Annotated in this window: 197 protein-coding genes, 1 tRNA gene, 2 pseudogenes, 1 CRISPR repeat array and 2 riboswitches (2 of these 203 cut by a window edge); of the genes and pseudogenes, 102 read left to right on the forward strand and 98 right to left on the reverse strand. The window is 71.8% G+C overall.

The genetic code is table 11. From position 1 onward, the window contains the following. Positions 1-227, forward strand: partial view of a mycothiol system anti-sigma-R factor gene (gene rsrA, locus OP18_RS09795; protein ID WP_033358436.1) — the 3' portion only. The gene continues 58 nt to the left of window position 1, outside the view; only the last 227 of its 285 coding nucleotides appear in the window; the start codon falls outside the window, past its left edge; the stop codon is at positions 225-227. Between the two features lie 530 nt (positions 228-757). Here the strand turns inward: rsrA and OP18_RS09800 are convergent. Both OP18_RS09800 and OP18_RS09805 read right to left on the reverse strand, forming a co-directional pair. Further along, the gene (locus OP18_RS09800) at positions 758-2,611 is read right to left on the reverse strand and encodes a vWA domain-containing protein (RefSeq protein WP_052386458.1); all 1,854 of its coding nucleotides are present in this window, start codon (positions 2,609-2,611) and stop codon (positions 758-760) included. 4 nt (positions 2,612-2,615) lie between these two features. Further along, complete coding sequence (locus OP18_RS09805; protein ID WP_156089431.1) at positions 2,616-3,659, reverse strand: AAA family ATPase; 1,044 nt, start codon at positions 3,657-3,659, stop codon at positions 2,616-2,618. Positions 3,660-3,699: 40 nt separating this feature from the next. Here OP18_RS09805 and OP18_RS09810 point away from each other — a divergent pair, with 40 nt between their 5' ends. Further along, positions 3,700-3,984: a biotin/lipoyl-binding carrier protein gene (locus OP18_RS09810; protein WP_156089393.1), complete on the forward strand. Its 285-nt coding sequence runs from the start codon at positions 3,700-3,702 to the stop codon at positions 3,982-3,984. After that, the gene (locus OP18_RS09815; RefSeq protein ID WP_033358439.1) at positions 3,981-4,493 is read left to right on the forward strand and encodes a GNAT family N-acetyltransferase; all 513 of its coding nucleotides are present in this window, start codon (positions 3,981-3,983) and stop codon (positions 4,491-4,493) included. The genes OP18_RS09810 and OP18_RS09815 overlap by 4 nt, the downstream gene beginning before the upstream one ends. Positions 4,494-4,512: 19 nt before the next feature. On the opposite strand, the gene OP18_RS09820 is transcribed toward OP18_RS09815, so the two are convergent. Further along, positions 4,513-5,145 (reverse strand): TetR/AcrR family transcriptional regulator, encoded by a 633-nt coding sequence (locus OP18_RS09820; RefSeq protein ID WP_162189763.1) that lies wholly within the window; start codon positions 5,143-5,145, stop codon positions 4,513-4,515. Positions 5,146-5,248: 103 nt separating this feature from the next. Here OP18_RS09820 and OP18_RS09825 point away from each other — a divergent pair, with 103 nt between their 5' ends. After that, positions 5,249-6,790 carry an MDR family MFS transporter gene (locus tag OP18_RS09825; RefSeq protein ID WP_033358440.1) on the forward strand — a complete coding sequence of 514 codons (1,542 nt, stop codon included), beginning with the start codon at positions 5,249-5,251 and terminating at the stop codon, positions 6,788-6,790. 129 nt (positions 6,791-6,919) lie between these two features. After that, a complete protein-coding gene (locus OP18_RS09830) occupies positions 6,920-7,948 on the forward strand; it encodes an SIS domain-containing protein (RefSeq protein WP_033358652.1) in 1,029 nt (342 codons plus the stop codon). Here the strand turns inward: OP18_RS09830 and OP18_RS09835 are convergent. Further along, entirely contained in the window at positions 7,923-8,378 is a 456-nt protein-coding gene (locus OP18_RS09835; RefSeq protein ID WP_033358441.1) for a hypothetical protein, read from the reverse strand. The genes OP18_RS09830 and OP18_RS09835 overlap by 26 nt on opposite strands. Positions 8,379-8,400: 22 nt before the next feature. Between OP18_RS09835 and OP18_RS09840 the strand changes: the two genes are divergently transcribed. From OP18_RS09840 to OP18_RS09860, 5 genes are all read left to right on the forward strand, one after another. Next, positions 8,401-9,915: a sensor histidine kinase gene (locus tag OP18_RS09840; RefSeq protein ID WP_033358442.1), complete on the forward strand. Its 1,515-nt coding sequence runs from the start codon at positions 8,401-8,403 to the stop codon at positions 9,913-9,915. Positions 9,916-10,304: 389 nt separating this feature from the next. After that, positions 10,305-12,041: a nitrite/sulfite reductase gene (locus OP18_RS09845; RefSeq protein WP_033358443.1), complete on the forward strand. Its 1,737-nt coding sequence runs from the start codon at positions 10,305-10,307 to the stop codon at positions 12,039-12,041. A gap of 154 nt (positions 12,042-12,195) precedes the next feature. Beyond that, entirely contained in the window at positions 12,196-12,906 is a 711-nt protein-coding gene (locus tag OP18_RS09850; protein WP_052386460.1) for a phosphoadenylyl-sulfate reductase, read from the forward strand. 43 nt (positions 12,907-12,949) lie between these two features. Beyond that, a complete protein-coding gene (locus OP18_RS09855; RefSeq protein ID WP_389251089.1) occupies positions 12,950-13,720 on the forward strand; it encodes a sirohydrochlorin chelatase in 771 nt (256 codons plus the stop codon). Positions 13,721-13,755: 35 nt separating this feature from the next. Next, complete coding sequence (locus OP18_RS09860) at positions 13,756-14,214, forward strand: TFIIB-type zinc ribbon-containing protein (RefSeq protein WP_033358445.1); 459 nt, start codon at positions 13,756-13,758, stop codon at positions 14,212-14,214. Between the two features lie 123 nt (positions 14,215-14,337). On the opposite strand, the gene OP18_RS09865 is transcribed toward OP18_RS09860, so the two are convergent. Together OP18_RS09865 and OP18_RS09870 are read right to left on the reverse strand one after the other, a co-directional pair. Then, positions 14,338-14,595 carry a WhiB family transcriptional regulator gene (locus tag OP18_RS09865; protein WP_033358446.1) on the reverse strand — a complete coding sequence of 86 codons (258 nt, stop codon included), beginning with the start codon at positions 14,593-14,595 and terminating at the stop codon, positions 14,338-14,340. Positions 14,596-14,975: 380 nt separating this feature from the next. Further along, positions 14,976-15,911 (reverse strand): diacylglycerol/lipid kinase family protein, encoded by a 936-nt coding sequence (locus OP18_RS09870; RefSeq protein ID WP_033358447.1) that lies wholly within the window; start codon positions 15,909-15,911, stop codon positions 14,976-14,978. 97 nt (positions 15,912-16,008) lie between these two features. Here OP18_RS09870 and OP18_RS09875 point away from each other — a divergent pair, with 97 nt between their 5' ends. Both OP18_RS09875 and OP18_RS09880 read left to right on the forward strand, forming a co-directional pair. Then, positions 16,009-16,404 (forward strand): hypothetical protein, encoded by a 396-nt coding sequence (locus OP18_RS09875; protein ID WP_033358448.1) that lies wholly within the window; start codon positions 16,009-16,011, stop codon positions 16,402-16,404. A gap of 133 nt (positions 16,405-16,537) precedes the next feature. Continuing rightward, on the forward strand, positions 16,538-17,278 hold the full coding sequence (locus tag OP18_RS09880) for a FadR/GntR family transcriptional regulator (RefSeq protein WP_081970609.1): 741 nt from the start codon (positions 16,538-16,540) through the stop codon (positions 17,276-17,278). Between the two features lie 2 nt (positions 17,279-17,280). Here the strand turns inward: OP18_RS09880 and OP18_RS09885 are convergent, their stop codons facing one another. From OP18_RS09885 to sodN, 3 genes are all read right to left on the reverse strand, one after another. Next, positions 17,281-17,709 carry an ATP-binding protein gene (locus tag OP18_RS09885; RefSeq protein WP_033358449.1) on the reverse strand — a complete coding sequence of 143 codons (429 nt, stop codon included), beginning with the start codon at positions 17,707-17,709 and terminating at the stop codon, positions 17,281-17,283. Positions 17,710-17,881: 172 nt separating this feature from the next. Then, positions 17,882-18,367: a GNAT family N-acetyltransferase gene (locus OP18_RS09890; RefSeq protein ID WP_033358450.1), complete on the reverse strand. Its 486-nt coding sequence runs from the start codon at positions 18,365-18,367 to the stop codon at positions 17,882-17,884. Between the two features lie 72 nt (positions 18,368-18,439). After that, positions 18,440-18,844 carry a superoxide dismutase, Ni gene (gene sodN / locus OP18_RS09895; protein WP_033358451.1) on the reverse strand — a complete coding sequence of 135 codons (405 nt, stop codon included), beginning with the start codon at positions 18,842-18,844 and terminating at the stop codon, positions 18,440-18,442. 70 nt (positions 18,845-18,914) lie between these two features. Between sodN and OP18_RS54935 the strand changes: the two genes are divergently transcribed. The 3 genes from OP18_RS54935 to OP18_RS09905 all read left to right on the forward strand — a co-directional run bounded on the left by OP18_RS54935 (position 18,915) and on the right by OP18_RS09905 (position 21,472). Beyond that, positions 18,915-19,229: a S24/S26 family peptidase gene (locus OP18_RS54935; protein WP_081970630.1), complete on the forward strand. Its 315-nt coding sequence runs from the start codon at positions 18,915-18,917 to the stop codon at positions 19,227-19,229. 174 nt (positions 19,230-19,403) lie between these two features. Then, a complete protein-coding gene (locus OP18_RS09900; protein ID WP_156089432.1) occupies positions 19,404-20,522 on the forward strand; it encodes an NAD(P)-dependent malic enzyme in 1,119 nt (372 codons plus the stop codon). Then, the gene (locus tag OP18_RS09905) at positions 20,519-21,472 is read left to right on the forward strand and encodes a zinc-binding dehydrogenase (RefSeq protein WP_211273495.1); all 954 of its coding nucleotides are present in this window, start codon (positions 20,519-20,521) and stop codon (positions 21,470-21,472) included. Before OP18_RS09900 ends, OP18_RS09905 begins: the two co-directional genes overlap by 4 nt. Positions 21,473-22,358: 886 nt before the next feature. Here the strand turns inward: OP18_RS09905 and OP18_RS09910 are convergent. Next, complete coding sequence (locus tag OP18_RS09910) at positions 22,359-23,282, reverse strand: alpha/beta hydrolase family protein (RefSeq protein ID WP_052386461.1); 924 nt, start codon at positions 23,280-23,282, stop codon at positions 22,359-22,361. A gap of 73 nt (positions 23,283-23,355) precedes the next feature. On the opposite strand from OP18_RS09910, the gene OP18_RS09915 reads away from it, so the two are divergent. After that, positions 23,356-23,970, forward strand: coding sequence for a Pr6Pr family membrane protein (locus tag OP18_RS09915; protein WP_052386462.1), 615 nt, complete (start codon positions 23,356-23,358; stop codon positions 23,968-23,970). 114 nt (positions 23,971-24,084) lie between these two features. Here the strand turns inward: OP18_RS09915 and OP18_RS09920 are convergent, their stop codons facing one another. From OP18_RS09920 to OP18_RS09940, 6 genes are all read right to left on the reverse strand, one after another. After that, entirely contained in the window at positions 24,085-25,653 is a 1,569-nt protein-coding gene (locus OP18_RS09920; protein ID WP_033358454.1) for an FAD-binding oxidoreductase, read from the reverse strand. Positions 25,654-25,801: 148 nt separating this feature from the next. After that, entirely contained in the window at positions 25,802-26,809 is a 1,008-nt protein-coding gene (locus OP18_RS09925) for an alpha/beta hydrolase family protein (protein WP_052386463.1), read from the reverse strand. A gap of 201 nt (positions 26,810-27,010) precedes the next feature. Further along, positions 27,011-27,184 (reverse strand): DUF6104 family protein, encoded by a 174-nt coding sequence (locus OP18_RS59090; RefSeq protein ID WP_169788945.1) that lies wholly within the window; start codon positions 27,182-27,184, stop codon positions 27,011-27,013. 67 nt (positions 27,185-27,251) lie between these two features. Then, positions 27,252-30,950 carry a multifunctional oxoglutarate decarboxylase/oxoglutarate dehydrogenase thiamine pyrophosphate-binding subunit/dihydrolipoyllysine-residue succinyltransferase subunit gene (locus OP18_RS09930; RefSeq protein ID WP_389251094.1) on the reverse strand — a complete coding sequence of 1,233 codons (3,699 nt, stop codon included), beginning with the start codon at positions 30,948-30,950 and terminating at the stop codon, positions 27,252-27,254. Between the two features lie 304 nt (positions 30,951-31,254). Next, positions 31,255-32,181, reverse strand: coding sequence for an ABC transporter permease subunit (locus OP18_RS09935; protein WP_033358456.1), 927 nt, complete (start codon positions 32,179-32,181; stop codon positions 31,255-31,257). 85 nt (positions 32,182-32,266) lie between these two features. Further along, a complete protein-coding gene (locus tag OP18_RS09940) occupies positions 32,267-33,178 on the reverse strand; it encodes an ABC transporter ATP-binding protein (RefSeq protein WP_033358457.1) in 912 nt (303 codons plus the stop codon). Positions 33,179-33,310: 132 nt separating this feature from the next. On the opposite strand from OP18_RS09940, the gene OP18_RS61790 reads away from it, so the two are divergent. Beyond that, on the forward strand, positions 33,311-37,546 hold the full coding sequence (locus tag OP18_RS61790) for an Ig-like domain-containing protein (protein ID WP_156089394.1): 4,236 nt from the start codon (positions 33,311-33,313) through the stop codon (positions 37,544-37,546). On the opposite strand, the gene OP18_RS09950 is transcribed toward OP18_RS61790, so the two are convergent. Beyond that, on the reverse strand, positions 37,461-37,880 hold the full coding sequence (locus OP18_RS09950; RefSeq protein WP_033358458.1) for a hypothetical protein: 420 nt from the start codon (positions 37,878-37,880) through the stop codon (positions 37,461-37,463). The two genes, OP18_RS61790 and OP18_RS09950, sit on opposite strands and share 86 nt — an antisense overlap. A 92-nt stretch (positions 37,881-37,972) precedes the next feature. On the opposite strand from OP18_RS09950, the gene OP18_RS09955 reads away from it, so the two are divergent. From OP18_RS09955 to OP18_RS60435, 7 genes are all read left to right on the forward strand, one after another. Next, entirely contained in the window at positions 37,973-38,734 is a 762-nt protein-coding gene (locus OP18_RS09955; RefSeq protein ID WP_033358459.1) for a GNAT family N-acetyltransferase, read from the forward strand. A 5-nt stretch (positions 38,735-38,739) separates the two neighbouring features. Further along, positions 38,740-39,534, forward strand: coding sequence for a lysophospholipid acyltransferase family protein (locus OP18_RS09960; protein ID WP_245635318.1), 795 nt, complete (start codon positions 38,740-38,742; stop codon positions 39,532-39,534). A gap of 67 nt (positions 39,535-39,601) precedes the next feature. Then, positions 39,602-40,417: a DUF4097 family beta strand repeat-containing protein gene (locus tag OP18_RS09965; RefSeq protein ID WP_033358461.1), complete on the forward strand. Its 816-nt coding sequence runs from the start codon at positions 39,602-39,604 to the stop codon at positions 40,415-40,417. Then, on the forward strand, positions 40,414-41,040 hold the full coding sequence (locus tag OP18_RS09970) for a PadR family transcriptional regulator (protein WP_033358462.1): 627 nt from the start codon (positions 40,414-40,416) through the stop codon (positions 41,038-41,040). Before OP18_RS09965 ends, OP18_RS09970 begins: the two co-directional genes overlap by 4 nt. An 84-nt stretch (positions 41,041-41,124) precedes the next feature. Beyond that, positions 41,125-41,865, forward strand: a complete 741-nt coding sequence (locus tag OP18_RS09975) for a response regulator transcription factor (RefSeq protein WP_052386465.1) — start codon at positions 41,125-41,127, stop codon at positions 41,863-41,865. 8 nt (positions 41,866-41,873) lie between these two features. After that, entirely contained in the window at positions 41,874-43,343 is a 1,470-nt protein-coding gene (locus tag OP18_RS09980; protein ID WP_063745465.1) for a sensor histidine kinase, read from the forward strand. Further along, positions 43,340-45,103, forward strand: coding sequence for a S1C family serine protease (locus OP18_RS60435; RefSeq protein ID WP_052386466.1), 1,764 nt, complete (start codon positions 43,340-43,342; stop codon positions 45,101-45,103). Before OP18_RS09980 ends, OP18_RS60435 begins: the two co-directional genes overlap by 4 nt. 92 nt (positions 45,104-45,195) lie before the next feature. Here OP18_RS60435 and glpK read toward each other — a convergent pair whose 3' ends face one another. After that, positions 45,196-46,677 (reverse strand): glycerol kinase GlpK, encoded by a 1,482-nt coding sequence (glpK, locus tag OP18_RS09990; RefSeq protein ID WP_033358463.1) that lies wholly within the window; start codon positions 46,675-46,677, stop codon positions 45,196-45,198. Between the two features lie 98 nt (positions 46,678-46,775). Between glpK and OP18_RS09995 the strand changes: the two genes are divergently transcribed. The 5 genes from OP18_RS09995 (at position 46,776) to OP18_RS10015 (ending at position 52,952) form a co-directional block, all read left to right on the forward strand. Next, positions 46,776-50,120 carry a hypothetical protein gene (locus OP18_RS09995; protein WP_052386467.1) on the forward strand — a complete coding sequence of 1,115 codons (3,345 nt, stop codon included), beginning with the start codon at positions 46,776-46,778 and terminating at the stop codon, positions 50,118-50,120. An 11-nt stretch (positions 50,121-50,131) separates the two neighbouring features. Then, a complete protein-coding gene (locus OP18_RS10000; protein WP_033358663.1) occupies positions 50,132-50,347 on the forward strand; it encodes a hypothetical protein in 216 nt (71 codons plus the stop codon). 27 nt (positions 50,348-50,374) lie between these two features. Further along, positions 50,375-51,715 carry an Os1348 family NHLP clan protein gene (locus tag OP18_RS10005; RefSeq protein WP_033358464.1) on the forward strand — a complete coding sequence of 447 codons (1,341 nt, stop codon included), beginning with the start codon at positions 50,375-50,377 and terminating at the stop codon, positions 51,713-51,715. Between the two features lie 55 nt (positions 51,716-51,770). Continuing rightward, positions 51,771-52,442 (forward strand): hypothetical protein, encoded by a 672-nt coding sequence (locus tag OP18_RS10010; RefSeq protein WP_052386468.1) that lies wholly within the window; start codon positions 51,771-51,773, stop codon positions 52,440-52,442. A gap of 126 nt (positions 52,443-52,568) precedes the next feature. Then, the gene (locus OP18_RS10015; RefSeq protein ID WP_033358466.1) at positions 52,569-52,952 is read left to right on the forward strand and encodes a hypothetical protein; all 384 of its coding nucleotides are present in this window, start codon (positions 52,569-52,571) and stop codon (positions 52,950-52,952) included. Here OP18_RS10015 and OP18_RS10020 read toward each other — a convergent pair. From OP18_RS10020 to OP18_RS10030, 3 genes are all read right to left on the reverse strand, one after another. Continuing rightward, positions 52,949-55,060, reverse strand: a complete 2,112-nt coding sequence (locus OP18_RS10020) for a putative bifunctional diguanylate cyclase/phosphodiesterase (RefSeq protein ID WP_081970631.1) — start codon at positions 55,058-55,060, stop codon at positions 52,949-52,951. The genes OP18_RS10015 and OP18_RS10020 overlap by 4 nt on opposite strands. A gap of 14 nt (positions 55,061-55,074) precedes the next feature. After that, positions 55,075-55,869: an SAM-dependent methyltransferase gene (locus OP18_RS10025; RefSeq protein WP_033358467.1), complete on the reverse strand. Its 795-nt coding sequence runs from the start codon at positions 55,867-55,869 to the stop codon at positions 55,075-55,077. Between the two features lie 113 nt (positions 55,870-55,982). Beyond that, positions 55,983-57,833 (reverse strand): bifunctional metallophosphatase/5'-nucleotidase, encoded by a 1,851-nt coding sequence (locus OP18_RS10030; protein ID WP_052386469.1) that lies wholly within the window; start codon positions 57,831-57,833, stop codon positions 55,983-55,985. Between the two features lie 233 nt (positions 57,834-58,066). On the opposite strand from OP18_RS10030, the gene OP18_RS10035 reads away from it, so the two are divergent. From OP18_RS10035 to OP18_RS10045, 3 genes are all read left to right on the forward strand, one after another. Next, positions 58,067-59,029, forward strand: coding sequence for a glycoside hydrolase family 16 protein (locus OP18_RS10035; RefSeq protein ID WP_033358468.1), 963 nt, complete (start codon positions 58,067-58,069; stop codon positions 59,027-59,029). A gap of 80 nt (positions 59,030-59,109) precedes the next feature. Then, complete coding sequence (locus tag OP18_RS10040; RefSeq protein WP_033358469.1) at positions 59,110-60,081, forward strand: NAD-dependent epimerase/dehydratase family protein; 972 nt, start codon at positions 59,110-59,112, stop codon at positions 60,079-60,081. A 416-nt stretch (positions 60,082-60,497) separates the two neighbouring features. After that, on the forward strand, positions 60,498-61,421 hold the full coding sequence (locus OP18_RS10045; RefSeq protein WP_156089435.1) for a sigma-70 family RNA polymerase sigma factor: 924 nt from the start codon (positions 60,498-60,500) through the stop codon (positions 61,419-61,421). Positions 61,422-61,508: 87 nt separating this feature from the next. Here the strand turns inward: OP18_RS10045 and OP18_RS10050 are convergent, their stop codons facing one another. From OP18_RS10050 to OP18_RS10060, 3 genes are read right to left on the reverse strand one after another with little or no spacing between them, the layout of a single operon-like run. Further along, positions 61,509-61,940, reverse strand: coding sequence for an Rv0361 family membrane protein (locus OP18_RS10050; RefSeq protein WP_156089395.1), 432 nt, complete (start codon positions 61,938-61,940; stop codon positions 61,509-61,511). 10 nt (positions 61,941-61,950) lie between these two features. Beyond that, on the reverse strand, positions 61,951-62,697 hold the full coding sequence (locus OP18_RS10055) for a methyltransferase domain-containing protein (RefSeq protein ID WP_033358472.1): 747 nt from the start codon (positions 62,695-62,697) through the stop codon (positions 61,951-61,953). Between the two features lie 49 nt (positions 62,698-62,746). Then, positions 62,747-63,733 (reverse strand): C40 family peptidase, encoded by a 987-nt coding sequence (locus OP18_RS10060; protein WP_033358473.1) that lies wholly within the window; start codon positions 63,731-63,733, stop codon positions 62,747-62,749. Between the two features lie 7 nt (positions 63,734-63,740). Then, positions 63,741-63,886, reverse strand: a riboswitch (cyclic di-AMP (ydaO/yuaA leader). Between the two features lie 332 nt (positions 63,887-64,218). On the opposite strand from OP18_RS10060, the gene OP18_RS10065 reads away from it, so the two are divergent. The 7 genes from OP18_RS10065 to OP18_RS54415 all read left to right on the forward strand — a co-directional run bounded on the left by OP18_RS10065 (position 64,219) and on the right by OP18_RS54415 (position 74,742). Next, the gene (locus OP18_RS10065; protein WP_169788950.1) at positions 64,219-64,950 is read left to right on the forward strand and encodes an ABC transporter ATP-binding protein; all 732 of its coding nucleotides are present in this window, start codon (positions 64,219-64,221) and stop codon (positions 64,948-64,950) included. Positions 64,951-64,974: 24 nt separating this feature from the next. Beyond that, positions 64,975-65,736 (forward strand): ABC transporter ATP-binding protein, encoded by a 762-nt coding sequence (locus tag OP18_RS10070; protein WP_033358475.1) that lies wholly within the window; start codon positions 64,975-64,977, stop codon positions 65,734-65,736. Then, positions 65,733-67,532, forward strand: coding sequence for an AMP-dependent synthetase/ligase (locus OP18_RS10075; RefSeq protein ID WP_033358476.1), 1,800 nt, complete (start codon positions 65,733-65,735; stop codon positions 67,530-67,532). Before OP18_RS10070 ends, OP18_RS10075 begins: the two co-directional genes overlap by 4 nt. Beyond that, positions 67,529-68,416 (forward strand): branched-chain amino acid ABC transporter permease, encoded by an 888-nt coding sequence (locus OP18_RS10080; RefSeq protein WP_033358477.1) that lies wholly within the window; start codon positions 67,529-67,531, stop codon positions 68,414-68,416. The genes OP18_RS10075 and OP18_RS10080 overlap by 4 nt, the downstream gene beginning before the upstream one ends. Next, positions 68,413-69,513, forward strand: a complete 1,101-nt coding sequence (locus OP18_RS10085) for a branched-chain amino acid ABC transporter permease (RefSeq protein ID WP_033358478.1) — start codon at positions 68,413-68,415, stop codon at positions 69,511-69,513. Before OP18_RS10080 ends, OP18_RS10085 begins: the two co-directional genes overlap by 4 nt. A gap of 22 nt (positions 69,514-69,535) precedes the next feature. Further along, positions 69,536-70,837, forward strand: coding sequence for an ABC transporter substrate-binding protein (locus OP18_RS10090; RefSeq protein WP_033358479.1), 1,302 nt, complete (start codon positions 69,536-69,538; stop codon positions 70,835-70,837). A 218-nt stretch (positions 70,838-71,055) separates the two neighbouring features. Continuing rightward, positions 71,056-74,742 (forward strand): PQQ-dependent sugar dehydrogenase, encoded by a 3,687-nt coding sequence (locus OP18_RS54415; protein WP_162189764.1) that lies wholly within the window; start codon positions 71,056-71,058, stop codon positions 74,740-74,742. Here the strand turns inward: OP18_RS54415 and OP18_RS10100 are convergent, their stop codons facing one another. Continuing rightward, a complete protein-coding gene (locus OP18_RS10100; RefSeq protein WP_162189765.1) occupies positions 74,743-75,579 on the reverse strand; it encodes a DUF5753 domain-containing protein in 837 nt (278 codons plus the stop codon). Between the two features lie 165 nt (positions 75,580-75,744). Further along, entirely contained in the window at positions 75,745-76,404 is a 660-nt protein-coding gene (locus OP18_RS10105; protein ID WP_033358480.1) for a hypothetical protein, read from the reverse strand. Positions 76,405-76,636: 232 nt separating this feature from the next. Here OP18_RS10105 and OP18_RS52215 point away from each other — a divergent pair, with 232 nt between their 5' ends. Then, positions 76,637-79,297, forward strand: a complete 2,661-nt coding sequence (locus tag OP18_RS52215) for a putative bifunctional diguanylate cyclase/phosphodiesterase (RefSeq protein ID WP_156089396.1) — start codon at positions 76,637-76,639, stop codon at positions 79,295-79,297. Between the two features lie 1,057 nt (positions 79,298-80,354). Here OP18_RS52215 and OP18_RS10115 read toward each other — a convergent pair. Continuing rightward, positions 80,355-81,002 (reverse strand): hypothetical protein, encoded by a 648-nt coding sequence (locus OP18_RS10115; RefSeq protein ID WP_033358481.1) that lies wholly within the window; start codon positions 81,000-81,002, stop codon positions 80,355-80,357. Between the two features lie 150 nt (positions 81,003-81,152). Here OP18_RS10115 and OP18_RS10120 point away from each other — a divergent pair, with 150 nt between their 5' ends. After that, positions 81,153-82,226, forward strand: coding sequence for an LLM class flavin-dependent oxidoreductase (locus tag OP18_RS10120; protein ID WP_033358482.1), 1,074 nt, complete (start codon positions 81,153-81,155; stop codon positions 82,224-82,226). A gap of 615 nt (positions 82,227-82,841) precedes the next feature. Here OP18_RS10120 and OP18_RS10125 read toward each other — a convergent pair. Further along, positions 82,842-83,561: a M50 family metallopeptidase gene (locus tag OP18_RS10125; RefSeq protein ID WP_211273483.1), complete on the reverse strand. Its 720-nt coding sequence runs from the start codon at positions 83,559-83,561 to the stop codon at positions 82,842-82,844. 39 nt (positions 83,562-83,600) lie between these two features. Here OP18_RS10125 and OP18_RS10130 point away from each other — a divergent pair, with 39 nt between their 5' ends. The 3 genes from OP18_RS10130 to OP18_RS10140 all read left to right on the forward strand — a co-directional run bounded on the left by OP18_RS10130 (position 83,601) and on the right by OP18_RS10140 (position 86,206). Then, on the forward strand, positions 83,601-84,125 hold the full coding sequence (locus OP18_RS10130) for a GNAT family N-acetyltransferase (protein ID WP_245635319.1): 525 nt from the start codon (positions 83,601-83,603) through the stop codon (positions 84,123-84,125). Between the two features lie 90 nt (positions 84,126-84,215). Then, entirely contained in the window at positions 84,216-85,802 is a 1,587-nt protein-coding gene (locus OP18_RS52220; RefSeq protein WP_052386473.1) for a serine/threonine-protein kinase, read from the forward strand. A gap of 44 nt (positions 85,803-85,846) precedes the next feature. After that, the gene (locus OP18_RS10140; protein WP_033358484.1) at positions 85,847-86,206 is read left to right on the forward strand and encodes a DUF1801 domain-containing protein; all 360 of its coding nucleotides are present in this window, start codon (positions 85,847-85,849) and stop codon (positions 86,204-86,206) included. Positions 86,207-86,311: 105 nt separating this feature from the next. Here the strand turns inward: OP18_RS10140 and OP18_RS10145 are convergent, their stop codons facing one another. Genes OP18_RS10145 through OP18_RS10155 form a run of 3 tightly spaced genes read right to left on the reverse strand, consistent with a single transcriptional unit; the run spans position 86,312 to position 89,077 of the window. After that, positions 86,312-87,058 (reverse strand): FAD:protein FMN transferase, encoded by a 747-nt coding sequence (locus OP18_RS10145; protein WP_389250998.1) that lies wholly within the window; start codon positions 87,056-87,058, stop codon positions 86,312-86,314. A gap of 9 nt (positions 87,059-87,067) precedes the next feature. Beyond that, positions 87,068-87,649, reverse strand: a complete 582-nt coding sequence (locus OP18_RS10150; RefSeq protein ID WP_052386474.1) for an FMN-binding protein — start codon at positions 87,647-87,649, stop codon at positions 87,068-87,070. Between the two features lie 45 nt (positions 87,650-87,694). After that, the gene (locus OP18_RS10155) at positions 87,695-89,077 is read right to left on the reverse strand and encodes a ferredoxin reductase family protein (protein WP_033358486.1); all 1,383 of its coding nucleotides are present in this window, start codon (positions 89,075-89,077) and stop codon (positions 87,695-87,697) included. Between the two features lie 142 nt (positions 89,078-89,219). Between OP18_RS10155 and OP18_RS10160 the strand changes: the two genes are divergently transcribed. Beyond that, entirely contained in the window at positions 89,220-89,744 is a 525-nt protein-coding gene (locus OP18_RS10160) for a hypothetical protein (protein ID WP_033358487.1), read from the forward strand. Positions 89,745-90,142: 398 nt separating this feature from the next. Here the strand turns inward: OP18_RS10160 and OP18_RS10165 are convergent, their stop codons facing one another. The 5 genes from OP18_RS10165 to OP18_RS10185 form a co-directional block, all read right to left on the reverse strand. Then, positions 90,143-90,619: a GNAT family N-acetyltransferase gene (locus OP18_RS10165; RefSeq protein WP_211273484.1), complete on the reverse strand. Its 477-nt coding sequence runs from the start codon at positions 90,617-90,619 to the stop codon at positions 90,143-90,145. A gap of 138 nt (positions 90,620-90,757) precedes the next feature. Next, the gene (locus OP18_RS10170; protein WP_063745467.1) at positions 90,758-91,441 is read right to left on the reverse strand and encodes a DsbA family oxidoreductase; all 684 of its coding nucleotides are present in this window, start codon (positions 91,439-91,441) and stop codon (positions 90,758-90,760) included. Positions 91,442-91,509: 68 nt separating this feature from the next. Continuing rightward, a complete protein-coding gene (locus OP18_RS10175; RefSeq protein ID WP_033358488.1) occupies positions 91,510-92,727 on the reverse strand; it encodes a hypothetical protein in 1,218 nt (405 codons plus the stop codon). Between the two features lie 11 nt (positions 92,728-92,738). Further along, positions 92,739-94,265 carry an alkaline phosphatase D family protein gene (locus OP18_RS10180; protein WP_033358489.1) on the reverse strand — a complete coding sequence of 509 codons (1,527 nt, stop codon included), beginning with the start codon at positions 94,263-94,265 and terminating at the stop codon, positions 92,739-92,741. A 136-nt stretch (positions 94,266-94,401) separates the two neighbouring features. Then, positions 94,402-94,836 carry a hypothetical protein gene (locus tag OP18_RS10185; protein WP_063745468.1) on the reverse strand — a complete coding sequence of 145 codons (435 nt, stop codon included), beginning with the start codon at positions 94,834-94,836 and terminating at the stop codon, positions 94,402-94,404. Between the two features lie 171 nt (positions 94,837-95,007). Here OP18_RS10185 and OP18_RS10190 point away from each other — a divergent pair, with 171 nt between their 5' ends. Further along, on the forward strand, positions 95,008-95,451 hold the full coding sequence (locus OP18_RS10190) for a hypothetical protein (RefSeq protein ID WP_033358491.1): 444 nt from the start codon (positions 95,008-95,010) through the stop codon (positions 95,449-95,451). Between the two features lie 198 nt (positions 95,452-95,649). On the opposite strand, the gene OP18_RS10195 is transcribed toward OP18_RS10190, so the two are convergent. The 3 genes from OP18_RS10195 to OP18_RS10205 form a co-directional block, all read right to left on the reverse strand. After that, positions 95,650-95,722 (reverse strand) — tRNA-Arg (locus OP18_RS10195). Positions 95,723-96,241: 519 nt separating this feature from the next. Then, complete coding sequence (locus OP18_RS10200) at positions 96,242-97,123, reverse strand: single-stranded DNA-binding protein (RefSeq protein WP_033358492.1); 882 nt, start codon at positions 97,121-97,123, stop codon at positions 96,242-96,244. A gap of 154 nt (positions 97,124-97,277) precedes the next feature. Continuing rightward, positions 97,278-97,817 carry a DUF1444 domain-containing protein gene (locus OP18_RS10205; RefSeq protein ID WP_156089397.1) on the reverse strand — a complete coding sequence of 180 codons (540 nt, stop codon included), beginning with the start codon at positions 97,815-97,817 and terminating at the stop codon, positions 97,278-97,280. A 120-nt stretch (positions 97,818-97,937) separates the two neighbouring features. On the opposite strand from OP18_RS10205, the gene OP18_RS10210 reads away from it, so the two are divergent. From OP18_RS10210 to OP18_RS10230, 5 genes are all read left to right on the forward strand, one after another. Continuing rightward, a complete protein-coding gene (locus OP18_RS10210; RefSeq protein WP_052386475.1) occupies positions 97,938-98,954 on the forward strand; it encodes a cobalamin biosynthesis protein in 1,017 nt (338 codons plus the stop codon). A 172-nt stretch (positions 98,955-99,126) separates the two neighbouring features. Then, positions 99,127-100,623: a cobyric acid synthase gene (locus OP18_RS10215; protein WP_052386517.1), complete on the forward strand. Its 1,497-nt coding sequence runs from the start codon at positions 99,127-99,129 to the stop codon at positions 100,621-100,623. Next, complete coding sequence (locus OP18_RS10220) at positions 100,620-101,234, forward strand: uridine kinase family protein (protein WP_033358495.1); 615 nt, start codon at positions 100,620-100,622, stop codon at positions 101,232-101,234. Before OP18_RS10215 ends, OP18_RS10220 begins: the two co-directional genes overlap by 4 nt. Before the next feature lie 75 nt (positions 101,235-101,309). Further along, complete coding sequence (locus OP18_RS10225) at positions 101,310-102,386, forward strand: M48 family metallopeptidase (protein ID WP_033358496.1); 1,077 nt, start codon at positions 101,310-101,312, stop codon at positions 102,384-102,386. A gap of 301 nt (positions 102,387-102,687) precedes the next feature. After that, the gene (locus tag OP18_RS10230; RefSeq protein ID WP_033358497.1) at positions 102,688-104,049 is read left to right on the forward strand and encodes a dipeptidase; all 1,362 of its coding nucleotides are present in this window, start codon (positions 102,688-102,690) and stop codon (positions 104,047-104,049) included. 54 nt (positions 104,050-104,103) lie between these two features. Here the strand turns inward: OP18_RS10230 and OP18_RS10235 are convergent, their stop codons facing one another. From OP18_RS10235 to OP18_RS10245, 3 genes are read right to left on the reverse strand one after another with little or no spacing between them, the layout of a single operon-like run. Further along, the gene (locus OP18_RS10235; protein WP_033358498.1) at positions 104,104-104,556 is read right to left on the reverse strand and encodes a response regulator; all 453 of its coding nucleotides are present in this window, start codon (positions 104,554-104,556) and stop codon (positions 104,104-104,106) included. Next, positions 104,553-106,133, reverse strand: coding sequence for a sensor histidine kinase (locus tag OP18_RS10240; RefSeq protein ID WP_033358499.1), 1,581 nt, complete (start codon positions 106,131-106,133; stop codon positions 104,553-104,555). The genes OP18_RS10235 and OP18_RS10240 overlap by 4 nt, the downstream gene beginning before the upstream one ends. Further along, on the reverse strand, positions 106,130-107,344 hold the full coding sequence (locus tag OP18_RS10245) for a PP2C family protein-serine/threonine phosphatase (RefSeq protein ID WP_052386477.1): 1,215 nt from the start codon (positions 107,342-107,344) through the stop codon (positions 106,130-106,132). Before OP18_RS10245 ends, OP18_RS10240 begins: the two co-directional genes overlap by 4 nt. A gap of 162 nt (positions 107,345-107,506) precedes the next feature. Here OP18_RS10245 and OP18_RS10250 point away from each other — a divergent pair, with 162 nt between their 5' ends. The 3 genes from OP18_RS10250 to OP18_RS52225 all read left to right on the forward strand — a co-directional run bounded on the left by OP18_RS10250 (position 107,507) and on the right by OP18_RS52225 (position 110,700). After that, the gene (locus OP18_RS10250; RefSeq protein WP_033358500.1) at positions 107,507-109,075 is read left to right on the forward strand and encodes a Na+/H+ antiporter; all 1,569 of its coding nucleotides are present in this window, start codon (positions 107,507-107,509) and stop codon (positions 109,073-109,075) included. After that, positions 109,072-109,329: a UBP-type zinc finger domain-containing protein gene (locus tag OP18_RS10255; protein WP_052386478.1), complete on the forward strand. Its 258-nt coding sequence runs from the start codon at positions 109,072-109,074 to the stop codon at positions 109,327-109,329. Before OP18_RS10250 ends, OP18_RS10255 begins: the two co-directional genes overlap by 4 nt. Positions 109,330-109,500: 171 nt before the next feature. After that, positions 109,501-110,700, forward strand: a complete 1,200-nt coding sequence (locus tag OP18_RS52225) for a DedA family protein (protein ID WP_052386479.1) — start codon at positions 109,501-109,503, stop codon at positions 110,698-110,700. 883 nt (positions 110,701-111,583) lie between these two features. Here the strand turns inward: OP18_RS52225 and OP18_RS10265 are convergent. From OP18_RS10265 to OP18_RS10275, 3 genes are all read right to left on the reverse strand, one after another. Beyond that, a complete protein-coding gene (locus OP18_RS10265) occupies positions 111,584-112,690 on the reverse strand; it encodes a hypothetical protein (RefSeq protein ID WP_033358501.1) in 1,107 nt (368 codons plus the stop codon). A gap of 557 nt (positions 112,691-113,247) precedes the next feature. Further along, a complete protein-coding gene (locus tag OP18_RS10270) occupies positions 113,248-113,529 on the reverse strand; it encodes a YiaA/YiaB family inner membrane protein (RefSeq protein ID WP_033358502.1) in 282 nt (93 codons plus the stop codon). A 47-nt stretch (positions 113,530-113,576) separates the two neighbouring features. Continuing rightward, positions 113,577-114,500, reverse strand: a complete 924-nt coding sequence (locus tag OP18_RS10275) for an AAA family ATPase (protein ID WP_052386480.1) — start codon at positions 114,498-114,500, stop codon at positions 113,577-113,579. 190 nt (positions 114,501-114,690) lie between these two features. Here OP18_RS10275 and OP18_RS10280 point away from each other — a divergent pair, with 190 nt between their 5' ends. The 10 genes from OP18_RS10280 to OP18_RS10325 all read left to right on the forward strand — a co-directional run bounded on the left by OP18_RS10280 (position 114,691) and on the right by OP18_RS10325 (position 122,995). After that, entirely contained in the window at positions 114,691-114,993 is a 303-nt protein-coding gene (locus OP18_RS10280; protein ID WP_033358503.1) for an urease subunit gamma, read from the forward strand. After that, positions 114,990-115,295 (forward strand): urease subunit beta, encoded by a 306-nt coding sequence (locus tag OP18_RS10285; RefSeq protein WP_033358504.1) that lies wholly within the window; start codon positions 114,990-114,992, stop codon positions 115,293-115,295. The genes OP18_RS10280 and OP18_RS10285 overlap by 4 nt, the downstream gene beginning before the upstream one ends. After that, positions 115,292-117,001: an urease subunit alpha gene (locus tag OP18_RS10290; protein ID WP_033358505.1), complete on the forward strand. Its 1,710-nt coding sequence runs from the start codon at positions 115,292-115,294 to the stop codon at positions 116,999-117,001. The genes OP18_RS10285 and OP18_RS10290 overlap by 4 nt, the downstream gene beginning before the upstream one ends. Before the next feature lie 4 nt (positions 117,002-117,005). Beyond that, a complete protein-coding gene (locus OP18_RS10295; RefSeq protein ID WP_033358506.1) occupies positions 117,006-117,665 on the forward strand; it encodes an urease accessory protein UreF in 660 nt (219 codons plus the stop codon). Further along, complete coding sequence (ureG, locus tag OP18_RS10300) at positions 117,655-118,350, forward strand: urease accessory protein UreG (RefSeq protein ID WP_033358507.1); 696 nt, start codon at positions 117,655-117,657, stop codon at positions 118,348-118,350. The genes OP18_RS10295 and ureG overlap by 11 nt, the downstream gene beginning before the upstream one ends. Beyond that, positions 118,347-119,024, forward strand: coding sequence for an urease accessory protein UreD (locus tag OP18_RS10305; RefSeq protein ID WP_033358508.1), 678 nt, complete (start codon positions 118,347-118,349; stop codon positions 119,022-119,024). The genes ureG and OP18_RS10305 overlap by 4 nt, the downstream gene beginning before the upstream one ends. 54 nt (positions 119,025-119,078) lie before the next feature. Continuing rightward, a riboswitch (guanidine-I (ykkC/yxkD leader) is annotated at positions 119,079-119,192 on the forward strand. A 50-nt stretch (positions 119,193-119,242) separates the two neighbouring features. Further along, entirely contained in the window at positions 119,243-120,385 is a 1,143-nt protein-coding gene (locus OP18_RS10310) for an agmatinase family protein (protein WP_033358679.1), read from the forward strand. Further along, positions 120,382-121,371 (forward strand): ABC transporter substrate-binding protein, encoded by a 990-nt coding sequence (locus OP18_RS10315; RefSeq protein WP_033358509.1) that lies wholly within the window; start codon positions 120,382-120,384, stop codon positions 121,369-121,371. Before OP18_RS10310 ends, OP18_RS10315 begins: the two co-directional genes overlap by 4 nt. Before the next feature lie 2 nt (positions 121,372-121,373). Then, complete coding sequence (locus OP18_RS10320) at positions 121,374-122,231, forward strand: ABC transporter permease (RefSeq protein ID WP_211273485.1); 858 nt, start codon at positions 121,374-121,376, stop codon at positions 122,229-122,231. Further along, a complete protein-coding gene (locus tag OP18_RS10325; protein ID WP_052386482.1) occupies positions 122,231-122,995 on the forward strand; it encodes an ABC transporter ATP-binding protein in 765 nt (254 codons plus the stop codon). The genes OP18_RS10320 and OP18_RS10325 overlap by 1 nt, the downstream gene beginning before the upstream one ends. Before the next feature lie 91 nt (positions 122,996-123,086). On the opposite strand, the gene yidD is transcribed toward OP18_RS10325, so the two are convergent. From yidD to OP18_RS60450, 3 genes and pseudogenes are all read right to left on the reverse strand, one after another. Beyond that, positions 123,087-123,533 carry a membrane protein insertion efficiency factor YidD gene (gene yidD / locus OP18_RS60440; protein ID WP_245635320.1) on the reverse strand — a complete coding sequence of 149 codons (447 nt, stop codon included), beginning with the start codon at positions 123,531-123,533 and terminating at the stop codon, positions 123,087-123,089. A gap of 269 nt (positions 123,534-123,802) precedes the next feature. Further along, positions 123,803-124,084: a hypothetical protein gene (locus OP18_RS60445; protein WP_033358511.1), complete on the reverse strand. Its 282-nt coding sequence runs from the start codon at positions 124,082-124,084 to the stop codon at positions 123,803-123,805. Continuing rightward, a pseudogene (locus tag OP18_RS60450) lies at positions 124,075-124,848 on the reverse strand (helix-turn-helix domain-containing protein); the annotation flags it as partial. The pseudogene OP18_RS60450 and the gene OP18_RS60445, both read right to left, overlap by 10 nt. 88 nt (positions 124,849-124,936) lie before the next feature. Here OP18_RS60450 and OP18_RS10345 point away from each other — a divergent pair. After that, positions 124,937-125,305: a nuclear transport factor 2 family protein gene (locus tag OP18_RS10345; protein WP_033358513.1), complete on the forward strand. Its 369-nt coding sequence runs from the start codon at positions 124,937-124,939 to the stop codon at positions 125,303-125,305. 1,764 nt (positions 125,306-127,069) lie between these two features. Here the strand turns inward: OP18_RS10345 and OP18_RS10350 are convergent. Further along, positions 127,070-127,738, reverse strand: coding sequence for a permease prefix domain 1-containing protein (locus tag OP18_RS10350; protein ID WP_156089399.1), 669 nt, complete (start codon positions 127,736-127,738; stop codon positions 127,070-127,072). Positions 127,739-127,884: 146 nt separating this feature from the next. Between OP18_RS10350 and OP18_RS10355 the strand changes: the two genes are divergently transcribed. After that, on the forward strand, positions 127,885-129,348 hold the full coding sequence (locus OP18_RS10355) for a multicopper oxidase family protein (RefSeq protein ID WP_245635321.1): 1,464 nt from the start codon (positions 127,885-127,887) through the stop codon (positions 129,346-129,348). A gap of 202 nt (positions 129,349-129,550) precedes the next feature. On the opposite strand, the gene OP18_RS10360 is transcribed toward OP18_RS10355, so the two are convergent. Further along, complete coding sequence (locus OP18_RS10360) at positions 129,551-130,939, reverse strand: FAD-dependent monooxygenase (RefSeq protein WP_033358515.1); 1,389 nt, start codon at positions 130,937-130,939, stop codon at positions 129,551-129,553. 137 nt (positions 130,940-131,076) lie between these two features. Between OP18_RS10360 and OP18_RS10365 the strand changes: the two genes are divergently transcribed. The 4 genes from OP18_RS10365 (at position 131,077) to OP18_RS10380 (ending at position 136,789) form a co-directional block, all read left to right on the forward strand. Then, on the forward strand, positions 131,077-132,435 hold the full coding sequence (locus tag OP18_RS10365; RefSeq protein ID WP_052386484.1) for an MFS transporter: 1,359 nt from the start codon (positions 131,077-131,079) through the stop codon (positions 132,433-132,435). An 86-nt stretch (positions 132,436-132,521) separates the two neighbouring features. Continuing rightward, complete coding sequence (gene pepN, locus OP18_RS51140) at positions 132,522-135,125, forward strand: aminopeptidase N (RefSeq protein WP_052386485.1); 2,604 nt, start codon at positions 132,522-132,524, stop codon at positions 135,123-135,125. Positions 135,126-135,153: 28 nt separating this feature from the next. Next, positions 135,154-135,504, forward strand: a complete 351-nt coding sequence (locus OP18_RS10375) for a YciI family protein (RefSeq protein ID WP_033358516.1) — start codon at positions 135,154-135,156, stop codon at positions 135,502-135,504. A 55-nt stretch (positions 135,505-135,559) separates the two neighbouring features. Beyond that, on the forward strand, positions 135,560-136,789 hold the full coding sequence (locus tag OP18_RS10380; protein WP_033358685.1) for an RNA polymerase sigma factor: 1,230 nt from the start codon (positions 135,560-135,562) through the stop codon (positions 136,787-136,789). Positions 136,790-137,476: 687 nt separating this feature from the next. Here OP18_RS10380 and OP18_RS10385 read toward each other — a convergent pair. The 6 genes from OP18_RS10385 to OP18_RS10410 are packed head-to-tail and all read right to left on the reverse strand — an operon-like array spanning position 137,477 to position 143,572. Then, on the reverse strand, positions 137,477-138,700 hold the full coding sequence (locus tag OP18_RS10385) for a glycosyl hydrolase (protein ID WP_033358517.1): 1,224 nt from the start codon (positions 138,698-138,700) through the stop codon (positions 137,477-137,479). 40 nt (positions 138,701-138,740) lie between these two features. Continuing rightward, a complete protein-coding gene (locus OP18_RS10390) occupies positions 138,741-139,556 on the reverse strand; it encodes a carbohydrate ABC transporter permease (RefSeq protein ID WP_033358518.1) in 816 nt (271 codons plus the stop codon). Next, a complete protein-coding gene (locus tag OP18_RS10395; RefSeq protein ID WP_033358519.1) occupies positions 139,553-140,461 on the reverse strand; it encodes a carbohydrate ABC transporter permease in 909 nt (302 codons plus the stop codon). Before OP18_RS10395 ends, OP18_RS10390 begins: the two co-directional genes overlap by 4 nt. Then, on the reverse strand, positions 140,461-141,879 hold the full coding sequence (gene ngcE / locus OP18_RS10400) for an N-acetylglucosamine/diacetylchitobiose ABC transporter substrate-binding protein (RefSeq protein WP_033358520.1): 1,419 nt from the start codon (positions 141,877-141,879) through the stop codon (positions 140,461-140,463). The genes OP18_RS10395 and ngcE overlap by 1 nt, the downstream gene beginning before the upstream one ends. 16 nt (positions 141,880-141,895) lie before the next feature. Then, on the reverse strand, positions 141,896-142,648 hold the full coding sequence (locus OP18_RS10405) for a sugar isomerase domain-containing protein (RefSeq protein WP_033358521.1): 753 nt from the start codon (positions 142,646-142,648) through the stop codon (positions 141,896-141,898). Between the two features lie 6 nt (positions 142,649-142,654). Continuing rightward, positions 142,655-143,572, reverse strand: coding sequence for a MurR/RpiR family transcriptional regulator (locus tag OP18_RS10410; RefSeq protein ID WP_389251029.1), 918 nt, complete (start codon positions 143,570-143,572; stop codon positions 142,655-142,657). Positions 143,573-143,657: 85 nt separating this feature from the next. On the opposite strand from OP18_RS10410, the gene OP18_RS10415 reads away from it, so the two are divergent. Then, on the forward strand, positions 143,658-144,554 hold the full coding sequence (locus OP18_RS10415) for an N-acetylglucosamine kinase (protein WP_033358523.1): 897 nt from the start codon (positions 143,658-143,660) through the stop codon (positions 144,552-144,554). Here OP18_RS10415 and OP18_RS10420 read toward each other — a convergent pair. The 3 genes from OP18_RS10420 to OP18_RS10430 are packed head-to-tail and all read right to left on the reverse strand — an operon-like array spanning position 144,518 to position 148,661. Next, a complete protein-coding gene (locus tag OP18_RS10420) occupies positions 144,518-145,603 on the reverse strand; it encodes a winged helix DNA-binding domain-containing protein (RefSeq protein WP_211273486.1) in 1,086 nt (361 codons plus the stop codon). The genes OP18_RS10415 and OP18_RS10420 overlap by 37 nt on opposite strands. A gap of 26 nt (positions 145,604-145,629) precedes the next feature. Then, complete coding sequence (locus OP18_RS10425; RefSeq protein ID WP_156089400.1) at positions 145,630-147,630, reverse strand: helicase-associated domain-containing protein; 2,001 nt, start codon at positions 147,628-147,630, stop codon at positions 145,630-145,632. A gap of 53 nt (positions 147,631-147,683) precedes the next feature. After that, on the reverse strand, positions 147,684-148,661 hold the full coding sequence (locus OP18_RS10430; RefSeq protein ID WP_052386486.1) for a CE1 family esterase: 978 nt from the start codon (positions 148,659-148,661) through the stop codon (positions 147,684-147,686). Positions 148,662-148,989: 328 nt separating this feature from the next. Here OP18_RS10430 and OP18_RS58600 point away from each other — a divergent pair, with 328 nt between their 5' ends. Continuing rightward, positions 148,990-149,508 (forward strand): LPXTG cell wall anchor domain-containing protein, encoded by a 519-nt coding sequence (locus OP18_RS58600; RefSeq protein WP_033358526.1) that lies wholly within the window; start codon positions 148,990-148,992, stop codon positions 149,506-149,508. 174 nt (positions 149,509-149,682) lie between these two features. Here the strand turns inward: OP18_RS58600 and OP18_RS10440 are convergent, their stop codons facing one another. The 5 genes from OP18_RS10440 to OP18_RS10460 all read right to left on the reverse strand — a co-directional run bounded on the left by OP18_RS10440 (position 149,683) and on the right by OP18_RS10460 (position 154,472). After that, on the reverse strand, positions 149,683-150,057 hold the full coding sequence (locus OP18_RS10440; RefSeq protein WP_033358527.1) for a nuclear transport factor 2 family protein: 375 nt from the start codon (positions 150,055-150,057) through the stop codon (positions 149,683-149,685). Positions 150,058-150,121: 64 nt separating this feature from the next. Continuing rightward, positions 150,122-150,763 (reverse strand): nuclear transport factor 2 family protein, encoded by a 642-nt coding sequence (locus OP18_RS10445; RefSeq protein ID WP_033358528.1) that lies wholly within the window; start codon positions 150,761-150,763, stop codon positions 150,122-150,124. A 451-nt stretch (positions 150,764-151,214) separates the two neighbouring features. Continuing rightward, positions 151,215-153,380 carry a heavy metal translocating P-type ATPase gene (locus tag OP18_RS10450; protein WP_033358529.1) on the reverse strand — a complete coding sequence of 722 codons (2,166 nt, stop codon included), beginning with the start codon at positions 153,378-153,380 and terminating at the stop codon, positions 151,215-151,217. Next, positions 153,367-154,260 carry a hypothetical protein gene (locus tag OP18_RS10455; RefSeq protein WP_033358530.1) on the reverse strand — a complete coding sequence of 298 codons (894 nt, stop codon included), beginning with the start codon at positions 154,258-154,260 and terminating at the stop codon, positions 153,367-153,369. The genes OP18_RS10450 and OP18_RS10455 overlap by 14 nt, the downstream gene beginning before the upstream one ends. Further along, on the reverse strand, positions 154,257-154,472 hold the full coding sequence (locus OP18_RS10460) for a heavy-metal-associated domain-containing protein (protein WP_033358531.1): 216 nt from the start codon (positions 154,470-154,472) through the stop codon (positions 154,257-154,259). The genes OP18_RS10455 and OP18_RS10460 overlap by 4 nt, the downstream gene beginning before the upstream one ends. An 86-nt stretch (positions 154,473-154,558) precedes the next feature. Between OP18_RS10460 and OP18_RS10465 the strand changes: the two genes are divergently transcribed. Continuing rightward, positions 154,559-154,852, forward strand: coding sequence for a metal-sensitive transcriptional regulator (locus OP18_RS10465; RefSeq protein ID WP_033358532.1), 294 nt, complete (start codon positions 154,559-154,561; stop codon positions 154,850-154,852). Between the two features lie 31 nt (positions 154,853-154,883). Here OP18_RS10465 and OP18_RS10470 read toward each other — a convergent pair whose 3' ends face one another. Further along, entirely contained in the window at positions 154,884-155,111 is a 228-nt protein-coding gene (locus OP18_RS10470) for a hypothetical protein (RefSeq protein ID WP_033358533.1), read from the reverse strand. Positions 155,112-155,597: 486 nt separating this feature from the next. Here OP18_RS10470 and OP18_RS10475 point away from each other — a divergent pair, with 486 nt between their 5' ends. From OP18_RS10475 to OP18_RS10485, 3 genes are all read left to right on the forward strand, one after another. Next, the gene (locus tag OP18_RS10475; RefSeq protein WP_052386487.1) at positions 155,598-156,671 is read left to right on the forward strand and encodes a hypothetical protein; all 1,074 of its coding nucleotides are present in this window, start codon (positions 155,598-155,600) and stop codon (positions 156,669-156,671) included. 564 nt (positions 156,672-157,235) lie between these two features. Then, a complete protein-coding gene (locus OP18_RS10480; RefSeq protein ID WP_033358535.1) occupies positions 157,236-159,158 on the forward strand; it encodes a discoidin domain-containing protein in 1,923 nt (640 codons plus the stop codon). Between the two features lie 72 nt (positions 159,159-159,230). Further along, positions 159,231-161,135, forward strand: coding sequence for an RICIN domain-containing protein (locus tag OP18_RS10485; RefSeq protein WP_052386488.1), 1,905 nt, complete (start codon positions 159,231-159,233; stop codon positions 161,133-161,135). A gap of 410 nt (positions 161,136-161,545) precedes the next feature. On the opposite strand, the gene OP18_RS10490 is transcribed toward OP18_RS10485, so the two are convergent. Continuing rightward, complete coding sequence (locus OP18_RS10490) at positions 161,546-162,007, reverse strand: SRPBCC family protein (RefSeq protein ID WP_211273487.1); 462 nt, start codon at positions 162,005-162,007, stop codon at positions 161,546-161,548. A 118-nt stretch (positions 162,008-162,125) separates the two neighbouring features. Here OP18_RS10490 and sigJ point away from each other — a divergent pair. Further along, positions 162,126-162,983 (forward strand): annotated as a pseudogene (gene sigJ, locus OP18_RS10495) (RNA polymerase sigma factor SigJ); the annotation flags it as partial. 127 nt (positions 162,984-163,110) lie between these two features. Here the strand turns inward: sigJ and OP18_RS10500 are convergent. From OP18_RS10500 to OP18_RS10510, 3 genes are all read right to left on the reverse strand, one after another. Then, positions 163,111-164,247 (reverse strand): NAD(P)/FAD-dependent oxidoreductase, encoded by a 1,137-nt coding sequence (locus OP18_RS10500; protein WP_033358536.1) that lies wholly within the window; start codon positions 164,245-164,247, stop codon positions 163,111-163,113. Positions 164,248-164,343: 96 nt separating this feature from the next. Then, complete coding sequence (locus OP18_RS10505; protein WP_033358537.1) at positions 164,344-166,662, reverse strand: ABC transporter permease; 2,319 nt, start codon at positions 166,660-166,662, stop codon at positions 164,344-164,346. Between the two features lie 377 nt (positions 166,663-167,039). Further along, complete coding sequence (locus OP18_RS10510) at positions 167,040-167,741, reverse strand: ABC transporter ATP-binding protein (protein WP_033358538.1); 702 nt, start codon at positions 167,739-167,741, stop codon at positions 167,040-167,042. A gap of 99 nt (positions 167,742-167,840) precedes the next feature. Here OP18_RS10510 and OP18_RS10515 point away from each other — a divergent pair, with 99 nt between their 5' ends. From OP18_RS10515 to OP18_RS10530, 4 genes are all read left to right on the forward strand, one after another. After that, entirely contained in the window at positions 167,841-168,710 is an 870-nt protein-coding gene (locus OP18_RS10515; protein ID WP_081970635.1) for a sensor histidine kinase, read from the forward strand. Then, the gene (locus OP18_RS10520; protein ID WP_033358539.1) at positions 168,707-169,399 is read left to right on the forward strand and encodes a response regulator transcription factor; all 693 of its coding nucleotides are present in this window, start codon (positions 168,707-168,709) and stop codon (positions 169,397-169,399) included. The genes OP18_RS10515 and OP18_RS10520 overlap by 4 nt, the downstream gene beginning before the upstream one ends. Before the next feature lie 70 nt (positions 169,400-169,469). After that, positions 169,470-170,288: a MerR family transcriptional regulator gene (locus OP18_RS10525; RefSeq protein WP_033358540.1), complete on the forward strand. Its 819-nt coding sequence runs from the start codon at positions 169,470-169,472 to the stop codon at positions 170,286-170,288. A 167-nt stretch (positions 170,289-170,455) separates the two neighbouring features. Continuing rightward, positions 170,456-172,726, forward strand: a complete 2,271-nt coding sequence (locus tag OP18_RS10530) for a TerD family protein (protein WP_033358541.1) — start codon at positions 170,456-170,458, stop codon at positions 172,724-172,726. On the opposite strand, the gene OP18_RS10535 is transcribed toward OP18_RS10530, so the two are convergent. Continuing rightward, positions 172,719-173,597, reverse strand: coding sequence for a dienelactone hydrolase family protein (locus OP18_RS10535; RefSeq protein WP_033358542.1), 879 nt, complete (start codon positions 173,595-173,597; stop codon positions 172,719-172,721). The genes OP18_RS10530 and OP18_RS10535 overlap by 8 nt on opposite strands. A 138-nt stretch (positions 173,598-173,735) precedes the next feature. On the opposite strand from OP18_RS10535, the gene OP18_RS52230 reads away from it, so the two are divergent. Then, entirely contained in the window at positions 173,736-174,851 is a 1,116-nt protein-coding gene (locus tag OP18_RS52230; RefSeq protein WP_052386490.1) for a hypothetical protein, read from the forward strand. 149 nt (positions 174,852-175,000) lie between these two features. After that, positions 175,001-178,090: an ExeM/NucH family extracellular endonuclease gene (locus OP18_RS10545; protein WP_033358543.1), complete on the forward strand. Its 3,090-nt coding sequence runs from the start codon at positions 175,001-175,003 to the stop codon at positions 178,088-178,090. A 51-nt stretch (positions 178,091-178,141) separates the two neighbouring features. On the opposite strand, the gene OP18_RS10550 is transcribed toward OP18_RS10545, so the two are convergent. From OP18_RS10550 to OP18_RS10560, 4 genes are all read right to left on the reverse strand, one after another. Then, the gene (locus tag OP18_RS10550) at positions 178,142-178,966 is read right to left on the reverse strand and encodes a hypothetical protein (RefSeq protein ID WP_156089402.1); all 825 of its coding nucleotides are present in this window, start codon (positions 178,964-178,966) and stop codon (positions 178,142-178,144) included. Positions 178,967-179,050: 84 nt separating this feature from the next. Beyond that, complete coding sequence (locus tag OP18_RS10555; RefSeq protein ID WP_081970618.1) at positions 179,051-180,358, reverse strand: low temperature requirement protein A; 1,308 nt, start codon at positions 180,356-180,358, stop codon at positions 179,051-179,053. 427 nt (positions 180,359-180,785) lie between these two features. Further along, positions 180,786-180,962, reverse strand: coding sequence for a hypothetical protein (locus OP18_RS56960; protein WP_156089403.1), 177 nt, complete (start codon positions 180,960-180,962; stop codon positions 180,786-180,788). Positions 180,963-181,502: 540 nt separating this feature from the next. After that, positions 181,503-182,522 carry a hypothetical protein gene (locus OP18_RS10560; protein ID WP_156089404.1) on the reverse strand — a complete coding sequence of 340 codons (1,020 nt, stop codon included), beginning with the start codon at positions 182,520-182,522 and terminating at the stop codon, positions 181,503-181,505. Between the two features lie 456 nt (positions 182,523-182,978). Here OP18_RS10560 and OP18_RS56965 point away from each other — a divergent pair, with 456 nt between their 5' ends. From OP18_RS56965 to OP18_RS10580, 5 genes are all read left to right on the forward strand, one after another. Then, positions 182,979-183,176, forward strand: coding sequence for a hypothetical protein (locus tag OP18_RS56965; protein WP_156089405.1), 198 nt, complete (start codon positions 182,979-182,981; stop codon positions 183,174-183,176). Positions 183,177-183,354: 178 nt separating this feature from the next. Continuing rightward, the gene (locus OP18_RS52235) at positions 183,355-184,188 is read left to right on the forward strand and encodes a hypothetical protein (protein ID WP_052386491.1); all 834 of its coding nucleotides are present in this window, start codon (positions 183,355-183,357) and stop codon (positions 184,186-184,188) included. Then, a complete protein-coding gene (locus tag OP18_RS10570) occupies positions 184,185-185,423 on the forward strand; it encodes a hypothetical protein (protein WP_033358546.1) in 1,239 nt (412 codons plus the stop codon). Before OP18_RS52235 ends, OP18_RS10570 begins: the two co-directional genes overlap by 4 nt. Continuing rightward, on the forward strand, positions 185,420-186,892 hold the full coding sequence (locus tag OP18_RS10575) for a hypothetical protein (RefSeq protein WP_033358547.1): 1,473 nt from the start codon (positions 185,420-185,422) through the stop codon (positions 186,890-186,892). Before OP18_RS10570 ends, OP18_RS10575 begins: the two co-directional genes overlap by 4 nt. Continuing rightward, on the forward strand, positions 186,889-188,265 hold the full coding sequence (locus OP18_RS10580) for an AAA domain-containing protein (protein ID WP_033358548.1): 1,377 nt from the start codon (positions 186,889-186,891) through the stop codon (positions 188,263-188,265). The genes OP18_RS10575 and OP18_RS10580 overlap by 4 nt, the downstream gene beginning before the upstream one ends. Before the next feature lie 386 nt (positions 188,266-188,651). Here the strand turns inward: OP18_RS10580 and OP18_RS10585 are convergent, their stop codons facing one another. Next, positions 188,652-188,834, reverse strand: coding sequence for a hypothetical protein (locus OP18_RS10585; RefSeq protein ID WP_033358694.1), 183 nt, complete (start codon positions 188,832-188,834; stop codon positions 188,652-188,654). A 128-nt stretch (positions 188,835-188,962) separates the two neighbouring features. On the opposite strand from OP18_RS10585, the gene OP18_RS52240 reads away from it, so the two are divergent. The 5 genes from OP18_RS52240 to OP18_RS56975 all read left to right on the forward strand — a co-directional run bounded on the left by OP18_RS52240 (position 188,963) and on the right by OP18_RS56975 (position 195,528). After that, a complete protein-coding gene (locus OP18_RS52240) occupies positions 188,963-189,433 on the forward strand; it encodes a hypothetical protein (protein WP_156089406.1) in 471 nt (156 codons plus the stop codon). 29 nt (positions 189,434-189,462) lie between these two features. Further along, positions 189,463-193,152: a tetratricopeptide repeat protein gene (locus tag OP18_RS10595; protein WP_052386493.1), complete on the forward strand. Its 3,690-nt coding sequence runs from the start codon at positions 189,463-189,465 to the stop codon at positions 193,150-193,152. 480 nt (positions 193,153-193,632) lie between these two features. Then, positions 193,633-194,007, forward strand: coding sequence for a hypothetical protein (locus tag OP18_RS56970; protein WP_156089407.1), 375 nt, complete (start codon positions 193,633-193,635; stop codon positions 194,005-194,007). Further along, positions 193,994-194,599, forward strand: coding sequence for an RNA polymerase sigma factor (locus OP18_RS10605; RefSeq protein ID WP_156089408.1), 606 nt, complete (start codon positions 193,994-193,996; stop codon positions 194,597-194,599). The genes OP18_RS56970 and OP18_RS10605 overlap by 14 nt, the downstream gene beginning before the upstream one ends. Next, the gene (locus tag OP18_RS56975; RefSeq protein ID WP_156089409.1) at positions 194,596-195,528 is read left to right on the forward strand and encodes a hypothetical protein; all 933 of its coding nucleotides are present in this window, start codon (positions 194,596-194,598) and stop codon (positions 195,526-195,528) included. The genes OP18_RS10605 and OP18_RS56975 overlap by 4 nt, the downstream gene beginning before the upstream one ends. A 274-nt stretch (positions 195,529-195,802) precedes the next feature. Here OP18_RS56975 and OP18_RS10615 read toward each other — a convergent pair whose 3' ends face one another. The 5 genes from OP18_RS10615 to OP18_RS10635 form a co-directional block, all read right to left on the reverse strand. Continuing rightward, a complete protein-coding gene (locus tag OP18_RS10615; RefSeq protein WP_052386494.1) occupies positions 195,803-196,762 on the reverse strand; it encodes a DNA cytosine methyltransferase in 960 nt (319 codons plus the stop codon). Between the two features lie 14 nt (positions 196,763-196,776). Then, positions 196,777-197,169 (reverse strand): hypothetical protein, encoded by a 393-nt coding sequence (locus OP18_RS10620; RefSeq protein WP_156089410.1) that lies wholly within the window; start codon positions 197,167-197,169, stop codon positions 196,777-196,779. A 65-nt stretch (positions 197,170-197,234) separates the two neighbouring features. Beyond that, positions 197,235-197,831, reverse strand: coding sequence for a hypothetical protein (locus tag OP18_RS10625; protein ID WP_156089411.1), 597 nt, complete (start codon positions 197,829-197,831; stop codon positions 197,235-197,237). Between the two features lie 187 nt (positions 197,832-198,018). Then, entirely contained in the window at positions 198,019-198,228 is a 210-nt protein-coding gene (locus OP18_RS56980) for a hypothetical protein (protein WP_156089412.1), read from the reverse strand. Positions 198,229-198,515: 287 nt separating this feature from the next. Next, positions 198,516-198,902 carry a DUF6334 family protein gene (locus tag OP18_RS10635; protein ID WP_033358555.1) on the reverse strand — a complete coding sequence of 129 codons (387 nt, stop codon included), beginning with the start codon at positions 198,900-198,902 and terminating at the stop codon, positions 198,516-198,518. 380 nt (positions 198,903-199,282) lie between these two features. On the opposite strand from OP18_RS10635, the gene OP18_RS10640 reads away from it, so the two are divergent. After that, a complete protein-coding gene (locus OP18_RS10640; protein ID WP_033358556.1) occupies positions 199,283-199,678 on the forward strand; it encodes a hypothetical protein in 396 nt (131 codons plus the stop codon). A gap of 1,436 nt (positions 199,679-201,114) precedes the next feature. Further along, a CRISPR array of direct repeats spans positions 201,115-202,302; the repeat unit is 28 nt; unit sequence GGATGACCCCCGCGCGTGCGGGGAGGAC. Between the two features lie 44 nt (positions 202,303-202,346). Here OP18_RS10640 and OP18_RS52245 read toward each other — a convergent pair. The 9 genes from OP18_RS52245 to OP18_RS56990 all read right to left on the reverse strand — a co-directional run bounded on the left by OP18_RS52245 (position 202,347) and on the right by OP18_RS56990 (position 214,516). Continuing rightward, on the reverse strand, positions 202,347-202,967 hold the full coding sequence (locus OP18_RS52245) for a type I-E CRISPR-associated protein Cas6/Cse3/CasE (protein WP_052386495.1): 621 nt from the start codon (positions 202,965-202,967) through the stop codon (positions 202,347-202,349). Next, positions 202,964-203,761: a type I-E CRISPR-associated protein Cas5/CasD gene (gene cas5e / locus OP18_RS10650; protein WP_052386496.1), complete on the reverse strand. Its 798-nt coding sequence runs from the start codon at positions 203,759-203,761 to the stop codon at positions 202,964-202,966. Before cas5e ends, OP18_RS52245 begins: the two co-directional genes overlap by 4 nt. After that, a complete protein-coding gene (cas7e, locus tag OP18_RS10655; protein ID WP_033358558.1) occupies positions 203,758-204,975 on the reverse strand; it encodes a type I-E CRISPR-associated protein Cas7/Cse4/CasC in 1,218 nt (405 codons plus the stop codon). Before cas7e ends, cas5e begins: the two co-directional genes overlap by 4 nt. A gap of 90 nt (positions 204,976-205,065) precedes the next feature. Continuing rightward, complete coding sequence (locus OP18_RS10660) at positions 205,066-205,605, reverse strand: type I-E CRISPR-associated protein Cse2/CasB (RefSeq protein WP_033358559.1); 540 nt, start codon at positions 205,603-205,605, stop codon at positions 205,066-205,068. Continuing rightward, a complete protein-coding gene (locus OP18_RS10665) occupies positions 205,602-207,122 on the reverse strand; it encodes a type I-E CRISPR-associated protein Cse1/CasA (RefSeq protein ID WP_162189766.1) in 1,521 nt (506 codons plus the stop codon). The genes OP18_RS10660 and OP18_RS10665 overlap by 4 nt, the downstream gene beginning before the upstream one ends. A gap of 113 nt (positions 207,123-207,235) precedes the next feature. Further along, positions 207,236-209,959 (reverse strand): CRISPR-associated helicase Cas3', encoded by a 2,724-nt coding sequence (gene cas3 / locus OP18_RS10670; RefSeq protein WP_162189767.1) that lies wholly within the window; start codon positions 209,957-209,959, stop codon positions 207,236-207,238. A 1,029-nt stretch (positions 209,960-210,988) separates the two neighbouring features. Then, complete coding sequence (locus OP18_RS56985) at positions 210,989-211,165, reverse strand: hypothetical protein (protein WP_156089414.1); 177 nt, start codon at positions 211,163-211,165, stop codon at positions 210,989-210,991. Positions 211,166-212,139: 974 nt separating this feature from the next. Then, positions 212,140-213,699 carry an HAD-IA family hydrolase gene (locus OP18_RS54950; RefSeq protein ID WP_162189768.1) on the reverse strand — a complete coding sequence of 520 codons (1,560 nt, stop codon included), beginning with the start codon at positions 213,697-213,699 and terminating at the stop codon, positions 212,140-212,142. An 88-nt stretch (positions 213,700-213,787) separates the two neighbouring features. Continuing rightward, on the reverse strand, positions 213,788-214,516 hold the full coding sequence (locus OP18_RS56990; RefSeq protein ID WP_156089415.1) for a ComF family protein: 729 nt from the start codon (positions 214,514-214,516) through the stop codon (positions 213,788-213,790). A gap of 565 nt (positions 214,517-215,081) precedes the next feature. Between OP18_RS56990 and OP18_RS10750 the strand changes: the two genes are divergently transcribed. The 3 genes from OP18_RS10750 to OP18_RS56995 all read left to right on the forward strand — a co-directional run bounded on the left by OP18_RS10750 (position 215,082) and on the right by OP18_RS56995 (position 217,220). Beyond that, a complete protein-coding gene (locus tag OP18_RS10750; protein ID WP_156089416.1) occupies positions 215,082-215,282 on the forward strand; it encodes a hypothetical protein in 201 nt (66 codons plus the stop codon). Between the two features lie 958 nt (positions 215,283-216,240). Beyond that, positions 216,241-217,068, forward strand: a complete 828-nt coding sequence (locus OP18_RS10755; protein ID WP_063745469.1) for a hypothetical protein — start codon at positions 216,241-216,243, stop codon at positions 217,066-217,068. Next, complete coding sequence (locus tag OP18_RS56995; protein WP_156089417.1) at positions 217,065-217,220, forward strand: hypothetical protein; 156 nt, start codon at positions 217,065-217,067, stop codon at positions 217,218-217,220. Before OP18_RS10755 ends, OP18_RS56995 begins: the two co-directional genes overlap by 4 nt. 112 nt (positions 217,221-217,332) lie before the next feature. Here the strand turns inward: OP18_RS56995 and OP18_RS57000 are convergent, their stop codons facing one another. Further along, positions 217,333-217,743 (reverse strand): hypothetical protein, encoded by a 411-nt coding sequence (locus OP18_RS57000; protein ID WP_156089418.1) that lies wholly within the window; start codon positions 217,741-217,743, stop codon positions 217,333-217,335. A 311-nt stretch (positions 217,744-218,054) separates the two neighbouring features. Between OP18_RS57000 and OP18_RS52250 the strand changes: the two genes are divergently transcribed. From OP18_RS52250 to OP18_RS10780, 5 genes are all read left to right on the forward strand, one after another. After that, positions 218,055-220,826: an NACHT domain-containing protein gene (locus OP18_RS52250; protein WP_052386497.1), complete on the forward strand. Its 2,772-nt coding sequence runs from the start codon at positions 218,055-218,057 to the stop codon at positions 220,824-220,826. A gap of 348 nt (positions 220,827-221,174) precedes the next feature. Then, positions 221,175-221,405: a hypothetical protein gene (locus OP18_RS10765; protein WP_033358564.1), complete on the forward strand. Its 231-nt coding sequence runs from the start codon at positions 221,175-221,177 to the stop codon at positions 221,403-221,405. Positions 221,406-221,473: 68 nt separating this feature from the next. Then, complete coding sequence (locus tag OP18_RS10770; RefSeq protein WP_342668883.1) at positions 221,474-221,935, forward strand: DUF6879 family protein; 462 nt, start codon at positions 221,474-221,476, stop codon at positions 221,933-221,935. After that, positions 221,877-222,803 carry a helix-turn-helix domain-containing protein gene (locus OP18_RS10775; RefSeq protein ID WP_211273488.1) on the forward strand — a complete coding sequence of 309 codons (927 nt, stop codon included), beginning with the start codon at positions 221,877-221,879 and terminating at the stop codon, positions 222,801-222,803. Before OP18_RS10770 ends, OP18_RS10775 begins: the two co-directional genes overlap by 59 nt. 276 nt (positions 222,804-223,079) lie before the next feature. After that, positions 223,080-223,355, forward strand: coding sequence for a hypothetical protein (locus OP18_RS10780; RefSeq protein ID WP_033358567.1), 276 nt, complete (start codon positions 223,080-223,082; stop codon positions 223,353-223,355). Positions 223,356-223,369: 14 nt separating this feature from the next. Here OP18_RS10780 and OP18_RS10785 read toward each other — a convergent pair whose 3' ends face one another. The 8 genes from OP18_RS10785 to OP18_RS10825 form a co-directional block, all read right to left on the reverse strand. Next, complete coding sequence (locus OP18_RS10785; RefSeq protein ID WP_052386498.1) at positions 223,370-223,783, reverse strand: GntR family transcriptional regulator; 414 nt, start codon at positions 223,781-223,783, stop codon at positions 223,370-223,372. Between the two features lie 445 nt (positions 223,784-224,228). Continuing rightward, the gene (locus OP18_RS10790) at positions 224,229-225,533 is read right to left on the reverse strand and encodes a hypothetical protein (protein ID WP_033358568.1); all 1,305 of its coding nucleotides are present in this window, start codon (positions 225,531-225,533) and stop codon (positions 224,229-224,231) included. Next, a complete protein-coding gene (locus tag OP18_RS10795; protein WP_052386499.1) occupies positions 225,530-226,237 on the reverse strand; it encodes a GGDEF domain-containing protein in 708 nt (235 codons plus the stop codon). The genes OP18_RS10790 and OP18_RS10795 overlap by 4 nt, the downstream gene beginning before the upstream one ends. A gap of 149 nt (positions 226,238-226,386) precedes the next feature. Then, complete coding sequence (locus tag OP18_RS10800) at positions 226,387-226,788, reverse strand: hypothetical protein (protein ID WP_156089419.1); 402 nt, start codon at positions 226,786-226,788, stop codon at positions 226,387-226,389. A 437-nt stretch (positions 226,789-227,225) separates the two neighbouring features. Continuing rightward, entirely contained in the window at positions 227,226-227,510 is a 285-nt protein-coding gene (locus OP18_RS10810; protein ID WP_033358571.1) for a hypothetical protein, read from the reverse strand. Positions 227,511-228,270: 760 nt separating this feature from the next. Further along, complete coding sequence (locus OP18_RS10815) at positions 228,271-229,392, reverse strand: IS630 family transposase (protein WP_033358704.1); 1,122 nt, start codon at positions 229,390-229,392, stop codon at positions 228,271-228,273. Between the two features lie 87 nt (positions 229,393-229,479). Beyond that, complete coding sequence (locus OP18_RS10820; RefSeq protein ID WP_033358572.1) at positions 229,480-230,322, reverse strand: TRM11 family SAM-dependent methyltransferase; 843 nt, start codon at positions 230,320-230,322, stop codon at positions 229,480-229,482. After that, positions 230,315-230,686, reverse strand: the 3' portion of a protein-coding gene (locus tag OP18_RS10825; RefSeq protein WP_245635324.1) for a hypothetical protein. 171 nt of this gene lie beyond the right edge of the window; 372 of the gene's 543 nt are visible here — the last part of the coding sequence; the start codon falls outside the window, past its right edge — the gene reads right to left on this strand; its stop codon occupies positions 230,315-230,317. Before OP18_RS10825 ends, OP18_RS10820 begins: the two co-directional genes overlap by 8 nt.

Below are 230,686 nucleotides of genomic sequence, written 5' to 3' on the forward strand. Positions count from 1 at the left end.
TCTACCTCGACCTGGAGTGCGCCGACGACCGCCGGTCGCTGATCCGCGACCACCTTGACGAGTGCTCGCCGTGCCTGCGCGAGTTCGGCATCGAGCAGGAGGTCAAGGCGCTCGTCGCCCGCTGCTGCGGTTCGGAGCTGGCACCGGCCGAGCTCAAGGACCGCCTGCGGCTGAAGCTCTCCGAGCTGGTCGTCAACGCCGAGGCCCGGGAGCTGCGCACCGACTGACCGCCGCCGGCGAGGCAGCGCCAGGGCGCCAGCGTAGGCGGCACACCGGCTGCCCGCGCGGGGTGAAGGGCAGCCGGGCGGCGTCCGGGACCAGGAAGCCGTACGCGGACTGAGCGCCGCCGGGCTGTGGTCGTCCGTGCCCGCGACGCCGCGGCGAGGCGGCGCCCGTTCCCGGCATCGCCGCCGCGCCGCGGGCTGCCCGTCCCGCGCCCCCGTTGCGAGGCTGTGCCGACCGTCCCCGCCCCGGCCTGCCACCGGGGCGGGCGGCGCGTCAGCGTAGGCGGCACACCGGCCCGCGCGGGGGTGAAGGGCGGGTGGGCGATGTCCGGAAGCGGGAAGGCGTGCACGGACTGATTGCCGCAGGGCCGCGGCCGTCCGGGCCCCAACAACGCCGCCGCGAGGCGGCCGTCCGGGCCCCAACGCCGCCGCGAGGCGGCCGTCCGTGCTCAGTAGCGCCGCCGTGCCGCGGGCTGTCCGTCCTGCGACCCTGCCGCGAGGCGGCGCGCTGGGACGCCCGGGGCGGCGGGGCGTCAGCGTAGGCGGAACACCGGTCCGCGCGGGGTGAAGGGCAGGCGGGCGGCGTCCGGGACCAGGAAGGCGTGCTCGCGGCGGACCCTGACCACGTCGCAGTAGCCGTCGGTGATGACCAGGATCGGGGCGTCGGCCGGGAAGTCCGGGGCCCGCTCCAGCAGGCGGACCCCGGGCTGCAGCACCGTGCCGCCGCGGCCCTTGACCCTGACCCGGCCGGCGATGTCGGCGACCGGCAGGTAGCCGGCGTCGTACGCGGCGGCGTCGCAGAACACGACCCGGGCGGCCGGCACGTCACGGGCGGTGGCGTAGGAGGCGACCGCGCCGAGGGCCTTGCCGAGCAGGGTGCGGTCCATGGAGCCGGAGGTGTCCAGCACGACGCCGAAGGTGGCCCGCTCGACCTCCTCCTCCGGCCACAGCCACCCGGGCCGGGGGATATTCGGGGTGGCGCTCTGCCGCCGCGACGCGCGCGCGTAGGAGCGGCGCGGCGCCGGGCCGCGGACGTGCTCCTCGAACCAGCGGGCGAGCTGGGCGTCCCACGGCAGCGGCGGGTGGTCCAGCGCCCGGATCTCCTGCACGAGACCGGCCGGCAGCAGGCCGCGGCCGTGCGACTCGTGGAAGGCCAGGCCCGTGGCGAGGGCGCGCCGGTAGTACTCGTCGAGCTCGGTGCCCCGGTGCCCGCGGCGGGCGTCGCTGAGCACGTCGCCGAGGCCGCGGCCGCGCAGGGTGCCGAGCCGCCGCAGCCGGCGCAGGTCGGTGGCGAGGCGGTCGTACACCTCCTCGGCGCCGGCGTCCTTGAACTGCGGGTCGTAGAGGGCACCCTCCGGCAGGTCGCCGACGGCCATCTCGACCAGCCAGCCGTTGATGACGTAGTCGGTGGCGATGTTCCACAGGTACGGGTCGCGGTGCGCGACCCGGTCGCCGTGGCGCAGCGCCGCGTGCAGCATCTCGTGCGCGATGACGAACCGGCGCTCGTCGGCGGTGAGCGGGGCGAGCGGGTTGACGTAGATCTCGGCGGCGGCCGCGTCGACGGCGGCGATGGTGATCGACAGGTCGCGGGCGACGGCGACGTCGCTGACGATGGTGAACCCGGCGGCGAGCCCGGCCAGCAGCGGGTACGACGACACGAACCACCGCCGCGCCGGCTCCCACCGCTCGTCGGGCTTGCGGCCGCCGCGGTCGCTCTGCCGCACCGCGCCGGCCTCGTCGACGGCGGCGGCCGCGGCCTGGCCGAGGCCCAGCGCGAGCCGGTCCGGCCAGCTCATCGGCCCGGCCGGCGCCCCCGTCGGCGTGGCCGCGGCGCCGCGTGGCCGCCACGCCGGGCGCGGCGGCTCGACGGGTGCGGGGTCGGTGTCCGCGCCGGTGCCGCCGGCGCAGCAGCCGGCCAGGCCGTCGGGGACGCCGGAGACCCGCCAGCGCTCGGCGAGCTGCTCCTCCGGTGCCGTCGGCAGCTCCGGCAGCTGTACCGGGGCCCGGCCGAGCCGCAGCTCCCGCTGGAACCGGGCGACGACCACGCACCGGGCGACGGCCAGCTCAGCGTCGACCGGGGCGCCGGGGTCGTCGAGGTGGCCGAAGCCGAGGTGCAGCGCGCAGTGCGCGAACACCCAGACCCACTCGTCGAGCTCCAGCGGCGAGTGCTTGTTGACGGTGACGGTGCCGTCGGCGCCGACCCTGGCGTGGCCGCGGGCGCGGATCAGCGGCGTGTCCTCGGCCCAGGCCATCCGCAGCTCCCGCCAGTCGACGCCGGTCGGGTCGTGGCTGAGGGCGCGGAACATCGGGTTGCCGGCGACCGCCGACCACGCGTTGCGGGCGGTCTCCAGCCGCTGGTCGGTCCTGTTCCTGCCCTTGCCGGCCATCGGGTCAGACCCGGGCGGCGACGAGGCGGGGCAGGTCGCGGGTCACCTCGACCAGGAACCACGCCGGCAGCACCGGCATGCCGTCCTCGTCGGCGGCGATGACCAGCTGCGCGCACTCCAGGGAGATCTCGGCGAGCTCGACGAGCAGGCCCTTGGCCCGCACCGCGAACCGGCGCACCGACGGCGAGGCGTGCTCGCGGCCGGCCGGCAGGTCCTTGACGAGCCGGGCCCGGAACGCCTCGGCGAAGAAGTACAGCAGGTCCCGGTCCGTCGGGTCGCGGGGCCACGACGCGTCGCCGCGGACGATGGCGTCCAGGCCGTAGCGGTGCCGGACGGTCTTCACGTACGCGCAGAACGCCGACGCGTGCGACGGGGTCAGCGTGCCCGTGGTCAGCACCCGCAGCGTCTCCTCGTCGACGTCGTCGCCGAAGGAGTGCAGCGCGTCGGACAACATGTGCCACGACCGCGGGGTGGAGAACGGCTCCTCGGTCTTCGGCGGCTTCGACCACAGGTGGTCGGGGCGCTGCGCGAGGTACCCGGTGACGTGGGCGTGCAGGCCGGCGCCCACCGCCCAGCGCAGCCAGTCGTCGGCGCTGGCCCGCAGGTGGACGTGGATGAGCCGGTTGAGCAGCGCGGAGGCCATCGGCCGGGCGAGCGCGTTGTCGGAGGAGCGGTTGCCGGCGCCGATCACGATCGACCCGGCGGGTAGCTCGTACGCGCCGATGCGCCGGTCGAGGATGAGGGAGTAGAACGCCTTCTGCACCTCGGGCGAGGCGGAGTTGAGCTCGTCGAGGAACAGGCAGTAGGGCTCGTCGCGGGCGATCGACTCCGGCGGCGCGAAGCGGCTGCGGCCGTCGCGCAGCTCGGGCACGCCGATGAGGTCCTCGGGGGCGAGCTGGGTGCCGATGAGCGTGACGCAGTCCAGGCCGAGCGCGGCCGCGAACTGCTTGACCAGGGAGCTCTTGCCGATGCCGGGCTGGCCCCAGACGAACACGGGACGCACGACCGCGACGTGCAGCAGCACGCCTGGCAGGGTCGCCGGGGTCACCGTGACGGTCGATTCCACGCGGCCATGATGCGTTCGTCGCATGGCCGCGCGCGAGCGGGTTTCCCACCGATATGCTGCCAAGCGCAATCCGACGTCAAAGGAGACCGGGATGTCCGACGAGATCCGCGCCGAGATGGTGGCCAACGTCTGGAAGATCACCACGGAGGTCGGTGCCGAGGTCAGCGAGGGTGACACCCTGGTCATCCTGGAGTCGATGAAGATGGAGATCCCGGTCGTCGCCGAGTCCGAGGGCACGGTCAGCCGGATCGCCGTCAACGAGGGCGACGTCGTGCAGGAGGGCGATCTCATCGCCGTGATCGGGTGAGCGTCGCGGCACCGATCGTCCGCCGCGCGGAGCCGGCCGACTTCGCCGAGGTGGCCCGGCTGACCGTGGACGCGTACCGGGCCGACGGCCAGCTCGACGAGGACCACGGCTACGGCGAGCTGCTCGCCGACGTGGCGGACCGCGCCGAGCACGCCGAGCTGCTCGTGGCCGCCGACGGCCCGGTGGTGCTGGGCGCGGTCGCGTTCGTGCTGCCCGGCACCCGGTTCGCGGAGCTGTCCAGGCCGGGCGAGGCCGAGTTCCGGATGCTGGCCGTCGACCCGGCCGCGCAACGGCGCGGGGTGGCCAGGGCGCTGGTGCGCGCCTGCGTGGAGCGGGCGACCGTCCTGGGCTGCGGGTCGCTGGTGATCTGCTCGCGGGAGCGCAACAGCGCCGCGTTCGCGCTCTACGACAGCTTCGGCTTCGTCCGCGAGCCGGCCCTGGACTGGACGCCGGTGCCGGGCGTCAACCTGCTCGGCCTGCGGCTGAAGCTGCCGACCACCGTCACCTGAGCTTCCGCCGCCGGCGGCGTCACTCGCCGCCGGCGGCGGCCAGGCGCATCAGGTCCTCGGCGACGATCAGCGTGGCGTCGCGGCGGTCCTGCGGGGTGAGGTCGTCGCGGCCGCGCAGCACGAAGTGGCCCGCGTGGATGGTGAAGATCGCCATCGCACGGCGCAGCTGCTGGACGGTGGACTCCTCGGGGACCATGAGGAAGCTGAAGACCCGCTCCATCTGGTCCTTCATGAGCTTGCCGGCGGCCAGGGTGTTGATGAGCGTCTGGTTGCGCTCGAAGAAGCGGATCACGTGCTCGTGCTTCGCGACGTCGTGCAGGACCGAGTAGCGCCGCACGAACTCGATGCGGGTCTCCTCCGTGCGCGGCTGGGCCTCGGCCCACTCCATCAGCGCGTCGACGGCCGCGATGCGGTGCTCGATGAGGCTCTTGACGATGTCGTCCTTGGTCGGGAAGTGGTAGTAGAGCGCGGCCTTGGTGACGCCGAGCCGCTCCGCGATCTCCCGCAGGGACGTCTTGTCGTAGCCGTCCTCGATGAACATCTCCAGCGCGACCCGCTGGATGTGCGCGCGCACGTCCTCGGCTTCGGCGTCGTCGGTCCGGATCCGGTTGCGCCCCCGGACGACCCGCGCGGTCTGCTGGCTCTGCTCCATCGGGACCATCCTACGAGACAACCTACTTGACGATCGGCTAGTACGAAGCTTACCGTGCGGCTAGTAAGTTCACTAGCCGGCCGACAAGTAAGGTGGGCCCACGATGCCCGACAAGCACATCCGCGTCGTCCTGCCGGGGCTGCTCATGGCGATGCTCCTGGCCATGCTCGACAACGTCATCGTCGGCACCGCGATGCCCCGCATCGTCGGTGACCTCGGCGGCGTCGACCACCTGTCGTGGGTCGTCACCGCGTACGTCCTGGGCGCCACCGTCTCCACCCCGATCTGGGGCAAGCTCGGCGACCTGTACGGGCGCAAGACGGTCTTCCTGACCTCGATCGTGCTGTTCCTGCTCGGCTCGGTGCTGTGCGGCTTCGCCCAGGACATGCCGCAGCTCATCGGGTTCCGCGCGTTCCAGGGCCTCGGCTCCGGCGGCCTGATGGTCGGCGCGATGGCCGTCCTCGGCGACCTGGTGCCACCCCGCGAGCGCGGCAGGTACCAGGGCCAGTTCGCCGCGGTCATGGCGGTCGCGATGGTCGGCGGCCCGCTGGTCGGCGGCTTCATCACCGACCACGCCGACTGGCGCTGGGCGTTCTTCGTCAACCTGCCGCTCGGCGGCGCCGCCCTGGTGCTGCTCGCGCTGCGGCTCGACCTGCCGAAGCGGCGCACCGAGCACCGCATCGACTGGTTCGGCGCGGCACTGCTGTCGGCCGGGGTGACCGCGCTGGTCCTGATCACCACGTGGGGCGGCAACCAGTACGCCTGGGGCTCCGCGCAGATCCTGGGCCTGGCCGCCCTCGCCGTGGTCTCGCTCGCCGTCTTCGTGGTCGTCGAGCGCCGCCACCCGGAGCCGATCCTGCCGCTGGGCATCTTCCGCAACCGCAACTTCTCGCTGGTGTCCGGCGTCGGCTTCCTGGTCGGGTTCGCGATGTTCGGCGCGATCACGTTCCTGCCGCTGTACCAGCAGATCGTGCAGGGCGCGTCCGCGACCAACTCCGGCCTGCTCCTGCTGCCGATGATGGGCGGCCTGCTGGTGACCTCGCTGCTGGTCGGCCGGATGATCACCAAGACCGGGAAGTACCGGATCTACCCGGTCATCGGCGGCCTCGTCATGATCCTGGCGATGGTGCTGCTGTCGCGGCTGGACGCGGACACCTCCAAGCTCGAGTCGGGCATTTACATGACCGTCCTCGGCCTGGGTATGGGCTTCCTGATGCAGACGTCGATGCTGATCGCGCAGAACAGCGTCGAGCTCAAGGACCTCGGGGTGGCCAGCAGCACGGCGACGTTCGCGCGCTCGATCGGCGGCGCGTTCGGCGTGGCGGCGTTCGGCGCGATCTTCAACCACCGGCTGCACGACCTGCTCGCCGACCGGGTCGGCCCGCAGGCGGCGGACCGGCTCTCCGGCGGCGGTGGCGGCGGCGCCACCATCGGCCCCGCGACGCTCGGCGCGCTGCCCGCGCAGGTGCGCACCGCGGTCGTCGACTCGATCGCCGGCGCCACGTCCAGCGTGTTCCTGTGGGCGGTGGCGGCGACGGTCCTGGTCCCGCTGCTCGCGGTCTTCATCCGCGAGGTCGCGCTGCGCGGCGGCCCCGAGACGGCGCAGGAGCGGGCGGAAAGCACGCTCGTTGCGCAGGAAGGGTAGTTTCGCGCACAGTATGCGCGAACTTGCCGGAAAAACTGGCGTCTGGTGCGCGAAGCTGCGAAGATTTGAGCAGTAACGCGCACCAGACGACCCAAGGGAGTAGCCGTGACCGAGCAGCCCGGCGCCGGCATGCAGGCGGACATCGCCGAGCAGCCGGCGGTGTTCGCGAGGCTCGTCGACGAGCAGGCCGACGCGATCGCCGCCGTCGCCGCGCAGATCGCGCAGTGGCAGCCACGCAACGTGATCTTCACGGCGCGGGGCACCTCCGACCACGCCGCCCTGTACGCGGCGTACCTCACCGAGATCCGCCTCGGCATCCCCGTCGGCCTCGCGTCGCCGTCGGCGATGACGCTGTACGGCGCCCGCCCCGACCTGCGCGACACGCTCGTCGTCGGGGTCAGCCAGAGCGGCGGCTCACCCGACCTCCACGAGGTCCTGCGCGTCGCCGGCGAGCAGGGCGCGCACACCCTCGCCGTCACCAACAACGCCGCGTCGCCCCTCGCGCGGGTCGCCGAGCTGCACGTCGACGTCGTCGCCGGGCACGAGGTCGCCGTCGCGGCCACCAAGACCTACACCGCCGAGCTGCTCGCCCTGCTCATGCTCGTGGAGAGCATCCGGGGCGGCGGCACCCTGCCCGCCGAGGAGCTCGCCGAGCTGCGCAAGCTGCCCGAGCACGCGGCCACCGTCCTCGCCGACACCGGCGCCGTGGACCTCGCCGCCCGGTACCGCTTCGCCGACCGGATCGTCACGACGGGCCGCGGCTACGCGTACCCGACGGCCCGGGAGACCGCGCTGAAGCTCATGGAGACCTCCTACGTGGCCGGTCTCGCGTTCTCCGGCGCCGACCTGCTGCACGGCCCCCTCGCCATGGCCGACCCCGACGTGCCGGTCCTGGCCGTCGTCGGCGGCGGCCCCGCCGGCACCTCGATGCGCGACGTCGTCGGCCGCCTCGGCGAGCGCCGCGCCGACGTGGTCGTCTTCGGCCCGTCCGCGGTCGACGGCGCCGCCGGCTGGGTGCGCACGCCCGACGTCGACGAGCGCTACGCGCCGCTGCTGGACATCCTGCCGCTGCAGCGGCTCGCCCTCGCGCTCGCCCGGCACCGCGGCGAGAACCCCGACGCGCCGCGCGGCCTCAAGAAGGTGACGGCGACCCTGTAACGGCGGAGGCCGGGACGTCCACGACCGCGGGCCGGCCCTCGCGCACGGCCCGCGTCTCGAACGACACCGGGGGCCGCTCGGCGACCACGATCTGGTACGCCGGCCGGCTCCCGGACAGGTTCAGCAGCTCGAAGGCGAAGTTGCAGCGGTAGCCGTCCGACGCGGTGGCCAGCACTCCCGAGGCGAGGGTGGTCACGGCGATCACCTTGCCGCCGGCGTCGGCCGCCTTCACCGGCGCGCCGGCCACGATGTCCGGCGCCGACGCCGGCGCCAGGCACGGCGTGCCCGGCAACCCGGCCGCCGCGCCGGCCACGCTCGCGTAACCGTGCAGCTGGAAGTTGTCGGGTTTGCTCGTCTCGCCGGAGCGGCCCAGCCACCCGCAGCCACCGAGCGACAACACGAGGGCGAGGGGAACCAGCAGGCGGCGCACCGGCCCACCTTAGTCTGTAGCGGTGTCGACCCTGCGTGACCTCGTCGAGGAGCACACCTCCCTCGCACCCGAGGACATCGAGCACCTGCACCGCCTCGCCGGCGACTGGCAGATCGTGTCCGACCTGTCCTTCGCCGACCTGCTCATGTGGGTGCCGATCGCGGACCGCGGCGAGTTCCTCTGCGTCGCGCAGGTGCGCCCCACCACCGCGCCGACCGCCTACCAGGACGACCAGGTCGGCCGGGTCTCCGGCGGGCCCGAGGTCGCGCACCTGGCGATCGTGCGGTCGCAGGGGCGGATCTGGCGCGAGGGCGACCCCGTCTGGTACGGCGACATGCCCGCCCGCCACGAGGCGATCCCGGTCCGCCGGCGCGGCGAGTCGCAGGTCATCGCCGTCGTCGGGCGCGACACCAACCTCAGCACCGCCCGCACGCCGGCGCAGCTGGAGCTCAACTACCTGACCACCGCCGACGACCTGGCGCAGATGATCGCCGACGGCACGTTCCCGCCGCCGCGGCACCCGGGGGAGACCACCAGCGCCCCCCGCATCGGCGACGGCCTGGTCCGCCTCGACGCGTCCGGCAAGGTCACCTACGCCAGCCCCAACGCGCAGTCGGCGTACCGGCGGCTCGGGCTCGCCGCGCACCTGGTCGGTGAGAGCCTCGCCGAGATCACCGGCCGGCTCGTCGACGACCCCCTGGAGGGCAAGGACGCCACCGACCGGGTCCACTCCGCGCTGCGCGGCGACGCACCGGCCCGCAAGGAGCTGGAGGCCCGCGGCGCGACCGTGCTCATGCGGGCGCTGCCGCTGATGCCGGCGGGCGTGCCGATCGGCGCGCTGGTCCTGGTCCGCGACATCACCGAGGTCCGCCGCCGCGACCGGCAGCTCATGACGAAGGACGCCACGATCCGCGAGATCCACCACCGGGTCAAGAACAACCTGCAGACCGTCGCCGCCCTGCTGCGGCTGCAGGCCCGGCGGGTCGGCGTCCCGGCCGCCCGGCACGCACTCGAGGAGTCGGTGCGCCGGGTCGCGTCGATCGCGCTGGTCCACGAGACCCTGTCGATGTCCGCCTCCGACACCGCGGACGAGGCGGTCGAGTTCGACGGCATCGTCGACCGGGTCGCCGCCGCCGCGGTGGAGGTCGCCGCCTCCGACTTCACCGTCGCGCTGCGCCGCGAGGGCGACTTCGGGGTGCTGCCCGCGGAGATCGCCACGCCGCTGGTCATGGTGCTCAACGAGCTGCTGCAGAACGCCGTCGAGCACGCGTTCGAGCCGTCGGGGGAAGGCGGGGAGCGCACCGGCGCGCCGGAGGTCGTCGTGTCCGTGCACCGCTTCCGCAAGCAGCTGCACGTGACCGTCGCCGACAACGGCCGCGGGTTGCCCGACACGTTCGACCTCGACAACAGCGAGCGGCTCGGGCTGCAGATTGTGCGGACCCTCGCCACCGGGGAGCTGCGCGGCACGATCGAGCTGCGCAGCCGCGCGGAGGGCGGCACGGAGGCCGTGATGGTCGTCCCACTGGCGAAACGCTGAAACCTACCGCAGTGTGGGACCGGCCGGGCATCATGCCCTCCGAACCAGGTGATGCCCTTCTGTATTTCCTATCGGCTGAGTCTTGTTTTTGTTGCGTCCTGGTGACGCGGGTTTGAGACAACCCTCACGCGGCCGTGGCGTAAGGACCGGTCGACGTGGAACACTGCACCTTATGCACGCTGCTTCTCTGCGGCTCGTCAGCCGCCGACACGTCGACTACGGTCGCGTGCGCAGCGCCATGTGTCCGGCTTGCTGAACGCCGCCCGTCATCTTTTCCCGGGCGCGCGACTTCGCGCCGGATTCTTCATGACATTGACGTCATCCATCGCGCATCTTCCGCGATAGGCCGGCGCTGGTTCGCGTGCTCTCAACCCTGAGAGGACGCCGACATGACGGTGAACACCGTCCCGGCAGCAAACGCCGCACCCGCTCCCCGTCCCGCCGCCCGCGGTGGTGCACGGACCGGAGCCGGTGGGCGCCCTCGCGGCGAGGGGCAGTGGGCGCTCGGTCACCGCGAGCCGCTCAACCCCAACGAGCGCAGCAAGAAGGACGACAACCCGCTCAACGTCCGGGCCCGCATCGAGTCGATCTACGCGCTGCGCGGCTTCGACTCCATCGACCCCGCCGACCTGCGCGGCCGCTTCCGCTGGTTCGGCCTGTACACGCAGCGCAAGCCCGGCATCGACGGCGGCCGCACCGCGATCCTCGAACCCGAGGAGCTCGACGACAAGTACTTCATGCTGCGCATCCGCAGCGACGGCGGCCAGCTGAACCTGGCGCAGCTGCGCACCATCGCGTCGATCTCCACCCGCTTCGGCCGCGACACCGCCGACATCACCGACCGGCAGAACATCCAGCTGCACTGGATCCGCGTCGAGGACGTCCCGCAGATCTGGCAGGAGCTGGAGGCGGTCGGCCTGTCGACCACCGAGGCCTGCGGCGACACCCCCCGCGTCGTGCTCGGCAGCCCGATCGCCGGCGTCGCGGAGAGCGAGGTCCTCGACCCGACCGAGGCGATCACCGAGATCACCGCGAAGTACGTCGGCGACCCGTCGCTGTCGAACCTGCCGCGCAAGTTCAAGACCTCGATCTCGTGGCTGCCCGACACCCCGTACGAGGCGAACGACGTCTCCTTCGTCGGCGTCATCCACCCGGAGCACGGCCCCGGCTTCGACCTGTGGGTCGGTGGCGGCCTGTCGACGAACCCGATGCTCGCCCAGCGCGTCGGCGTGTGGGTGCCGCTGCACGAGGTCGTCGACGTGTGGCACGGCGTCATCCAGATCTTCCGTGACTACGGCTACCGCCGGCTGCGCAGCCGCGCCCGGCTGAAGTTCCTCGTCGCCGACTGGGGCGTGGCGAAGTTCCGCGAGGTGCTGGAGACCGAGTACCTCAAGCGCGCCCTGATCGACGGCCCGTCGCCGGAGCTGCCGGAGAAGCCGATCGACCACATCGGCGTGCACAAGCAGTGGGACGGCAAGTTCTTCGTCGGTGCCGCGCCCGTCGCCGGCCGCAGCTCCGGCACCCAGCTCGCCCGGGTCGCCGACCTCGCCGAGCGGTACGGCAGCGACCGGGTGCGGCTCACCCCGTACCAGAAGCTGATCGTCCTGGACATCGCCGAGGCCGACACCGAGGCGGTCGTGCTGGGCCTGCGCGAGGCCGGCCTGGAGGCCCGCCCGTCCACCTGGCGGCGCAGCACCATGGCGTGCACCGGCATCGAGTTCTGCAAGCTCGCGATCGTCGAGACGAAGGCGCGCGCCGCGGAGCTCGTCGAGCACCTCGAGGCGAAGGTCGCCGAGCTCGACGCCGACATCTCCATCCACCTCAACGGCTGTCCCAACGCGTGCGCCCGCACCCAGGTCGCCGACATCGGCCTCAAGGGCATGCTGGTGCGCGACGAGACCACCGGCGACATGGTCGAGGGCTTCCAGATCCACCTCGGTGGCGGCCTCGGCATGGCGGCCGGACAGAACGCCGGCTTCGGCCGCAAGCTGCGCGGCCTGAAGACCACCGCCGCCGACCTGCCCTCCTACGTCGAGCGGGTCGCCAACCACTACCTGGCCGGACGCTCGTCCGGCGAGTCCTTCGCCCAGTGGGTCATGCGGGCGCCCGAGGAGCAGTTGCGATGAGCGAACGGATGGCTCCGCTGTACTGCCCGTACTGCGGGGACGAGGACCTACGGCCACACGAAGAGACCCACGGCGCATGGGAGTGCCGCAGCTGCGCACGGGTCTTCGCACTGAAATTCCTGGGGCTCGCGGCACACCTGTTGGAGGCGAAGCGATGAGCACAGCCGTTGCACGTACCCGAGAAGAGTCCATCGCCCTGGCCAAGGAGGCGTCGGCCCGGCTCGAGGGCCAGCCCGCCGACAAGATCGTGGAGTGGGCCGCCGGCGAGTTCGGCGACCGGTTCTGTGTGACCAGCTCGTTCGCCGACGCCGTCCTCGCCCACGTGGTGTCGAAGGTGGTGCCCGGCGTGCCGGTCATCTTCCTCGACACGGGCCTGCACTTCGCCGAGACGCTGCGGGTCCGCGAGGTCGTGCAGCGGACGCTGCCGGTGACCGTCCGCTCGATCCGCCCGCGGCAGACCGTCGCCGAGCAGGACGCCGAGTTCGGGCCCCGGCTCTACGCCCGCGACCCCGACGAGTGCTGCTTCCTGCGCAAGATCGAGCCGCTGGAGCGGGCCCTGGAGGACTACGACGCATGGGCCGCCGGCCTGCGCCGCGACGAGTCGCCCAGCCGCGCCAACACGCCGATCGTGAGCTTCGAGCAGGCCCGCGGCAAGTTCAAGGTGTCGCCCCTGGCCCAGTGGACGCAGGCCGACGTCGACGCGTACATCTCCCGCTGGAACGTGCCGGTCAACGCCCTCATGCGGCAGGGGTACGCCTCCGTCGGCTGCTGGCCGTGCACCCGGCGGACCCCTCCCGGCGGCGACCCGCGCGGCGGGCGCTGGCCGATGTTCGACAAGACCGAGTGCGGGTTGCACACGGGATGACCGGCCCGGAGCGCAGCGGAGGGCTGGGCGTCCCGTGTGGGTTCTGTCAGGGCGGCGCCGCGAAGGGCCCGGCGTGACCGCTGTGCTCCTGGTGGCGCACGGGTCCGCGGACCCGCGGGCGGCGGCCTCGACGAGGGCCCTCGCCCGCGCGGTCGCGGCCCAGCGCCCCGGGCTGGACGTGCGGACCGCCTACCTCGACCACGCCGGGCCCCGCCCGGACGCGGTCCTGCACGACATGCAGCGGCTCGGGCACCGCTCGGCGGTCGTGGTGCCGCTGCTGCTCACGTCCGCGTTCCACGGCCGGGTCGACCTGCCGGCGGTGATCGCCCGCGCGTATGCCGACGGCCTGACCATGCGGGTGGTCACCACCGACGTGCTCGGGCCGGTCGGCGGCGTCGTGCATCCCCTGCTCGTCGCCGGGCTGCGCCGCCAGCTGCCGGCCGTGGCGCCGGACGGGGTCGTCATGGTCGCCGCCGGTACCCGCGACGACCTGGCCAGACGCACCGTGGACCTGGCCGCGGCCGCGCTCGGCCAGCAGCTGGGGCTGCCGTGCCGGGCGGCGTTCGCGTCGGGCTCACCGGTCACCGGCGCCGTCGCCGTGGCCGCGCTGCGCGCGCAGGGCTGCGCCCGGGTCGCGATCGCCTCGTACTTCCTGGCCACCGGCAGGCTGCACGAGGCCGCCGTCGCCTCCGCCGTGTCCGCGGGCGCCCTCGCGCCGGCCGCGGAGCCGCTGGGGCGCGCCCTGGACCTGGCCCGGCTGGTCGTGGCCCGGGTCGCGGCGGTTTCACCGGAGACGGTCGATCTGGCTGCCTGAGGGCCGCCGTGGATGCCGGCGGTTACGGTGGACGCATGCAGATGACATGCCCGAAGTGCCGCGGCGAGATGCGGCAGTACGAGCGCAGCGGTGTCACGGTCGACCAGTGCCTGGAGTGCCGTGGGATCTTCCTCGACCGTGGCGAGCTGGAGAAGCTCGTCGACGCGGAGAACGCCTGGCGCGGTGGGCGTGCTCCGCAGCCCGGCGCCCCGGGTGTCCCCGGTGTCCCGCCCGGGTTTCCGCCGCCGGGTGCGCCGCAGGGCTATCCGCCGCCCGGCGCCACGCAGGCGTACCCGCAGCAGCCCGCCTACGGTCAGCAGCCGTACGGCCAGCCCGGCTACGGCCAGCCAGCGTACGGTCAACCGGCCTACGGCCAGCCGGCGCACGGCCAGCCGCATTATCCGCAGCAGCACGGCCACTACGGTCATTACGGCCATCACAAGAAGCGCAAGAAGCACCACCGGGAGAGCTTCTTCGAGGAGCTGTTCGACTGAGCGTTCTTGCCCTCGCTCGTCAGTGCTCCGGCATGCGAAACGCCCCGGCCGACCCGGCCGGGGCATTTTCGTCTGCGTCTTCGCGCTTCGTCAGCGCTTTGTTTGTGTGCGGTTATGGCAAGGCTATGCGGAGTGAGCGCGGACCCGGAGGCCGCCGCGACGCTTCATCAAGCGACGCTCGTCTTCGCTCATTCCGCCCCAGACGCCTGCGTCCTGACCCGAGTCGAGTGCCCATTGCAGGCAGTCACTGGTCACGGAGCAGCGCTGGCAGACTGCCTTCGCCTGCTCGACCTGCAGCAACGCGGGGCCGGAAGTCCCAATGGGGAAGAACAGCTCCGGGTCCTCGTCGCGGCAGAGGGCATGGTGGCGCCAGTCCGACATGGCGGCAACACTCCTTGTTGTTTTCGCGGATCGTTGTTGATGATTCCCTATATGCATCTCGCGTAACGTCTCGGCTAGGCGGAGCCTGAAGATCCGTAACGCGCCTGCGGGCAACGCTCAGTGTTCGTTTCGCTTGTGAATGCTTTCACGAACTACCGCGATGTCAAGGGGTCCAAACCAAGAAAATCCAAGTCGGTGAGCAAGCTCACGTACTGTTTGTCCGATTTTAATGTGGTTGGGGACCCTGAATCGCAACAGTCAGTTACCAATGTAGTACGGTTTGGTCAACGACCGGAGGGGTTTGGGGGATGCGGTCGCGGTGTCTCCGTCGCGACTCTCTGCAACTTTCTCCCCCTTCGGTGGACGTCGCCGGGGGTGACTCAACACACTACGCGTAACGCCCCCGGCACGGACGCGAAATCCAGTTTGTCGCACTCTCCGAGGTACTCCCCGTCGACCTGGAAAGCGATCGGTTTGGCAGCGGTGAGCGTGAACCCGGCCAGATCGTGCATCCGCAGCACCTGCTTACCCTTCGGGTCGACACCCCGCACGAGCTGGGACATCGTCCGGACCGTGCTGCCGACCTGCATCTGCAGCAGGCCCAGCACGTCCAGCCCCGTGTCGAAGGAGGCACGCGGATTCGGATCCACCGGCCGCTCGCCGATGTAGGTCCACGGTGCGGTGTTCTGCACCAACATCCACGTTAGCCCGGATCTGGCCGGTTCGCCCGGGACCTCGAGCGTGAGCAGCGGCACCCGGCGGTTCGTCGACGCGTACTGCTGCGCGATCGAACGGAAATACAGCCACGGCGTGGACGTCGAACCACGGTGCCGGGCCTGGTCGACGCGCCGCACGACCTCCGCGTCGAGCCCCATACCGGCACAGAACGTGAAATACCGGTCGTCCGCGCGGCCGAGGCCGACGATCCGCTCCCTCCGGTCCCGCAGCGCCTCCAGGATCGCGCCGGTGCCCTCGGCCCAGTCACTCGGCAACCCCAGCGCCCGGGCGAACACGTTCGTCGAGCCGCCGGGGACCACCGCGAGGGCCGGCCGCTCCTGCGCCCGCCCCGCCGACGGGCCGGCGTCGAACGTCATCAGCCCGTTCACCGCCTCGTTGACGGTGCCGTCCCCGCCGAGCGTCACGACCAGGTCGAACCCCTGCCGGGCCGCGTCGCGCGCCAGCTCCACCCCGTGGCCTTTGCGCTGCGTGTACGCCACCTCCAGGTCGACCTGGCTGCGCAACGCCCGCACCAGGATGTCCCGGCCGCGCTCGGTGGTGGTCGTCGCGTTCGGGTTGACGACCAGGAGGGCTCGCATGGGCGGCACTGTACCCGCTCTCCAGCGCGATAAGGTTGGCGCGCGGGACACGGAGCCCTGCACGGTCCCGTGCGGTTTTCTTCGAAAGGAACGTCAGGTGAGCGGCACGGCAGCACCCGAACAGGCGCCGGCGACCCTGCGGTGGGCGGTGCGGCTGCTGTTCGTGGAAGGCGCCGGGCTCGCCCTGCTGACGCTGCTGTTCGTGTACTTCGACCTCACCAGCGAGTGGACCGCCGCCGAGATCGCCCTGTCGACCACCGGCTACCTGGCGCTCATGACCGTGCTCTTCCTGTCCGTCGCCGTCGCGCTGCACCGCCGCCGCCGCTGGGCCCGCGGCCCCGGCATCGTCGCCCAGATGCTGCAGATGCCGATCGGCTGGACGATGCTGACCCACGGCCAGCCCCTGATCGGCGTCCCGCTCTTCGCCCTCGGCCTCGCCGGCGCGATCCTGCTGTTCGCGCCGTCGACCCGGATCGCGCTCGGCATCCGCTGAGCCGCGCTCGGCATCCGCTGGGCGGCGGTGGTCCGGGCTCCTGAGCGTGGCGGAGCGAGCTCCGCCGAAATGTAGGAGCCGGGGCGGCATTGCAGGTCCCGCCGATGGCCGGTGTGGCATACGCTGATTTGTCGTGACGGTCGCACCCGCCTACCAGGTCCTCGCTGACCGGCTCCGCGTCGAGATCATTTCCGGCCAGCTCCGGCCGGGTGCGCGACTGCCGACCGAGCCGCAGTTGTGCGAGCAGTCAGGCCTGAGCCGCTCCACCGTCCGTGAGGCGCTGCGCCTGCTCAGCAGCCAGCACCTGATCGTCACCACCCGCGGGGTCAACGGCGGCAGCTTCGTCGCCGAGCCTGACGCCCGTACACTCGGCGACTCCCTCACCGAAGGGGTCAGCCTGCTGCTGGCCAGCGGGGCCGTGAAGGGCGACGACTTCCTCGAGGTCCGCCGCATGCTCGAGGTGCCCGCCGCCGGCCTGGCCGCCGCCCGCCGCGAACCCCACCACCTGCGCGAGCTGGAAGCGGCCATGTTCGACCCGGACAGCGCCAGCCTCGACGACCGCATCGCCGCCCACGCCGCGTTCCACCTCGCGGTCGCCGCCGCGTCCGGCAACACCCTGCTCTGCCTGGTCGTGCGCCCGCTCTACACCGTCAGCGACCGCAAGGCCGCCGCCCACAACGCGCCGCCGCCGATGTGGCGCGTCATCGACCGCGACCACCGGGCACTGCTCGCCGCGATCCGTGACCAGGACATCGACCTCGCCATGGAGATCGCCCGCGGCCACATCGACAACGTCCGCCCGGCCGAGGTGCCGCCCCAGCACACCCGCATCCCCGTGCCCGGCGTGGCGGCGCTGAAGGAGCGCCCACTGTAGGGCTACTTCGGCCGGCGTTTGGTCAGGCGGATGCTCGCCTGGAGGCCGTCGACGGTCGCGGAGACCTCGTCGGCCAGGGCGCTGAGCACCTGCCAGGCGAACGACTCACCGCCGGGGAGCCGCTCGGTGGGGGAGCCCAGCGGGACCGACGTCTCGACGGTCAACGCGTCGGTGGTGACCGTGAACCGGCAGGCCAGCTCGACGGTGTCGCCGAGCTGCGGGGTCTCGCTCGCCACCGCGAGCAGCATCGCGCAGGCCTCGTCGACGGCGATGCGCAGGTCTTCGATCTCGTCGAGGGTGAACTGCAGCCGCGCGGCCAGACCCGCCGTCGCGGTGCGCAGCACCCCCAGGTAGGCGGGCGACGCCGGGACGGCCAGCAGGACGACGTCGTCGCCGTCCGCGCCTGACCTCTTCGAAACGACCTGAGTCACGCGATGAACCCCCTTGCCCGCGACTCTACGACGTCGCCGCACACCCCGGCGCGGCGGACACGACCGTGGGCACGGCGGCGGGGCCCCGTCGGCCCGCGGGCACCGTCCGCGGCGGCGCCCCGCGCCCCGGGGATCCCACGGACCCACACCCTGCGCGCCTCACGGACCGGCGTCACGCCGCCGGGCTCCCCGCCAGTGCCCGCAGCGCGTCGCCGGAGAGCCGGTACGGCAGCCAGTCCGACTTGTGCCGGGCGCCCAGCGACTCGTAGAAGCCGCGCGCCGGGTTCCAGTCCAGCACCGCCCACTCCAGCCGCGGGTACCCCGACTCCACACAGATACGCGCGAGCGCCGCCACGAGTGCCTTCCCGGCCCCGGTGCCGCGGGCCGCCGGTCGCACGTACAGGTCCTCGAGGTACACCCCGTGCACACCCTCCCAGGTGGAGAACGTCCGGAACCACAGGGCCATCCCGACGGTCTCGCCGTCGACGCGGGCGACGTGGCAGAACACCGACGGCGCCGGGTTGAACAGCGCCGCGCGCAGCTGCTCCGGCGTCAGGTGGCACTCCTCGACGGCCTTCTCGAACTCGGCGAGCTCGTACACCATCGCGACGATCGCCGGCACGTCCTCGTCGGTGGCCGGGTGGATCTCGACGCTCATCTATGTACCTCCGATAAAGAAACGCCCCCCACCCGCGTCAACGGTGTGGGGGGCGAACCTGTCAGCCGCAGGTCAGGCCTGCTTGGTCTCCCAGAAGATCTTCGCGATCTCGTCGATCTTCGCCAGCAGCTTCTCGGCGACGGCCGGGTCGACCGAACCCTTGGCGCCGGAGGCACCCGCGAGCTTCGTCGCCTCGTTGAAGAGGTTGTGCAGCTCCGGGTACTTCTCGAAGTGCGGCGGCTTGAAGTAGTCGGTCCACAGCACCCACAGGTGGTGCTTGACCAGCTCGGCGCGCTGTTCCTTGATCAGCAGGGCCCGGGTACGGAACTCGGGGTCGCTGCTGGCCTGGTACTTCTCGCTGATTGCCTTGACGGACTCGGCCTCAATACGGGCCTGCGCCGGGTCGTAGACACCACACGGCAGGTCGCAGTGGGCGCTCACCACGGTGCGCGGGGTGAATAGCCGCGACAGTCGCATCGAACCCTCCAGGGTGATTTGCGATGATCCTCAGTTGCTGACCCTACTCCTATCCAAGCCCGGGGATTTCATGCGCCTGCCGTGGTTCACCGCACTCGTGCACGGCCCCTCGATGGCGCCGACGCTGCGCCACGGTGATCGGATCCTCGTGCGCCGCGCCCGTACGGCCCGCCCCGGCGACGTCGTCGTCGGGTGTTTCCGCAGCCGGCCGGGGCTGCTGGTGGTCAAACGCGTGGCCCGGGCCGAGCCCGGCGGATGGTGGCTGACCGGCGATAATCCCTTCGGATCGGATGATTCAGCCACGTACGGGACCGCCGACATCATCGGACGTGTGACATTTCGCTGGTGGCCACAACCGGTGCGGTTGCGGCGCGGTCCGGCGTAAGGTGATGCGGATACCGGGTCACCCCCGCTGAATCGCATCTTGAGCGCTTTCACCACCCACGCGCTCCGCGGAAACACCAGCATTGTCAGACGTGGCAAAGGAGCCCCCGTGTCTGCACCCGTGACCAATCACGCCCTTGAAGGGCCAGTCTTCGACCTGCATCAGGGCGGCAAGATGTCCGTCCAGTCCAGCGTCCCGCTCGCCACCCGTGAGGACCTCGCCCTGGCGTACACGCCGGGCGTCGCCCAGGTCTGTGAGGCCATCGCCGACGACGAGTCGCTGGTCCACGAGCTGACCTGGGTCGGCCGCGCCGTCGCCGTGGTCACCGACGGGTCCGCCGTGCTCGGACTGGGCAACATCGGCCCGCGCGCCGCGATGCCGGTCATGGAGGGCAAGGCTGTCCTCTTCAAGCAGTTCGGCGGGGTGGACGCGGTGCCGATCTGCCTCGACACTCAAGACCCGGACGAGATCGTCGCGATCGTCACCGCCCTCGCACCCTCTTTCGGCGGCATCAACCTGGAGGACATCTCCGCCCCGCGCTGCTTCGACATCGAACGCCGGCTCGAGGCGACCCTGCCGATCCCCGTGTTCCACGACGACCAGCACGGCACCGCGATCGTCGTGCTCGCCGCGCTGCGCAACGCCGCCCGCGTCCTCGGCCGCGACCTGCGCGACCTGCGCATCGTCGTCAGCGGCGCCGGCGCCGCCGGGGTCGCCGTCACCAAGATGCTCATCAGCGGCGGCGCCGACGCCGGCGAGATCGTGGTCCTGGACTCCCAGGGCTGCCTGCACACCGGCCGCACCGATCTCAACCCGGAGAAGGCCGCGCTCGCCGCCACCACCAACGCCGGCGGCATCACCGGCGACATCGCCAACGCCCTGCGCGGCGCCGACGTCCTCATCGGCGTCTCCGGCGGCACGATCGGCGAGACGGCCCTGGCCGGCATGTCACCCGGCGGGGCGATCTTCGCCCTGGCCAACCCGACACCCGAGGTGCACCCGGAGATCGCCGCCCGGTACGCCGCGGTGGTCGCCACCGGCCGCAGCGACTTCCCCAACCAGATCAACAACGTGCTGGCGTTCCCGGGCATCTTCCGCGGCGCCCTCGACGCCGGCGCGACCCGGATCACCGACGGCATGAAGGTCGCCGCCGCGAACGCCATCGCGGAAGTCCTCGCCGAGGGCGAGCTGTCCACCGGCGCGATCGTGCCCAGCGCCCTCGACCCGCGGGTGGCACCGGCGGTCGCCGCCGCGGTCGCCGCCGCGGCCCGCCGCGACGGTGTGCTGAGATAGCCGTCATGCGTGCCGCTTTCGCGTCCAGCTTCAACGATGCCGACCCGCTCGCCGGCCTCACGGTCGGCGACGCGCCGGAGCCGACGCCACTGGACGGCTGGGCCGTGGTGGACGTGCGCGCCAGCGCACTCAACCACCACGACCTGTGGTCGTTGCGGGGCGTCGGCCTCCGCGAGGACCAGCTGCCGATGATCCTCGGCTGCGACGCCGCCGGCATCGGCCCCGACGGTGCCGAGGTCGTCGTGTACCCCGTCGTCTTCACCGACAAGGGCGACTTCTCCATCCTGTCCGAGCACTACCAGGGCACGGTCGCCGAACGCGTCACCGTGCCCGCGTACAACCTCGTGCCGAAACCCGCCGAGCTCTCCTTCGCCGAGGCGGCCTGCCTGCCGACGGCGTGGCTGACCGCGTACCGGATGCTGACCACCAAAGGCCGGCTGGAGGCCGACGGGTCGGCGCTGGTGCAAGGTGCCGGCGGCGGGGTCGCCACGGCCGCTGTGCTGCTCGCCAGGGCCCTCGGCGCGCGGGTCTACGCCACGAGCCGCGACGCCGCCAAACGCGAGCGGATCGAGGCCCTGGGCGCCACCGCGCTCGACTCCGGGGCCCGCCTGCCGGAACGCGTCGACGTGGTCGTCGAAACCGTCGGCGAGGCCACCTTCGAACACTCCATGAAGTGCGCGAAACCGGGCGGCCGCATCGTCGTGTCCGGCGCCACCAGCGGCCACCTGCCGAAGGTCAACCTGCGCCGCCTGTTCGCGCTGCAGCTGGAGATCCTCGGCACCAGCATGGGCACCCCCGACGAGCTCGCCGACCTGATGGCGCTGCTGGCGAGGACCGGCGTACGTCCCGTCATCGACTCGGTCGTCCCGTTCTCCGACGCTCGTGCCGCCTTCGAGAAGCTGCACTCCGGCGACGTCTTCGGCAAGGTGGTGCTGGACCACACCGCTTAGCAGCCCGTATGACGGACGGTGAGGTGTTCGAACATCAATTTCCTATGCCTTGCTAGCGTTAGGTGAAGCTGCCCGACGCCTCCTGGACGACCTGGCTTTCCGCCGGTGTCGCACAGGCGGCGTCGGGCATTACGGTTCTCGGGGTACGGCGCCGGCATCGGGCTTGGTGCGCCGGCGCGATCGTCGGTGAGCGCCGCGCGCGGTGGCCGGCTGGGAAGGATGCGGCGACGGGCGTTGGTCGGCGGCGTCGGTCGGCGGCGTTGGTCGGCGGCGATCTTCGAGGCGCGCTTTGGCTGGCTGCCGAGGGTGGCTGAACGGTGGCTGAACGGCGGCGGTGTCGGTCGGAGGCGGTCACTCATGGCGCCCGGTGGTGACCGCAGGGCCGGTGGGCGCCACGAGGCCGGTGGTTGTCCCAGGGCCGGTGGTTGTCTCCAGGGCCGGTGGATGTCCCAGGGCCGGCGGACGGGTCGCATGGGATTCGAAGTGGTCGAGTGCCGAGGCGCGGTGCCTGGCGGAGGCAGCCCGGAACAGGCGCGATGATCGGTGCAGACCACGGGGGCTCGCGCGGATCTGAAGCTGGCTGGCACGGATTCGAGGCGGTCGCGGGCGGGATTCGCGGCGGTCGGAGGACAGGGCTCGGTGGTCCGCCGCTGCAGCCCGGCGCGCTCCCTGGGCATTGGAGGAGGTCGCTGCCGGTGTTGTCGGCGGTCCTCGCCGGGAGCGAGCCATGGTGACCAATGGCGCTGATCGGTAGCCGTGATCGGTAGCCGTGATCGGTAGCCGTGATCGGTAGCCGTGATCGGTAGCCGTGATCGGTAGCCGTGATCGGTAGCCGTGATCGGTAGCGTAGGGCTATCGCCGGGAAGGGCGGCTGCAGGGCGCCGGGTCAGAGGCGGTCGTCGAAGGATGGGCCGCGGGGCAGTTGGCGGCGGGCGGAGGGGTCGCCGTACAGCTCGAGGCGCAGGAAGGCGATGGTCAGCGAACGGACCTCGGTGAAGGACGCGGCGCTGGGGCGCAGGTACGGGTCGTTGTGGTTGCCGCCGGCGACGGTCAGCATCGCCTTGGACCAGGGCACGACGTCGTAGGTGGCCTTGCCGGAGGCGTAGGAGACCAGGGGGTCGGCGTCGCCGTGGACGAACAGCAGCGAGGCGGGGGTGCCGGTGAAGGCGGTACCGACGCCGAGGCCGCTGCCGGCCAGGATGATGCCGGCGTGCAGGCGGGCGTCGCGGCCGGCGGTGAACAGGCCGACGGTGGTGATGGCGCCCGCGGAGTGGCCGGCGGCGGCCAGACGGCCGCTGTCGATGTGGGCGCCGAGCGGGCCGGCGAGGACCTGGCTGAGCACGTAGCTGGCGTCGGCCGGCTGGTTGAGCACGTCGTAGACGTCGAGGCGGGGCGCGTTGCGGGACGTGTTCGGGTACGCGGGGGCGATCACCGCGAACCCGGCCGCCGCCCACGCCGTGAGCAGCGGCGCGAACGCCTCGGGGGTGCCGTTGAGGCCGTGGCTGAACACGACCGCCGGGACCTTCGTGGTGGTGGACGGCAGCCAGACGACGGTGCGCAGGACGCGGCCCTCGCGGCGGTACGTGACCTCCTGCCGCGACACGTCCAGGGCGGCCTTCGGCACGGAGAGCGGCGGCAGCGGCGTGACCTGGGCGAGTCTCGGGGCGACGGTGCCCGCGACGGACGGCGACGGGGTGACCCAGCGGGCGGGCTCCGGCTGGCCGGTGCAGCCGGTGACGCCGGCCAGCACGGCGGTCGCCGTGGCGGTGACCGCGGCGGCCCGGGCCATCAGGAGGGCGAGACGGCGCATGGCTCCAACCGTACGAGGGGCGTGCCGCGATCAAGGCTGGCCCGCGGGGCGATTTCCGGCTAGGTTGCGGCCCATGTCCGTCGTCATGCGGGTGCTCACCGCCGTGAGTGCCCTGGCCGGGATCGTGCTGCTGCTCGACTACACCCACGGTGACGGCGGCGTGTTCGTCTACTTCACCGTGCAGAGCAGTGTGATCATCGCGGTGGTGTCGGCCGTGGCGGCGTGGCGGCCGGTGCCCGGGTGGGTGCGTGGGGCGGCGACGCTGTACAGCTGCATCACCGGCACGGTCTACCACACGTTGCTGGCGAACCCGGCGAGCCCGTTCCACGTGGCCGACTCGGGAGCGCACGCGCCGCACAACATCCTGCTGCACACGGTGACGCCGATCCTGGCCGCGGTCACCTGGCTGCTGATCGACCGGGAGCCGGTGCGGTGGTGGTACGCGGCCGTGTGGCTGGGCTACCCGCTGGCGTACCTGGCGTTCGCGTTGATCCGTGGGGCGATCGTGCACCGGTACCCGTACCCGTTCGTCGACGCGGGGGAGCTCGGCTACGGCGGGGTGGCGATCGCCGCGCTCGGCTTCACCGTGGCGTTCTTCCTGCTGGGGCTGCTGCTGATCGGCCTGGGGGCCGGGGTCAGGGCGGCACTGCGGCAGCGCACCCGCGTCGGGGACGCCGCGGAGGTGTGAGCCGGTCACGGCGTCGAGCGGCGCACCCGCGTCCAGGGCGTCGCGGAGGTATGAGGCGGTCAGAGGGCCCGAGCGGTGCCCCCGCGTCGAGGGCGTCGCGCAGGTGTGAGTGGGTCAGGGGTCGAGCAGCGCACCGGGGTTCAGGATGCCGCGCGGGTCGAGGGTGCGTTTCGCGGCCCGCAGCACCTCGGTGACGAGCGGGTCCCGCTGCCGCGCGAGCCACGGCAGGTGGTCGCGCCCGACCGCGTGGTGGTGGGTGATCGTGCCGCCGTTGGCGGTGATGGCCTCGCTCACCGCGGCCTTGATCTCGTCCCAGATCGTCACCTCGGCGCCGCGGCGGGCGGGGGTGATGACGGTGAAGTAGGGGGCGGGTCCGTCCGGGTAGGCGTGGGTGAGCCGGCAGGTGACCACGGCGACCCGGGCCGGGGCCGCGGCCTGCGCGGCGGCGGTCACGGCCGCGTGCAGCGCCTCGAAGCGGCTCCACGGGCATGCCGTCTCCACGGTCTCCACGACGAGGCCGAGCCTGATGAGGGCGTCCCTCGTGTACGGCGCCCGCAGGAACGACGATCGCCAGCTGTCGACCTCCGCGGCAGCCACGGAAGGCCCGCCGGCGGACGGCGCGGAGGGGACGCCACCATGGTCGGCGCAGATGGTGAGCGCGTCGGCGAGCAGCCCGGTCGTCGCGCCCTCGAAGCCCAGCAGCAGCCGCGCCCGCCCGTCGGTCGCGCCGGCGTTCAGCATCGCCTCCACCGGGTCGAGCAGCCGGCAGTTGCTGGGCCGCAGCCCCGCCTGCAGGATCGTGCGGACCGCGGCGACCGCCTGGTCGTACCCGGGGAACGCCACCGACGTCGAGGCCTTCCGCGCCGGCCGGTCGGTGACCCGCAGCCACGCCTCGACGATGACGCCGAGGGTGCCCTCCGAGCCGAGGAACAGCCGGTCGGTGGACGGCCCGGCGCCGCTGCCCGGCACCCGCAGCGACTCGACCGGCCCCTGCGGTGTGATCACCCGCAGCGCCTCGACGAAGTCGTCGACGCGGGTCGGGCCGGTCGCGTAGTGCCCGGCCGAGCGGGTCGCGAGCCAGCCGCCGACGGTGGAGAACTCGAAGCTCTGCGGGTAGTGCCGCAGCGTCAGCCCGTGCGGCGCGAGGGCCTGTTCGAGGGCGGGGCCGAACACGCCGGCCTGGACCCGCACGGCGCGGTCGACCGGGTCGATCTCGCCGACGCGGTTGAGCCGGCTGAGGTCGAGGGAGATCCACGGGGTGTCGCCGCGGTACTCGACGCCGCCGACGACGGAGGTGCCGCCGCCGTACGGGACGACCGCCGCGCCGGCCGCCTCGGCCCAGTCGAGGGCGGCGACGACGTCGTGCCCGGTGCGCGGGTGGCAGACCAGGTCGGGCGGGTTGTCGAGGCGGCCGTGCAGGGCCCGCGCGACGTCGCGGAACGCCTTGCCGTACGTGTGGGCGGCCCGCGTGACCGGGTCGGCGGCGAACGCCTCCCGCAGGATCGACGGCGGGATCAGGCGGGGCGCGGGGAGGACCGGGTCGTCGGGGACGGGCAGCAGGGAGCCGTCGATCGGCAGCCACGGGCGCAGCGACGTCTCGGCGAGGCGGCGGCACGCGTCGTCGTCGAGCGCGCTGTCCGCCCATCCCCAACCCCACCAGGACCGTTCACGCCAGGCGGCCATTGACGGAGGGTGCCACAATCCGACACGTTCGGCCACTGTCCGCAGGTCGGGTCATCGGTATTGTGTCGGCCATGCCCGATGAGCGCATTGACCCAAGTCAGAACACTCAGGCATTCCAGGCGTGGGTGGACAACAACGAGCAGCCGGCTCAGCCCGCCGCGAGCGGTGCCAGGCTCGGCCTCGTGGTGGCCGGCGCCGCGGTCGCGGTCGTCGTGGTCGTCGTCGTGGTGCTCGCGCTGCTGTAGATCCCGACCGACTCGAAGCGGGTCACGCCGTCGAGCGTGGCGTCGCCGGTCATCCGGAGCCGGGCGGTGTCGTCGCCGTCGAGCGTCCAGGTGAGGAAGTCCAGCAGCGCCGCCATCGCCTGGTGGTGGCCGCGTTCCGCGTCGTTGGTGCCGGCGCCGTGCTCGCCGCCGACGATGGTGAGGAACGCCTTCGGCCACGGGTCCGCGGCGTAGGAGGTGCGGCCCTGCTCGTAGGCGACCACCGGGTCCTTGTCGCCGTGGATGAACAGCAGCGGCACGGGGGCGCCCTGGTAGGCGCCGGCGGGCCGGCCCGCGAAGATGACCCCGGCCTTGAGGCGCGGGTCCCGGTGCACGGTGAAGAGCCCGTCGGTCGTGGTGCCGCCCCCGGAGTGGCCGATCGCCGCCATCCGGTCCTGGTCGATGCTGCCGGCGAGCGGGTTGCCCGGCTGGAGCAGCTGCGTGATGACGAACGACGCGTCCAGCGACTGGTTCGGTACGTCCAGCTTGTTGAACTTCGGCGTGTCCTTCTTCGTGAAGGGGTACGCGGCGGCGACGACCACGTACCCGGCCTCGGCCAGGAACCTGGTCATGCCCTCCTGCATCTGCGGGTTGCTGTAGAAGCCGTGGCTCCACACGATGAGCGGCAGCTTCCCCGGCAGCGGCTGGGCGTCGCCCTGCGGCTGGCCCTTCGTCCGGCGGGCCGAGCCGCGGGTCGGGTACCACACGGTGGTGGGCAGCGGGCGGTCCTTGCCGCGGGCGAACGCGAAGTGCCGCACGCCGATGGCGTGCCCGCCGATCCCGGCGGCGGCCTGCGCGCCGGCGGCGGCGGTCAGGGGCTCGGCGGCCGGGTCCGCGCCCGAGGCCGAAAAAGCGCCGCCCAGCAGGAGCAGGGCGGCGGCCAGGAGCGACACGGTTGCGGATCGGTTGCGACTCGGTGGCACGTACAGAATGTAGGTGCGCGATGCGCTACCCCGTTATCACCCGACTGGGGACAATCGAATGGCTTGCCGGACTACACCAGGTTGTCCTTGTACGACCCATTTGGTGGATGCGACCTGACCTGACGGCCCGGCAAATAACCGCAATTCCGGCAATTACCGCGCTGGATGGCGTCAGTCCTCGTCGTCCAGGCGGGCCAGGTAGACCGCCAGGCGCTCGATCGGGGTCTCGAACTCCGGGTTCTGGTCGACGAAGTCGCGCAGGCGCTCGGCCAGCCACTCGATCGTGACCTCCTCCTCGCCCCGGCGCGTGGCGAGCTCCTCGATGCCGCGGTCGGTGAAGTACATGGGCACTCCCAAACGGGCGGGGAGGGCGTGGGCCCTCCCCGCGGACGTCAACGGACGCAACGGTGGGTCAGCGCTTCGGCAGCGCCGCCTCGATCAGGGCGTGCTGCTCGGCGTCGTGCAGCTTCGTCGAGCCGACCGCCGGGGCGGCCGCGGCCGGGCGGGAGATGCGGCGCAGCCCGACGCCCTGCAGGTGCTCCAGCAGGTTGAGGGCGATGAACGACCAGGCACCCTGGTTCGCCGGCTCCTCCTGCACCCAGGCGAAGTCCTCCGCGTTGGGGAACTGCGCGAGGGCCTCGCGCAGCTCCTCGACCGGCATCGGGTACAGCTGCTCCACCCGGATGATCGCGGTGTCGGTGATGCCGCGCTCGGTGCGGGCCTGCAGCAGGTCGTAGAAGACCTTGCCGGAGCACAGCAGGACGCGCTTCACGCCGGCCTTGTCGACGGCGTTGCCCTGGATGCCCGGGTCGCCGAGGACCGTGGCGAACGTGCCCGAGGTGAAGTCCTCGACCGGCGACACGCACAGCCGGTGCCGCAGCAGCGACTTGGGCGTGAAGACCACGAGCGGCTTCTTCTTCGGCGACAGCGCCTGGCGGCGCAGCAGGTGGAAGTGGTTCGCCGGGGTGGTCGGCACCGCGACCCGCATGTTGTCCTCGGCGCACAGCTGCAGGTAGCGCTCGAGCCGGCCCGACGTGTGGTCCGGGCCCTGCCCCTCGTGCGAGTGCGGCAGCAGCAGCGTCACCGCGGTGCGCTGTCCCCACTTGACCTCGCCGGAGGAGATGAACTCGTCGACGATGGACTGGGCGCCGTTGACGAAGTCGCCGAACTGCGCCTCCCACATGACCAGCGCGTCCGGGTTCTCCACCGAGTAGCCGTACTCGAAGCCCATCGCGGCGAACTCCGACAGCAGCGAGTCGTAGACGAACAGCTTCGCGTTGTCCTTGATCAGCGAGGACACCGGCATGTAGTCGGCGCCGGTCTCCGCGTCGACGATGCTGGCGTGCCGCTGCACGAACGTGCCGCGGCGGGAGTCCTGCCCGGACAGCCGGACGGTGACGCCCTGGTTGACCAGCGAGCCGAAGGCGATGATCTCGCCGAAGCCCCAGTCGATGTCGCCGGCGGCGGCCATCTTCGCGCGGCGGTCCAGCAGCTGCTGGACGCGCTTGTGCGGGGTGAAGCCGTCGGGGAGCTTGACGTGCGCCTCGCCGATCGCGCGCAGCACGCTCGCGTCGATCGCGGTCTCCACCACCGGCTCCGGCTCCGGCTCGCGCAGCCGGGTGAGCCGCGACGCCGGGTTGGACGACGCGTCGCGGGTCGCCTTGAACACCGTCTCCAGCTGCTCGTGGTAGTCCTTGAGCAGCGCCTCGGCCTCGGTGATCGGGATGTCGCCGCGACCGATCAGCTCCTCGGTGTAGATCTTGCGCACCGATCGCTTCTGGTCGATGATCGCGTACATCAGCGGGTTGGTCATCGACGGGTCGTCGCCCTCGTTGTGCCCGCGGCGCCGGTAGCAGACCAGGTCGATGACGACGTCCTTGTTGAACGCCTGGCGGTACTCGAAGGCCAGCCGCGCGACGCGGACCACGGCCTCCGGGTCGTCGCCGTTGACGTGGAAGATCGGCGCCTGGATCATCCGGGCCACGTCGGTGGAGTACAGCGACGAGCGCGAGTACTCCGGCGCGGTGGTGAACCCGACCTGGTTGTTGACCACGACGTGCACGGTGCCGCCGGTGCGGTAGCCGCGCAGCTGCGACAGGTTGAGCGTCTCGGCGACCACGCCCTGCCCGGCGAACGCGGCGTCGCCGTGGATGAGCAGCGGCAGGACCGTGTACCCCTCGAGCTTCAGGTCGATCGAGTCCTGCTTGGCCCGCACGATGCCCTCGAGGACCGGGTTGACCGCCTCCAGGTGCGACGGGTTCGCGACCACGGACACCGTCGTGGCGTGCTCACCGTCGGGGTGCGTGAACTTGCCGGTCATGCCCAGGTGGTACTTGACGTCGCCGGAGCCGTGCGCGGACTTCAGGTCCAGGTGGCCCTCGAACTCCGAGAAGATCTTCTCGTAGGGCTTGCCGACGATGTTGGCCAGCACGTTGAGGCGGCCGCGGTGCGCCATGCCGATGACGACCTCGTCCAGGCCGCCCTCGGCGGAGTTCTGCAGGATCTCGTCGAGCAGCGGGATCAGCGACTCGCCGCCCTCCAGGGAGAACCGGCGCTGCCCCACGTACTTCGTCTGCAGGAACGTCTCGAACGCCTCGGCGGCGTTGAGCCGGTTCAGGATGTGCTTCTGCTCGGCGGTGTCGGGCTTCTCGTACGGCTTCTCGACCCGCTCGGCGATCCAGCGCCGCTCCTCGGGGTCCATGATGTGCATGTACTCGACGCCGACGCGGCGGCAGTAGGAGTCGCGCAGCACACCCAGGACGGCCCGCAGCTTCATCTTCTGCTTGCCGGCGAAGCCTCCGACGGGGAACACGCGGTCGAGGTCCCACAGCGTCAGCCCGTGCTCGAGCACGTCGAGGTCCGGGTGGCGGCGGATGCGGAACTCCAGCGGGTCCGTGTCGGCCATCAGGTGACCGCGGACCCGGTACGCGTGGATCAGCTCGACGACCCGGGCCGCCTTGTCGATCTGCCCCTCGGAGGTGCGGGCGACGTCACGGACCCAGCGGACCGGCTCGTAGGGGATCCGCAGCGCGGTGAAGATCTGGTCGTAGAACCCGTGCTCGCCGAGCAGCAGCTCGTGCATGACCTTCAGGAACTCGCCGGACTGCGCGCCCTGGATGATGCGGTGGTCGTAGGTGCTGGTCAGCGTGAGGATCTTGCTGATGCCGAGGTCGGCGAGGGTCTCGTCGGACATGCCGGCGTACGGCGCCGGGTACTCCATCGCGCCGACCCCGATGATCGTGCCCTGCCCGGCCATGAGCCGCGGCATCGAGTGCACGGTGCCGATGCCGCCCGGGTTGGTCAGCGAGACCGTGGTCCCGGCGTAGTCGTCCATCGTCAGCTCGTTGCGCCGGGCGCGGCGGACGATCTCCTCGTAGGCCGACCAGAACTGGCGGAAGTCCATGGTGTCGGCGGCCTTGATGCTCGGCACCACCAGCGAGCGCGAGCCGTCGGGCTTGGCCAGGTCGATCGCGATGCCGAGGTTGACGTGCTCGGGCTGGACCAGGTGCGGCTTGCCGTCGACCTCGGCGAACGCGTTGTTCATCTCCGGGTGCGCGGCGAGCGCCCGGACCATCGCGAAGCCGATCAGGTGCGTGAAGCTGACCTTGCCGCCACGGCCGCGCGCCAGGTGGTTGTTGATCACGATGCGGTTGTCGGACAGCAGCTTCGCCGGCACGGCGCGCACACTGGTGGCGGTCGGCACCTCCAGCGAGGCGTCCATGTTCTGCACGATGCGGGCGGCCACGCCGCGCAGCGGCACCTGCTTCGCGCCGCCGGGGGTGGCGGGCGCCTGCTTCGCGGGCGCGGGCCTCGTGGCGGGCACGGCCTTCTGGACCGGCTTGGCGACCGCGGGCGCCGGCGCGGCGGCGGCCGGTGCCGAGGCGGCGGGGGACGCCGCAGCGGTGGGGGTGGCCGCGGGCGCCGGGGGTGCGGCGGGAGCGGCGGCCTTCGGAGCTGCGGCAGCGGGGGTGGTGACAGACGCCGGCTCAGCCGCCTCGGCAGGCGCCGCCGAGCTGGCCTCGGCACCGTCCCCGCTGGGCTTGTAGTCGGCGAAGAAGTCGTGCCACGCGGGGTCCACGCTGGCCGGGTCGGCGAGGTACCTCTGGTACATGTCCTCGACGATCCACTCGTTCGGGCCGAAACCCGCCAAGGGGTTCTCCTGCGAGTTGGTCGCTTGGGTCGACACGGCTGTTGATCGCCTCTTCCAAACGGAGTTGCCAGGGCATGGGTCGCAGCCCGATTCCTACCCGACCCAGACCCTGAGGGTCACGGATTCCGCGTCAAGGCTACGCGCTGCCTAACGCTCGTTCGTCGCCGACGCCGCCGGAGTGACCATGTAGACGACCGCATGGGTCCGTCCCATACAGTTGTGGCCGCCATTTGGCGGCCACAACTGTCGTAGATCCGCTACATCGCTACGCGATGTCACGCTTCCGGGTGATCAAGGTGCCGATGGTGCCGAGCCCGACCGCCCAGACGATCAGCACCAGGGCGCCGGCCCAGCGCGGCGGCAGGTCCGTGTCGCCGAGCTGGGTGGCCAGGCCGCCCACCACGTGCGAGGACGCCAGCGGCGGGATGTAGACGGCGCTCTCCAGCACCCAGTCCTTCTTGATCACCAGCTCGTGGATCAACGTGAGGAAGAGGACCGCGGCCCAGGTGCCCACGGTGTAGAGGACGGCGGCGGTGATCGTCGCGCCGATCTGGCTGCGGATCAGCACGCCCACGCCGATGCCGAAGACCGCCCACAGCACGTACACCAGCAGGTTGAGCAGGACCGCCTGCTGCGCCGTCCAGTGCCCGAGACTGTTGGTGAGCCCCTCGGCGCCGAAGTACAGCACCCCGACACCGATCGAGATGGCCGTCGTGATGAGCCAGAAGAGGACGCCGGCCAGCGACGCCGTGATGAGCTTCGCGGCGATGACCCTGGTCCGCTTCGGGGTCGCGAGGAACGTCGCGGTCGCCGTCTGGTGGTAGAACTCGTTCGTGATCACCAGGATCGCCAGGAGCATCACCAGCAGCAGCCCGAAGAACTGCCCCGAGGTGTAGATGTTCGCGGCGTACTTGGCGAGCTGGCCCGCGGCGTGCGCCTTGGCGACCCGGGCCTCCTCCTCCTGCTGGAACTGCCGCTGGTTCGCCTCGAACTCGGCGCGCTGGTCCTCGGTCATGCCGGGTGGCGGGTCGCCGTGCGGATACGCGGTGTAGTTGTTGGTCAGCTCCGAGTCGGTCTGCTCGATGTTGATCCAGATCGCGAGACCGGTGAAGACCAGCGAGGTCAGCAGGAAGATCCACCACATGTTCGTGGTGCGCAGCTTCAGCAGCTCGCTTCGGATAAGCCTGGTCATGCCGTCACCTCCGCCGCGCTCCGGCGCCGGCCTGACCTGAACCCTGTGCTGATGGTGACCAGCTCCTCGCTCCGCTGCGGGCTGTTCATCGGATGGCCGCCTTTCCCTGGGTCAGTTCGAGGAACACGTGCTCCAGGTCGGGCCGTTCGTTGACCAGTTCGTGCAGCTCGATCCCGCCCTGCAGGGCCAGGCGGCCGACCGCCGGCGCGTCCAGGCCGGTGATCACGTGGCTGTCGTTGCCGTTGGGCTGGATCGTCGCGCCGGCGGTGCGCACGGCGGTGACCAGCTCCGTCAGGTTGGGCGTCCGCACCCGGGTGCGCGGCGCGCTGGTGCCGCCGCCGACGATCTGCTCGACCGGCCCCTGGGTGACGAGGCGGCCGGCGGCGATGATGACCACGTCGTCGGCGAGCACCTCCATCTCCGACAGCAGGTGGCTGGAGACGAGCACGGTGCGGCCCTGCTGGGCCAGGCCCTTCAGCAGCCCGCGCATCCAGCGGATGCCCTCGGGGTCCAGGCCGTTGGCGGGCTCGTCGAGGATCAGCACCTGCGGGTCGCCGAGCATCGCCTGCGCGATGCCGAGCCGCTGCTTCATGCCCAGCGAGTAGCCGCGGAACTTGCGCTTCGCGGCCGGCGTCAGCCCGACCAGCTCCAGCATCTTGTCGACCTGGGCGTCGGGCAGGCCCGCCGCGGCGGCGACGATGCGCAGGTGGTTGCGGGCGGTGCGGCCCTTGTGCGCGGCGGACGCCTCCAGGATCGCGCCGGCCAGCCGCAGCGGCTCCGGCGCGTCGGAGTAGCGCAGGCCGCTGATGGTCGCCGAGCCGGACGTCGGGGTCACCAGGTTGAGGATCATGCGCAGCGTCGTGGTCTTGCCGGCGCCGTTCGGGCCGAGGAAGCCGGTGACCCTGCCCGGCTCGACCACGAACGACAGGTGGTCCACGGCCGTGACGTTCTTGTACCGCTTCGTCAGGTCGGAGACCACGATCTGTCCGTTGGACAACGTGCCGCTCCCTCCAAGAGAGTGAAGCCGTCAATATGGCACGTGCCGGCAACATCTGGCGCCCCGCCCCGCCCCGGGATCAAGGCGAGGAAAACTCGCCCATAGCGCACCGTATCCACGTATACACGAAAGGTGGCATTCAGGGGCGCTCGGATCATGGTCGTGTCGCTGCTGCTGGCCCTGCCGGCGGTGCTGGCGGCGCCCCGGCCCGCGGCCGCCGAGATCGCCGCGCCGTTCCGCCCGGTGTACTCGGTGAACACCACCGGCGCCGTCGTCCTGCGCGGCAACGCGAACCTGACCTGCGACGGCGCCAACCCGGGCTGCGCCGCCGCCAGGACCGGCACCGCCACCGGCGGCGCGCTGAACAACAACGGCTACCGGATGCGCCACGTCGACGTCGACGCCGAGCCGTCGTTCAACTCCAGCACCGCGGACCTCGCCGTCCCCGCCGGCGCGACCGTCCTGTACGCCGGGCTGTTCTGGGGCGGCGACACCGACCCGGGCACCGGCACCCCGGCGCCGCGGGAGAGCGCCAGGAACACGGTCAGGTTCAAGGTGCCCGGCGGCGCGTACCGGACCGTCACCGCCCAGCGACTCACCGACGTCACCACGTTCCCCGGGCACCGGCCGTACCAGGGCTACGCCGACGTCTCCACACTCGTCGCCGGGGCCGGGGCCGGCACCTACACGGTCGCCGACATCCAGGCCGCCACCGGCGTGAACGACCGCTACGCCGGCTGGTCCCTGGCCGTCGTCCTGCACGACCCGGCGCAGCCGGTGCGCAACATGGTCGTCTACGACGGCTTCGGCTCCGTGCGCGGCGTCACGCCCGACGCCGCGACCGTCTCGATCCCGGTCGCCGGCTTCCAGACCCCGCCGTCCGGCGCCGTCACCACCAGCCTCGGCACCGTCGTCTACGAGGGCGACGGCGGCAGCGGCGGCGACAGCGTCCGCCTCGACGGCACCCCGCTGTCCGACGCGCTCAACCCCGCCGACAACTTCTTCAACAGCACCGCCGCCGACCGCGGCACCGCGGTCACCGCCCGCGACCCCGCCGACGCCAACCTGCTCGGCCTGGACATCGACCAGGTCGACGCCAGCGGCCTGCTGCCCAACGGCGCGAGCGGCGCCACGATCACGCTGCAGACCGCACAGGTCACCGGCGAGACGTTCTACCCCGGGGTGATCACGTTCGCGACCGACCTCTCCGCGCCCCGGCTGACGGCCGTCAAGACCGCCACCGACGTCAACGGCGGCACCCTGGAGCGCGGCGACGAGATCCGGTACACGATCCAGGTCGGCAACGACGGCCCGGCGCCCGCCGAGGACACCCGGGTCGCCGACGCCGTGCCGCCCGGCACCACCGTCGTGCCCGGCAGCCTGTCGATCGACGGGACCACGCAGAGCGACCCGCTCGACACCGACCGCGCCGAGATCGTCGACGGCGTCGCGGAGTTCCGCGTCGGTACCGGCAGCGACGCCACCCACGGCGGCCGTCTCCCGACCGGCGGGACCGTCACCGTCGCCTACCGCGTCACCGCGGGCACCCCGGCACTCGCCGGTGCCGCCGACCTGCGTGACGTCGCCCACGTCTCCGCCACCGGTGCCGGCACCGGGGTCAAGCTGCGCACCCCGTCCAACGCCACCACGCAGCTGCTGCCCGCGACCGCCGCCGCCGGCCTCGCCGTCACCGCCGGCCCGCCGCGCACCCCCGGCACGCCGCAGGACCCGGCACCCGGCCTCGCCGCCGGCCCGCCGGCGGTCGCCACCGGCGGCACCGTCGTCTACCCGGTCACGCTCACCAACGCCGGTCCCGACCCGGCCACCGGCGTCACCCTCACCGCGGTCCTGCCCGCCGGCGTCACCGGCACCGGCACCACCCCGGGCGCCGGCACCTGCGGCATCACCGGGCAGACCGTCACCTGCGCCGCCGGCACCGTCCCGGCCGGCGGCACCGTCACCGTCGACATCGCCGCCACGGTCACCGCCGCGGCCGCGCACCGCACCACCATGACGGCGACCGTGGCCGCCGCGACCCCCGACCCGTCCACCGCCGACGACACCGCCACCGCCGACGTCGTACGCAACGCACCACCCACCGCCGTCCCCGACACCGCGACCGTCGCCGCGGGCGGCACCGTCGCCGTGCCGGTCACCGCCAACGACGGCGACCCCGACGGCGACACCCCGCGGGTGCTCGGCATCGCCACCCCACCGGCCGCGGGCCACGCCGTCGTCGACGCCGCCGGCACCGTGCGCTACACCGCCGGGCCGGGCGCCGGCACCGACACGTTCACCTACACCGCCGGCGACGGCCTCGGCGGCACCGCCACGGCCACCGTCACCGTGACCGTCACCGGCGGCACCGGGCCGGCCGCCGGCACCGCGCCGGTCGCCGCCGACGACGCCGTCACCGTGGCCGCCGGCGAGCCGGCCGTGACGTTCGACCCGCGCGCCAACGACGCCGACGCCGACGCCGACGCGCTCACCGTCGTCGGCGCCACCGCACCCGCGGGCGGCACCGTCGCGCTGATCGCGGACGGGCGGCTCACGTACACGCCGGGGCGTGGCTTCCGGGGCGTCGACAGCTTCCGGTACACCGTCGGCGACGGGCACGGCGGTCACGCCACCGCGACCGTGACCGTCACCGTGGCCGGCCGCGCCCCGGTGGCCGCCGCCGACTCGCGCAGCACCGCCACCGGCACCCCGGTGGACGTCGCGGTCCTCGTCAACGACACCGCCGCCGACCCCGGCGACACCCTCATCGTCGCCGCGTGGGACGCCACGACGGCGCGCGGCGGCACCGTGACACACGCCGGTGGCGTGCTGCGCTACACCCCGGCGGCCGGGTTCACCGGCACCGACACGTTCGGCTACACCGCCGGCGACGGCGCCGGGGGCACCGCGACGGGCACGGTCACCGTCCACGTCGGCGCCGCCCCGCCCGCGCCGCGCGCCGACGCCGCCGCCACCCCGACCGGCACGCCGGTCACCGTCGCCGTCCTCGCCAACGACCCTGACCCCGCCGCGACCGTCGCCGCCGTCACGCCGGGCGCCGCCGGCACGACCGCGGCCGGGCCCGGCGGCACGGTCACGTACACGCCCCGGGCCGGCTACTCCGGCATCGACACGTTCCGCTACGCCGTCGCCGACGGCCGCGGCGGGCTCGGCACCGCCGTCGTGACCGTCACCGTGTTCAACGAACCCCCCACCGGCGTGCCCGACACGCTCACCACCCCCGCCGGGACCACCGCCGCCCTGCCGGTCCTCGCCAACGACACCGACGCCAACGGCGACGCGCTGCGGGTCGTCGCCGCCACCGGCGCCGCGCACGGCACGCTGGAGGTCGTCGCCGGCACCGTGCGGTACACGCCCGCCGCCGGCTACCGGGGGACGGACGCGTTCACGTACACGGTGAGCGACGGCAACGGGGGCACCGCCACGGCGGCGGTCACGCTGACCGTCAGCGACAGCGTCCCGGTCACCGGCGCCGACACCGCCGCGACCACCGCGGGGACCCCGGTCACCGTCACCGTCCTCGCCAACGACAGCGACCCCGCCGCGGCCACGCTCACCGTCACCGGCGCCGGCCGGCCCGCCCACGGCACCGCCGAGGTGCGCGGCGACGGGACCGTCACGTACACCCCGGCCGCCGGCTTCACCGGCGTGGACACGTTCACCTACACGGTCAGCGACGGCGGCACACCGCCGGACACCGCGACCGGCACGGTGACGGTGACGGTCACGGCCGCGCCGGGGGTGCCGGGGGTGCCGGCCGCGCCGCCGGGCGCGCCGGTCGTGGTGACCACGCCGACGGTGACCACGCCGACCGGCAGCGGGGCGCAGACGATCAACCCGCTCGACAACGTCACCGACCCCGACGGCGACCCGCTCACCGTCGTCGGCGTCACCCAGCCGGCCAACGGCACCGCCGTGCTCAACGCCGACGGCACCGTCACGTACACGCCGGACCGGGGGTTCGCCGGCGCCGACTCGTTCGGCTACACGGTCAGCGACGGCACCGCCGCCGTGACCGGCACCGTCGAGCTGATGGTCGGCGCCGTCGACCTGCCCGTCACCGGCGCGCCGGCCGCGCCGCACGCCCTCGCCGGGCTGCTCATGCTGCTCGCCGGCTGGCTGCTGCGCCTGGCGCCGACACCGCGGCCGGCGCCGTCATCGCGGCCGGCGCCGGCACCGGCGAGGTCCGTCCAGGCGTCGCCGGGTGGCCGGCCGGCGCCGGCCGGGCCCGCGACGCCGCGGGACGCGCCGGCGCCGGACCCGGTCACGCCGGGGCGTGGTGCGGGCGGTCGCCGACCCGGATCACGTGCTTCAGGCCCGACCAGACGTCGTCGATCGCGCAGACCTTGACGTCGACCCGGCCGTGCGCCAGGGCGAACTCCCGCACCCCGTTCTCGTCGAGGTCCCTGGCGAAGCCCGAGGAGCGTTTCGGCCAGGCGATCCACAGCGCGCCGCCGGGTGGCGTCGAGCGGTGCAGCACCGGCCAGCGGCGCCGCAACCGGGCCAGGTCGGGACAGAAGCAGACGATCACGTCGTAGAGGCCAGGGGCGCTGCGCCGGTGCAGCACCACGTCGGAGGGCAGTTCACGCAGCTCGAACCCGGCCGGGGCGCCGTCGAGCAGGACCCGGTGCCCGGCGTTCACGCCGAGCTTCTTGGGCAGTGGAGTCCCTGAATATCCCGCCATGCCTGACCACGGTAGTCATCGTTCACCCGCCAGCCATGCGGGTAACCAGTCACCGTCAGCCAGCCGCAGGGGTCGAGCCTTACACCGAAAGCATGACGATTCTCGCCGTCGCCGCCGACCCGGTCGGGGTCGACGAAACCGATCGCTACACCCTGCTGGTGGCCACGGACGGTGATCAGGTCCGGGCCGCACAACGGCTCCGCCACGACGTCTTCGCCGGTGAGCTGGGCGCCCGTCTGAGCACCGCCACCCCGGGCCTGGACGTCGACGCCTTCGACGAGCACTGCGACCACCTCATCATCCGCGAGGAGCGCACCGGCGCCGTCGTCGGCACCTACCGGATGCTGCCGCCGGACCGCGCGGCCGCCGCCGGCGGGCTCTACGCCGACACCGAGTTCGACCTCGCCGGGCTGCACCAGCTGCGCGGGGGACTGGTCGAGACCGGCCGCTCCTGCGTGCACCCCGACCACCGCAGCGGCGCCGTGATCAACCTCATGTGGGCCGGCATCGCCCGGTACATGCACCTGCACGGCCACCGCTGGCTCGGCGGCTGCGCGTCGGTGCCGCTCGCCGACGGCGGCGCGACCGCCGCCGGGGTGTGGGACCTGGCCCGGCGCAAGCACCTCGTGCCGCCCGCCTGGCGGGTCCGCCCCCGCAACCCGCTGCGGACGACCGCGGCCGTGCCGGCGAAGGTCGACGTGCCGCCGCTGCTCAAGGGGTACCTGCGGCTCGGCGCCTGGATCGGCGGGGAGCCCGCGCACGACCCCGACTTCGACTGCGCCGACTTCTACGTGCTGCTGTCGCTGGACCGGGTCAACCCACGGTACCTGCGGCACTTCCTCGGCCAGGGGTGAGCGCCGTGGCGGTCGTCGACTCCCTCTGGCTGCCCCGCTCCACCTGCGACGTGAGCTGCCTGCCGGCACGCTCCGACGGGCACGTGCCGGCCCTGACGATGCTCAAGCGGGTCGTCGTGACCGGCACGGTGCTGCTGCTCGCGGTGCTCGCCGTGCCGCTGCTCGCGCTGCTGCCGCAGCGCGGGCTGATCGCCGCGCAGCGCCGGCTCGCCCGCGCGGTGCTGGCCGGCCTCGGCGTCTCGCACCGGGCCGTCGGCCGGATCCCGCAGCACGGTGCGCTGCTGGTCGCCAACCACGTCTCGTGGCTCGACGTGATCGTCATCCTGGCGCACGCGCCGGCCAGGCTGCTCGCCAAGCGCGAGGTGCGCGGGTGGCCGCTCATCGGCCGGCTCGCCGCCACCCTCGGCACCGTCTTCGTCGACCGCTCCCGCCCGAAGACCCTGCCGGCCACCGTCGGGCGGATCAGCGCCGAGCTGGCCGCCGGCGGTGTCGTCGCGGTCTTCCCCGAGGGCACCACCTGGTGCGGCCGGATGGGCGGCACGTTCCGGCCCGCGATGTTCCAGGCGGCGGTCGACGCGGCCGCGCCCGTCGTGCCGGTGCGGCTGACGTTCGCCCAGGGCGGGACGCCGTCGACGGTCGCCGCGTTCATCGGCGACGAGACGCTGCTCACCTCGCTGCGGCGGGTGGTGGCCGCCCGCGGGCTGTCGATCGAGCTCAAGGCGCACGCCACCCTGTACCCGCGGCCGTCCTCCTCCCGCCGGGTCCTCGCCCGGGCCGCGACCTCGGCGGTCACCGCCTGACCGCGGCCCGCGACGACCGTCACGCGACAGTCGCGATGTATCGCGTTTGTCTGCTACCGTCGGTGGCATGACGACGTGGAACGTTGCCGAGCCCACGCGGCTCGAGCTGAAGGGTGAGGTCAACGACCTCACGGTGCGGCTGGTCGGCGGGCGGATCAACGTCGTCGGCGCCGACGGGCCCGCCCGCGTCGAGGTCTCCGCGATCGGCGAGCGGCCGGTCACCGTCACCCACGACGACGGCACGCTGCGCATCGTGCACGGCGCCGTGCCGAAGTGGCCGGGCCTGCTCTGGTGGCTCTTCCACAAGCAGTTCCGGGTCGACGTCTCGGTCATGGTCCCGGTCCGGACGCCGGCCACCCTCAACGTCGTCTCCGGCTCCGTCGTCGTGTCCTCGCTGCGCGCCGGCGTCCACGTCGACGCGACCAGCGCCCGGGTCACCCTGCTCGGCCTCGACGGGCGCGTCTCGGCCAAGGTCATCTCCGGCTCCGTGGAGGCGCTCACCCTCGACGGCGAGGTCGAGCTGGAGACGGTCTCCGGCGAGATCGTGGTCGCCGACTCGACGGCCCGCAAGGTCCACGCCCGCGCCATCTCCGGCTCGATCACCTGCGACCTGGACAACCCGCCGGCCGACACCGACGTGCGGCTGGACACCGTCTCCGGCGAGATCACCGCCCGCCTGCGCGAGGACAGCGACCTGCGCGTGCACCTCAACGCCACCTCGGGCCGGGTGATCAGCGCCTTCCCCGGCCTCGACCGGGTCGGCCGCGGCACCGTCGTCGGGCAGCTCGGCGCCGGGACCGGCCGCGTCGCCGCCAACGCGACATCTGGCACGATCACACTGTTGCGCCGCCCGGTCGACCTTGACGTAGAGGAAACAGCATGAGTGCCGTCTTCAGTCACGGGCGGCTGCGGTTGTACCTGCTGAAACTGCTCGCCGAGGGCCCCCGCCACGGGTACGAGCTGATCCGCCTGCTGGAGAACCGCTTCCACGGCCTCTACGCCCCCTCCGCCGGCACCATCTACCCGCGCCTGCAGCGGATGGAGGCCGACGGCCTGGTCTCGCACACCGCCTCCGGCGGCCGGAAGGTGTACGACATCACCGCCGCCGGCCGCGCCGAGCTGGAGCAGCGCGCCGCCGAGCTGGAGGTGCTCGAGACCGACATCAACGCCTCCCTCGCCGACCTGTCCACCCTCGCCGACGAGGTCGAGCAGGGCGTGCACGGCTCGGTGCGCGACCTGAAGAAGGAGCTGAAGGAGGCCGGCCGGCAGGCCCGCAGCGCGCCGGCCTGGGGCTGGGGCTACCCACCGCGCCCCGGCGCCGTGAACACGGCGCGGCCCGCGCCGCCGCCCGGTGACGTGGTCGCCGAGCTGGAGGAGAAGGCCGCCCAGCTGCTCGCCGAGGTGCGCCGGCTGGCCCGCGCCGGCCGCGCCAGCCAGGAGACGATGCGGGCCACCCTCGTCGTCCTCGACGGCGCGATCGACCAGGTGCGGCGCCTGCTGCGCTAGCTTTGGGGGGTCAGGGCTGCGTTGCTCAGGAACTTCCCAGGCAACCATCAGCCCCACTCCAGCAGGAGGCGGAAAGATATGCGCATGGGGGTACGAGGCGGCGTTGCACAATCCGGGGGTGCCCCGTCGCCAGGCGTTGCGCAGGCTGAGGCGAGACTGCTCGTGGTCGAGGACGATCCGAACATTCGCGAGCTGCTCTCGGCCAGCCTGCGTTTCGCGGGTTTTGCGGTTGACGCGGTGACCACCGGTGCCGAGGCGGTCACCGCGGCCCGCGACAGCAAGCCCGACCTGGTCGTCCTCGACGTGATGCTGCCCGACCTCGACGGTTTCGAGGTCATCCGGCGGCTCCGCGAGGGTGGCGTCCGGCTTCCTGTCGTGTTCCTCACCGCCCGGGACGGCACCGAGGACAAGGTCCGCGGGCTCACCCTCGGCGGCGACGACTACGTGACCAAGCCCTTCAGCCTGGAGGAGCTCACCGCGCGGATCCGCGCCGTGCTGCGCCGCACCGCCGGCGACCCGGGCCCCAACCGGCTCGTCTTCCAGGACCTGGAGCTCGACGAGGAGACCCACGAGGTGTCCCGCGCCGGGCAGACGATCGCCCTGTCGCCGACCGAGTTCAAGCTCCTGCGGTATCTGATGCTCAACGCCGGCCGCGTGCTGTCCAAGGCGCAGATCCTCGACTTCGTGTGGAACTACGACTTCCGCGGCGACGACAGCATCGTCGAGTCGTACATCTCCTACCTGCGGCGCAAGGTGGACATTACCGAGCCACGCCTGATCCACACCCTGCGCGGCGTGGGTTACGTCCTGCGCCTGCCCGTCTGAGGCCGCCGATGGTGCGGTTCATCGCGGACGTGCCGCTGCGGGTCAAGCTGATCGCGGCCGTGCTCACCCTCGTCACCATGGCCCTGCTGGTGATCGGCGTCGCCAGCGCGCTGGTCATGAAGAGCAGCATGTTCGACAAGGTCGACCAGCAGCTGCGCGCCATGGCCGAGACCGTCGACCTCAGCCGGCTGGCCACCACCTCCAACACCGACTCGCTGCTGCAGAGCAACTACTACATCGCCTGGGTCACGCAGCTGCGCCCCGGCACCTACGAGCAGGGCGTCGTCGGCACCCGACAGCCCCAGGACGCGCCGCCCATCCCGGACAACGTCGAGGTGCTCACGTCGCGGCTCGGCACGCCGTACACGGCGACGACCGCGAAGACCCACGAGCGCTGGCGGATCCTCATCATCAAGCGCGACGCCACCCTGCTGCTCGTCGCGGAGAGCCTGTCGATGGTCGACAGCGCCGTCGACGAGCTCGTCGCCGCGGAGCTGTTCGTCGGCGCCGGCGTCCTCGTCGTCCTCGCCGCCGTCGGCGTCGCGATCGTCCGGGCCAGCCTGCAGCCGCTGCGCGAGATCGAGCGCACCGCCGCCGCCATCGCCGCCGGCGACCTCACCAGGCGCGTCCCGGAGAGCCCGCCGGAGACGGAGATGGGGCACCTCGCCGCCGCGCTGAACGCCATGCTCGCCCAGATCGAGGGCGCGTTCCGGCTGCGCGAGGCGTCCGAGGACCGCATGCGCCAGTTCATCGCCGACGCCTCCCACGAGCTGCGCACCCCGCTGACCACGATCCGGGGATTCGCCGAGCTGTACCGCCAGGGCGCGGCCCGCCAGCCCGGCGAGACCGAGGCGCTGCTGCGGCGCATCGAGGACGAGGCCGCCCGCATGGGCCTGCTCGTCGAGGACCTCCTCATGCTCGCCCGCCTCGACCAGGAACGCCCCCTGGCACTGGCCGACATGGACCTGCGCGTCATCGCCAGCGACGCGGTCGCCGCCGCCCGCGCCGTCGCACCCGACCGCACGGTGGAGCTGGAGATCGAGCGCGACGAGCCGATCGAGGTCAACGGCGACGAGTCCCGGCTGCGCCAGGTCGTCGGCAACCTCATGACCAACGCGCTCACCCACACGCCCGCCGGCACCCCCGTCTCCCTGCGCCTGCGCCGCGACGGCACCGACGCCCTCATCGAGGTCGCCGACCACGGCCCCGGCCTCACCGAGGAGCAGGCCGCCCGCGTCTTCGAGCGCTTCTACCGCGTCGACAAGGCCCGCACCCGCCGCCAGGCCGGCGGCTCGCACAGCGGCAGCGGCCTGGGCCTGGCGATCGTCGCCGCCCTCGTCGCGGTGCACAGCGGCACCGTGTCCGTGTTCACCACCCCCGGCGGCGGCGCCACCTTCCAGGTACGACTTCCGCTCACAGGCGGTTCCCAGGCCGCGGCCAGTGGTTTGCAAGGTGCCGTGGCCAAGCTCAAGTCATGAGCGAACAGCAGGGATGGGTGCCGGACCCGGCCGAGCAGCAGGACCGGGCGTCGAGCCCGGCCGCACAGCCGGCCACCCCGCCGGCAGACCCCACCACGCCGGCCACCCCGCCGGCTGACACCGCGCCGGGCGCCGCGCACACCACCGCTCCGGCCGCCGGGCACGCTGCGCCGGGCGCCGGGCACACCACCGCTCCGGGCGCCGGGCACGCCGCACCTCCGGCCGGCCACGTCGCCGGCCACGTCGCCGCCGCGGCCGCCGCGTTCACCGCGTCGCGCGCCGACGCCCCGCAGGCCGGCACCCCGGCCGCCACGCCGGAGATCCCGCCGGCTGCCACGCCGGCCGCCTGGACCGCCGGTACCGCGCACACCGCCGGCACGGCGCACACCGCCGGCACGGCGCACACCGCCGGCACGGCGCACACCGCCGGCACGGCGCACACCGCCGGCACGGCGCACACCGCCGGCACAGCGCCGGTGACGCCGCCGGGCACGATGCCGGCCACCGGGCCGACGCACGGCTGGCCCGCGAACCCGGCGAACGCAGCACACCAGATGAACCCGGCGCACCCGCCGCACCAGGCGAACCCGGCGCACCTGGCGAACACCGGGCACCTGGCCGGCGCGGCCGGTGCGACCGGTGCGCACGCCGACGACATGCCGCACCCCGCCGACAGGACCTGGCCCATCGTCCAGGCCGGCGCCCACCCCGCCACCCGGCCCGCCGCCGGCGGCGGGCCCACGCACGCCTGGCCCACGTCACCGCACGCCGCCGCGCCGACCGGCCACCCCGCCGGCGCCACCGGGCACCCCGCCGGCGCCGGCCACGCCGCAGGCGGCACGGGTCACTTCGCCCACCCCGTACAGGAGCAGCCGCACCTGCCGACGGCGCAGCTGCCGCCGCACGTGCCGCACATGCAGCGACCCCCGGCGCAGTGGGCGCACCAGCCGCAGGCCGGGTCGGTGTTCGTGACGCCCGAGGCCCGCCGGCGCAACCGGTTCGGGCTCGCCGTGGCGGGCATCGTCGCGGCGGTCGGGCTGTCGGCGGTGTCGGCGTTCGGCGGCGGCCTCGCCGCGCTCGAGCTGCGGCCCGGCTCGTCCCACGACGTGGTCAGCGCGACGAACTCGTCCGGCGCCAACGGCGGCGCGACGCCCGCCCTGTCCGACGTCGCGGCGGCGGTCCTGCCGAGCGTGGTGTCGATCAGCACCGGCAACGCCGTCGGTTCCGGGGTCGTCATCACCGACGACGGGGCGATCCTCACCAACAACCACGTCGTCGCCACGGCCCGCGGCACCTCGGTGCAGGTCACGTTCTCCACCGGGCAGAGCGTCCAGGCGAAGATCGTCGGCACCGAGCCGTCCAGCGACCTCGCGGTGATCAAGATCGTGGGCGGTGGCACGTACACGCCGCTCGCCTTCGGCGACAGCTCCTCGGTGAAGGTCGGCGACACGGTGCTCGCCGTCGGCAGCCCGCTGGGCCTCGACGGGTCGGTCACCGCCGGCATCGTCAGCGCCGTCGACCGCACGATCGACGAGGGGCAGGACGGCCAGTCCGCCGCCGCGAAGATCACCGGCGCGATCCAGACCGACGCCGCGATCAACCCCGGCAACTCCGGCGGCGCCCTGGTCAACACCGCCGGTCAGCTGGTCGGCATCAACACCGCGATCGCCACCTCGGGCCAGGCCGCCGGCAACATCGGCGTCGGGTTCGCCATCAGCAGCAACACCGCCAAGGCCGTCGCGCAGCGCCTGCTGAGCTGACCGCCGCTACGGACTGGTTCCCCTCCAGAAAACAGGGATCCGGTGGTGCGCCTGGCGGGGCGCCCACCGGATCTCTGGCGTTCGGGGGGTGCTCAGGCCCAGCCGAAGGAGCGCTCGACCGCCTTCAGCCACGACGCGTGCCCGCGGTCGCGGGTCTCCGCGGACATGGACGGCGACCACTGCCGGTCGGCGCGCCACTTCTCCCGCAGCGTCTCGGTGTCCGGCCAGAAGCCGACGGCGAGACCGGCCGCGTACGCCGCGCCCAGCGCCGTCGTCTCCGACACGGTCGGCCGGACCACCGGCACGTCCAGCACGTCGGCCTGAAACGCCATGAGCAGGTCGCTGGCGGTCATCCCGCCGTCGACCTTCAGCGTCTCCAGCGGGACCGCGGACTCGGCCATCATCGCGTCGACGACGTCCTTGACCTGCCAGGCGGTCGCCTCCAGGGCGGCCCGCGCGATGTGGCCCTTGGTGACGTACCCGGTGAGCCCGGTGATGACGCCGCGCGCGTCGGGCCGCCAGTGCGGGGCGAACAGGCCGGAGAACGCCGGCACGATGTAGCAGCCGCCGTTGTCGGTGACCGTGGCGGCCAGCTCGTTGATCTCCGGCGCCGAGCCGATCAGGCCCAGGTTGTCGCGCAGCCACTGCACGAGCGCGCCGGTGATCGCGATGGAGCCCTCCAGCGCGTACACCGGGTCCGCGTCGCCGATGCGGTACCCGACGGTGGTGAGCAGGCCGCGGGTGCTCACCACCGGCTGCGCCCCGGTGTTGAGCAGCAGGAACGAGCCGGTGCCGTAGGTGCACTTCGCCTCGCCCGGCGCGAAGCACGCCTGGCCGAACAGCGCGGCCTGCTGGTCGCCGAGGGCGCTGGCCACCGGCACGCCGTGCAGCATGGTCGTCGCCTCGCCGTACACGTGCGACGACGGCCCGATCTCGGGGAGCATGGCCCGGGGGATGCCGAACGCGGACAGCAGCTCCTCGTCCCAGTCGAGGGTGGCGAGGTTCATGAGCATGGTGCGGCTGGCGTTGGTGACGTCGGTGACGTGCCGGCCGGTGAGCTTCTCGATGAGCCAGGTGTCGACGGTGCCGAAGTGGATCTCGCCGGCCTCGGCGCGGGCGCGTAGCCCCGGCACGTTGTCCAGCAGCCAGACGACCTTCGGGGCGGCGAAGTAGGTCGCCAGGGGAAGCCCGCAGCGTTCGCGGAACCGGTCGGGACCGGCGTCGCCGGCGAGGGAGCGGATGAGGGCGTCGGTGCGGGTGTCCTGCCAGACGATGGCCGGGTGCACCGGCTCGCCGGTCCGCGCGTCCCACAGGATCGTGGTCTCGCGCTGGTTGGTGATGCCGATGGCGGCGACGTCGGCGCGGGAGAGGCCCGCCTGGTCCAGCGCGCGGGTCGACACGGCCTGGACCTGGTGCCAGATCTCGACGGGGTCGTGCTCGACCCAGCCTGGGCGGGGGTAGCTCTGGTGATGTTCGCGCTGGTCGAGCGCCACGATGGCGCCGTCGGCGTCGAACACGATCGCACGGGAGGAGGTCGTGCCCTGGTCGATGGCGAGGATGTACACGCCTGCCATCTTCGCCGAAGAGTTGTCACGTTCGGGACGGAACCTTTGCGCGGTCGCGGCTGAGCCTTACGCTGCCTGCCGGAACAGTGGCCCTATCAGGAGCGATCGTGGCCGTCATCGAGACGCGCATCAGTGTCTGGGAGGCCCTCGCCGGGCGTGCCCCGGGGGTCCCGTGGGGCCCCACTGACCAGGGTCTGTGGCAGGCAGTCACCGACCGGCTCAACCCTGCCCGCGCCCGGCCGGTGCTGCGCGCCGAGGTCGAGGCCGTCACGCTCACCTCTGCCCGCGGCGTCGACTATGTCATGGTCCGCTCGCCCGACCGGGGCGAGGCCTGCTACCTGCGGCTCACGCCGGACGAGTGGAGCCTGGCGCAGCTCATGGACGGCAGCCGCACCGTCGCCCGGCTCGTCGCCGACTTCGCCCGCATCTCCGGCCGGCTCGCGCCCGACCAGGTCACCCGGGTCGTGGCCGACCTCGCCGGCAACCGCATGCTCGACGAGCTGCCCGTCGACGCGTTCCACCGGCTGCACCGCGTGCACCGCCGGCCGTGGCCGATCCGGCTCGGCAAGGCGCTGCTGGCCACCGCGCAGGGGCGCCGGGTCGTCATCGCCCGTGTCGACCCCGTCGTCACGTTCCTGTACAAGGCCGGCGGCCGGCTGTTCTTCACCCGGGTCGTCGCCGTGCTCGCCGGGCTGGTCGCGCTGGCCGGGCTCGGCGTGTTCGTCTTCAACTGGTTCCGCGCCGACCAGTCGGTGTTCCTCACCCAGGACTCCTACTTCACCGGCGCCCTGGTGCTGCTCGGCCTCAACGTCGTCGCGCTCGCCTGCCACGAGCTCGGCCACGCGCTGGGCGCCAAGCACGCCGGCCGGAAGGTGCCGGTCGCCGGTTTCCTCGTGTACTTCGGGATCCCGTCGGTCTTCGTGGACACCACCGACGTGTGGATGGCCGGCCGGCGCGCCCGGATCGTCACCACCGTCGCCGGACCGGCCACCGGCCTGGTGCTCGCCGGCGCCTGCCAGCTCGTCGGGCTGTTCTACCCGGAGCTGCAGCCGTGGACGTTCAAGCTGGCGTTCGCCTGGTACCTCAACGCGCTGTTCAACCTGAACCCGTTCATGGCGCTCGACGGCTACTACCTGCTCATGGACTGGCTGGAGGTGCCCAACCTGCGGGCCCGCGGCCTGGCCTGGGTGCTCGCCCGGCTGCGCCGGCGCCCGCCGCGCTTCAACGAGCTGGATCGGGAGGGCCGCCTCGTCGCCCTGTACGGCATGCTCGCCGTCGTCTGGCTCGCCATCGCCGTCAACCTGATCTACCGCATCTACACCGACCGGGTCGCGGGGGTCGTCACCGGCCTGTGGAACGCCGGCTGGGCGGCCCGGGCGCTGCTCGCGGTCATCGTCGCCGGGCTGCTCGCCCCGCTGGTCTACCTGCTGTTCTCGTGGCTGCGCCGGCGCGCCCGCCGGCTGCGTGACCGGCTCGGGGAGCGCAAGCTCTCCCGGGACGAGCCGCGCCGCCTCGCCGCCCTGCGCGGCTCCAGCCTCGCCGACCTGCCGCCGGCCGCACTCGCCAAGCTCGCCGAGCAGGCCCGCTGGGTGCACCCGCGCACCGGCGAGCAGCTGGTCTTCGCCGGTGCCGCGCAGCAGTCGGTGTACGTCGTCGTCGACGGCGCCCTGGAGGCGCGCCGCCCCGGCGACCCGACCGGCACCGTCCGGGAGCGGGTCGGCAAGGGCGGCGTCGTCGGCCTCGCCAACGCGATCACCGGCGCGCCCGCCGCGCTCGGCTGGCTGACCGCCGGCACCACCCTGCTCGCGATCCCGCCGTCGACGGTCGCCGCCGCCGTCGGCCCGCTGCCCGGCCCGCCGCCGGTGGAGTGGGCCGAGCTGGAGGCGCTGCTGGCGGAGGCGCCGGCGCTCGCCGACCTCGGTGCGGAGGACCGGCTCGGGCTCATGACCCGCGCCCAGCCGGCGCAGCTGGCGCCGGGCCAGCCGGTGCACCTGAGCAGCGGCACCGACGCGATCGTGGTCGCGTCCGGCACGCTGGCGCTGCCCGAGGGCGTGCAGCTGGGCCGCGGCGCGATGATCGGCCCGTACGGCGACGGCGCGCCCGGCCAGGTCGCCACCGCCCGCTCCGCCGCCCGGGTCTGGGTGCTGCCCGCCGTCGCCGGCCTGCCCCTGCTCATCGGCGGTCCCGCACCCTCCGGCGCGGTCGCCGGCGGCCGGGCGCCGTCCTCGGGCGCCCACCCGCCGGCCGCGTACCCGCCGCTCGCCGCGCCGCCCGGCGTCCACGGCCCCTCGGACGACACCGTCGACAAGCGCTTCGAGCGCAAGCTGTGGTGGCTGCTGGTCCTGCTGCTGCTCTTCGCGCTGTTCCTGACCGGCAGCAACCTGTTCTCCGCGCCGGTGTGGGCCGAGATGCCGACCGACCGGGCCCTGGTCACCGTGACCCGGGGCCAGGCCGTCGTCACCGTCGACGGCCAGGAGCGCACGCTGCGCCGCGACGGCAGGCTGTACGTCGAGCGGGGCGACACCGTCACCATCGGCGACCGCTCCACCGCCACGATGACGTTCCGCGGCGGCAGCGTCACGGTCCTGTGCGCCGGCGCCCGCCTCGACGTCGGCGAGCTGGTCAGCTCCGTCGACCGCCGCCCGATCCAGCCGACCGGCGCGTTCACGCTGCGGGCCGGCCGCACCCTGGTCGACACGACGAGCACCACGACGGCGTTCGACCCGCTGCAGCTCACCGTCACCGGCGCCGGCGACCCCGTCGGCAACGACGGCCGGGCCCGCTACGCCCTGTCGGCCGGCACCGGCACGCCGGAGGTCGGCTCGGGCGTCGTCACCCAGGGCGGCTCGGCCGTCACGGTGGACCCGTCGGCCGACCTGACCTGCGGCGACGGCGTCGCGCTGCCCAAGCCCGGCGGCACCCCGACCGGGTCGCCGTCCCCGTCGGACCCGCCGTCGGAGTCGCCGTCCGCGTCCCCGTCGCCGTCCGACAGCCCGTCGGCCTCCGCGTCGCCGGGCACCACCCCGACGAGGACGAGGACCCCGACGCCGACCCGCGGCACCACGACGACCGCCGGGCCGCCGACCACGTCTCCGCCGCCCCCGCGCGACACGACCGTGCCGACGGTGTCGATCACCCAGCCGCGGGCAGCCGACCTCTACCCGCCCGGTTGCCGCTACGGAGGACCGTCGACCATCACGTTCGCCATCACCGCGGCCGACCGCGTGGACCCGTCGTCCACACTGACGGTGACGTTGCGTACGAGCGTGAAGGGCACCTCCTCGGTCACGTACCTGAAGGGCACCGCGTTCAGCGGTTCGTTCGGCGACGTGGTCTCGCAGAACTACTTCGACATCACCATCTCCGCTCGGGCGGTCGATCCGGCGGGCAACGCAAGCGCGTGGTCGGCGCCGATCACGCTTCACTACAACGCGCAATGCATTCCTGGCTGAGGGAGTCGAACGTGCTCTGTTGGTTCTGCGCCAAGGCGGCGCGGGGGTCGTGCCGGTTCTGCGCCCGTGGGCTGTGTGAGGACCACGCGAAGTTCGGCCCGTACCTGCTGGAGGTGCACCGTTCGCAGAGCCGCGGGCGGGCCGAGGGCCTCGTCGTGGAGGACGCGGTGCAGTGCGGCACCTGCCGGCCCCGGCCACAGCCCGTGCCCATGCCCGAGCTCGACTGACCGACCGACACCTGGGGGACTGTTCCGATGAGCGACTTCGACGACGTGCTGGAGCGACTGCTGACCGACCCCGGCTTCCAGGCCCGCCTGGCCGCCGACCCGGCGGGTGCGCTCGCCGGGTACGACCTCAGCGCCGATGAGCTGGAGCTGCTCCAGGCGCAGGTCGGCGGCGGGGACACCGGGCAGTCCCGGGTCGAGCAGCGCACCAGCAAGGCCAGCATGTTCGGTCTGCTGTCCTCGATCGGTTCGGGCCTCGGCGACGTCGTCCACGGGCACGGCCCGGGCGGCCTGGGCGGTACTGGCGGCCCGGCCGACGCCGGGCACGGCGCAGGCGCGCACGCGGCCGGCTCCCAGGGCGGCGGCGCGGGGCAGAGCGTGGCCCGGGGCCTGGGCGCCCTGGAGCAGTCCGGCGGCCGGCACGCCGCCGTCGAGCAGCCCGAGCCGCACGGCGGTCTCGCCGCGCACGTCCAGGGCGCCCTCCAGCACGGCGCGCACGCCGCCGCCGGCGGGGCCGAGGCGCACGCCGGGCCCGGTGGCGCGTCCGCGTCCGCCGGGTCGGCCGGCGGGTTCGGCGGCCTGGCCGACGCCCACGCCCACAGCGGCGGGCCGGGCAGCGCCGGGCTCGCCGAGGCGCCGGACCAGCCGGCCGGTGCCGGCGCCGGGCTGTCCGAGGCCGCCGACGGTCCGCGGGTGTACGCCTCCGCCGGCTACGGCGGGCAGGGCAGCGCGGGCCTCGCCGAGGCGCCGGACCAGCCGGCGGGCGGCAGCGCCGGGCTCGCCGAGGCCGACCCGTACGCCGGCGGCGCGGGGCACGGTGTCGCGGGGCACGTGACGGAGGTCCACACCAGCAGCCAGGGCACCGTGTACCGCTCCAGCAGCGCCGGCATCGGCGCGGCCGGCGGCACGACGGATGGCACGGCCGGGTTCGGCCCGGCCGACGGTGCCGCGGGCAGCGGCCGGCACGGCATCGCCGCCGGTCTCGACAGCCTCTCGCCGTCGCACGGCGGCACCCCGGCCCCGCCGCCCGGCGACGGCGGCCACCGCGGCGTCATCGGCGGCGTCGCCGGCGCGCTGCACGACGCCGCCCCGAACGGTGCCGGGCAGGCCCCGACCGACGGGTACCACACCCGGGTCGACTGGGACGGCGACGGCCGGTGGGACCAGCACACGTACGTGAACCGGGCCGACGGCGGCGTCGACATCGTGGTGGACGTCGACGGTGACGGCCGGGCCGAGTTCGTCGGGCACGACACCGACCGGGACGGCCTCATCAACTCCTCCGAGATCGACACCAACCACGACGGCGTGATGGACCAGCGGTACGAGGACCTCAACGGCGACGGCTGGCTGGACCGCCGCACCCGCTGACCGGAGTTCGCCCGCCGGACATCAACATGTATCGACATGTTGGGCCGGGTGGCGCGTGCGCTCCATCAGCGGCCTGTCGAAGTCGGAGTGGGACCGCGCCGGCGCCCTCGCCGACGCCGCCGACGACCCGGGCAACTCCACCGCCGTCCGCGGGTTCGAGTGGTCGCACCCGCTGCTCGGGCACGTGAACGTCTGGTTCACCAACGGCTTCACCGACCTGGGCGGGTCCGGCAACATGGGCGGCCTGTACAACTGGATCGTCAACAACGGCGGGGTGGCCCGCTTCAACCACCCGGGCCGGGAGATCGCCCGCTTCGGCAACTTCGCCTTCACCGCCGCGGCCCGCGCCGCGGTGGTCGGCCTGGAGATGTTCAACCGGGGCGACGACTACCTCTTCGACGGCTGGTCCGAGGGGCGCACGTCGGCGCTCAACGCCTGCCTCAACGCCGGCTGGCGGACCGGGATCAGCGGCGTCCCCGACGAGCACGGCACCGACTGGGGCTTCCCCGAGGGCAAGGGCCGCACCGGGCTGTGGGTGGCCGACGTGATCGACACCGTCGCCAACCAGGTCGTGCGCTTCACGGTGCCGCTGGACGCGGCGCTCGGCGACTGGGTCGTCCTGCGGGTCTCGGACCCCACCCTGCCCGACCCGAGCCCCGGGCCCAACGGTCACCCGTGCAACGACTTCGGGCTGGCGTACACGAGCCCCTGGTGGCTTCGGCCCTGAGCCCGCCGGCGCCGCGGCGCGCCCGGCGTCGCGGCACCGAAACTTGGTCATGGCACGTTTCGGGGATCAGTCCGGCGGCGGACCGGCCTACCGTTTTCCAGGTAACCAACGAGCCGGGAGCGGGCCATGAGCGACTTTGACATCGACTGGGAGATGGAGGACGGTCTCCAGGTCGACCACGACGGTGGCGCTGACCTGCTCTCCGCCGACCAGCAGTTCGACGAGCACCACGACGCGTTCGACGCCGGCGGCCAGGAGGGCGGGCACGCCACCCTGGACGGCGACATCAGCGACGTCGGCGGTGACCTGCACGACGAGCAGCCGAGCTTCGGCGACGTCAGCGACGAGTCACAGTACGTCGACGAGACCGACCTGCCCGAGTTCCACTTCGACCCGGGCTTCACCGACGGGTCCTACGACCTGATCGGCGCCGACCGGCACGAGGCGGACCTGTGGTCGCAGCTGATGGTCGACATGAACGAGGACGTCAACCCGTACGCGGCGAGCTAGAACCGGATCGAGGACGGCGGACCGGAGCTCGCGTAGTACCAGCCCTGCGCGGTGTCGCAGCCGAGGGCCAGCAGCCGGTCGGCCTGTTCGGCCGTCTCCACGCCCTCGGCCGTGACCCGCAGGTTGAGCGCGTGCGCCAGCCCGATCACCGCCGCGATGATCTTCTGGTCGACCGGGTCGGCGCCCTCCGGCGGGCGCAGCCCGGCGACGAACGAGCCCGCCAGCTTCAGGCTGTGCACGGGCAGGTGCCGCAGGTAGGCGAAGTTGCTGTACCCGGTGCCGAAGTCGTCGATCGCGATCCGCGGCCCGAGCGCGGCCAGGGCGTTGAGCGCCTCCGTGGGCTCGCCGCCGCTGCCCATCACGGCGCTCTCGGTCAGCTCCAGCTGCAGCCGCTGCGGCGCCAGCCCGGTCTGCTCCAGGATCGCCTGCACGTCCCGGACGATGGTGCGGTCACGCATCTGCCGGACCGCCAGGTTGACGCTCATGAACGGCGCCCGGTCGCCGTGCTCGCGGTGCCACTGCGCGGCCTGCTTGCACGCCTCGTGCAGCACCCACCGCCCCAGCGGCACGATCAGGCCGGTCTCCTCGGCCATGCCGATGAACGCGTCCGGGCCCAGCACCCCGAAGCGCGGGTGGCGCCACCGGACCAGGGCCTCCACGCCGATGGTGACCCCGTCGCCGAGGCGGACCAGCGGCTGGTACTCCACGAAGAACTCGCGCCGTTCGAGGGCCGCGGGCATGCTGGCCGACAGCTCGTAGCGGGTCACCTCGCGGGCGTGCCGCTCGGCGTCGAAGAGCGCGAGCCGGTTGCGGCCGTCGGCCTTCGCCCAGTACAGCGTGGTGTCGGCGGCCTTCATCAGCTCAGCGGTGCTGGTGCCGCGCAGCGGCTGCTCGACCACGCCGATGCTGGCCGAGATGCTGATCTCGTGCCCGCCGACGTGGACCGGCGCCCGGACGGTGTCCAGGGCCCGCTCGGCGACCGCGACCACGTCGTCGGGGCCCTCGCAGCGCTCGATGAGCACCACGAACTCGTCGCCGCCCATCCGGGCGACCAGCTGGCCGTCGCCGGAGATCGAGCGGGCCAGCCGCCGGGCGACGGTCTGCAGCAGCTGGTCGCCGACGTCGTGCCCGAGCGTGTCGTTGATGACCTTGAACCCGTCGACGTCGAGGTAGCACACGCCGACGCGCGAGCCGGGCTCGTCGTCGGCGCCGGCGAGCAGCTCCGCGAGCCGGTCGAAGAACATCGTGCGGTTCGGCAGCTGCGTCAGCGGGTCGTGCAGCGCCTGGTGCCGCAGCTGCAGCTGCAGCAGGTACCGCTCGGTGATGTCCTCGAACATGGCGACCAGCCACTTCGGCTCGCCGTCCTCGTCGCGGATGACCGAGGCGACGAGGTCGGTCCAGACCTGGTGGCCGTCCTTGTGCGTGTACGGCTTCTCGATGCGGAACTGGTCGCGCCGGCCGGCCAGCATCTCGTCGAACATCCCGGGGGCGATCGGCGGGTCCTGCGGGTGCACGAAGTCCTCGAACGTCATCAGCCGCAGCTCGTCGGAGGAGTAGCCGAGCATGTCGCACAGCGCCTGGTTGACCTCGATGACCTGGCCGTCGACGGTGCTGACGCTCATGCCGATGGCGGCGCCGGCGAAGATGGCCCGGAAGCGGGCCTCGCTGACCCGGCGGCTCTCCTCGGCCCGGGCCCGGGCCCACAGCGCCGCAGTGCGGATCTCCTCCTGCTCGTCGAGGACCCGGACGCGCAGCGCCTGTGCGTACCCGGCGGCGAGCGCGCCCTGGATCTCCGCGACCCGCTTGATCGGCGCCTTCGCGAACTGCTCGCTGAGCACCGCGACGGTGCGCTCCAGCGTGGTCGGCTCGGTGAAGTGGGCGGCGACCAGCGTCGAGCCGACCTCGCGCACGTCGGCGGGGTCGAAGGTCTCGGCCGTGAGCGCGTGGATGAGCCGGGAGGCCAGGGCGGTGAGGAAGTCCTGCACCTCCAGCCCGTTCATCGACACGTAGCTGGTGCCGGCGATGGCCAGCGACCAGCTGCGGGCGAGCCGCTCGGCGGCTCGGTGCGGGCGGTCCCACGACGTCGGCGTGGGGCTGAGGGCGGTCATGATCAGTGGGTGCACTAGTCCTTGCGGGCGACCGCGGCGCAGCCGAACGCGTCGCCGTCGGGTGCGGTCTCGGCACCGGGGACCGGCCGCCAGTCGTGGGTCGCGACGACGCCGGGCTCCAGCAGGGTCAGGTCGCCGAACAGCTTCGCGACCTCCGCGCGGCTGCGCAGGATCAGCGGGTTGGGCGACGTGCGGTACATCTCCCAGGCGGCCTCCTCGGCGGGGGTGAGCGGCCGGTCGAGCCCGGCGTGGGACAGCACGACGTGACTGCCGGGCACGCCGGCGTCGGCGTAGCCGCGCACGATGTCGGCGGGGCCCTCCTCGTCGGGCACGAAGTGCAGCACCGCGACGAGCAGGAACGCGATCGGCTCGGTGAAGTCGAACAGCCCCCGCACCTGCGGCGTGGCGAGCACCTCCGCGGGGGAGCGCAGGTCGGCGGCGACGACGGCGGTGCCGGGCACGTCGGCGAGGATCGCGCGGCTGTGGGCGACCGCCACCGGGTCGTGGTCGACGTAGACGACCTTGCCGCCCGGCACGAGCTCGTGCACGTTGCCCACCGTGGGGATGCCCGAGCCGAGGTCCAGGAACTGGCGCACGCCCTGCTCGGCGAGCATGGTCACCGCCCGGCGCAGGAACGCGCGGTTGCTGCGGGCCAGGGCCGCCACGACCGGCATGACCTTGAGGACCTGCTCCGCGAACGCGCGGTCGGCGGCGAAGTTGTGCGAGCCGCCCAGGTAGTAGTCATAGACGCGGGCCACGCTCGGCCGGTTGAGGTCCACGTCCGCGGGTGCCCAGCTCGGTCGCTCCACCGATCAACACCTTTCGACCTCGGTCGTGCGGACTGCGCTCGTGTTCGGGCGCCTGCGAGCATACGTGTGGGCGGGCAGGAGGAAAACCCGCTGCCCGCCCACACGGTCATCGATCAGGCAATTCGCGTGATCCGGTTGACGGGGCCCGGAGCGACCGGACCCGGCGTCAGGTACGCGGTGAGGGCGTCGACGTCGAAGCCCGGCGCGTAGACCCGCGGGGCACCCGGCTGGTTCAGGTTGCTGAACCCGTCGCCGCCGTTGGCCAGGAAGTCGTTCGTGGTCAGCTGGTACGTGGCGGCCGGGTCGATCGGCGTGCCGTTGAGCGCGATGTCGCTGACCTTCGACCCGAGCGGGGCCGACGCCGTGTAGGTGTAGGTGAACCCGGCGGACACCTGCAGGATCTTCTGCGTGGTCTGCCCCTCGAAGCCCGTGAACTGCTGCTCGAGGACCTTCTTGAGCTGGGCGCCGGTGATCGGCTGGGTGACGACCAGGTTGTTGAACGGCTGGACCGTGAAGGCCTCGCCGTAGGTGACCTGGCCGGGCGCCTCGCCGCCGGGGGAGTTGGCGTAGATCAGCGACTGCCGGATGCCGCCCGGGTTCATCAGCGCGATCTGCGCGCCGGCCGAGGCGGTGTACTTGAGCTGCGCGTCGGCGATCACGTCACCGAGCGCGGACTCGCCGTTGGCCTGCGCGATGTTGGTGATGTCGGCGGTGATGCTGCCGATGACCTTGTTCGCCAGCGGCGCGACGGCCGTGCGGTACTTGTCGGCGATGACCTTGATCTTCGGGTCGACGAGCGCGGCGTTGCGCACGAAGTTGCCCGCCGCGTCCTTCTGCCACGTGCCGTCGGCGTTCTTCACGCCGTTCTCCACGATGACGTTGGTGGCGGACGCGTCGACGAACTTGCGCGTCTTGCGGTCCAGCGTCACGCGGATGTCGGTGACCAGGGTGCCGGCGGTGCCGGCGCTCGTCACGAGCGAGTTGGCGCCGGAGGAGTTCGGCAGCTCGCAGGTGTAGAAGCGGTGCGTGTGGCCGGAGACGACGACGCCGTACGCGGGGTTGAGGCCCTTGACGATGTCGGTGATCGGGCCGGCGAAGTTGGCGCAGCCGGACGGGTCCAGCGGCGCGGGCGGGCTGCTCTGCAGGCCACCCTCGTGGATGACGAGCACCATCGACTTGATGCCGAGCCAGCCCAGGACGGTCGCGTACTGGTTCGCCGTCTGCACCTCGTCGCGGAAGTCGACGTTCTTGATGCCGGCCGGGTTGACGATGCCCGGCGTGCCCTCGAGGGTCATGCCGACGTACGCCACCGGGACGCCGTCGTAGAACTTGATCGTGAACGGCAGCAGGACCGGCAGCTTGGTGGACTTGCTGGTCACGTTGGCCGCGAGGTACGGGAACTGGGCGCCGGCGAAGCCGTCGCCGTCCTGGCAGCCGTCCACCGGGTGGCAGCCGCCGAACTGGATGCGCTTGAGCTCGTCGACGCCCTCGTCGAACTCGTGGTTGCCGACGGACGCGACGTCGACGCCCATCGCGTTGAGGACCTCGATCGCCGGCTCGTCGTGGAACGCGGCGCTGACCAGCGGCGTGGCGCCGATGTTGTCACCGGCCACGACCGTGTCGCTGTTGTGCACGCCGCCGGCCTCCGCCGCCTGGCGCAGCTTGGTCAGCCAGGTGCTGAGGTATTCGGCGCCGCCCGCCGGGGTGCCGTTGATGAGCCCGCCGCTGCCCAGCGGCGGGTCGATGTTGCCGTGGAAGTCGTTGAACCCGAGCAGCTGCGCGGACGTCGTCGGCCCGGTCTTCTGGCTGAACGACACGTTCGCCGGCGTGAGCGGTGTCCAACGGTCGGACTGCTCGGCTGGGCCCGACTTGGCTAAGGGCAGCAAGGCGACAACCGCGACGGCGAGCGTCGGCACCGCGAGGTGCTGAGCGATCCGCCACGCGCGGGCGCGGGGCTGGGCCATGTTCTCTCCTTCAGGAAGACATGCGTCGACGGCCATCCTTCCGTAGCGGTCGATCCCGCACGAGCGTCTGCCGGAGGCGTACAGATGGCATGCGGGTGAATGCGAGGGTCCTACCGGGATCGACGGCGTCCGGCTGACCGATCGGGCCGCCGACTGCGCACGATCGTCGACGCTGCGCGATGCTGTGCGGACGCAAGGTATCCGGTAGGTTTTTCGAAAAGGGGGCTGACACCATGCTGAGGCGAGCCGCGACCGTCCTGGTCGTCGTCGCGTCCGCGGTCTGGGTGTCGCCCGCGCCGGTCCTCGCCGTCGAGCCCGGCGACTGGACGCCGGTCTTCTCCGAGTCCTTCGACGACCCCGGGGCCCTGCCGCCCGGGTGCGCCGCCTACGACGGGGTGGCCGACGGCACCCTCGGTGGCGCCGGCGGCGAGGGTGGCGGTGGCGCCGAGGCCAGCTACTTCCGGCCCGAGGCGGTCACCGTCTCCGGCGGCCGGCTGCACCTCGCCCTGCACCGGCGCGCGTACGGAGGCCGGCAGTTCGTCACCGGTGAGCTGCGCTGCCTCGGCGCCGCCCAGCAGTTCGGCCGCTACGAGTTCCGCGCCCGGGTGGCGGTGGGCGCGGGGATCTCCTCGGTCGCCATGCTGCGCCCGGTGGACGAGCCGCCCGGGCAGGACGCCTCGCAGCTGGAGATCACCGCCCGGCCCGGCGGGGAGCAGGGGCTGGTGCGCAACGGCACCGGCGCGCAGACCTCGGTGCGGCCGCTGCCGGGCCCGTTCAGCGACTGGCACGCCTACACCATCGAGTGGGCGCCCACGGGCTTCCGCGTCCTCGTCGACGGCAAGGAACGCGCCGCCGACCCGGGCGTGTCGACCCGGCACCGCTGGTTCGGCTTCGCGGTCACCACCGGCGGGCCGGGCACCCAGGGCAGCCCGGGCACCCCCGGGCCGTCGACGGCGCTGCCCGCCGAGTTCGAGGTCGACTACCTGCGCGTGTACGCCTACGCCCCGGACTCGCCCCTGCCCGCCGGCGCCGCCCAGCCGTCCACGGTGCACAACGCGGTGCCCGGCTCGCCGGGCGGGCACCGGTGGTCGCTGTGGCTCGCGGTCGTGGCCACGGCGATGGCGGCGGTCGCGCTGTTCGCGTTCGTGCTGCGCAAGACCCGGCCGCACCGCCCGCCGCCGGCGCACCGCGCCTGACCCCCGGTCCCGCGGTCCGCGCGTCGCGCTGAGAGCGAACAGGGCAGCCGGCCGGCGCGCCGGCGGCGAAGGATCGCCGGATGAGAATCCTTGTACTCGGCGGCACCGTGTTCCTCGGCCGGGCGATCGCCCGGCAGGCCCTGGCCGCCGGCCACGATGTCACCTGCGCGGCCCGCGGCACGTCCGGCGACCCCGTCGACGGCGCCCGGTTCGTGACCGCCGACCGGTCCCGGCCGGGCGGCCTGAGCAACGTCGAAGGCACCTTCGACGCGGTCGTGGACGTCGCCCGCACCCCCAGCCACGTGCGGCACATGGTCGCCGAGCTGGCCGGCCGGGTCGGGCACGTCACGTACGTGTCCAGCTGCTCCGTGTATGCCGACATCGCGACCCCCGACCTGTCCGAGGCGACCGCGCCGCTGCTCCCACCGGCCCCGCCGGAGCTCGACGACCCGGCCGCCGGTGTCGAGGAGTACGGCCGCTGCAAAGTCACCTGCGAGCAGCTCATCCTGGAGGCGTTCCCCGACGTCTTCGTCAACCGGGCCGGGCTCATCGTCGGGCCCGAGGACCCGACCGGCCGCTTCGACTACTGGGTCGCCCGGCACGCCCGCGGCGGCGAGATCCTCACTCCCGGTGACCCCGACGACCGGGTGCAGTACGTGGACGTCCGCGACCTGGCCGACTGGACGCTGCGGGCCGTGCAGGAGGGGCTGACCGGGATCTTCAACGGCATCGGTGCCCCGATGACCCGCCGGGAGTTCCACGCCGGGTTCGGCGGCGACGGCACGCTCACCTGGGTCCCGCAGGACTTCCTGACCGAGCACGACGTCCGGCCGTGGTCCGGCCCGCGATCCCTGCCACTGTGGTTGCCTTTGCCCGAATTCGCCGGGTTCCTGACTCGGGACACCTCCGCGGCCCTCGCCGCCGGGCTGCGCACCCGGCCGCTGCGGGAAACGGCGGCCGACACCCTCGCGTCATTCAGTGACATACACCACATCACTGGTCTCACCGAAGAGGAAGAAGTCGGCCTGTTGCGGGAATGGCACGCTCGGTAGGCGGGAGTGTGACGAGCACGTCAGCATTTCGACAGACGGCGGCACGCGTCGATTTCTACGGATACCTGCGCATTTGCCTGTCATCCGGCCGACGGTTGCCGATGAACAGCCGTGACCCCGGTCCCAGTCAGCGCCGTTCCCAGGGAACTCACAGCGAGTTTAGGCGTCTGACGGGCAGGAATACCACGTATCACTTGTTGGAACCGAAGCGAACCGGAGCTGCTCCCGAGTCGTCTAGGTAAGTGGTGCAACTCTCACGGGTCGTCACCGGAATCGCCCGCGAGGGTGGAATTCCGCAGGCCACGTGGCCGTTGTGTAGGGGGCATACCCGGGGGGCACCCGTTTTAGCAGGGTGAAACGGGGAAGGCGAAGGATGGACGGGGAGGGGCCCGAAGGTGGAGAACGTGAAAGTGGAGATGCGACCCGATACAGGTGCCGAAGAGCGCGACCTGGTTGGTGTCTACCTGCATGAGATCTCCCGCACGCCGCTGCTCGACGCCGCTTCTGAGGTCGAGCTTTCCAAGGCGGTCGAGGCCGGTCTCTATGCGGAGCACCTGCTGGACGAGGGCGAGCTGCCCGACGGTGTGAGCACCGCCGAGCTGCAGCGCCTCGTCGACGAGGGTGAGCGCGCGAAGGACCGGTTCATCCGGGCCAACCTGCGCCTCGTCGTGTCGATCGCGCGACGCTACGTGCGGTCCGGCATGCCGATGCTCGACCTGATCCAGGAGGGCAACACCGGCCTGGTCCGAGCCGTCGAGAAGTTCGACTACGTGCGCGGCTACAAGTTCTCGACATATGCGACATGGTGGATCCGCCAGGCGATCAGCCGGGCGATCGCGCAGCAGGAGCGCACCGTCCGGCTGCCCGTCCACCTCGTCGAAGACGTCAACCGGATGCGCAACGTCGCGCGTCAGCTCACCCGGGAGCTCGGCAACGACCCCGAGCCCGAGCAGCTCGCCACCGCACTCGGCGTCCCCGTCGAGCGCGTCCACGAGCTCAAGCGCTGGTCCCAGGACACGGTCTCGCTCGACACTCCTGTCGGCGACGACGGTGACACCAGCCTCGGCGACCTGGTCTCCGACTCCGACGCGCCGTCGCCGGAGGACGTGGTCCTCGCCGCCCTGGAGCGCCAGCGCATCGAGGGCCTGCTCAACCACCTCGACGACCGGTCGGCGGGCATCATGCGCGCCCGGTACGGTCTGGAGGACGGTCGCGAGCACTCGCTGACCGAGGTCGCGAGCCGGTTCTCCCTGTCCCGTGAGCGCATCCGGCAGCTGGAGATCCAGGCCCTCGGCCGGCTCCGCGAGCTGGCCCGCGCCGAAGGTCTCCAGGCCGCCTAGGTCGCCTGGAGCGACCCGGCCGGGTCGCCGATCCGGCCGCCCCGACGATCCGCAGCCCCTGACCCGCCCGGGTCGGGGGCTGTCGCGTCAGTAGGGGTCGCCGCACACCTTCCAGGTGCCCGACTCCTTCAGCAGCTGGAAGGTGTGGGCGTCCCGGCCGCCGCCGGCGTAGGAGACGTCCGCGGTGATGCTGGCCGTCTCGCGCCCGTTGCTGGTGTTGTACCCGCCGCCCCAGTGCACGTCGTGCGCGACCGGCTTGCGCCGGTCGACCACCTCGGCGAACGCCGGCGGCTCGAAGCGGGACCGCGTCGCCGCGCACAGCCGGTCGTAGGCGCCGGTGAGGTTGCCGGCCTCCAGGTCGGTCAGGAACGCCGAGGTCGCCTCGCCGGCCGCCTTCGTGGCGCTGTTGAAGAAGAACAACCCGACCGCGCCGCCACCGCAGCAGCACAGCGCGACCAGGGCGGCGACGATGACCAGCACGAGCTTCATCGAGCTGCGGCGGCTGCGGGGTTGGCTCACGCGCGTGATCTTAGGGTCGGTGCGCCACCACGAACAGTCGTGGAAACGGCAGTATCGTGCCGAACGGCTCGCGGGGGTACCGCTGCCGCAGCTCGGCCGCGACCCGGGCGCGGAAGTCGTCGAGCGCGGCGCCGGACAGCGCGTCGAAGTACGGCCGCAGCCCCGTGCCGCTGAACCACTCCAGCACCGGGTCGTCACCCGGCAGGACGTGGTAATACGTGGTCTCCCACGCGTCCACGGCGAGGCCGAGCCCGGCCAGGGTGCGCACGTACCAGGCCGGCTCCCGCACGGGCGACGCGCCGCGCGGGCCGGGCACGGCCGGGTCGAGCACCGAGGCGTCGAGGATCGGGCCGCCGGTCGGCACCTGGAAGGCGAGCGTGCCGCCGTCGTCGAGGGCGGCGGCGAGCACCGGCAGCAGCGCGGCGTGGTCGGGCACCCACTGCAGCGAGGCGTTGGCGACGATGACGTCGACCGAGCCGCGCTGCGGCCGCCACCCGGCGATGTCACCGAGCTGGAACGACAGCTGCGGCGTGGCCAGGGGCGCCGCGGCGGCGAGCATCTGCGGCGAGGCGTCGATGCCCAGCACGGCCGCGTCCGGGTACCGGGCGGCGAGGGTCGCGGTCAGGGTGCCCGGCCCGCAGCCGAGGTCGACGACCGCGACCGGGGCGGTGGTCGGGATGCGGGCGACCAGCTCGTGGAAGGGGCGGGCCCGCTCGTCGGCGAAGCGGGCGTACTGCTCGGGATCCCAGGAGGCCATGCCCCATCTTGCCGGGCATGGCCTCCTGGCGGACGAGCGGGACGGCGCGCTACTTGTGCGGTCGGCCGAAGCCGTAGGTGTCCGTGCGCTTGTCGATCAGCGCGACCTCGACGTTCCGGCCCGTGGTCGGCGCGTGGATCATCTTGCCGTTGCCGATGTAGATGCCCACATGCCCCAGGCCTCGGAAGAAGGCCAGGTCGCCGGGGGAGAGCGCGGACCGCGACACGTGGGTCACCTGGTTCCACTGCCTCGCGGCGTTGTGGTCCAGGGAGACGCCTGCCTGCTTCCACGCCATCATGGTCAGGCCGGAGCAGTCCCAGCTGCTCGGTCCGGCGGAGCCCCAGTGGTAGGGCTCGCCGAGCTGGGCGCAGGCGAAGGCGACGGGCGCGTTCGCCGGGCTCGTGCACTCGGCACCGAGCGCGACCTTGACACCGGTGGAGCCGGTGCCGCCGGCCGTGGTGGCGCGGCGCCGGAGCTCCTCGAGCTTCTTGACGTCGCCCTCGATCTTCTTCTTCTTGGTCTCCAGCTCCGCCTTCTGCGCGTTCTCGGCGGCGAGGGTCTCGTCGATCTTCTTCTTCTCTTCGTCCAGCTTCGACTTGGCCGCCGTGGCGTCAGCGATCTCGTGCTGCTGGTGCTTGCTGATCTGCTGCAGCGTGGTGAGCTGGTCGATCAGCGAGTCCGACGACTGTGCGTGCAGCACGACGTTGAGGTTCTGCAGCGGGCCGGAGCCCTTGAACGCCGCGACGGCGATGACGTCGACGTTGGCGTTGGCCGTGGCCATGCTGTCGGCCAGTGGCTGGAGCTTGGTCTGGAGGGTGGCCGCGGCCGCCTGGGTCGCCGCCAGCTCCACATTGATCTTGTTGTACGCCTCGACCAGGTCTTCGAGTTCGTTGCCCGACTTCTCGAGCTGGGCTTCGATCTCGGCGAGGGTGGGATCGGCCTTGGCGACGCTCGCAGGCGCCACGACGGCCAGCGCGACGGCCCCGATGACCAGGGAGCGCAGCACGGACCGTTTGGCGCGGTGTCCAGCGGACAAGGGATGACCCTTCTTCACCGACCGCCTACCGGGTTAGCTGACGGGTTCGGGCGGGAAGAGTGCGCCCTACCGCGCTTCGCGGATTCACCCCAAGGACCCTGGGTCCCCGGCTCGACAGCGCCAGAGCGGCGCTCGACTCGGCGGCGCTTGCCCGGCGCCGCCCGGGGTGGGCGACGGACTGCCGTGCAGGCCAGGACATAACTTAACGTGATCACCAACGAAGCGAAACCCGCGCGCGTCGTTGTCTATCTATTGCCCTAAAAGTCCGGATCACCGCCGGTCGTGAGTCCACATCGGACGGTGATGCGCCACCGAAGACGGTGTTGACGGACACACATTTGGGGCTTGATTCTGCTCTGAGACCCGGTTAAATACACGTAACTTTATTCACCGTCGATGCACATAGTTCGCCCACTCCGAACACCCCCGGAGGAGCGTCACCCGTGTTGCGTGTCCAGAACCTCGAGGTCGTCTACGACGACGTGATGCTGGTACTTCGCGGCGTCAGCCTGCAGGTGCCACCCGGTCGCATCGTCGCGCTGCTCGGCGCGAACGGTGCGGGCAAGACCACGCTGCTGCGGGCCCTGTCGGGCCTGCTCGGCGTGCACGACGGCGCCATCACCAAGGGCGCGATCACGCTCGACGAGCGGCCCATCCACCGGCTGCGGCCGGCCGCCGTGGTCCGCCGCGGCGTGTCGCAGGTGATGGAGGGGCGGCGAACGTTCGCCGAGCTGACCGTCGAGGAGAACCTGCGGCTCGGCGCCCACACCCGCCCGAAGGGGCGGGCGGAGGCGATGGAGCGCATGTACACCCTGTTCCCGGTCCTGGCCCAGCGCCGCGGCAGCATCGCCGGATACCTCTCCGGCGGCGAGCAGCAGATGCTGGCGATGGGGCGGGCGCTCATGTCCGACCCGGCGTACCTGCTGCTCGACGAGCCCAGCCTCGGCCTCGCGCCGCGCCTGGTCGAGCAGGTCCGCGACCTGATCGTGCAGATCAACCGGGCCGGCACCGGTGTGCTGCTGGTCGAGCAGAACGCGACCATGGCGCTGTCCATCGCCGAGCACGGCTACGTGCTGGAGACGGGCAAGGTCGTGCTCGACAAGCCCGCGGCCGAACTGCTCGCCGACGACGACATCCGCGAGTTCTACCTGGGACGGGCCGAGCGGTCCTTCCGCGACGTCAAGCACTACAAGCGTCGCAAACGCTGGCTGTCATAGAGCCGCAACAACCCTGGAGTCGCCGTGCTGCGTTTCGAAGACGTCCGGCTCAGTTTCGCCGGCGTCAAAGCCATCGACGGTGTGTCGTTCACCGTCGCCAAGGACGAGCTCTTCGCCGTCATCGGGCCCAACGGGGCCGGGAAGACGTCGATCTTCAATGTGATCTCCGGTGTGTACCGGCCGCAGCAGGGCCGGGTGACCCTGGACGGCGTGGACCTCACCGGTCTGCGCCCGGACAAGGTCGCCAAGCTGGGCGTGGCCCGCACCTTCCAGAACGTCGAGCTGTTCCAGCACCTGACCGTGCTGGAGAACCTCATGCTCGGCCGGCACCACCACATCCGGTACGGCACCCTCGCCGCCATCGCGTGGCTCGGCCGGGCCAGGCGCGAGGAGGTCGCGAACCGGGCGGTGGTCGAGGACATCGTCGACTTCCTCGAGCTGGCGCAGTGGCGCCGGCTGCCGGTCGGGCTGCTGCCGTACGGCGTGCAGAAGCGCGTCGAGCTCGGCCGCGCCCTGGCGATGGAGCCCAAGCTGCTGCTGCTGGACGAGCCGGTCGCCGGGATGAACCTGGAGGAGACCGAGGACATGGCCCGCTTCATCCTCGACGTCCGGGAGGAGCTCGGCGTCCCGATGATCCTTGTCGAGCACGACATGGGTCTGGTCATGGACCTCGCCGACCGGGTCATGGTCGTCGACTTCGGCGTGCCGGTGGCCACCGGCACGCCCGCGGAGATCCAGCACCACCCCGACGTTCTGCGTGCGTACCTGGGGGAGGTGGCGGCATGACGATCGCTGAGCTGGTCAGGCGGCGCGCCGAGCGCACGCCCGACGGCGTCGCGATGCGCGAGAAGCACCGCGGCATCTGGCGCGAGATCACCTGGCGCGAGTACTGGCGCACCGCGGAGACGGTCGCCCGGGCGCTCAGGTCGCTCGGCGTCCAGCCCGGCGACCGGGTCGCGATCCAGTCGGAGAACCGGTCCGAGTGGCTGTTCGTCGACGTGGCGACGGTCGCGGTGCGGGCGGCCACCGTCGGGCTGTACCCGACGAACCCGCCCGACGAGGTCCGGCACACGCTGGCGGACTCCGGCGCCCGGGTCCTGTTCGCCGAGGACCAGGAGCAGGTCGACAAGGCCCTCGCCGTGCTGGACGCCTGCCCCGACCTGGAGTGGATCGTCTACCTCGAGCCCCGGGGCATCCGCGGCCGGTACCGGCACCCGAAGCTGGTCGCCTGGAGCGACCTGCTCGCCTCACACGAGGACGACGGCCCGGTCGAGCTGGATTCGCGGGACGACGACGTGGCCACGCTCATCTACACCTCCGGCACCACCGGGCGGCCCAAGGGCGCGATGCTCACCGTCGCCAACGTGGACTTCGCGATCCGGGTGCTGGTCGAGGGCGGCGGCTTCGCCGACCCGCCGCCGGGCCCCCGCGACCTGACCCTGTCGTACCTGCCGCTGTGCCACGTCGCGGAGCGGGTCTTCACGGTCTGGTTCAACGCCGCCGCCGGCGTCACCGTCCACTTCGGCGAGTCGATCGCGACCGTGCAGGCCGACCTGCGCGAGGTGCAGCCGACGATCCTGTTCGGGGTGCCCCGCATCTGGGAGAAGATGATGGCCGGGGTCACCGTCCGGCTCGCCGGGGCGTCGCCGCTGAAGCGGTCCAACGCCCGGCTGTGGCTGCGGGTGGCCGACCGTATCGGCGCCACCCTGGAGGCCAACGGCGGGCGGCACACCGCCGCCAGCCGCCTGCTCTACGCCGTCGGCTGGCTGCTGTGCTACCGGGCGCTGAAGGAGCGCATCGGGGTGCGCCGGGTCCGCTACGCCGCCAGCGGCGCCGCCCCGATCGCGCCGGACGTGCTGCGGTTCTTCATGGGCATCGGGGTGCCGATGTACGAGGTCTACGGCATGACCGAGAACACCGCGATCAGCACCGCCAACCGGCCCGGCCGGGTCCGGCTCGGCACGGTCGGCGAGGCGCACGACGGCGTCGAGATCCGCATCGCCGACGACGGGGAGATCCAGACCCGGCACCCGGGCACGTTCGCCGGCTACTTCCGCAACCCGGCGGCGACCGCCGAGGCCATGACGCCCGACGGCTGGCTGCGTACCGGCGACGTCGGCGTGCTGCTCGACGGTACCCACCTGAAGATCACCGACCGTTCGAAGGACATCATCATCACGGCCGGTGGCAAGAACGTCGCGCCGAGCGAGATCGAGAACGCGTTGAAGGCCTCCCCGTTCGTCAAGGAGGCGATCGTCATCGGCGACCGGCGCGCGTACCTGACCGCGCTCATCGGCATCGAGCTCGACACCGTGGGGGAGTGGGCGCAGCGGCGCGGCATCCCCTACACCACCTACCGCGACCTGTCCGGCAAGCCGGAGGTCGTGGCGCTGATCCAGGGCGTCGTCGACGCGGTCAACGCCGGGCACAACCCGGTCGAGCAGGTCAAGACGTTCCGGATGCTGCCCAAGGAGCTCGACCACACCGACGGCGAGCTGACCGCGACGCAGAAGGTCCGCCGCGGCGCCGTCGCCTCGGCCTTCGAGGCGCTCGTCGACGACATGTACGGGAGCAGGGTGTGAAGGACTTCCTCGAGAGCGTCCTGCGCGGCGTCGGCACGGGCAGCGTCTACGCGCTGCTCGGCCTCGGTTTCGTGATCATCTACAAGGCCACCAGGGTGATCTCCTTCGCCCAGCCGGCGTTCATGCTGGCCGGCGCGGTGCTCACCACGTACCTGGTCGGGCCGCTCGGCTTCTTCCTCGGGCTGGCCGCGGCCGCCGTGCTCACCGGCGGTCTCGCCCTCGGCGTCGAACGGCTCGCGGTCCGCCCGATGATCGGCCGGCCGGTGTTCACCGTCGCGATCATCACCCTCGGCATCGACATCGCCGTCCGGGTCGTCGTCAACGCCGCGATCGGCCTGGACGTGCGGCAGGTCGGCGACCCGTGGGGGCTGAAGGTGTGGAAGCTGCCCGGCGGCGTCCAGGTCGAGCAGCGGCACGTCGCGATGGTGGTCACCACCGCCGTGCTCATCGCCGCGCTGTTCCTGTTCTTCCGGTACACCCGCACCGGGCTGGCGATGCGGGCGGCCTCCTACGACCAGGAGGCGGCGCTCGCCCAGGGTGTCAGCGTCGGCGCGGTGTTCGCGCTGTCGTGGGCCCTCGCCGGCGCCCTCGCCGCGGTCGCCGGCACGTTCGCCGCCGTCGGCGGCAGCGTCAGCGAGTCGCTGTGGCTGATCGCGCTCACGGCCCTGCCGGTGATCATCCTCGGCGGCCTGGACTCCCTGCCTGGCGCCGTCATCGGCGGCCTCGCCGTCGGCACCGTCCAGGAGCTCACCGCCACGTACCAGGGCTCGCTGCCGTGGCTCGGCGGCAACATCTCGATCGTCACCCCCTACGTGGTGATGTTCCTGGTCCTGCTCGTGCGCCCCTACGGCCTGTTCGGCACCCGGGAGGTCGAAAGGGTATGAGAAACCGTCCACTGCTGCGCACCTCCTACACGCAGGAGCTGGCGCTGCTCGACACCACCTCGAAGAAGGTGGCGGTCGGCGTCCTGCTCGCCGTCGGCGCCGCGCTGCCCTGGCTGGTCGAGGACCAGCTGCTGCAGCTGATCGGGCTGGCCTGCGTCACCGCGATCGGCGCGATCGGGCTCAACATCGTCACCGGGTACGCCGGGCAGGTCTCGCTCGGCCACGCGTTCTTCCTCGCGATCGGCGCCTACACCGCGGCCGCCATCGCCGGCGACCCGGACGCGCGCACCACCGGCTTCGGGATCACCGAGATCCTGATCTGGCTGCCCGCCGCCGGTCTCGTCGCCGCGGTCGCCGGCGTGCTCGTGGCGCCCCTCGCGACCCGGCTGCGCGGGCTGTACCTGGCGATCGTGACGCTCGGCCTGGTCTTCATCGGCGGCCACGTCATCAACGAGTGGTCCTCGCTCACCGGCGGGCCCGGCATCGGCCGGCAGCCACCGGCGCCGACCCTGCTCGGCTACGACCTCAACACCGGCGACGCCTTCCTCACCAGGGACCAGAAGCTGTACCTGCTGATGTTCGTGCTGCTCGTCCTCGCGGCTCTCGCGGCGCGCAACCTGGCGCGCTCGCGAGTGGGCCGGGCCTTCACCGCCATCCGCGACCGCGACATCGCGGCCGGGGTCATGGGGGTGAACCTGGCCAGGTACAAGACGATCGCCTTCGGGGTGTCGTCGTTCTACGCCGGCTGCGCCGGCGCGCTGCTCTACGTCGGGATCGGCTACTTCGACCCGACCAGCTTCAACCTGCTGCTGTCGGTGCAGTACATCGCGATGATCCTCATCGGCGGTGCGGGCACGGTCAGCGGCGCCGTCCTGGGCGCCTTCCTGATCACGCTGCTGCCGCGGCTGATCCGCGAGGTCCCGTCGTTCCTGCCCTTCATCAGCAACTCGCCCGCGGAGTCACCCAACGCCTACCAGCTCGAGACCGTCCTGTACGGCGTGTTGATCATCGTGTTCCTGATCTTCGAGCCGCGCGGGCTGTTCGGCATCTGGATCCGGCTCCGCAACTACTGGAAAGCCTGGCCGTTCTCGTACTGACCTCGTCGTAAGGAGCTCCTCAATGAAGAGGTTGGGCATGTTTGCCCTCGCCGCGGTGCTCACCGTCGGCTCACTCGCCGGATGTCGCGGCGGGGACAGCACGGACAACAAAGGCTCGTCGGGCCCGAAGTCGGACGTCGGGATCACCAAGGAGCCCTGCCCCAAGTCCGAGCACAAGGACCGGGGCTGCATCTACCTCGGCATCATCTCCGACCTGACGGTCGGGCCGTTCCACGTCCTCGCCGTGCCGATCACCGACGCGCAGAAGGCGTTCTGGAAGCGGGTCAACGCCCAGGGCGGCATCGGTGGCTACGACATCGACGCGGAGACCTACGTGCGGGACAACAAGTACAACCCGCAGACCCACAACGAGGCGTACCAGGAGATGAAGGGCAAGGTCCTGGCCCTCGCGCAGAGCCTCGGCTCGCCGACCACGGCGGCGATCCTGCCCGACATGAAGGCCAACAACATCCTCGCCGCCCCCGCCGCGTGGACCTCGGCCTACGCCTTCGAGGACAACATCCTCGAGTCCGGCGCCAACTACTGCATCGAGTCGATGAACGCCGTCGACTACGCCAACGAGACGTTCAAGCCCAAGACCGTGATGGCGGTGCACCTCGCCGGCGACTACGGCGACGACGCCGCGGCCGGGGCGAAGATCGCCGCGGAGAAGCTCGGCATGACGTTCGTCAACGTCAAGACCGACTCCGGCACCGACAAGCAGGCCGGCGCGGTCACCGCGATCGTCACGCAGAAGCCGGACCTGGTCATCCTGACCACCGGGCCGGCGGACGCGGCCGCCATCGTCGGCGGCGCCGCGCAGCGCGGCTTCACCGGCAAGTTCATCGGCACCAGCCCGTCGTGGAACCAGGGCCTGCTGGCGACCGCCGCCGCACCCGCGCTGAAGGCGCTGTACCTGCAGTCCTCGCCGTGGAAGTCGTGGGCCTCGGACACCCCGGGGCACAAGGCCATGCGGGAGGCGCTGGGCTCCTCCGTCACGCCGAACGACGGCTACACGTCGGGCTGGGTGTGGTCGTACCCGCTGCTCGCCGCGCTGAAGAAGGCCCAGGCCGACGGTGACCTGACGCGGGCCGGCCTGCTCAAGGCCGCCAAGTCGCTCACCAAGGTCGACTACGAGGGCATGCTGCCCGACGGCGCCGGCAACTACGCCGGCGGCGCGGACGGCATCTTCCGCCAGTCGCTCATCTACAACCCGACCGTCGGCTCCGGCGGCCCGAACGACATCAAGCTGATGAAGGACTACTTCACCGGCACCGTCGCCAAGGACTACAAGCTCGACAAGCCCTGCTACGAGAAGCTCTAGACACCCGGGTGACCGCGGGACGACCCGTTCGGCCGACTGGCCGAACGGGTCGTTTTTGCGCCGATCTTGTACCGGACTCGCCTGATTCGCGGTGAGTGACGCGCCCCGCCGTCGGCAACGCGACAGTTCCTCGCGTCGTACCGGCCGGTAAGCTGGCGCAATTTCAGCGGGACTCCCGCCTCTCTGATCCCCCCACCAGGAGAGGACGGTTCATGTCGATGCGTCGACGTACCGTGCGCGCCATACTCGCCGCCCTGCTCGCCGCCGGCGGGCTCGTGCCCCTGACCAGCGCGCCGGAGGCCGTCGCGTCGACCCTGCCGACCGGCTTCCAGGAGCAGGTCGTCTACGGCGGGCTGACGAACCCGACCAACATCGAGTTCTCCCCCGACGGCCGGGTCTTCATCGCCGAGAAGAGCGGCCTGATCAAGGTCTACGACAGCCTCTCGGACACCACCCCGGACGTCTTCGCCGACCTGCGCACCAAGGTCCACGACCAGTGGGACCGCGGCCTGCTCGGCCTCGCCCTGGCGCCGGGCTTCCCGACCAACCCGTGGGTCTACGTCCTGTACTCCTACGACGCGCTGCCGGGCGGCACCGCACCGAAGTGGAACGACGTCTGCCCCGACGCCAACAACGGCAACTGCGTCGTCACCGGCCGGCTGTCGCGGCTGCAGGCCAGCGGCAACCAGATGACCGGCACCGAGCAGGTGCTGATCACCGACTGGTGCCAGCAGTTCCCCAGCCACTCGGTCGGCGACCTGCGCTTCGGCGCCGACGGCGCGCTCTACGCCTCCTCCGGCGACGGCGCCAGCTTCAGCGCCACCGACTACGGCCAGTTCGGCAGCCCGGCCAACCCGTGCGGTGACCCGCCGTCGCCGGCCGGCACCGCCCTGACCGCGCCCACCGCCGAGGGCGGCGCGCTGCGCGCGCAGGACATCCGTACCGCCGCCGACGCGACGCAGCTCAACGGCACCATCATCCGGATCGACCCGACGACCGGCGCCGCGCTGCCGACCAACCCGAACTACGCCTCGGCCGACGCCAACGCCCGCCGGATCGTCGCCTACGGCATGCGCAACCCGTTCCGGTTCACCACCCGCCCCGGCACCAACGAGCTGTGGAGCGGCGAGGTCGGCTGGACCACCTTCGAGGAGATCAACCGGGTGCAGAACCCGGTCGCCAGCACCATCGGCAACTACGGCTGGCCGTGCATCGAGGGCCCGAACGTCCAGGGCGGCTACGACGGCGCCAACCTCAACCTGTGCGAGCCGATGTACGGCGCCACCCCGTCGGTGCCGAACGTCCAGCCGTACTTCTCCTGGAACCACAACGCGAAGGTCGTCGCCGGCGAGACCTGCCCCAGCGGCAGCTCCTCGTCCTCCGGCGTCGCGTTCTACCCGAACAGCGGCCCCTACCCGGCCGCCTACCAGGGCGCGCTGTTCTTCTCCGACTACAGCCGCGACTGCATCTGGGCCATGATGCCCGCCAGCGCCGGCGGCCTGCCGTCCACGTCGAACATCATCACGTTCGCCGCCGGCGCCGCGAACCCGGTCGACCTGGCCATCGGCCCCGGCAACGAGCTGTACTACGTGGACCTCGGCGGCACGGTGCGCCGGATCCGGTACTACGCCGGCAACCAGCCGCCGGTCGCGTCCTTCACCACCAACCGCACCTCCGGCGGCACCCCGCTCGCGGTGACCTTCGACGCCTCGACGTCCTCCGACGCCGACCCCGCCGACCAGGGCCTGCTCACGTACCAGTGGGACTTCACCAACAACGGCACGTTCGACGCGAACGGCGTCACCGCCGGCTACACGTACACCACGCCCGGCACCTACACGGCCAGGCTGCGGGTCACCGACACGCTCGGCGTCACCAACGACAAGACGGTGACGATCACCGCAGGCAACGACGCGCCGACCGCGGTCATCGACACCCCGGCGGCCAGCTACACCTGGGCGGTCGGCAACACGATCAGCTTCACCGGCCACGCCAGCGACCCGCAGCAGGGGACCCTGCCCGCGTCGGCGCTCAACTGGACGATCATCCTGCACCACTGCTCCTCGCCCGGCGTGTGCCACGAGCACCCGATGCAGACGCTCAACGGGGTGGCCGGCGGGACGCTCACCGCGCCCGACCACGAGTACCCGTCGTATCTGGAGCTCCGGATGACGGCGACCGACTCGGGCGGGCTGACCAGCACCACCACGGTCAACCTGCAGCCCAGGACGGTCGACCTGACGTTCGTCAGCAACCCCGCCGGGCTCAACCTGACGGTCGGCCCGACGACCCAGACGGCGCCGTTCACCCGCACCGTCATCCAGGGCTCGACCAACACGGTCAGCGCGCAGACGCCGCAGCTGTACAACAACGTGCCGCACGCGTTCGGCAGCTGGTCCGACGGCGGCGCCCAGACGCACGTCATCACCGCGCCGGCGACCGACACCACGTACACCGCGAGCTACACGTCGTCGTGCAAGGACCCCTACGGCTACGTCTGCTCGGCGGCGCCGCGGGCGTTCGTCCCGGCCGACGGCACCGTGCTGCCGCTCACCGGCGACGACAACATGAGCCAGATCCCGCTGCCGTTCGGTTTCAAGTTCTACGGCACGACCTACAACTCCGCCTGGATCGACACCAACGGCCGGCTGAGCTTCGCCAACCAGGGCACCTCCGGCACCACGCACGGCGCCATCCCGTCGGCGGCCACGCCGAACGCCTCGGTCTACGCGTACTGGTCCGACCTGGTCGTGGACGGCTCGGCCAGCGTCCGCACCGCGGTGGTCGGCTCGGCGCCCAACCGGCAGTTCGTGGTCGAATGGCGCAACGCCTACCAGTACGGGTACACGTCACGGCGGATCAACGCCGAGGCGATCCTGTACGAGAACGGCGACGTCGTCACCAACTACTCCGGCATCGACAACACCGCCGAGGCCGGGGCGTCGGCGACGGTCGGCATCGAGAACGCCAACGGCACCGTCGGCATCCAGTTCTCCAACAACACCTCGGCGCTGCAGAACGGCATGGGCGTGCTGTTCAAGTCGCCCGGCGGCGCCGCCGACCCGCCACCCGTGACCGGCACCGTCACCGGCACCGTGACCAACCAGGGCACCGGCACGCCGGTGGCCGGCGCGACGGTGACGCTCACCCCGGGCGGGACCACGAAGACCACCGCGGCCAACGGCACCTACACGTTCACCGGCGTGCCCGCCGGGACGTACACGGTGACCGCCGCGCTCGGCTCGGGCGGGCAGTGCGGCGGCGGCGGTGCCTCGGCCCCGGTGAACGTCGTGGCCGGCAGCACCACCGTCAACCTGGCGCTGACCCAGGGCGCCGACGCGTTCGGCTACACCTGCGCCGACGGGCCCAGGGCGTTCATCGACGCCGACACGCCGCTGACGCTCACCGGCGACGACGGCATCGTGCAGCTGACCACGCCGTTCCCGGTCAAGCTGTACGGCACGTCCTACACCTCGGTCTGGGTCGACACCAACGGCAAGGCGAGCTTCGTCAACCCCGGCGCGGCCACCGCCGACCACACGACGCTGCCGACCACGCTCGCCCCGAACGCGACGGTCTACCCGTTCTGGTCGGACCTCGTCGTGGACGGCCAGTCCAGCGTCCGCACCGCGACCACCGGTGCGGCGCCGAACCGGGCCTACGTCATCGAGTGGCGCAACGTGTTCCTCTACGGCAACACGTCGCGGCGCCTCACGTTCGAGGCGGTCTTCTACGAGAACGGCGACATCGCGTTCGCGTACAAGGACCTCGACAACGCCTTCGAGCAGGGCAGCAACGCCACCGTCGGGATCGAGAACGCCGCCGGGACCGTCGCCTACCAGTACGCCAACAACCAGCCGGTGCTGGTCAGCGGCAACGGGGTGCTCTTCCACCCGCCGGCCTGATCATCCCCGTTTCAGCTCCGCGGCCACCTGCCGCATGAGGTCGATCGAGGCCTCATGCGGCAGGGCCATCCTGGCCAGCGCGCGCAGCCCCTCGGTGTGCGTGGTGATCAGCTCCGGCTCCTCCAGCAGCTGCCCACCCTTGTGCAGCATGCCGTCGTCGGCGCCGAACTCGAGCACCGTGAAGGCGCCCTCCCAGCCGATGTGGTACCCGGCGTTGAACGGCACGATGCGGACGTCGGCGTACGGGCGCTGCGCGAACTCGACCGCGTGCTCGATCTGGTCGACCAGCACCGCCTCGTCGTCGTGCAGCGGCAGCCGGCGCAGCACCGACTCGTCGATCAGCGCCTGGAAGCGCGACGGCGCCTCCCGCTCGAACAGCTCGCTCTGCCGGCGCAGCCGGAACTCGACGCGCTGCTCATGGTCGCCGGCCTTGTGCTCGGCGGTCGTCGCGCTCGAGTACCGGCGGGTCTGCATCAGCTCGGGGAACTGCATCGGCTCGAAGGTGCCGACGAACACCGCCTCCGCCTCGAAGCCCACGTAGCTCAGCAGCGGGCCCGGCAGGACGGCGCGGTACTCGTCCCACCACATCCGCCGCTTCGCCGCCCGGGCCAGCTCCAGCAGGTCGTCGACCAGCTGGGTGTCATGCAGCCGGTAGTACGCCAGAAGGCTGCGCAGGTCGCTGACCGAGATGGCGACGGTGCCGTTCTCGATCCGGATCAGCTTCGACAGTGACCACTCCATTTCGGCGGCCACCAGGTCCTGGGTCAGTTCACGTTCCCGCCGGAGCCGCCGCAACTCGGCCCGAAGGCGACGCTTGCCCACGATCGGTCCACTCATGGACTCTTCCCCCAAATCGCGTCCAGATGGCAACGCGGCGTCTCTACCCGATTCGCGGCGAATGCACCTGGTGATTTCCGCCTGGGGATGTCCGCTTGGCGCGTGCGCCGCCAGGAAGATCTCGGCCATCGCGCTGGGCGGTTTCGGGGCTTTTCGGGGTCGGTGCTAGCCGCCGCGTTGGGCGAGGTTGAGCCCGACGAGGATGCCGGCCGCGACGGCGAGGGCCACCACGATCACGCCGGCGGCGATCCACCAGGCGGTCGTGCTGCTCACCGGCGTGCTCGGCGCGGGCGCCGGGGTTGTCGGGCGGGTCGTCGGGCGGGGCGCCGGGATCCTCGGGGCGGGCTCGGGAATCCGCAGGGCAGGCTCGGGGATCCTCGGGGCGGCCTCGGGGGCGCTGCGGGTGGCGACGGCGGCGCTGCCGCCGAGGTGTTGGGGCTGCACCGGCGGAGGTGGGGGCTGTGCCTCCGCCGGTGCATACGTGCCGTCATCCGCGAACTCGTCGTCCTCGACGGTCGCCCAGGGGGAGGGGCGGACGGTCCAGTCGGCGGCGCGCGCGTAGTAGACCGGTGCCTCCGGGGGATGCGGGTCACCGCCCGGCTGCCGGGGTGGTGACTGGCGCGGGGCCGGCGACGCCGCCGGTGGAGGGGCCGGTGGGATCTGCGGTGCCGGCCGGTCCGGCGCGGTCGGTGCCCAGGGGGAGGGGTCGACCGGCCGGAGCTGCGGCGCTGTCCGGGAGCGTGGCACCTCACGCGGCGGCGGGAAGTAGATCCCGTCCTCCGTGTGGTCGTCGTCGCGACGCCTGTGGTGCCGGCCCTCGGTCATCGAGTTCCCTTCTCGTCGGCGAGGCCGCTACGCAGCGCAAGGATGAGGAAGCACGCTGCGGTCAACCTAGCACTGGGAACCGTCGATGTGTGACCGTGTGGCTACTGCCTGATCAAGGTGGGTTTGCGATATCTGGGGGATCGCGCAAAACCGACATTTTTCTGGAACCTCTCACATCTGGCGCCGGTCCGCCGAATGACCAGCACGTCCGGGCGGGTGGAGGGCTCTGTCGATGTCGGTCGATGTACGTGCGGTGCGGTCGCACCCGGCGCTGGGTGCTGCGCTGGTGCTCGCCGTGCTCAGCGCCGGCTGGCTGGTCGCCCAGTTGCCGCACGTGATCGTCCACCCGGCGATCGGCTGGGTCCCGGCGCCGATCAGCGCCGGCCTCGCCGCCGCGGAGTGCTTCCGCACCGGCCGGGCCACCGGTACGGGCGCCGCCGCCCGCTTCTGGCGCCACCTCGGCGTCGTCATGCTCATGCTGCTCGGCGGCATCCTCAGCAGCGCGGTGGACTCCCTCGTGGGGCCCGGCGCGCCGACCCAGCGCTCCAGCGGCGTCACCATGACCCTGTACCTGGGCGCCGTGCTCGTCCTCGTGTGGGCACTGCTGCGGCTGCCGGTACGCCGGCGCCTGATCACCTTCGGGCTCGACCTGGCCGTCGTCGTCTGCGCCGTCAGCCTCATGACCTGGTTCTTCGCCGCCCGGGGCTCCGTCGAGCTGGCCCGGGTGACCGGCACCGCGTGGGCCATCTTCGGCGTGGTCGTCCTGCTCTTCGCCGGCCTGCTCGCGGTGGCCAAGGTCGCGCTGGCCGGCACCGGCGGCATCGACCGCGCCGCGCTGTGGGTCCTCGGCGGCACCGTCCTCGGCGGCGCCGCCCTCGGCGCCGTCGCGCCGTTGCTGGAGTCGCGGCCGTACCTCAACGACTGCCACCTGTCGGTCCCGGTCTGCGGCGTCGGCATCGTGCTCGCCGCCCTCGTACAGCGCCACGCCGCGCCGGCCTCACCCACCGGCCCGCGCACCCCGGCCCGGCCCTTCAGCCTGCTGCCGTACCTGGCGGTGATCGTCGCCGACGGCTTCGTCCTGGCCGGCATCAGCCCCGACCAGCGCGAAACCCGCATCCTCGTCGGCGGCTCCGTGGTGCTCACCCTGCTCGTCGTCGCCCGCCAGCTGGTGTCCTTCTACGAGAACACCACCCTCCTGGCCCGCGTCGACGCCAGCATGCTGGAGCTGCGCCGCCACGAGCGCCGCTTCCGCTCCCTCGTGCAGAACTCCGCGGACATCTTCGCCATCACCGACGCCGCGGGCCGGTTCACGTACGCCAGCCCCAGCCTCCTGCGCTTCCTCGGCCTGCCCGCCGAGCAGCTCCTCGGCGACACCATCGACGGCCGCATGCACCCCGACGACCTCGCCGAGGTCCGCCGCCAGCGCCCCGCCCCCGCCGGCACCGCCACCGTCCAGCTGCGGCTGCGCCACGCCGACGGCGACTGGCGCTGGTTCGAGGTCGTCAGCAGCAACCTCCTGCACGACCCCAGCGTCCGCGGCATCGTCAGCAACGCCCGCGACATCACCGAGTCCCGCCGCTACCAGGACCAGCTCAGCTACCAGGCCTCCCACGACGCGCTCACCGGCCTGGCCAACCGCACCCTGTTCAACGACGCCACCGCCCAGGCCGTCCGCGCCGCGCAGACCTCTGCCTGCGGCCTGGCCCTCGCCCTCGTCGACCTCGACGACTTCAAGGCCATCAACGACCGCCTCGGCCACGCCGTCGGCGACGCCCTCCTCGTCGAGGTCAGCGAGCGCCTGCGGGCCAGCGTCCGCCCCGGCGACACCGTGGCCCGCCTCGGCGGCGACGAGTTCGCCGTCCTGCTCCCAGACGCCACCGCCGCCGAGAGCGCCCGCATCGCCGAGGCCTTCATCGACGCCCTCGCCGCCCCCGTCCGCGCCGCCGGCTACGAGCTGCTCATCCAGGCCAGCATCGGCCTGGCCCGGCACACCGCCGACTGCGACGCCAGCGACCTGCTCCGCCGCGCCGACATGGCCATGTACGCGGCGAAGGAGCTCGGCAAGAGCCGCTGGGTCGAGTACGGCCCCGAGCTGGACGCCCACGCGGTCGAGCACGCCCAGATCGCCGCCGAGCTCAGCCAGGCCCTCGACCGCGACGAGCTGTACGTGCTCTACCAGCCCATCGTCGGCCTCCCCGGCGGCGAGGTCCGCGGCGTCGAGGCCCTCGTCCGCTGGCGCCACCCCACCCGCGGCCTCGTCTCACCCGTCACCTTCATTCCCGTCGCCGAACGCACCGGCCTCATCGTCCCCATCGGCGCCTGGGTCCTGCGCCAGGCCTGCCTGCAGGGCGCCGAATGGGCCCGCACCCTCGGCGCCCGCGCCCCCTGGAAGATCAGCGTCAACGCCTCCGCCCGCCAGCTGCTGGAGCCCTCCTTCGTCGCCACCGTCGCCGCCACCCTCACCGAGACCGGCCTCGACCCCGCCCGCCTCACCATCGAGATCACCGAGACCGCCGTCTTCGGCGGCGGCCGCGCCCTCGACACCGTCCGCGCCCTCCACACGCTCGGCGTGAAGATCGCCCTCGACGACTTCGGCACCGGCCACTCCTCGCTCGGCCTGCTGCGCACCTGCCCCGTCGACGTGCTCAAGGTCGACAAGTCCTTCGTCGACGGCGTCACCGGCACCGTCGAACAGGAGGCGATCGCGACCTCCATCAGCGAGATCGCCCAGGCCCTGCGCCTGGAGGCCGTCGCGGAGGGCGTCGAGACAGCCCAACAGGCGGCGCGGCTGCTGGAGCTCGGCTACCACCTGGCACAGGGCTTCCACTTCGCCCGGCCGCTGCCGGCAGCGGAGATCGCTCCGCTGTGCGTCCCTGAACCGTCGCTGACCTGAGCTCCCCGGGCTTCCGGGATGAGCCCCGGGCTTCCGGGATGAGCCCCAGGCTTCCGGGATGCGCCCGAGGCGGGTCGCCACGACGGCCGTTGCCGGACTGGGCCAGGGCGGTGATCGGCCGCTGTGGTTGGCGACGTCGCCCGACCGGCACACGGCGGACGGCAAGACACGGACCGCCGCGGCGTCGAGCGATGTGTCGCTCGGCGGACGCCCCAGCGGCGGGCGGACCTGGCGCTGCCTCGGCCCCCCCTTTTCGTCGGGCCGGCCGCGACACCATGCGGAGCACCGGCCGACGACGGACAGATACCCGCTGGCGGACCGAGCGCAAGGGGAGATGCCCTCCTGCATTGCCGGCAGTCCGCCCAGCGGCTCTACGCGCCCGAGCTGCCCTGTCCGCACGGCTTATGTCCGCACGGCCTCTGTCTGAGCGGCCCCTGTCCGGGCCGGCTCTGTCCGGGCTGCTTTGCCTGGGCTGCTTTGCCTGGGCTGCTTTGCCTGGGCTGCTTTGCCTGGGCCGGGCTTGGTGCCGGGTGAGCCTGCCGGCTGGCCTGCTGCGGACTTGCGCTGGCCGCTTGCTACTAGCTGGTCTGCTGCTGGCTGGGCCTCCAGTCGGCTGGGCTTGCTGCCGGCTGGTCTGCTGCTGGTTGGGCCTCCAGTCGGCTGGGCTGCTGCCGACTGGATCTGCTGCCAGCCGGGCTGCTGTCAGCCGCACTGCTGCCGGCTGGGCTGCTGCCGGCTGGGCTGCTGCCGGCTGGTCTGCTGCCGACTGGATCTGCTGCCAGCCGGGCTGCTGTCAGCCGCGCTGCTGCCGGCTGGGCTGCTGCCGGCTGGGCTGCTGCCGGCTGGGCTGCTGCCGGCAGGGCCTCACGATAGACAGTCCTGCCGATGGCCGGGCCCGCTGGTCGGACGCCCCGCCGGCAGACGGGCGCGCCGACCAGCGGGCCCGCCGGTCAGCGGGCCCGGCACACCGGCGGACGAGGCGCGCCAGAGGGGGTGCGCGCCTCGTCCGCGTCCGGTGGGCCGTGTCGGAGTCAGCTCTGAGGTCGGGTCGGGACGGTCAGGCGGTGGTGCCCCACATCGCGGCGAACGCGGCCGCCTCGCCGGCCAGCCAGCGCTCGATCTCGCCCTGCTTGAGCGCCGGGTCGGGCCGCAAAACGTCGCCGCGGCGCAGGTCGACGAGGACAGGCGTGGCGTTGGGCAGGACGAGGTCCATGTGGCGGCTCATCAGGTGCAGGGTGGCGACGGCGGCCTCCTCCTGCGGCGGGTCCTCGTCGAAGTGCAGCCGGACCGCCTCGCCGTGACCGTCCGCATACCGCAGGCCGAAGTGCGGGTTGATCTTCACCGGGAGGCTGCCCAGCATGCCGAGGGTGTCGCGGGTCGGGGTGATCTCCACCTCGGACAGGTCGCCGATGGACTCGATGTAGCGCAGCGCGCCCGGGACGACCGACTCGTACAGCGGGCGCCACCGCAGGTTCACCTGGTCGACGACCGCGTTGAGGTAGGTGCCGCCGGTCCGGAACCGGATGTCCGCCTTCAGCGCCTTGACGAGCTGGCCGTGCGGGTTGAAGCCGGAGCCCGACTCGCGCTGGCGGCGCAGGCCACCCACGAAGCTCGCCTTGCGCGGGCCGGTGCGGCCGACATAGCGCGTGAAACTCAACAGGGTTGCGTACGGAACGGACCCCGGGGTGACGGTGGACACGGTCACTTGCGCTCTCCTCCCAGCCAACGAAACCGGCTCAAGAACCCCAGCTCAAGAGCGACTTTCGTACACACATTCTAATCGATCGGGGCGACATTTCCCAGTCGCCGGCAACAGTCTGTGAAACACATCGTTTAAGTAGGTAAGGTGGGCGCCATGACGACGTTCCACTGGTTCCTGCCGACGGCCGGCGACGGCGATCAGGTCGGCGCGGCGACCGTCGCCGCGGGTGCCGCCGCGCACGTGCGGGCCCCCACCGTCGCGTACCTGTCCGAGGTCGCCCGGGCGGCGGAGGAGGCGGGTTTCGCGTCGGTCCTGACGCCCGTCGGCGCGGGCTGCCTGGATCCCCTCGTCATGTGTACTGCGATCGCACAGCACACGACCACGCTGCGCATGCTGGTGGCGTTCCGGGCTGGGTTCACCCTGCCGACGCTGCTGGCCCAGCAGGCCCAGGCGTTCCAGTGGATCTCCGGTGGCCGGCTCGCCCTCAACGTCGTCACCGGCGGTGACCAGCAGGAGCAGCGGGCGTACGGCGACTTCGTCGAACACGACGGCCGCTACGCCCGCACCGCCGAGTACCTGCAGGTCCTGCGCAGCACGTGGAAGGGTGAGCGGTTCGACTTCCACGGCGACTACTACCACGTCGAGTGCGGCGGCCTCGGTACCCCGCTCGCCGACGTCCCGCCCATCTACTTCGGTGGCGCGTCCCCGGCCGCGGAGGACGTGGCGGCCCGGCACGCCGACGTCTACCTGATGTGGGGCGAGCCACCGGCCGCGATCGCGGAGCGGGTCGCCCGGATGCGTGCCAAGGCGGCCGAGCACGGCCGGACCCTGCGCTTCGGCCTGCGGATCCACGTCATCGTCCGAGACGACGCCGACCAGGCGTGGGCCGAGGCCGACCGGCTCCTGCGCGGCATGGACCCGGCGCGGATCGCGGCGGCGCAGGCCAGGTTCGCCCGGATGGACTCCGTCGGCCAGGCCAGGATGACGGCCCTCAACGGCGGCACCGCCGACGGCCTGGTCATCGCCCCCAACCTGTGGGCCGGCGTCGGCCTGGTCCGCGAGGGCGCCGGCACCGCACTGGTCGGCAGCCCCGCCGAGATCCGGGCCCGCCTGGCCGAGTACGAGGGCGTCGACGAGTTCATCCTCTCCGGCTGGCCGCACCTGGAGGAGGCCCACCGGGTCGGCGCCGCGGTGCTCGACCAGAGCCGGACCCCGGTCCCCGCATGACGCGACGGGAAGCCAGGGACCAGCACGCCGTCTCGCCCTGGAGGGCGCCCGCACCAGGTGGCGTCCGGCGCGCGTCGTCTCAGGACCTGCGGCAGCGCGCGAGTACGGTCGTCGCCAGACCCGGCGTGGCAGCGGGCACGCCGGGTTCCCGGCGGCCTGGAACTCGCCGCCCGCCACGCCGCGCCCGGAGAGCGTCCGGCAGAGTTCAGGCCCGGAGATGGTCGCGCGGCTCGTGCCAGAAGCCTGTCGCGGCTCCTGCTTGCGGATGGTCGCACGGCCCGTGCCAGGAGACGGTCGTGGCTCGTGCCAGGGGCCGGTCGCGTGCGGCTCGTGTCGAAGGAGCGTCACGCCGGGTGCGGCCCTGAGACGGTTGCGCATGGTTCGGCCGGAGGAGCGTCAGGTCCGGCTCGCGGCGGACGAAGCGTCAGCGCCTGACGAGCCAGACCGGTCGGCCGCGTCCCGAGCGCCACCGCGCCGAGCCCCGCCCGACCATCTCGCGGCCCACGGAAGTCGAGCAGCCCCAGCGCCGAGAACCGTCAGACCGCGCAGAGACCTGTCAGACCGCGCAGAGACCCGTCAGACCGCGCCGAGGACCGGCAGGTGGCGGCGAGGCGCTCAGCCGGAGATCAGGTCTGACACCGGTCCCAGCATGAGGCGGGTGCCGAACGCCAGCGAGGCGAGCGACACGACCACGAAGAACGCGACGAAGATGATCGCCGGCACGCGCGTCAGCCGCCCGATCTGGTCGGCGTCGGAGTTCGGCGCCTGGCGGCGGAACCGCGACTGCTGCAGCTCGAACACCGCCCTGACCCCGCCGAGCAGCATGAACCACGAGAAGGCGTACGCGAACGCGCCCTGCACCTGCGGCGAGCCGAACCACGAGACCCCGAAGATGATCGCGCCGGCGGCGACGACGGAGACGACGCCGTAGACGTTGCGGATCATGACGAGCATCGCGGCGAGCAGGATGAGCAGCAGCCAGAGCAGGATCGTGATGCGGCCCGCGCCGAGGATCGCGGCCGCGCCGAGCCCGAGCAGCGACGGCGTGATGTACCCCGCCAGGCCGGTCACCACCATGCCCAGCCCGTTGGGTCGCCCCTTCGACAGGGTCAGGCCCGACGTGTCGGAGTGCAGCCGGATCCCGGAGAGCCGCCGCCCGCTCAGCACCGCCGCCAGGGCGTGGCCGCCCTCGTGCGCGATGGTGATGAAGTTGCGCATGACCCGCCACGCCGGTCGTAACAGGACCGCCAGCAGCGCCACCACGGCCGTGGCGATGACGACCTCACGCGGAGGTGCGGGCAGGCGGCTGAATGCGTCGCTCAACACATCGAACACGAATGCAGAGCCTGCCACCTGACGTGTTGAATGAACAGCGTGGAGATCAGGCGCTTTGTCGACACCGACTGGCACGGCCGGGAACGCGGCGGCGAGCACGACGGTGGCGGGCACGGCGTCTGGGACGTGTGGCACGAGGTCGTCTCGGCCGGTGAGAGCTACGACAACGACCCCGAGTCCACCGAGCAGGACGCCCGTGCGCACTGGCTGCTTCCCCCGCCCTTCGAGGTCTGGGTGGCGGTCGAGGACGGTGAGGTGCTCGGCACCTACAAGGTCGGGCCCAACAAGGGCCGCCTCGGCGACCACGTCGCCAACGCCAGCTTCATGGTGTCGACCCGCGCGCGGGGACGCGGCCTGGGCCGCGCGCTCGGCGAGCACTGCCTCGGCCGGGCCCGCGAGCTCGGCTACGCCGCGATGCAGTTCAACGCGGTCGTCTCGACCAACACCGTGGCCCTGCGGCTGTGGCGCTCGCTCGGCTTCTTCATCGTCGGCACGATCCCCGACGGGTTCCGCAGCACGAAGCACGGGTTGGTCGACTTCCATATCATGTATCGGCAGCTGTAAAGGTCCGCGCCGCCCGGAAGGTCCCCCAACAGGGGAGTAATGCCTGGTAACGGTTGTGACCTTCATCTTGCATTCTGTACGAATACCCCGATGCGTACTCCCTCCGAAGCGCGCGACGACACCGACGACCACCTCCGGTCGCTCGGCGAGGACCTCACCGGTTACCGCATCGGTGACGCCTACCAGCTGATCGAGCCGATCGGTGGCGGCGGCACCGGCACCGTGTGGCGGGCCCGCGCCCTGCAGGGCGACGACGAGGTCGCCGTCAAGCTGCTGCGCGAGGACCTCATGGCGGAGCCGAAGGCGGTCAACCGCTTCGTCCAGGAGCGCGCGATCCTGCTCATGCTGCGCCACCCGCACATCGTGCGGGTCCGTGACCTGGTCACCGTCGGCACGTCGCTCGGCCTGGTGATGGATCTCGTCGACGGTGGCAGCCTCCGCGACCACCTGCACGAACAGGGCACCCTGACGCCGGCGTCGGCCGCGACGCTGCTCGCCCAGGTCGCCGACGCGTTGTCGGAGGCGCACCGGCGCGGCATCGTGCACCGCGACCTGAAGCCCGACAACATCCTGCTCGACCGCGACGGCGACGAGCCGCACACCCGGCTCACCGACTTCGGCATCGCGCGGGTGCTCGACACGCCCAGCATGACCACGCCGGGCGCGCTCGTCGGCACCGCGAACTACATCGCCCCCGAGACCGTCTACGGCGGGCGGCCCGCACCGTCCGCCGACGTCTACGCCCTCGGCGTGGTGCTCTTCGAGCTGGTGACCGGGCGGCCGCCCTACGCCGGCGGCCCCGCCTGGGCGATCCTTCGCCGGCACGTGGACGAGTCGCCGCAGCCCGTGGAGGGCATGCCTGAGCCGGTCTGGCGGGTCGTGCAGGCCTGCATGGACAAGCGCCCGGGCCGCCGCCCGTCGGCGAAGGAACTGGCGCACACGCTGCGCGTGGTGGCCAAACGCACCGCCGGTGACCCGCCGCTGCCGCCCCAACCCGTGATCCATGAGCTGCCCTCCTTCGACCCGCCGGTGCCGAAGCCCCGACCGCCGACATCATCGCGCTCACGTATGACAATTCTGGCGGTCGTACTGGCGGCGATCGCCGTCGTGTCCGTCCCCGCCTGGCGGGTCGTGCACCGGCCGAGCGCCGAGACCGCGACCCAGCGCACGGACCCGCCCCAGGCCGGCCCGGACAGCCAGGCGGCGAGGCGGGAACCGACCGCGGCGCCGGCGGCGGGCGGCAGTCGTACACAAGGCGGCGCGCGAATGGACGCGAGCGCGCCGACGCGGTCCGCCGGGCTCGTCGAGGCCATCGTGTGGGGCGGCTGGCAGTGCGCGGACCAGTACACCTGGGACCTCGGCCACCCGCTGCTGGCCCAGCCCTGTCATCAGCTCAGTGCGGCCGCCGTCCGCATGGTCGGGCACGCGCAGGCGCTGCCGGGCATCCAGGCCGACATCTCGATCTCGCTCGTCGACGCGGACACCGGAGCGGTCGTGGACGGGCCGCACGTGTGCCCGCAGCAGCTGTTCACCGACTTCGCCCCGAGCCACGACTGCGGCCCGTTCGACGCCACCCCGCCGCGTGGTCACCGGTACCTCGTGCTGCAGAAATGGGTCTACACCAACCGGGCGATCCTGCCCGGAGGAGAGGCCGGCGGCCCCGAGTTCGACTGGTAGGAAAAGCCGGCGGAATTGTCGTACCCATGTGGTGAGGTGTCGGCATGATAGCCATCGAGCCCCCCGGCCTCGACCAACTTCTCGCCGAGCACTGCGCGGACGTCGCCGCGCTCGCCCGCCACCTGCGTGACGTGATCGTGGAGGCGCGTCCCGAGCTGACCGAGCGGGTCTACAGCGGCTGGCACGGGCTGGGTTTCCACCATCCCGAGCGCGGCTATGTCGCCGCCATCTTCCCCGGCACCGACGGCGTGTCGGTCGGCTTCGAGCACGGCGCCGGCATGCCCGACCCGCACGGGCTGCTGCGCGGCACCGGCAAGCGGCTGCGCTACCTGCACTTCACCCTCGACGACGCCGCGCCGACCCACGAGCACCTGATCGAGTATCTGGACCTGGCCATCCCGTAGGCCGCCGGCCCGTTCGGCAGCTGTCAGCCGTCGGCCGCCACCGGCCGGCCGTCGGAGCGCACTGTCAGCCGTCGGCCGCCACCGGCCGGCCGTCGGAGCGCACTGTCAGCCGTCGACCGCCACCGGCAGGCCGTCGGAGCGCAACGCACGGCCGTCATCGGTGACGACCGCGCACTCATGGCCGGGCAGCTGGGCCAGCCAGTCGATGCCCGCCTCACCCATCGCGAGGGCCGCCGTGGCGTAGGCGTCCGCCGTGCCGAGTTCCGGCCCGACGACGGTCACCGAGCGCAGAGCGGCGGCAGGTTCACCGGTGAAGGGGTCGAAGACATGCAGACCACGTTCGTACGTGCCGGACGTCGCCACCGCCATGTCGGTCACCTCCAGGACCCAGGCCAACGACATCGCCTCCCACGGATGGCGCACCCCCACCCGCCACGCCGAGCGGCCCGGCGCCGCGCCGCGGACGAAGACGTCCCCGCCGGCGTTCAGGCAGTGGTGGGCGGAGCCGAGCAGCCGCAGCCGGTCGCAGGCCCGCTGCACCGCCCAACCCTTGACGTAGCCCGACGGGTCGAGCGCGCCGCCGGCCATGATGTCGAAGTAGCCCCGCGTCTCGTCCCACAGCTCCGCGCACCGGTCGAGGACCTCACCCACCATCGGCGAGCAGTCCTCCCGCCGCAGCTCGCCACGGCCGAGCCGGCTGATCTCACTGTCCGCCTTGTAGGTGCTGAAGGTGGTGTCGACCAGCCGCAGCCAGTCGAAGACCTCGTCGGCGAGGCGTTCCAGCTCAGGCACCGGCAGCGGGTCGGCGAGGTCGAGGCTCACCGCCATCCCCATCACGTGCTCGACGCGCACCAGCACAGGTCAGGCCCGCAACGCGCGATCGATCGCCGACTGCAGCGACAGCTTGTAGCCCGAACTGGTGTAGGTGGCCCCCGAGACGGTGTCGATGTCGGCGCTCTGCGCGGCCAGCGCCTCGGCCTTGAGCTTCGGCAGGGCGCTGTTGTTGATCTGCACGGACCGCGAGTGGTCGCTCGGCGAGTCCAGCACCTTGATGTCGGTGATCTTGCCGCCGGAGACGACGATCGAGAGCTCGACGTTGCCGTACTCGACGTAGACGCTGTTGCCGCCGAAGGTGCCGTCCTTCATGGTGGTGCGCGGCGGCTTCGGCGCGGCGGTCGTCGGCTTCGGCGCGCTCGTGGTCTTCGTGCCGCCACCCGCCGGCGGCGCGGCCGTGGTGGTCATGGTGCCGGCCCCGCCGTTGCCGGGCGGCATCGTCCCCGCCGGTGCGGGGCCGCTGGACGGCGGCGGCACCGAGCCGCTCGGGACGGGACCGGTCGCGCCGGCGGCCTGCGGGTCCACGGGCCGGTCGGTGGGGCTGCTGAAACCGGCCTTGGCACTCACCAGCAGGACCGTGCCCGCCGCGGTGCCCAACAGGGCGATCATCGCGCGTCTCACGAAGAACCAACTCTCAGCAACGGGAGCACAGCTCTAGAACTCGAAGGGGTCGAGGTGGATCTGCCGGCGCGGCACGCGCAGCCGCCGCAGCACCTGCAGCGACTGCGTGACCAGCCCGTCCGGGCCGCACAGGTAGATGTCGCGTTCGGTGATGTCGGGCACCAGCTCGCGCATGCCGGTCGGGGTGAACAGGCGGCGCGGGCCAGGATCGCGCCGGTCGCCGACCACGAACCACAGGGTGGCGTGCCGCAGCTCCGCGAGGTGCTCCAACTCGTCACGCAGGTGCAGGTCGTGCACCGCCGACGCCCGGTAGATCACCACGGCGCCGGGCGGCAGCTCCTCCAGCAGCGCGCGGATCGGCGCGATGCCGCTGCCGGCCGCGATGAGCACGGTGCGCGACTTGACCCGCCGGCTGGCGGTGAAGTCGCCCCACGGGCCCTCGACGAAGATCCGCACGCCGGGGCGCAGGTCACGCAGCGCGTTGGTGTGGCTGCCGACCGTTTTCACGGTGAGCCGCAGCCAGCGCCCGTTCGGCGCGGCGGACAGCGAGAAGGGGTGCGCCTGCCACCACAGTCCCCGCGACAGGAAGCGCCACCGGAAGAACTGCCCGGCCTGCGCGTCCAGGTCGTGCAGGCGGTTGCCGGTGATGTAGATCGACACCATGTCGGGGCCCTCGGCGACCACGTCCGCCACCCGCAGCCGGTGCCGCAGGTTCAGCGTCAGCGGCGCCACGACCCGCCCCCACGCGACGGCGCAGATCATGACGACGTAGAAGACGGTCCACAGCGTCCGTCCGAGGCCCGGCTTGAACAGCTCCTGCCCGTTGGAGAACTGGTGCGCGAAGCCGAGCAGCAACGCCAGGTAAGCGGTCAGGTGCAGGAAGTACCACAGCTCGTAGGGCAGGGCCCGGCGCAACCCGCGGATGCTCAGCAGGCCGATGCACACCAGCATGCCGGCCGCCAGGAAGGCGGTGACCATGTCCTCGTACTCGGTGAGGATCGTGCCGAGCTCGCTGACGAAGCCGACCCGGTCGGCGTAGGCGTAACCGACCGTGATCAGCGCCGCGTGGGCGAGGATCGTGATCAGCACCGAGCCGCCGAGCTCGCGGTGCCACAGCCCGAGGTGCCGGGCGCCGATCCAGCGCTCGAGGACGGACAGCCGGCTCATCAGGATGATCTGCATCAGCAGCAGGTAGCCGGCGATGAGGCCCGTGACCCGCCCCGCCGACTGGAAGATCTCGGCGGTCGTGTCGATCGAGCCGGGCTTCGTGCCCAGCCACCACGGCAGCAGGGCGAGCGCGAAGCCACCCCAGAACAGGGTGCGCAGCAGGAACCGTCCGGCGCCGTTGTGCTCGACGGGTCGTGCGGCCGGGGCGGCGAGGCTGCCGGCCTGACGCTGTTGCCGGGGGACGGTCATGCTTGATCTTGTCTCATGCGGTTCCACTGCCATTGGTCGTATCAGAACCCGCTGGCCAAGGGCCATGGGCTTAAGCCGGACTTCAACCTGCGCACAAGATGCTCGCACGAGCCACCGGGAGGCGCCCGCCTAGAATGACGCGATGCAGCGGTACTGGCGAATTGCCCTGATCGTCGTCGCGGTGGTGGCCGCGTTCGGCGCGACCGGGCTCGGCGTGGCCCTCACGCTCGGTGTCTTCGCCGACGCGGGGCGGTTCAAGGCCGCCCCCGGCTGCGCGGTGCTCGACGCGTCGTTGGTGGCGGCGGTCGTGCCGGCCGCGAAGGTCGAGGCCGACGGCGACAACTGCACCGCCGGCGACGGCAAAACGCAGCTCAACGTCGGCTTCACCGTCGTGCCGAAGAAGGGCACGGTCGGCGCGCCGGAGCTCGCGTCCCGCTACCTCGACGTGGTCGGCGGCTCCGGCTCGGAGCGGCTCGACGGCGTCGGCGACCAGGCGATCCGGCAGCGGGTCCAGGCGATCGGCCAGCCGCAGATCATCACGATGCGGGTCAGCAACCTGATCGTGGTGCTGTCGGTGGCCAACCTCGAGGGTGGGGAGCTGCCCGCGTCGGCGGACACGGGGCTCGTCGAGGTCGCCAGGTCGCTCGCCGCCAAGCTGAACACCTGACGCCCTCCGCCGCTGGGGAAGCGGACGCGCCGCGGATCAGGCCGCTGCGGTGGTACGGCATACCGGGAGCAGTCGGGCATGCCAGGAGTGGTTAGGCATGCCGGCAGTGCGGGTTGGTGGCGCTCGGCGGGATCCGATCGTCCTACGGTGTGCCCACGGCGGTCGCGAACCGTGACAACAGGCGTCCAGCCGCGTCGTGCGACCATCCGCGCCGATGAACGAACGAGCGGCCCGGGACATGGTGGCGAGTAAGGCTCGCGCCCGACTGCGACCAGGTGACGCGGAAACCGCCTTCGCGGACCGGCGAACAGCGGCCAAACCCCACCCGGTCAGCCCGCCCCGCGCACCCTAAACTCGCCCGCTCTGCACAAAGTCACATACCGCTCGAACCGGACATCTCAGGGGAGTTGGCGCAGGAAGCGGCCCGCGGCGTCTGAGCGGTCCTGGTAGCCGAGCGCCTTGTAGAAGGCATGCGCTCCCTCGCGGGTGCGCAGGCTGGTCACCTCGACGCTGTGGCAGCCGCGCATCAGGCCGAACGTCTCCGCCGCGGCGACCAGGCTGGTGCCGATCCCGCGGCCGCGGGCCGAGTCGGCCACGGCGAGGGCGACGATCCGCAGCCACGAGCCGTCCTTCTCGAACGACGGGATGATGTGCGCGGCGATGACGCCCAGGAGTCGTCCGCGCTCGTCCCAGACGAACGCCCCACCGTCGGGGTGGTCGACCCAGGAGCGCATGCGCCCGGCGATGTCGGTCCCATCCTGCCCATAGCCCAACTGCTCCAGCAGCATCGTCACCTGCTCGGTATCGTCGGTGGACAGCCGGCGCACCCCGCGGGCGACCTGCATACGGTAGGCGTGCAGCACGTCAGCGCTCATGAATGCAGCGTAGAACCGGCGCGGCCGTTTGTGTCGTCTTGAGCGCAGTCATTCACGTCCGGGGTGCACGTGCATCGTCCAAGTGTCACTTGACTGTTCCGGCGTTCGTCCTACCATTCGCACCCGCAAGTGCACGTGCTAGATGGTGCAGGAGTCGTCGGTACAGGCGTCATCGGCGGCGGGAGAGCCCAGGATCGTCAGCGACGACTGCCGCAGGGCCTGGTCGAACACCTCGGCCGGCTGGGCGCCGGAGACGCCGACGCGCTGGTTGAAGACGAAGAACGGCACGCCGGAGATGCCGTAGGCGCGGGCCGTCGCGATGTCGGCGCGCACGTCGGCCTCGTGGGAGCCGTCGGCGAGGGCCTGCTTCGCCGCGACCTCGTCCAGCCCGACGGCCGCGGCGAGCCCGGCGAGCACCGTCTGGTCGCCGATGTCGGCGCCCTCGGTGAAGTACGCCTGCATCAGCCGCTCCTGCAGGGCCGCCTGCAGCCCGTGCGGCTTGGCGAAGTGCAGCAGCCGGTGCGCGTCGAAGGTGTTGGCGGTGCGGGCGCGGTCGAAGTCGTACGCGAGGCCCTCTTCGGCGGCGATCTGCGTGACGTGCGCGAACATGCCCTTGACCTGCGCAGCCGACAGGCCCTTGCGGGCCGCGAGTGACTCGCCGACCGGGCGCGGGTCGCCGACCGGCGTGGACGGGTCGAGCTGGAAGCTGCGCCACTCGACGGTGACCTCGCCGTCGAACCGCGACAGGGCCGTCTCCAGGCGGCGCTTGCCGATGTAGCACCACGGGCAGACGATGTCGGACCAGACCTCGACCTGGATCATGCGCGCTCCTTACTCGTTGACGGTTCAACAATAGCGCGCGCTGGGATCCAGGCCGAGGCCCAGCGGGGTCACCAGTCGGAGTTGCTGCCGCCGTACCCGAAGATGACCTGGTCGAACGTGTTGCCGTCGTTGTCGTCGGTGTACGCGACGCTGACCTCACCCCACGGTGACACCGCGACGGCCTGCTGCTCCTGCCGGCCCGTCGCCGTCTGGGAGAGCACCTGGGACGCCAGGCGCCCGGTGCCGGTGCCGTCGGGGTTGAAGCCGCGGACCCACACGTCGGCGCCGGCCGAGAAGCCGACGACCGTGTTCGCCTGGTCGTCGACGCCGATGGACGGCGCGAGCGCGCCGTTGGCCACGAGCGTCTCGGCGTGCCGCGGCGTGCCGTCGGCCAGGAACGAGCGGGTCCACACGCCCGCGGTGCCCGTGTGGTCGGACTCCCACGCGACCCCGAACGCCCCCGAGAACGACGCCGCGATCGCGGGGTGGCGCTGCTGGCCGTCGCCGAGGCTGTTCGCCGCGCGGCGGGAGAGGTTAACCGTGCCGTTGGCCTTCGCCAGTCGTACGAGCGCGACATTGAAGAAACCGTTGGCGTCGGCGTCCTCGTCCCAGACCACCAGCGCGTCGCCGGACGCGGAGGCGGCGACGTCGGGCCGGTGGTGGCTGCCGGTGGTCTGCGAGGCGGTCACCTCGTACGCCTTCGTCGTCGGCCCGGTGTAACCGGCCGCCTTCACCGTGTGCGTGCTGCCCTGCACGTCCTCCCACACGACGCTGAACGCGACCGCGCCGGTGCTCGGCGCGCCGTCCGGGTCGACGGCGACCTTCGGCAGGATCTGGTCACCGGCGGTGTCGGCGTTGGCACGGCCCGACGCCGTGACGCTGCCGGTCGGGGAGACGACCCGGTAGGAGATGTTGAACACGCCGTTGCCGTCCGCGTCCTCGGCCCAGACCACGACGGCGTTGCCCTTGTCGTCGAGGCCGACGTCCGGGCTGATGTGTTTCCAGTCGGTACCGGAGGTGCCGCCGGCCGACAGCTTGAGCTCGTACTTGGCGACGCCGTCGGTGAACAGCCGCAGCCAGACGTCGGAGTGGTTGTTGTTCTCGGGCGTGGCGCTGTCCCGGTCGTCCTCCCAGACCACGGCGACCTGGCCGGCGCGGTTGGCGGCGATCGCGGGCGTGTCCTGGTCGCCGGTGGCGACGCTGTTGGCGGTGGTCCACGTCATCGACGCGGCGGCTGCGAGCGAGGTCACGGTCGCGGCGACCGTGGCCGAGGTGATGACTGCCATGCGGGGTCCTCCTACAGGGCCCGAAGGCCGGGCTGGCCGTCGAGGATCGCGAACGACTTCAGCGTGGTGGCGGGCGCGCCGTGCTCGGTCACCGTGGCGACCGCGCGGAAGTCGGCCCTGACCTGCGCGGGGCTGATCGTGGTCCGCACGTAGCCGCGCAGCCCGGAGTGGAACTTCAGGTGCGGGTTCGTGGCCACGTTCGGGATCGCGGTCGCCGCCGAGCCGTTGCCGCCGGACGTGATCGACGTGCAGACGAGCTCGGTGCCGATCGTCGCGGAGCCGCTGTTGGCGTAGTCGGCCTTGAGGTCGTTCGCCCACGCCGCGTGTACGTCGCCGGTCAGGACGAGCGGGTTGCGCACCGACCGGTCGATCCAGCCCTGCTGGATACGGGCCCGTGACGCCCGGTAGCCGTCCCAGGCGTCCATGCTGGCCGCGCCGCTCGCGTCGAACTGCCGGGCGAAGAACACCTGCTGGCCGAGGATGTCCCAGGTGCCGTAGTGCTGGGCGAGCCCGTCGAGCAGCCACGCCTCCTGCGCTGCGCCGGTCAGGCTCCGCGTCGCCGAGTCCGCGTCCGCGCACACCTTCCAGCCGTCGCCGCAGGCCTGGTCGTCGCGGAACTGGCGGGTGTCGAGCATGTGGAACGTGGCCAGGGTGCCCCAGCGGACCCGCCGGTACAGCGGGATGCTGTTGCCGGACGGTGCCTGGCTCGGCCGCAGCGGCATGTTCTCGTAGTAGGCGCGGTAGGCGGCGGTACGGCGGGCCGTCCACTGCGCGGTGGTCAGCGCCGGGCTGCTGTCGTTGCGCACCATGTTGGCGTAGTTGTTCTCGACCTCGTGGTCGTCGGGCACCACCAGCCAGGGCGCGATGGCGTGCGCCGCCTGCAGGTCCGGGTCCGACTTGTACTGCGCGTACCGCCGCCGGTAGTCGGCCAGCGAGACGATCTCGGCGCCGACGTGCGCGCGGACGCCGCCGGTGCCGGTGCCGCCCTCGTAGATGTAGTCACCCAGGTGCAGGATCAGGTCGGGCCGTTCCTCGGCCATGCGGCGGTACGCCGTGTAGTAGCCCGACTCGTAGTGCGCGCACGACGCGAACGCCATCACCAGGTCCCGGCCGACGGTGCCCGGCGCGGGCGCCGTGCGGGTCCGCCCGACGGGGGAGATGTGCCCCTGCGCGCGGAAGCGGTAGTAGTACTCGGCGTCGGGCGCGAGCCCGCCGGCGACCACGTGGACGGAGTGCGCGTCGGCGTACCGGGCGGTCACCGAGCCGGACGCGACGAGCGAGCTGAACGTGTCGGTCGTGGACACCTGCCAGTCGACGGTGACGTCGGCGTTCGCCATGCCACCCTGCCCGTCGGCGTTCAGCGGCGACGGGGCGAGCCGGGTCCACAGCACGACGCTGTCTGCGGCGGGTTCACCGGAGGCGACCCCGAGCTTGAACGGGAACGGGACGGCGGCCTGTGCGGCGGTCAACGGCAGTGCGACGGCCCCTGCGGTGGCCAGTCCACTGAGGACGAAGGTGCGGCGGCTGAGCCTCTTCATGCCGCATACTTTTATCACTGTCAATGAACGCGCGGTGTCCTGCAGCTATCCGCGGGCTGCATTCGACGTACGGCGCCACGGCGTTCGAGGTACGGCGCCACCGCCGTTCGACGTGCGGCGCCACCGCCGTTCGACGCTACCGGAAATACGCGTTGGCCCGCGTGGTGAACATCAGCGGCACCGCGGCCCACACGGCGGCCACGTGCAGCGTCCTGGCCCCGGCGATCGCCCACCAGGTGAGGTCCGCGCCGTCGGTGGCGGCGCTCAGCGAGTTGCCGTCCGCGAGCCACGAGACCGGTTCGATGACGAGCGACAGGGTGCCGACGACGCCCAGCACCAGCGCCAGGGCGAGCCGCGCCCACCTGCGCCCCGCCCGCATCCGCAGCGTGGTGAGGATCGCCGCGGCGTACACGGCGCACCGGAACAGTACCCCCGCCAGCGGGTGCTCACCCGCCTGGCCCGAACCGACCACGACGACGGTCTCGACGGCACCGAGCGCCACGGCGGCGATCCACAACCCGGCGGAGGCGCGCACCGCGACGGGCGGCCGGCCGGTCGACAGAAGAGTCATGCCCTTCACTGTTCGCCGTCGCGAGCCGTACGGCACACCCCCTGGCCACCGTCTTCGTGGTCCGGTTAGCCCCCGTACGGCCGCAGCGGTGCCGTAGCGAGGTGATAGAAATCGAAGAGGGTCATTGGCTACGGTGATCGTCCGCCGGACGGAACGTTCTTGGGAGCGACTTTGCGCATACTGAAGCGCCTGCTGGTGACGGCGACGGCCGTGGTGATCGCCGTGGCGATGACGCCGGCCGCCGCGAAGGCCTACGACACGGCATGGCACCGCACGAACCAGTATCTCGTCGCGTACCCGACCTACGCCAACGACCCGACCTGCGTGACCATCCCCATCGAGCTCGCCGAGGGGACCTACGAGCTGGGGTGGGACTGGGAGTTCGGCGGCTCCACCGTGTTCACCGGGACGTTCTTCCCGACCGTCCACCTCGAGCACGCGTGGTACACCTGGCAGAACTGCCTGTACCCGAAGAGCGGGTTCTACCTGCAGACCGTCACGCTCACCAGCCAGTACCATCCGAACGCCCCGGTGACGTCCCAGACGCCGATGTACCCCAGCAAGGACGGCATCTGGCGGTGGGGGTCGTACCTCGCCTACGTCTCGGCGAGTTGAGCTGCCGCCATGCCGCGTCTGCCTGACCACTCGGCACGTCACGCCATGTCATCCCGGCGGTGCGGTGGACGGTGACCGGGCTCGGAGACGGACGAGCCCGGTGCGGCGTCGGTGAGATGCCGCCGGCACCCCTGCGACCACCCTCAGCGAGGCGTCGTTCATTTGGTCCAGGCCGGACAAATGGCCTGGTCAGTACGGTGCGCCCGGTAGGGATCGAACCTACGACCTTGGGATTAGAAGTCCCCTGCTCTATCCGCTGAGCTACGAGCGCATGTCGTCGGACAGGCTACCGCTTGCGGCGGAGGATTCGCTTGTGGGGAGCCAAATCGACGTTCCCAGGACAGCATTCATCGCCCTGGGGCACAAGCGGGTTCCGTTGGCGCGCGGCGCGGTTCGCAGCGGAAGGCGGCACGATCACGCTTCGGGTCGTTCGGATCACCTTTCGTTGTTGATCTCTGAGGGCGGAGTGGAGACTTACCGCGGCGGGCGTCGGTGAGCGCGCGTTCGCCTTCACCAGGTCAAGGCCGCCCGGGTTCTCGGGCGCATTGTCGCAGCGACGGAGGTCCGCCAGCCGACAATTGCCCACGGTCGTGCTCTGCGCATGCCTGGCGGTGCCACGACGCCGGTCCAGCGGTGCACGACGCCGGTCTGGCCATCACTCGACGCTGGGCCGGTGGTGCCGCGACGCTGGGCCGGTGGTGCCGCGACGCTGGGCCGGTGGTGCCGCGACGCGGGAGCCGGCGGTGGGTCGTGACGGCTGATGGCACGGCGTCACGACCCACCTGGTGCCTCAGGCGGGCACCGGAACCCGCCCGCCCCGGCTACGCCGGCGCCGGTTGCCGCTCGCCTCGCCCGGCTCGGCCGGCGTGGTGCCGCTGTCCGGGTCACCCGAGCCGTCCGACTCGTCGTCGGCGTCCTCCTCGTCCGCCGCGCCGCCCTCCGTGAGCTGCGATGCGTCGTGCGGGACGACACCGCCCTCCATGAGCTGCGACGCGTCGTCGGGGACGGCGTCGGCCGCCGTGAGCTGGCCGGCGTCGGCGGGTGCGGTGAGACCCGCCATCGCGGCGAATGCCGAGCCGTCGAAGGCGGCGCTGACCGCGCTGTCCAGCTCGGCCAGGACGTCGTCGGCGAACGGGTCGTGGCTGAGGTCCGGGGCCGGCTCCTGCACCGTGGTGACGAAGCCGCCCAGCTCGGCGTCGTAGTCGCGCTGGCGGGGCAGGTCGTTGAACGCCGCCACCGGGGTGGACGGCTGGCCCGCGATCCGGGTCTCCGCCAGCTCGTCGTCGATGGTGCTGGTCGACGTGTTGGCCCGGACCCGGGCGAACTTGGCCCGGCCGCGGGTCAGGTCGTGCCCGACAGTGGCGGCCTCCAGCTCGTAGCTGACCCGCTTGACGTGCTCCTCGGTCTCCCAGGTCCGGCTCGACAGCCGTCCGGTCACGATGACCGGGTCACCGACGTGGACGCAGCGCATCACGTTCTCCGCGAGCTGGCGCCAGCAGTTGACGCGCAGCCGCAACTGGTCGCCGTCGACCCAGCGCTCCTGGTGGCGGTCGTAGCGCCGGGCCGTCGCGGCGACCTTGAAGTGGGTGACCAGCTGCCCGCCCTGCTCGATCCGCCGGCATTCAGGCTCGTTGAGCACGTTGCCGACGATGGTCATGGTCGTCTCGTTCATGTCCGTCTCCCTCCCGTGTTCTGGACTCGGGATGGAGCATCGGTCAGGTCGGGTCGTCGGCGCTCGCGGCCGGGGCCGGATCTGTGGATAACCGACCGCTTGTGGACAACGTCGCGTCAGCGTTGATGGTGTGGTACGCGCACGCGGTACAGCATCAGAACGCAGCGTGGGCGAGGTTCTGGGTGAACACTTCCCAGGCCCCGTGGCGGCGCACGAGCAGTTTGCGGGACAGCAGATGCGGGTCACCGGCGAAGAAGACACGGTCGATGGCGCGCCGGACCTTCGCGAGGCCGGGCGGGGATTGCGAACCGGTCACGATCACCACGTCGCGCGCCGGGACGCCGACCACGAGCTCGCCGGGCACGGCACGCTCCAGACCCGCCCAGAACGCCTCGGCGAGCAGCAGCGTCGATGCGATCCCGTCGAACTGGAGCATCAGCGCAGGCGGCTGGCCGTGGACCTGCGCGGCGCCGAGGCGGGCGTCGAGGTTGTGCGCGGCCTGGCGGCGCAGCATCCGCCTCGGCATCTCCATACGCTGCAGGTCGGCCCAGGTGACGAGACGGTCCCCGAACGGCGGGCCGTAGCTGTAGCCCACTCCGAGGCCGCCCATGAACTCGTCGAGCACGGGCGCGTGCACGTCGTCGCGGCGGATGTCGCGAAGCGGTGCAAGAACGGGGAGGAGCGTGAGCTGCACGCATGCAAAGTAGGACGGTGACCGATGTGAGACAAGCTCTTGTTTTTGCACTATTTGCTTGCTAGTGCGTCCGTGGGCCGCCGCGAAAAATTGTCGGTGGGGGTCGGTAGTGTCCCGCGCATGGTGCTTCGACGACTCCAGGCCGACGCGATCGGCATGCTCCTGGGCGGCGTGCTGGACGCGATGTTCGGCGATCCGCGCAGGTGGCACCCTGTCGCCGGGTTCGGGCGGTTCGCGGGCGCGGTCGAGCGGCACACGTATGCTGACGCGCGGCCGGCGGGCGCCCGGTTCACCGCCGTGGCGGTCGGCGTGCCGGTCACCTTGGCAGCGCTGGCGGCATGGCTGACCCGGCGCAGGCCGGTCGCCCGCACCGTGCTCGTCGCCGGCGCGACCTGGGCCGCGCTGGGTGGCACGAGCCTCGCCCGGGAGGGGCGCGTGATGGCCGACCGGCTCGACGGCGGCGACCTGGACTCGGCGCGGGCGCAGCTGCCCAATCTCTGCGGCCGCGACCCGTCGGCGCTCGGGGCGCCCGAGCTGGCCCGCGCGACGGTGGAGTCCGTCGCCGAGAACACGTCGGACGCCGTGGTCGGTCCGCTGTTCTGGGGCGCGGTCGCCGGGTTGCCGGGCATTGTGGGGTACCGCGCGGTCAACACCCTTGACGCGATGGTCGGGCACCGGTCCGCCCGGTACGCGAGGTTCGGCACGGCGTCGGCGCGCCTCGACGACCTGGCCAACCTGGTGCCGTCGCGGGTCACGGCGGCGTTGACGGTGGCCGCGGCGCCGGTCGTCGGCGGGCGCTCCGGTGCGGCGCTGCGGGTGTGGCTGCGCGACGGTGGGCGGCACCCGAGCCCGAATTCCGGGCAGTGCGAGGCGGCGGCCGCGGGGGCGCTGGGCGTTCGGTTGGGCGGCCGCAACGTGTACGGCTCCCGGGTGGAGGAGCGGCCGCACCTCGGCGACGGCGGGCCACCGGGCCCGCGTGACGTGCGGCGGGCGGCGGTTCTGTCGCTCGTCGTCGGCGCCGCGGCCCTGGGACTCGCCTGCGCCGCGAGGGCAGGAGCCACAAGGGCGGGAGCCGCAAGGGCGGGAGCCGCAAGGGCGGGAGCCGCCACGGCGGAAGCCGCGGGGCGTGAGCTGTGAGTGCGGAAGCCGTGCGGCGGCGGGGCGCAGATGTCGGACGCACGACGGGGAAAGGCGCGGCGGGCAACGTGGCGGACACAAGTGCGACGGGCAGAGGTCGTGCCGGGTTGATCGGGAGTATGAAGTGAGCGGGCTGCTGGTCGCCGGCACCACGTCCGACGCGGGCAAGAGCATGCTGACCGCGGGCATCTGCCGCTGGCTGCGCCGGCGCGGCGTCGACGTCGCGCCGTTCAAGGCGCAGAACATGTCCAACAACTCGGCGATCGCCGTCGACGGTGGGGAGATCGGACGGGCGCAGGCGCTGCAGGCGTACGCGTGCGGGCTGGAGCCCAGCGTCAGGTTCAACCCGGTGCTGCTCAAGCCGGGCTCCGACCGCACCAGCCAGGTCGTCGTCCTCGGCCAGGCCACCGGGCAGATCGGCGCGCGCAACTACCACGAGATCAAGGACCGGCTGCGCGAAACGGTCATGGAGACGCTGCGCGAGCTGCGGGCCAAGCACGACGTGGTGATCTGCGAGGGGGCCGGGAGCCCGGCGGAAATCAACCTGCGGGCGGGCGACCTGGCCAACATGGGTCTCGCCCGTGCGGCGGACCTGCCAGTGATCGTCGTGAGCGACATCGACCGGGGTGGGGTGTTCGCCGCGCTGTACGGCACGCTCGCCCTCCTCGACGCCGACGATCAGTCGCTCGTGGCGGGGTTCGTCATCAACAAGTTCCGCGGGGACTCGGGGCTGCTGCAGCCGGGTGTCGACTCGCTCACGGAGCTGACCGGACGGCCGACGCTCGGGGTCGTGCCGTGGTCCAACGACCTCTGGCTCGACGGTGAGGACTCCCTCGCGTACGACGGGCGGGTCCTCGGCCGGCCGGCGGCGCCGCGCGGCAGGCAGTGGCTGCGGGTCGCGGTGGTCCGTCTGCCCCGGGTCTCCAACGCGACCGACGCCGAGGCGTTCGCGGCCGAGCCGGGTGTCCAGGTGCGGCTCACGGTCGAGCCGGCCGACCTCGCCGACGTCGACCTCGTGGTGCTGCCCGGCAGCAAGTCCACTGTGGACGATCTGCGGTGGTTGCGGGAGCGGGGCCTGGCGGACGCCGTGCTGGCCCACGCGGCGGCGGGCCGGCCCGTCCTGGGCATCTGCGGCGGGTTCCAGATGCTGTCCGAGCGGATCTTCGACGAGGTGGAGAGCCGCCGCGGCGACGTGCCGGGGCTGGGACTGCTGCCGGTGGAGATCACGTTCGCCGCGCGGAAGACGCTCGGCCGGGTCGCGGGGACCGGCCTCGGGTCGCAGCCGGTGCGCGGGTACGAGATCCACCACGGCCTGGTCAGCCGGGCGGCGGACGGGCTGACGCCACTGATCCGGCTGGCCGACGGCACGGGCGAGGGCGCCGTGGTGGGCAACGTGTTCGGCACGCACTGGCACGGGGCGTTCGAGACCGACGGGTTCCGCCGGGCGTTCCTGACCGAGGCGGCGCGCCTCGCCGGGCGGCACGGGTTCGAGGTCGCGCCGGACACGTCGTTCGCCGCGCTGCGGGAGCGCACCGTGGACGTGCTGGGAGACCTGGTCGAGGAGCACCTCGACACCGAGGCGCTGTGGCGGCTCATCGAGGGCGGCGCGCCCGCCGGACTGCCGACCGTGGTGCCCGGCCTGCGCACCGCCGTGGCGGGGTCGCGATGAGCAGCCAGGGGGTGGGCACGTACGGCGGGCTGGCGAGACAGGTCCTCGGCCGGGATCCGCGGCTCGGGGACGTGCGGCTCGTGGCGGTCGACGGGCGGGCCGGGTCGGGGAAGACCACGTTCGCGGGGCGGCTGGCCCGGGCGCTGCGGCGCGCCGGCGCGGACGTCGCCGAGCTGCACACCGACGACTTCCTCGACGGGTGGGCGGAGCTGCTGGCGTGGCGGCCCAGGCTGGAGGAGTGGGTGTTCGCGCCGTTCAGGGCGGGTGAGGACGCCCGCTACCGGCGGTACGACTGGGCCGCCGAGCGGCTGCGTGAGGAGTGGGAGCCGCTGCGGCGACCCGACGTGCTGGTCGTGGAGGGCGTGGGCAGTGCGGGTATGGCGGACCTGACGCTGGCGGTGTGCGTCCACGCGCCGGCGGAATTGCGGCTCGAGCGGGGGCTGATCCGTGACGGTGAGGCGCTGCGGCCGCAGTGGGAGCGGTGGATGGCCGCCGAGGACCGGTTCTTCGCGGACGGCACGGCGTTGCGGGCCGTCGACGTGCACGTCGACGGCGCGCCAGGCGCGGAACACGATCTACAGCACGAGTACTTCATCCTGACGGGCGGGTAGACGCCGGTTGCGCGGGTGGGGGACGATCCGAGAGGCGGCCGGGCACGACCCGGGTGCGACGGGGAGGCGGAGCGGATGACCACGAACGACGTGCAACGCCGGCGGGTGGTGCTGACGGGGATCAGTTCCCGGGCCTGGGAGCACCCCGCGGACAGGGGCGCCCTGGTGGCGCTGCGCGAGCTGCGCGGGTTCGACGACGCGCTGAAGTCGTTGCACGCGTTGTGGAATGAGCGGGCGTGGCGGCTGGAGTTCCTCGGCAACGCGATCCGCGTGGACCACCGGCAGTTCCCACGGGTGCACCGGCTGATGGCGGAGGCCGCGGCGTCGCTGGACCTCGCCGAGCTGCCCGAGCTGTACGTGCAGAGCGACCGCGCGATCAACGGCATGTGCATCGGCATGTCCAAGCCGTTCATCGTGATCAACCGGGGCTGCCTGGAGCTGCTCGACGACGAGGAGCTGCGCTGCCTGCTCGGGCACGAGCTCGGGCATCTGATCAGCGGGCACGCGGTGTACCGCACGATGGTGCTGATCCTGACGGACTGGGCGGTGCGGCTGTCGTGGCTGCCGGTCGGCTCGATGGTGCTGCGGGCGATCGTGGCCGCGCTGATGGAGTGGTGGCGCAAGGCTGAGCTGTCGGCGGACCGGGCGGGGCTGCTCGCCTGCCAGGACCCGGCGGCGTCGCTGCGCCTGTCGATGAAGCTGGCCGGCGGCGGGGACCTGTCGGAGGTCGACACGACCGCGTTCCTGGAGCAGGCGGCGGAGTTCGAGCGGGCCGGTGACCTGCGGGACAGCCTGATCAAGATCCGTATGGTGACCGCGCGGTCGCACCCGATGCCGGTGGCGCGGGCCGCCGAGGTGCGGGCGTGGATCGACAGCGGGGAGTACCAGCGGATTCTCGGCGGGGAGTACCCGCGCCGCTCCGACGACGGGGACGCGTCGGTGAGTGAGGAGATCAAGGCGGCGGCCGCGTCGTACCGGGAGGCGTTCTCGCGGTCGCAGGATCCGCTGGTGGCGTTGCTGCGCAAGCTCGGCGACGGCGCGTCGGAGGTCGGCGACTGGGTCGGCGCCGGCGCCGGCAGGATGCGCGGCTGGATGCGCGGCAATGGCAACAGCAACGGCACAGACAGCACGGAGGGCAAGTCACCGCAGTAGAGCAGCGGCAAGCCAGGTCGGAGACGGGGGAACAGTACGCGCGGTCGGGGTGAGAGCAGCCCTAAAACCGGGGGAAGCCGCGGGTGTGCCGGCGGCAGCGCCAGGGGCGGGCCGGCAGCGGCGCCGACGGCAGGCCGAACTGTAGCGGTGCCGGAGCCAGCGGTGCCGGAGCCAGCGGTGCCGGAGCCAGCGGTGCCAGGCTTCGGAAAGGTCCGGCTGGGCGCCCCGGAAACGTCCGGCGGGGCGTCCCGGAACCGGGACCCACGGCACGGGCTGCTGGCTGGCGCAGTAAGTTCCCGGTATGACAGTGCTCACCGACGAAGAGCTCCGCGCCGCGATCCGGCGGGAGATGCCGGGTGTCCGGGCCGACCTGGAGCGCCTCGTGCGCATTCCGGGGATCGCGTTCACCGGGTTCGACCACAGCCACGTCGAGCGGTCCGCCGAGGCGGTGGCGGAGCTGCTGCGCGGGGCGGGGATTCCCGACGTGCGGCTGGTGCGCAAGGGTGGGCAGCCCGCGGTGCTGGGCCGGCGGCCGGCGCCGCCCGGGGCGCCGACGGTGCTGCTGTACGCGCACCACGACGTCCAGCCGGTCGGTGACCGGTCGCAGTGGCTGAGCGACCCGTTCGAGCCGCAGGAGCGCGACGGCCGCCTGTACGGGCGCGGCACCGCCGACGACAAGGCGGGCGTGATGGCGCACATCGCGGCGCTGCGGGCGTTCGGTGACGACCTGCCGGTCGGGGTGGTGCTGTTCATCGAGGGCGAGGAGGAGTTCGGGTCCGAGTCGCTGGAGGAGCTGCTGCGGGAGCACCGCGACGAGCTGGCCTCCGACGTGATCGTGATCGCCGACTCGGGCAACTGGGACGTCGGCCAGCCGGCGCTGACGACCGGGCTGCGGGGGATCGTCAACGGGTTCTTCGAGGTCCGGGTGCTGGAGCAGGCGGTGCACAGCGGGATGTTCGGCGGGGCGGTGCCCGACGCGCTGATCACGCTGTCGCGGCTGATCGCTTCGCTGCACGACGACGCGGGGGACGTGGCGGTGGAGGGGCTGGTCAGCACCCCGAGCGCGCCGCTGGACTACCCGGAGGACCGGTTCCGTGAGGAGGCCGGGATGCTCGACGGGGTCGAGTTCATCGGCACCGGGCGGCTGGTCGAGCGGCTGTGGACCCGTCCGGCGATCTCGATCCTCGGCATCGACGCGCCGCCGACGGAGGGGGCGCCGAACGCGCTGATCCCGGCCGCGAAGGCCAAGTTCAGCGTGCGGATCGCGCCCGGCGACGACGCGCAGCGGGTGTACGACACGATGACCGCCCACCTGCAGCGGCACGTGCCGTGGGGGGCGCAGGTGACGGTGACGCTCGAGCAGCTCGGGGAGCCGTGCGTGATCGACGCGACGGGACCGGTGTTCGAGGCGGCGCGGCAGGCGTTCGCCGAGGCGTGGGACGGTGTGGCGCCGGTCGACATGGGCGTCGGCGGGTCGATCCCGTTCATCGCGACGTTCCAGGAGCTCTTCCCGAAGGCGGCGATCCTGGTCACCGGCGTCGAGGACCCGAGCACCCGGGCGCACGGGCCGAACGAGAGCCTGCACCTGGGCGAGTTCGAGCGGGTCTGCGTGGCCGAGGCGCTGCTGCTGGCCAAGGTGGCAAGGGTCGCGCACACGGCCTGACGAAGAGGACAAAGCCCCCAGAAGGCGACAAAGCCCCCGTGCGGAGAGGAACAATCACCCGCGCGGGGGCAGCTTCACCACGCTCACGAAGAACTCGTCGATCTGCCGTACCACCGCGATGAAACTGTCGAAGTCCACCGGCTTCGTCACGTAGGCGTTGGCGTGCAGCGAGTAGCTGCGCAGGATGTCCTCGTCGGCCTGCGAGGTGGTCAGCACCACCACCGGGATCCGCCGCAGCTCGGGGTCCTCCTTGATGGCCTGCAGGACCTGCCGGCCGTCGACGCGGGGCAGGTTGAGGTCCAGCAGGATCAGGTCGGGCCGGGCCGCGTCGGCGTGCGGGCCCTCGCGGCGCAGGTACGCCAGGGCCTCCTCGCCGTCCTGCACGACGTTGAGCTTGTTGCGGACCTTGTGCTCCTCGAACGCCTCCTGCGTCATCAGCACGTCGCCCGGGTCGTCCTCGACCAGGAGCACCTCGATCGGCAGGGACGACTCCCTGGGTGCGGTCATTGAACGGACTCCTCAAGCAGCGGGGCGGGCGGCGCGTCGAGCGCGGGCACAGGGAGCGTGAACCGGAACAGCGTACCTTCGGCGGGCGACGGGTCGATCCAGATCCGCCCGCCGTGGTACTCGACGATCTTCTTCGCGATGGCGAGGCCGATGCCGGTGCCCGGGTAGGCGTCCTTGGCGTGCAGCCGCTGGAAGATGACGAAGACCTTGTCGGCGAACTCCGGTTCGATCCCGATCCCGTTGTCCTGCACGCTGATCTCGTACTCGTCGTCGACGCGCGTGCTGGACACGACGATGCGCGGGGTGCGGTCGGGGTGGCGGAACTTCAGGGCGTTGCCGATGAGGTTGCTGAACAGGGCGCCGAGCAGCGGCTCCTCGCCCCGGACCACGGGCAGCCCGGTGAAGGTGATGTCGGCGCCGGTGCTCTGGCGCTGCGACTCGAACTGCTCGGCGGCGTCCAGGACGACCTTGTTCAGGTCGACGTCGGTGAAGCCCGAGGTGAGCCGGCCGATCCGGGAGAAGGCGAGCAGGTCGTTGATCAGCCGCTGCATGCGCTGCGCCCCGTCGACGGCGAAGGCGATGTACTGGTCGGCGCGCTCGTCGAGCTGCCGGGCGTACCGGCGCTGCAGCAGCTGGCAGAAGGACGCCACCTTCCGCAGCGGCTCCTGCAGGTCGTGCGACGCGACGTAGGCGAACTGCTCCAGGTCGCGGTTGGACCTGGTCAGCTCGGCGGCCTGCTGCTCGAGCATCCGGTTGGCCTCCTCGACCAGCCGGCGCGCCTCGACCACGTCGCGCAGCTCGGTGTTGATCCGGCGGCGCATCGTGTCGACGTCGGCGGCGAGCGCGGACAGCTCCGGTGGCCCGCCGCCGGTGATCTCGTGGTCGTAGTTGCCGGCCGCGACGATGCGCACCTCCGCGGCCAGGTCGACCACGGGCCGCGTCACCAGCCGCCGCAGCAGCAGCGCGAGGGCCGCGCCGGCCCCGATGATCACGATCCCAGCGAAGACCAGCAGCAGGATCAGCGTGTTGCCGGTGGAGCGCACCTGCTTGGCCACCACGTCACGACGCGTGCTCACCCCGGTGCGCAGCGCGTTGATCCGGTCAGACGCCGCGGTGTACACCGCCCGCGACGCGTCCGTCGGCGTCGCACGCTCCGCGCTCGGCCCATCACTGCGGGTCTGCGCGATCAGCGGTTCGGTGACCTCCCGGCGGTACCGTGACGTCGCCGCCGCGATGTCGTGCACGGCGGTGAGCAGGTCGGGCTCGTCGGCCAGCAGCCGCTCCAGGTCGGCGATGACCTCGGTCTCCGTCTGCTGCGCGGCCCGGTACGCGTCGAGGTCGCTGTCCCGGCCGGTCAGCAGGTACGTCCGCGCGCTGGTCTGCTGGCGCAGCAGCTGCGAGTACAGGACCTCCGTGTTGACCAGCGCGGGCGTGAGGCGGTCCATCACCTTCGTCGTGTCCGCCCGGTTGGCGCCGGCGGTGATCGTGGCGCTGACCGCGATGAGCCCGAGCAGGCCCGCGACGACCGCGCACAGCGCGATGATGCGGCGCCAGAGGGACCACGTGGTGGGATTCATCCCGCGCTCCTCGGGTCCAGCAGCAGCACGGCGATGTCGTCGGACAGCGGCCCGCCGTTGTGGCCCTCGGCCTGCGCCGCGAGCCAGACCGGCAGGTCACGGGGGCGGGCGCGGCCCGGGTCCTTGAGCACCTCGACGATGCCCTCGATGCCGAGCCGCTCGCCGCCGGACGCGTCGGGCGTGGCGGCTCCCTCGATGAGGCCGTCGGTGTACAGCAGCAGCTGCCAGCCCGGGGCGCCCAGGCGCACCTCGGTGGCCGGGCGCGGCACCCCGGGCATGACCCCCAGCACGAGGCCGGGTTGCACGTCGCACGGCTCGACCCGGTCGCCGGCGATGACGATCGGCGGCGGATGGCCGGCGAGCCGGATGCGGGCGGTGCCCTCGGCCAGGTTCACGGTGGCGACCGCGACGGTGGCGAACAGCTCGTCGGAGCGCCGCTCGCTCACCAGCACCTGCTCCAGGGAGTCCAGGATGTGGTCCTCGGGCACCCCGGCCAGCACCAGGGCGCGCCAGGCGACCCGCAGCGCCACCCCGAGCGGGGCCTCGTCCACCCCGTGCCCGCACACGTCGCCGATGAGCAGGTGCAGGTGGGTGCCGTCGGCGCCGATGGCGTCGAAGAAGTCGCCGCCGAGCAGCCCCCGGTCGCGTCCGGGCCGGTAGATGGACCACAGGTCGGCCTCGACCCCGGCCATGATCGGCTTGGGCAGCAGGCCCCGCTCGAGCCGGGCCGACTCCGCCTGCCGCAGCTCCGACTCGCGCAGCAGCCTGGCCTGCTCGTCGGCGCGTTTACGCTCGACGGCGTACCGGACGGCGCGCGACAGCCCCGTACCGTCGACGGCGCCTTTGACCAGGTAGTCCTGGGCGCCCTCGGCGACCGCGGCGGTGCCGAGGTGCTCGTCCTCCAGGCCGGTGAGCACGCAGACCGCCACCCGGCCGGCCTCCTGCAGCACCTGCCGCAGCCCGTCCAGCCCGCTCGCGTCCGGCAGGCCCAGGTCGAGCAGGACGCAGTGTGCCTCGCGCAGCAGCGGGCGAGCTTCCCGCATCGTCTGCGCCACCTGCACGTCGAACGGCGCGTCGGCCTCCGCGAGCAGCTCCTGGACGAGGAACGCGTCCCCCGGATCGTCCTCGATGAGCAGCACCCGGATGCGCTCGCCCATGCGCAGGCCCAGCCGCCGGTTGCGCAGGTCGATCGTCGTGCCGACGTCGGCCATGCTCACACCCCTGCCAAAGGGGCGGTTAGTTGTCGCGCGGCACACATGGGGACGATCCTTCCCTACCTGACGGCTCGCTGCACGTGCGGGTGCAGTGTCTCAGGCACCGTGGCCGCCGTCACATACTCCTGCTGCGTCCTACCGGTGGATAGGCTTTCGCGCGTGCACGGGCTCGAGAACATCGTCGGACTGATCGCGGTCGTCGTCGCCACCTCCGTGGTGGCCCGCCGCATCGGTGTGCTGTCTCCCATCCTGCTGGTCCTCGTCGGCATCGCGATCTCCTTCATCCCGGGGGTGCTGGAGGTCGAGCTCGACCCGGAGGTGGTGCTCCTCGGTATTCTCCCGCCCATCCTGTACGTCGCGGCGCTGGAGACCTCCGTCCCCGCGTTCCGCTTCAACCTCCGGCCGATCCTGCTGCTCGCGGTCGGGCTGGTCCTGTTCACCGCCGTGGCCGTGGGCCTGACCCTGCACATGCTCCTGCCGCGGGTGCCGCTCGCCATGTGCTTCGCGCTGGGTGCCGTCGTCGCGCCGCCGGACGCCGTGGCGGCGACCGCGGTCGCCAGGCGCATCGGCCTGCCCCGGCGGATCGTCACCGTGCTGGAGGGTGAAAGCCTCATCAACGACGCCACCGCGCTGGTGACCCTGCGGGTCGCGGTCGCCGCCGCGATCGGCGAGGCCGTCGACGCGTGGTCGATCACCCGTACCGCCTCGATCGCGGTCATCGGCGGCGTCGCCATCGGCGTCGCGGGCGGCATCGTCCTGGGATTCCTGCACAAGCGCGTCGAGAACCCGCTCATCGACAACGCGCTGTCGCTGCTCACCCCGTGGCTGGTGTTCCTGCCGGCGGAGCGCATCCACGCCTCCGGCGTCGTCGCGGTCGTGGTCTGCGGGCTCGCCCTCGGCCACCGGATGCCGACGCTGATGTCGGCCGCGTCGCGGCTGCAGATGGATGCTTTCTGGCGAATGGTGAAGTTCCTGCTCGAAGGGGCGGTCTTCCTCCTCGTCGGGCTGCAGCTGCGGGCGCTGATCCAGGAGGTCGAGCGGTCGTTCTGGTTCACCGTCGGCTGCCTCGCCGCGGTCGTCGGCGTCGTGGTCGTCGCCCGGATCGTGTGGCTGTTCCCGACCGTGTACCTCGCCCGCCTCATCCCACGCGTCCGCCGCCGCGACCCGGCCCCGGCGATGGCCGCCCCGGCCGTCATATCCTGGGCCGGCATGCGGGGCGCGGTCACCCTCGCCGCCGCGCTGTCGCTGCCCGCGCCCGCCGCGGCCGGGCACTATCCGCGAGGACTCTTCGTGATCCTCGCCTTCGGTGTGATCGTCGCGACGTTGGTACTGCAGGGAGCGACACTGCCGACGGTGGCCCGGTGGCTGAACGTGCCCGGCGACGACGAGAAGGAGGACGCGCTCGCGGAGGCGTCGGTGCAGCACGAGGCGAGCCGCGCCGGCAAGGCCCGGCTGGAGGAGGTGGCCGAGGACGCCCCCGAAGGAGTGGTCGAGCGGCTGCGGCAGGTCGCGCTCAGCCGGTCCAACCTCGCCTGGGAGCGCCTCGGCCGGTCCGATCGGGAAACGCCGTCGGCCGCGTACGCCCGCCTGCGCCGCGAGATGCTGAACGCCGAACGGGAGGTCTTCCGGCAGGCCCGCGACACCGGCAAGATTCCCGAGGAGACGCTGCGCCAGGCGCAGCGCGACATGGACCTGGAAGAGTCACTGCTGGAGCGAGGAGATCTGTGACCTGCGCGCACATCGAAGCGGCGGAGAAGGTGGACGCCCCGGAGGTCGACGGCTGCCCGGAATGCGTGGCCATGGGCTTCTCCGACTGGGTCCACCTGCGACAGTGCCTCACCTGCGGACACGTCGCCTGCTGCGACTCCTCCCCGCGGCGGCACGCGACCCAGCACTTCCTCACCACCCACCACCCGGTCATGCAGTCGATCGAGCCCGGCGAGTTCTGGCGCTGGTGTTACCTGGACGAGACCATCGGTTGACCCTGTCGTGACGTCCTACCTGCGGGTATGCGTGTTCTCAGCCCTTTCTAAGGAGACGCCGGACACAATCATCTCCAGTTGGGCATGGAGTCGGGTGCATTCGTGTTGCCATGGTCAACGGGGAATGGCCGACTGACAACGGGGTAGGGGGCGGACCATGGTGAGCGGGACATGGTAGACGCGATCATGGATCTGGTGGCTGCTCCCACCGTTCTCTACGCCACCATTCTGGTTCTGCTCACCGTCGACGCGTTCATCCCGGTCGTCCCGGCCCAGGCCCTGATGATCGGCGGCGGCATCCTCTCCACCACGGGCCACGTCCAGCTGCTGCTGCTCGTCGCCGCCGGTGCGCTCGGCGCCGTCTCCGGTGACCTCCTGGCGTTCCTGGTCGGCCGCCGGCTGGCCCGCCGCGACGCCGACGCGCCGCAGCGCCTGACCCGCCGCAAGCCCAGGGCGATCACCCTGCGCCTCAACGAGGCCATGCGCAAGCACATCTTCCTGGCCGTGCTGCTGTGCCGCTTCGTCCCCGCCGGTCGCATGATCACCGCGATCTACGCCGGCCGCAACGGCGTGTCGACCAGCCGTTTCGCCACGTACGACGTGGTCGCCGCCACCCTGTGGGCCTCCTACGGCGCCCTGCTCGGCCACTTCGGCGGCGAGGCGATCGCCGACTCGTCGTGGCTGCCGCTGACCCTGGTCGCCGCCGCCGCGCTGCTCTTCCTCGCCGGTGCCCCGCTGCTGGGCCTCGCCGGCCGCCTGCGCAAGCGCGCGACGGCCACGGCTGCCGCCGCCGGTCCGGCCGGCGTGGCGGTCGTCGCCGCCTTCGCCACCGAGCCCCCGGCCGCGGCGCCGACGGCGGCTGCCGCGCGGGACGCCTTCCTGGCCGCGCCGACGGACATGCTTGCCGTGCCGACGGACATGCTGGCGGCGCCGACGGACGCGGCAGCTTCCCGCGCCGGTGACATTCCGGCGCCGCGGGACGCCGCTGTTGCCGCCGGTTCGGCGGCCACTGGTGCGGCGGCCGCTTCGACTGGTTTGGCTTTGGTCGTTGGGGGTCCGGCCGGCGGTGGGAAGGACGGGCGGGCGGCGTCGGCCGCCGGCGCCGGTCGCCGCTCTCGCGGGCGGTCCGTCGTCGGCGCGTGCCTGGCCGCGACGCTGGCCGGCATCGGCCGGGCGATGCGCGGGGCACCGGGCATGCCGGTCGTGGCCGCCGCGCCGCAGCCGGTGCGCCGCCGCTGCCGCCGCACGGCGATGGAGACCCTCGCGGCCGCCGAGCCGATGGCCGCGATCGAGGTGCTCGTCGCCGCTGAGGCCGTGGCTGCCGCCGAGTCGGTTGTCGTGCAGGTCAACGGTCTGCAGAACGCCAGCTGAGCCGACTGGCCCGGAGCCGGGTCAGGGGTGCTGCGGGGTTTGTCGTGGCCTGTCTTGGCTCGGGTGGTCGGGTGGTGGTGCGGGTGTCGAGCCGATGGCCGCGGTCGAGGTGCTCGTCGCCGCTGCGGCCGTGGCTGCCGCCGAGAGCCGGTTGTCGTGCGGGTCAACGGTCTGCAGAACGCCAGCTGAGCCGACTGGCCCGGAGCCGGGTCAGGGGTGCCGCGGGGTTTGTCGTGGCCTGTCTTGGCTCGGGTGGTCGGGTCGTGGTACGGGTGTCGAGCCGATGGCCGCGGTCGAGGTGCTCGTCGCCGCTGCGGCCGTGGCTGCCGCCGAGTCGGTTGTCGTGCAGGTCAACGGTCTGCAGAACGCCGGCTGAGCCGACCGGGCCCGGACCCGGGTCAGGGGTGCGCGGGGTTTGTCGTGACCCATCCTGGCTCGGGGTGGCCGGGCCGGGAACTCCTTGCCGCCCCGTTGCCGGTCAGCGCGCACGGCAACCGATATTTCGGATTCGCCCCGGAGAATGGCAGAGAGAGCGGACCTCAGACGCACCGAACGGCGTGGCGCGCCGCCGCGGCCGTCCGGTGGGCGCGACGGGGTGGAGCGAACACGCTGCCGCCGGGATCGGGCCGGCAACACGGCAGTTGAGCGGCGCGGCGGATGCGTCGGGTGGAAACCTCGAAAGCGCGGGGAAGCGCGGAGGTGAATGGCCGCGCCCCGATCACCCGTCAGTGCGACGACCCGCCAAAGGGCACGACCGGCAGACACGCAAAGGGCCGCGCCGAGACGGCGGTGGCCCCGGTAAACCCGCAAGAAAGCAGCGGAAAAGGCAGGGGCGCGGTGCCGGAGAACCGGTGCCGCGCCCCTGCCTGATGGTCCCGTTACGTCACATCTTGATCTGCTGGCCGTTGTCGTTCCAGGTGTTGTTGCTCCACGTGGGAAGCTGCGACGCCTGGAATGCCTGGGTGCCGTAGTAGCCGCCCTTGGGCCAGAAACCGCCGCCGGACTGGCGCATGAACCTGTTGTTCGTGACCTTGCCGTTGGTGATCTTGTAGTTGGCGTCGTACCAGTAGAACGAGTAGCCGCCACCGTTCATGAGGTTGCTGTCGACCACGACGTCGCTGATCGAGCCGATGTCGGCCTTGAGCAGGATGCACGACGTCTGGGTGTGCTGGTTCTCCAGGCGGTTGTGCAGGATCCGGATGTAGGACGCGTTCGTCGACTGGATGACGTCGTTGTGCTGCGCGGAGCCGGTGCCGCCCGGGTCGTGCAGCCAGGAGTCCTGGACCGTGCCGCGGCCGTCGATGCGCAGGATGTCGCCGGAGCCGTGGGCGTTGACCCGCAGGAGGGTGAAGCCGGTGCGGCCGATGAGGGCGATGCCACCGGTCGAGGCGTCCTTGAGCTGGCCGTCGATCTCGGTGTCCTCGATGCGCAGGTTCGCGTTGTCGTCGGTGGACGTGACGGCCTGGACGTTGGCGACGCGGATCCGGCTGTTGCGGATCGTCACGTTCTTGGCCTTGATCTCGAGGTGGCCGTTGATGTCCTTGCCGTCGATGACCGTGCCGGCGACCGTGATGGTCATGGGGCCGGTGTACGGCGTCAGCGTCACCTTCTTGCGGGTGTCACCGGGCAGGCCCTGCGGGTAGCCGGTGTTGTTCGCGGCCGGGAAGCCGGCGACCGTGTAGGTCGGCGGCACCCCTCCGCCACCGCCACCGCCGGGCGCCGGCGGCTTCGGGCTCGTCGAGGCGCTCTTGGAGGGCGACGGCGACGCCGCCGAGGGCGACGTGGACGAGACCGGCGCGACGCTGGTCGAGGTGGACGGCGTGCCGGCGACGGGGCTGGTCGTCGGGCGGCCGGCCGAACCGGTCGCCGGCAGGTCCTTGCAGGCGCTCAGGGCGCCGCCGGCGAACAGCGCCGCGGCGACGATGCCGACGCTGGTGCGGCGTAACGCGCTGCGGGTCACGGTGGTCGGAGAGTTGTGGTGCGTGTTCATGTGCGGGGAATCCTCCCGGATCAGTCGACATCCGTCAGTCGACGCGGCCTCAGGCCTGTCGTAGCTTTTCGGCGTGAATGCTCGGTTGGTGATTCCGCTCCTTACTTTCGACTGCATATGTCCTGCGAGAAACCGGGTGCGATTCATTTTCGGCAATGCCGTCAAGATCGGCGTTCGGTACGTCGCTCACAACCTTGCGTAACGTTTTCCGGGTCGAAGCATGCCACGGTTCGCCGGGGGAGTGAAACCCTCGGGCGTGCCGTCGTCGGCACCTTTAGCTTTCTTAAGTCGGGCCTAAGAAATAGCACGACTGGAAAACGCCACGATCGCCCCGGATCGGGCATATCGGCGCGCGCCGAGAGTGGCCTAGATCACTCGATCGTGCGCACGTGACACAGCGCGGTCCTCAAGGTCCTCACGCTGCGCTGAACCATACAGCCAGATAGCCGTCCGGCCTAGTCATTGCGGGTGTGACGTAGCCGATCACCCATGCGACGGCGCCCGGGGCGATGGCCCCGGGCGTCAGAAATACGGTCGAAGCGGGATGAAGCGGCAGGTCACGCGCGGAACGGGTCGTGGTCGGTGAGCAGCTTGTCCAGGCGGGCCTGGTCGACGCGCTGCACGACCGCCGTGGACTCCTGGTGGTCCCGGACGCACTTGGCGAGGGTGAAGGCCGAGGTGACGGTGTAGAGCAGGCCGATGGCGAGAAACGCCCGCATCCACGTGTTGACCGGCAGATAGGCGATGCCGACGCCGAGGCCGACCACCGCGACCCCGAACGAGACCGCGGACTGCAGGAAGAACGCCGTGGTGGTCTTCGTGGGCACTGGTGTTGTCATGCCACGAGTCTCGGCGGCGCCGAAGGAAAGGGCCTGAGTAGGCCTACTCAACTCAGGGCGGGTACCGGCAGCTCGATCTTGTGGGCCCGCTGCCAGGCCTCGACCACCTCGTCGGTGACGTGGACGCGGAAGTAGTCGTTGGCGCTCAGCCGCCCGGTCACCGGCTCCTCGCCCTCGGCCAGCAGGCTCGCCGGGACGAGGCGGAACTCGTTCTGCACGGCGGCGCTGAGCCGGCGGTGGCCGTCGATGACGTAGTAGTCGGGGCCGCAGTGGCCGATCGTGAGCGGCTCCAGGGACCGCGCCCCGGCGTCGCCGATCTCCTCGACGAAGGCGCGGTCGGCCGGGTCGACGGGGCGGGTCGGGTACACCCGCATCGGGTCGAGCAGCAGCAGCGGCGGGCGCTCGCGCAGGATGTCCCCGCCGAGGCGGCCCTCGAACGCGTCCACGATCATCCCGACGATCTCGTCGGGGCGGGCGCGGGTGCTGTCGCAGACCAGGTCGTAGTTGCGCAGGCGGAGCTTGTCGGCGCCATACCGGGTGAGGAACCGCACCCGCTCGCTCTCGCTGCGGCCGTGCAGCCGCTCCTTGGCCTCCTCGAGCGTCGCGTAGCGCTCGACCTCGCTGTGCGGGCGGGCGAGCACCCGGCGGGCGGCCTCGTTGGGCTCGGTGATGAGGTGGACCTTGAACGCGTCGTGGAAGAAGAACCAGGCCAGTCGGCTGTCCACGATGAGCTGCTCACCGGACTTGGCGATGTTGCTCTGCAGCTCGTCGACCGCGCTGTCGATCGCGTCGTCGAGCTCCGCGTGGAGGTTGAGCTGCAGCGCGGTCATGCCGCGCTCCTCGGCCATCTGCCGGTACATGTCGCCGACGCTGATGCGACGCAGTGCGAGCCGGCCGGCGAGCTCCACGGAAACGGTGCTCTTGCCACTGCCGAGGTCGCCGTTGATGACGACGGACCGGTGATTGCTCATGCGCAACTCTCTAGGTAGTCCCCATGGGGCAGTCCAGGTCAGGAGCCTAACACGCCCGGGTTGCACCCTTTGCAGGGTGCCGGAATCGGCATTCCCGTGCAATTTTCGAAAGCGAATGGAATTCCGCGTAATGCTGAGGAAACATCGGTCTGGCAGCATCTCGCCACCACCGAAGCCCGGGAGGCCGTCGTTGTTCCTGACCCGCCATGAACAGGAGCGCCTGCTGATCCACGTCGCCGCCGACGTGGCGCAACGCCGAAAGGACCGCGGCCTGCGGCTCAACTACCCGGAGTCGGTCGCGATCATCACGGCGTTCCTGCTGGAGGGCGCCCGCGACGGCCGGACGGTGGTCGATCTGATGGAGGCCGGCCGGCACGTGCTCGGCCGCGACGACGTGCTGGAGGGAGTGCCCGAGATGCTCGTCGAGGTGCAGGTGGAGGCCACGTTCCCGGACGGCACCAAACTGGTGACCGTCCACCACCCGATCCCGTGATCCCGGGCGAGATCCTGCCGGGCGACGGCCCGGTGGTCATCAACGCCGGCCGGGCCGAGCTGACGCTCACCGTGGAGAACACCGGCGACCGGCCGGTCCAGGTCGGCTCGCACTACCACTTCGCCGAGGCCAACGAGGCGCTGTCCTTCGACCGCGAGGCCGCCTGGGGGCACCGGCTCGGTGTGCCCGCGGGCACCTCGGTGCGCTTCGAGCCCGGCGTGTCCCGTGAGGTCGTCCTGGTACCCCTGGCCGGCAACCGGATCGTCCCGGGGCTGCGCGGCAGAGCTGGAGGAGCGCTGTGACCGAGCTCGACCGGCGGCGGTACGCCAACCTGTACGGGCCGACCACCGGCGACCGGATCCGCCTCGCGGACACCGACCTGCTGATCCAGGTCGAGCGGGACCACTGCGCCGGCGGCGACGAGGCGGTCTTCGGCGGCGGCAAGGTGATCCGCGAGTCGATGGGCCAGTCCCGGGCGACCCGGGCCGAGGGCACCCCAGACACCGTGATCACCGGTGCGGTCATCGTCGACCACTGGGGCATCGTCAAGGCCGACGTCGGCATCCGCGACGGGCGGATCGTCGGCATCGGCCGGGCCGGCAACCCCGACATCATGGACGGCGTCGACCCCGCGCTGGTCATCGGACCGTCCACGGAGATCGTCGCCGGCAACGGCAGGATCCTCACCGCCGGCGCGATCGACTGCCACGTCCACCTGATCGCGCCGCTGATCCTGGAGGAGGCCCTGGCCAGCGGCATCACCACGATCGTCGGCGGCGGCACCGGGCCCGCCGAGGGCAGCAAGGCCACCACGGTCACGCCGGGCGCCTGGCACCTCGCGCGGATGTTCGAGGCGCTCGACCCGTGGCCGGTCAACGTGCTGCTGCTCGGCAAGGGCAACACCGTGTCCGAGGCCGCGATGTGGGAGCAGCTGCGCGGCGGCGCCGGCGGGTTCAAGCTGCACGAGGACTGGGGCACCACGCCCGCCGCGATCGACGCCTGCCTGCGGGTCGCCGACGCCTCCGGGGTGCAGGTCAACATCCACACCGACACGCTCAACGAGGCCGGCTTCGTCGAGGAGACCCTGCGGGCCATCGCCGGCCGGTCGATCCACGCCTACCACACCGAGGGGGCCGGCGGCGGGCACGCGCCCGACATCATCACCGTGGCGTCGCACCCCAACGTGCTGCCGTCCTCGACGAACCCGACCAGGCCGTACACGCGCAACACCCTCAGCGAGCATCTCGACATGCTCATCGTGTGCCACCACCTCAACCCGAGCGTGCCGGAGGACCTGGCGTTCGCGGAGAGCCGGATCCGGCCCTCGACGATGGCCGCCGAGGACCTGCTGCACGACCTGGGCGCGATCTCGATCATCGGCTCGGACTCGCAGGCGATGGGGCGGGTCGGCGAGGTCGTCCTGCGCACGTGGCAAACCGCGCACGTCATGAAGCGGCGCCGGGGGCCGCTGCCGGGCGACGGCGCCGCCGACAACGAGCGGGTGAAGCGGTACGTCGCGAAGTACACCATCTGCCCGGCGGTCGCCAGCGGCATCGACGCCGAGGTCGGCTCGGTCGCCGTGGGCAAGCTCGCCGACCTGGTGCTGTGGGACCCGGCGTTCTTCGGGGTCCGGCCGCACGCGGTCATCAAGGGCGGCGCGATCGCCTGGGGCGCGATGGGCGACGCCAACGCGTCCATCCCGACGCCGCAGCCGGTCCTGTCCCGGCCGATGTTCGGCGCGTACGGCGCCGCGGCCCCCGCGACCAGCCTCGCGTTCGTCGCGCAGGCGGCCCTGGACGACGGCCTGGCCGACCGGCTCGGCCTGCGGCGCCGGCTGGCCGCCGTCGCCGACACCCGCGGCCGGGGCAAGGCCGACATGCCCGGCAACGACGCGCTGCCGCGCATCGAGGTGGAGCCCGACACGTTCACCGTCCGCATCGACGGCGAGGTCGTCGAGCCCGACCCGGTGACCGAGCTGCCGATGGCCCAGCGGTACTTCCTGTTCTGAAGCCATGAAGACGCAACTGCTCATCCTGGCCGACGGCCGCTTCCCGTCCGGGGGCCACGCGCACTCCGGCGGGCTCGAGGCGGCCGTCGTGCGGCAGCGGGTGCGCGACCTCGACGGGCTTCGCGCGTTCCTGGTCGGCCGGCTGCACACGGCCGGCCTGGTCGGCGCCGCGTTCACCGCCGCGGCGTGCGCCCGGCCGGACACGATGGACGAGCTGGAGGACGAGCTCGACGCCCGGACCCCGTCACCCGCGCTGCGCCTGGCGTCCCGGCGGCAGGGCCGCTCCCTGTGCCGGGCCGCCGCCGTCGTGTGGCCCGGCCCGCACGTGACCCGCGCCGGCACGTACCGCGGCGGCCTGCACCAGCCCGTCGCGCTCGGCGTGGTGGCGCAGGCGGCGGGCTGCACCCCCGCGGAGGCCGCCTGGGTCAGCGCGTATCACGCGGTGTCCGGGCCGGCGAGCGCCGCCGTGCGCCTGCTGGGCCTGGACCCGTACCAGGTGCACGGGCTCCTCGCGGAGCTCGGCGCGCAGTGCGACGACGTCGCAGGACAAGCCACCGAAACCGCGCGTGGCCCCGCGGCGGACCTCCCAGCGGCGTCGTCGCCGCTGCTGGACGTGTCCGCCGAGGACCACGCCTCATGGGAGGTACGACTCTTTGCATCCTGAAGACCACACCCACGGGCCGGACGAGACGCCGCACACCCACCCGCACCCCGACGTCGACCCGCACGCGCCGCTGGCCGACGTGCGGGACGCCCGGCGGGCCGTGCGTATCGGCATCGGCGGGCCGGTCGGCTCCGGCAAGACCGCGCTGGTCGCCGCGCTGTGCCGGACCCTGTCGGCGGACCTGAGCGTCGCCGTCGTCACCAACGACATCTACACCACCGAGGACGCCGACTTCCTGCTGCGCAACGGGGTCCTGCCGGCGGAGCGGATCCGTGCGGTGGAGACCGGCTGCTGCCCGCACACCGCGATCCGCGACGACATCTCCGCCAACCTCGACGCGATCGAGGAGCTGGAGGACAGCCTCGGCCCGCTCGACGTGGTCCTCGTGGAGAGCGGCGGCGACAACCTCACCGCGACGTTCAGCAAAGGCCTGATCGACCGGCAGATCTTCGTGGTCGACGTGGCCGGCGGCGACAAGGTGCCGCGCAAGGGCGGTCCCGGCGTCACCACCGCCGACCTGTTGGTCATCAACAAGACCGACCTGGCCCCGCTGGTCGGCGCCGACCTGGGCGTGATGGACCGCGACGCGGCGGCCCGGCGGGGCACGCTGCCGACGGTGTTCCTGTCCCTGGTGGAGGACCCGACCGCCAAGCCCGTCCAGGAGTGGGTCCGGAGCCTCGTGTGAAGGCCGCCGCGCGGGTCGTCGCCGAGTCCGACCGCGGCCGCACCGCGCTGCGGGTGCTGAAGGGCGAGGCGCCGCTGCTGCCCAGACGCACCGGGCCGGACGAGGTGCACTTCGTCGGTGGCGCGGCGGGCCCGCTCGGCGGTGACGAGCTCACCATGGAGATCGAGGTCGGCCCCGGCGCGCGGCTCGTCGTGCGCACGGTCGCGGCGAGCATCGCGCTGCCCGGCCGGTTCGGCGAGCCGTCGCTGCTGTCGGTCAGCGTCAGCGTCGCGGACGGCGGCCGGCTGCTGTGGCTGCCGGAGCCGCTCATCGCGGCCGCCGGCTGCCGGCACACCACGAGGTCCACTGTGGACCTCGACGGCACCGCCGAGCTGATCTGGCGCGAGGACCTCGTCTGCGGCCGGCACGGCGAGGCGCCCGGCGACGTCACGCTGTCCACCGTGCTGCGCCGCGACGGCCGTCCCCTGTACCGCAGCGACGTCACCACGGCCGCCCTCGGCGCCGCCCGGGTGCTGTCGACGGTGTTCCGTACCGGCGGAACTCCTCCGGCGCAGGGCACGCCGACGGCCGCCGTGATGGCCCTCGCCAAGGGCGGGTCCGTCGCGACCGTGCTCGGCCGGGACCTCACCGAGACCCGCCGGTTCACCGACCCGCTGGTTACACCGCCGCAATAGAGGAGCAAAGCGGCAGTAACCGCGCGGGCGTCTACTGCCATCGACTCACCACTGGTGAGGCGCGCCTAGGGTTCCGCGCCGGGCGATCCGGCGGCTGGTCCGAGAGGTGCAGGCGCCCGCGGCCGCAGGTCGCGCGGCGTTCCACGGCGGGACAAAAGCCCGGGAGACAGCCGTCGCAGTCCGGCTGTGTGCCGGACGCACCCCGAGGGGGTCTGTCCATGGGCTTCAACCACCACCACCATCCACACCAGCACGCGACGCACGACAACTACGGCCCCGAGGCGCGTTACGCCGTCGAGCGCGAGGCCGAGCTGCCCACCACGAAGTGGGAGGAGGAGATCGCCCGCGGTCTCGAGTACGGGCTGCCGGGCGCGGACTCCATCGTCGACCGGCGGATCCCGACGTTCTCCCGCGGCGAGCTGCCGCACTTCGCCGGGATCAACACGTTCCTGAAGGCGCCCTACCTGGAGGACGTGCGCCGCTGCGGCGAGTACGACGTCGCCGTGCTCGGCGCCCCGTTCGACGGCGGCACCACGTACCGGTCCGGGACCCGCTTCGGCCCGCAGGGCATCCGCAAGATCTCCGCGCTGTACGGGCCGTACAGCTTCGAGCTCGGCGTCGACCTGCGCGAGTCGATCACCATCGCGGACCTCGGCGACATCTTCACCATCCCGGCGAACATCGAGAAGACGTTCGACCAGATCTCCAAGGCCGTCGCCCACGTCTACGAGTCCGGCGCGTTCCCGGTCGTGCTCGGCGGCGACCACTCCATCGGCTACCCCACGGTCCGCGGCGTCGCCCAGCACATGACGGGCAACCTCGGCATCATCCACTTCGACCGGCACGTCGACACCCAGGAGACCGACCTCGACGAGCGGATGCACACGACCCCGTGGTTCCACGCCACGGACATCCCGAACGTGCCGCCGAAGAACCTCGTGCAGATCGGCATCGGCGGCTGGCAGGCGCCCCGGCCCGGGGTCAAGGTCGGCCGCGAGCGCGGCACCACCATCATGACCGTCACCGACTGCGTCGAGATGGGCATCGAGGCCGCTGCGGAGCGGGCCCTGGAGGTGGCGTGGGACGGCGCCGACGCCGTCTGGCTGTCCTTCGACGTCGACTGCCTCGACGCCGCGTTCGTACCCGGCACCGGCTGGCCCGAGCCGGGCGGCTTCCTGCCCCGTGAGGTGCTCAAGTTCATCCAGCTGATCGCCGAGCGGCCCCTCGCCGGCATCGAGGTCGTCGAGTGTTCGCCCCCGTACGACAACGCCGAGATCACCTCGCTCATCGCGACCCGCGTCATCTGCGACACCCTCGGCTGCCTGGTGCGCGCCGGCCACCTTCCCAGGAGGACCTCATGAAGCGTCGATCCTTCCTCACCGCGGTCGCGGGGGCCGCCTTCCTGACCGCCTGTGGCGCCGGCGAGGACGACACCGGCACGGCCGGCGCGAAGATCACCCTCGGCTTCAGCGCCTGGCCCGGCTGGTTCCCGTGGCAGGTCGCCCAGGAGAAGGGCCTCTTCGCCAAGAACGGCGTGACGGTCGAGCTGAAGTACTTCGACAGCTACACCGACAGCCTCAACGCCCTCGCCACCGGCAACCTGACCTGCAACAGCCAGACCCTCAACGACACGCTGTCGTCGGTGTCCGGCGGGTCGAAGCAGACCATCGTGCTGCTCAACGACAACTCCACGGGCAACGACCAGATCATCGCCGCGCCGGGCATCCGTACCGTGGCGGATCTCAAAGGCAAGAAGGTCGCCGCGGAGCAGGGCACCGTCGATCACTATCTGCTGCTGCTCGCCCTGGAGAAGGCGGGCCTCACCGAGAAGGACGTGACCTTCACCCCGCTGCTCACCGACGCCGCCGCGGCCGCGTTCGTGGCCGGGCAGGTCGACGCGGTCGGTGTCTTCGCGCCGTTCACCACCACGGCGCTGGGCCGCAGCGGCAGCACCGCGGTCAGCACGTCGAAGGACTTCCCGGGCGCGATCCCCGACGCGCTGTCGTTCCAGGCGCAGTTCGTCAAGGACCACCCCGACGAGGTGCAGAAGGTCGTGCAGACCTGGTTCGACACCACCGCCTGGATCAAGGACAACGCGGCGGAGGCGGTGAGCATCATGGCGAAGAAGGGCGGCGTCTCCGACGCGGACTACAAGACCTACGACGCCGGCACCACGATCTTCACCAAGGAGCAGAACATCGAGGCGTTCACGCCCGGCGGCGACGCCAAGCACCTCGACTACCAGGCGAACAAGATCGCCGAGTTCCTGGTGAGCACCAAGCTGGTGGACGCCAAACCGCCGCTGGACGGGCTCTTCGAGCCCAAGTTCGTGAAGGCAGTGCGGTGACGGTGACCGCTCCCACGACGCCCGCGCCGTCGACGCGGGCGTCCTGGGGGCCGCTGCCCCGCCGCCGCGCGGTCCGCCCGCCGCGGCCGGTGTTCGCGCTCCGCGCGCCGCTGCCCGCCCGCACCCGGCTGCTGCTGGTCACGGTGTCGGTGCTGCTGCCGGTCGCGGTCTGGCTGGTCCTCGGCGCCACCGGGGCGGTGCCGGCCCGCTACCTGCCGAGCCTCGGCAGCGTCTGGCAGGCGGGCGCCGACATGGCCGCCAGCGGGCAGCTGTGGACCGACACGTGGGCCACGGTGCGGCGCATCGTGTACGGCTTCGGCCTCGCGGTGCTCGTGTCGGTGCCGCTCGGCGTCGCGATGGGCAGCTTCGCCGCCGCGAACGCCCTGCTGGAGCCGCTGAGCGGGCTGCTGCGCTACCTCCCGGCCGCGGCCTTCACCCCGCTGCTGCTCATCTGGCTCGGCATCGACGAGTCACCGAAGATCGCGCTCATCTTCATCGGCACCGTGTTCTTCAACATGCTGATGACGGCGGACGTGGTGCGGCTGGTGCCCCGCGACTTCGTCGACGTCGCCTGCACGCTCGGGGCCCGGCGGCGCGAGGTGCTGTGGAAGGTGGTGCTGCCGCACTCGCTGCCGGGCATGCTCGACGCGGTGCGGGTCAACTTCGCCGCCGCGTGGAACCTCGTCGTGGTCGCGGAGCTGGTCAACAGCGACACCGGGCTGGGCAAGCGGATCCTGCTCGCCCAGCGGTTCACGCAGACCGACAAGATCTTCGCGATCCTCGTCGTCGTCGCGGTCGCGGGCGTCCTCACCGACGTGCTGCTCCGCCTGGCCCGCAACCGGATCGGACGGTGGCTGTGATGCTCGGTCTGACGCGGGTCGGCAGGACCTTCGGCGCGAAGGTCGCCCTGCGCGACGTGTCGCTGTCCGTCGGCCGCGGCGAGTTCGTCTGCGTGGTCGGCGCCAGCGGCTCAGGCAAGTCGACGCTGCTGTCCATCGTCGCCGGCCTGGTCGCGCCGACGTCCGGCACCGTCACGCTGGACGGCGCGCCGGTCGTCGGCCCCGGCCCGGAGCGGGGCCTGGTCTGCCAGTCCGGCGCCGTCTACCCGTGGCGCACCGTGGAGCGCAACATCGCCTTCGGCCTGGAGCTGCTCGGCCTGCCCCGTGCCGAACGCCGGGCCCGGGTCGACTGGTACCTCGCCGAGACCGGTCTGGAACCCTTCCGCCGGGCGCTGCCGAAACAGCTGTCCGGCGGGCAGCGGCAGCGGGTCGCGATCGCCCGCGCGCTCGCCTGCGAACCCGAGGTGCTGCTGCTCGACGAGCCGTTCGGCGCGCTCGACGTGCAGACCAAGGAGGACATGCAGGTGTTCCTGCGCGGCGTGTGGCGGGACACGGGCACCACGGTGCTCATGGTCACCCACGACGTGGAGGAGGCGGTGTTCCTCGGCGGGCGGGTCGTCGTGCTGGCCAGCGACCCGGGGCGGGTCGCCGCGGACGTCGCCGTCGACCTGCCGGCGGAGCGCGACCTGACGGTGAAGCGGACGCCGGCGTTCCTCGCGCTGCGGGCGCAGGTCGAGGACCTGGTGCGCGCGTACCACCGCAGCCACGCGGGGGCGGTCGCCTGACGCTGCCGGCTTTGCCGTTTCGCCGGCCGTTTCGCCGGGCTCTTGCCGGCCGGGCCGGCCGGGTCGTCGCCCGGCCGGCCGCTGGCCGGTGCTACGGCACGGGGTCGTGGGTGCCGCGCGGGGTCGACGGGTTGCAGCGGCGGATCCGGGCGGCCGTGAGGCGGGAGCCCTCGACGAGGCCGTACCGCCGCACCGCGTCCAGGCCGTAGTTGCTGCACGTGGGGATCTGCCGGCAGCGGGTCGGCAGGTGCGGCGACAGCCACCGCTGGTAGCCGCGGATCGCCGCGACACCGGCCCGGCCGGGGCCCGTCGTGCCGCCGCGCGGGGCACGCCGCGGCGCGGCGATCGCCATCAGGCCGAGCAGCGAGCCGAGCATGAACGGGTTGCAGTCGCAGCCGTCGCACCCGTCGCAGTCACAGCCGTCATTGTCGCGCCGGCGTCGCTGCTGGTGTTGCTGCTGGTTCTGTTCCTGCCGGCGGCGTCGCTGGCGGCGGTGCCGCCAGATCGCCACGGCGTCGCCGATTCCGATTCGCGCCATGGGCGGCATTGTGTGGCCGATCGCCGGTGTGATCAAGGACCGGTCGCGTTTCTTACTCTCGCCGTGTCCCCCGGAAACACGGAAAACGCACCCGGACGGCCGACTTCGTTCGGGCGGCCGGGAATGTCCGGACAGTCCCGGACACCCGAACGAAGTCGAACAACCGAGTGCGCTGAGGGGTGCTCTGGTGGGTGGCCGGCCCGCGGGGCTGATACCGCGGGCCGGCGTGGTCAACCACACCGTCAGGAGCTTGTCGTGCCGTGCTGATGTCAGCTGGCCGCGATGGCCGGGCCACCGTCGGTGTGCAGCTCGGTCGCCGAGGCGAACGCGCTGTCCAGGCGGGCCTGGAGGGCGTCGAGCTCGTGGTACTCGCTGGCGTCGTAGGACTCGGAGCCCTCGGCGGCGAAGACGTGGTCCGACTCGGCGGCCGAGTGGTCGTAGGAGGTGAAGTCCTGCTCGGCGTAGTGCGAGCCGTCCGCACCGGTGAACTCGACGCTGTGGCCCTGGTCGAAGCTGGTCGCCTCGGCCGAGTTGTGGTCGGCCTCGTACACGCCGAACTGCGAGTCGTAGTTCTCCTGGCCGCGTCCGCGGGGAAGAACGACTCGATGGCGAGCTCCTCGACGGTGACGTCCAGCGGTGAGCCGAACACCGCGGTGATGCTGAAGAACCGCAGCTCACCGCCGTCGTGGCGGATCCGCAGGGGCACCACCACGTCGTGTTCGGCCGGCGCGGGTCCGGTGCCGCCCGGGTACGCCGTGAGCTCCGCGAGCAGCTCGTCGAGCTTCGCGTCGCCGGTGCTGCGGGCCTGCCGCTCCAGGCGGCTCAGCAGGTGCGCGCGCCACTGCTCCAGGTTGGCGATGCGGGGCGCCAGCCCCTCCGGGTGCAGCGACAGGCGTAGCACGTTCACCGGCGGCTCCAGCAGGTGCGCCGCCACGCCCGCGGTGAGCAGCCCGACCGGCGCGTTGGCGTCGAGCATCGTCCACCAGCGGTCCACCACCACCGCCGGGAACGGCTCGTGGCCGACCAGCACCTGCCGCAGCGAGTCGCGCACCGCCCGCAGCTGCGGGCCGTCGAGCCGGCCCTGCGGGTACACGGGAGCGTAACCGCCGGCCAGCAGCAGCGTGTTGCGCTCCCGCAGCGGCACGTCCAGCTGCTCCGTGAGGCGCAGGATCATCGCGCTCGTCGGTTTGGCCCGCCCCGTCTCCACGAAGCTCAGGTGCCGCGTGGAGATCTCGGCCTGGATCGACAGCTCCAGCTGGCTCAGCCGGCGCCGCTCCCGCCATTCGCGCAGCAGCACCCCCACCGGTTGCGTCATGATCCGATCGTAGAAGCGCCGCGGGAGCCCTGGCCATTACCTCGCAGGGAATCGACCGGCCCCCGCACCGCCCGGCAGTCTCGACGCCATGAGCGAATACGAGAAGCTGGCCCAGCGGTACATCGACGTGTGGAACGAGACCGACCCGACCGCCCGCCGCGCGGCGATCGACGCCCTCTTCACCGAGGACGTGACCTTCGTCGACCCGATGGCCGCCGTCCGCGGCCAGGACGAGGTCGACTGGATGATCGGCGGGGTGCAGTCACAGTTCCCCGGCTTCGTGATCACCCTCCTCGGCACCGTCGACGGCCACCACGCCCAGGCCCGCTTCGGCTGGGAGATGGGCCTGCCGGGCCAGGAGGCCCCGGTCGCGGGGTTCGACGTCGTCACCCTCGCCGAGGACGGCAGGATCGACCGGGTCCTCGGCTTTCTGGACCGTGTACCAGCACAGCCGTAGCACCCTGATCGCGTACGGGGGAGGTCGCTGAGGGTAGCGGCGCTGGACGGCGTCTGGTGCGTCCACGAGAATGGGGTGGCGCCTACCGGGGGGAGGCGGCACGTGCCACGACCATCCTTTTCGCTGGACGCACCGGATGCCGGCCGGTTCACGACACCGGCCGCTTTGCCGGCGTCCACGGCCACCACGGTGACCGCCGGCGCGGCTTCGGGCCGCACGGCGGCGGCCGGCTTTGTGGGGGCGGCCGGCTTTGCGGGGGCGGCCGGCTTTGCGGGGGCGGCCGGCTTTGCGGCGGCGGCCGGCCGCACGGTGGCCGGCGGTGGTGCGGTGGCCGCCGGCGCGGACGCTGCGACGGACCTCGGCACTCGCATGGCTGAGGCCGCAGCCGCCCGTCTGGCGGCGGCCGCGGCCGCCCACACGCGCCGCCGCGAGGCGATGGCCCGGACGAGGGCGGAGTTCGCCGAGGCCCGCCGGCATGGCCTGGCCGCCCGCCACGCCACGAAACTGGCCCGCTTGCGGACCGCACGCCTGCTGGCGACGCCGCATCAGCCTCCGACCCCAGCTAGCCCACTTCCCGCGGGTGGCGCGCGGACGAACCCGCCGTGGGCCGATCCGGCACCTGCGACGGCCCTCCCGCCGTGCTCAGGTGCGGCAACGTCTCCTGCCGGCGCGGCGTCTGGAGCAGCATCTGCCGGCGCCGCGTCTGGGGCAGTGCCTGCCGGCGCGGCGGCTGAGGTAGCACCTGCCGGCCCGGCTTTGCAGCCGATGCCTGTCGGCCCACCATCGACACCGGCCTGCCAACCACCGGCGCCTGCCTGCCCGCCGTCCGCGCCGGCAGCCTCAGCACCGGTGTCCGGGAGCCCCGCCGCCGCATCGACCGGCGTGTCGGCATCCATCACGTCCTCCGGCGTCACCCGGCGACCGTCATGCACAGGGCCTCGCACCTGCCGCAGGGGAGAGCGGCCTCGGCCCACCGGCTGGTCCTGTCAGTCGAAACTGGGCAACCACAGGAGCCGTCGAGCAGGGCACCGCAGCGATCGCGTCATTCAGGCCGCGCCCCGACCACCTCCACCGGCGATGGATCCGTGGTCCACCCGACGCCCCGCCAGAACGTCGTGCGGAGGGGTCATGCCAGCGCGGGCGCGCGGCAACCGCGCAGTGCGCTCCTGTGTGCTGCCCGCCGTCCGGTGCCGGTCCTGGCACCCGCCGCATGGTGTTGGCCTGTGTGCCCGGTCCGCCGATGTGTGTCGGCTTTTGCACGGCCCCGCTGGGTGCCGGTGCCCGGCGCTGGTGCTCCGCCCCGGTGCGGTGCCCGAACCGCCGGGCGAACCAGGCGACGGCGCGGCCGTGGTTGCCGTCGGTCGCGGTGAGCACTATGACCGGCTCGGGCCCCCGGCCCCCGGTGTGGCGCTCGGTGTTCGTGGCGTGGTGCGGGTCCGCGCTCGGTGTTGGTGGCGTGGTGCGGGGCCCGCAGTCGGTGTTGGTGGCGTGGTGCGGGGTCCGCGCCCGGTGTTCGTGGCGTGGTGCAGCGGGCCGCGCTCGGTGTCGGCGCTCGGTGTCGGCGCTCGGTGGCTTGGCGGACGGAAGCGACCGCAGCTCGGCTGGACGGGGTCGGCGAGGGGCGGCCGGTGGGCGGAGGCTGACGGTGGAGGCCGACCGGCGGATGCGGCGCGCACGCGCGGGAAGCCGCCGCGCGACGCGCGGGCGGTGCGAGCGCAGCGAGCATGGGGGTGCGGGTGGGAACCCCCGCCGGGACCCGCCGCGTCAGCGGTGGGGCAGAAGCTCAGTGGCGCGCAGGCAGCTCAGGCCTGACAGGACCATCCACAGGGGGGTGGCGGCGGTGATGGTGGCTGAGGTGACGGCCAGGGGGGACATGACGGTGGCGGTGGTGTGCCAGGCGGGGCTGAGCAGGGAGAGGGCCATGCCGCCGAGGACGAAGAAGGCGCAGGTGGTGATGGCGGCGATGCCGGTGGCGCGGGCGAAGGAGCGCCCGACGGTGACGTAGCGGCTGCCGATGGTGCAGGCGAGGGCGGCGAGCAGGCCCAGGGCGACGACGGTGTAGCCGGCGTAGTCGACGGTGTGGGCGAGGAAGGCGTACCCGCGGCTGGGTTGCCAGCTCCAGCCGCCGGCGGCGGAGCGCCAGGTGATCTCGGAGACGACCTGCTGGACGGCGACGGCGGCGGCGATGAAGAGGGCGGTGCGGCGGGCCTGGAGGAGGGCGAGCTCGCGCTGGTAGTCGGGGGCCAGCTCGCGCACCGAGCCGAACTCGTCCACGGCGAGCCGGGCGGCGGCCTCGGCGGTCAGGCCGGCGGACTCGTGATGGGCGGCGGCGTCGTGCAGGCCGTCGCGCACCTCGGCCAGCAGCTCGCGTTTCGCGGCGCGGGGACCGCGCAGGGCGGCGCCGAGCGAGGTCACGTAGGCGTCGATTACCACCCGCCCAGTATCGGGGCGCGCCGGACGCGCGGGCGACGGCCCGGCGCCGATATCCGGGAAAACCTCAGGGACAACCCCCATCGCCGGAACCGTCCAGAGCAGCCACGCTACATGTAGCACAGCTACTTATGGAAGGGCGGGCGACGGTGCGCAAGTGGCTTCTCGGTGGGCTCGGCCTGCTGCTCCTGCTCTGCGGGGGCGGCGTCGCGGCGGTCACCTGGCTGGTGACCGGCGGCCTGAGCGTGAACACCGTCGGCAAGGTGGCCTTCGACCGGCCGCTCAAGGTGCCGCCCCTCGCCCCGTCGGTGGTCGACGCCGACGGCCGGCGGGTGTTCGACCTGACCGCGCAGCCCGGCGACAGCGACCTCGGCCACGGCGCCGGCACCCGCACCTGGGGGTACAACGGCGCGTACCTCGGCCCGACGCTGCGCGCCCAGCGCGGCGAGCGGGTCGCGGTCAACGTGCACAACCGGCTCAACGAGCCGACGACGGTGCACTGGCACGGCATGCACCTGCCGGCGAAGGTCGACGGCGGGCCGCACCACCCGATCCCGCCCGGCGGGGACTACCAGGCCGCCTGGACGGTGGACCAGCCGGCGGCGACGCTCTGGTACCACCCGCACCCGGGCGAGCGCACCGAGCGCCAGGTGTACCGCGGCCTCGCCGGGCTGTTTTTGATCGACGAGACCGAGGACAAGACAGGGCTGCCGCACGACTACGGCGTCGACGACATCCCCGTCGTCGTGCAGGACAAGGGGTTCAGCGGCGGCCAGCTCAGCATGGACGACCGGTTCCTCAGCGACCTCGGCGTCCTCGGCGACGAGATCCTCGTCAACGGCACGCCCGGCCCGTACCTGGACGTGCGGACCGGGCTGGTCCGGCTGCGGCTGCTCAACGCCTCCACCGCCCGCGTGTACGACTTCACGATGTCCGACGGGCGGCCGTTCGCGATGATCGCCTCCGACGGTGGGCTGCTCGCGGCGCCGTACACGACGCGGCGGGTGCGGCTGTCGGTCGGCGAGCGGGCCGAGATCGTCGTGGCGATGCGCCCCGGCGAGCGGGTCGAGCTGCGCAGCGCCAGGACCGGGCTCGGCGTGGTCCACGGCGGCAAGGACGCGTTCGACGTGCTGCAGCTGCGGGCGGCCGGGGAGCTGCGCGAGGGTGCGCTGCCCGCGCGGCTGGCCACGCTCACGAAGCTCGATCCGCAGCGGGCGGCGCAGCGGCGGACGTTCACGTTCCAGGGGCGGGGCATCAACGGCGACCAGATGGACATGCGCCGCGTCGACGCCGTCGTGGTCAAGGACACCGTGGAGATCTGGAACGTCGCCAACGGTCACGACACGCCGCACAGCTTCCACATCCACGACGTGCAGTTCCAGGTGCTCACCGTCGACGGCAACGCGCCGCCGCCGGAGCTGAGCGGCTGGAAGGACACCCTGTTCCTCGAGCCTCGCCGCCGGTACGCCGTGATCGCCGAGTTCGCCGACTACGCCGACCCGACGACGGCGTACATGTTCCACTGCCACGTCCTGCGGCACGAGGACGAGGGGATGATGGGCCAGTTCGTGGTCGTCGAACCGGGAGACACCCCGAGATTGAGCCACAACTGAGGCGAGGTGCCGGGCCCCCCGTGGCGGCGCGGGGCCCGGCACGTCTCGCAAGCGTCTCCGTCGTCCCCGTGTAGCGCCGCGGTCCGGACCGCCGTGACGGCCGGGCAGCGGCGGCAACCCAACGAGAACCGCTTTGTGATCGGCATGACACATGGATCACCGCTCCCATGTCAAGAGCTTGCTGGATGTGCGGTGTCGCGGATCACCGTGGCGCTCCGAGGTGATGCCGGAGGGCGACCGGAAGATCCCGCTCTGTGCCGGTCCAGGCGGTGTGGCCATCGGGCCGGACGAGGACAAAACGGTCGTTCATGTCGGGCCCGGACGGAGCGTCGCCGCGCGGCACGGCGGACAGCAGGCGGTCGTCGTACCCCGACGGGGTCGTGCCCCCGCCGAGCAGGACGTGCCGGCCCGCGCGCAGCAGCTCGTACAGGCGCGAACCGGACGACAGCACGACGTCGGGCTGCCGCGGCGCGTCGGGGTAGTCGATGCCGATCCCGGAGACCGTGCCGGCCGCCCTGCGCATGATCGTCGGCACGTGCAGCAGTGCCCCGCCGAGCAGGTCCCGCCCGGCCCGCGCGGCGCGTGAGTGCAGCATCGCCAGGCGCACCAGGCCGCCGCTGCTGCGCAGCACCAGCTCACCGACCGGGTGGCGTTCGCCGTGGTACGTGTCGAGCAGCCCCTCCGGCGCCCAGCCCTTCGTGACGGCGGCGAGCTTCCACCCCAGGTTGGCCGCGTCCTGCAGGCCGGTGTTCATGCCCTGCCCGCCGGCGGGGGAGTGCACGTGGGCGGCGTCGCCGGCGAGGAAGACGTCGCCCTCGCGGTAGCGCGGGACCTGCCGCTCGTCGCTGTGGAAGCGCGACAGCCACCGCGCCTCCCGCATGCCGAAGTCGGTGCCGAGGGCCCGCCGGGTCACCTCGCGCACCTCGGCGAGGTCCAGCGGCGCGTCGTCGGGGCGCTGGGCGCGCCGGTCCCAGGCGAACACCCGGAACCAGCCGTCACCGAACGGCGCCACGAACGCGAACGCGTCGCCGACCGAGTTCACCGCGAGCACGTCGTCGGGCGCCTCGGTGAGCCGCACGTCGGCGAGCATGATCGAGCGCAGCACCGCCCGGCCCGGGAACGGCATGCCGATCGCCGCGCGGACCGCGCTGTGCACGCCGTCGGCGCCGACCACGTGATCGGCCTCGAACCGGTCCTCGCCGGCCAGCACCGCGCCCGGCTCGACCCCGGTGACCGTCACGCCGCGCACGATGCGGGCGCCCAGCTCCAGCGCGCGCCGCTGCAGCAGCCGCTCCACGTGGTACTGCGGCGTGATGAGCAGGAACGGGAAACGCGACGGCAGTGCGCCCAGGTCGACCCTGAGCCGGTTGAACAGGCGCACCTTCGACACCGGGGTGCCGGTCGCGACCAGCTCGTCGGCGAGCCCGCGCGCGTCCAGCTGCTCCAGCGTCCGCGCGTGTACGCCGAACGCCCTGGTCAGGTTCGAGTCGGTGGTCCGCCGCTCCAGGACGGTGACCTCGACCCCCGCGGCGGCGAGGTCACCGGCGAGCAGCAGCCCGGTCGGCCCGGCGCCGACGACGACGGTGCTCATGATCGTCCTCCTTGAAAGTCAACAACTGTTGGCCAACACATGTTGACCCCTCGACGGAGCACATGTCAACGGGTGATGAAATGACCGCCGTCACGCTGGGTTGACCTGAAGCCCGGTTGAGGTAGCACGGTGGCGGGATGCAACGCAGGAACGCCCTGACCGCGGGCATGGTCACGCTGGTCACCTTCGTCGCCTTCGAGGCGGTGGCGGTGACGGCGGCCATGCCGACCGTCGCCCAGGCCCTCGACGGCGTCGCCCTGTACGGGTTCGCCTTCGGCGGCCCGTTCGCCACCGGCATCGTCGCGACCGTCGCCGCCGGCACCTGGTGCGACCGCCGGGGCCCGGCCCGCCCGACGCTCACCGGGGTCGTGCTGTTCAGCCTCGGCCTGCTGGTCGCCGGGCTCGCCCAGGACATCTGGACGCTCATCGCCGGCCGGCTCGTGCAGGGCTTCGGCGGCGGGCTCATCACCGTCGCGCTGTACGTCGTCGTCGGCCGGGCGTACCCCGCCGCCGAGCACCCGAAGGTCTTCTCGGCGCTGTCCGCCGCCTGGGTGCTGCCCGCCGTCGTCGGTCCCGCGGTCGCCGGGCTCATCGTGGAGCACCTCGGCTGGCGCTGGGTCTTCCTGCTGATCGCGGCCGCCACCCTGCCGGTCGCCGCGGTGATCCACCCGCACGTGCGCCGGATCGCGGGCGGCGCGGGTACCGCCGCCGGCACCCGCGTGCCGTGGGCGGTCGGCGTCGCCGGCGGGGTGCTGCTGCTGCACTGGGGCGGGCAGCGGCACGGCCTCGACGCGCTGCTGCTGGTGGCCGGCGGGCTGCTGGTCGTCGCCGCCTGCGGCCCGCGGCTGCTGCCCGCCGGCACGTTCACCGGCCGGCGCGGCCTGCCGAGCGTCATCCTGGTGCGTGGGTTCGCCGGCGCCGCGTTCATGCAGGCGGACGTCTTCATCCCGCTGCTGCTGACCCGCGAGCGCGGCCTCACCCCGTCGCTGGCCGGGCTGACGCTCACCGCCGGGGCGCTGCTGTGGTCCGCCGGCTCCTGGATCCAGGCCCGGCAGGGGCAGCGGTTCACCCCCGCCGTCCGGCTGCGCGCCGGGCTGACCGGCATCGCGCTCGGGGTGCTGTCGGCGGTGGCGATGGTCGCCCCGGCCGTGCCCGTCGCGGCGGTGGTGGCCGGGTGGTGCGTCGCGGGGTTCGGCATGGGCCTGGCGTCGCCGACCGTCTCGGCGCTGGTGCTGCAGCTCTCGCCGCCGGACGAGCAGGGCGTCAACAGCTCGGCGCTGTCGGTCGCCGACTCGCTGCTGACCACCGTCGTGCTCGCCGTCGGCGGGTCGGTGTTCGCGGCGCTGGTCACCGCCGGTCCGGCCGCCTACCTCGCGGCGTTCCTGATCGCGCTGCTGCCGGCCGTCGCGGGCGCCCTGCTCGCCGGCCGGGTGACGGTCCGCACCCCGGCCGCGCCCGCCGCCGTCGCGTCGCCCAGGGCCGCGGTGCCCGGGTAATGGGCGCCCCGGCCGGGGCGGCGGGTCATGACCGCCAGGATGTGGACACTCCCCGGTCGCCGGCGGCGCCCGGGTAGCGTCGGGGGATGCCCAGCCCGATCCGCGCCCTCACGCGCGCCGAGGCCGAGGCCCGCGCCGGCCTCGTCCGCGTCGACGGATACACGGTCCACCTCGACGTCACCGACCCGGAGACCTACCGGTCCGACACCACGGTCGAGTTCCGCTGCACCGCCCCCGGCGCGACCACGTTCGCCGAGGTGAAAGGCGCCCGGCTGGACCGGGCCGTGCTCAACGGCCGGCCCCTGGATCCGGCGGCGCTCGACGGCAACCGGCTGACCCTGACGGGCCTGGCGGCGGCCAACCGGCTCGAGGTGACGTTCACCGCGCCGTACTCGCACGCGGGTGAGGGGCTGCACCGCACCACCGACCCGCAGGACGGCGGGGTGTACCTCTACGGGCAGGCGCCCCTCGACGAGGCACAGCGGATGTTCGCCTGCTTCGACCAGCCCGACCTCAAGGCGCCCATCACGCTCACCGTCACCGCACCCGCACAGTGGACGGTGCTCGGCAACGCGCCGCTGCGGCAGGCCCGCGACGGGCGGTGGAGCTTCGCGCCGACGCCGCCGCTCGCCCCATACCTGTTCACGGTGCTCGCCGGGGCCTGGCATGTGCGTACCGCCGAACACGACGGCGTCCCGCTCGCCCTGGTCTGCCGGCGCTCCCTGGCCGCGCGCCTCGACGCCGCCGCCGGGGAGCTGTTCGCCGCCACGGCCGCGAGCCTCGACAGCTACCACGAGCTCTTCGGCGTCCGGTACCCCTTCACCAAGTATGACCAGGCGTTCGTCCCCGACTTCGCCGGCGTCGCCGTGGAGAACCCGGGCCTGGTGAACTACCGCGAGGAGCTGCTCTTCGACGGTGTCGCCCCGGACCACGAGCACCGCCGCCGCTTCGTGATCATGGCGCACGAGCTGGCCCACATGTGGTTCGGCAACCTCGTGACCCTGCGCTGGTGGGACGACATCTGGCTCAACGAGGCGTTCGCCGAGCTGATGGGCTGGCGGGTCGCCGCCGGCACCGGCCGGCACCCGGGCGCCGCCGCCGACTTCGTGGTGTGGCGCAAGCGCTGGGGCATGCTCGCCGACCAGCGGCCCTCCACGCACCCGGTCGCCCCCGACGACGTCGCCGACACCACGGCCGCGTTCCTCAACTTCGACGGCATCTCCTACGCCAAGGGCGCCGCGGCCCTGCGCCAGCTCTCGGTCCTGCTCGGCGACGACGTGTTCCTCGCCGGGCTGCGGGTGTACTTCGAACGCTTCCGCTTCGGCAACGCCACGCTCGCCGACTTCCTCGCCGTGCTCGCCGAGGTGTCCACAGTGGACCTCACCGGGTGGGCCCGGCTGTGGCTGCGCACCGCCGGGGTCAACACCCTGCGCCCGGCGCCGGGCCCCGCCGTCCACCAGAGCGGCAGCCCGCTGCGCCCGCACCGGTTCCGCGCCGCCGTGTACGACCGCACCGGCGCACCCACCCACCGCACCGAGGTCACCCTGACCGGCGGGGCCGCCGGGCTGGACCTGCCCGAGGGGCCGGTGCTGCTGCTCAACGACGGCGACGACACGTACGCGAAGCTCCGCCTCGACCCGGCCGGCCTGGCCGCGCTGCCGGAGGTGCTGCCCGCGGTCGCCGACCCGCTCGCCCGGGCGCAGCTGTGGACGGCGGCGATGGACGCGACCCACGACGGCGAGCTGCCACCGGAGGCGTTCCTGACCCTGTTGCGGGCCGCGCTGCCCGGCGAGGCGGAGACGGGCGTGCTGCTGGAGGTGCTCGGCTTCGCCCGGGACAGCCTGGCCCGGCGCGGCCTGGTGCCCTTCGGCCCGCTGGAAACGGCCTGCGCGGCGGCCCTCGCCGCGGCGGAGCCGGGCAGCGGGCGGCAGCTCGCCCTGGCCGCGGCGCTGACCACGGTCGCCGGGCCGGCCGGGGCGGCCCGGCTGGCGGGCTGGCTCGCCCCGGACCCGGCCGGCCCGCCGGGCCTCGCCGTCACGCAGGACCTGCGCTGGGAGGCGCTCGGCCGGCTCGTCGCCCTCGGCTACGACGGCGCGCCCGCCACCACCGGCGCGCCCGCCACCACCGGCGCGTCCGCCACCACCAGCGCGCCGGCCACCCCAGGCGCGCCCGCCACCCCAGGCGCGCCCGCCACCACCGGCGCCACCGGCGGCGGCGCGGCCGCTGGGAGCGGCTTCGACGCCGTGGCGGCGATCGCGGACGAGGAGCGGCGCGACCCCAGCGCCGGCGGGGCCCAGCACGCCGTCAGGTGCCGCGCCGCCCTGCCGGCCGCCGCCGCGAAGGCCGAGGCGTGGGAGCTGATCGTGCGCGACGAGCGGCCCCGCGTCGCGATGGCCGCCGCGGCCGGGTTCTGGCAGCCCGGCCAGGAGGCGCTCACCGACCCCTACGTCGAGCGGTTCTTCGCCGACGCGCCCGCCATGGTCGCGGGGCGCTACCAGCTGTTCGCGATGAACCTGATCCGGCAGGTCTTTCCCCGGTACACGCGACGATCCCTCAGACTCGCGGAGGAGCTGCTGGCGACCGCCGGGCTCGACCCGGTGCTGCGGCGCGAGGTCGGCGACGCCGCGGACGAGCTGAGATATTTCCAGGACCGTGTCGAAGCCGGCCGGCACCGTTCGACGCGTTGGTGACGGACGACCTCACCGGAAGGGCACACAGATGCGGTACATGCTGATGCACAAGCTCAACGACGCCGACCCGGCGCAGTGGGCGCCGACGCCGGAGTTCCTCGGCCGGATGGGCGAGTTCATGACCGAGGTCTCCAGGGCGGGCGTGCTGCTCGCCGCCGAGGGCCTGCTGCCCAGCTCGGCCGGCGCGGCCACGATCAGCGTCAAGAACGGCCAGCAGACCGTCGTCGACGGCCCGTTCGCCGAGGCCAAGGAGGTCATCGCGGGCTTCGCCATCGTCCAGGTCCGCGACCACGCCGAGGCCCTGGAGTGGGCGCAGCGCTTCGCCGCGCTGTTCGACGACGTCGAGATCGAGGTCCGCAAGGTGCCCGACGCCGGCTGAGCGTGTCCCGGTGGCCGGCACCGCGCCCGCCGGTGCCGGCCGCTACGTTGGCGGGGTGACGCGAGCGGACACGCACCGGGCGGTCGAGGCCGTGTGGCGCATCGAGGCGGGCCGGGTCATCGCCGGGGTGGCGCGCCTGGTCGGCGACGTCGGCCTGGCCGAGGAGCTGGCCCAGGACGCGCTGCTGGCCGCCCTGGAGCAGTGGCCGGCCGAGGGCGTGCCGCGCAACCCGGGCGCCTGGCTGATGACGACCGCGAAACGCCGCGCGATCGACCAGATCCGGCGCCGGGAGCGGTTCGCGGCGAGGATGCCCGACCTGCTGCTGCCGGACACCGTCGAGGGGGAGTTCGACGCGGTCGTCGAGGACACCATCGAGGACGACCTGCTGCGGCTCATCTTCACCGCCTGCCACCCGGTGCTCGGCCCCGAGGCGCGGGTCGCGCTGACGCTGCGCATGCTCGGCGGGCTGTCCACCGACGAGATCGCCCGGGCGTTCCTGGTCCCGGGCGCGACCGTCGGCCAGCGCATCAGCCGCGCGAAGAAGACCCTCGCCGAGGCGAAGGTGCCGTTCGAGGTGCCGGACGGCGCCGCCCGCACCGAACGGCTCGCCTCCGTCCTGGAGGTCATCTACCTCATCTTCAACGAGGGCTACTCGGCCACCGCCGGCGACGACTGGATGCGCCCCGCCCTGTGCGAGGAGGCGATGCGCCTCGGCCGGGTCCTCGCCGGCCTCATGCCCGGCGAGGCGGAGGTCCACGGCCTCGTCGCCCTCATGGAGATCCAGGCGTCGCGCTCGGCGGCCCGCACCGGCCCGTCCGGCGAGCCGGTCGTCCTGCTGGAACAGGACCGCGGCCGGTGGGACCGGCTGCTCATCCGCCGCGGGCTGGCCGCCCTCGACCGGGCCGAGGAGCTGGGCGGCGGCACGTACACGCTGCAGGCCGCCATTGCCGCCTGCCACGCCCGCGCCGCGACCGCCGCCGACACCGACTGGCACCGCATCGCCGAGCTGTACGCCCGGCACCCGCCGTCCCCGGTCGTCGAGCTCAACCGGGCCGTCGCCGTCGCCATGGCCGACGGTCCCGCCGCCGGTCTGGCGGTGCTCGACCCGCTGCTGGACGAGCCGTCGCTGCGCTCGTACCACCTGCTGCCGACGGTCCGCGCCGACCTGCTGCTCAAGCTCGGGCGCCGCGACGAGGCACGGGCCGAGTTCGAGCGGGCCGCCGCGATGACCCGCAACGAGGCCGAGCGCGGCCTCCTCCTGGCCCGCGCCGAGGGCTGCCGGTAGACCCCCAGTCACATACGGCCGCAATGCAATCGCCAGGGGGCGGCTCCCCGCTGATGCACAGTAGTGAGGACCAACCCGCGCGGCGACGTGGCGAGGTCCGCCGACATCGCCCTCACCGACGTGGAGGCGTACCGCTACGACGAGTTCGGCGTCCCGGACACCGCGTCCTCCGACCGCCGCTACGGCTGGCTCGGCGGCAGGCAACGCTCCGGCGACGCGCTCGGCGACACCATCCTGATGGGCGTCCGGCTGTCCCCGCCGTCGCTGGGCCGCTTCGTGCAGGTCGACCCGGTCCCGGGCGGCAACTGCAACGCCCAGAGCCTCGAAGGTCGCCGGCAAGCTGAAGATGCTGCCCGGCAACACCGACGAGCGGGTCGCCTTCCTGGAGACGTTCGGTGTCTGCGGGGTGCTGCGGACGGCCCGCTGTCCGGGCTTCGGCGCGCGGTTCGTCCCGTAGGTGCGGCGGCCGCAGCCGGAGCGCAACGACCTGGCGTATCCGCTGTGGTGCCGGTCCTCCGACGACGGCGTGGACGAGACGAACGTCCGGCCGTTCCTGGCCGCCGGGTGGGCGGGCGCCCGCCCCGGGTGCCGGGTCAGGGGTGCGGGTCAGCTCGGACGGCGGCCGTGCCCGACGGCACAGGGGGCCCGCACCGGGGTCCGGTGCGGGCCCTGTCGCGGCTCAGGCGCTCAGCAGTGGCCGAGGTCCTCCCAGTTGGCGGTCCAGCCGGGTTCGGAGCCCTGCGTCCACCACTTGGCGCGCCACAGGTGCTTGCCCTGGCCCGAGGCCGGGCCGTTGGGGTCGCCGTACTTGCTCTTCTCGTGCTTGACGGTCTGGCCCGTCGTGTACACCGCGCTGACCGACCACTCGGGGGCGGCCGCGCAGCTGGTGGCCGGCGGGGTGGAGACCGACGGCGACGCGGACGGCGACTTCGACGGCGACGCCGACGTCGTCGGGGTGGCGGAGCCGCTCGGGGTCACGCACGGGCCGGCCGAGTCGACGGTGTCGGTGAAGGCGTTGCCCGCCGAGCGGTACGCCCCGGCCTGGGTGGTGACCTGCGAGGGGGTCAGGACCTGGTTCTTGGCGAACAGGACCCAGTCGACCTGCTGGATGTAGGTCGACAGCCCGCCGGTGTGCGCGGCCGTGTCGATGAACCAGAGGTTCCAGTTGATGGTCATCGTCTGGCGCGGGTAGAACTTGCCGGAGTGGTCGCCGACCTGCACGCCGTCGATGTGGTAGATGACGTGGCCGTCGGCGACGGTGACGACCAGGTCGTGCCACCCGTCGAAGCTGCGCCGCTCCTCGGAGTGGACATTGTCGGCGTACCACGGTTCGTTGCGGTACGTGTACCAGGTGGTCTGGTAGTTGATCGGGCCGGTCTCGCCCCAGCCGCCGTTGGGCAGGTACTCGGAGACGTCCAGCTCGCTGTAGGTGGGGTCGAGGTCGCCGTTGAGCGGGCTGATGGTGAAGAACGTCTCGTTGATGTGGTCGCCGTCGTTGCCCCTGACGGGCGTGTCGGTGAAGCGGACCCGGCTGGCGTAGGTGCCTTCGAGGTACCGCTTCTGCGCCGAGTACAGCTCGGCCTGGTTGGTGCCGGCGCCGGTGCCGTCGGTCGAGGCGGTCAGCTGCAGCACCTTCTGCCCGCCGGAGGTGGGGAAGGTGATGCTGTTGGCCGACCAGGTCGCGCCGGGCACGCCGGGACCGCCGGCGTAGGTGCGCGGCACCCAGCCGTGCTGGCTCAGCGTCGCGTCCGACGACGAGCTGTAGTTGAAGTCGTCGAACAGGTAGCCGCAGGTGTTGGCGGCGGCGCTGGCGGTGCCAACGGTGGCCGCGGTGACGGCCACGGCACCCACCCCGACGAGCACCGCGGCGCCCGCCGCGAGCGCTAGAGATCGACGTTTACCGATGGACATGGGCACAGTCCTCCTTGAGGGGAAAGGAGTTGGACGGACCTTACTTGACCGCGCCGGCGGTCATACCGGCTCGGATGTGCCGTTGGAACGCGACGTAGGCGATGAGCACCGGCAGCATTGCGATGGTGAGACCGGCGAACAGACCGCTCCAGTCGCTGCGATACCCCTGACTGACCGACAGGGCGGCCAAACCCTGCGCCAGGACATACCGATCGGGGTCGGGGTTGAGAACCAGGGGGAGCAGGTACTGGTTCCACAGCCCGAGGAAGTTGAAGATGCCGACGGCGACGAGACCGGGACGGGCCATGGGCAGCATGACGCGGAAGAACACCGCGCCGTGCGAGCAGCCGTCGAGGAACGCCGCCTCCGCCACCTCCGTGGGGAGTGTCTTGAAGAACGCGTGCAGGAAGAAGACCGTGAACGGCACCGCGTAGGCGGCGTAGACCAGGATCAGCCCCTGGTAGGTGCCGAGCAGGCCGAGCTGCTGCACGACGAAGAACAGCGGGACGAGGGCGAGGAACACCGGGAAGAACATGGCCGCGACGAACACGTAGTAGATGAGCCGGTTGCCGCGGAACTCGTACCGGGCCAGGGCGTAGGCGACCAGCGAGCCCAGCAGCATGGTCAGCAGCAGGCCCCCGCCCACGACGATCAGGCTGTTGAGGAAGTACCGGCCGATGCTCGCCTCGGTCCACGCCCGGCCCCAGTTGCCCCACTGCGGGTCGGTGGGCAGCGACCACGGGTCGTTGAGGATCGCGTTGTCGGTCTTGAACGAGCTGACCACCGCCCACAGCAGCGGCAGCGCCGTGACGACGCCCCACAGCAGCATCGCGAGGTGTACCGGGAAACGCCTCATGAGAGCTCCAGCCGCTCTTTGCGACCCGAGCGCAGCGCCAGGACCGCGAGGGTGAGGGTGGCGAAGAACAGCGCGACCCCCATCGCGGAGGCGTAGCCGAACCTGCCGTAGGTGAACGCGTTGCGGTACAGCGACAACCCGATGACCTCGGTGGCCCCGTCCGGGCCGCCCGGCCCGACCGTCATCACCTGCACGACCGCGAAGCCGTCCAGCGCGGCGATGCCGAGGTAGACGAAGGCGACCTGCACGGTGTCGCGGACCAGCGGCAGCGTCACCTTGCGGAAGGTGGCCCAGCCGCCGGCGCCGTCCAGCAGCGCCGCCTCGAACAGCTCCTTCGGGATGCCGTCGATCGCCGCGCTGAACAGCACCATGTAGAAGCCCACCGACGACCAGACCAGCACCGCCATCACCGCCGGCAGCGCCAGTGCCGGGTCGCCCAGCCAGCTGCGCGCCTGGCCGCCGAGGCCCACCGCCCGCAGCGCCCCGTTGAGCAGGCCGTTGGTCGGGTTGTAGACGAACTGCCACAGCACCGCGACGACCACCAGCGACAGCAGCTGGGGGAAGAAGTACACGATCTGGTAGGCGCCGGCGCCCCGGATGCCGGACCGGCCGCTGCGCCCGCCGATGTGCAGCATGCTGGCCAGGAACAGGCCGAGCGCGATGGTCGCCAGCGGCACGCAGACCAGCATCACCGCGTTGTTGCGCACGGCGTCCAGGAACAGGGAGTCGCCGCCGAGGCGGGCGTAGTTGCCCGCCCCGACGAAGTGCGCCTCGCCGGCCACGCCGGTCCAGTCGGTGAGCGAGAGGTAGAACGCCTGCCCGTACGGCGACAGCACGAAGACGACGTGCAGCACGAGCGCGGGCGCCAGCGCACCGATGAGGAACCGGAGCCGACCGTGGTTCATCAGCGGGTGTACTTCTTGACGGAGCTGTCCTTGGCGAGCGCGTCGGCGGCCTTCTGGACCCGGTCGGCCCACTCCGCCGGCGTGGCCCGCTTGTTGACCAGCTCGCCGGTGGCGTCGTCGACCGCCTTGGCCAGGGGCGCGTACCAGGTGCGGAAGCGGAAGGTGAAGGCTTCCTTGCCGGCGGCGTTGACCGCGTCGCGGGTCGAGCCGAGGCCGCTGCTGAGCGTGAGGCCGTCGGTGGCGCCGGCGATCGCGGGCAGCGTCCCGGCGGACTCGGCGAAGCCGCGCGCCGACTGCCGGGAGAACAGGATCCGCAGGTACTCCATGCCGCCGGCGGCGTTCTTCGCCTTCGCCGGCACGATGAACGACTCGCTGCTCGCGGCCTGGACCGCGGCGGCGCCCATCTTGTCCGAGGCGGTGCGGGCCGGCACGGCGCCCATCACCATGTCGAAGCCCTTGGGGGCGACGTCCTTCTGCTCGGCCTCCAGCCAGGAGCCGCAGGGGATGAACGCGGCCTTGCCCTGGCACCAGGCGGCCTGCGACTCGGTGTGCGACAGCGCCTCCGAGCCGGCCATGATGTAGCCCTTGCCGGCGAGCTCCGCGAACGCCTCCGCGGCGGCCTTGAAGGCGTCGGACCTCCAGGCGTTGGGCTGCAGGTTGTCCACGGCCTTGAGCAGGTCCGTGCCGCCGGTCTTCGCCGCCATGCTCAGCAGCGGGTCGTTGATGTACTCCGGGTACTTGCCCTGGTACGTCCACGGCGCGATGCCGGCGGCCTTGATCGTGGCGCACAGGGCGAGCATCTCGTCCCAGGTCTTCGGGTACGTCCAGCCCTTGCTGGCGAACAGCGGCTTGGAGTACCAGATGCCCCACGCGGTGTAGGTGAAGTTGAGCACCAGCGGGGCGCCGTCGAACGTGCCGTCCTCCACGACGCCGGGCAGCAGCGTGTCCTTGACCTTCACGGCGGGGTCGTCGAACGACGGCGCCTCCAGCAGCTCGGTGAGGTTCGCCAGCTGCTTCGCGCCGACCAGGGTGGCCAGGTCGAGGCGGCCGGCGCCGGTGTTGTCCACGACGTCGGGCGGGGTGTTGGCGACGAACCGCGGCTGCAGCGCCTCGCCCACCTTCTGGATGCCCTTGTGGTCGACCGTCGCCTTCGGGTACTTCTGCGTGTAGAGGCCTTCGGCTTTCTTGGCGTAGTCGTCGCCGTAGCCGCCCTTGAAGATGACGACCTCCAGGGCCGCGTCCTCCTTGACGCCGAGCGGGTTCGCCGCGCTCTTCGCGCCCGTCGCGACGGCCGGCTTGTCGTCCTTGCCGCCGGTCACACACGCACTGAGCAGCGGCAGCGTGGCGCCCGCCGCGACCGCCGCGCGCAGGACCGTGCGTCTGTTCGGGTACGGTTGGACCAAGGGTGATGGGTTCATGACTGGGCCTTCTCTCCTAAGCGGTACGCCGGATGCGCCCGGCGTACCGCGCTTCGAGTGCTGCGTTGTGCTCCCGCCCGCCTGGAACGTTGTCGGACAGGTAGACCGGCGGCGTGACGCCGAGTGCCAGCAGTCGCGCCACCACTTCGGTGACGATCTGCTGGGCCAGCAGGGCCGCGGTGATCGAGGAGACGGCGCCGACGGCGCCGCCGCCCGGTAGGGGCAGCGACGCGTCGCCGTAGGGTGCCCCGTTGTCGAGGACCACGTCGGCGAGGTCGCTGAGCTTCATTCCGCTGTCGTGCCGGGAGTCCACGCGTGAGGAGTGCTCCAGCGACGTGATCGCGATGAGGGCGTGCCCGCGCTGCTTGACCAGCTGCGCCATCTCCACCACGGCGCCGTTCACGCCGGAGTTGGAGGCGATGACGAAGGTGTCGTCGGGCTTGACGGGGGCCAGGTCGTAGAGCCGGTGCGCGACGCTCGGCGTGCGCTCCAGCTGCGGGTCGCCGAGGACGCCGGCGGCGTCGCCGCCGTAGAGGACGATGTCGCGCAGGGCGATCCGGTTCGTCGGCACCAGCCCGCCGGCCCGGCCGGCGATCTCCATCGCGAGCGCCTCGGAGTGCCCGCAGCCGAACGCCTGGATCACCCCGCCGGCCTGCAGCGTGCCGGTGATCAGGTCGGCGGCCCGCGCCACCTGGTCCACCTGGGTGCTGCTCACGCGCTGGATGGCGGCGCGGATCACCTGGACGTAGTCCCCACTGCTGATGCTCACTGCGGCTTATCCCTTTCGTGGTCGCTTGCGGTTGGTGGTCGCCTCGGGCACCCGGTGCGCGTCGACGGCGCGCACCGTGAGCTCGAGCGCCTCGGCGGTCCGCTCGTAGGTGCGCTGCGCGACCGCCACGTAGATGAGGTCCAGGACCAGCAGCTGCGAGTGCAGTGCGGACAGGGCCGCGACCCGGAAGGTGGTCTCGTGGACCGAGGTCGTGAACACCACATCGGCGACCTCGGCCAGCGGCGAGCGGCCGAAGGAGGTGACCGCGACGGTCAGCGCCCCGTGGTCGGCGGCCTCGGCGAGGGTCTCGATCGCCTCGCGGGTCCGGCCGGAGTGCGACAGGCCGATCGCGACGTCGCCCGGGCCGAGCAGCGCCGCGTTGGTCAGCGCGGTGTGGGTGTCGGAGCGGTACCAGACGGGGACCCGGATGCGCTCGAGCCGGAACGCCATCTCCCGCCCGGCGGTGCCGCTGCTGCCGAGCCCGAAGATCTCCACCCGCCCGGCGGTCGCGATCGCCGCCGCGACCCGCTCGACCGCGGCCACGTCCAGCCCGGCGGCGGTCGCCTGGATCGCCCGGGTGTCCGCGGCCGTGATCACGTCGAGCACCCCGTCGAGAGGGTCGTCGGGGGCGATGTCGCCGCTGATGTCGGTCTCCCAGCGGGCCTGCTCGGCGCGGCCGGTCTCGGTCGCGATGGCGACCCGCAGGTTGGCGTAGCCTTTGAAGCCGAGCGTGCGGCTGAACCGGGTTACGGTCGCCGTGGACGTGCCCGACCGCTCCGCGAGGTCGACGATGCTGGCGTGCGCCGCCGTCTCGGGATCGCTGAGGATCATCTCGGCGATCTTGGCGAGGGCCTCCGGCATGGTGGGCCCCTCGATGCGCAGCCGCCCCAGCAGCCCGCCGCTCTCACCGGTCACTACGGTCATCCTTTTCATCGTTGCGTCTTGGCGATGAAAATTACGACCACTTCAACTTCTAGTCAACAACCATTTTCCATGGTTCGATCGTGCCATGGTGCTCATCCTCGGGGTCGATGCCGGCGGGACGGCCTCCAAAGCGGTCGTCGTCGCGCCTGACGGGACGGTCCTGGGGCGCGGGACCGCCGGTCCTGGCAACCCGTCCGCTGTCGGGTCGGCGGCCGCGGTCGCCATCGGCGCGGCGGTCCGCGAGGCACTCGGCCCGCACGACCCGGGCGGGGTCGTGGCGGGCGTGGTGGGAGTCGCCGGGGTCAGCATCCTCGCTGATCCCGGCGTCGCCGCGAGCTTCGCCGAGCAGTGGGCCGGCCTCGGCCTGACCTGCCCGGTCGAGATGGCCGGCGACGCCGTCACCGCGTTCGCCGCGGGCTCGGCCGGCACGCGCGGCGCGGCGCTCATCGCGGGCACCGGCGCGGTCGCGGCCCTCGTGGACGGCCTGGAGGTGGTGCGCACCGCGGACGGGCTCGGCTGGCTGCTCGGCGACGAGGGCTCCGGGCTGTGGCTCGGCCTGCAGGCGGTCCGGCACGCCGCCCGGCACTGGTCGTCGTCCGGGCTCGCCGTCCGGGTGGCGTTGCACGCCGGCGTGACGTCCGCCGACGACCTGGTGCACTGGGCGCAGCGGCTGCCCCTCGGCTCGTTCGCCGCGCTCGCCCCGGTCGTGTGCGAGTTCGCCGCCGCCGGAGATCCGGCCGCCGCCGCGATCGTCGCCGACGCCGTCGACCGCCTCGTCGCCACCCTCGACGCCCTCCAGGCGCCGGACGCGGCGGTGGTCCTGGCGGGCGGCCTGCTCACCGCGGCCACCCCGGTCCGCGACGGGGTGCTCGACGTGCTGCGGGGCCGCGGCGTCGAGATCGGCACGGCCCACGACCCGGCGCTCGGCGCCGCCCGGCTCGCCCTTCAGCGCTGGTCGAGCCGCACGGTCCCGTCGAGCTGAAGGAACTCGCGCAGCCGGCCGGCCTCGTCCAGTACCGCCGCCGCGTCCACATCGGACAGCCGGCGGAACGGTGACACGGTCAGCTCCGCGCCGCGCACCGACCAGATGCCCGCGACGAACCCGCCGACCAGGAACGTCGGGTGCACCATCGAGTAGCCCGGGCAGACCCGGGCCCGGTCCTCGTCGCTGACGATCCGGGTGCGGTCCTCGTGGCTAAGCACCAGGTTGTCGAACTCCGGCAGGAAGCGCACCGGCGCCGGCTCGTCACCGCCGGCGACCGGCAGGTCCGGCAGGTCGAACAGCTCCTGCCCGCGCTCGTCGCGGTACACCCGCAGCCGGTGCCGCTCCCGCTCGACCTCGTCGCGCAGCCGCTTCAGCCCCGACCAGTTCTGCAGGTCCGCGACGCTCGCCGGGCCGCAGGAGGCGAGGTACCGCGTCAACAGCGTCGACACCGGCGGGCGCTCCTCCAGCGGACCGCCCAGCCAGTCCTCGGCGAGCGCGCAGGTCACGTGCCCGCGGCGGCGCCAGACCCCGGACGGCGGCGGGTGCACCAGGTTCACGTGCAGCTGGACGACCCAGGCGAGGGCGATCGCCTGCCGGCCGGGGAACCGCTCGCCGAGCCGCTTGGCCAGCTTCGGCCGGGTCATCACCTGGCCGCGCAGGATCTCCCGGCCGGCCGCGGCGATGTCGGCCACCTCCAGCCCGGCGATCTCCTTCGCGAAGGGCGACATCCCGCCGGGGCCGAGCCGCTCCTGCACCAGGGGCTTCAGCCAGCGGTAGTCGGCGCCGGCGCTCAGGTGCTGGGTGCGGCGCAGCAGCCCGCCGCGCACCACCCGCCCGTCGCCCAGCGCCTCGGTGAGCTGCTCGTGCCGCAGCCCCCGCATCCTGGTCCACAGCCCCACATAGGGCGCGTCGACCTCCTGCGCCTGCACGGCGACGAGGTGCGCGACGACCTCCTCGACCGGCCGCGGGTCCGGCGCGGTGTCGGGCGTGGTGAGCAGCTGGCGCTGCAGGTACGTGCGGTTGAGCTGCCGCCTGGTGAGGTTCACGGCCATGACGCTACGGCCGGATCCGGTCAGGATCTGTCCTGATCCGGATGGGACGGGAGCACGCGGTGCTTCGTGACGCGGTCGAAGGCGATCGTGCCGTCGGCGTGCTCGCCCGCCGGGGCGTAGCCCGCCGCGCGCAGCGCCGCCAGGGTCTCCGCGACCGGCAGGACACTCGCGTAGACCGTCGGGGCGAGCTCGGTCAGGCCCAGCCCGGCCAGGCTCCGCACCCGCGGCAACTCGGCCAGCAGGGCCGGGTCGTCGCTGCGCAGCACGCACGCGACCGGGCGGACCCGCAGCGCCCCGTGCCGCCGGGCGAGGTCCGTCACCAGGTACTGCAGCGGCTGCGGCACCCGGCCGCCGGTCGCCGCCTCGCGCAGCGCGGCGAGCAGCTCCTCGGCGGACGAGCCGCGGTCGAACGCCCGGCGCACCGACGCCTCCGAGAAGCGCCACGTGTGCCCGCCGCCGCGCGACTCCCGGTCGGCGGTCAGGTCCAGCAGCGCGGCCAGGGACGCCGCGGGGGCGCCGGTCGCGACCGCGGTCAGGTCGCTCTGCAGCAGCACCGTGCGCTGCGCGGCCGGGATCAGCCGCTCCAGCTCGGCCCGCAGCGCCGGGTGCCGCGGCGTGCCGTCCAGCCCCGCCTCCGCGGCCAGGGCCCGGCACAGCCCGGTCGGCGCGTGCAGGGCGCCGACGCCCATCAGCTCCAGCTCGCGCCACAGCATCGCGGTCGTCGGGTACGCCTCCTGCGGCTCCGGGCCGGTCAGCAGCGGTCGCATGTACATCTGCAGCGCGTTGATCCCGTCCAGCGACGGCAGCGCGTAACCGTCGGGCAGGCCGTTGAGCAGCGACACGAGGCTGCGCCGCAGCACGCTCACCGCCTCGTCGCGCTCCGTGCGCAGCAGCGCCGGGGCGCCGGTGTCCAGCGGGGCGGCGTCCATCACCAGCCAGGCGGTGAGCAGCTCGCCGTACTGCGCGGGCGGGTCGAGCTTCAACCAGTCGTCGTAGTACGCCGACGGCGCGACCCGGTTGTCCGTCACCCCGATCAGGCCGCTGACCCCGGCGAGCGTGAGCCACAGGCGCATGTCGAGCGGGTCGCCGCCGATCGCCTTGCCCAGCCGGCGCAGCTCCCGGGTGCCGACGCCGCCGTCCTTGAGCATCGGCACCGGCTCCCGGCCGCACGTCTCCAGCAGCGCGGTGACCTGCGCGAGCGCGACCCGGACCGCGGCGGCGCCGTCGCGCCGCACCATCTCGGCGCTCACCTCCACCGGCACCTGCAGCGGCGGCGCCGGGTCGAAGTCCGCCCGGAACCCCTCCCGCAGCACCACACCCACCTCGCTGGGCAGCACCGCGGCCATGCCGGCCGGGTTCCACATGACGAGGCCGTGGTCGACGGCCCAGCGCAGCGGCGTCGGCCGGTTGGTGCGCAGGGCGCCCATCTGCCGCGGGTCGAAGTAGAACGGCTCGTCGGCGATGGACAGCAGCAGGTCCCTGGTGGCCTCCGGCGCGGCGGCGAACGCGGCGCGGACCGTCGCGGCGTCGGCGAGTGCGGCGCAGATGCCGTCGAGCAGTCCCGCGCGGTCCCGCCCGACCGGCGCGTCGAGGTTGTACGCGATGCGCTGCAGCCGGTCGAGCGGCAGCTGCGCGAGCTCGATGCGGGCCGACGGGCCGAACCCGTACCCGCCCACGATCACCTCGTGGATCGGCGCCGTGCGGATCCAGCCCTCGTCGGGCCAGGCCAGCGCGTGCCACTCCAGCCGCCCCAGCACCAGGCTCAGGTCGGCGTCGCCGGCGGGCACGCCGAGCAGGTGGGCCAGGTCCGTGCGCCGGGTGCCGGCCGCGCGCAGCGACAGGGCCTCGGCGACCTGCAGCTCCGGCAGGCTCAGCACGGCGACCGTGCCGGTGACCGTGGCCGGGTCCATCAGCGCCGCGGCCAGCTCGCGGCGGTCCACCGGCGCCGGGGCGTCGGGCAGGTGGGCGGCGGCGAGCTCGGCCAGCCTCGGCGCGGCCAGCCCGGACAGGAGGTCGAGCATCGTCTTCACGTCTGTGCCCTCGTCCCTCGCGCACGCCGGTCGACCAGCGAAGGTTAGCGCCGACGGGGATGGGCGGCGAAGAACTCCCACAGCACGCGGGTGGCGTCGACCTTCGCCGTGGTGTCCTTGAGCTCGCCGGACGCCGCGCCGAACCAGACGTGGCCGGCGCCGTCGACGACGTAGGCGTCCACGTCACTGCCGTCCTGGCAGTGGGTGCTCGTCCGGTGTACCGCCGGATCCGCGGGCTGCGCCGGTGGCGTGCCGGTGCCGGCGGGAGCCGGCGGTGCGGTGCCGGTCGCCGGCGATGGCGCGGCACCGGCTGACGGCGGCGGTGCGGTGCCGGTCGACGGCGGCGCGCCGCTCGCCGGTGCGGGGGTGCAGCGCAGCCTGGTGCGCCAGGTGTCCAGGCCGGTGCGCAGCGCGGCGGCCTGCGGGTCGTCGGCGCCGACGAGCGTCACCACGGACACCGGGGCGGCCGGCCGGTAGTCGGCGGCCTCGGTCCGCCCGCCGGCGAAACCGCCGCTGACGACGCCGATCGCGGCGAACACGCCGGGCGCCTCGACGGCGGTCCGGAAGCTCAGGTCGCCGCCGTTGGAGACGCCGGCGAGGAAGAGCCGGTCGGCGTCGGCATGCCACTGGCGCACGAGCCGCTCGGCGACGGCCTTGACGAAACCGACGTCGTCCTGGGTGCCGCAGCAGTCGAACGCGTTGAACTGCCCGCCGACGCCTTCCGGGTACGCCACCAGGAAGCCCTCCGCGTCGGCCTTGGCGTCGAGGCCGGTCAGCCCGCGCATCGCCGCGCCGCTGCCGGGGCGGTAGTGCAGCGCGAGGACCGCGGGCACGGCCCGGGCCGGGTCGTACGAGGCCGGCACGTGCAGCAGGAACGTCCGTTCCTTGTCACCCACGGTGATGGTCAGGGTGTGGTCGCCGGGCCGGACGGCCTGGGCCGACCCGCTGGGCGCCGGGGCCGGCGTCTCGGCCGTGCAGGCGGTCAGGAGCGCGAGTGCGAACAGTGCGAGTCCCCGTCTCATGCCTCGTCAGCGTAGGGGTCGTCGCGCATTTCCACCTGCCCGATCGCCGTGTGTCACCACCAACCGCGATCGATCTTCAGTATTTTCCCGGATGAATCGGACCAAATCAGGATGGGCTGCGAAATCCCTGCCCCGCAACGGCTGTCGCACTCCGCCCGACCGCCGTATGTTGTCGGACGTCAAGTTTCTTGAGGCAGGAGTCGTTGTGGGAAACATGCTGTTCAGGAGGGTTGCCGGGGGCGCCGCCGCCGCGACCGTGGCCGTCGGGCTATCGACTGTGTTCGCTGCGCCCGCCAGTGCTCACGCAACGGGAGCGACCGGCTCCGCGGTGTGCGTTTCCGTCGACGGCACGTACGAGATCACCTGGAAACTGACGAACGACTACCCGGCGGCCGTCACGCTCAGCGACATCAAGCTCGAGCTGGACAAGAAGGCCGAGACGACCCTGTCGAAGACGCCGCTGCCGACGTCGATCGACGCCCGTCCCGCCAACAGCCCGCTGACGGAGGTCAGCTTCACCTCCGTCGTCGCGCAGCCGGCGACCAAGGTGAAGCTCACGTACAAGGCGAAGTGGGCCGACAACTTCCGCGCCCCCGGCTCGAGCGGCTGGGTCCAGCTGACCGGCCCGTGCCCGAAGCCGTCGCCGTCGAAGTCGCCGTCCGCGTCGCCGTCGCCGTCGGTGTCGAAGTCGGTCACGCCGTCGGCGTCGAACACGCCGAGCCTGCCCGTCACCGGCTCCAGCAGCACGATGCCGCTCGTGGGCACCGGCGCCGCCCTGGTCGTCGGCGGGGTTGCTCTGGTCGCCACCCTGCGCCGCCGTCGCCGGGTGACGTTCACCGCCGAGTAGTCCGTATCCGGGTGCGGGGGGAGGCCGCCGACTCCCCCCGCACCGTTTTCAGGTGGACGACCCGGAGCCCGGGGTCGGCCGGTCGGGCGGGCCCGGGTGGCCGTGCTCGCCGGTGGTAGTACTCGCTGGGTGGCGCTCGCCGGGTGGTGGTGCCCGCCGGGTGGCGCTCGCCGGTCAGGTGGCGAAGTAGTCGCGCAGGTGGGCGATGTGGCCGTTGCGGACGCGGAAGATCTGCACGAGGGCCATGCCGGTGCCGTCGGTGAACGCGACGTCGATCTCGGCGATGTGGACGTCCGGGTCGGCGGTGGCGTGCAGGACGGACCGGGACCGTCCGAAGTCGACGGTGCGGGTGTCGGTGACGGGGCGGGCGTACCAGGCGGCCATGCCGGCGCGGATCGCGTCGCGGCCCTCGAGACGGTGCGGGACGTCGCCGCCGGGCGGGACGAGCGGGGCCTCGAAGATCCCGTCGGGGGTGAACAGTGCGGCCAGTGCGTCCGCGTCGCGGGAGACGGCACCGGCGTGGATATAGCGTTCGAACAGTCGCTCCATCCTCGATCGTAACCCGGCGCGCCCTCGGGCCGGCCCGCCCGCGCGCCCGGCCCGAGGGGGCCGCTCAGTGCGCGACCGGGCAGCCGCCGGTCAGCTTGCCGAGGAAGGCGTTGGGGTCGTAGTAGTGCTCGACCTCCAGCAGCTTCAGGTCGTCGTCCACCTTGGCGACGCTGATGCCGAACATTTCCACGGTCTCGCCGTTGGGCTGGAAACCGTGGTATTCGCCGGTGAACGCGCCCCAGTGGCGCCACTTGAACGTGACGACCGGGGGCGGGCTCAGCACCTCCAGGACCTCCCAGTAGAACCCGGTCGGAAATGCCTGGTGGAAAATGTGGTGGGACGACTCGAACGATTCCTGCCCGGTTTTGTAGAAGGCGCTGTCGCCGATCAGGATGTTGTAGCTGCCGATGTCGGCGATGTCCTGCGGGGTGGCCCAGGGGCCGCCGTTGACGTTGGTCCGGAAGCGGTCGGTGACCATTGAGACCCAGGTCGCGGGGTCCTTCTTGTGCGAGACCTCCATCTCGAAGACCTGCACGATCCGCTCGACGACCGCCTCCAGGGAGTCCGGGGCGAAGTGGTGCGTGCGCTGCTGCGGCATCACCGTGTGGGACAGGTGGTAGTCGGGGGTGCCGTCGCGCCATTCCTGCGGGTCGGCCGCCTCGACGACCGCGGAACGGCCCTGCAACCAGAGCGGGGTCTCAGTCAAGGACCTCGTCCTTTCACTGCATCGGGGAAGTGATCGCCTGCGATCGTGGTGGATGTCAATGACGATCGTCAACCCCGCTGAGCAATGCCGCCCGTAAGTGAAGTAAAATAAACAAACGTCAATGTGTATGAGAGATTGCGGCGGCGTTTCGGCGCGGTGTTGTGACCGGCGGGCCGGGACTCGGCGGCGGTTGCCCGCGCGGGCCTGCGGGTTGACCGCGGCGAGGGCCCGTTGGCGCGCGTGGCGGATCGCGGTCACGCAGTGGCTCCGGCGGCCGGTCGGCACGTCCGGGAGACGCACTCAGAGCTGCTGGTGCGGCTAGCCCTGCGGCCGCGCCACGCGAACGTCCCCGCCACCGGGCGCGTCCTCGACGCCGCCGGCCGGCCGGCGCCTTCGACCGGCCGGCGCCGTTGGCCGACCGGCGCCGGCGGGGGCCGGCGCCGGTGCGGTGTCAGTGGAACCGGCGCAGCCGCAGGCTGTTCGCCACCACGAACGCCGAGCTCAGGGCCATCGCCCCGCCCGCGATCATCGGGTTGAGCAGGCCCGCGGCCGCGAGGGGCACGGCGGCCAGGTTGTACGCGAACGCCCAGAACAGGTTGCCCTTGATCGTGGCGAGGGTGCGCCGGGACAGCCGGATCGCGTCGGGGACCGCGGTCAGGTCGCCGCGGACCAGGGTCAGGTCGCCCGCCTCGATCGCCGCGTCGGTGCCCGTGCCCATCGAAAGGCCGAGGTCGGCCTGGGCGAGCGCGGCCGCGTCGTTGACCCCGTCGCCGACCATCGCCACGACCCGGCCCTCCGCCTGCAGGCGGCGGACCACGTCGAGCTTGCCGGCCGGCAGCACGCCCGCGATGACCTCGTCGATGCCGACCTCCGCGGCGACGGCCCGGGCGGCCGGCTCGGCGTCGCCGGTGAGCAGCACCGGGCGCAGGCCCAGGTCCCGCATCCGGCGGACCGCCTCGGCCGAGGTCGGCTTGACGGTGTCGCCGACCGCGATCAGGCCGCGGACCGCGCCGTCCCAGCCGACCGCGACGACCGTCCCGGCCCCCTCCGGCGCGCCGACCGAAGGGTCGAGCGGCGTGAGCCCCTGCGCCGCCAGGAACGACGGGCGGCCCACCCAGACGGTGCGGTCCTCGACGATGCCGCTGACCCCGTGCCCGGCGTGGCTGCTGAACGACGACACGGCGGGCCGGTCCGGCACCGCGGCCGCCACCGCCGTGGCGATCGGGTGCTCCGAGGCGTGCTCGACCGCGGCGGCGAGGCGCAGCGTGTCGGCGTGGCCCCGCACGTCCAGCACGGACATCCGGCCGGTGGTCACGGTGCCGGTCTTGTCCAGCAGTACCGTGTCGACGCGGCGGGTCGACTCGAGCACCTCCGGCCCGCGGATCAGGATGCCGAGCTGGGCGCCGCGGCCGGTGCCGACGAGCAGCGCCGTCGGCGTGGCCAGGCCCAGCGCGCACGGGCAGGCGATGATGAGCACCGCGACCGCGGCGGTGAACGCGGCCGCCACCGAGCCGCCGGAGCCCAGCCAGAAGCCGAGGGTGGCGACGGCGAGACCGATCACGATCGGCACGAAGACCGCGGCGATGCGGTCGGCGAGCCGCTGCACGTCGGCCTTGCCGCTCTGCGCCTCCTCGACGAGCCGCGCCATCTGGGCCAGCTGCGTGTCGGCGCCGGTCCGGCTGACCCGCACCACCAGCCGGCCGGCGGCGTTGACGCAGCCGCCGACGACCGCGTCGCCGGGGCCGACGTCGACCGGCACGGGCTCGCCGGTGAGCATGCTCGCGTCGACCGCGGACGTGCCGTCGAGCACCACGCCGTCGGCGGCGATCTTCTCGCCCGGCCGCACGACGAACCGGTCGCCGACCGCCAGCTGCTCGACGGGGACGCGGTGCTCGGTGCCGTCGGGTGCCAGTACCGCGGCATCCTTGGCACCCAGCTCCAGCAGGGCGCGCAGGGCGGCCCCGGCCCGGCGCTTGGCCCGGGCCTCGAAGTAGCGCCCGGCCAGGATGAACACCGTCACCCCGGCGGCGACCTCGAGGTAGATGGCGTCGGCCCCGGCGCCCCGGGAGACGGTCAGCTCGAACGGGTGGCGCATGCCGGGCATGCCGGCGTCGCCGAGGAACAGCGCGTACAGCGACCACAGGAACGCGGCCAGGGTGCCGACCGAGACCAGCGTGTCCATGCTCGCCGAGGCGTGCCGCAGGTTGCGCAGCGCCGCGCGGTGGAACGGCCACGCGCCCCACACCACGACCGGCGCGGCGAGGGTCAGCGACGCCCACTGCCACGACTCGAACTGCCAGGCCGGCACCATCGCCAGCAGGATCACCGGCACGGCGAGCGCGGCGCTGACCAGCAGCCGCTGCCGCGCCGCCGCCAGGGGGTCGGCAGCGGCGGCGGCCGGCTCGGGTGCGGTGACGGTCGCCGCCGTGTAGCCGGTCTGCTCGACGGTGGCGATCAGGTCGGCCACGACCAGCGACGGCGGGAACACCACGCGCGCCTTCTCGGTGGCGTAGTTGACGCTCGCCTCGACGCCGTCGAGCCGGTTGAGCTTCTTCTCGATGCGCGCGGCGCACGCGGCGCAGGTCATGCCGCCGATGGCGAGCTCAGTTGTGGGCATGCCCGCCTCCGATGCCGGTCACGGTGAACTCCGCGGTGTGCACGGCGCCCGCGTGCTGGAACTGGAAGTACAGCCGGTGCGTGCCCTCCGCGGCGCCCTCGACCGCGAACCCGACGTCGGGCCCGCCCGTCTGCGGCGCCTTCGGGTGGACGTGCAGGTAGGCGAGGTCCCGCTGGGCGATCGCCACCAGGTGCCCGGCCGCGCCGAGGTAGGGCTGCAGGTCGGTCACCGGCCGGCCGTCCCGCTCGACGCGCAGCGTCACGCCGTCGTGCACGTCGAGGCGCACCGTGTACCCGTCGACGACCGTCGTCGTGGCCGGCGCCGGCAGCGGCTCGGACCGGCGCGGCCCGGGCACGTCCAGGTCCACGGCGAGCACCGTCGCGGGCCCGCCGGTGGCGGTGAAGTCCGCGTATGCCCGCCACGGCCCGCCGTCCGGCAGCGCCAGCGGCGCCCGCCACGTGCCGTCCGCGTCCATCACGGGATGCACGTGCTGGAACCCCGACAGGTCCCGCCGCACCACGATGAGGTGCAGCGGCTTCTCGTGCACCGTGTCGAAGGCGGTGACGGCCCGCCCGTCCGCCCCGGTGATCCTGAAGCTCAGGTCGCCGCCGGTGTACGCCCCACCGCTCACCGTGTAGCCGTGCCGCGCGGGGGCGGACGGGTCGGTGCCGTTCCCGGAGGGGCCGCCGTGGCCGCCGTCGCCCCCGTGGCCGCCATCGGTGCCGTTCCCGCCGGCGTGCCCGTCCATGGCCGGGCCGTCCGCGGCCGGCGCGCGCCCGGCGAGCGCGTCCGGCCCGACGAGGCGCCCCGCCCCGAACGCCACGCCGAACACCACGGCCAGGACGGCCGTGAACACCCCGAGCCTGACCGGGGCGTTCATGCTCGGGTGCCGACGACTTCGTAACCGGCCTCGTCCACGGCGGCCCGGACGGCCTGCTCGTCGGCGGGCCCGTCGCTGGTCACGGTGACCGCGCCGGACGCCAGGTCGACCTCGACCCCGGTGACCCCGGGCACGCGGCCGACCTCGGTGCTCACCGCCTGCACGCAGTGCCCGCAGGTCATCCCCTTGACGGCGTAGGTCGTGGTGGTCATGTGTCGGCTCCTTCGGTACGGATACCCCCTATGGGTACCCGCTGAACGTAGCATACCCCCAGGGGGTGTGCGCTACGATGGTTGACATGACGACCGCCACGCCCCGCGGATACACCGCGACCAAGGACCAGCTCCAGAGCCGGCTGCGCCGCATCGAGGGCCAGGTCCGCGGCGTCGAGAAGATGGTCGACGAGGACCGCTACTGCATCGACGTGCTGACCCAGATCAGCGCGATCCAGGCCGCCCTGGACAAGGTCGCCCTCGGCCTGCTCGACGACCACGCCCGCCACTGCATGCAGCACGGCGCCGAGGAGGGCAAGGGCGAGGAGATGGCGACCGAGATGATGGCCGCCGTCGGCCGCCTCCTGCGCCGCGGCTGACCGATCCCGGCGGGGCGGCACGATCCCTGGGTCAGGGCTCGGGAGGCCCGGGTGCCGGGCGCGGACCGCCGGCCTCCGGCGCGGCGAGCCCGCGAGCGGCACGGATCAGGTCGGTCAGACGCTGGCGGTCCGCTTGTCGCAGGGCCCATTTGGCGATATCCCCGCGCTCCACTCCGCAGATCTTCAGCACCAGCGCCATCATCAGTACGTACACCGGATATGCGGCAAGCGGCAGCCACGGCATCACCGAGCTGAACATTGCCGTGCCACATGTGCGATCATGTTGCATCTTGCATTTTCGAGCCTGCCGGAGTCGAGACTCCTGCGGTATTCTCGGTCGGGTTCCACAGGGGAGACGCTCCTTCCGGAATCGACGCTCGCCGTTGCAGTCAGGTATGGGCCGTGACGCGAACGCCACGGCTCCATCAACCACGGTATGCGCGCAATAGCGGTGCGCGCAGCGGTTGCGAGCCAGTAATCCGGCCTCGTTGACCGTCGTTTGTGGCGCGGCGTCGTTGCGATATCGTGAAGCTTCGTTTTCCGTCGTCGGCGCTACGCGACGTCTGGGGCTGATCACGCGATGGGCACGCGGCAAGGGCGGGCAGGACCGGTATCGCCGACCATTGAAGCCGCGCTGCGATATCTCGGCATCCAGAGCCACGGAGTGCTCGCCGAGATCATCAGACACGCGATCGAACGACCGCACAGTGACACCGGTAGACGTCTCGCGCCCCTGACGGCACCGGTGGCCGGACTCGACGGCTGGACCGCGGCGGAACGCACCCATGCGCTGTGGCAGCTCATCCTCGAAGGAATGCACAGCCCTGACGTCGGCCCGACCGCGATGTCGCGCCGGCGGCGCGCGCTGCAGGCCGCGTTCCGCCTTCCCGACGCGGAGATCCACGGACCCTGGGGTGGGTCGCTCACCGAGCGCTTCAAGCAGCTGCGGAGCGTCAAGACCGTCTTCGGCGACCCGACCTCGACCCAGCCGATGGAGATGGCGTGGAAGCGCGGTGTGCGTGCCCTCGCCAGGTACCTCGAAGACCGGTTCGGCGAGCTGGCGGCACCGGCCGACTGGGGACAGTACCGGCCGGATCCCTCGGACCTGCACCGGTTCCAGGACAGCCGTCCCGAGGACTGGCAGAGCTACTTCGACGAGCTCAACGGCACCGACACGGTGTTCCGCAAACCCTCCAAGGGTGCCCAGCCGGTCTTCGTCGACCTCTTCGTCACCACGGTGTTCATGCGCCGTCGTGCGGTCTACCGCCGGATCACCGAACGGCTCGTGACCGCCAAGGCGGACGGCGTCGCGTACTACACCGCACGGGGGTTCGCCGGGAAGACGCCGCGCCTGACCTACGTGCCGGTCCGCGCACTGTGGGGCTGCCGCGCGGAGTTCGTCGAGCCGCGGCAGGCGGGCCGGCCGCCGGTGACCCGGCTGTGGTTCCCGGCCCCGCTGCGAAAGGGCGAGCAGGCGCACTTCGCCTCCGAGGTGATCGACGAGAACATCACCGAGGAGCGGTACTGGATCGATGTCGACATCGACCACCACGGAATCGCACCCGGTCACCTGCTGTACGGCGGCAAAGTTCCGGTGAGCGGCCTGACCATCCGCGTCAGGTTCGACGAAGGCTGCCTGCCGGAGGCGGTCTGGTGGTACGCGGAACTGAACGAGATCGAACGGTACGACCCGCCGCCACCCGAGGACCGGCGGTATGTCGACGTCGTCGGTAATGATGTCCAGCACACGTTCACCCACGTGGCCTGCCAGCCGAGAGAGAGTTACGGTCTGGCCTTCAAGTGGCCGGAGCGCAGATAGGCGGCGTGCGCCGAAAATACAAAGGGCCACCTGATCCGCGCCGGGCAGATCTTGCGGCCACTTTGTGACGTGCGTCGTCGGTGAGCGGGGATCAATTCCCTCCGCTGCCGCCCTCAACCCGCATTGCCGATGCCTCCTTCCGGTGCCGTAAAACGCGCATGTATACGTGTGGCCATTGGACCGCGCATCATCGTAGGGGACCTGCTGAAGCTGCCCGGCCGCGGGTCAGGACCGTTTGCCGTACGGCAATCGCACCGCCGGAGGCGCGCGCCGCAGGCTGTGGCGTTAGGTGAATGGTGCTCGGAAATTTCACGCCCGTCACATTCGCGGCTGCACGACCTTTGTCACTCGAAAGTTGACCCTGGGCCCTGCTTCCGGCCGGGTCGACGCGTGTTTCATCGTCGGTGTTTCACCCTGCCGCCGGACTGCCGCTCAGACCTCGGCGGCCGGAGCGTCATGCCCGCTGAGCGGTCTTGACAATCGGTGCGGGCCGATGCTGTGCTGTCCTCCGCTCCGTTACATTGATGTTTCATTTGTTACATCCGTAGCTCTGGGAGAGACGCGATGACGCGACAGGTGTTGCGGCTGGCGGCGGTGGGTGCCGCCGTCGCCGTCGGGCTGACGGGGTTCACGGAGGCGAGGGCGGGCGAGCCGGCCCCGGCGGCGCGGGTGTGGGTGACGACCGTCGACGGCGCGGAGCTCATGCACGAGCGGGCCCCGGTCGCGTTCGGCCGGCCGGTCGCCGGCAACCCGAACGTCACCGTCACGGTGGACCCGAGCCGGGAGTTCCAGACCATGGACGGGTTCGGGGCGTCGATCACCGACTCGTCCGCCGCCGTGCTGTACCGGCTGAGCCCGGCCGAACGGGACAAGGCCATGCGCGCCCTGTTCGACCCGGCGAAAGGCGACGGCGTCAGCTTCCTGCGCCAGCCGATCGGCTCGTCGGACTTCACCGCCGCCGGCAGCCACTACTCGCTCGACGACGTGCCGGCGGGGGAGCGGGACTTCGCCCTGCGGCACTTCAGCATCGCCCGTGACCAGGAGCGGGTCCTGCCGCTGCTGCGCCGGGCGAAGCAGCTCAACCCGCAGCTGAAGATCATGGCGACGCCGTGGAGCCCGCCGGCCTGGATGAAGACCAACGGCTCGCTCGTCGGCGGCGCGCTCATCGACGACCCGGCGATCTACCAGGCGTACGCGCGCTACCTGGTGCGGTTCGTCCTGGCGTACGCGGCCGACGGCGTGCCGGTCGACTACCTCACCGTGCAGAACGAGCCGCAGAACGGCGGCGAGCACGGCTACCCGACGACCGCCATGCGGGTCGCGCAGGAGACCAAGGTCATCGAGGCGCTCGGGCCGCTGCTGCGGATCGCCAGCCCCCGCACGAAGATCATCGGCTACGACCACAACTGGGCCACCCACCCCAACGACGTCGCCAACGTCCCGCCGGGGCAGGACCCGGAGACCGACTACCCGTACCAGCTGCTGTCCGGGCCGGCCGGCAGGTGGCTCGCCGGCACCGCGTACCACTGCTACTACGGCGACCCGGCCGCGCAGAGCGCCCTGCACGACGCGTTCCCGGCCAAGGGCATCTGGTTCACCGAGTGCTCCGGGTCGCACGGCCCGAGCGACCCGCCCGCGCAGTTCTTCCGCGACACGTTGAAGTGGCACGCCCGCACCATCGCGATCGGGACCACCCGGAACTGGGCGAAGTCCGTGGTCAACTGGAACATCGCCCTCGACGCGACCGGCGGCCCGCACCTCGGCGGCTGCGACACCTGCACCGGGTTGATCACGGTGCAGCCCGACGGCACGTTCACCACCAACGCCGAGTACTACACGATCGGGCACCTGTCGCGGTTCGTGAAGCCGGGCGCGGTCCGCATCGCCAGCACCTCCTTCGGCACCACCGGCTGGAACGGCCAGATCATGGACGTCGCCTTCCGCAACCCGGACGGCTCCACGGCACTGGTCGTGCACAACGAGAACGACGACCCGCGCACGTTCACCGTCGCCGCCGGCGGCCGCACCTTCGACTACACGCTGCCCGGCGGCTCCCTCGCCACGTTCACCTGGCCCCGCAGCCGGGTGCTCGACGACGGCCCGCGGCTGCTGCCGCTGCGCGGCGCCACCGCCACGTCGCTGCCGGCGAACCCGGACGCGAAACTCGCCGTCGACGAGGACGCCTCGACCCGCTGGTCCGCCGGCCAGGCCCAGGAGCCCGGCCAGTACCTGCAGGTCGACCTCGGCGAGCAGCGCCGCTTCCGCCGGGTCGCGATCGACAGCGGCGGCAGCGTCGGCGACTACGCACGGGCCTGGCAGTTGTCCGTCAGCGACGACGGCGCCTCCTGGCGCGTGCTCGCGTCCGGCACCGGCACCGGCCAGCTCACCAACGTCGACGTCAAGGCCCGCGCGCGGTACCTGCGGGTGACGAACACCGGCACCAGCGGCAGCTGGTGGAGCCTGGCCGACCTGCGCCTCTACGCATAGCACCGGCAGTGCATCGGCAGGGGCGGGGCCCGCCAGCCCCGCCCCTTCACCACCCCCAGAAGGGAACCCCTCATGACCGACCGCCCGGTCACCAGGAAACGCCTCATCGCCACCTGCGCCGCCGCGGGCCTGCTCGCCACCGGCGCCGCGCTCGTGGTCACCCAGGCCTCACCCGCCCTCGCCGCCACCAACGCCAGCGTCTGGCTCACCACGCCGGACCGCGCCAACCAGCTCACGAAGAAGGCCGACGTCGCGTTCGGCACCGCCGGCAGCGGCTCGACGATCACCGTCAACCCGAACACCACGTACCAGTCGATGGTGGGCTTCGGCGCGTCGTTCACCGACTCGTCGGCGAACCTGATCTACAACTCCTCGGCCCGCAACAGCATCATGACGTCGCTGTTCAGCCCCACCAGCGGGATCGGCCTGAGCTTCCTGCGCCAGCCGCTCGGCGCGTCGGACTTCTCGCTGAACTTCTACACCTACGACGACGGCGCCGCCGACCCGAGCCTGTCCCGGTTCTCGATCGCGCACGACCAGGCGTACATCCTGCCGCTGCTGACGCAGGCACGCTCGCTGAACCCGCAGGTGTCCACGATGGTCGTGCCGTGGAGCGCGCCGGCCTGGATGAAGACCAACAACAACCTCGTCGGCGGCTCGCTGAGCACCAGCTACGAGGCCACCTTCGCCGACTACCTCGTGCGGTCGGTGCAGGCGTACCAGGCGGCGGGCGTGCCGGTGCAGTACCTCAGCGTCCAGAACGAGCCGCAGTTCTCCCCGCCCGGCTACCCCGGCATGCTCATGTCCGCCTCGCAGCAGGCCGCGATCATCAACAACCTCGCGCCGAAGCTCGCCGCCGCCGGCCTCGGCACGAAGATCCTCGCCTGGGACCACAACTGGGACAACACCTCGTTCCCGCAGCAGGTGCTCGCCGCCACCGGCAACAACACCGCCGGCACCGCGTGGCACTGCTACGGCGGCGCGCCCGACGGCCAGAGCACCGTGCGCAACGCGTACCCGAACAAGGACGTCTTCTTCACCGAGTGCTCCGGCACCGAGTCGGGCAACACCTTCGCCGACTCGCTGCTGTGGCAGGGCCGCAACCTCGCGGTCGGCGCCACCCGCAACTGGGCCAGGACCGTCACGCTGTGGAACATGGCGCTCAACCCGTCGCACGGCCCCGTCATCGGCAGCTGCACCAACTGCATGGGCGTGGTCACCGTCAACGGCGGCAGCGTCACGTACAACGCCGAGTACTACGTGCTCGGCCACCTCGCGAAGTTCGTCAAGCCCGGCGCGGTCCGCATCGACTCGACCGGCTACGGCCAGGGCGGCATCGAGAACGTCGCCTTCCGCAACCCGGACGGCTCGATCGTGCTCGTCGCGGTGAACTCCGGCGGCGCCCAGAACTTCCAGGTCTCCTACGGCGGCTCGTCCTTCGGCTACAACCTGCCCGCCGGCTCCATGGCCACCTTCACCTGGCCGGGCGGCGCCGTCACCCCGACCTCCCAGCCGCCGGCGACCTCCATCGACCCCTCCCGGTGGTACCAGGTGGTCAACACCAACAGCGGCAAGTGCCTCGACGACACCGGCTGGGGCACCGCCAACGGCACCGCCCTGCAGCAGTGGACCTGCGGCGCCGCGGGCGCGACCAACCAGCAGTGGCAGTTCCGCCCCACCAGCGGCGGCTACTACCAGGTCGTCAACCGCTACGCCGCCAACCTCGGCTGGGACGTCAACGGCGGCGCCGGCGCCACCGCCGACGGCGCGCAGGTGCACCTGTGGGCGTACGGCGGCGGCACCAACCAGCAGTGGCTGCCGGCCTCCCTCAGCGGCGGCGCGTTCCGCTTCACCGCCCGCAACAGCGGCAAGTGCCTCGACGTCCGTGACGTCTCCACCGCCGACGGCGCCCTGCTGCAGCAGTGGTCGTGCACCGGCGGCGCGGCGCAGTCGTTCCGCCTGGTCGCCGTGGGCTGAGCCCCGCCGTGACCCGCGGTCCCGGGACCTCGCCGCCAAGAGCGTCCCGGGACCGCGGCCGCCGTCTCCCGGCCCGTCCGGCTTCCAGGCCGCGGCCACCGGCTTCCATGCTGTCGCTGTCGCTGTCGCTGTCGCTGTCGCTGTCGCTGTCGCTGTCGCTGTCGCTGTCGCTGTCGCTGTCGCTGTCGCTGTCGCTGTCGTCCTCGGTGCGGGCGGTCGGTGCGGGCGGTCGGTGCGGGCGGTCGGTGCGGGCGGCCGGTGCGGGCGGCCGGTTCTCGCGGTCGGTTCTCGCGGTCGGTTCTCGGTTGAGGGCTGCCGGTCCTCGTGGGCGGGCTGCCGGTCCTCGTGGCCGGGCTGCCGGTCCTCGTGGCCGGGCTGCCGGCTCTCGGGCTTGTCGGCTTCCGGGGCCGCTATCCGGCGGCTTCCAGCTCCCGCTTCAACCTGCCGAGCGTGACCCGCATCCCTTCCCGGTTCGCCTCGGGCCGCTCCGTGGCGACCTTGCCCGTGAAGATCCGCCCGAGGATCATCGACCCCTTGACGCGCCGGTCGATCCAGTACTGCGTGACGCCGGTGCCCCCGTCGACGGCCGCCAGCCGGAACCCCCACCTGGCCACCGGCAACCCGAACGTCGTCACGTCGAACGCGAACTCGGCCCCCGGCTCGGCGACGACCACCCGGCACGTGGTGAACCAGACATACGCCCGGTGCCGGTTGAACCCCACGAACCGCCGCGGAACCCCGCCGGCCGACCGGCTGACGACCCAGGTCGCGAAGCACTCGGGGCTCCACTTCGCCATCCGCCGCACGTCGGACACCGCCCGGAACACCACCTCGGGCGCCACCGCCACCGTGACCCGCTCGACGACCTCCACGGCGCTCACCTTGTCACGCCCCCGCACCGCCGCGCCAGGCACCGCCGCGGGCGGCGCGCTCCAACGAACCACGCCGCCAGCCTAACCACCCCCACCGACAAAAACCGGGGCTGCGACAGTGGACGGCGTGACCGCCGCCGACATCTTCGACGCGCACCGGCAGAAGCTCAACGCCGTGGCGTACCGCGTGCTGGGCCGGGTCGGCGACGTCGAGGACGTGGTGCAGGACACCTGGCTGCGGTGGAGCGGCGTCGACCCGGCGACCGTCGAGGATCCCGAGGCGTATCTGGTACGGGTCACCACCCGCCTCGCCATCGACCGGCTGCGCAGCGCCCAGGCCCGGCGGGAGCGGTACGTCGGCCCGTGGCTGCCCGAGCCGATGCTCACCACGCCCGACGTCGCGGAGCGGGTCGCGCTCGACGACTCGGTGTCCACGGCGATGCTGCTCGTGCTGGAGTCGCTGTCGCCGCTGGAGCGTGCCGTGTTCGTGCTCCGGGAGGCGTTCGGCTACTCGCACGCGGAGATCGCCGGCTTCGTCGGTCGCAGCGAGGCCTCGGTCCGTCAGACCGCGGCGCGGGCGCGCGCCCACGTCGAGGCGCACCGCGTCCGGTACGACACGGACCTCGCCACCCGCACCGCCGTCACCGAACGGTTCCTGGCCGCCTGCGCCGGCGGCGACCTGCGCGAGCTGCTCGCCGTGCTGGCGCCGGGCGTGGAGCTGGTCAGCGACGGCGGCGGCCTGGCCCCCGCGCCGCGCAAGGTGATCGAAGGGCTGGAGCTGGTCGCCCGGGCGCTGCTCACATTCGCCGGCCGGCTGCCGGAGGCGCCGGGCATCCGCCTCGTGCACCTCAACGGCGGGCCGGCGATCGTGGTCGACTCGGCGGGCGTCCCGTCCGCGGCCGTCGTCCTGCACCTCGTCGACGGCCTGGTCCGCGCGATCCACCTCATCGCCAACCCCGAGAAGCTCGGCGGAGTCCCGGCAGCGGAGCAGCCCGGCGGAGGAAGCCCGGCGCCGGAGCAGCCCGGCGGGAGCCCGGCGCCGGAGCAGCCCGGCGGAAGCCCGGCGCCGGAGCAACCCGGCGGGAGCCCGGCACCGCAGCGGCTCAGCGGAACCCCAGCATCGCCGCCGGCACCGTGACCCGCTTCGACAGCCGGTACGCCGGCAGCGGGCTGCGCGTCACGAGCTCCTTGTAGACCACCGCCGCCCGCCCGGCGAGGAACCACCGCCGCGGGCTGTCGTCGGCGTGCGTGAACTGGATGACGGCGTCCCGGCGGCCCAGTGACACCGGCTGGTGCACGTAGCCGAACCGGAACGGCCGCGCGGCCCGCCCGGCCAGGACCCGCGCGATGCTGTCGGCCGCGTGCACCCCGCTCGGGATGCCGCTCTGGCAGGTGCCGTGGATCATGCCCCACGGCTGCCGGATCGCGGCCGCGTCGCCGATCGCCACGACGTCCGGGTGCGACACGGACCGCAGCGTCGCGTCGACGACGACCCGGCCGTGCCCGTCGACGGCCAGCCCCGCCTCGGCGGCGAGGGGTGACGCGGTGAACCCGGTGGTCCACAACGTCGCGTCGGCGGCGACCCGCTCCCCGCCGGCGAGCTCGACGCCGTCGGCGAGCACCCGGGTCACCTCGACGCCCGCGCGGACCCGCACGCCGAGCCCGGCCAGTGCCCGGTCGAGGCGGGCCCGGGCGCGCGGCGTCATCAGCGGCCCGGGCGCGTCGCGGGTGAGCAGCAGCACGCGCGCGGCCGGGTGCCGCTCGGCGAGCTCGGCGGCGGCCTCCACGCCGGTCAGCCCGCCGCCGACGACGGCGACCGTGGCGTCCGGTCGCGCGCCCAGCAGCGCCGCCAGCCGTCCCGCCGCGTCGATGCCGTCCAAGGTGTACGCGTGTGCCCCGGCCCCCGGCACCGACACGGTCTCGGCGACGCTGCCGACGGCGTACACGAGCGTGTCGTAGCCGATCACCCGCCCGCCGGCCACCACCTCGCGGCGCGCGGTGTCGATCCGCTCGGCGTGCGCCCGCACGAACCCGACGCCGGTGCCGCGCAACAGCTCCGGGATGCTCCGGGTGGGCAGCGGCTGCCCAGTGGCGCACTGGTGCATCCGCAGCCGCTCGGTGAACCGGTCCGACGGGTTGACCAGGGTCACCCGCGTGCCGAGCCGCCGGGTGCGGCGGGCCACCCGGATGGCGGCGATCATGCCGGTGTACCCGGCTCCGAGGACGACGATCCGGTGCATGGCCGGCTCCTTCCCGCTGGGCGCCGGGTCCCGGCGCGCTCGCCACCAGGACGGGGCGGCGCGCCGGTCCGTGAGCCGCGCGGGCGGTGACGCCGGTCACTCGGTGTGCAGCACCTCGGCGATGGTGAGCCGGGCGGCCGCCCGGGCCGGGACGAGCGCCCCGAGGACCGCGATCACGGCACCCGTGACGGCCAGGGCCAGCAGCGTCCACGGCTGCCACACGTGCAGCAGCGCCAGCGGTACGTCCACCCTCGCCGCGCTCGTCGCGAGCGGCACCACGAACCGGTGGGCGAGCACCCCCGCCGGGACGCCGACGAGCCCGCCGGCGAGCCCGAGCCCGGCCATCGACGTCACCGTCATCACCACGACCTGCCGTGGGGTCATCCCGATCGACTTGAGCATGCCGAGGTCGCGGCGGCGCTCCCGGACGTTGAGCAGGACCGTGTTGAGCACGCTCAGCGCGGCGACCGTGCCGAGCATCAGCGACAGCGCGCCGGACAGCGCGATCATCGTGACCGTGAACGGGTTGCGGCCCGAGTTGTCCCACGCGTTGAGGCCGGGGTCGGCGGCGCGCACCGACGCGAGGTACGCGGGGATCGCGGTGCCCGGGGTCAGCGCGACCTCGTACAGGACCTCGTGGTTGCCGACCGGCCGCTCCGGCCGCAACCGCTCCAGGGTCTCCCAGCCGGTGAGCAGGTGCGCGCCGCCCACCCCGCCGCTCATGGTCTCGCCGACGACCGTCACCTCGGCCCGCCGCCCGCCGCCGGCCTCCAGGGTGAGCCGGTCACCGACGGCCAGCCCCCGCTCGTGCAGCAGCGTCGACGGCACCACCACCTCGCCCGGCGCCCGCATCCACCGGCCCGCGACGATCGCCTCCTTGAGCCCCACGCGGTCGCGGTCGCCCCGCAGGAAGAGCACGGTGATCGCCTGGGTCTGCCCGACGACGGGAATCTCCAGGGCGAGCTCGGCGGTCACGTACCGGGTGCCGGGCAGCGACCGCAGGAGCCGCTCGACCTCCTCGTCGGAGCGGCCCGACTGCCCCTGGCCGAAGCTGGGGTTCAGCGGCCGCACGGCCACCGGCGCCGTCTCGACCCGGTCGGCGATCTCGGAGAACCGGGCGACGGTCGTGGCGAGCCCGCTCGCGAACGTCACCGTCGTCACGCCGAGCACGACCGCGGCGACGGTCAGAGCGGTGCGGGCGGGTCGGGCGAAGGGCAGCCCCAGCCCCAGGCTCACCGACCGCGGCAACCGGGCACCGCTGAGCCACCGCTGCACCCGCAGCCCTCGCCCCGAGCGCGGGGCGCTGCCGGCGCTGATCGCCTCCGCGGCCGGCAGCCGGCGGGCCCGCAGCGCCGGCAGCAGCGCGGCGAGCAGCACCACGGCCAGGACCCCGAGGGTCGCGGTGAGCTGCACGCCCCACCCGCTGCCGACGGCGCCGCTGAAGCCGAGCCCGAGGAACGCGTTGGTCAGCAACGGCCGCGCGGTGACCTCGCCGGCCGCGGCGCCCAGCAGGCTGCCGGCCACCGCCGGGACCGACACCATCGTCAGGTACACCGCGACGACCTGCGCCGGGGTGAACCCGATCGCCTTGAGCACGCCGATGTGCCGGTACCCGGACACGACCGCCCCGCTGACCACGTTCGCCACGACCAGGACCGCGACGAGCAGCCCGAGAATCCCGAACACCACCAGGAACGGCACGTAGGCGCCCGGACCCGCCGCGACCGCCTCCTTGATCACCTGGTACGACTGGGTCGCCAGCAGCCCACCGGCCGGCAGCGCGGCGGTGAACCCGTCGACGGCCGCCTCGGACGGCTCGCCGGGCAGCCGGTACAGCACCTGCTCGGCGGTCGGGCCGAGCTGCGCCAGCTGTGCCGGGGCGACCCACGCGTCGGCGGTCCGGCTGACGCTGTACGCCAGCCCCACGACCGTCAGCGGGGGCGCGCCGCGCAGCTGGACGACGGTGCCGACCTGCGACGGCGGGTGGTAGCCCGGGGCCGGCGGCAGGTCCGCCACGACGATCTCGCCCGGCGCGGTCGCCCAGCGCCCGTCCCACACGTCGACCCGGTCGACCGGCCCGGCGGGGTCGGCCCGCCCGACGACGGTGAGCGTGCCCGGCAGGTACAGCATCCCGGTGTCCTGCGGCGCGGCCAGCACCACCTGCGCGAACGGCCCGGCCACCGCCACCGCCCCGGCCGGCGCCGCGGATCCGGCGGTGCCCGGCTCGTAGACCGCGGTGACGTGCGCGCCCGCCTGCTCGTCGAAGACCCGCTCGAACGGCGCCGACGACGCGTCCAGCAGCCGCAGCGCGACCACGATCGTGGCGGTCGAGAACAGCACGACGATCCCGATGACGACGGTCTGCAGCCGGCGCCGGCGCACCGCGGCCCGGGCCGCCCGCCACACCGCGCTCACGCCGTCACCTCCGCTGCGCTCCCGCGCCGCCGCGCGCCGTCACTGAGCCATGGTTCGCGGCCCGAGCCGCTGCGCTGCGGTGCCGCCGTGAGCCACACCTGAGCCGATGGTTCGCGGCCCGAGCCGCTCCGCTGGCCGCTCACGTCGTCACCTCCGCTGCGCTGCGGTACCGCCGTGAGCCACACCTGAGCCGATGGTTCGCGGCCCGAGCCGCTGCGCTGGCCGCTGCGGTGCCGCCGCGAGCCACACCTGAGCCGATGGTTCGCGGCCCGAGCCGCTGCGCTGGCCGCTCACGTCGTCACCTCCGCTGCGCTGCGGCGCCGCCGCGAGCCATGACTGAGCCAAAGGTTCGCGGCCCGAGCCGCTCCGCTGGCCGCTCACAGGGTGCGCTCCAGGCTGCGCTCGCCGGCGACCCGGCCGTCGGCGAGCGACACCACCCGGCTCGCGCAGCGCTGCGCCATCCGCTCGTCGTGGGTGACCAGCAGCAGCGTCTGGCCGATCTGGTTGAGGTCGAGCAGCAGGTCCATCACCTGCTCGCCGGCGTGGCTGTCCAGCGCGCCCGTGGGCTCGTCGGCCAGCAGCAGCGCCGGACGGTTCATCAGCGCGCGGGCCACCGCGACCCGCTGCCGCTCGCCGCCGCTGAGCACCGCCGGGTAGGCGTTGCGCCGGTCGGCGATGCCGAGCTCGTCGAGCAGCTCCAGGGCGCGGCGCCGGGCCTGACCGGCGGAGACGCCGGTGAGCTGGGCGGCGAGCGCCACGTTCTCCAGCGCCGGCAGGTCGTCCAGCAGGTTGAAGAACTGGAAGATCATGCCGATCCGCTTGCGGCGGAACAGCGCCAGGCCCGTCTCGGTGAGCCGCCCGAGGTCCTCGTCGTGCACCACGACACTGCCGTCGCTCGGCCGGTCCAGCCCGGCGATCATGTTCAGCAGCGTGGACTTGCCGCAGCCGGACGGGCCCATCACGGCGACGGCCTCGCCCGCCCGGATCTCCAGCGACACCCCGTCCAGCGCCGTGGTGTCGCCATACTCCTTGCGGACCCCGTCGAGCCGCACGACCACCCGCGCCCCGTCTTCACTCATGCTCCAGAACCTAGAGCTGGTCACGTGGTCGGCGCGTCCTTCCACGGATGCATCCGGCGCGTGCGTGGGGTCATCCTGTGGTCGTACATCAGCGGACAGATGCGGCACCGGGGCCGCGTCTGCGAAGGTGTGCCGGTGTGGATCTCCGCCGCGACCTGGCTCGCCCTCGCGCTGCTGTGCGCGTGCGCCGTCGCCGCCGGGCTCGGCGCGGCGCTGGTGCGCGCCCGGCGGCGGCACGCGCGGGCGCTCGGCGAGCGCGGCTGGCTGCTGCAGCGGGAGCGGGAGGTGGCGGCGCGCGCGGCGGTCGACGAGGAGCGCGCCAGGATCGCCCGGGAGCTGCACGACATCGTCAGCCACACGGTCAGCGTCATGGTCGTGCAGGCGTCCGCCGCCCGTGAGGTGCTGACCACGATGCCCGCGGAGGCGGCCACCGCGCTGGAGGCCGTGCAGGACGCGGGCCGCACCTCCCTCACCGAGCTGCGGCACCTGCTCGGCCTGCTCGCCCCCGACGCCGCCGGCCCCGACGCCGGCCCCGACGACGGGGACGTGGACCTGGAGCCGCAGCCCGGCCTGCGCCGGCTGTCGGCGCTGGTGGACCGGGTCGCGTTCGCCGGGCTGCCGGTCGAGGTCAGGGTCTCCGGCGAGCCGCGGCCGCTGCCGGCCGGGGTGGACCTGACCGCGTACCGGATCGTCCAGGAGGCCCTGACCAACGCCCTGAAGCACGGCGACGGCGGCCTGGTCGAGGTGACGGTCCGCTACGCCGAACGCTCCCTGCGCGTCGAGGTGCTCAACACCGGGCCGAGCGTGCTCAAGGCCGGCCCACCCGCGAGACCACCGGCCGCCACCACCGGCCGCGGCCTGACCGGCCTGCGGGCCCGCGTCGCCGTCTACGGCGGCGACCTCGACGCCCGGCGGCGCCTCGGCGGCGGCTACCGTGTGCGCGCCCGCATCCCACTGGACCCGCCGTGACCGCCGCCGCGCCCTCGCCGAGGGTCCTCGTCGTCGACGACCAGGAGCTGATCCGCACCGGGTTCCGGCTCATCCTGACCGCCCGCGGCATCGACGTGGTCGGCGAGGCCGGTGACGGCGCCGAGGCGGTGCGGGCCGCGACCGAGCTGCGCCCGGAGGTGGTGCTCATGGACATCCGCATGCCGGTCATGGACGGCCTGGAGGCGACCCGCCGGATCCTGGAGCTGCTGCCCACCTGCCGGGTCCTGATGCTGACCACGTTCGACCTGGACCGTTACGTGTACGCCGCGCTGCGCCTCGGTGCCAGCGGCTTCCTGCTCAAGGACGTGACCGCCGACCACCTCGCCGGCGCCGTCCGCCTCGTCGGCACCGGCGACGCGCTGCTCGCCCCGTCCATCACCCGCCGGCTCGTCGAGCGGTTCGCCACCCAGGACGAGGCACGGCCGGCCGGGCCGTCCGCGGCCGACCCCGGCGGGGCCCTCGCCCCGCTGACGCCGCGCGAGCGGGAGGTCCTCACGCTCGTGGGCCGCGGCATGTCCAACGCCGAGCTCGCCGCGGCCCTCTTCCTGAGCGAGGCCACCGTGAAGACCCACGTCGCCCGGATCTTCGCGAAGCTGGCGCTGCGCGACCGGGCCCAGGCGGTCGTCGTCGCCTACGAGACCGGCCTGGTCCGGCCGGGCCAGGCTTGACCTTGCCCCTCGGGCAACGCCGAACGTGGAACCCGACGGGCCGACCGGCCCGGACCGGAAAGGAGCGCGGGTGGACGAGGACCTGCTGAGCATCGGGGTGTTCGCGCGGCGGTCGTGGCTGTCACCGAAGGCGTTGCGGCTGTACGAACGGCAGGGCCTGCTCCTGCCGGCCGCCGTCGACGGGCACAACGGCTACCGCTGGTACCGCGAGGAGCAGCTGGGGACGGCCCGGCTGATCGCCAGGCTGCGCCGCCTCGACATGCCCCTGGCCACCGTCGCCGCGATCGTCGCGGCCGGCGACCCGAGGACGCGGGCCGACCTCATCGCCGGGTACTGGTCCGCCCAGGAGCACGCCACGGCCATGCGCCGCGAGCTCGTCACCCACCTGCGCCGCCGGCTGCTCGACGATCCGGAGGATCTCACCATGTACGACGTCCACGTCCGCGACGTGCCCGAACAGACCGTGCTCACCGAACAGCGGCACGTGCGGGTCCAGGAGCTGCAGACCTGGATCGACGAGGCGACCGGCCGCCTGCTGCGGGCCGCCACCGGCCACGGCGACGGCATGACCGGCCCCTGCTTCATCATCTACCACGGCGAGGTCAACGAGGACAGCGACGGCCCCGTCGAGATCTGCCTCCCCGTCACCCCGTCCGGCCCCGTCACCGGCGCGCTGCGCGTGGAGCCCGCCCACCGCGAGGCGTACACCCGCATCATCAAGGCGCAGGTCGCCTACCCGCAGATCCTGTCCGCCTTCGACGCCGTCGCCCAGTGGGTCGCCGCCCAGGGCCTGCCGGTCAGCTCCTCACCCCGCGAGGTGTACTTCGCCGACTTCGTCAACGCCGCCCCCACCGACGAGGTCTGCGACATCGCATTCCCGCTCGACTGACCGTCCCCGTGCCCGTCATGAGTTCGTGGCGGGCACCCGGCGGTCCATCCATCCGCACCTGTCTCATCGGCGCGGCACATTGTCGGATCGGGTCGATGGTCGATCTTTTCAGCGATGATTGCTCGGGCACGGTGTCGTCGTGATAGGCATTGCTCAATAATGCCCGGATGGAGGTCCGGAAAATCAGCAAAGGCGCGAATATCGAACTCCCCGCCGAGGCAGGTGGCTTGCAGATAGTCGTTGGTTGGCTCGATTCATCCGGTGACCGGGCTATCGACGCGTCTGCATTGTTGCTGGCCGGCGGCAAAGTCCGTTCCGACGCCGACTTCGTCTTCTACAACCAGCCCACCTCGGCGGAAGGATCGGTGCGGCACCTCGGTGCCAGTGTCACCGAGAACGGCGTCGAAGAGCGCATCGCGATCGATTTCGAATCGGTGCCGGAGGACGTCGACGCGATCGTCATCGCGGCCAGCCTGGATCGCGGCTCCTTCGGCGATCTCAGCGGTCTGCACCTCGTCGCCCTCGATGACGGCGCACCGATCGTCCGGTACGACATCACCGATGCCACCGTCGAGACCGCGTTCGTGTTCGGCGAGGTGTACCGGCGCAACGGGATCTGGAAGCTCCGCGCCGTCGGCCAGGGGTGGGACAGCGGACTGGCCGGCCTCGCCACCGACTTCGGCGTCACGATCGACGACGACTCAGCGGCGCCACAGGAGGCCGAGCCGACGCAGGCCGAGCCGACGCAGGCCGAGGCGGCCCCGCCCGCCGAGGAGCCGGCGACGGCGGACGACGCCACGGCGCTGGACGAGACCACGTCGGTGCTCGACGAGCCGGAGACGGCGGACGGCGCGGTATCGGTGCTGGACGAGACCACGTCGGTGCTCGACGAGCCGGAGACGGCGGACGGCGCGGTATCAGTGCTGGACGAGTCGTCCCCGGACGCGTCGCCCGGCGATGCGCCGTTCGCCGCCGATCCGGCCGCTGCCGACCTCGAAACGCCTTCCCCCGACGCCGGTCCGCTGCCGGTGGATCCCGGGACGCCGGCCGTCGCGTCCGCCACCGCGCGGTCCAAGAACGTCCGGACCCGCCAGCCGAAGGTGACCCGGGTGATGCCGCCGGTGCCGGCCCTGGCCGAACCGGGCTGGCAGGCGGCCCGGCTGTTCTCCGTCGCCGGTGTCGGGGCGTCCGAGGAGCAGGAGAAGCGCGCGACGTCGGCGCTGCTGGCGACCATGTACGCGGTGCGGCCGTTCGCACGCGGCATCGTCGCCCGGCTCGGTGCGCCCGCGGGCGCCGTCGAGACGTTCGCCGAGGTGCACTTCAAGCTCGGCGAACGGACCGTCATCCCGGACGGCGCGATCCGGGTCGCGCGGGGCAGCCGGCAGTGGACGGCGCTGCTGGAGGTCAAGACCGGCACCACCCCGCTGCGTCGCGACCAGGTGGAGAAGTACCTCGACCTGGCCCGCGCGCGCCGGTACGACGCCGTGGTCACCCTGTCCAACGAGATCGCACCGGGCGCCGGTGAGCACCCCATCGACGTGGACAAACGCAAGCTGCGGTCACTGCCCCTGCTGCACCTGTCGTGGGCCGAGGTCCTGCAGGAAGCGCGGATGGTGCTCACCCACCGCGGCGTCGAAACCCCCATGCAGGCGTGGATCCTCGCGGAGTTCATCCGCTACCTGGAGCACCCGCGCTCCGGGGCGTCCGGCTTCGACGACATGGGTCCGTCCTGGGCCACCGTCCGGGACGCCGCGTTCGCCCGCACGCTGCGCCCGGGCGACCGCAAGGTCCCGGCGATCGCCGACGCGTGGCTGCAGCTGGTGCGCTACCTGTGCCTACATCTCACCGCCGAGCTCGGTGTCACCGTCACCAACACGCTGCCGCGCAAGCTTGCCCTCGATCCCGCCGCCCGCCGGGCCGCCGTCGTGTCGAGGCTCGCCGTCGACGGGGTGCTCGAGGCGACGCTGCGGATCCCGGGCGCCGCCGGCCTGGTCACGGTCGCCGCCGACCTGCAGGTCCGGCAGATCCGGGTGTCCACGCAGGTCGCCGCGCCGGGGGAGGGCAGCGCCCAGCGGCGCGTGTCGTGGTTGCTGCGGCAGCTCGACAAGGCGCCGGGGGAGGTGTCGGTCGAGGTCGGCTTCGCCGGTCGCAGCGACACCACCTGCGAGCGGCTCAGCGACGTCCGCGCCAAGAACGCGACCCTCATCGCTGACCGCGCGTTGGACATCACGACGTTCAAGCTCAGCCGGAGCACGCCGATGGGCGCCCGCCGCTCGGGTCTGAAGGGCGCGTTCGTGCCGAGCGTGCTCACCGCGCTCGAGGTCTTCTACGGCACCGTCGTGCAGGGCATCAAGCCCTGGCCGGCGCCGGCGCCGCAGTTGTCGGACGAGACCGTGTCGGAGGCCGCCGCGCTCGACGACGAGGAGGCCGTCAGCTGAGGTTGGCGGCGAACCAGTCCAGCACGCGCTGGTACGCCTGGGCCGCGGCGGCCGGGGCGTAGCGCTGGCCGGTGTCGTTGAAGAAGGCGTGGTTGACACCGGGGAACGTGACGATCTCGTGCTTCAGGCCGGCCTGCTCCAGGGCGGCCCGGGCCGCGTCGCGGCTGGCGTTGACGCGGGCGTCGTCCTCGGCGTAGATGCCGAGGACGGCGGCGGGCTTCGAGCCTGACAGGTCGGCGTGGTCGGGCAGGGGGCCGTAGAACGGGACGGCCGCGCGCAGGCGGGGCTCGCCGGCGGCGAGGAGCTGCCAGACCATGCCGCCGCCGAAGCAGAATCCCATGGCCGCGGGAGATTTCGCCGGTACGCGACGCAGCAGCTCGTCGAGGCCGGCCCGCAGGTCGGGGACGAACCGGGTGGGTGCCGCCGCGCTCAGCGCCGCGGTGGCCCGGGCCGGGTCGGTGAACGTGGCGGTGCCGCCCTCCTCGGAGAGCAGGTCGACGGCGAGGGCCGAGTAGCCGCTCGCGGCGAGCCGCCCCGCGACGGAGCGGATGTGGTCGGTGAGGCCCCGGTTCTCGTGGATCACCAGGACCGAGCCGCGCGGGTCGGCCGCCGCCGCCCAGGCGCCCTGCAGGATCCCGCGCGGGCCGGGGAACGTGACCGCCTCCGTCGGCAGCGGCGCGGGCCCGGCCGGTCCGGAGCCCGAGCCCGCAGGCGTCGGCGTCGAGCCTCCCGGCGACGCGCAGGCGGCCAGCATCGTCGCGGCCACCGCGAGGCTCACCCCGAGCATCGTCAGCCGCCGCAGCGCCTCCCGGCGGCTGATCAGGCCGTCGGCGTAGTCCACGACGACCTCTGAGGTCAGGTATTCGTTCATGCCCGGCACCGCCCGACTGTATCGCCGGCCCCGGCCCCCGGACCGCCGATCAGCCCAGCCCCACCCGCCGCGGGGTCATGGTCGCGACCGGACCGGCTGTGGGACGCTGATGCCGACCGTGTCGGGGAAGGGACGTGCATGGATCTGGCGGCCGGGGTGCTCGACGGCAACGGGGCGCTGCTGGTCATCGCCGCGGCGATCGGGTGCACGCTGGTGGGGGTCCTGGCGTGGGAGTCCCGGGCGCTGCTGCTCACCCCGCAGGGGTGGGCGCTGCTGCCGATCGTGGTCGCCGCCTGGTTCGGCGGTGCGGCGGTGCTCGGCCTGCCCGCGGACGTGCTGCTCGGGCACAGCCGGGCGGGCGCGATCTGGCCCGGGCTGGTCGCCGCGCCGGTCGTGGCGCTCGTGCTCGGCCACCGCTTCCGTACACCCGGCGGCAACTCCGCGGGGCGGGCGCTGATCCGTGCGGGGGTGCTGCTCGCCGGCTGCACCCTCGCCAAGTGCGCGGCCTACGCGATCGGGTTCCGCGTGTTCCACTTCTGGACCGGCGGCGCCGTCACGCTCGGGGCGCTGGTGGTGTGCGTCGCGGTGTGGCAGTTCGCCGCCGTCGAGGGCTTCGTCCACCTGTACGTGCGGGCCGGCGTCACCCTCGCCGCCGTCGCCCTGGTCGGGGCGTGGGCGGCCGCCAACGACGTCCCGGTCGCCGGGGACCCGGGCACCGCCTCCACCACCACCGTGGCGATCATGCTGCTGGTGCTGCCGCTGCTGATCCTCGCCGCGGCGGTCCTCACCCTCGCGGTGCTCCGCCAGGTCCGGCCGGACCTGCTGCGCGGCGCGCCGCGGACCGCGACCCGCGAGCGGGCCGTCCGGGTGCCCGCCGCCCACGAGGTCTGGAACGCCTTCGTGGCCTTCGAGGACGACGAGGAGGAGGGCAAGGACCGCCCGGTCCTGGTGATCGGCGCCGACGGCGACACCGCCGAGGTACTGCAGATCACCAGCCAGGACAGGTCGCGCGACGACGGGTACCTGCCGCTGCCGCTGGAACGCTGCCGGGGCGTGCTGAGCAAGGAGAGCTGGCTGCGGCTGCGGCCGACCCGGGTACCGCTGGAGCGGTTCCGCGGCTACCGGGGGCTGTGCCCGCCGTGGATCTGGGCGGAGCTGCGCACCCGCGGCCTGATCACGCCGGCGCCGGTGCGCCCGGCCGTCAAGCAGCGCCAGGCGCCCCGCTCGTTCATCGACCGCCTGCGCGACCGCTGACCCGCCCGTCCATCGACCGGCGCGACCCTCGTCGAAACCCGCCGTTCAGCTCGCGTCCGGCGACAGCGGCACCGCGGAACGACTAGCGTCTTTGGGTCGGCCTGCGTCATCAACGGAGCCGAACCACATCACCTGGGAGGTCCGGGTCAATGTCCCGTGCGCTCATACAACGCGTCAGCGTCGCCTTGGCCGTGTCCACGGCCGGTCTGGCCTGGCCGTTATTCACCGACCCGGCCGCCGCCAACCCGGCCGGCACGGGTCTGGTCATCAGCGAGCTGTACGTCAACGGCGGCTCGTCCGGCGCGAGCTACTTCAACAAGTTCGTCGAGCTGTACAACCCGACGTCCAGCCCGGTGCCCCTGTCCGGCAGCACGCTGCAGTACCGGGCGCCGACCAGCACCGTCGTGCCGAGCGGCGGGCAGGTGTTCACGCTGACCGGCACCGTCGCCGCGCACGGGCACTTCCTCATCCAGCTGCCGAGCAACAACGCCGGCACCAACCCCGGCGGGCCGCTGCCGACGCCCGACCTGAGCACCGGCACCAGCGTCAACCCCGGCGCCGGCGGCGGGACGCTGTACATCGCGGCCAGCGCCACCGGCGTGCTGCCCACCGACGCGTCGGTCATCGACCGGATCGGCTGGGGCACCAGCAACGCCCCGGAGGGCGCCGCCGCGACCGGCAACTCGCTGGTGCTGAGCTACCAGCGTGACCCGTCCGGCGCTGACACCGACAGCAACGCCGCCGACTTCCGCACCGCGACGCCGCAGCCGCAGAACGCCGCGTCCGACGGCGGCACCGTCACCGTCACGGTCACGAACCCGGGCGCGCAGACCGCGACGACCGGCACCGCGATCGCACCGCTGACCCTCACCGCGTCCGGCGGCGCCGCCCCGTACACCTGGACGGCGAGCGGGCTGCCCGCCGGCCTGGCGATCAGCGCCGACGGGGTCGTGTCGGGCACCCCTGCCGAGGCCGGCACCTCGACGGTGACCGTCACCGCGACGGAGGCGGGCGGCGCGAGCGGCTCGGCGACATTCACCTTCACGGTCACCACCACGACGACGGTCGTACCGATCGCCGAGATCCAGGGCACCGACACCGACACGTCGCCGTACGCGGGCCGCAGCAACATCACGACCGAGGGCGTCGTCACCGCCGTGTACAGGACCGGTGGCTTCAACGGCTTCTACCTGCAGACCGGTGGCGCCGGCGGTACCGAGGCCGACGACGACACCCCGGGCGCCTCCGACGCGATCTTCGTCTTCGGCTCGGCCGCCGCGAACCAGGTCGCCGCCGGCGACAGCGTGCGGGTGACCGGCACCGTGACGGAGTTCCAGGGCACGACCGAGATCACCGGCCCGGCCGTCACGAAGCTCACCACCCCGCTGCCGCCCGTGGCGCCCGGCACCATCGCGTGGTCGTCGCTCACCACGAGCGCGCAGAAGGAGGCCCACGAGGGCGAGCTCATCGCGCCGCAGGGCACGTTCACCGTCGCGGACAACTACGACACGAACTGGTACGGCTCCTTCACCCTGGCCGCCGGCGACACGCCGCTGCGCCAGCCCACCGACGCCGGCCGCCCCGGCAGCGCCGCCGCCCTCGCCGCGGTCGCCGACAACGCCGCGCGCATGGTGACCCTGGACGACGGCGCGAGCGTCAACTACAGCGGCGCCGCCAACACCGGCACCCCGCTGCCGTGGCTCACCGCCACCAACGCCGTCAGCATCGGCGCGAAGGTCACCTTCCACCAGCCGGTGATCCTCGAGTACCGCTTCTCGCTGTGGAACTTCCAGCCGACGAAGCAGGTCACCGACGACGGCGCCGCGGTCGCCACCTTCAGCGACACCCGCACCGGCAACCAGCAGCCGGCCGACGTCGGCGGCACCGTCCGCCTGGCCACGTTCAACGTCGAGAACTACTTCCCGATGACCGGCGAGCTGTACGTCCAGCAGGGCCGCGGCACCTGCACCTACTACAAGGACCGGGCCGGCACCCCCATCGCCGTCGACGAGTGCACCGGCTCCGGACCCCGCGGCGCCGCGACCGCCGAGAGCTTCCAGCGGCAGCAGGCGAAGATCGTGACCGGCATCAACCGGCTCGGCGCCAGCGTCGTCTCGCTCGAGGAGGTCGAGAACTCCGCGAAGTTCGGCCTCGACCGCGACTTCGCCCTCGCCGGCCTGGTCGACGCCCTCAACGCCGCGGCCGGCGGCAACGTGTGGGCGTACGTGCCCTCCCCGGCGGTCGTGCCGGCCGTCGCCGCCGAGGACGTCATCCGCAGCGCCTTCATCTACAAGCCCGCGGAGGTCGCGCTCGTCGGCACCTCGACGATCCTCACCACCCAGTCCGGCCCCGGCCAGCCCTTCTCGATCGCCCGCGAGCCCCTCGCCCAGGCGTTCAAGAAGGCCGGCGCCACCGACGCCGACGCCTTCCTCGTCGTCACCAACCACTGGAAGTCGCGGCGCAGCGGTGCTCCGCTGTACCCGGGCGACGCCGAGGACACGTCCTCCCCGGCGGTGAACCAGGGCTCGTTCAACGAGACCCGCGTCCGCGAGGCCCAGGCCACCGCGGCCTTCGCCGCGCAGGTCGCCGCGTCCGTCGGCACCGACCGCATCTTCCTGGTCGGTGACCTCAACGCCTACACCCACGAGGACCCGCTGCAGGTCCTGTACGACGCCGGCTACACCGACCTCGGCGCCACGTACGAGCCGTCGCAGTCCACGTACTCCTTCGACGGCCTGCAGGGCTCCCTCGACCACGTCCTGGCCAACCCGGCCGCCCGCGCCATGGTCACGGGCGCCGACGTCTGGCAGATCAACGCCCAGGAGGCGATCGCCTACTCGTACAGCCGGTACAACTACAACGCGACCCTGCTGTTCAACGGCGGCGACCCGTTCGCCGCCTCGGACCACGACCCGGTGGTCGTCGGCCTGAACCCGCCGGTGACCCCGACCTTCCCGGCGTGGAGCGCCTCGAAGGTCTACCTCAACGGCGACAAGGTCACCTACCAGGGCTCCGTCTGGCAGGCCCTGTGGTGGACCCAGAACCAGACCCCCGGCGACCCGTACGGCCCGTGGCAGCAGATCGTGACGGCCCCGGACGGCACGGCGGTGTGGACCGCTTCGAGGGTCTTCACCGCGGGCAACATCGTCCTCTACCAGGGCAAGAAGTACGTGGCCAAGTGGTGGACGCGCAACCAGCCGCCCGGCGACCAGTGGGGCCCCTGGCAGCTCGTCCCCTGACGGTTGTCCTGGAACGGGCCGCCCCCACGTTTCGGGGGCGGCCCGTTTCCGTCATTCCTGCATCGTCGCCCAGCGGCAACCGCGCGACTCGGCCTGGGCCGGCGTGGCGTACTCCACGTTGAACCGCCGGGTCGCCGGCGCCGCGTCCCCGGGCCCGTCCCGGAACAGCACGATCAGCCCCCGCAGCGATTCGTCCCCGGTGACCCGGATGCAGCGCTCGGTGTCCTTCAGGTACTCCAGGGAGAACCATCGCGAGATCGCCGAGATCCGCACGCAGCACACCGGCGGCTGCGGGGTCGGCAGCGGCATCGTCGAGTAGTCCTCGACCAGGAACACCCCACCCGGCGTGTCCGCCGAGATGATGAGATCCTGCTGCTCCCTGGTCTGCAGGTCGTAGATCACCCCGAGCATCGCGTACCCCTTCGCGTTCGTGCTCGACGCCACGAACCGCTGCGCCGACCCGAACGCGTGCGGCGTGATGACCCCCGAGGACTGCCGGAAGATGATCTGGTACGCCGGGCTGCCGCTGTACGTCGTGGTGTCCGCGGTGTACGCCCCCAGCGGCAGATGGTGGTTGTTGAGGGCGATGAAGTCCATCCTGGCGCCGGCCTGGGTGCTCACCTGCGTCGACCCGGTCTGCGCGAGCCGTACGCCGGGCCGGCTGACGCTCAGGTCCTCGTCGCCGCCCTGGTAGGGGTGCATGAACACCGCGTTCCACCGCGGCACGGTCACGTTGAAGCTCCACGTCCACGGACTGAACGTGTTGTTCGGCACGTCCGGCGTCAGCGGCAACGCCGCGTGCGCGACCGTGGGCGTGGTGGCCACGACGAGCGCGGCACAGACCCCGACCAGCAGGGCTCGAACGCTTAGGGACATCGATCCTCCTCGACGCCGATGAGGCCTCAAGCGGACCACGCCGCAAACCCGCGGCGATAGGTCACTCGGCGATACAAGAAGCGGTCATCGCCGCGCATCCAGGACGCGCACGGTGTGCCTGAAGCCGACCCGCTCGTGCCCGACGACCTCGACGAGCGCGGACAGCGCCACCAGCGCCACGATGACCACCAGCCAGGTCAGCCCCGGCCCGCCGGCCGGGTCGATCGGACCGGTCGAGCCGAGCAGCGGCGGGGCGGCCACCGCACCCGCGAGTGGCAGGAGCGAGAGCACCAGCAGCGGGATGTGCGTCAGGTCGTACGACCGCATGAGCAGGCTCCACGTCGCGAAGATCATGAGGAGCAGGACCGCCGTCGGCACCGCCAGCGAGAGCGCGATGTGCACCGCGGTGAGGCGCTTGTCCTCCACGGCGGCCGTCGCCACCCGCAACCCGGCCCCGACGGCGGCGATGGCGCCGAAGATCGGCAGGTGGGCGTACCGCCACGCGAACGTCCGCTCCGGCCACCGCTCGAGGATCGGCCGGGACGGGACGAGGAAGTACGCCCACCACAGCGCGGTGGCCAGCACGATCCCCGACGCGATGATCACCACCGCGGCCGGCGTCCAGCCCTGCTCCCGGATCAGCACCGCGACCGCGTTGGTGGTCGCCGCCACCACCTCGCCGAGCGTGATGAGCGTCAGCAGCCCGAACCGCTCGGCGATGTGCCCCGCGTTCCACGGCGCGGCACCGAGCCGCCGCTCCAGCAGCACCGGGGCGACCATCTCCGCGACCGCCAGCCCGGCCAGCACGCCGACGGTCACCGCGACCGGCAGCGGCAGGAGCGCCGACAGCAGCCAGCCGGTCTGCGCGACCCCGATCGCGACCGCGTACCCCACCGCGGTCCGCCGCCGCTGCCGGTCCTGCCGGGCGGCCCGCAGCCACAGCCCGACCAGCGGCACCCGCATGATGATGTACCCGACGACCAGCAGGATGTTGTTCGGACTCTCCCCGCGCGCCGCCGCCTCGAAGCTCACCGGCAGCCCGAACGTCAGGACGATGACCCCGATCATCTGCACCAGCGTCGCGACCCTGAACACCGCGTCGTCGTTGTCGTAGCCCGAGGAGAACCAGGTGAAGTTCATCCACGCCCAGGTCACGGAGAAGATCGCGAAGGCGTACGCCCCGACTGCCGCCCCGACGTGCCCCTCACTGAGGTGATGCGCGAGCTGATCCGCCGCCGCCGCGAACGCGATGACGTAGGTCAGGTCGTACAACAACTCCAACGGCGTGGTCGCCCTGCCCCGCTGCCGCGGATCCCGCCCGGCCATCGCCCGCAGCCGGTGCCTGAGCTGCCGCTCCAGCAACCCCGGCAGCTCATCCTGTCGCTCAGCCATGAACCCCCTCGCCCGTCGTTGCTGATCGTATGAGTGCCCCCCTCAACCCGCCCGCCGACGCGGGCAACCCCGACCTGCCGCAAGCGGACCCACGACCGAAGCCGTGCCGCGGGAGCCACGCCAAGGCACGGCGAAGCCGCCGGGTCACCAGCCGGGAACCTTCCACCGCGGACATTCCGCCGCTGGCCGATCAGCGCCGCTGGACGCCGGTGACGGCCGGACATACGAGCGAAGCCCTTGACCGCGTGCACGCTGGTCAAGGGCTTCGTTTTCGCTGATCAGAGCCACTTCGAGAAGTGTGCCCCCGGCGGGTCCCACCGTACATGGGAACGGGCCGACGGACGCGGCGCCGTTGCGATCATCAGCGGAACGTGGCAGCTTGCCTAATGCATACGGCCCGCTGCCTGGCAGCAGGTGTGGCTGCCGCTCAACGCCCGACCAAGGTTAGGTAGCACGGCAGCATCGGCACGGCCCAGGCGGCACGGCGGCGCATCCACAACTTGGGCGCGGCGGCCAGCGTGCCGGCCGTCGCCCCGTAGACGAGCGCGGCCACGGCGTAGCCGAACAGCCAGAGCCAGTCGAAGATCCACGACTGGAGCAGCACGGCGGCAAACGGGCCCAGCCGGCGGCGAGCAGTACTCCTCCAGCGCCGACCATCGCGCGGGATCTCGCCCGGGAGCGCTCACGACGCGGATGCCGCGCGGCCGAGGACCGTCCAGGCGGTGACGGTGATCTCGGTCGGGCCATCCGCCGGGAGCAGGGTCGCGCAGCACGCGCGCCACGCCTCGCGTGTCTGCACGTAGTCGCCGGCGGGCCGACGCCGAGCGGGACGGTTCCCACGCGGCCTCGAAGTCGTCGAAGACGGTGTGCACAGCGAGGGCGACCGGCCGGAGATCGTCTGCACCGGCTGGCACTGACCCCGCGCGCGGCGCGTGACGCCGCGCCACACTCGCCCGGCCCGGCCGCCGTTGTGCGCGGCCGGGCCGGGCGAGTGTCAGCGGCGATTCTTCGTGCGGCTGCTGTCTCGCTGGCCGAGGCTTGGCCGCGGCGGTACGTCGCCCGTCGCCGATGACGCGTTGCTGGCGACGGTGACCTGCTCCCGCAATGGAGGTCCGCTCTCACGACGTTTGCGCAGTGGCGCCAGTCAGCGGCAGAACATGCTGCTGAGCGCGTCGCAGACCGTGCCATATCCATCGCGTTCCAGGCCGATTGGCAGGAACTGGATGCTGTCCGGCAGCGCGACATGCTCGCCGGCACGGAAGTTGGCGATTCGTCCGTTGGGCGCCCGGCCAGTCTGGCGGACCACCCGCAGCAGCCCGTACGCCTCCAGGAGCCGATGCGACTCGTAGGTCTCGGGGCCGATGCCGAACACTCGCGTGCGGGTGCCGGCCGCGATCGCGAACCCTTCTGCGTTCGGCTGGTAGATCGCCATCGCCATCAGCAGCACCGCCAGCTCGGCGTCGGAGAGCACGCTGATCCAGTCGTTTGTGAACAGGGTGGTTGGGATGACAAAGCCCTCCTGCGGGCTGGCGGGCACGATGTACGGCGCGGCCGATTCCGGCACGCTGGACTCGTGCATCAGCGTGAACTCGCGCTGGTTGTTGCGCGGCTCGCCGCCGTGCGGCAGCGCGACGAGACCGGCGCGATGTAACACACCCAAGGCGCTGTTGAGATGCCGGCGCTGCTTGTCCTCCTGGGTCATCGCGGTCTTGCCCGCCAAGGCGTCCTCGGCGGAGGTGGCCAGCAGGTCGGTCCACGCGATCTGCCCACGGGTGGCGTGCGAGAGGGGGCGGTCGTTGGTGCCCGGCTGCTCGCCTGGATCGGTGCGCGTCTGCGCCTCGAACAGCGCGGTGAGCATCAGGCGCAGCGCAATGCCCTTGCGACCCAAGATGCGGGTCGCGGGTGGGCGGTCGGCCCGGGCCGGCAGCTTGCGGTCCGAGCCCGTGTCGTTCGGCTCGCGGGACACCACGAAGCCTGGTCGGACGACGATGCCGTCGTGCAGCCGAATGGTGAGGGCTGAGGCCTCTCTAAGCACGGTGCGCAGGCGGACCGAGGTGTCAGCGACTGATTGATCCGTGGTTTTCGTCTCGAGCCGGCACAACCGGCTGTACACCCGACCTGCGGCGTCGGCGTTGGGAAGCCAGCGGGGCTCGGTCCGGGTCACGCCCACAAGTTTACACGCTTTCCAACGAACGCTTTTGACCGTCCCTCGGCAGAGGCTGCCTCACGGAGGGCGGTCAAAAGCGTGTCGAGCATACCGCAAGATCGACTTCAGTCGCTGGAAGTTTGGTGCATCATGGCCTCACGGCGCACATCACGACCAAGGGCCCCACCGTCAACCAGGCGGAACCCGCCGCGCGCCGCCTCACCGAATGTGTCCGGCAGCCTTGCCGGACGGACCTCGGGCGCCAACCTCGCACCCATCGGCCGCCGCATCAACGCGGACGGCCTCCGGGTGCTGTCCGGAGGTCGCAGACCGGACGACCAGACACCTCAACCAGCGGAAAGGAGAAACACCGTGGAGTCCACCGCGCGGTGCCGCGATCACCGAGATGCAGCCGCCACCACAGGCACGACGGCACCCCAAAGCCCTCCGCGGACCTGGGGGACGCGTTCCGGCGTGCGTAACACTCGGCCTGCACATCCGGCCCGACGCCCCGCGCGCACTCGTGAGAAACCGGGGCTGCCGCTGCGCTGGGCCGTCATCGGCCTCATCGCTGGGCTCGCCGGCTCGGTGGCCCACCTGACCGGCGGCCCGATCGCCGCCATCACGACCGGGGCGGCGGTCTCCGTCGCGGCCCACCGGCTCCTCGCCTGACCCGCGGCCGTCGGCGGACCGCCCTCCGCCGGCACGGGGCGTCGCCCAAAGCACGGGCGTCGCTCAAAGGCCAGACCCCATACACCCGGCAGCCGACGCGCCAACGCCCTCGTTTGCCGGGCTCTGCAACTCTGGAAAAGTTGGAAAAGTCAAAGATGGTTGGAGAATACAGGACGAGATGGGTACCCTGACGGTCATGACAGAAGGAAAGGGCGGCTCCGACGCCGCCCGCAAGGTCGAGGAGCTCGTCGCCGCGCTCCACGCGGCCCTGGCAGAAGCGCGCGACGAAGACGCGCTCCCACCCGCGGTTGCCGACGCGGTCGCTGAGGGCATCGCCGAGGCGGGCCAGGTCGCCCGACAGCTCACCCGAAAGGCACGCGGCGGCAACGCCCGGCTCGGCAAGCCCAGCGCGCGCACGCAGGCGATCGAGGCGCTGACCGAGCTCGGTGTGCCGGCCTCACCGGCGCTGATTGCCGCTTACCACCGGGCGGTGTTCGACTCCCGCCTCGAAAGCAAGGCGCTCGCGAGCCTGCGTCGCGACGACGAACGCGCCCTGAAGTCCGGCGGCGGACACGACGTGTTCGTGGTCCCCGCACTCACGACCCGCCTCGTCCCGGCGCGCGGGCTCCTGGCCCTGTCGACCTGGCCGGCCTGGCTACGGATCGTCGGCCCCTACAGCGAGCGCGTCAACAACCTCAACGCCGTCCAGGTGATGCTGCGCCGCATCACCGAGCTCGACGAGGCCAGCACCGCCGGCCCCAGCGGCCCGGCCGCCACGCGGCGCACGAACCTCGAGGCACTCGTGCGCCGCTTCGGCTCGAGCATCGACGGCGTGACGTTCAACTCGGTCGACGTCCCCACCGCTGAACGTGCCGTCCGTCAGCAGCTCGAACTGGTGGAACCGCAGGACCGCATCACCCGCGACGAAGCAGCCGCCCGGCTGACCAACGAGCCCGACGAGCACCGTCGGCTGCTCGGCGCCCCACTGCGGATCGTCGGGGGTACCGCGTGACCCGCCAGCGTCGCGGCGCCGTGCCGCAGGAACATCCGCGTCTCGCCGCGCTGCGCGGCACCCTCGATCGGCAGAGCTTCAACGCCCGCCGGGTCGCCGCGCTCGCCGACAACCCGGGGTGCCGGCGCCGTGCCGCCGGCGATGTGTCCGGCGCAGACCTCGAGCAGCTGTCGAACGCCGCCGGCGTGGTCCCGTCCTACGGGCAGTCGCCGTTCGCGATCGATCGTGGCAACCGGTTCGAGAACCTGCTGAAGCGCGGCTCGAACTACGACAAGCTCTTCGCTGTCCTGCATGAGGCGCTCGGCCTGCCCCTGAACGACATCCGGTTCGAGGACCTCGGCGACGACGGCACCCTGCCGGTCATCGCGGGAGAAGGTCCACGGGACCGTGAGTATCGGCGGCTGCGCCGGCGCGCCCTCCGCACCCGGCAGGCCCTGCGCACGATCGTCAACGATCCGGCGCCGACGGTCCTCGACCACCCGGTGCTCACCCTGTCGATCGGTGGGAGCCCGGTCTTCCTCGAGCCGGACGCCTTGGCGGCGGTCCTCGTCGGGACCCAGCTCACCGTCGTGGAGATCAAGTCGTTCGCGAACGTCGACGGGGTCGTCCCGCGCGACAAGGCCGGCCCGGCGGCCCGGCAGATCGCCGTGTACGTCCTGGCGCTGCAGCAGCTGCTCGCCTCGATCGGCCACGACATCACGATGGTCAACCTGGACGCGCTGCTCATCACGCCGATGAACACGACCACGGCGGAGGCCGTCGGCAACATCGTGCCGGTCGGCCACCAGGTCAACCTGCTGCGCCGGCAGCTCAACCGTGTCGAGGACCTCAACACCCTCCTCGAGCACTACCCGGCGGACTTCACCCTCGACCCGCAGGCGGTCATCGACCTGCTGCCGCCCACCGCATCCGAGGAGGACCGGCACGAGGCCGTCAAGGCCAACCTGCGCCGCATCCCGGCCAACTACCTGCCGACCTGCCGGTCGAACTGCATGCTCGGCGAACTCTGCCACCGCGACGTCGTCGACGCCGGCCACCCGGCCCTGCTCGGCCCCGAGGCGCGCACGACCCTGGCCGGCATCCACGACCTGCGGCAGGCCGCCCGGATCGCGGCCGGGACGCCGCACCCCGCGGACAACGACATCGATCCCACCGTCGCGCTGGCGCTGCGCCGCGCCCGACGCACAGAACAGGCCGCCCAGGCGGCGGCGCAGCGACGGAGGGCAGCCGCATGAACATCCTCACCGCCGCCCGGCAAGCCGCCGCGTTCGCCCGTGGTCAGGCCGTCCCCCGGGCGTCCGTCCGGCACCTGCACCTCAACGACGCCCCGCTCGTCGTGGCGCTCCAGGTGCTGGCCGGCGAGCCGTTCGCGCCCCTGGCCATCGTGTGGGGCACCGACCCCGCCGCCCCCGCCGGGGAGCTCGTGGTGCCCGAGCCCCGCAACCGCGACCTGCGCTACCTGGCGCTGACCACGTTCGCCGACGCGCTGCTCGAGTACCTCGAGCCGTACCTCACCTTCGAGGTGCAGACGAACAGGAAGGGCAACGAGCGACCCGTGTGCGAGGAGGCGCCGCAGATCGTCCTGCCGACCGCCGCGTCGGTCACCAGCTTCGGCGAAGCGATCGGCCGCGGCGTGCTGTACTCGCCCACCGCGCCCACGCAGGTCCGCCGCGCCGCCGCGTTCGCGACGTTCCTCGCCCAGCAGGCGGACCGCGCCGGCCAAGCCCTTCTCGTCCCGGCCACCGGCGCGCTCGGCATGCACTGGGTCACCGGGCAGGCCGAGCTGGAGAACGAGAACCTCGCCGCCCTGCTGGCTTGGATCGACCCCGAGCCCACGGCGACCCAGCCGCAGCGCCTCGACACCATCGGCCGCCGCGAACTGCTCGCCTGGGGCCCGCTGCGCCGCCCAGAAGCCGACAAGGACCTCGCAACGCTCGTCGAGCGCTACAACCGCGCGACGAGCGAGCAGCACCGCGCCCGGCTCGCCGCACACATCGCCGCCGAGGTCCTGCCCGGCGTCCGCGACGCCTACCGTGGCACCCACCACGCCCTCACCCTGCTCCGCACACTGGACCCGGTTGCGCCAGGGGCAGCGGCCCGCCGGAACACCGACCGAGACGCATGGGCCTGGCACGCCCAGCGCGACGCCCAGCAGCGTGCCCAGGGCGACATCCCACGGTTCTCCACCCGCGACAGCGCCGAATGGGCCGCCCGCATCGCGGCCGACCTCGAGGACGCCGCCCAGGCGCTGCCAGCCGTCATGGCCTTCGACGACCCACTCATCATGGCCGAGCACATCGAGGCCGGCGAGGCGATCGCCGGGACCGTCCTGACGGTCGACCTGACCAACCGCGAGGTGAAGCCCGGCAACACCAACCGCACCCGCGTCCCGCTGTTCACCCTGCGCACCGACCGCCGCCCCGCCCAACCGGCCGGCACGTGGATGCGCTGGGCCGACGACCCCAGCGTCGAAGTCGAGCTCCGGGCGCAGCGTCCGCTGCCGCACTCCGCAACCGACCCGACCGACACCCCGTTCGAGGTCACCTTCGCCGTCATGGCGGGTCACCGCAACGGCACCACCGTCCCCGCCGCCGGCGACGAGATCGTCGTCGCCGCGCTCGAACCCGCCAGCGGCGGGTTCGGCCGACCAGGCGCCGGCCCCGTGCCCTGGACCCACCGCCCTACCACCGGAGCAGCAGCATGACCGCCAACTTCGACGCCGTGGCCGCCGCCGACCGCACCCACGTCCTGGACCTCATGAACCAGCTCGGGCCGGAGTCCGCCATCCGGGTCAAGGCCCCGCCCGGCGCCGGCAAGTCGACCCTCGTCTGCGACATCGGCCGGACCCTCGCCGCCGCCGGCGACGTCGTCCCGGTGATCACCCAGACGAACGCCCAGGCCAACGACCTGATCCGCCGGTTGCACCGCGACAACCCCGGCCTGCCGGTCGGCCGGTTCCACGGCGCCGGCAAACTCACCGCCGACATCGCCGCGCTCGCCGCCGCGTCGCCCAACGTCACGGCCAGCACCGACCTGACCAACCTGCGAGCCGCCGGCGCCCGCATCATCGTCGCGCCGGCAGCGAAATGGGCCACCCTGGCCCGCGGCACGGTGACCTTCGACTGGCTCATCGTCGACGAGGCCTACCAGATGCGCGCCGACATGCTGCAGCACACCGGACACCTCGCCCTGCGGCACCTGTTCGTCGGCGACCCCGGCCAGCTCGCCCCGTTCAGCGTCCTCGACACCGACCGGTGGCAGGCGCTGCCGTACTCACCGATCCGCCCAGCCATGGACATCCTCGCCACGAACCACCCCCACCTGCCGACCCACAGCCTCGGCACGTCCTGGCGGCTCCCACCCTCGGCAGCCAGCCTCATCGCCGGCGCCTTCTACCCCGACATGCCCTTCCAGGCCGGCACCGACCCCACCGACCGGGACCTCCACCTGGCGAACCGGCGGTTCACCGACCGCCACCCCAACGGTGTCGGCTTCGACGTCAACGCGGCCCTCGACCGAGCCGCCGCCACCGGCTGGGCCTACGCCGAACTTCCCCAGCGCGTCACCGTGCGCAGCGACCACGAGGTCGCCGCCGCCCTCGCCGCACTAATCGCCGCCGTGCTGGCCCGCCGGGGCACGATCGTGTCGGAGCTGCCCGCCGAGCGCGGCGGCCGGCCCCTCGAGCCCACCGACATCGCCGTCATCACCGCCCACAACGACCAGCGCGCCGCCGTCCTCGTCGCGCTCGAAGACGCTGGCCTTCCCACCGGCGGTTTCACCGTCTCCACCGCCAACCGCATCCAGGGCCAAGAGTTCGCACTCTCCCTGATCTGGCACCCGCTGGCCGGCCGCGCCGACAGCACCCCGTTCCACCTCGATCCAGGACGGATGTGCGTCATGCTCTCCCGCCACCGTCACAGCGCCATCGTCGTGGGCCGTGCCGGCGTCGAGGATCTCATGTACGACTACGTCGACACCGAGCCCGTGATCGTCGGCGAGCCCAACCGCCGCGTCGACGGATGGCAGGCCAACCTCCAGGTCCTTCACCACCTGCAACGGCACCGAATCGCCACCTAAGACGAAGGCGGCTGCTGCTGTCGCAGTGAGCCCGGCCGCATCGTTCCCGTAGGTCGACCCCGCCGATGATCGGCCCCTGCGCGGCCGACCGAAAGCACCAGCCACTTGCGCTGTTACACCGCTGGCGAGCCTTTTGCACTCAGCGGCAATCTCCGCCATCCCGGCGCGTGGTACCGCACACGTTGGTGCAACCTGGACAGGGCCCAGCGCCGCATAGGTCCCTCGCCTACGCAGGCATCTCGCCGACGGTATGCCACGCCATGCGCAGCTGCTCGAGGTCCGCGCCGCCGGCACTGAGCAAGACGTGCAGCGCGCCGCTGCCAAGGCCCGTGCCGCTGCCCTGCAGGTGGAGCTCGACGTCGTCCGCGTCGAGGCCCGCGCAGCTGCTACCCGGACAGCTCGCGGAACCCGGCCCGCTTGAGCGCGGGGATCTTCGGCGACGTTGCCGGTCGGAGAACAGCCGTACGCCGTTCGTGCCGTCGACCAGGCATGCCCGGGGCGAGCAGGTGGGTCTGCTGCTGGGTGCTCTCCTCGTCGGCGGACACCCGCGTGTAGACCAGCTCCGCCACGACCTCGCCGCCTTCGCCCCGCCATTTGCAGCCATTGACGGTTCTATTCCGGCCTGTGTCCAACAGATCTATAGTCACGGGTGGGTCGACGGCCCACCTGCGTCGGGTACCCGGAAGGAGACCTCGATTTGTCCCCGGACGTGCTGACGGCGCTGGCGATGACGGGCGCGTCTACGATCGTTGCGGCCATGGCTACCAACGCCTGGCAGTCCACGCGCGACGGCGTCGCCCGGCTGTTCCGCCGCCCGGGCCACGATCCACGTGTCGTCGAGGCGCAGCTCGAGGGCGACGCCTCGGTAGTGGCGCAGGACGAGGACGTGGACGGCGCACGCCAGGACTTGGTCGGCCCGTGGCGCCGCCGGTTGGCGGCGCTGCTGCGCGAGCATCCTGAGGCGGAGCCGGAGCTGCGGGCTCTGGTGGAAGAGATCCGCCGGCAGCTGCCGGCGGCCGAGCAGAGGTGGCTGCAGATCAACACTGTCAGCGGATCGGGCACCCTGTTCGCCACACAGGGTGGCAACGTAATTGTGCACGGCGCCGGACCGGACCAGGCGCGACCGCCAGCGCCGAGGTCCAGCGCTGCCGACGGCGATCCGGAGTGACCACACCGGGCGGTGGATCCGGTCAGCTCGTGGACGCCACCCAGGTGGTCCACGTGGAGAGCGGGGCCGGATACGGTGCGATCGGCGCCGACGTGCACGTCTTCCGCGACCGCGGCCCGGTGTACCTGCTGACCGGGCACCGCCCGCCGCCCGCCGTCGACACCGCGTGGCTGCTAGCGCAGCCCAGCCGGATGCTCAGCGCCGACCTGGCAGTCGTCGCCTTCACGGGCCGGGACCGTGAACTCGCGCAGCTCACCGCCTGGCGCGGCGCGTCCGCCCCGCGCCTCTCCGCCCGGTGGATGTATGCACCCGGCGGCCAGGGCAAGACCCGCCTGGCAGCGCAGTTCGCCTTGCAGAGCACGGCAGCTGGGTGGAAGGCCGTCCGCGCGCTGCACGGTCCGGGACAGCCGCTGCCCGGCAGCCAGGATCTGCGCCTGGGCAGCGCGCCAGGCCTGATGCTGATCATCGACTACGCCGACCGCTGGCCGGTCTCGCACCTGCGCTGGCTATTCCACAACGCCCTGCTCCACCAAGCGGTGCCCACCCGCCTGCTCTTACTGGCCCGCTCCGTCAACGCCTGGTCCGCCGTGCGCGCTGAACTGGAGGAGCTGCGGGCGGAGACGGACGAGTTCCCGCTGGGGCCCCTCGACGGCGATGGCGGCACTGCGGAGGAACGAGCCCGGCGCAGGGCCGAGATGTTCCGCGTGGCCCGGGACTGCCTGGCGGAGCGGTACGGCGTCCCCGATCCCACCGCCATCGAGCCGCCGCTTCCGCTCAGCCACCCCGGCTTCGACCTGACGCTCACCCTGCACATGGCAGCACTGACCGCCGTCGACGCGCACGTCCGCGGGCTCAAGCCGCCGGACAACATGGCCGGCCTATCTGTCTACCTGCTCGACCGCGAGCGCAAGCACTGGACCCGCCTGTACGAAAACCGGGTGGAAGGGCTCGACTTCGCGACCCCGCCGTCCGAGATGGCACGCGCGGTGTTCACTGCCTCGCTGACCGGGGCGACTACCCACGCGGCCGGCATCGCGACGCTGCGCCGGGTGGAGGGCGGGGCGCACCACGAGCGGCTGCTGGCCGACCACGCCACCTGCTACCCGCCGCTCACACCAGGCAGCGTGCTGGAGCCGATGTACCCCGACCGCCTCGCCGAGGACTTCGTGGCGCTCACGCTCCCGGGTCACGACGTCACGGCGTACGCGCCAGCGTCCTGGGCGGCCCCCACCGTCGGCGCCCTCACCCAGCGGGACCGGGGCGGGCCTCCTCCGGCTCACCTCTCCCGGGCGATCACCCTCCTCGCCTCCGCCGCGGCGCCGGACCGGTGGCCGCACGTCGCGATCCACCTCAGCGAGATCCTGAAGAACGACCCCGACCTGGCCCCCGACGCCGGCAGCGCCGCGCTCTCCGCGCTGGCCGAGGTCACCTCGCTCCCGATCGAGCTGCTGGAAACCGTCCACTCTGTCCTGCCCGAAGGGCGCCACGCCGACCTCGACCCCGGCATAGCCGCGATCGCCGAGCGCCTTTTCGGCCACCGCCTCGCGTCGGACCCCGACCCGGCCGAGCGGGCGCGGCTGTGCCACGCGCTGGCGCAGCGGCAGGCATACGCTGGCCGGTACCGGTCCGCTGCGGATTCAGCGCGGGAAGCTGTACGGATCCGCGGGTTGCTGACGGCCGGCGATCCCGAGGCGCACGAGCCCGATCTTGCAGACTCGCTGGGCAGTCTCGGCAGCATCCTCTCCGAGCTAGGCCAGCGCAGGGAGGCCCTTGACGCGGTACGGGAAGCCGTCGCGATCCGTCGCCGGCTCGCCACCGCCGAGCCCACAGCGAACGAGCCCGGTCTCGCCCGCATGCTGGACAACCTCGGCATCCAGTTGGGGCGGGTGGGCGAGCTCCACCAAGCCCTCGCCGCGTCGCGGGAGGCGGCTGCCCTGCACCGACGGCTCGCCGCGGACGGCGCCGGCGTGGACAGGTCCACCGCCCTCGCCGACTCGCTGGACAACCTCGGCACCCACCTATCCGCATGCGGGCACGTCGAGGAGGCCACCGCCACGGCGCGGGAGGCGGTCGAGGTGTGGCGGCGGCTGACCGAGGCCCAGCCCGCAGCTCACGAGCCCGGCCTAGCCCGCGCGCTGAGCAACCTGAACGTGCTGCTGTACCGGGCCGGCCAGCGCGACGAGTCGCTCCGCCCCGGGCAAGAGGCGGTCGACGCGTGGCGCCGCCTGGCAGGCGCCAATCCCGCCGCACACGAGCCCGGCCTCGCCCGCGCCCTCGGCAACCTGAGCGCCTCCACCTCCGACACCGGCGACCACGAAATGGCCCTAACGCTGGCCCGCGAATCGGTGGCCCTCTGGCAACGCTTGGCCAGTGCCAACCCCGCCGCGCACGAGCCCGGCCTCGCCAACCAGCTCAGCGACCTCGGCGTCCACCTGTCCCGGGTCGGGCAGCGCGGCGAGGCGCTGCAGGCCGACCGGGAGGCGACCCGGATCCGGCGGCGGCTCACGCTCACCGACCCCACCACCTACGGACCTGACCTCGCCCGCTCGCTAAGCAACCTCAGCGTCGGCCACTACGAGGCGGGGCAGCACTCAGAGGCATTGGAGTTCGAACAGGAGGCGGTGAGGACCCGGCGGCGGCTGGCGCAGTCCGACCCCACCGCGTACGAGGCGGACCTCGCCCGTTCGCTGAGCAACCTCGCCGTCTTCCAATCGGCGGTAGGGCGGCATCAGGACGCCCTCCTGACAGTGCGCGAGGCGGTCGAGCTGTGGCGGCACCTCGCGGCTACCGGTCCCGCCGCACACGAGCCGGACCTCGCGCACGCCCTGAATGCTCTAAGCAACTGTCTGTCGCAACTCGGCAAAGCGCAGGATGCGCTCTCCGCGGTCGAAGAGTCGGTGACGCTCTGGCGCCGCATCGCCACCGCCGAGCCCGCCGCGCACGAGCCCGGTCTCGTGCGTGCGCTGGGCAACCTCGGCGTCCGCCTCTCCGAGACGGGGCGTAACCGCGACGCAGTGGCGACGAGCCAGGAGGTCGTGGAGGTCTACCGGCGCCTGGCCGCCCGCAGCCCGGCCGTGTACGAGCGGAACCTCGCCATCATGCTGCTCAACCTGGGCGGCCAGCTCTCCGAGGTGGACCAGATGGCGGAAGCGCTGGCCGTGACGCAGGAGTCGGTGGCGCTGTGGCGGCGGCTCGTGGCTGCCGAGCCGGACGCGAACGCGCCTGGCCTCGCCCGGACGGTGTGCAACCTCGGTGTGTTCCTCCGGGAGGCGGGACGGCTGGCGGAGGCGCACGCCGCGGGGCAGGAAGCGACTGCGCTGCACCGGCGTCTCGCGGCGCAGAACCCAGAGGCCCTCGAGCCCTTTCTCGCCAACTCCCTGGACAACCTCAGCACCACGCTAGCCGTGCTCGGCTCGGCACTGGACGCGCTGGCTGCCGCCGAGGAAGCAATATCCATCCACCGCCGCCTCGCGGCGGCCAATCCTGCCGCGTATGAGGCCGGCCTCGCGGCGTCGCTCAGCAACCTGAGCCAGCGGCACGCCGCGACGGGACAGCACCAAGCGGCGGTCGAGGCGTCGGACGAGGCAGTGACCCTCTTCCGGCGCCTGGCCGTGGCAAGCCCGGCGGTGCACGAAGCGGGCCTCGCGAAGGCGCTCCAGGCCGCCGCATCTCTGCGCCCGGCCGCCAGCTCCGGGCCGCCGCCCGAGGTGGGCCCCTAGTACGGCAGCCGCCCCCAGGTCGTTGATCCGAGGCTGCCGCGGCGTCGGGGTCGGCGGGCCGATCAGCTCGCCGGCGACGCCGAGCGCGGCGGCGACGTCCGGACTTTGATGCGGTCGGTGCCATGCCGCGGCGGAGCTCGCCGAGGCGGCTGATGCTCACCACGGGGCCTGCCTGGGCAGCGAGGTCGCTGAGCCCGTCCACGCTGTCCTAGTCGACGAGCCGCCGACAGCACGCCGGCCCCGGGGGCAGGCCGCCAGGCGCGACGGGTTCCACATGGCGTACCTCAGCAGCGTACTCAGTGCAGTGCGGGTGGGATTGGGATCGGCTTCGTCGAACCGGGCGCTGGCCGCGTCCGCCACCGCGATCTCGACGACCTCGTCGCGCACCGCCAAGTGGCGATGTCGGGCACACGACACAAACGGATTACGCCCGCCGTTCGATGACGGTTGCAAGTAGGCGACTTGTGGCTGGGGGAACCGATGCCTGAAGAGTGGATGTTGCACCTGCTTCTCGCGCTGGTAGTCGTCGGGGTCCGTGGTGTGCTCGTCATCGTCCGTCAGGAAATACAGCAACGTGGAGCCGAGCGGCTCTTGAAGCTGTTGAAGCTGGGTGGTCCGGACATGAAGATCGTCATGCGGAACGGCGGGGCCCGCTGGTCCGTGGAATTCACCAGCATCGACGCTCCCGCCGCTCTGGGCCGTCGGCATGGAGCCGGACCCGAAAAGCCGCAGGAAGTCCAGGACAGGGCCGTCGAATCAAGCGCCGAACCCACCCGGGCTGCTGCGGGCAAGGGTCGGCAGCACAAGGGTGCGGGCGCTCAGCGGCGCAGAGGCGGTGCCGATGGACGACACTGACGCAAGCGCGGAGGGACCGGGGAGATCGAGCAACGACCGGCCCCGCCGGCAGTTCAGCGACCCTCGCTCAGGAAAGTTCTACAAAGAGAAGTACCCGATCGTGTTCACCGCCGCGTGCCTGGTTGTCAACAGCGTCCAGACCGCGGAAGACGTGGCACAGAACGTCTTCATCGAAGTCCTCACGAGCGCGGACGTGACCGCCCTGCTCGACAAGCCAGCCGACGAGCAGGACCGACTGCTGCAAGCCATCGCGGCCAGGCGCGGAATCGACCACATGCGCCGTCAGTCGCGGCTCGTTCGGATCATTCAGCAGCGGGTCCGCTGGACCGAGAGCGGCGCGGTCACGCACGTGGAAGAAGAAGTGTTGACCCGGGAGGTAGTCCGCGCGATTGCCAACATCAAGAACGAACTGCATCGAGCGATCGCCGTCATGGCGTGGATCAGCGACATGACCTCCCCGCAGATCGCCGCTGAGGTCGGGCTCTCCCCAGAACGGGTCCGCGGCATCCGGCTGAAGCTGAAGGAACGCTTTCGCTCAGAGTTCGTCGAAGTGGAGACTGAGGTTGCACGGCCGCAGGAGGGAACCATATGACCGGCCAGGACTTTGACGGCGAAACCGCCGCTCGCGACGCCGTCAACCGTGCGGCACAGGCGATTGCCTTGGCCGTCCAGCATGACGCCGACGCAGGCCTCCGTGATCTGCACCGTCGTATGGCCACCGCTGAAGTGCCGTCGCTTGCCGCCAGCGAACGCCTTCGCGAGAAGCCACGGCGTCATGCCCCGAAGGCCGGTGCACTTGCCGCATGGCTGACCGGGGCAACCGGGCTGCTGACGGCATTGCTGTACGTCGGCTTCGACACCATGCCCACAAAATTGGCCCTGGTGATCACAGTTTCAGCCGCCGTCGCACTCCTCGCCGTTGCCGTACTCGCCCGGCCCTCCGACCAGAGGGCGGCATCACGCCCCCCCAGGTCCAGGCAATGGCTTTCCATCGCCGGCAGTAGCGCTGTGGCGATGATCTGCACAGCAGCGGCTATCTGGGTATCGACCGGCGCATCTTTTATGACGGCACAGGCCCCACCGCCCAGTGGAAAGGACTGCATGGTGCCGTCGCCTGGTGGACCCAACCTGTGTGGGTCTACGTACGATCCGAGCATCGGCGGTCCAACATCGAACACAGTTGTCGGTCCCCCCTCCATCGCTGCCATCACGGATTGGACTGGCTTTATCAATGTTGTCGTTGTGAACACGGTTCCGGTGGATCCTCGAATGCGATACATCCTTATCGTCAGAGACGAGGATGGCGTCCAACTAGTAGGCGAGATCGCAGCTCCGGCTGACAAGCAGGTCGTCAGCATTGATCTTCAAGATGCCCCGCTCGGTTCCCGCCGGGACATCTACCTGGCCCTCACCCCCGTGGAGGAAATGGTGACGTGGAGGGCGTCGACCATCAGGCCGCTCGGTGACGTGCCCGACGGCACTTACCTCATCGATCGCGCCACACATGTACGGACGAAGTAGCCATCGTCGCTGGTACGGCTGGGACAGTCAGCATGGTCACGGTGCGTACTCCATCGGTCTGTGCACGGCGCCGGTGCACAGAATCTCGCGGCGCTTGTCGTAGTACGTGACAGTGACAGACGTAACACAGTCAGACGTGGGTAGTTGGCGAAGCTGGATTCAAGTGGGTTGAGCCGTGCCGCTTGCTACGCCGCCCAGCGGCCTACCTGGCCGTGGCCGGCATGGTAAAGGTCCGCCAGGTACGCCCGGACCGGCTCGACCCACGGGGTATTCGTCACCGTGCCCAGCATGACCGCCGCGACCACCGGCGACACCACATCCGCGACCTGCAAGAACTGCTTCGTCCTACTGCCCTTCCAGGGAAGGCCTCGGTGAAGCCGTTGAGCAGCCCGGCCTGGGCGGCCGTCAGCTCGGGACCGTCCGGCGCCCCGATCTTCCAGCTGCGGGTCGAGCCGGTCAGGCACCACGACGGCCCGTCGGCGTTGAAGGCGTTACCGCCGGACGTCTTCCGTGCCCCGCGGGTCCAGACGCGCAGTCCCGGCGCCCACCCGAGCGCCTCGGCCATGCTCCGCTGCACCAGCCCCGCCCCCGAGCCGTCGTACACGCTCACCCGGGTGCTGTCGTACCGCCGCGCGTACAGGAAGGTCCGCAACCGCCGCGACGGCACCCCGAACGCCGCGGCGTCCAGCCGCACGACGTCGAAGGTCTCCCACCCGGCGGCCGCCAACTCCGCGCACAGGTCCTCCCAGAGCGGCTCGACGTCGGGCACCTGCTCGCACAGCAGCCACTCAAGATCGTGCGCGGTCAGCGCCCAACGGGCGGCCTCCACCACCAGCGCGGTGCGCGGGTCCTCACACCGGTGCGGCAGGTCCGCCCACTCGCAGCCGCAGCCGGCCCCCAGGCACGTGATCGCGTCGAGCGCGAGCTGCATCTCCTGCACCCCGATCCGCTTGCCGCCGCGCGAGAACGGCGGGCACGGCGGCGTCACCACCGCCCCCCGCACGCCGACGTGTGCGGCCGGGTCCAACCGCCGAATGTCGACCTGATGCCGCTCGAACCCGGCGGCCCGCCCGGTCGCGCACGCGTCGCCGTCAAGCTCCACCCCGACCATTGGCGGCAGTCCCAGGATCTGGCCGCCGACGTCCATGCCCCCCGGCCCGGCGCACAGGGAGACGACCTCGCCTGGCCCGGCGATCACCAGGTCCGCCGCCGGCGCGGCGTCCGCGAGCAACACGGCCAGTTCCTCCGTCAGCTCGACCGCATGCGCGTCAGCGCGTCGAGGGCCGCGGGCAGGTCGGGGGAGCGCGTCACCGCCCCCGCCAGCTCGGCCACCTCGGCGTCGCCGAGCATTCGGCCCGCCCACGCCTCCAGCAGCTCGCGCGGAATGACGAGGCCGGGCTGCACGGCGCCAACCGTCGTGGCCAGTTCCCGCTTCGCCTTGCGGAAGTTGAAGACGGATGTCCACGTCTCGTCCGGGTCCGGCCACACCCCGACCGTGCCGGTCGCCAGGTCGATGCCGACGACGGCCTGGCCGTCGAGCGACAACATCAGCAGCGGGTCGCTGACCTCCGTATCCACGTCGACCGTGAACGTCTCGTTCGGGGAGACGATGTACAGCTCCGCCTTCATCTGGCCTGCCACGGAACCTCCAGTCCAGTCGGGATGCCGGGCCCGTCGCAACGCGACATATGGCCCTATCATTGGGATTACTTGGCGCCGGTCAACGCGTCGCGGATCGCATCGCTGATCACGGCGAGCACGCCGTCCGGGGTGTGCAGCCGCACCAACGTCGCCCCGGCCAGCGGCCTGGTGCCCCGCTCGGCGACGTCGAGGTGCAGCACCCGCACCCCACGACCGGTCAGCCGGGCGACGAGCCGGGCCCCTTCGTCCAGCTGCCCGGGCCCCACCAAGTGCCCGTCGCTGACCACGACCAACAGCCGAGCGCCGTCACCGCGCGCCAGCCCGAGCGCCCCATCGAGCGCCTGCACCGCCTCGACGAACGCCTCCGACCCGTCCTTCGCGACGAACTTGGTCACGTTGGCCGGGTCGGCGCCCGGGGCGACGATCGACGTTACCGCCTCACCGAACGCGACCGTGGCGCCGCAGCCGCCGACCCGGCGGACGGCCTGCCCCACCACCCAGGCCACCGACGACAGCACCGGCGCGGCCCAGCCCATCGACCCGGACACCCGCTGCGCCGCCCCCAGCATCGCCGCGCGACCGTCCAACCTGCCCGGCGGCGTCGCCGACGTGACCACTGTGCTCGCCCGCTCCCGGAACCGGGCGCGCCGCAGCACATGCATCAACCGGTTCGCGGCGGCCCGCTCGTCCGGCTCGGGCGGGCGGACACCCGACACCGGCGTCGACCGGCCGCGACCGAACCCATGCCCGAACACGTCGCCGGCGCGACGCTCGGCGGCCGCCCGGTCCGTCGTCTCCTGCCGCTGAGCCTCCGCGGCCGCTTCCTCATCTGCCTCTTCGGCCGCCGCCTCAGCGAGGCTGTCCGCAAGGAAGGTCCGGTCCGGCTTCCGTCACCTCGTCGGCGACCTTGGCCAGCACCGCGCGCGTCGCCGCTCCGAGCGGATCGACGCCCTCCTCGTCGTCGGCGTCGACCGGCCCCGTCTCGCTGGTGACTGCCAGGGCTTCCGCGGCCGTGTCACTGTCGTCCGAGGATGTCCGGGAACAACCGTGTGACGGCATTCGGCTTCCCTCACCGTCCGGGTCTGTGTCCGCCGGAATGTCGAGGGCCGAAGTTCTCCCGGCTCGCCGTCGTGGTTCGCGTTCGTGGCGTAGGGGTTCACGACGGCGACAGATGAGACCGTAGTCGAGGGCAGGTCTGGCCGCACGACCTGGCGCCAAGCATTGGCGGACGTCCGAGAGGATGTCGACCGGCACGACAATCCCCAGCGCAACGACCGCCTCGCGGCATGAGCGAGCGTTTGGGCAAGGGCTTGGGTGTAGGCGCCACCAAGCTGATGAAGGGCCCTCTACGGGATTGGTGCGTCGTTCACGCGGCGGAGGTGGAGGCGCGAGGCCATCGCGAGGTACTGCAACGTCGTGGTAGACGAGGGTGTGCTCAGTTCGATCTGGAACGCATCCTCGTACCCCTGCTGATTGCGAAGCACCCACCGCCAGGCGGAGGTCATGCCGAGCAGGCCGGCATAGTGCTGATTCATTTGGGTTGACACCGAATCCGACACCCAATGGCGAAGCGGCGGCGGTTGCCGCGGATCGAAGGAAACTTCGACCGTGTCGTCATCCGGATCAACCTCCACGTGGAGGTATCCCTCGTCGAAGCGGAACTGGATCGCCACAAGCCAGGAAGGGTCGTCTACATACGCCAGATGCACGACCCCGGCCAGATCGGTCAACACGGAGGGACCAGAAGAAGGCAAGTTATGCGCCACACGGAGATCATGGCACCGACCGCGTCGGCGATACGTCCGCTATTCGGCACGATCGAGCACTGCGGCCGTGGTTCGACGCGCCGGACCCCGCCACGAAGCGTGACGATCTCCACGTCGGCGGCCGCGCGGGACCTGCGGCAGATGTGTGCGCTCTAAGTTGGACCCGCGGGTCTTGCCCTGTTCGGGGCAGAATAGTGCGTGATCGATCGAGTGCTGGCCGAAGACGTTGAGCTCTTCGAGCGTGCCGTGCGCACGTTTCGAGGGACGCGCGGTGCTGGCCTGCCATACCTGGAAAGTCCTGGTGCTCTCGCCTTCGTTGCTTCCCGCGGTCACGAGATCTTCGGCTGGTGCTGGGGTTATCAGCTGATTCGTCCCGACGGCTGGGTATCGAGCTCAGATGCGCCAACCTGGCGGCGCTGTGGGCGAACTTCAAGATCGCCGGTGCGCGGTTCGTCGTTGTCGCCGCTGTCATCGACAGCCTGACGCTGCGCGAATCGTATGCCCAGAGCCTCGCGGGCTGCGAGATCCGCCTGGTCGGATTGACCGCTGACGACGACACCGTACGCAGCCGCCTGAGGCAACGAGACACGGACGCAAAGCTCGAGCAGCACCTCAAAGCGTTGGACGAGGACAGGCGCATGTCGGTCGACGTTGAGGACTTCACGATCACCAACGACCGCGCCCCTGCCGACGTGGCTACCGAGATTCTTGTGCGAGTGGGTTGGGCGGACCATGCCAGATGACGCCTCACCGGAACCGGGGCACGGTCGGCGACCGCCGTCATTCCGCCGCTTCTGGATCTCAGACCCGCTTACCGAGATCGGATAACCGCTCATCGGCAGATGTGCTCACCCGCTGAACCCGAGAATGTTGACCCACTGTCACGGAGGGTGAGCGTGGCGGCTCGGTGGCGGAGGCCGTGACAAGCCATGATTGACAAGCCGTGTTGGTTCTCCCGGGCATTCGCCACGGGACATGGGTGCGTTGCGGCCTGCCGTGGAGGGTCCCGAACTGGGGTCTCGTACGTCCTGACCGCCGGCGCGGGCTGCGGGGGAGTCCCTGCGTCTATGGTGCCGCTCGTGGTTCTGGTGGTGCACAAGTGCTCGGGCCAACGAGTGCGAGCGATCGTTGTTGCTGCATGGGGCAGCCAGCTGACATGTCAACGATCACGGGGGACGGCGCCTGTTCGAAGCCAGGCGCAGATGCGATCCATCTTCAACAGCCCGAAACGCGCCCCCGAGCGCACCTTCTGACGGAGGCAAACCTGCAGGTCATGGCTGTTGCTCGGAGATGAAGCGCGCAGGTCTCTGTCCAAGGCGGGTCCCACCGTACATGGGAACGGACCGACGGACGTAGCGACGTCGCGATCATCAGCGGAACGTGGCAGCTTGGGTAATGCGTACGGCCTGCTGCCCAGCGGCATGCTGATCGCCAGGCGTGGCAACCGCTCGACGGTAGCGCAGAGTTTGGGAAGATACTTCGCGGTCAGCCATGCCAGCCACCCGGCATGGATGACCCCCGCGTGTGCGGGGAAGACGACGGCCGGACGGTCGAGGCGTACGCCGCCATGGGATGACCCCCGCGCGTGCGGGGAGGACGGGCGAGCATCCTCGCGCACGTCGTGCTGGAGGGATGACCCCCGCGCGTGCAGGGAGGACTTCGGCGGCGGGCTGATCCGCATGACGGAGCGGGGATGACCCTCGCGCGTGCGGGGAAGACAAGACGCTGATCACCGACACCCGCGGCGTGCCGGGATGACCCCCGCGCGTGCGGGGAGGACACCTCACCGCCCTGGAGCAGCTTGGCGTGGAAAGGACCACCCCCGCGAGTACGGGGAGGACCCGACGTTCTGAGCGAGCACGATCTTGTCGTCGGGGCGACCCCCGCGCGTGCGGGGAGGACGAGCCGAGCACGATCCGGGCGATCGGCTCCAGGGGATGCTCCCCGCACGTGCGGGGAGGACGTCGGTGCCGGCCCGCTCGGCAACATCATCGAGGGATGACCCCCGCGCGTGCGGGGAAGACCTCAAGATCTGTCACTATCGGCTCTCCCTCTGCGGATGACCCCGCATGTGCGAGGAGGACTCGATCGGGCAGCTCGACCGCGTGTACGGCCGGGTATGACCCCTTGCGCATGCGGAGACGACGACGGTGGGTAAGCACCCGGCGTGGGCGTTCCCGGATGACCCCCGCGCGTACGGGGAGGACTAGTTGATCAGGCAGGAACCGACGTACTCCGGGAGATGACCCCCGCGCGTGCGGGGAGGACCTCGGCCTGCTCGGCGACCTGTTCGACATCATCGGATGACCCCCGCGCGTGCGGGGAGGACGAGGGTGGCACGCAGTTCGGTGCGTATCCGCAGGGATGACCCCCGCGCGTGCGGGGAGGACGAGCGCGCGGTGGATGGTCATAGCCGCACTCCAGGATGACCCCCGCGCGTGCGGGGAGGACTCCGTCCAGCCCGGCGCCACGATCCCGGACAGCGGATGACCCCCGCGCGTGGGGGGAGGACGCTTCCGGGTGTGAACCCTGCGGTGATGTACGTGGGATGACCCCCGTGCGTGCGGGGAGGACTACCCGGGCAGCGAGGGCGTGGCGATCCACTGGGGATGACCCCCGCGCGTGCGGGGAGGACGTGTAAACGGTCCACTCTCGACGGTGGCAGAAGGGATGACCCCCGCGCGTGCGGGGAGGACCAGATTAGGGTGCGCATCGAGGGCATCTATCAGGGATGACCCCCGCGCGTGCGGGGAGGACCGGTACGCCTCGAAGGCCACCTGCCCCAGGCTCGGATGACCCCCGCGCGTGCGGGGAGGACAAGACGCTGCTCGGCCAGTCCGGCGTGAGGTAGGGATGACCCCCGCGCGTGCGGGGAGGACGCATGAGCCGGCCTCGCGCCGCCACGCCACGTCGGATGACCCCCGCGCGTGCGGGGAGGACACGGACAGGGAGCGCGCCGCCGTGCTCGACGCGGGATGACCCCCGCGCGTGCGGGGAGGACTGACCGGTTTTGGGGTGCCCGACGCGCCGAGACGGATGACCCCCGCGCGTGCGGGGAGGACGGGAACGGTGCCACGGCCGGCGCCTGGGTCTCCGGATGACCCCCGCGCGTGCGGGGAGGACGAGCGGAACGGCGGTCATCCCAGAGCCACCCAGGGATGACCCCCGCGCGTGCGGGGAGGACAACACGTGGTCGATGGTGGCCCCGGGGAGCACGGGATGACCCCCGCGCGTGCGGGGAGGACACACCCCGTTGGATTCTCGACGCGCTCGGGCCGGGATGACCCCCGCGCGTGCGGGGAGGACGACGTTGGCGCCGGCGGGGTGGGCGGCGATGGCGGATGACCCCCGCGCGTGCGGGGAGGACACTTGTTGACCTGGGCCGCTAGAGATCCACTCGGCCGATTTTCTTCACAATGCCGGCAGGACGGTGAGTAGGCCGCAACCGTAGGCTTTGCCGCGTCCTACGCCATTGTTGATCAATTCCGTGAGAGCAAGCGGATCGTTCACTGTCGCTGTAGCGGCGATGTGGGCGACGCGGAGCGGATGGTTGCCGGCGCGGCCGACAGTCACCGGGGCATCGAGGATCTCAACGTTGCGCAAGCCCGGTTCGAGCCGCGCGGTGAGCCAGCCCTGAAGCTCGCTGTCGGGGACGGGCAGACGTCGGCCGGTGCGGGACTGGCAACGCACCGCATTGATGTCGACTCGGAGGTGAACACGTCCACCCGGGTGCAGGTTGGCTATGACGCCGGTGAGGTCGGTGACGCGGATGCCGTAGTCGGTGCGGGCCGGCGGTGCAGCGGCCTGCAAAAGGATTCGCGGATGCGGCCGGTGTTCGACGCGGTACAGGATGCCGGCGGTGCCTCGGCGCTGGTCCTGTGGTCCGGGCAGATCGGGTCGGAAGAGGGTCATGACCGCTTTGTGGATCTGGTCGCGGTCGCTCCAGTCGCGGACGTGCCTGATGAGGGCCGGATGGTTCAGTGGGACAGCGGCGAGTGTCGGCGTCGGCTGGGCGGTGACGATCGCGGTCATGAGAGGTTCTCCTTTGCCCAGGTCAGCAGTTCGTCGCGGGTCATGGTCGGCGGCTCGACGCGGGTCACGGTTCGGGTTTGGTAGCCGTAGCGGTCGTGCGGGTGCGGGCCGAGCGGCAGGTCGGCGTGGGTTACGGTCCGGCCCCGCAGTTGCACTGCGTCGCGGGGGTCGACCGAGGTGTGAAAGAGGTGCAGGGTTCTGGAGCTGGCCGCGCCGGTCGCGGGCGTCCGGGTGGCGCTGTCGTTGAGCTCGTCCGGGCTGATGCCGAGTACGAGCGGCTGGTCCGGCAGGCAGGCTTTCCGGCCGAGGCTGAGCGGCCAGTACGGCTCGATGAGTGCATCTGCAAGATTCCGCAGGTATGCCGGGTTGCCATGCAGGAACCAGGTGAACACGGCTCCGGTGAGGTAGGTGCGCCACGTCTGCAGTGTTTGCTGCTGGCCTTTGATGGCCCACGGTCTGCCGTTGCCCATCGCGATCGTTGCCAGTTTGGCCTGGTCTGCTTCGGAGAGCCACGCGTATTGGCTGATCGGGGGCGGGTTGACGGTGTGGTAGTCGAGCAGGGTCCGGCCCGGTTGGTCGATCCGGACGGCCATGTGCAGGGCGCGCAGCGGTTGTTCGTCGGCGGGTTCACCGGTAGCGGCGTTCCGGCCATACCGGTTGTGTCCGAGGGCGGCCCGGGCAAGGCCGAGCAGCCCGGCGTAGCTCGGATAGGGCAGGCTGCCGCGGTGGTTGAACCGCGCTTCCTCGCCCCATGACTGCAGCGGGCCGGCAAGTCGGCAGACGAGGGTGCTCACGACAGTTGGGCGGCGGCAGCGAGGACTTGTTCGGCACACCAAGCGGCTAGGTCTTCCAGGGATCCGGCCGGCTGGGCGTGGTCGCCTGATGTGACTGTGTCTGCAGCGGTGCCGGCGTAGCGGGCGGGCCGGAACCGGCTGGGCAGGGCGGCGACGGTACGGGTGTGTTCGCGCACCAGACCGTCGACCGACGGGGCGAGGTACCCGCTGCCGTTGCGGGCGGCGATAGGGGTTTCGAAGGCTGTCTGCAGGCTGGCCGGCAGTTTGGCCGGGACGGCGAGGACCAGGGCCGGCAGGGTGTGGTAGGCGGTGGTGGCCTGCCGGCCGGTCGGCAGGGCGAGCATGAGCGCTTCGAAGAGGGCGGTGAGCCGGGCAGCGGCGTCCGGCCTGTCGATGCCTGCCCACGCGGCGGCCAGTTGCCGGACTGACAGGTTGGCGTGCCAGTAGTAGACGCCGCCGGTGAGTTCGTTGATGCCGAGGTGGCCGGCGCCCCGATCGACGTTGCGCAGGTCGTCTACCGCGGTGAAGTAGTCGACCTCGGAAACGGTGGCGTGGGTCGTGAACGCGTGGCTTCGCTGGATGGCAGCCTCGATGGCCAGGTCTGGGCGCTGGGCGAACATCCGTCCGAACCCGGCGATGGTCAGTGAGTCGGTGCGCTGTGACTGCACGAAGTCCTCGATGGCCAGCGCGGGTGGCTCTCCCGCCGTGATGCCGGCGAAAGCTTTGTGTGCGGCGGCTCGGATTTCTTTCTCGGCCAGCCAGATGAGGGTGGCCTTCGGCCCATCAACGGTTTCCTCGTCAGCGTCGGCGGTCTCGGTGTCACCGTCGGCGGCCGCTGGTTCGGTGGCGGCGCCTTTGCCGCGCCGTTTGGGTTGTTTCGGTTCCTTCTCGCGGTCCTTCGCGGTCAGTGATGTGATGGTTTTCGTGGCGGTGGCGCGCAGCGCAGCCGTCTGTTGTTCGGTGATCGTGTCGCCCGCTTCGGCGATGAGCTTCTCGACCAGTTCGGTGATCTTCTCGGCGACGAGCGCGGACCGGAAGGTTCTGTCGGCGTCGGATCCTGCTTCGAAGCTGTGCCGCTTCGGTCGGGTCATGGCCTGGGAGGAGATCCGGCTGCGGGTGGCCCCGCCGTAGTCGATCGATTTCGGGGATCCGGCGTCGTCGCGGTTGGGATTGGCGGCGGCGAAGCTGAACAGGATGTGCAGGTTCAGGTACACGAGCGCTCCAGGGTTCGGCTGGCGGGCGGGATTCGCCCGCACTCGAGTGAGGAATGTGCGCGAAGGTGCGGTAGATCGGTCCGGTCCGGCTCAGCCGGGAACACGCGTGTGGAACTGCTCGAGCAGTCGGCGGCGGTTGCGGCGCCGACCGTCGACCGTCGGGAAGTCCCAGCTTCGGTAGAGGCGGTAGAGCTGGTGCCAGTCCAGCGTCAGCCGCTGCACAGCGCCGGCGTGCAGGATGCCGGCCAGATGACGGTGGGCGACCGGCAGGTCCATGCGCTGCACTGCGAGGAGCCGTGCCGCGACGGTGGACGCTGACAGCACGTTCCGTTCGACCAGGTCCGCGGCAAGGTCGCCGAGGCCGGTTTTCTCTGCGTGGCGCAGCGTCGGGTGGGCCGCGGTTGCGGCGGCGTGCAGCAGCAGCGGTGTGCGGAGCCAGACCGCCCCCGACCAGTACCGGGCCAGGTAGCGGTAGGCGCGATCCTGCATCGCTGGGATGTCGCCGCGACGCAGCGCGGCCCGGATCTCGGCCCGCTGCAGTGCCGGCAACAGCCACGGCAGGTAGTCCTTGTCGGGGGCTGTGCGTTCGGCCGGCGGGGATGGCGCGGCACTGGGGGATGGGCTGGTCACGTGGGTTTCCTCCACAGCACTCGGTCAGCGGTGATCGTTGAGGCGGCGTAGCGGGTGGTGGCGGCGTACGGTGCGGTCGCGGTGCGCAGCGCGGTGCGGGCCGCCGCCCACAGCTGGTCCTGCGCCTGTAGTTCAGTAAGCTGCCCGGCGCGGACTTGATCCAGTGCGCGGTCAGCGGCGTCGAGCCAGAGCCGGCGGGCGGTGCCGGCCGCGGTAGCCACCGGCCCGTCCTTCAACGGTGCCGCCACCCGCTTGCCGGTCTTGTTGTCGATGCGAGCCAGCGCGAGCCGCACCGCCCAGATGAGTCGTGCCTCGATCGCGCCGGTGCCGGCGAAGCATGCGGTCAGTAGCCCGTCGAGGTCGGTCAGTTCCGGGTCGAGCAGGACGCTGGACAACGTCACGGTCGCGGTGTGCTTCCACTTCGGGGCGGTCGCCGCGCCCTGCTTGTCCGCCAGCAGCAGTTCGAGGATCTCGGCGTGTCGGGCCTGCCGGCCGGCGGGCAGCCACAGCCGCTCCTCGCTGATCACACCGTGGCTCAACAGCTGCGGGTTGCCGGGCCAGCCGGGTCGGCGGAGCGCGTTGAGGGTTTCGATACGGTGGTCGTCGGCGGACAGGCGCAGCGTCTGCTGGCTTCCGGGGGTGCGGCCTTCGATAAGGATCCGGTGAGGGTCAGCGTCGCGGGCGGATTCCCGCAGCAGTTTGACCCGGTCCGGGTCGGCGGGTACCGGGCCGCGGAGCACCTGCACGACGCGCCCGTCGCTGGCGGGTGGGCCGAGCAGCACCGACGTGCCGGTCATCGTGTACCGGTAGAGCGGATCGTCGTACGGGCCGGGCTGGTCGCCGTCCGCCCATGCCACACCAGCCGATGACGTGCCGGGATAGATGACCAGGTCCGTGGTGAGGTTGCGCAGCAGGGTGCCGAACAGACTGCCGGCAACCCGGAACACGTGCGTGAGCCGAGCCGGGCCTTCCCCGAACGTCGACCCCTGCTGGGAGCTGATCGTTCGCCCCTCAGCGCGCACCTCAGCGGTGTTGCCGTTGAGGGTGTAATACCAACGCCCGACGAGTGCCCGGGCCGCCGCCATAGGCGGCAGTCCGCCAGTCATGTCCGGATCGCTGCCCTTGGTGAACCAGGCCGTCTCACCTTCACCCGGTAGGTGCGCGGCAAGCTCGACGAACGACTTCAGTTCGGGTTTGAGCGACGCTTCGATCAGTCTCGGGTCCTGCAGGAACGGCGACACCGGGTGGTACAGCCACAGCCGGTCCTGCAGTTCGTCGAGGACAGCACGCACCTCGCCGACGGTGAAGCCGCTGTTGTCCCGCATCCGCTGCGTCCAGTGGTCGGCGTCAGTGTTGGTGCGGCGAACCAGGAGCGCGGTGAGCGCGGTGAGGAAGCGACGCAGCCCGGCACGGATCAGCGGGTTCGGTTCGGCCAGATCCCGCCACTCGTGCGCACGCTGGAGCAGATCCTGCAGCCCGACGAGTTGTACCGGGCTCCCGTCGCGGTAGACCGGCACCCACTCGAGCTCCTTCAGGTCATACAGCGGCGCGGCGTGCGCCTGCCGCAGCTCGACCCGGACGTTGTCGACGCGGACCTGCTCGCGGGCTGCTGCAGTCGCTGTTTGGGGCATCAGGGTTGACCTCCTGTCGGATGGTTGTGCAGCCCGTACTCGTCGAAGCGGTAGCCGGCAGGCAGCGAACCGACCGGGAGGGGCAGCACGTCGTTGAGCAGAGTCGCCGGATGCCAGCCGTGCGGTGGCTGACCGGCGGCGGCCCGGAGCCGGCTGGCCAGCCTCCCGGACACCGGGATCACATGCCGCAGCGCCTCGATCAGCGTCCGTCCCCCACGCACGTCGAGCAGCTCCGCGACACCGCCCGGCCACGCGATCTGGTGGCGGCCGGTCGGGTCGTACAGCAGCACCTGGACAGTGTCGGCGTCGCGGAGCCTGGTGACGGCCTCCTCGCGCCACAGCTCCCCGCGAGTCAACGCCGCCAGCGCCGGCACACCAGCCCACCCGTCCCCCGCACGCATCGCCGTCCGCCAGTCCCGCGCCACGGACGCCACGTCGACGCCGACACGGTGCGCGGCAGCCGAGGCCGCGCCCGCGGCCAGTAGATGCGCCAATTCCGGGTTCGTGTCGGACCAGTCGTCCGTGTCAAGGTCCTCAAGACGTACGTCGGCGGCGTCGACGGCACCCTGCACGTCCTCGGGGATCCGTAGCCGGTCGCGGTCTCCGCCGGCCAGTGCCTCCGTCGCCCGCCACGTGCGACGGATCTCCGCCCGGCTGTACGGGTAGTGCGCGCCGGCGTCCAGGTCGCCGGATGCGGCTGTTGGGACCAGGATGTGCAGCACCGGGTCGCCGTGTCGGCCGGCGACGGCCAGAGGGTGTATCCAGCCGCCAGCGATCGGGATGGAGTGCCGCCATTGCCGGCCGGCCCGCTGCAGCAACGACGGCATGGGCGCGAGGTCGGTGAACACGACGTCCAGGTCGATGTCCAGGCTGGCCTCGGCGAGCTGGGTGGCCACCACCGTCACCGGACCCGCCTGCGCGGTCGGCCCGGTCCGCTGCAGCAGTTGCCGGACCGCGTCTTCCCGCTGCCCGAACGTCATCCGTCCCTGGAGCAGGAGCACCGGCTCGCCACGTTCGGCGAGCTCGATGGCCACCGCCACCGCGCGATCCACCCGGTTCACGATCACCCCGAGCCTCGCCTGCCGGTCGCCGGCCCGGGCCTGCAGCACCAGCTCGACCGTTGCGGTGTCGAACCGGGCGGCTGCAAGCCGGTGCACGTGAAGGCGATGCACGTACGACCGGTGGGCTGCAAGCCGCTGCTGTACGACCCCACGGTCGTCGACCGACGTGACGGCCGGATACAGCCCGGGCAGCACGGGCGGCGCAGCGTTCTCGCCGGAACGGTTCCATCCGGCCTGGTAAGCGGCCACGTACTCGCGCAGCCGTCGGGTCGGCAGGGTCGCGGTCAGCAATGTCACCCGGGCGCGGACAAACCCAAGCCAGCCCAGCACCCGGCACAGCAGCCGATCCTGGTACGGGTCGTACGTATGCACCTCGTCGAGCACCACATGCTTCCCGGCCAGCGCCGCCAGCCGCACCGGCGCGAACTTGTGCGAGACGCCGACGGCGAGGACCTGGTCGCACGTCATCACGCCCACCGGCGCGGTCAGCGCCCGGTGACGACCACGAAACCACGACCCGGGCCGTAGCCCCGACTGCATCTCCTCGTCATCACACACACCGGCGGGGATGGCAGGTGACTGCTGGTAGAACGCATTGAGCAACGCCCGCCCGTGGGCCAGATGCGCGAAACCGTCGGTTCCGGTGTAGAACCGCAGCACCCGGCCCAGCATCGCATCAGCCATCGCCGTTGTCGGCAAACCCCAAATCAGCCCGTCGCGGCACCCGCCACCCGCGGCGTGCCGCCACAGCCCGGCCTCGGTCTTCCCCTCACCCATCGGCACCGCCACAATTGCCAGCCCTGGCCCGTGCTCGGCGTCGACCGCCCACTGCTGTACCGGCCGTGCCGGCTCAAACGGAAACACCTGCCCGAAGCTGCCGGGCCGGCGAACCGGCAAGCCGATCGATCGCTCAACCCATGCCTCCGCGTCGGCAACACGTCGCGCGAAGTACTTCTGTGGCTCCGCCAGCAGTTGGAGGCATTCGTGGTCGGCCAGGAACGTGGCGTCGCTGGCCAGCCAGTCCGCGAGACACACCAAACCGGTCAGCAGCGGCACCGCCGGTCCGGCATCTTCCGGGTCATCGGCCGCCGTCGGCCGCCTCACCGCGGCATCGAGCGCTATCAGCACCGCATCCTGCTCGGCCCGCCACCCACCGGACTCGTCAAGGAACCGGTAATGCTCGTCCACCACTCTGGGGATGCGATCCACATCGGGCTGGAACCGGCCATGGTGACCGGATACCGCGGCACATGCCCACGATGGCAGCCCGTCCCGCTCAAGCATGTACGCGCTCAGCGCCTCGTGCCGCAACAAGACGCGCGCCTGCGAAGGCAGCGCCACGGCACGCGCCAACCATTTCGGGCTTGGCCGCGGCAGGCCGAGCCCGGACACGAACGCTGCAAACCGGCCTGCAGCAACGGTAAGCAGCTGCCCTTGGTGCAAAGGGCCGACCTTCCCGAGATCATGAGCGCCAGCCACCCACGCGAACCGCCGGTCCGCAGTCTCAGCAGACCAGCGCAACGCCCGGACAAGAAGGTCCTGGACCGGGGCGCTGAGCACATCGCGGTACAGCACCAACGCGACCGCAGCGGTATCCAAGGCATGCGCCGCCACAGGGTACGGCGCGCTACGCCCATCCCACTTAGCCCACGGTGCGGTCACGGTCGGACAGTATGCCGGGCACCACCGACAAAATTCGGCAGCGAGGCGGTTCGAGTACAACCGCCATGACAGTGAAATAAGCATTCCGAAACACCTAGTCCCGAATGCTCCAAATTGCAGATGGCGCACACGAGACCGGCGGGCACCACGCCAGTTCGACATTTACTAAGCAGCAGGTCGAGCTGCTCTAAGGAACCGGGCAGGTGCGGCATGAACCCGATGGCGTCTCAGCGGGCCTGTGGTGGATGGCCGGTCGAGCGGTGCAGGGAGGACGGCGTACTCGACGGCATGAGCGTCGGCGTCGACGGATGACCCCCGCGCGTGCGGGGAGGACGACAGCACGCTGCAGGTGCAGTTCAACCAGGACGGATGATCCCCGCGCGTGCGGGAAGATACCGGCGCCCCGTTCTGGCTGTCCAACGGCGAGGGATGACCCCCGCGCGTGCGGGGAGGACATGGCGAGAGCGTCCTGGTTGAAGCCCATCCAGGGATGACCCCCGCGGGTGCGGGGAGGGGCGGCCCGGACAACGGCGTTTTCGTCCTGCCAGGATGACCCCCGCGCGTACGGGGAGGACCTGATACCACAGCCTGCTCTTGGAGAACAACAAGGGATGACCCCCGCGCGTGCTGTGCGGGGAACCGGCCGGATCGCGATGACGGCGTAGTTGTTTGTGGGATGACCCCGCGCGTGCGGGGAGGACGCCAGGACCTGGTACATCGAGACGACGACCATGGGATGACCCCCGCGAGTGCGGGGAGGACACGTGGCGCGGCATGAGCAACGGCGACCGCCCGGGATGACCCCCGCGTGCAGGGAGGACGCGGTCCCCACGATCAGCACGGCCAGAAACGTGGGATGACCCCCGCCCGTGCGGGGAGGACTTGCTGTCCCGGCGCAAGTGCCGCCAGTTGTCGGGATGACCCCCGCGCGTGCGGGGAGGATTACGGTCTGTAGAGATCAGGCACCTCTACCTGCTGAAACTCAAGACACGGTCGAAGCGTTGTCACACCCGCGTCACAACGGCATGACTATCGTCGCCGGATCAGGCGATAGAGAACACCGAACGCGAGAAGTGAAACGGCAACCGGTCCCCGAGCATCCGGCCAGTGCCACACCGCGACACCGATGGCGACGCAGAGCATCATGACCACGACGAGGTGGAGCGGGATGCCGCCCTCGGACGGCATGTCGTTCGACTGACGCATAGCGCCCTTTCTTCTAAGGGTCGCCCAGGCGCCTCCGGCGTACGCCGACATCTACCAGCTACCAGTTTGCACTGCACCAGCACAGACCAGGTGACAAGCTAGGCTAGACATGCCGTGAGCGCTGCAACGCTTCCGGCGAGGCGCCCACGCGGGCGTTGATGGATTGCGGAGGGGATGGCGGCATGCCGCCGTCCCCTCCGTTGTCGTCGGGGCTGGGTACCTCGACGACAACACCATACGCTCCGTCACGACGATAAGGTCGTCATTCAAGCGACGATCACCACTACATCGTCACCGCAGGAAGAGGCACATTCCTTTGGTGGAACACGACTTGCCTCTCAACCAGCGAGAGAGTCGCGTCGTCATTGACGCCCTCGGAACGACGCCGTCAATCCAGAGTGCAACTACATAGAGTGACATTTCTATCAGATGTGTCCGGTGGCACCTGCCGTAAGCCGGCCCCGCCGAACTCCGCGAGAGCCTGACTGAACCCGGCGCGCGACGAGTGTGAGGCGCAGTCTGCCCGACCAAAATTGGGCGCCATCTCGCACCGCCGATCATGAAGCACCTCACGGAAGGTGACGCCTGCCGCAGCATCGGACAGTGCCGTGCGTCGGTTCGGAACCACTGGCCACATGCCGACGCGAGACGACAACCTCGCCAGGAACACCTGCTCTGGAACGATTCGATCGCTATGTGATCCCCATCACATCAGCTGGCGTCGGCGTGTCGATCGCGATGCGGCGACGGCACGACGTCGACGGGCCTGTCTCCCGGCTCTCCATGGCGACACGACCCGTTAGCCCCCTCGGTTTGGCTAGTGCGGGGCGTCGGCATGCTCGGCGAGCGCCCTCAGCCCTGGCGATGTGCCCCGGCCGGCGACCCGGATCAGTTCACTGATGGCGCTCCGTGCCTCCACGTGCGTGCGATCAACTCGGGCGCAAGTTTCTTCAGGTTCGCAGATCAGCAGTGCGTCACGCTTTCCGATCTTGAAACAGAACTCCAGGCAAATTGGGTCCGACCTCGGCGTGCTCGCTGATCAGCAGGTCGTGTGGCCACCGGCGCAGTTCGTCCTCGCTGCTGAAGCCCCAAAGGACGCCTACTGCTCGTACCCCAGCCCGCCGAGCCGCTTCTAGGTCAGTCGCCTGATCGCCGATGTACATTGCTCGCTCTCGTCCGACCCCTAGACGCTGGAGGGCAAGCCTAATCCCGTCGTCCTTCTTACCGAGCGTATCGTTGTAGCACAAAAATACGTCGAACAGATCGCGGACGTCTCGCGGAAGCGCTGCGTTGATCCGCCGCGCCGGCTGAGCAGTCACTGCGCCAACTCGGTAGCCAGAATTCTTAAGCATGCGTATTCCTTCGACAACTCTCTGGAATACCCGCACATCGGCACATGCACGCCTGAAGGCAGCATCGTAATTCTGGCGATAGATGTTGTATGCATTTGACACGCCAAGCAATGCCAACGCTTCGTGAGGTTTGCCGGTTGCGCGAACCTCATTCGGTGATACATCGCGCTTAAGAACCGCGGACGCCACGGCGGCAAGAGCTACGGTGGACGCGTGGCGAGTGTCGACGACGACACCGTCGATGTCGAAAAGAATGGCGCCAGGGGGGTCAGCGGCCTTTAACGGGGGCTTCGACATCCGCGCAGTTCCCTCCTGCCCTGTCATCGACTCCGAAAGCAGCGACAGCTCGCCGGTGGCGAATAGCGTTTCCTGTGCGGCCTCAGTTTCGCTCCAGAGGTGACCAACCTCGCGTTCCACGATTTCTAGTACTTGATCGAAACGCTCAATTACCGTTGCACCACGCCGCACTAGATCATGGGCCCATTGCGAATCTGGAGCCTTCAAGTTTCGGCCAAGCAGGAAAACCGGCCTCTGGTGCTTGAATGAAAAGTCCGCTTGGATTATAGATCCACAACTGGTTTTACCCTCGATGATCACAGTTCCAAGGGCCAGCGTGCACATGACCTCGTTGCGCGCAGGAAAAGTCCACCGCTGAGGGCCCATACCGGTAGGAAATTGCGACAGGATGCCGCCGCTATGAGTCATCTGCTTGTACAGGTCGATATTTTCCCGCGGATATGTGTAATCGATCCCATGACCGACAACTGCATAGGTTCGACCAGCCGGAGGACGCAGCGCTGCGCGATGCGATGCGCCATCAATGCCCTTCGCCAAGCCGCTAACGACAGAGATTCCGGCATCGACACATTTACGCGCAAACCGATCTGCTGCTGCCAGGCCTTCGTCGGTGGGGTCCACTCGACCTACTAGCGCCAGGGCGCGGCGACCTATCCCCGAAATCTCGCCTTTATAGAACAGGACTGGCGGGCGGCCGTCCCATTTTGACAAATTTGAGGGATAGTCGGCATCATTCCAGAGCTTAAAATCCCCGCCTAGCTCAAACGTGCGCTTTATCACCAGCGCGTATTGATCGGGAGAGGCGGTTTCAACAAAGGAACGGACACGCTCCGGTACCCGCTGATTCTCCAGCACATACTCCAGTACCGCGTCAGCTGATCCCATGCGAGTGAGAAGGTCTATGACCCGGCGCGGCCCCATACTCGGAGCATCGAGAAGTAGCAGGACACGTGCAGCCTCGTCAGCTCTCGTATTAGCGTGCACAGATGACACAGCTTAACCCCCAGCCTCTCTCGCGGACCTCCTCGACGAGTTCCTGATTATTAAGGTAGTCACTTGAGCAGTTGAGTTGCCTGCCCAACGTAAGTGCAACCACCTTTGTGGCACCCGCATTTTTTAGCGCAGCTGCAACACTCACCATAGAAGAACCGGACGTCCAGGTGTCATCCAATATAAGCACGGATCTTCTAGCGACCTGGTCGGCTTGCACGAGGTAGGCAGCAGGCGCAACTTGACCCCGCCTAGGACGTCCAACCGTTCGATTCCGCACAACCACATCATCTCGCCATGCGATCAGCGGCGCACCCTGTACGCCTTCAATAATGCTGCGTATGTGGTTGAAGCGCCGGGCCGAATTGTCTGACGGTACTGTGATCGCGACGTCTTCTTCGCCGTAACGACCTCTGATACACGACATATGCCGCTTCATGAAGGTCCAAAGGAGCGAGGCAAGCGGCCATTGCAACCAGTTATAGTTCTCACGATCCTTGAACCGATGCAGCATAGATTCAAGGCCGTCATCCAGGCTGTACGTAATCGGAATCAATGCGTCGACATACGATCCGTAATTTCTGCATTGCGGGCAGCGGTCAAAGGGCTGACCGGCGTAGTTCATCCCTACCGCGCCACCACACATCTGACACGACGCCATGGGTCGCGGCGCAGCGTCGTGCAGTACCCGCTCGGAGATCATCCACTCCATCCAGTGATTAACTGTGTGCTGACCGCTAGCGAAACGGGGCAGAGCGAACTCGCGGTATGCCACCGGCATCCCCTTCGGACGGACGCAGCCAGCTGTCCTGCCGTCCCGTCAACCCCCTCGAACATGTGTCCGAGTATGGTGATCGAGGCGCAGTGTAGCTAGACGTGAGGCGGATCGAATCCATCTCATCTTGCACTCCCGTAACACAGCGAGTCGAGTCGCATGCACTTGGTGATCATCAGTTCAAGGTTTCTGCAGATCAGGGGTACCCCTGCGGCGGCGTAGCCATGAAGGTCTCGGCTGCCGCACGACAGGCACCACTAAGGTCCGTCGCGGGCGAGGCGATCCGCCAGAGCACTCGCCTTGTCGGCACCATAGCTGGTCATACACCAAGCCAAGGGCCGTTTCTGGTGGGGTGACATGGTCGAGGGTCGCCGCTACTGTCCAGCGACCGGGGCGTGCCGGACGTCGAGACCATGCGGGCCGCGCTGTATGGGTATGCCTTCAACACCTCGGCGCGGACGGCAGGGCCGCCGCCGGCCAATTGGCGGGCGCGGTCACGTGGGTGCAGGCGAACACTGTCAACCTGTCCGCGCTCACCGACGCCGCGCTGGTCCGGAAGGTGCTCGACACGATCGCGCTCAGCATGGACGGCAAGCCAGCTGGCGCCGCGACCGTGACGAAGCGGGCGGTGTTCTCCAACGCGCTGCGGTACGCCGTGGAGGACACTTCGCAGTCAGCCACGACGGCCACCCGGCGTGGATGACCTCGCACGTGCGAGGAGGATTCCCCGATCAGGCTGCCCGGGCACGCGTCTTCGGGTGACCCCCGCGCGTGCGGGGAGGACGCAGCGAACGTGGTCTTCTTGGTGTTGCCCGCGGGATGACCCCCGCGCGTGCGGGGAGGACGACCCCAAGGGGACGGTGACGGTCCACCCGAAGGGATGACCCGCGCGTGCGGGAAGGACCCGTCGAGGCCGAGGGCGGGGGCGTGGGGGAAGGGATGACCCCCGCGTGCGCGGGGAGGACATGAACGTGGGGTCGGTCGACGGCGCGGAGTTCGGATGACCCCCGAGCGTACCGGGAGGACGCCCACACTGAGGCCAACGTCGTGAAGTTTCAGAGATGACCGCCGCGGGTGCGGGGAGGATCGCGCGGTCTCCGGCTGCGCTACCCGGCACCCAGGCTCGCACCGAAGCTCGAGCCGCCGCGCGATGGCACCGCGAGCGCTCAGGCGCTGACGTTGTCGGCACTGCCGGTGTCCGGTGACCTTCGGCCGGGCCGCGCAAATTTTGCCGTATCCCGGGCGTCTCCGGGCTCGGCCAGGGACCTGGGTTCGGCGGTTGCGGCGCAGGATCTCTGCTCCCGCCGGGGTTCCGGCAGTCTCCTGGTGCCGCCCGAGGGCGTGCCGTGGGCAGGCATCGGCGGACCCGCCAGCCCTAGAGCCCTATGTCTGGAATGGGATCTAGCATCCGATTAACCCAAGTTGGATTCAGATGGTGCCCACTTGGAGCTGAGATGCTCGACGGGTCGGTGCGCGAGTTACCGTAGTCGCCCCGCTGGACCGTCTGTTTCCTCCAGCGGCTCTTTGCACGGTCATCGCCAGCCGGTACTCGTCAGCTTGGTCATCGGCAGATGGTACTAATATGGCACCCGCTGGAGCGTGCAGATCTGGCCCGGCTTCTTCGCTTGGAATTTCGCGGGTCGTATGGCGTGATTGTCGCCATGAGTCAGCAAAAACAGCGCCACTCGTCCGGCACGAAGCCGGCGACGCCGACCGGCCCACAGACGCGTGCGGCACTGCTGCAGCGCGCCGGACGCAAGGCCGTCCCGCTGCGGAAGGTCTTCGTCCAGCTGCCCCAGGGCAGCCCTAGCCCCCGACACGGCATGCTCGCACCGTTCGCCACCGCCGGTGACCTCCGTGGCATGCGCGCCTACCTGATGGTCCTGGCCGCCAGCAGCGGCCAGGGCGAAGGCGGCCGGACCACCGAGCTGGACAGCCTGGTCTGGGCCCGCCTGTTCGACGTGCACCTGCACGCCGAGGACTCGGCGGCCCGCACGGCCGCCTGGCGCACCCTCCTCCGGCTGCAGACCAAGCAGTTGCTCACGTGCACCCGCACCCGCGGCAGCCGGCGCATCTCGGTCACCCTGCTGCGCGAGGACGGCTCCGGCGCCCCGTACACCCGCCCCGGCGTCACGGACAAGGACGCCTACCTGCAGCTGCCGCTGGCGTTCTGGCTCAAGGGCTTCGACGGCAAAATGACCATGCCCTCGCTGGCCATGCTGCTGACCGTGTGCTCCGCCAGGTCCTGGGAGGACTACCCCGCCGAGCGGATGCCGGACTGGTACGGATGGAGCGCCGACACCACCGAGCGCGGCCTGAAGACCCTGCTTGAACTCAACCTGATCGAGCGCCGGCCGCGGTTCAAGTCCGCGCCGCTCACCCCCACCGGCGCAACGAAGTTCTACGAATACAGGCCGGCGCGCATCATGCGGGTCTCGGCCAAGGCGAAGGCGGCCGCGCCCACCACGACCGCAGGAGCATCGGCATGAGCGACAAGGCGACCGACCCCAACCGCGAGCCGCTGGTGCGTCTGCAGCTCACCGTGCCCCGCTCGGTGCTGTGGATGCTCGCCGGCGCCCTGCTGGGCAACCTCAACGATGTCGCGCCCCTGCTCAACGCCCTCGGTCGTCTGCTGCAGTGACCCGTTGCCTGCGCCGGTGCACGGTGCGGCGTGCCCGATCCGGAAGGCGGAGCGGGCACGCCGGGGCGCCGGACAAGCCGACCTGACCGTGTCGCTCCTCATGCGCTTGCCGTCACCGCGCCGGCCGCCCTGACGTCAGCTTGGCCGCGCTGCGGTGCTGTGGGGCGTCGCGATGCCGTTTTGGATAGGCCCCGGCCGCTTGCCGGGGCAGCTGCGCGGCGACGAAGTGCGCCAGTGGGAGCAGATACCAGACGCTGCCACCGTGCCGCTCGCGGCGGGCCACGGCGGCGGGTAACTGCGACTCCAGCCAGCCGGGGAGATCCTCACCGCCCCGCGGCGGCCGCCCGCCGTTGTCGATCAGCCGCTGCGCCGGGTACGCCCAGCCGGACTCGCGCCTGACGATCTTCTGTTTGTGCGGGCCGATAGCACCGAGCCGTCGTGCAGGACCAGCCACATCCGGGCTGTCGACGTTCCAGCCTCGATCGCCGAGCGAGCCTGGTAGATCGTGCCCCAGTGCCCCCACCCCGGGTCGGAGAACGCCACCACGCCGAACTTGCCCTTCTGTGACGGTCAGCTATATCTGTCGCGCTTTAGTGATAGCTGTCACCGGCGTGCAGCGACGGGCACTGGCGTACGGCGACGGGGACCGCGTGAAGTGGGGTGTCGCATCGCGACGCTGGCGCCGACTGGGATGATCTGCCAGCAATGCGTTCAATGTCTAGGTCGATCAGCACGGCCACGACAGGGCAGTGCGCCTGAATGTCGGGCAATGGCTGATGCGCCGTCGTGACGGCCGCTCCGTGTTCGTCGATACCCTGCCGGGATAATGACCCGGTGACCGCGGCGCGAGGGACGGGCAAGAAGACGATCGAGCACGCGCGGCCGACTGACGGTACGGTGCGCCAGTTGTACGGGACCGCAGTGTGCTGCGCGAAGCCACGGTGCGGGGCGCCCTTGTATCGGCTGAACGATCAGTCCGGCGAGCAGGTCCTGAACACCCACGTCGCCCACATCCACGCACGTAGCGAGGGCGGCCCTCGGTGGGATCCGTCGATGAGCGAGGATGACAACCGCGCGGCTTCCAACCTGCTGCTGTTGTGCATGCCCCATGCTTGGGAGATCGACAACCTCGTCGATCAGTTCCCCGCGGACCTGCTCCGCGAATGGAAGACGCAACAGATCGAGGCAGCCGACCACGCCCAGACCACAGTGGCGATGAGCAGTGCAGATGTCGATGCGGCGCTTGCCCCGGTGGATCTTCAGGCGTTCGTTGAAGCAGTCGCAGCCATCGTGCCGTTCCACGCGGGCCTGCGCACCAGGGCTCAGGCCTGGCAGCACGCGAAGCGTAGAGCTATGGGCTGGCGGCTCGCCCGGCTCGCCCCGTTGGTCGCCCCAGAGGACCGCGAGACGGCGATGATATGGATGGCCACCATGGAGTCGCCGCCGATTGTCGTTCCGCCCGGCCAGGTCCGGGTGTTGAGCGGCGCGATGGGCGCCGGCAAGACGGAGCAAGCGATCCGCTGGTGGGAGGAAGGGCTGCACGAGGCCATCTCCACTGGAGCCGCTGAGATCGGAGCGTTCTACACGCCCCGCACGATCGGCAACCTTGAGTCGACGCTTATCGCTGACCTCGGCCATGAGCCGACCTACCCGTGCCGGATCGTCATCGACGATCTCGACAGCGTGTCCCGCCAGGACGCATCGAGACTGCTGACCGAGGCTCGCGTTTTGGTTCACACCTGGCCGAACGTCAGCGTCCTCGCTACCGCGCGGCATGAAACCGTCGCTCTCGCCGATGAGGAACGCATCGTCGCAAAACCTTGGCCGATCGAGCGAGGGTCTTCGCTGCTGCTGGCTATCGTCGGCGAGGACTTCTATTGGCCGGACTGGAACAGCGAGACGCTGGACCTGCTCACCAGCCCGCTAACTACCCTGGGTCTGGCCCGGCGCCTCAAGACCGGACGCCACACCAGGATCTCACGTTCAGAACTGCTGTCCGAACTCGCGTCGATGGCCATCGAACAGAGCCAGCGAGACCTCGCCGAGGAGACCTGGCAGGCACTCGGTCGCCTCGCGGCCACGATCCTGGGCCGAGCGGCGCCCGTACCAGCCGACTCATTCGCATCCCCACCCCAAGTATGCGCGCTCCTGGAAACGACCCTCGTGGTCCGGGAGGACGGGGCTCTCCGGTTCGCTCTGCCAGTGTTTGAGCAGTACTTCGGGTCTGCGGCGATCCGTGCAGGCCTGGTCACGACGGAGACAGCAGCATCTGGAGACGCGTTCCCCCTGTGGCGGTACGCGTTGGCTTTCGCGGTCTCGACCGCGGAGCCGCCTCGACAGGAACAGCTCCTGCTAAGCCTGGCCCGGCTCAATCCCGCCGCGGTGTTCTGGCTCCTCGGTGAGATCGGTCGCACGGAGGTCGGCGAGTCCCGACAGGCGCCGGATGCGCCCGCAATCGAAGCGTTGATCGCCACGCGGGACTGCACCGGTATCTCCGCCGAGGCGACACTTGCGGTCCGCGCCGGGCGGTGGTTGCGCGAGGCAGAAGAGGCGCTGATGGTGGGCCTGAGTCCGCTCGGCGAGCGGCTGCGCCGACGCGGTGGTGGGCTTACTCAGTGGGGGGTCTGGCTGCAGGACGGTCGCATGGCGCTTGCCCGCGCGCGGGTGCGAGAGGTGCCGTCGGTGATCGAGCTCGATGAGGCGCGTCCAGACCACCCGATAGCGGCTGGTTGGGAGAGTTGGACCTCCTTCCCGTTTCCGACGTCAGCGCTCGGCCGGTGGACTCACGCGCAGCGACACTTCCAGCCTCGGCTTCACGAACTGATCCGGCGGCGCACATTGGACACGCCGCTGGACGGCACACTTGCCAGGGAACGGGCCTACCACCTCGCCCGGGTCGTGACCGGCCAGGGGACGATGCGCAGGACCCCGCTCATCGACCTCGATGACTTGCGCTCGAAGCTCGCGACGTGGGTCGATAGCGCGAACGAGTCGGAGTGGTCGACATGGCAGGACGACGTCGACTCCGCTGACGTCTGGTGGCTCGACACCTACCTCGGACGCATAACAGGCGACGTCCTGGAGCGGCCGTGGCCGCCGGCCGACCAACCGCACGCCGGCCGGTACTTCTGGGAGTCATACTCCAAAGCCCTCACCGGCACATTGGCCAACGACCTCCTCCGCGAGGCGATCATCGGGTACCGGCACCTCGTCGAGACCAACTTCCCTCGGTTCGGCAGCGCGCTCGGCCTCTACGGCATGCTGCCGCTGCATGTCGAAGGGTTCATCGACCGGCCTGAACCCGGAAGCGACATCTACTCGCTACACATGACGACCATGCTGCACCGCCGACCCGGTGCCGAGAGAGACGCCGAGCCGACCGTGACAGTGACCTTCACCGGCGGCGACACGACACCCAACTTCTGGGATCGCGGTAGAGGGCACTATGCGCGAGCGGCGCCGACCCGCTTTGACCAGAGCCCGGTCCAGAACATCGAACTCCCCCTCCACTCCACCCGGCCAGCCACCAACCTCGCCTACCAATGGTTGGCCGCCGACCTCGCGGCAGTTGGGTGGCTCGACGAGAAACTCCGCCACTTCGACTGACCAGCTGGTCGAAGTGACGACCAGGCGCTGATCACATTTCGTTCTGCCGCTATTCGAGCGTGGTTGGCTGCGTACCGGTAACCGATCGTAAGCAGTGCCCGGCGACCGGTTGTCAAGCCCAAGGGTGGGAGATGGGAGTCACGCGTCAATGGGCGACGTACACCCAGAAGATCCGTCTCAGCGCAGACATCTGAAAGTACCACCTTCAGCGGGAGGCTGACTGAGCTGCCCATCGGCCTCAAGCGCTGAGGTTCCCGCGCACTGCCAGCGCGAACCGTTGACGGCGATCGCCGTCATGGGTCAGGCTGAGTAAGAACGCTTCAGCAAATTTCTCGCAAGGAGGCCAAGATGCGCGTCCGGTTCCTCGGCAAAGATCCCAACTCCCAGGGCGACAACTCGCCCACCCTGTTCGCCACCGACCGCACCGACCGCAAGACCTACATCGCGCAGGGATGGGTGGTCACCGACCCCCAGGCGCTGGCCGATGTTGGCCCTGTACCGGCAGGCGAGGCAATCGTTGAGATTCCCGAAGATGTCCTCAAGTTTTACCTGCGCAACCAGACCGGGGAGGAACACTGACCCGCCTCATCCAGCCTGGCGCTGAGTTCCGCCAGCTCTTTCACGAGTTCGAGCACACGGTCTACCGGCTGGAAACACGCAACGACTACGACGCCAGTTATGAGCAGGACTCGTTCCAGCGCTACCTGGCTGGCGACCCGGACGACATGCCGTGGATGCAGAGTTGGCTTGACCTGCTCCGCGACGCCGCCTCCCATGGTCGGCGCTTCACACGGGTGCGGATCGTCACCGTGCCGTTGACCGACTACAGCCGCTTTGGCGTCTGGTGCGCGCGACTCATGAACGAGGCCGGCGAGGACATCCGCTACGTCACGCGCGACGTCGCCGTTGCCGAGGAGCTGCCCACGCACGACTATTGGCTGTTCGACTCGCGCAAGCTGGTACGTATGCACTTCGACGACAGCAATCACTTCCTCGGCGGCGAGGTCATCGAGGACGATGCCGAGATCGTTCAGCACAATTACTGGCGGGATGCCGCTTGGCACCACGCCATCGAACGGGATGACTTTGCCGCCCAACAAGGCATCTGACGTTTCCAATGTCCAAGAGGCACGCAGTGCACTTGGCCAACGACTCCGCGAGCTGCGTCAACAGGCCGGGTTGAGCGGCCGGCGGCTCGCGGAGTCGTTGGCCTGGCCGCCGTCCAAAATCAGCAAGCTGGAGAATGGCCAGCAAACGCCGAGCGACGACGACATCCGCGGCTGGACACAGGCCACCGGCAGCGCCGACGAGGCTGAGGCGCTGTTGGTGTCGCTGCATACCCTTGAAGTCCAGCACGCCGAGTGGCGACGCCTGCTGCGGGGCGGATTTCGTCCTCGGCAGCACGAGCTATCGAAGCTCGACCAGCTAACGCGCCGCTTCCGTGTCTTCGAGGCCACGGTAATCCCCGGCTTGCTCCAAACGAGCGAGTACGCCCGCACCCGCTTCACCGAGACAGCCCGCAGGGTGAAGGGCGTGACCGACATCAACGAAGCTGTCCAGGCCCGCATGCAGCGGCAGGAGGTGCTCTACCAGCCGGACAAGCGCTTTCACTTTGTGCTGACCGAGGCCGCCTTACGCATGCGTCTCTGTCCTCCTGCGGTCATGCTCGGCCAGCTCGACCGCCTGATGTCCTTGGCGGCGTTGCCGAGCGTCCGGCTCGGCATCATCGGCTTCGACGCGCAGTACGGCGCTGCCGGCCCGTGGCACGGCTTCTGGCTCTACGACAACGACCGGGTGTTGGTGGAGACGTTTTCCGCCGTGCTCGACCTGCGACAGCAACAAGAGGTCGAGCTGTATGCGAACGCTTTTGCGCAACTCGCAGATATCGCCAGCTACGGCCGTGCTGCCCGAGCAGTCATAGCCAAGACGATCGACGAGTTGGCGCCAGAGGCTTTAGATGACCCTGGTAATTTCTGACGCATCGACACATCCACAATTTTGCGAGAAACATCGAGAAAGATTCTATCTCTCGACTATCTTCAGCCATACGCTCCAAAGCGAACCAACGAACGCCCATTCGTTGCGCGAAGGAGGACAGCGGTGAGCAGGCGTATGTATCCAAGCTGGTGCGTTGGCGTGGCTGAGGGCTGTGTTGACTGCCGGGGCCATCGGTCAGCAGCACTAGTTGTGCCGGGTGAGGATGTTTCCGGCATTGGCGCCACCGCAGCGTTGTGGTGCAGCAACAATGGGCAAGTGTTCGTCGAGCTGCGGCTGACCCACTTTCCCGAACTGGGCAGCACGCCGATCGCACCCCGCTACTACGTGGCCGAACCTGCCCAGCCGGGCCAACGTCTGCCGATCGAGGTGTCGCCGGCGGATTTGGCGCTACTCGAAGACGATGCAGACGACCGTCTCGACTTTCTGCCGCACGACTTCACCATTGAACAAGCCGCGCAGCTGTATGACGTGCTCGGCCAGTTGCTCGCATACGCCCAGCACACACCGATAGCAGTGCCGCAGCCAGTCTGATTCGCTGCCGCTGGCTACTCCAGTGGCAGCGCCACCAGCTCGGCTTGGTCGGCAGCGAAGACCTCCAGCCCGCCGCCGGCCCGCCGGACCTCCACCAGCGGCACGCCAGGCTGCATGCCTAGTGCTGCCCGTTCCGGTCGAGACGGCATCCGGGCAATGACGCTATCCCTTGGCCGCAAGCCAACCTCCGTCCGTATTGTTCGGGGTCGAACGATTGCGGCCTCACCGCGACGAGTGAGGATGAGTCCTTCTTCCCGCAGCACGGCCAGGGCGCGGCGCACCATCATGCGTCCGACCTCGAACTCGAAGCACAGCGCCGCTTCGGTTGGGAGCGTTGCGCCGGCGTAGTAAAAGTCCTGGTCGATGCGGTTGCGCAGGACGTCGGCGAGCTGTTGGTACTGGGCCTGGCCACTTTGAGGAGTTAGCACATAGCAAAGTATAGGGCCAGATGACTATATGGTAACAAGTGGCCTGCGCGTGGGTGGGTGACCTCGGTGCGAGGCGCCTATCCGTCCTGGGACTCAGTCAGCTGCGTCAAGCCCCGGGCTTGATAGAGAGTTGGTTATCTGGTTTCTAGGGTTGCGGTGACCGGTGGGTCATCACGTGTAGGGCTTCGTGTTCCGCGGGTGAGACGTGGCTGAGTTCGCGGTGCAGGCGCCGGGCTCTTCTGCATCCTGGCGGCTTCCGCAGCCCCGCGGCTGCGTTTGGACTACCCGAACCCGCAAGACCACCAACAAGACCCAGTTGCACAAAGAAATTGGCAGCCCCCGATCACGGCCGGGACCAGCATCACCGGCGGTTCGGTGGTGAGCGATGCGCATACAGGCCCTGTTATGCGGCGGCGGAAGTGCTCCGCCGCCGCATCGACCTGCGCTAGACGTCGGCCTCTGGCACGTCGGCCGTTGGCACGTCGTCTGGCTTCTGCTTGCCCAGGATGCGTACCGTGGTGCTGAGCTTGATCTCTGCGTCCTTGGGTCCTCGAAGGTGGGGGTGGATGTAGACGGGCCGTCGTAGTGTCCGGCCTGGTCCGTAGGGCTGGTCGCGCCAGTGCCCGGTTACCCAGACCCGGCTGGTGTACGCCCTGCTGCTTGCCGTCCGGGAGCTGCCGGTGTTGGTCGTGTGGTGGCTTCGGATGTGGATGATTCGCACGTCGGGTAGCGGGCGTTTCGCTCGTTCGTACTTCCTGCGGACGTTCTTGTCGATCGCCGCGGGTTCGGTTTCGGCGGCGCCTTGAGCGATGAGGAGCCAGGTTGTCAGGACCGGCGAGAGCGGGTGGTTCCCTCCTTCACCGAGATGCTGGCCGGGGTGCAGGGTCTGGTCGCGGATCGGGGCGAGCCAGCCGGCGTCGTCGCGGAGTGCCTGCATGGCTTCGTCCCGCAGGCCGCCTCCGATGGCGCGGTAGAGGACGATCCAGGTGGCGTTGTCGTGGCGTGTCCAACTGGCGGCGGTGATGCCGCGAGGTGCGATGGATCGGGACCAGATGAGCAGTCCGTCGTCGCACGGTGCGAGGTTGCTGGTGGCCGTGACAGCTGGAAGGTCGGGTGCGGCGGCTTCGGCCATGCCGGTGAAGTCGTCGTCCACCCAGTAGAGGCGTGCGCGGTCAAGTGAGTCGGCCAGGTCGGTCCGGCGAGACGGCACTGTCGTTGTCGCCGCCAGGCCGAGCGGGCCCCGGCAGAACCGGGCGAGACCGTCGCGGATGCGGGGTAGATGGCGAGCATCGAGGCTGAGGTCGGGCCATGCGGTGGTGGTGATGAGCGTTCGGCCGGGACGCCGGTCGGCGAGGAACCCGGCATGCAGCGCCCGGTATGCGGCACGGGCGACGGCGTCGCGGTGCAGGCCTGCTCGGCGCGCGGCTCGTTCAGCGGGCGCGCCGGCGCGGCCTGCTTCGATGTCGATGGTGCACGGCACGCACGCCGCCCAGACCGCGCCAAGGTCCTGTAGGAGGCCCTGCTCGCCGACGCCGAGGACGGCTACGTTGCCGCCCGTGATCGCCCACGCGGATTGTGGGTCGCCGCAGAAGTCGCAGACGCGCCGTACGGTGTCCAGGGTGCGAACCGGTGCCGGGACAGGCTGGTGCCCGTCGGTGTCGTAGTGCAGGGGGTGCCCGTACTCGCCGTTGAAGACGTTGAGCGGTACGAAGCACACAGCGCACGCCATCTCGTCGCGGACCGGCATCATGCGGTCACCCCAGGGCGGTTGTGGCGCACATCGCGCGGCCGGGCTCCGCGACGGTGTTGCCGGTCGGGCATGGTCATGCCGGGCGCGTAGATGATGTGCCGGTTTCCGCCCTGGTGCTTGGCGTGGTACATGGCGGTGTCGGCCCGGTGCAGGGCGACGTCTTCCAGGTGATCGGTGCTCTCGATGACGGCGACGCCGATGCTGGCCGTGACGGCGGTCGCGACCGGCCCGCTATTGGTGTCGACCTGGACGGGCCTGCCGACCGCCGAGACGAACGCGTCTGCGAGGCTGGCGATCTGCTGGTCGCCGACGGGCAGGAGGATGACGAACTCGTCTCCGGACAGTCGGGCGGCGGCACCGCCGTTGATCTCGCTGATCGAGCTGATCCGGTCTGCGACCTCCATGAGCAGCGTGTCGCCGCCGTCGTGGCCGTAGGTGTCGTTGACTGCTTTGAACCCGTCGAGGTCGAGGAGCATGACGATGAGCGGCTGCGGCTCAGGCGCGGCGAACCCGGAGTAGACGGCGTGCAGCCCGGTGCGGTTGAACAGTCCGGTGAGCGGGTCGTGGGCGAGCTGCCAGGCCGCGTCGGCGAGCTCGCGGTACACGCGGTTGAGGGCTGGCCGGGCGGCGAGGCGGCCGAGCCCGAAGCCGATGCTGAGGATCGCCGCGGCGATGGTGGCGATCACGAGGATCGTGATGAACACTGGGGTCTCCAATCCGGAGGAGACCCGGGACGCTCTCGTTGTCTAGGCGTTGCGTCCCGGGTTCTGTGGATACGACGACGGCCCGCCGCTGGCGGGCCGTTTGTTGCGGTTCTGCAGCTGGTGCTGGCGGCGTCCTCGAGGAACGAGGGTCAGTGGGCCGTTGCCGGCGCGGTCGTGCCGTCGAGGCTGTCGGCCGCCCCGACTCGGGCGGGATACCGTCCGGCGCTGACCCACCTGCCGTCGGGACCTCGATGGGGTTCGTCGGCGCGGGGCTGCCGGGCGAGGAGCTGGTCCGGCTCTCGCGGGCTGCCGGTGGGGCGGTACTCGTAGTCCTCGGAGACGACGCTGACGTAGTCGACGTCAGAGGCGTAGGGGACGTAGCTGCCGTGCAGGATCGTGCCGCCGAGCCGGTCGCAGCAGGCGACGGAGACCGGGTACCAGCCGCTGACAGCCAGAGTGACGCGGTGGCCGCAGGTCAGCGCCAGCGCGAACACGCACAGCCGGTGCAACTCCTTACCATCGATGGCTGGGCCGGTAGTCGGGCCGGTCATGACATCACCGCTGCGGCGGTGAGGCTGGCGCGCATGCGGCGCACGGCGCATCGGACGCTGTCGGGTTCGTTGTCCGCGTCGGTTGTCGGGTCCCAGTGGAGCTCCACGACGGTGGCGAAGAACGCGCCGTGCGGGGCCCAGCCGACCTGGATCGTGTACTGCTCGCTGCCGGGGTCAGGGTGTAGAGGCTCATGGCGTCTCCTCGACGTGAAGGGGCCGCGTCCCGTCGCCGGGTCGCGTGCCACGGGGGATGGGTTGGGTTACCTGCTCAGCCCGTGGAGGGTCAGATGTGCCTCTTTGAGGTGTCCGGCGGTCAGCTCTCCGTTCGCGCCGGCGGTGCTGAGGCTGTCGGTAAGGGCTCGCACGGCCGCGGCGGGCGCGGTGTCCAGCGCGTGGACGTTGCGCCTGTCGATGTGTTCGGCGGCGGCCTGGATGGTTTAGGTGAGGTGGGCCTGGATCAGGTTGAGGCCGCATATCAGCCTGGCCAGTTCCGTCCGGTCGTACTGGTCGGCGAGATGGGTGATGGTGTCGCTGAGGTGCTCGACGGCGAGCAGGATCACGTGCGTTGCGGCGGCGGTCTGCGCGGGGCTGAGCCCGAGTTCGTCGTGGAACAGGCGGGCGACGTTGCCGATGACGTCTCGGCTGTCGTTGTCCAGGCGCGGTGCGTCGGGCAGGAGGCCGAACCAGTCGGCGTCGGTCAGGTACCAGGAGGGTGCGAGCATGCTGTCCTCCCGTGGACATGCGAAAAGGGCGGCCACCGGTTGGTGGCCGCCTGCGACTGGGATATCGCGCCCTGGGATCGCGTCGAGGCGAGGGGCGTGTGGGGGTGTGCTGGACTGATGGTGGCGACGGCGGCCGACCGGAAGGTGGGCGCGATGCCGTCGCGGGGCGTCAGGTCAGCAGCACATGGGGAAAAGGGAGAACTTTTAGGCTAGCCGTGCAGCAGCGCCCGGAACCTGAGCTGTCAGGTTCGGTGTCCTGGCAGGACCTAACAGGCGGCTCGCGGTGTGCTGGCAATGCCGTTTCCGAAGCGGCGGCTGCGGGAGTGGGCGCGACTTTGCCGGGACTGAGGGCGGGACTGCATGACTGAGCCGCCGAACGGTACCGCTGTCAGGTCCCGCTACCTGGTTGAGCAGCGGGACCTGACAGCGGGATCTGACTGCGGGACTCGTCCGGGGCGGGCGTCCAGTTCTCGGTGTGTGTCTGTGGGACGGCGCTCCCTCGGCCACCGTCACGGGACTCGGATCGGGGGCCGTGCGCCTGGCAGGTCGGCCGATCTGTCGGTCGGGGGACCTGTCATCGCCGGGCTTCGCGAGCTCAAGCGACACCGCTATTTGCGGTCACCCGGCTCCACCTGCCGGAAGCGCCGCTAAGCTGGGGATGTCCGCTGGAGGCGGCGTGGGTTTGTTCGCGGCTCGCGCTGCGGCGGCTGCCGCCGTCGGCGGGCTAGTGCTCTGACCGGGAACGTTGGCCGGGTTGGGGTCAGGCTGCGCGGGTCGCGGGTTGGCCCCAGCGGCGTTGGCGTTCAGAGCGGATGCGGGCGCGTTCGCGGCGTTGGGCGGCAAGGACGTCGGGGTGGCGGGCGTTGGCGTTGCGCCACCGCAGGTAGGCGTGCAGTGCCTTGGTGGCGACGGCGTGGTTCGGGTGGTTCGACCCGGCGACAACGAACATGCGCAGCGGTCCGAAGTGCGCCTCGATCGGGTTCGCCCAGGATGAGTACGTCGGGGTGAAGCACAGCTCGACCCGGTTGCGGGTGGCCCAGGCCCGGATCGCCTTGCCCTTGTGCGCGGACAGGTTGTCCAGGATGACGTAGACCGGGGCGCCGTCGGGCCGGGCCCGGCGGATTGATCTGAGCGCGGCGAGGGTGTTCGCCGCGGACTTGCGGCGGTGGACCACGCCCCAGAGGGTGTCGGTGCCGATGCTGTAGCAGGCGTGGAACTGCCGCACGCCGTGCAGCTTGTGGTAGTTCGCGGGCAGTCGGTCCGGGTGCCCGGCCGGCGCCCAGCTCGCGCCGGGCTGCGGGCGGATCGTCAACGGTCCGAACTCGTCGAACGCGAACACCCGGTCCGCAAACGCGGCGGTGACTTCCTCGATCCGGGCGAGCTTGGCCTCGGCGTTCGGGTCGTTGGTCTCCTTCCACGTCTTCGTCCGCTGGAACGTAACGTCATGCTTGTGCAGGATCTCCCGGAGTCGTTCCCGGCCTACCGCGACCCGGCGCGGGCCAGGATTGTGGGCCAAGTAGTCGGCGAGCTTCCGTAGGCTCCACCGGGTGAACGGCTGACCAAGCGCTGCTGGTCGAGTTTTGGCCGTCGCGACGATGAACGCTTCATCGTCTTCACTGATCCGGCGGGGACGGCCACCCGCCCACTGAGGGTCCAGGCAGGCCAGGCCCATCTCGTTGAACCGGTGGATTACGTCCCGGACCGCGTCCTCGTCACCTTGGACGAGGCGGGCGATCGCCGGGACGGTGTTCCCGCTCGCTGAGGCCATGATGACCATCGCCCGCCGCCACCGGATCGGCGACCCGGTCCCACGCCGAACGATCTGCTGTAATCGCCGGCCCTCGTCATCAGTAAGCCGCCGCGCCCGGACAGGTTCCGCCATCCCGACAGCCTGAACCACCAACCAGCAGCGACCCGGGAACGTCGACCGGCGTGTCACCCAACCCGGCCAACGTTCCCGGTCAGAGCACTAGCAGCGGCGCAGCACCAGCACATCCTCGTGCGCGACCAGGTGCACTGGTACGCCTTCGGCGCGGGCTCTACGGACCGCCATCAGCCCGAACATGCTGGCCCGGTGCACGATCTGTCCGTCGCGGACCGCCGCGAGCATCGCGGCGCACCGCTCCACCGGGACCAGACCCACCGACTGCGCGACGGCGAGCAACTCGCCGGGCAGGTCGATCAGGTCGTCCCGCTGGCGTCGGACGGGACGGCAGGTGATGACGACGGTCCCGCCGGGACGCAGCAGCTGGTGGCTCGCGGCAAGGATCTCAGCGAAGCCATGGAGCAAGCGGGACCATCCCGCGTAGGCGAGGTTGCCTCGCTCCCGGTCCCCATAGACGTGGTCCCGCTTGCGTACCCCGGTACTCGTCGTCTGAACCAGCCCGTGAGTCCCGCGCCCGTACGGCGGCGAGGTGAGCACGAGCGCGACCCTGCCGACCGCGGATGCGGGCGCCAGCTCGAGGAGCCGGGTGGCGTCGCCGGTGAGCACCGTCGCCGTGCCGGCGGCGGCCTGCGACGCCGCCAGCGCCACGTTGGCCGCGGCCAAGGCGGTGAATCGCGGTTCGATGTCCACGCCGAGCCCTTCCCGGCCGAGGTGCATGGCCTCGACCAACGTGGTGCCCGATCCGCACATCGGATCGAGGACCAGGTCGCCGGGTGCGGTATAGGAGCTGATGGCGTGGGCTGCCAGGTTGGGCAGCATCTTGCCCGGGTGGCTGGACGACTCCGGCACGTACCGGCCCCGACGCTGGTCGCGGGACGCTTGCTGGCAGGTCAGCCACACGGAGGTGACCGGCAGGGTCTCAGTCATCGGCGGCTGCTGTCACGGTCATGCTGCGGGTCACGACCAGCACGTCGGTGTGGATGTCGAGACTGCTCTGCCGGCCACGCCGCGGCGGCCGGTCGGCTGCCACGATGTGTTGCAGGTAGGCCAACCCAGCCTGCTTCGCGGCGATGACCACGTCGACCGGCCAGACCGGGTCGCCGTGGGCCAGCAGCACCGCGACGCAGCCGCCAGGCAGGAGCTTGGCGTGGCACCGGGCGAAGAACTCGGCCGGCGTACCGGCGTCGGCATCGAGGGGCCAGCCGGTGACGATCAGCGCCGCCGCCTCCTTGCCCCAGCCGACCTGACGAGCCGCCTGCAGGTGACTGCGGCGGCTGGCGGCGATGATGGC

Origin of the sequence: Dactylosporangium aurantiacum (assembly GCF_000716715.1) — a bacterium.
Lineage (GTDB): Bacteria > Actinomycetota > Actinomycetes > Mycobacteriales > Micromonosporaceae > Dactylosporangium > Dactylosporangium aurantiacum.

Bases quoted from the DNA above. Each gene is read 5' to 3' on its own strand.
- OP18_RS10395 (WP_033358519.1), bottom strand. From the start codon at position 140,461: ATGAACCACGGTCGGCTCCGGTTCCTCATCGGTGCGCTGGCGCCCGCG.
- OP18_RS09800 (WP_052386458.1), bottom strand. From the start codon at position 2,611: ATGGCCGGCAAGGGCAGGAACAGGACCGACCAGCGGCTGGAGACCGCC.
- OP18_RS09830 (WP_033358652.1), top strand. From the start codon at position 6,920: ATGCAGGCGGACATCGCCGAGCAGCCGGCGGTGTTCGCGAGGCTCGTC.
- OP18_RS09870 (WP_033358447.1), bottom strand. From the start codon at position 15,911: ATGCGAGCCCTCCTGGTCGTCAACCCGAACGCGACGACCACCACCGAG.
- OP18_RS10515 (WP_081970635.1), top strand. From the start codon at position 167,841: ATGCGGCACCGGGGCCGCGTCTGCGAAGGTGTGCCGGTGTGGATCTCC.
- OP18_RS54415 (WP_162189764.1), top strand. From the start codon at position 71,056: ATGCGTCGACGTACCGTGCGCGCCATACTCGCCGCCCTGCTCGCCGCC.
- OP18_RS09910 (WP_052386461.1), bottom strand. From the start codon at position 23,282: ATGCGCCGTCTCGCCCTCCTGATGGCCCGGGCCGCCGCGGTCACCGCC.
- OP18_RS10215 (WP_052386517.1), top strand. From the start codon at position 99,127: ATGCTGACCGCGGGCATCTGCCGCTGGCTGCGCCGGCGCGGCGTCGAC.
- OP18_RS09970 (WP_033358462.1), top strand. From the start codon at position 40,414: ATGAGTGCCGTCTTCAGTCACGGGCGGCTGCGGTTGTACCTGCTGAAA.
- OP18_RS09975 (WP_052386465.1), top strand. From the start codon at position 41,125: ATGGGGGTACGAGGCGGCGTTGCACAATCCGGGGGTGCCCCGTCGCCA.
- OP18_RS10790 (WP_033358568.1), bottom strand. From the start codon at position 225,533: ATGATGCCGGTCCGCGACGAGATGGCGTGCGCTGTGTGCTTCGTACCG.
- OP18_RS10625 (WP_156089411.1), bottom strand. From the start codon at position 197,831: ATGCATGTGCTGCGGCGCGCCCGGTTCCGGGAGCGGGCGAGCACAGTG.
- OP18_RS09955 (WP_033358459.1), top strand. From the start codon at position 37,973: ATGACGATTCTCGCCGTCGCCGCCGACCCGGTCGGGGTCGACGAAACC.
- OP18_RS10180 (WP_033358489.1), bottom strand. From the start codon at position 94,265: ATGAAGAGGCTCAGCCGCCGCACCTTCGTCCTCAGTGGACTGGCCACC.
- OP18_RS09860 (WP_033358445.1), top strand. From the start codon at position 13,756: ATGCAGATGACATGCCCGAAGTGCCGCGGCGAGATGCGGCAGTACGAG.
- OP18_RS09935 (WP_033358456.1), bottom strand. From the start codon at position 32,181: ATGACCAGGCTTATCCGAAGCGAGCTGCTGAAGCTGCGCACCACGAAC.
- OP18_RS10555 (WP_081970618.1), bottom strand. From the start codon at position 180,358: ATGGCTGAGCGACAGGATGAGCTGCCGGGGTTGCTGGAGCGGCAGCTC.
- OP18_RS10270 (WP_033358502.1), bottom strand. From the start codon at position 113,529: ATGACAACACCAGTGCCCACGAAGACCACCACGGCGTTCTTCCTGCAG.
- OP18_RS10020 (WP_081970631.1), bottom strand. From the start codon at position 55,060: ATGACCGCCCTCAGCCCCACGCCGACGTCGTGGGACCGCCCGCACCGA.
- OP18_RS52230 (WP_052386490.1), top strand. From the start codon at position 173,736: ATGGATCTGGCGGCCGGGGTGCTCGACGGCAACGGGGCGCTGCTGGTC.
- OP18_RS10465 (WP_033358532.1), top strand. From the start codon at position 154,559: ATGACGACCGCCACGCCCCGCGGATACACCGCGACCAAGGACCAGCTC.
- sodN (WP_033358451.1), bottom strand. From the start codon at position 18,844: ATGCGACTGTCGCGGCTATTCACCCCGCGCACCGTGGTGAGCGCCCAC.
- OP18_RS10530 (WP_033358541.1), top strand. From the start codon at position 170,456: ATGGAGGTCCGGAAAATCAGCAAAGGCGCGAATATCGAACTCCCCGCC.
- OP18_RS09920 (WP_033358454.1), bottom strand. From the start codon at position 25,653: ATGGCCGCCTGGCGTGAACGGTCCTGGTGGGGTTGGGGATGGGCGGAC.
- OP18_RS10440 (WP_033358527.1), bottom strand. From the start codon at position 150,057: ATGGAGCGACTGTTCGAACGCTATATCCACGCCGGTGCCGTCTCCCGC.
- OP18_RS10480 (WP_033358535.1), top strand. From the start codon at position 157,236: ATGACGCGACAGGTGTTGCGGCTGGCGGCGGTGGGTGCCGCCGTCGCC.
- OP18_RS10765 (WP_033358564.1), top strand. From the start codon at position 221,175: ATGCGCGTCCGGTTCCTCGGCAAAGATCCCAACTCCCAGGGCGACAAC.
- OP18_RS09900 (WP_156089432.1), top strand. From the start codon at position 19,404: ATGTCCGTCCAGTCCAGCGTCCCGCTCGCCACCCGTGAGGACCTCGCC.
- OP18_RS10035 (WP_033358468.1), top strand. From the start codon at position 58,067: ATGCTGAGGCGAGCCGCGACCGTCCTGGTCGTCGTCGCGTCCGCGGTC.
- OP18_RS10175 (WP_033358488.1), bottom strand. From the start codon at position 92,727: ATGGCAGTCATCACCTCGGCCACGGTCGCCGCGACCGTGACCTCGCTC.
- OP18_RS10550 (WP_156089402.1), bottom strand. From the start codon at position 178,966: ATGTCCCTAAGCGTTCGAGCCCTGCTGGTCGGGGTCTGTGCCGCGCTC.
- OP18_RS10185 (WP_063745468.1), bottom strand. From the start codon at position 94,836: ATGACTCTTCTGTCGACCGGCCGGCCGCCCGTCGCGGTGCGCGCCTCC.
- OP18_RS10820 (WP_033358572.1), bottom strand. From the start codon at position 230,322: ATGACTGAGACCCTGCCGGTCACCTCCGTGTGGCTGACCTGCCAGCAA.
- glpK (WP_033358463.1), bottom strand. From the start codon at position 46,677: ATGGCAGGCGTGTACATCCTCGCCATCGACCAGGGCACGACCTCCTCC.
- OP18_RS10500 (WP_033358536.1), bottom strand. From the start codon at position 164,247: ATGCACCGGATCGTCGTCCTCGGAGCCGGGTACACCGGCATGATCGCC.
- OP18_RS10045 (WP_156089435.1), top strand. From the start codon at position 60,498: ATGCGACCCGATACAGGTGCCGAAGAGCGCGACCTGGTTGGTGTCTAC.
- OP18_RS10065 (WP_169788950.1), top strand. From the start codon at position 64,219: ATGCTGGTACTTCGCGGCGTCAGCCTGCAGGTGCCACCCGGTCGCATC.
- OP18_RS10425 (WP_156089400.1), bottom strand. From the start codon at position 147,630: ATGCTCGACCTCCTGTCCGGGCTGGCCGCGCCGAGGCTGGCCGAGCTC.
- ngcE (WP_033358520.1), bottom strand. From the start codon at position 141,879: ATGAACCCATCACCCTTGGTCCAACCGTACCCGAACAGACGCACGGTC.
- OP18_RS52215 (WP_156089396.1), top strand. From the start codon at position 76,637: ATGTCGGTCGATGTACGTGCGGTGCGGTCGCACCCGGCGCTGGGTGCT.
- OP18_RS10150 (WP_052386474.1), bottom strand. From the start codon at position 87,649: ATGATCGCCCTGTTGGGCACCGCGGCGGGCACGGTCCTGCTGGTGAGT.
- OP18_RS60435 (WP_052386466.1), top strand. From the start codon at position 43,340: ATGAGCGAACAGCAGGGATGGGTGCCGGACCCGGCCGAGCAGCAGGAC.
- OP18_RS10160 (WP_033358487.1), top strand. From the start codon at position 89,220: ATGCAGCGGTACTGGCGAATTGCCCTGATCGTCGTCGCGGTGGTGGCC.
- OP18_RS10535 (WP_033358542.1), bottom strand. From the start codon at position 173,597: ATGAACGAATACCTGACCTCAGAGGTCGTCGTGGACTACGCCGACGGC.
- OP18_RS09810 (WP_156089393.1), top strand. From the start codon at position 3,700: ATGGCCGCGCGCGAGCGGGTTTCCCACCGATATGCTGCCAAGCGCAAT.
- OP18_RS56995 (WP_156089417.1), top strand. From the start codon at position 217,065: ATGAGCGACAAGGCGACCGACCCCAACCGCGAGCCGCTGGTGCGTCTG.
- OP18_RS09865 (WP_033358446.1), bottom strand. From the start codon at position 14,595: ATGTCGGACTGGCGCCACCATGCCCTCTGCCGCGACGAGGACCCGGAG.
- OP18_RS10345 (WP_033358513.1), top strand. From the start codon at position 124,937: ATGAGCGAATACGAGAAGCTGGCCCAGCGGTACATCGACGTGTGGAAC.
- OP18_RS10245 (WP_052386477.1), bottom strand. From the start codon at position 107,344: ATGGCCGACGTCGGCACGACGATCGACCTGCGCAACCGGCGGCTGGGC.
- OP18_RS10075 (WP_033358476.1), top strand. From the start codon at position 65,733: ATGACGATCGCTGAGCTGGTCAGGCGGCGCGCCGAGCGCACGCCCGAC.
- OP18_RS10545 (WP_033358543.1), top strand. From the start codon at position 175,001: ATGTCCCGTGCGCTCATACAACGCGTCAGCGTCGCCTTGGCCGTGTCC.
- yidD (WP_245635320.1), bottom strand. From the start codon at position 123,533: ATGGCGCGAATCGGAATCGGCGACGCCGTGGCGATCTGGCGGCACCGC.
- OP18_RS10015 (WP_033358466.1), top strand. From the start codon at position 52,569: ATGAGCGACTTTGACATCGACTGGGAGATGGAGGACGGTCTCCAGGTC.
- OP18_RS56970 (WP_156089407.1), top strand. From the start codon at position 193,633: ATGCCTGAAGAGTGGATGTTGCACCTGCTTCTCGCGCTGGTAGTCGTC.
- OP18_RS10310 (WP_033358679.1), top strand. From the start codon at position 119,243: ATGGGCTTCAACCACCACCACCATCCACACCAGCACGCGACGCACGAC.
- OP18_RS56985 (WP_156089414.1), bottom strand. From the start codon at position 211,165: ATGCGTCAGTCGAACGACATGCCGTCCGAGGGCGGCATCCCGCTCCAC.
- OP18_RS10460 (WP_033358531.1), bottom strand. From the start codon at position 154,472: ATGACCACCACGACCTACGCCGTCAAGGGGATGACCTGCGGGCACTGC.
- OP18_RS10090 (WP_033358479.1), top strand. From the start codon at position 69,536: ATGAAGAGGTTGGGCATGTTTGCCCTCGCCGCGGTGCTCACCGTCGGC.
- OP18_RS09845 (WP_033358443.1), top strand. From the start codon at position 10,305: ATGACGGTGAACACCGTCCCGGCAGCAAACGCCGCACCCGCTCCCCGT.
- OP18_RS09850 (WP_052386460.1), top strand. From the start codon at position 12,196: ATGAGCACAGCCGTTGCACGTACCCGAGAAGAGTCCATCGCCCTGGCC.
- OP18_RS09825 (WP_033358440.1), top strand. From the start codon at position 5,249: ATGCCCGACAAGCACATCCGCGTCGTCCTGCCGGGGCTGCTCATGGCG.
- OP18_RS10170 (WP_063745467.1), bottom strand. From the start codon at position 91,441: ATGATCCAGGTCGAGGTCTGGTCCGACATCGTCTGCCCGTGGTGCTAC.
- OP18_RS10810 (WP_033358571.1), bottom strand. From the start codon at position 227,510: ATGCTCGCACCCTCCTGGTACCTGACCGACGCCGACTGGTTCGGCCTC.
- OP18_RS09915 (WP_052386462.1), top strand. From the start codon at position 23,356: ATGTCCGTCGTCATGCGGGTGCTCACCGCCGTGAGTGCCCTGGCCGGG.
- OP18_RS10100 (WP_162189765.1), bottom strand. From the start codon at position 75,579: ATGAGTGGACCGATCGTGGGCAAGCGTCGCCTTCGGGCCGAGTTGCGG.
- OP18_RS10365 (WP_052386484.1), top strand. From the start codon at position 131,077: ATGCAACGCAGGAACGCCCTGACCGCGGGCATGGTCACGCTGGTCACC.
- OP18_RS56975 (WP_156089409.1), top strand. From the start codon at position 194,596: ATGACCGGCCAGGACTTTGACGGCGAAACCGCCGCTCGCGACGCCGTC.
- OP18_RS10055 (WP_033358472.1), bottom strand. From the start codon at position 62,697: ATGGCCTCCTGGGATCCCGAGCAGTACGCCCGCTTCGCCGACGAGCGG.
- OP18_RS10470 (WP_033358533.1), bottom strand. From the start codon at position 155,111: ATGTTCAGCTCGGTGATGCCGTGGCTGCCGCTTGCCGCATATCCGGTG.
- OP18_RS10040 (WP_033358469.1), top strand. From the start codon at position 59,110: ATGAGAATCCTTGTACTCGGCGGCACCGTGTTCCTCGGCCGGGCGATC.
- OP18_RS52225 (WP_052386479.1), top strand. From the start codon at position 109,501: ATGGTAGACGCGATCATGGATCTGGTGGCTGCTCCCACCGTTCTCTAC.
- OP18_RS10225 (WP_033358496.1), top strand. From the start codon at position 101,310: ATGACCACGAACGACGTGCAACGCCGGCGGGTGGTGCTGACGGGGATC.
- OP18_RS10165 (WP_211273484.1), bottom strand. From the start codon at position 90,619: ATGAGCGCTGACGTGCTGCACGCCTACCGTATGCAGGTCGCCCGCGGG.
- OP18_RS52220 (WP_052386473.1), top strand. From the start codon at position 84,216: ATGCGTACTCCCTCCGAAGCGCGCGACGACACCGACGACCACCTCCGG.
- OP18_RS10275 (WP_052386480.1), bottom strand. From the start codon at position 114,500: ATGAGCAATCACCGGTCCGTCGTCATCAACGGCGACCTCGGCAGTGGC.
- OP18_RS09820 (WP_162189763.1), bottom strand. From the start codon at position 5,145: ATGGAGCAGAGCCAGCAGACCGCGCGGGTCGTCCGGGGGCGCAACCGG.
- OP18_RS10105 (WP_033358480.1), bottom strand. From the start codon at position 76,404: ATGACCGAGGGCCGGCACCACAGGCGTCGCGACGACGACCACACGGAG.
- OP18_RS59090 (WP_169788945.1), bottom strand. From the start codon at position 27,184: ATGTACTTCACCGACCGCGGCATCGAGGAGCTCGCCACGCGCCGGGGC.
- OP18_RS10775 (WP_211273488.1), top strand. From the start codon at position 221,877: ATGCCGCTTGGCACCACGCCATCGAACGGGATGACTTTGCCGCCCAAC.
- OP18_RS10230 (WP_033358497.1), top strand. From the start codon at position 102,688: ATGACAGTGCTCACCGACGAAGAGCTCCGCGCCGCGATCCGGCGGGAG.
- OP18_RS10085 (WP_033358478.1), top strand. From the start codon at position 68,413: ATGAGAAACCGTCCACTGCTGCGCACCTCCTACACGCAGGAGCTGGCG.
- OP18_RS10580 (WP_033358548.1), top strand. From the start codon at position 186,889: ATGACCGCCAACTTCGACGCCGTGGCCGCCGCCGACCGCACCCACGTC.
- OP18_RS10220 (WP_033358495.1), top strand. From the start codon at position 100,620: ATGAGCAGCCAGGGGGTGGGCACGTACGGCGGGCTGGCGAGACAGGTC.
- OP18_RS10235 (WP_033358498.1), bottom strand. From the start codon at position 104,556: ATGACCGCACCCAGGGAGTCGTCCCTGCCGATCGAGGTGCTCCTGGTC.
- OP18_RS10415 (WP_033358523.1), top strand. From the start codon at position 143,658: ATGGTGCTCATCCTCGGGGTCGATGCCGGCGGGACGGCCTCCAAAGCG.
- OP18_RS09890 (WP_033358450.1), bottom strand. From the start codon at position 18,367: ATGAGCGTCGAGATCCACCCGGCCACCGACGAGGACGTGCCGGCGATC.
- OP18_RS10155 (WP_033358486.1), bottom strand. From the start codon at position 89,077: ATGACCGTCCCCCGGCAACAGCGTCAGGCCGGCAGCCTCGCCGCCCCG.
- OP18_RS10295 (WP_033358506.1), top strand. From the start codon at position 117,006: ATGAAGACGCAACTGCTCATCCTGGCCGACGGCCGCTTCCCGTCCGGG.
- OP18_RS10200 (WP_033358492.1), bottom strand. From the start codon at position 97,123: ATGAACGAGACGACCATGACCATCGTCGGCAACGTGCTCAACGAGCCT.
- OP18_RS10030 (WP_052386469.1), bottom strand. From the start codon at position 57,833: ATGGCCCAGCCCCGCGCCCGCGCGTGGCGGATCGCTCAGCACCTCGCG.
- OP18_RS10390 (WP_033358518.1), bottom strand. From the start codon at position 139,556: ATGAGGCGTTTCCCGGTACACCTCGCGATGCTGCTGTGGGGCGTCGTC.
- OP18_RS10375 (WP_033358516.1), top strand. From the start codon at position 135,154: ATGCGGTACATGCTGATGCACAAGCTCAACGACGCCGACCCGGCGCAG.
- OP18_RS10360 (WP_033358515.1), bottom strand. From the start codon at position 130,939: ATGAGCACCGTCGTCGTCGGCGCCGGGCCGACCGGGCTGCTGCTCGCC.
- OP18_RS54935 (WP_081970630.1), top strand. From the start codon at position 18,915: ATGCGCCTGCCGTGGTTCACCGCACTCGTGCACGGCCCCTCGATGGCG.
- OP18_RS10140 (WP_033358484.1), top strand. From the start codon at position 85,847: ATGATAGCCATCGAGCCCCCCGGCCTCGACCAACTTCTCGCCGAGCAC.
- OP18_RS10485 (WP_052386488.1), top strand. From the start codon at position 159,231: ATGACCGACCGCCCGGTCACCAGGAAACGCCTCATCGCCACCTGCGCC.
- OP18_RS09930 (WP_389251094.1), bottom strand. From the start codon at position 30,950: ATGTACCAGAGGTACCTCGCCGACCCGGCCAGCGTGGACCCCGCGTGG.
- OP18_RS09950 (WP_033358458.1), bottom strand. From the start codon at position 37,880: ATGGCGGGATATTCAGGGACTCCACTGCCCAAGAAGCTCGGCGTGAAC.
- OP18_RS10240 (WP_033358499.1), bottom strand. From the start codon at position 106,133: ATGAATCCCACCACGTGGTCCCTCTGGCGCCGCATCATCGCGCTGTGC.
- OP18_RS54950 (WP_162189768.1), bottom strand. From the start codon at position 213,699: ATGGGATCAGCTGACGCGGTACTGGAGTATGTGCTGGAGAATCAGCGG.
- OP18_RS10510 (WP_033358538.1), bottom strand. From the start codon at position 167,741: ATGAGTGAAGACGGGGCGCGGGTGGTCGTGCGGCTCGACGGGGTCCGC.
- OP18_RS09965 (WP_033358461.1), top strand. From the start codon at position 39,602: ATGACGACGTGGAACGTTGCCGAGCCCACGCGGCTCGAGCTGAAGGGT.
- OP18_RS10005 (WP_033358464.1), top strand. From the start codon at position 50,375: ATGAGCGACTTCGACGACGTGCTGGAGCGACTGCTGACCGACCCCGGC.
- OP18_RS10450 (WP_033358529.1), bottom strand. From the start codon at position 153,380: ATGCCCACAACTGAGCTCGCCATCGGCGGCATGACCTGCGCCGCGTGC.
- OP18_RS10800 (WP_156089419.1), bottom strand. From the start codon at position 226,788: ATGACCGGCCCGACTACCGGCCCAGCCATCGATGGTAAGGAGTTGCAC.
- OP18_RS10210 (WP_052386475.1), top strand. From the start codon at position 97,938: ATGGTGCTTCGACGACTCCAGGCCGACGCGATCGGCATGCTCCTGGGC.
- OP18_RS10410 (WP_389251029.1), bottom strand. From the start codon at position 143,572: ATGACCGTAGTGACCGGTGAGAGCGGCGGGCTGCTGGGGCGGCTGCGC.
- OP18_RS52235 (WP_052386491.1), top strand. From the start codon at position 183,355: ATGGGTACCCTGACGGTCATGACAGAAGGAAAGGGCGGCTCCGACGCC.
- OP18_RS10315 (WP_033358509.1), top strand. From the start codon at position 120,382: ATGAAGCGTCGATCCTTCCTCACCGCGGTCGCGGGGGCCGCCTTCCTG.
- OP18_RS10455 (WP_033358530.1), bottom strand. From the start codon at position 154,260: ATGAACGCCCCGGTCAGGCTCGGGGTGTTCACGGCCGTCCTGGCCGTG.
- pepN (WP_052386485.1), top strand. From the start codon at position 132,522: ATGCCCAGCCCGATCCGCGCCCTCACGCGCGCCGAGGCCGAGGCCCGC.
- OP18_RS10815 (WP_033358704.1), bottom strand. From the start codon at position 229,392: ATGGCGGAACCTGTCCGGGCGCGGCGGCTTACTGATGACGAGGGCCGG.
- OP18_RS10755 (WP_063745469.1), top strand. From the start codon at position 216,241: ATGAGTCAGCAAAAACAGCGCCACTCGTCCGGCACGAAGCCGGCGACG.
- OP18_RS09980 (WP_063745465.1), top strand. From the start codon at position 41,874: ATGGTGCGGTTCATCGCGGACGTGCCGCTGCGGGTCAAGCTGATCGCG.
- OP18_RS10120 (WP_033358482.1), top strand. From the start codon at position 81,153: ATGACGACGTTCCACTGGTTCCTGCCGACGGCCGGCGACGGCGATCAG.
- OP18_RS10430 (WP_052386486.1), bottom strand. From the start codon at position 148,661: ATGAGACGGGGACTCGCACTGTTCGCACTCGCGCTCCTGACCGCCTGC.
- OP18_RS10265 (WP_033358501.1), bottom strand. From the start codon at position 112,690: ATGAACACGCACCACAACTCTCCGACCACCGTGACCCGCAGCGCGTTA.
- OP18_RS10325 (WP_052386482.1), top strand. From the start codon at position 122,231: ATGCTCGGTCTGACGCGGGTCGGCAGGACCTTCGGCGCGAAGGTCGCC.
- OP18_RS10605 (WP_156089408.1), top strand. From the start codon at position 193,994: ATGGACGACACTGACGCAAGCGCGGAGGGACCGGGGAGATCGAGCAAC.
- OP18_RS10575 (WP_033358547.1), top strand. From the start codon at position 185,420: ATGAACATCCTCACCGCCGCCCGGCAAGCCGCCGCGTTCGCCCGTGGT.
- OP18_RS56990 (WP_156089415.1), bottom strand. From the start codon at position 214,516: ATGGAGTGGATGATCTCCGAGCGGGTACTGCACGACGCTGCGCCGCGA.
- OP18_RS56980 (WP_156089412.1), bottom strand. From the start codon at position 198,228: ATGCCGTCACACGGTTGTTCCCGGACATCCTCGGACGACAGTGACACG.
- OP18_RS10385 (WP_033358517.1), bottom strand. From the start codon at position 138,700: ATGTCCATCGGTAAACGTCGATCTCTAGCGCTCGCGGCGGGCGCCGCG.
- OP18_RS52245 (WP_052386495.1), bottom strand. From the start codon at position 202,967: ATGACCGCGATCGTCACCGCCCAGCCGACGCCGACACTCGCCGCTGTC.